The following is a 218,254-nucleotide window of genomic DNA, read 5'->3' on the forward strand; positions in this document are numbered from 1 at the left end:
TCTGCTGCGCGTGCGAGAGCAAGGCGACGCCGGCGGCCGTCGGCCTGGCGCGTCGTCCGACCCGCTCGATCAGGGTTGCATTCAGGCTCTTCTCGAGCTGACGCACCTGCAGGCTCACCGCTGGCTGGGTCAGCTGCAGCCGCTCGGCCGCAGTAGAGAAGCTGCCGCACTCGATCACGACGGCGAAGCTTTCGAGATAGTCGAGGTTGAGATTCTTCATCAAAGCATCTCTTATGCTGCGCATAACCAATCAAAGCTTCACTTATATAGCGCCGAGGCGCATGTTCGGGCAATATTGACCGCTCGGGTGAGTGACGGAATGGCGACAGGCAACAACGGCGTCGTGGTGCGCGACGCAGCGGACGACGATATGGCCGACGTGCAGGGCATCTACGCCCATCACGTGCTCAACGGACTGGCGACCTTCGAGGAGGTGCCGCCGACGGTGGACGAGATGCGCAGCCGCCGGAACGCGGTGGTGGTGGCGGGACTGCCGTATCTCGTGGCTGTAGTTGATGGCCGGGTGGCCGGCTATTGCTATGCGACAGCGTACCGGCCGCGGCCGGCCTATCGCCACACCATCGAGGACTCGGTCTACGTCTCCAATGGGCTGCACGGCCGCCGTATCGGCGTGGCGCTGCTTCAGGGCTTGATCGTGCGCGCCGAAGCGGGGCCGTGGCGGCAGATGCTGGCCGTGATCGGCAACAGCGGCAACGCCGGATCGATCGCGCTGCACCGTCGCATGGGTTTCGAGATGGTCGGGACGCTGCGGTCCGTCGGCTTCAAGCTCGGGCACTGGGTTGACACCGTGCTGATGCAGCGGCCGCTTGGGCTTGGCGCCTCCACGCTTCCGGCGGAGAGGGAACTGCCACGGTGATCGCCCGCCGCGTCGTGGCCGCGCTCGGGCTGGCTCAACTGATCTCGTGGGGCGCGACCTACTATCTGATTGGCGGCTTCGGCGAGCAGATCGCCGCGGATCTCGGCTGGGGGCGCGACATCGTCTACGGCGGATTCGCCGCAGCACTGCTGGTGATGGGCGTGGCGTCACCGCTTGCGGGGAGGTGGGTCGACAGTCGCGGTGGTCGGGAAGTCATGGTCGCAGGCGCCGTGATCAACGCGCTCGGCTGCGCCGGTCTGGCGGTCTCGCATCAGATATCGACCTATTTCGCATCCTGGATCGTGCTCGGGCTAGGTATGCGACTGACGCTGTACGATGCGGCGTTCGCAGCACTCGCCCGGATCGGCGGACCGGAGGCGCGCCGCGCGATGTCCGGGATCACCTTGCTCGGAGGGTTGGCGGCCACCGTATTCTGGCCGCTCGGCCATATGCTTTCGGAACAGTTCGGCTGGCGCATTGCAGTGCTGGTCTATGCCGGTCTCACACTGCTGACTGTCCCGCTACACTTGCTGATCCCGAACAAGCGGTTTGCAGGCGTGCCGAGTTCCGCAGCGCCGGCATCCAAGCAACCGCGCGCCGCCGGCCGGCGGCAACTTGCGGCGGCCGGCGGACTCTATGCCGTGATCATGACCGGCGCGAACTTCCTCAATGCCGGCATGTCCGCGCATATGATCGCGGTGCTCGCCGGGCTCGGGCTCACCGTCACCGTGGCGGTATGGATCGCAACGCTCCGGGGCATCGGGCAATCCGCCGCGCGTCTCTGCGAGGTGCTGTTCGGTGCACGGCTCGATCCGCTTGCGCTCAATCTGATGGCGTGCCTGATCATGCCGCTGTCGTTCATCGCCGGCCTGTTCAGCGGGTCGTCGAACGAGATGGCGATCGCCTTCGCGCTGCTCTACGGCGCCTGCAACGGTATTCTGACCATCACCAGGGGAACGCTGCCGCTGATCCTGTTCGATCATCGCAGCTACGGCACATTGGTCGGCCGGCTCATCGTTCCGAGCTTCATCCTGCCCGCGGCGGCGCCGCTGGTCTATGCAATCGTCATCGACCGGTATGGCGATGCCAGCGCGCTCTATCTCTCCACCGGCCTTGCCGTGACAACATTGCTCGCGGCCGCGATGCTGAAGGTGATGTTCCCCAGAACTCTTGAGCCCAAGGACTCGCTGAGGTGAGCGGCGCAAGTTATCCTGTTGCAAAACCAGATAAGGGAGAAAGAAGAACATGGTGCCGTCGACCAAGATCCGCGTCGTCGCGTTCACCTTTGCCGCGTTGCTGTCCTGTGCCGGAGCGGGACAGGCGCGCGCCGAGCAGTCGGGCGACCGCACGGTTGCGCTGCTCAAGAAACTGATCTCTTTCGATACCTCGAATGGCCCGGGCGATACGCGGGCGCTCGCCGAATATCTGAAGTCGCAATTCGCGCCGCTCGGTGCCGATGTCGACATTTTCGTTGCCCCGAACGGCAAGGCTGCGCACTTCATCGCGCGGCTGCGCGGCGACGGTTCGCGGAAACCGGTGCTGCTGGCCGCGCATGCCGACGTCGTTCCGGTCGAGCGCGAGAAATGGACCGTGGAGCCGTTCGCCGGCGTCGAGAAGGACGGCTTCGTCTACGGGCGCGGCGCGATGGACTTCAAGGGCGGGCTCGCCGTCTTCGCCAGCGCGGTGATGCGGCTCGCGGAGGAGAAGACGCCGCTGTCGCGCGACGTGATCTTCCTCGCCGAAGCCGACGAGGAGCAGGGCCAGTACAGCACGGTGTGGCTGGCGAAGAATCATTGGGACAAGATCGACGCGGAGTTCGCGCTGAACGAAGGCGGCTATGTGTTGCAGGAGCGCGACGGCACCGTGCGCCAGATCAATGTCACGACGGCGGAGAAGCTCTCGGCGACGTTCGCGCTAAGGGCGACCGGTCCCTCCGGTCATTCCTCACGGCCGTTCCCGGCGGGTGCCATGGCCAACGACCGCCTGATCGCGGCGCTGGCCAAGCTCGCGGTGCATGATCCGGCCGTCAAGCTGGTGCCGGCGACCGAAGCCTATTTCAAGGCGTTGCTTCCCACCAGTTCGGAACAGACGGCAGCCGATATCAAGCAGCTACTGGTAGCGAAGGACCAAGGCGATCTCGATGCAGCTGGAAAGAAGCTGGTCGCCGACAATCCCAAGGACAGCCTGCTGCTGCACGCACTGCTGCGCGATACCTTGGTGATCACGATGATCGACGCCGGCATCAAGCCCAACGTCATCCCCGGCGACGCCAAGGCGGTCGTGAACACGCGGCTGCTGCCGGGCAGCACCACGGATCAGATGATCGAGGAAATCAAGCGTGCGATCGGCGATCCCGGCATCGAAGTCAGCATCGTCACGTCGCTGTCGCAGCAGGACGCACGGGATGCTTACTTGATGCGCTCCAAGATCCCGGCGTCGCCCATCAATACCGAGCTCTATGCGGCGCTGGATCGCAACGCAAAGCGGGTCTGGAAAGACGCCGTCCTGGTGCCGACGATGTTCGAAGCGGCGACCGACGCCATCGCCTGGCGCGAGCGCAACGTGCCCGTCTACGGCATCTATCCCTATCCGCTCGACGACGACATCCTGAGCCGGATGCATGGCAACGACGAACGGATCGGCGTCGAGGCCATCAAGCAGGGGGCGGAGTGGGTCTACACCACGCTTCGCGAGGTCGCGAAGAAATAGAGGTCACTCCGAGAGGTATTTGCCCAGGAAGTCACGCTTGCCGAGCGTCACGCCGCGATGGCGCAGGATGGCGTAGGCGGTGGCGACGTGGAAGAACAGGCTCGGCAGCGCGAAGCCGTACAGATACCGCGCGGCCGGCATCGGCGGAACGCCGAACGGCAAGGTGATCGTGCGTTCGGCCGCCCGGTCGAATGCCCGAACCGGGACCGTGTCGATGTAGTCGAGCGTTCGCGAGATCCGCGCGTAGGCCTCGGCGAGGCTCTGTTCGTCGTCGGCAAAGGGCGGCGGCTCGAGGCCGGCGAGTCGCCCGGCAGCGCCCTTGGCATGATCGCTGGCCCGTTGCACCTGGCCGACCAGCGTCAGCATGTCGGGCGCCAGCCGCGCCGCGAGCATGGCGTCGGGATCGAAGCCGCGTTCCCGCGCGTGGGCCTCGCCCTTGCGCAGCAGATCGGCAAGCGCGTCGAGCATCTGCCGGAATACCGGCACCGAGGCGTCGTACAATGGCGTGGTCATGGGCGTTCTCCAATTCGTCATGTCCGGTGCGAGGCAAGCCAGTTCGCCACCGGAAGCTCCGGCACGATGCCGCTGCGGGTCGCAACCGCCCAATCGCCGTCGTAGTAGTGCGTGAGGATGTGGTCGTAACGCAGCGTGGCGCCGACGCCGGGAAGGGCGTGGAAGCGCTTCAACAGGCCCGGCAGACGCGGATAGTCGGCGAGCCGCCTGCGGCTTGCGCGGAACAGCGGATTGTACACGGCGTCGAAGCGCGCCAGCGTCGCATAGACCAGGACGTCGGCCAGCGTTGGCCGTTCGCCGAGGCAAAATCGGCGGCCATCGCTCAGCCGGCCGTCGAGCTCATCGAGAAAGCCGAATAGCTGATCCATCGCCGCGGTGTATTCGCCCTGGTGCGTCGCGCTGGCCACCTTGTAGACGCCGACCGCCAAGCGGCGTGCGATCTCGCCGTTCAGATCGTCCATCGCAGACTTCAGCCTGGCAGGGCAGAGATCGAGACCGCGATCGCCGGTGATCGCATCGAACGCGTCGTTCAGCATTCCTGCGATCTCGAGCGATTCATTGTTGACGATGCGGCGCGAGCGCCGATCCCACAGCACCGGCACGGTGACCTTGCCGGTATAGTCCGGCGCCGAGGCGCGATAGGCCTCGTGCAGATGCCGGAAGCCATTGCCTGCTCCGTCGGTGGTCGACAGGGCGGTCTCCGCGAAGCTCCAGCCGTCGGGCGTGTCCCAGTGGGGGTGCAGGACGGAGAGGCCGACGATGTCCTCCAGTTGCTTGAGCGCGCGCACGATCAGGACACGGTGCGAGAACGGGCAGGCCGGCGACGCATAGAGGTGATAGCGCCCGGGCTCCGCGCGGAAACCTGACGCGCCGTCTGCGGTGATGCGGTCGCGAAAGCGGCCGGCATGGATCATCTGCTGCGCCTTGAGTTCGGGCGTCGGATCGATATGGCCGCGCCAGACGCCGTTGATCATGAGCTTCATGGCATTCACCGTCAGTCGTGGCGATCTCAACGCGCCGCCGGCTCGCGCGGCAGCCACAGCGATAGCCAGCCGCCGAGCGCCAGCAGCGCGACATTGCAGCCGAGCGCGATCGTGAAGGCGTGCGCATAGTCGTCGGCCTGCGGAAGCGGCCCGAGCAGGCTGTAGAAGACGCCGCCGATGACGGCGACGCCGAGCGCGGCGCCGATCTGGAAGGTCGAGATCATCATCCCCGATGCGAGCCCGGCGTGACGCGGATCGATGCTGCCGATCACGGCCTTGATGACCGACGGCATCACGGTGCCGAAGCCGAGCCCGCCGCAGATCAGGCCGAATTCAAGGCTTTGGGGCAGCGTGCCACTGACCGACAGCATCACGACACCGAAGCCGATGACCTGGAGCGCGAAGCCAAGCGTCAGCGTGCGTGCGCCGAGCCATTGCATCACCAGCGACGACACCAGCGAGCTCACGAAGAAGCCGGTGGCAAAGGGCAGGGTGGCGAGGCCGGCCGCCAGCGGTGAAAAATGCAGCCCACTCTGCAGGTAGACCGCGAAGGTGAGGTAGAACGACGACAGCATGTAGAAGGCGAGCGCCATCACCAGCCCGATGACGAAATCGCTGTTGCGCAGCAGATGCAGCGCGACCAGCGGGTCGCCGCCGCGGGCTTTCAGGCGCGCCTCGAAGCGCACGAAGGCGGCGAGCATCAGCGGAGAGGCCAGCAGCATCGCGACGATCCAGGCCGGCCAGCCGGATTCCCGGCCCTCGATCAGCGGATAGACCAGGAAGCCGAGCGTGAGCGACAACAGGATGACGCCGCCGATATCGAGCCTTTGGGCATGCTCGGCACGCGAGTCGGTCAGGTACAGCAATCCGCCGATGAAGGCGGCGATGCCGATCGGCACGTTGATCAGGAAGATCGCCTGCCAGGCCAGTCCGAAGGGATGGGCCGACACCAGGACGCCGCCCAGTACCTGGCCGCAGATGTTGGCAAGACCGAACGTCGCGCCGTAGAAGCCGAGCGCACGGCCCTGTTCGGCCGCCGGAAACAGCACGCGGATCGAGGCGAGCACCTGCGGCGCCATCACGGTCGCGGTGAGGCCTTGCAGGATGCGCCCTGCGACCAGCACATCCGGCGACCATGCGATGCCGCACAGCACCGATGCGATCGTGAAGCCGGCGACGCCGGTCAGGAACATGCGGCGCCGGCCGAGCAGGTCGCCGAGCCGGCCGCCCGTGATCAGGAACACCGCGTAGGTCGCGGCATAGGCCGAGATCACGAACTGCACCTGGCTCGGGGAAGCGCCGAGATTGTCGCGAATGGCCGGCAGCGCGAGGTTGACGACGTTGAAGTCGAGGATCGGCAGGAAGGCGCCGGTGAGCAGCACGGGCAGCGCCAGCCATCGCCGCGGGTCGACCGTTGCCGGCCTTGTGTCGTGCAGTTGCAACGTCTCGGTGGTCTCGCTCGTCACCTGCCGGCTCCTCCGCGTTGCCGGCGCGGCACACGAACTGCGCCGACCGGTCGAACTTTTCGGGAAGATGGCCTGTCCGTTTGTGATAAGGTATTAGCCAGTTCTGCGAACCGAGTTTGCAAAAATGAACAGCCCGCTCGACTGGAATGATCTTCGCCTCGTCCTCGCGGTCGCGCGGGAAGGCAGCCTCTCCGGGGCGGCGCGCAGACTGGGCGTCACGCATTCGACGGTGTTTCGTCGCTTGGGCACGATCGAAGCCACGATCGGAACGCGGCTGTTCGAGCGCTTCCGCGATGGCTACGCGCCGACACCAGCCGGCGAGACCGCGGCGGCGTCGGCGGCGCGGCTCGAGGACGAAGTGCTCGCACTCGAGCGCAGGCTGGCGGGACAGGACTTGAGGCCGTCAGGCCCGGTCCGGATCACGACGACCGACACGCTCGGCGCGGTGCTGATGCGGCATCTGCCCGCGATGCGCGCTGCGCATCCGGAGATCCAGCCGGAAATCATCATCTCCAACGTGATGGCGAACCTGACCCGCCGCGAGGCCGAGATCGCGATCCGGCCGACGCCGGCACCGTCCGAACTGCTGGTCGGGCGGCGCGTGGCCGATATTGCCCATGCGGTCTACGGATCGCGGGCCTATCTCGCCCGATATGACGACAAGGATCTGTCGGCGCATGACTGGATCGGGCTCGACGATGCGCTGGCGGGAACCGTCATCGCCGGCTGGATGCGCGAGAACCTGCGCTCGGCGCGCTTCGCCTGCCGCGTCGATGCGCTTCCGGCGCTGTGCGATGCTGCGGCCGCGGGCCTGGGGCTTGCGTTGCTTCCCTGCTATGTCGGCGATCTCGCGCCCGCGCTGCGCCGGCTGATGCCGAAGACGCTCGCCGAGCCGCGATCGGCGCTGTGGCTGTTGACGCATGACGATCTCAAGCGCACCGCGCGCATCCGTGCCACGCTCGATTTTCTGGCCAAGGCGCTCGCATCGGAGCGGGCGCTGTTCGAGGGAAAGCGGGCCGGCCGCGTGCGGCGATAGCCGGCAGGCGCGCGGGCCGCTCACATCTCGAGAACTTCAGCCGGGATGGTCGGTACCGTGCGATCCGCAGGCAGACGATGATGTTCGCGAAATGCGCTGACGATCGTCTTCAGTGTGGCGCGGGATCGCGTATCCGAGAGCGCGGACAGCAGCACGATCTCGGAGGGCGGAAGGGCAGGCAGGCCGAACCGCCGGCTGACCTCGATTGTTCCGGCAGGCGCAAGCCGGCAGGAGAACACCGACGTGGCAAGGCCGGCGGCCACCGCATCGGCGACCGCAAAGGATCCGCAGCCGAGGAAGCTTTCCGTCCACGGGATACCGGCCGCCACGAGCGCGCGGGTGGCAATGTTGAGCACGCCGCAGGATGGCGAGGAGGCGGCCAGGCGCAGCGGCTCGCCCGCGCGACGGACAAAGTCCGGCGTCGCGAACCAGCCATAATGGTCCGTCGTCAGCATCTCGCCGTCGCGGCCGTCGTCCTCGCGGCGGATGATGGCAGCATCGATGTCGCCGCGATCGAAGGCGGTGAGGAGATCGCGGGAGTCATCGAGCCGGACCTCGATGGTGAGCGCCGGATCGTGTGCGTGGAGCCGCGTCAGCAGGGTTGGCACCTCGGCGCCTCCGACATGGGTGGCAATGCCGAGCGAGAAGCGTCGTGGTCGCGCGGGCAACAGCCCTGCGACGGCGCGATCATGTGCCGCGAGCAGGTCGCGCGCGGGCGCGAGGAAGGCGGCGCCCTGTGCCGACAGGCGCACCAGGCGCGGTGTGCGCTCGATCAGCCTGTGGCCGACCTGGCTCTCGAGCCGCTTCAGCTTGACGCTGATCGCGCCCTGCGTGGTGCCGAGCGCTTCGGCCGCGCGCGTAAAACTCCTGAGGTCGGCGATGGTCACGAAGGTCTTCACGGCATCGATGTCGAGCGTGGTCATGTCAGTCATCCGGAATTGTTGTCTCTGAAATATCTAGTCATCCAATTCACCAATGCTCAAGCCGTGACTAGCTTTCTGCTGTGAAGCGCCGTGGCCACCCGATTCCTGCCGCTGCTGCCTCAATACATCGTGAGTCGATCGACCGACGCTGCTGCCAGCACCTTGGCAACAGCGTGCGGTATGCCGTTGGCTTGCCACAACAAAAGGCCTGATCATGTCCTCTGAACTGAGTCGCCGCGGCGCCGTCGTGTTGTCCGCCGTATGCCTTGCCTGCCTGATGTTCGGATTGGAGATATCCAGCATTCCGGCGATCCTGCCGACGCTGGAGCGGGTGCTGCATGCCGATTTCAAGGCGCTGCAATGGATCATGAACGCCTACACGATCGCGGTGACCACAGTGCTGATGGCGATCGGGACGGTCGCGGACCGCTATGGGCGCAAGCGCATCTTCCTGGTCGCGATCGCAGCGTTCGGCATCACCTCGCTGATCTGCGGCGTCGCCTCGAGCGTCGAAATGCTGATTATCGCCCGGTTGCTGCAGGGGCTGAGCGGCGGCGCGCTGTTGATCTGCCAGATCGCCGTGCTGTCGCACGAATTCCAGGGCGGCCGGCTGCGCGCCGTCGCCTGGGGCTGGTGGGGCGTGATCTTCGGCATCGGCCTCGGCTTCGGGCCGATCATCGGCGGTGCCGTGGTGGCGCTGCTGAGCTGGGAATGGGTGTTCCTGGTCCACGTGCTGTTCGCAGCGGTTGCGTTCGTGCTCACGATCGGCGGCGTGCATGAATCGAAGGACCCGAAGGCGAGCAGCCTCGACGTCGCCGGCATCGTGACGATGTCGCTCGCGGTGTTCTGCCTCGCTTTCTACATCACGCAGGGGCCGGATCTCGGCTTCGTCAGCCCGAAGGGGCTCGCGATCCTCGGCGTCTCCGTGCTGAGCTTCATCGCGTTCCTCGTTGCCGAGAGAATCAGCCGGCGACCGATGTTCGACTTCTCGGTGTTTCGGATCCCGGCTTTCTCCGGCTCGATCGTCGGTTCGGCCGCGATGAACCTCAGCTACTGGCCGTTCATGATCTATCTGCCGATCTGGTTTCACGCCGGCCTTGGCTATGACAGCGTGACCGCCGGTCTTGCGTTGCTCGCCTACACGCTGCCGACGCTGGTGATGCCGCCCTTCGCCGAGCGTCTGTCGCTGCGCTACCAGCCGGGCCTGATCATTCCGGCGGGACTGTTCACCATCGGCGTCGGATTCATGCTGATGAAGTTCGGCAGCGCCACAGCACAGCCCGACTGGTTGACGATGCTGCCGGGCTGCCTGATCGCTGGAATTGGCCTCGGCATTACCAACACGCCGGTCACCAATACGACGACCGGCTCGGTCTCGAGTGACCGCGCCGGCATGGCCTCCGGCATCGACATGAGCGCGCGGATGGTCTCGCTGTCGGTCAACATTGCCTTGATGGGCTTCATCCTGGCGAGCGGGGTGCTGGCGCATCTGAAGGCCGTGCTGCCCGCGCTGGACGGCGCGCAGCTTCGCAGCCTCGCGGAACGGATCGCTTCCGGCGATGCCGCATCGGCGCCGGAGCTGACCGGCCCCGTCGTGCATCAGGCGCTGGCGAGCGGCTTTGGCTGGGTGATGCTCTATGGCGGCATCGGCGTCTGGATCATGGCCGCGGTCAGCTTCCTGATCTTCAACGCGCGACCGGTGCGGCAGGCCGAAGTTCAATGCACCAAGTGAACCTGATGTCGTCGCGCCCGCCCCGGGACAGGGGCGGGCAGGCGGCATCGGTCACTTCACGAGGGTCAGCAGCGGCTTGTCTTTCTCGACGATATAGGTCGCAAGCTCGCTGGCGGTGACATTGCCGACGTTCCTTGCCGCATGGATCGTGCCTGCGGGGATGAACAGCACGTCGCCCGCCTTCAGCGTTGCCGGCGCTCTGCCGTCGACATCGTATTCGAGCGTCCCGGCGAGCACATAGATGATCTCTTCGCCGGGATGCATATGGCGGCCGAAGGCCTTGCCGGGCGCGACGTCGACACGCACCTGGACGGCTTCACGTCCGGGCGCGCTGAGGTCATGGCGCTGCAGGTCGGTTCGCGCGATGCCGGCCGGCTGCTGCGCCTGGGCCGTCGGGATCGTCAGGAAACTTCCGGCGATCAGGGCCGCTCTTGCGAGCAGGCGCGTCGCCGTCATCAGCTTGCCGGTCATTTTGAACTCCCGGGTTGTCGTCTGGACTTTGTCCGACCGCGAACCGGCAAGCGGCCGGCCCGCGTCGGAGGTCGTCATGCGATGGTCTCAAACAAGCGTGGTGGTGACGTCGATGTTGCCGTGAACCGCCTTGGAGTAGGGGCAGATGCCGTGCGCGGCTTCGATCAGCTGCTGGGCAACTTCGCGCTCGACGCCGGGAACGTGGACGTTGAGGCGCGCGCTCAGGAAGAAGGCGCTGCCGGCCTGGTTCAGATCGATCTCGGCGTCGACCTCGGGCTCGCTCGCGAGCTTGACTTTGCGCTGTCCGGCGGCGAGCTGGATCGCGCCGATGTAGCAGGCCGACCAGGCGGCGGCGAACAGGTTTTCGGCAGCCGGGTGCGGCTGCGGCAGCTTGACGTCGAGGAAGCCGTCGCGCGAGCGAGCGGCGCCGTTCGGGCCGGCGGTGACGTGGGTCTTTCCGGTGACGAGAACCTTTGCATTGGCGGTCATGGCGAGCTCCTTTGGTTATATAGATCGTGTCCGATCTAATCGCATGCGTGTTGAAATAGATCTCGCATTGGGCCGTGTCAAGCTCTTCCGATTTAATCGGATGCGATTTATATTGGGCGGGACTTCACAAACTCCGGAGACGTCCGTGACCCGCACCGCCAAGGCCGAGACCAAAGGCCGAAAACTGTCGAATTTTCTGTGCTTTGCGGTCTATTCGGCCAATCTGGCCTTTGGCCGCGCCTATAAGCCGATCCTCGACGCGGTCGGCCTGACCTACACCCAGTACATTGCCATGATCGCGCTGTCGGAGGCCGACGAGCAGACCGTGAGCGCGCTCGGCGAGAAGCTGTTCCTGGAATCCAACACGCTGACGCCGATCCTCAAGAAGCTGGAGCAGAGCGGCTATATCAGCCGCGTCCGCGATCCCGCCGATGAGCGGCAGGTGCGGGTGAGCCTGACGGCGGCGGGGCGGCGCTTGCTCGACAAGGAGATCAACGCGTCGCTGGTCGACGCCACCGGGCTCGGCGAGGAATTTCCGATCGTGCAGAAAAGCGTGGTCAGGCTGCGCGACAATCTGCTGCAGCACACGCGCGGCGATTCGAAGAAGGGTTGATGCTGCGGCAGCGGCACGTCGGTGCACGACGTGCGCCGAACCAAATTGTAACGGGCTGTATCCTTAGTGCATGCTTCCGCACTTTCGCCACGGCGCAATCGGCAACTCCGCTCCGCCTTTGGAAGACGCGGAGGAGAGTTCGACTTGCGCAGGAAGTTGCCATTCGTCTGCGGGGTAATCGCGACGACAAGTCTGATTTGTACGGCGGTGCCGCTTGCCGTAGCGCAACCGGTCTCACCGGATCGGGCGCAGCCTTCGCCGCGCGCGGGCGGCGATCGTTCGCCGGCGGTCGCGGCCGAGATTTGGGACGCCAACCATGATGGCGTCTACACCTGCGACGAATGGAAGGCCTATCTCGGGCGGCTGTTCGATCGCGCCGATCGCAATCACGACGGAAATCTTACACCGCCGGAGTTCGAGGGAGTTCGCCGTGCCGGCAGCGCGCTCGCCGATGCGGATTTCGGCTATTTCGACGAGAACCAGGATGGCAAGATTACCCGCCGAGAGTTCGTCGAGAAGCCGAACGTATTCATCCTGCAGAACGACAAGAACGGCGACTGCCGCGTCACGCCGGAGGAGCTCAAGGGGTCGCCGACCGAGGAGAAGAAGCCTGGCGGTAGGGGCAAGCGATCCTGAGTTCGATCTAGCCGGACACGAGCTCCGGAAGTGCGGGACGAAAGGGGCTTGCTCCGCTTCGATCCGATCCAAGATGCACGGCCCCTGGCAATTTGATCCGGACAAGCAGGCCGTGCGGTACATTGTCGTGCAGGGACAACTCGCCGCCATGGCCGCATACCATGGCCTGAGCGATCGACAGGCCGAGTCCGAATCCGCTTTTCTCGTCCATGGTGCGGGCCTCGTCGCCGCGGACGAAAGGCTTCAACATCTCGGCCCGGCGGTGCTCCGGAATCCCCGGGCCGTCGTCCGATACGTCGATGGTGGCTTGATCGGCGGATGCGGTCAGCCGGATATCGATCTCGCTGCCGAACCGCAGGGCATTCTCCACCAGGTTGGTCACGGTCGGGCTGATATCGCTGGGGCGGATCAAGAGCGAAGCCCTGAGCGGGCCGTGGTAGCGCACGACATGGCCGCAATCGGAGAACTGCTCGGCTATCGTCTGCAGCAGGGCGGCTACGTTCACAAGCGTCGGCTTCGCCGCGCTGCCGCCGCTCAGGAATGACAGCACCGATTCCAGCATGGCCTGCATCTGGTCGAGGTCGTGCAGGGTCTCCGCGCGCTGGGCATCGTTCTCGATGTATTCGGATCTGAGCCGCAGCCGGGTGATCGGCGTTCGCAAATCGTGACTGATGGCGGCGAGCATCCGCGTGCGGTCGTTCATCAGCGTGGTGATGCGTTCGCGCATCCGGTTGAGTGCGACCGCGGCGGCGCGGATCTCCTCCGGCCCGGTCTCGGCAAGCGGAGCGGCCGCCTGGCTGATGCTGAAATTCTCGGCGGCGCGGGCAAAGGCGGAGAGCGGAGCACTGAGCACGCGGCCGGCCCACACGCCGAGCAGCGTGACGCTCACGAACAGGAACAGGAATGTGCTGAGCCAGAAGGCGCCGAAGAACGGCGGGATCTTTGCCGGGCCGATGGTCGCTTCGAGCAGGGCGCCATCCGGCAAGCGAACCACCGCCGGCGCGGTCTTCGTGGAAAACTCCAGATCGACATCGTCGACACTTGATGCTCCGGACGACGCATCGCCGGATGCGCCCGGACCTGCGTCGCGCAGTGCGAAATGCAGCCGGGGAAACGCCCGGTCGGCGGCCTGCAACAGCGTTGCGCGCTCGGCCGCAGGGGTCTCGGCCAGAAGCTTCGCAACCAGCTGGAACTGATGGATCGGCCTGTCCGCGAACGACTTCGGTTTCTGGCTGGTGAAATAAAGCCCGATCAGCGCGTGGATCAGCACCAGCGACAACAGGATCAGCGCGCCGATCTGGCCGCTGATCCGCCGGAAGCTGAAGAGCGCGGCAATCCTGCGGGTCCAGCTCATGCATCCTCCACATGCGGCGTGAAGATGTAGCCGCCGGTCCGCACCGTCCTGATCACCGACGGTCCTTCGCCGGTATCGAGCTTGCGGCGAAGCCGGCTGACGAGCACGTCGATGCTGCGCCCGAACGGGCTGGCAGGCCGGCTGCGCGTCATGGTCAGGAGGCCGTCCCGCGTCAGGATCCGGCCGGGCCGCTCGCAGAAGGCCTGCAGCAGGTCGAACTCTGCGCTGGTCAGCGGGACCTGGGCGCCGTCGGGATCGCGCAGCTCGCGCAGGCGAAGATCGATGGTCCAATCCTGGAAGCGCAGGCGCGCGGCGCTCTGGCCGGAGCGTCCGGCAAGACCGGCCTGGGTCTGGCGGCGCAGCACCGCATTGATCCGCGCCAGCAGCTCGCGCGGATTGAAGGGTTTGGCGAGATAGTCATCCGCTCCCATCTCGAGCCCGAGGATCCGGTCGAGGTCCTCGCCCTTTGCCGTGAGCATGATGATGGGAATCGTCGAGTCGCTGCGAAGGCGGCGGCACAAGGTCAATCCATCCTCTCCCGGCAGCATCAGGTCGAGCACGATGAGATCAAGTGAGTGTCCGGCAAGGTAACGATCCATTTCCTTGCCGTTCGAGGCGGTGGCCACCAGACACGATTGGTCGCGCAGGTAACGGGCAATCAAGTCTCTGGTCGGCAGATCGTCCTCGACGACCAGGATCTTCGGGGTATGTGCAAGCATGGTTTGCGACTGGGCCTCGTCATCAGGTCATTTTGCGCGCATTGCAGCGCGCTGGCTTAGCCACCAATCGACCAGCATGCGCATCGCTTGTGGGCGGCATTGCGCCTTTTCGTCAGCATAGTGTTTCTGAACTGTAAGCGGCGGGCGCGGCCGGAAACAAACCGGGACGGCGGCCGCGTCGTACAGCGCTCACAGTCCCCAATCACTGGAAATAATCCCGCAATCCCGCAGCCACACCGCAGCCATCACCATCCCGCCACAACGGGCGACTGGTTCGCGAGGTGTGGAATGAAGATGTGGCTGAGCTTTGTCGCGGCGCTTGCGCTGACGGGATTTTCGATCCCGGCGACGTCGGTGAACCGGCCAGTGACTTGGCCAGTGACTTGGTCAGTGACTTGGCTGTTGTTGGCACCGGCGGCGGCCCAATCGGTCGATGCGATCGCGATCGCGGGCAACCGGCGGGTCGAGGCGGAGACCATCCGCTCCTATTTCAGGCCGGGGCCGGGCGGTCATCTCGATCAGGCTGCGATCGATGACGGGCTGAAGGAGCTGGTCGGGACCGGGTTGTTCCAGGACGTCAAGATCAATCACGCCGGCGGACGGATCGTCGTCTCGGTCGTCGAGAACCCGGTGATCGACCGCGTCGCGTTCGAGGGCAACAAGAAGGTCAAGGACGAGCAGCTCTCGGCCGAGGTGCAATCCAAGCCGCGAGGCACGCTGTCGCGGCCGATGGTGCAGTCGGATGCGCTGCGGATCGCCGAGATCTACCGCCACTCCGGCCGCTACGACGTGCGCGTCACGCCCGAGATCATCGAACGCTCGAACAACCGCGTCGACCTCGTCTTCACCGTCGACGAGGGCGCCAAGACCGGCATCAAGACCATCGAGTTCATCGGGAACAACAGCTTCACGGCCGCGCGCCTTAAGGATGTGATCAAGACCCATGAGACGAACTTCCTGAGCTTCCTCGGCAGCGCCAACATCTATGACCCCGATCGCGTCGAGGCCGACCGTGATCTGATCCGCCGCTTCTACCTCAAGCATGGCTACGCCGACGTGCAGGTGGTGGCCGCGCTCGCCGAGTACGACCGCGAGAGCAAGGGCTTTCAGGTCACCTTCAAGATCGATGAGGGACAGCAGTACCGCGTTGCGACGGTGAGCTTCCGCTCGACCGTTGCAGGCTTCGATCCAAGTATCCTGCGCTCGCTTTCGCGGGTCAGCGAGGGCTCGCTCTACAATGTCGAGGCGATCGAGAAGTCGGTCGAGGACATGCAGATCGAAGCGTCGCGCCGCGGCTACGCGTTCGCGGTGGTCCGTCCGGACGGCGACCGGAACTTCGAGGCGCACACCGTGGGAATCATGTTCCGCGTGGAGGAGGGGCGGCGCACCTATATCGAGCGGATCGACATCCGCGGCAACGGCCGTACCCGCGACTACGTGATCCGGCGCGAGTTCGATCTCTCCGAAGGCGATGCGTATAACCGTGCGCTGGTCGATCGTGCCGAGCGGCGGCTGAAGAATCTGGACTACTTCAAGACGGTCAAGATCACCACCGAGCCCGGCTCATCGAGCGATCGCGTGGTCCTGATCGTCGATCTGGAGGAGAAGTCGACCGGCGACTTCTCGGTCTCGGGCGGTTACTCTACGACCGACGGCGCGCTCGCCGAGGTCAGCGTCTCCGAACGCAACCTGCTCGGCCGCGGCCTGTTCGCGAAGGCAACCGTCAGCTACGGCCAGTACTCGCGTGGGCTGTCGCTGTCCTTTGTCGAGCCGTATCTGCTCGACTACCGCGTCGCGCTCGGGCTCGATGCGTATTACAAGGAGCAGCTGCCGACCGATTACACGACCTATGGCGTGAAGACGATCGGGTTCGCGCCACGGCTGGGTCTCGCCTTGCGCGAGGATTTGACGCTCCAGTTGCGCTATTCGCTCTATCAGCAGGAAATCTCGCTCGATAGCGCCTATAACAACTGCAACAACAACGCCTCCAACACCTCGCTCGCGTTCAACCCGACGCCTGCTTACATCAAGGATGTGCTCGGCGGCGTCGATCCGACCAACTCGGTCTCATCAGGGCTCTATGGATATGGTTGCTACGGCGACGGCGAATCCACCTTGCCGGTGCGCAAGGAGCTCGCTGCGGGCGCGACCTGGACCTCGGCGATCGGCTATACGCTGACGTACAACACCCTCGACAACAACAAGAACCCGACCGACGGCCTGCTGATCGACTTCAAGCAAGATTTCGCTGGCGTCGGCGGTGACGTGACGTATCTGAAAAGCGCGGTCGACGCGAAATACTATACGCCGCTGGTGTCCGACCTCGTCGGACTGATCCATTTGCAGGGCGGCGTGCTCACCAAGGTCGGCGACAATGATCTGCGCATGCTGGATCATTTCCAGATGGGACCGAACCTCGTGCGCGGCTTTGCCACCAACGGCATCGGGCCGCGTGACATCACTTACGCGAGCTTCGGGGCGGTCGGCGATGCGCTCGGCGGCACCAAATATTGGGGTGCGTCGATGGAGCTGCAGATGCCGTTCTGGTTCCTGCCTTCGGAGGTTGGGCTGAAGGGGGCGGTCTACGCCGATGCCGGCTCGCTCTGGGGGTACGAAGGACCGACGTCGTGGACCGCGACCGGCGAGGTCAACACGCCGGCGTGCCCGACCTGCGGCTTGCAATACGATGACCAAAACGTGGTGCGAACCTCGGTGGGCGTCGGTCTGATCTGGGCGTCGCCGTTCGGGCCGCTGCGCTTCGACTACGCGGTGCCGATCACCAAGGGCAAGTACGACATCGTGCAAGAGTTCAGGTTCGGCGGCGGGACGTCGTTCTGAGCTGGCAAGCGTGCCGCTAGACTAGCCGACAAAGCCGCGGGGCGACGGTCTGATCAGACTATCGATGCCGGGTTGCCGCCAAGCGTCGCTGGCACGAAATCTGAGCGCTTGGACGGCGCTATCTTCGGCAGGCTGATGACGTCGTAGCCGAGCGTGGGAAACGCCTCCATCAGCCGCTGATACTCCGCCATCGCCGCCTCGAAGTCGTGCCGTCGCTCAGCATCGGTGACGTAGATCTCCGGCCACGGCGGCGTCATGAACACGCGCACGTGGTAGCGATGGTCGGAGCAGATCGGGCGCAGCACCGGCTCGCCCGTTAAAGCCTCCAGCGCCGACGCGGCGTCGACGAGGCCGCGATCGAAGAACACCCAACCGGAATGGGCCTCGGCCATCGCCATATCCTTCATCGCGACGTCAATGGCGCGGCGCAGGAAGGCCGCCGGATCGACCCAGGGCAGGGCGTTGCCGCCGGATGCGAGCTCATCGGCGATGATGCGGCGGCCGGGCTCTTCGACGACGGTATAGCCGCGGCCACGCAGTTCCGCGAGCAGTGTCGATTTTCCGCCGCCGGAGCAGCCGGAGATCAGGACGAAGCGGCTGTTCAAGAGAGGGTCCTTTCCTTGCAACGGAGAACGCGGAGTGGCGTCCCGCGGTCGCGGATCGCCGGACGGCACTTTCATGTCTGGGGGATTGCCCGGAGATAGTTCGACGGGCGCGATCAGGTTAGCGCTCGGGGCGAGCGCAGGCAATATTGCTGGAGGTGCGGGCCGGAATCGAACCGGCTCATGGCGGTTTTGCAGACCGCAGCGTTCCCATTTCGCCACCGCACCCGAGCGAGGCGCGTACGCCTCGCTTTAGTCCTTGAACGGATCGAACTCGCCTTCGCCTGCCATCGCCACGGCAAACGGCCGCAGCGTGTGCAGCACCTTCACCGTTCCGGCATGCCGGGCAAGCACCTCCGGCAGGCGCCGATAGGCCATCGGGCTTTCATCGAGATCGGCGCCAACCAGCGTGACGCCGCGCTCGTTGAGCCAGCGGTCCATCTCCTCGCGCGTGAAGCGGCGCTTGGCCTCGTTGCGGCCGAACAGCCGCCCGGCGCCGTGCACCGTCGAGTAGAGCGAGGCCTTCGCCTCCGGACTATCGACGCCCTCGAGAATGACGGCATCATCGCCCATCGATCCGCCGACAAAGCCCCGCTGGCCGGGGAAGGCCGGCGTCGCGCCCTTGCGCACCACCCACAAATCCTTGCCGTCATGCGTTTCCCGCCAGGCATAGTTGTGGTGGTTGTGCACGGAATCGGTGACCTTGCCGCCGATGATCTGGCGGACACGATCCACGACCCACTCGCGGCCCGCATAGGAATAGCGCCCGGCGAGCTGCATCGCGGCGATGTAGCGGCGCCCGAGTTCGGAATCCTCGTCGACGATGGCGGGCGGAACGTTCATCCCGTCCTTGCCTCCGGCGGCCTTGAGGTAGCGGGTCGCGCTGGTGTGCCCGAGCCCGCGGCTTCCGAAGTGAACGCCGATCCAGACGAAGCCGGCCTCGTCCCGCATCAGGTCGACATAGTGGTTGCCGGAGCCGACCGTGCCGAGCTGGCCGATCGCCTTCTGCCGGTATGCCTCCATGTCGCTCTCGCGCCAGGCGTCGCCATCGTCGAACAACGCATGCTGGACCTGCTCGACGTTCTTCCGGCCGATGCCGAAGGAGATCACCTTGGCGACGTCGCGAATGATGGTCGGGACGGTCGCACGGATGTCGTCGAAGCGCACGTCGAGCCGCGCGGCCATGTTGCCGCAGCCGATGTCGAAGCCGACGCCGGAGATGCTGATCTGCTTCTCGTAGGCGATCACGCCGCCGACGGGCTGCGCATAGCCGAGATGGCCGTCCGCGCAGATCACGCCGGACACGACGTTGCCGACCGCCATGCAGTTACGCATCTGCTTGATGGTCGCCGGATCATGCTCGCCGAACACCTTCAGCGGCGCGTTCTTGAAGCGCTCCTCCTGCGGGCGCAGCATCGCAATCTCCGCCGAGGCCGCATCGGCCTCGCGCGCAAGCTTCTCCTTGCGGGCGGCATCGCGATACAGGCACCAGGCCGGCTGGCCGCGGCCTTCGCCGACGCGGGAATCCGGATCGACGCCCGCAGCGAGGCAGAGTTCGCGGGCGCGCTCCTGGTAGGGATCAGGTCGTCGCATTGTCTTGGTTCCTGCTGAATCTGGACCGACCGTGTGCATTCCACATGGTCGTTCGGGATTGTCCTTGCCGGAGTTCGACCAGACCGCGCGTGGGCAACAAAAAACCCTCCGAAGCGGCTGGCTCGGGAGGGTCCGTGAAGTACGGATTGTCGATCGCGCTTAAGCGAGACCGCTCCCATGAACCGGGCATGCATAGACGATCGGCCGTAGACAGGCTGATGGTCGGCGGATCTGTTCGTATCCGTGCTGCGGTTTCGGTTGCATTGGTTTGCTCGCATTGGTTCGCGAACATGACGTTCGCGAGGGCCGCCGAAATACGCCTGCAACCTCTGAATGTCAAGTGGCGGCGCTCGCCGGCAGCTGTGCGCATGCAACGCAAACCGGCGTGCGCTTGACGAATTCTTCAGCGCCGCTCCGATAATATCGAGCAAGCATGGTTGCATCCTGCTCGAAGGGAAGGCGCACATGGCATCACGCTCGATCAACTGCATCACACTCACGCTGCTGTTCTGCGGCGCGGCGCTTCAGCCGTTGCGCGCAGCGGAATCCGGCGGCCCCATTCGTATCGGCGCGGTGCTGCCGTTCTCCGGTGGCGTTGAGCTGTATGGTCAGCAGGCCAGGCTCGGGCTCGATCTCGCCGCTCGGGATATCAACGCTGCGGGCGGCATTCTCGGCCGGCCCGTGGAGGTGATCTATGCCGACGACAAGACGCGGCCGGAGTCGGCCGCCGAGGCCATGCGTTCGCTGGTCGAGAAGGACGGCGTGCTGGCCGTGGTCGGTCCGATCACATCGCGCAATCTGAATGCGCTGGTGCCGCTTGCCGAGAGCTTGAAGACGCCGCTGCTCTACGCCACCAATTACGAGGGCGGTAAATGCAGCCACTATCTGTTCTCGTTCGGCGCGGTGCCGAACCAGGAGCTCGGCCAGCTGCTGCCCTACATGACGCAGACATTTGGCAACACGTACTTCCTGCTCGGCGCCGACCGCGTCTGGCCGCATCAGATGTTCGGCATCGCGCAGCCCTTGATCGAGCAGCTCGGCGGCAGGGTGGTCGGGACGAAATACACGCTGGGGACCGAGACCGACTTCTCACCGCTGATCAAGGAGGTCGCGGCGAGCAAGGCCAAGGTGCTGCTGTTCGCGCTCAAGGGTGACGGGATGGACTTCATCCGGCAGGCCGACGAGGCCGGGTTGCTCAAGGACATCACGGTCGCTTTCCTCGGACTGTCCGAGGTCGATCTCGGCATCTTCCGCGGCAAGGGCCAGAACATGGTCACGGTCGTGCCGGCGGTCGCGGCGAGCGAGGATCCGTCCGTGAAGGCGTTCGTCGCCAAGGCGCGCGCCGCGGCGAACCCGGGCGTCGCGGTGTCGAACTACGTGATGACGCACTACAACACCCTGATCGCGCTCAAGGCGGCGGCCGAGAAGGCCGGCAAGCTCGACAAGGAGGCCATCATCGACGCGATGGCCGGCCTCACCATTGCGTCGCCGACCGGCCCGGTGACGCTCGGCCGGGATCACCACGCGGCGATGAACATGTTCATCGCCAGGACGCAAGGGACCGAGCTAGTGCAGGTCCGGCCGCTCGGCGAGATCGCCCCGCAGCCCGGATGCAGTTTGGCTGGCCGCTGAGGGTAGGCCGCGTATGAGCCTTGAAGGCCGCCACGGTCGCAAAAAAGTGAGCTAGGGCGGTCGTCCGCTGTCGGTTCCACCCCGGTCCGTTCGTCTTTCAGCCAGAACGCACTGCATGGGAGTTCTGGAATGACCAATTCGACCTATCGCTGGGTGATTGTCGCGGCCGGCGGCCTGCTTGGCTGCGTCGCGATCGGCGGCATGTTCTCGCTGCCGGTGTTCCTGCAGCCGATGGCGCGGGAGACCGGCTGGTCGGTGACCGGCATCTCCAGCGCGATGACGATCGGCTTCCTCGCGATGGCCTTCACCAGCATGATCTGGGGCACGCTGTCCGACCGCTTCGGGCCGCTCCCGGTGGTGCTGACCGGATCGGTCGTGCTGGCGGCAAGCCTCGCGCTCGCAAGCCAAGCACCGTCACTGCTGGCATTTCAGCTTCTCTTCGGCGCGCTGGTCGGCGCGGCGACGGCGGCGATCTTCGCGCCGATGATGGCCTGCGTCACCGGCTGGTTCGACACCCATCGCAGCCTCGCCGTCTCGCTGGTGTCGGCCGGCATGGGCATGGCGCCGATGACGATGTCGCCGCTCGCGGCCTGGCTGATCTCCCACCATGACTGGCGGACGTCGATGCTGATCATCTCAGGCGTGGTCGGCGCGATCATGATCCCGGTCTCGCTCTTCGTACGTCGCCCACCGGCGCTGCAAGGCGGCCACGCCGAAGCGGCCACCGCGAACGGAGAGACGCCGATGTCGCTGGCGCAGGCGCTGCGCTCGCCGCAATTCATCATCCTGATCGCGACCAATTTCTTCTGCTGCGCCACCCATTCCGGGCCGATCATCCACACGGTGAGCTACGCGGTCACCTGCGGCATTCCGATGGTCGCGGCGGTGACGATCTACAGCGTGGAAGGGCTCGCCGGCATGGGCGGCCGCATCGCCTTCGGCCTGCTCGGCGACCGTTTCGGCGCCAAGCGCGTGCTGGTGCTGGGGCTGCTGGCGCAGGCGTTCGGCGCGCTCGGCTACGTCTTCGTGCGCGAGCTGGCCGCGTTCTATGCGGTCGCGGCGATCTTCGGCTTCATCTATGCCGGCACCATGCCGCTGTATTCCGTGCTGATCCGCGAGAATTTTCCGCTGCGGATGCTGGGCACCGTGATCGGCGGCACCGCGATGGCCGGCAGCCTCGGCATGGCGACCGGACCCTTGGCCGGCGGCCTGATCTACGACACCTTCGCGAGCTATACGTGGCTCTATGTCGGCTCCTGGGCCGTCGGCCTCGGCGCATTCCTGATCATGATGACTTTCCGGCCGATGGCGGCGGCGCGGTCCTCAGCGGTGCCCGCGCCGGCGTGAGTCCGGTGCGCGCGTGAAGCCGTCTGCTTCACGCGCGGCTGCGCTTCGGCCGCCGGATCGCGCGCACCTTGTTGTTGGTCGAGCCGCTGCCGCAGAAGAACCGGTCCTTGCCGTCGGACTCGAGCCCGGAGACGAACACGCCCTGCGGCATCTCGAGCCGTTCCATCACCTCGCCGCTCTGCGGATCGATACGGCGGACGTCGCTCTGATCCTCTTCCCAGGTGCCGTGCCAGAGTTCGCCATCGACCCAGGAGACGCCGGTGACGAACCGGTTGCTTTCGATGGTGCGCAAAACCTTGCCGGTTTCGGGATCGACCTGAACGATGGTGCGGTCGCGATACTGGCCGACCCACAGCGAGCCTTCCGCCCAGGCAAGACCTGAGTCGCGGCCGCCGCCGGGTGAGGGGATCGTCGACACCACGCGTCCGCTGTTCGGCTCGATCTTCAGGATGCAGTCCTCGGCGATCTGATAGAGGTGCTTGCCATCGAAGGCGGTACCGGCATGGGCCGCGATGTCGAGGGTGCGGGTGGTGTTGCCGCTGTCGGGATCGAAGGCGACCAGCCGGCCACCGGCCGCGAACCAGACTTGCTCGCCGTCGAAGCTGACGCCGCCCACGCTCTCGACGCCCTCGAAGGCATATTCCCGGATGATCTCGGCCTCGGACTTCTTCATACGGCGCTCCTGTGATTGCTGCCTGATTCTAGCCGTTCGGCAGCGGGGCAGGGAGTAACAACGTCGTCGTGAATCCCGGCACCGGGGGCGTCATCCAGCGCCGGGCGCGGGCGCGGCCGACCGACTGCACCTTGCCGGTGGCGGCCAGCGCGTCGAGCGCACGCTGCACGGTGCGCTGGCTCGCCCCCAGCGCCACCGAGAGCGCTGAGCTCGACCAGGCCTCGCCGTCGGCGAGGAAGGCGAGCACCGCCGCGTGTTCCTCCTCGACCGGCAGCGCCAGCACGGTGACGTCGCTGCGGCCATGCGGCTCCAGCACAAAGCCGTCAGGCGTCGCGCTGAGATCGGCGAGTGGCCGGAGCGCCCGGCGCAGCCGTCCGATCTCGACCCGCAGCCGTGCACGGTGCGATTCATCGGCGTGCTTGCCGCGAAACGCGCGCGCGATCAGCGTGCCGCGCGACACGTCCTGCGGCCAGGCTTCGCCGAGCGCGCGGGCGAGCGCGAACAGCACCGGCCGCCGCGTCAGCGAGACTGTGGTGCCGCTATCGCGCACCACGTAGCGGCAGGCGTCGACGACGAGCGCCTTCGATCCCATCAGGGCCTCGACCTCCGCAAGCAGCAGCGGCCGCTCCTGGCCGCGCGCGATCAGGCGCGCTGCCGGTGTGGCGAGCAGGTTCGCGGTGCTTTCGACCTCGGCGGCAAGCTCGGCGATGCCGGCGCGACGCGCGGCATCCCTTGCCCGTTCCAGCGCCTCGCGGGCCGGCTTGGTCCGCAGCCGCCGCATCGCGATCCCGGCGACGACCAGTTCATGTCCGACCCGCAGCGCCGGCGGGAAGGGCGCCGGGTCGAGGTCATCAAGCATGCGCTCGGCCGCATCGAGGCTCCCGATCAAGAGCAGGCGGCGGATTTCGAGATAGCCGGCGTATGCTGCGTTGAGCGCGTCGCCGCGCGCCGCGAGCGTCGCGCGCGCCGCGGCGAGGCTCTTGCTGGGAAAGGACAGGTCGCGCGACACCAGCGCGATCTCCGCTTCGGCGACCACGCAGCGCGCACGCGCGATGGCTTCACGCGGACCGAAGGCGCGGCCCGCGCGCCGCAACAGCTCCTTGGCGCGGGTGAAATCGCCGAGCCGGGCCATCGCGATGCCGCGCAGCGCCAGCGCCGGCGCATCGTCGCGCAGGGCCACCCGTTTCAGTGCGCCGAGGGGATCACCCGCCGCGAGCGCGCGCGCCGCAGCGGTAATCAGCGAGTCCATTCGAATCCCGACACACTTGTCACTCTCGCCCTCCGAGGCCCGCTCCTAACCTAGCACATGACGACATGGATCATCTCCAGAGAGATCGAATGATGACCGGAATCGAGACACATGAGGATTGGTTGAAAGGCCGCATCAGTGGCCGCGGTGCCATGTTCGCGCGCTGGCTGTCGCTGGCGGCGGCGCCGACCTTCGCCGTGATGGCGCTGGTAGCGGCGCTGGCGCCTGCCGACATGATCTGTGGCGCCATGCAGGGACCGTTCTCGTTGCAGGGGATGGTTCCGATGTACGCGCTGATGAGCGCGTTTCATCTGGCGCCGTGGTTGCGCCTGTTCCGATGACCGGCTCATCCCTCCGGCAGCGTGAAGACCGCGCAGGGCCGCGCGATGCCGCGCAGCTCATGGGTGCCGAGCGCGACCAGCGGCGTCTCGGTCTCGGCGGCGAGCGCGCCCGAGACCAGCACAGTCTGCTCCAGCGGCTTGCACAGGCCTTCCAGCCGGCTGACCAGATTGACCGCGGCGCCGATCGCGGTGAAGTCGAGGCGGTCGGCGGCGCCGATATTGCCCCAATGCACCTCACCGAGATGCAGCGCCACGCCGAACGGCAGTGGCGGAAGGCCGTGCTTGCGCCGCTCGGTATCGAGATGCGTCATGCCGACGCGGGCCGCCGACACCGCGCGCAATGCCGCCTCGCATGCGCTGCGCGCGCTGGTGGTGACCGGAAAGATCGCGAGCAACCCGTCGCCGATGAATTTCAACACCTCGCCGCCGAAGGCGTGGATCGCGCCGGCGATGCGGTCGAACCAAGCGTCGAGAGCCGCGATCACCTCGGCAGGCGGATGGCTTTCGGAGAGCGCGGTGAAGCCGCGCAGATCGGCAAACAGCAGCGCCGCCCGGATGGTTTCGCCGGTGTTGCGCCGCAACGGCGATGCCAGCACGCGCGCCGCGCTGCGCCGGCCGAGATAGGCCTCCAGCGCAGCCGTCAATGTCGCACGCGCCGCGAGCGCGGCGAGCGGTGCGGCCGTGAAGCGCGCCGCCTCGCGCAATTGATCCGCCTCGGCCGGCGTGAAGGCGCGGGTCCCGATCCAGCCGAGGGTCGGGCCATCCGGCCGCGTTCCGATCGTGTCCTCGTGGATCGGGCCGGGTGCGAGGCCAGCGAGCCAGCGCCGGCCGGCATCGCCGGATCCGACCATACCGGGCATGGCAAAGGGTTGTTCCGGCGCGAAGCCGAGCGCCTCGATGACCTCGCCATTGCCGGCGCGCCACAGCCAGGTGCGCCTTGCGATCAGCGGGTGCGGAACTTCGAGCGTGAGCGCACCGCCGGCAAGCGGCAGGCCATCCGTGATAAGATGGTGACCCAGATCCGCCAGCAACCGGTTGGCGCTCGCGGTCTCGGCCGCGGCGTCGACCAGCCAGCTCAGTGTCGAGGACAATCGCATCACCCCATCATGGGGTTGATGCGCCGCCCTTGTCACGAATTATCCCTGAAGACCCACCGTCAATGGAGGAGGATCGATGACTGAAGCCTTCATCGTTCAACGCGAGATGCAGATCGCAGCGCCCCCCGCAACCGTGTTCGCCTTCCTGACCGATCCGCAGAAGATCGTGAGCTGGATGGGGCTCGAGGCCGAGACCGAGCTGCATCCCGGCGGGCTCTATCTGCTCAAGGGTGTCTCCGGCGATCTGTCGCGGGCGGCGCGCGGCGCGTTCCGCGAGGTCGTGCCGGTGCATCGTCTCGCCTACAGTTTCGGCTGGGAAGGCGGCGCGGAAGTGCCGCCGGGATCGAGCCTGATCGAGATCGACCTGATCGGCAAGGACAGCGGCACGCTGTTGCGGATGACCCATAGCGGCCTGCCCAATGCTGAACAGTGCGCGAGCCATAGCAAGGGTTGGACGCACTACCTTGCCAGGCTCGCGCTCGCGGCCGCTGGGCGAGCTCCAGGCCCTGACCGCGGTCCGCACGGCTGAACCGGCACGCCGGTGCGGTTCAGTCGGTTCGGTCATTTGACGTCGAGCGTCGCGCGCAGCATCCAGGCGTGCTTCTCGTGTGCAGTGGTGCGGACGTTGAGCATGTCCACCGTCGCCTGATCGCCGGCGGACTCGGCGACGGTGAATGCATCGCGGATGGTCCGCACGGCCGTCTCGTTGTCATGCAGCAGTTCGGCCACCATCGCCTCGGAGTCGAGGCTGGCATAGCCGTCCTTGATCGCCGTGAGCTTGGCGAATGCGGAATAGGTCTGCGGCACCAATTCGCCGAGGGCGCGGATGCGCTCGGCGATATCGTCGAGCGCTTGCCATTCCTCCCGATACTGCCCTTCGAACAGCGTATGCAGGGCATGGAACGTCGGACCCGTGACGTTCCAGTGGTAGCCGTGCGTCTTCAGGTACAGCGCGTAGGTGTCCGCGAGCACCGTCGAGAGCGCCGCCGCGATGCTGGTCCGCTCCGCCTCGGCGAAGCCGGTGTTGACGGCGATGGTCATGGTGTTCTCCTTCGCGGTTCGGATTGAAATTCGGCGCGCGGTCATGTCGGCCATTTCGAACCGAGGATGATCGAGCAGAAGTTCACCCGTGTGTAGTTCATGTCCTTCAGCGCCAGCACGTCGGCCTTGACGTTGCCGAAGGTGGTCAGCGGCTTCCTGATGGTGCCGGCCGCGAAATGATCGATGATGTTCTCCTTGAAGTTCGCCTCGCGCGGATGATGCGCGCAGACATGGTCGCGGTGCTCGTGCGAGAAATCGTCATAGGCGATGCCGAGCACGTCCATCTCGACGCCGGCGGTGACCAGCGCGACGGTCGGACGCATATGTTCGGGGATGCCGGGCGTGGTGTGCAGCGCGATCGAGGCCCAGACGTCATCGACGTCGCGTTCGGCGACGCCGTAGCTCTTGAGGAAGTCGCGCGCTGCGTTGGCGCCGTCGACCTCGAAGCGCAGGTCCGGGCTCGCATGCTTGGCGGTGAGGCCCATGTCGTGGAACATGGCGCCGATATAGAGTAGCTCGGGATCGAACTTCAGCTTGCGGCGATTGCCGGTCAGCGCGCCCCAGAAGAACACGCGGCGGCTGTGATTGTAGAGCAGGTCGTCCTCGGTGTCGCGCACCAGCTGGGTCGCGGCACGCGCCATGGCGCTGTCGGGTACATGGATGCCGGCGATGATCTCGGTCATTTCAAGACGCTCCTCGATATGGCAAGACGATGCCGTGGCGTGCGAAACACGCGGGCCCCCGGCGCTCGTCTCTGCGGTGGGTTCAGATCACCTGGCGGCGTGATCCGTGGTGTGTTTGTCGCCCGTCCTGGCCTGATCCCGCAACGCTTGTGCGCCGCCGGATCGGGCCAACGAGACATCGTTTCGCGCCAGCGGGCAGGGAGAGGGTATGGCGGTTCAAAAAGTGGCGATCGCGATTCACGAAGGAGTGCAGGCGCTGGATGTCGCCGGTCCCGTCGATGTGTTCGCAGAGACGAACGGCTTTGTCGCTAGTGGCGACGGCTATGAGACGGTGCTGGTCGGCGCCAGCCGCGAGCCGCTGCGCGCATCGAACGGCATGAAGATATCGGCCGACCTCAGTTTCGATGAGGCAAACGAGAAATTCGACATCCTGCTCGTCGCCGGCGGGCCGGCATTGCCCGATGCCGAGCCGGATCCGGCGCTGACGCAGTGGCTGCGCGGGGCGCCCGCGCGCGCCGAGCTCTACGGTTCGATCTGCACCGGCGCCTTCGCGCTCGGCCATGCAGGGCTGCTCGACGGGCACAAGGTGACGACGCATTGGCAGAACGCGCAGCATCTCGCAGCGTGCTTTCCGGATGCCGAGGTGATCTTCGACCGGATCTACATTCGTGACGGCCGACTGATGACCTCCGCCGGCGTCACCGCGGGAATCGATCTCGGTCTCGCGCTGGTCGCCGAGCGTCATGGGCCGCAGGTCGCGGTCGCGGTGGCCAAGCGGCTGGTCGTGGTGGCGCAACGCCAGGGCGGGCAGTCGCAGTTCAGCCCCTATCTCACCGCGCCGGTCGACGAGGACTCGCCGATCGCGCGCGCGCAGGCGCATGTCATGCAGCGTGTCGGCGAGCGCCACACCCTGCAATCGCTGGCCGAGGCCGTCAGCATGAGCGTGCGCAATTTCGGCCGCGCCTTCGCGCAGGAGACCGGCATCACACCGCATGAATTCGTCGAGCGCGCGCGGGTCGACGCCGCACGCCGCCTGCTCGAGGGCTCGGACCGGCCGCTCAAGGCGGTTGCGTTCGACTGCGGCTTCGGCTCGGCCGACCGGATGCGCATCGTGTTCACCGAGCGGCTCGGCGTGTCGCCGGCGCAGTACCGCTCGAGTTTTCGCAAATTGTGACGCCGTTCATGGAGCGGGGCATGCCGCCAGCGTAGGATTGAAATTGCCCTTGCCAGCAAGACATCTTCCCCGGAGAGGACGCCATGGACGCGCTCACGCTCTTCATCATCCGTCACGCCGAAAAGCCCGATGATGGCTGGCCGGGGCCCGGCTTCACCGCGAACGGTGTGTCCGATACCGAGTCGCTTGTCCTGCGCGGCTGGCAACGCGCCGGCGCATGGGCTGCGTTGTTTGGCACCGACCTCGCCAAGGGCGACTATGCCAAGCCTGACGCGATCTATGCCGCGACGCCCGGCACCACGCCCAACCGGGGCCCGAGCAGCCGTCCCGCTGAGACGATCTCGGCGCTGGCGGCGCGTCTTGGCGCGACGCCCAACGAAAGCTTTAGCAAAGGCAATGAGCCGGCGCTGATCAAGGCACTGCTGGCGCTGAACGGCGTCGTGCTGCTGTGCTGGGAGCACAAGGCGATCATCGCCGACGTCCTGCCGCTGATACCAGTCAGCAGGGGCAAGCCGCCCACCAAATGGGACGCCAGCCGGTTCGACGTCGTGCTGCGCTTCCACCGCGCCAAGGGTGAAGACAAGTTCGCCTTCAAGGAGTTGTTTCCGAAATTGCTGTCCGGCGATTCCGACAAGCCGCTGGACGGCTGAACAGCATCACGGGCCGCGCCAATCAGTCGAGCCCGAGCGCCTTGCGCGATTTCCGCGTCAGCTTGGCTGCGATCAGCGCATGCGCCTGGTCGAGATAGGCCTTGAGCTCGGTGTCGGACAGGGCGTCGTTGCCGATCAATTGCACCCATTTCGCACGCGCCAGGTACGGCGCCGGCCGCGCCAGCTCCTGCTCGATCAGAAGCTCATAGGCCATGTTCGAGGTCTTGAACATGAAGCCGCCGGTGCTCGCGACGAAGCCGCCGGCCAGCGCGAACATCTTGCCGCCGACCTTGAACACCGACGTGCCTTCCCATTGCACCACATTGGTGGCGGCGGGCAGGCGCAGGCAATGAGCTTCGAAGGTTTTTGGGAGCATGAATCGGAGGGAGTTGCGGGCGTCAAAGCCATAGGCCAGCCGCGCGAGGGCGGGCAAGGCCCGGTGTGAGCCGGCAATCCCGGGCCGGTCCAGCCGCCACTTCGTCCCCAGACGCTCACGAAAACGTGGGTTGTCGCCTTTACATCTGTAGATATATCGTAAGATAAGTTTTCAGTGAGGAAAAGAAACAATGAGACGATCGATGTTTGGGGGCCGGGACGATGATGGCTTCCGGTTTGGGTTTTTCGCCACGGGGCGGCACGGCCGAGGCGGCCATCGCTTCGGCCGCGGCGGACATGGCTTCTTCGGGCGGGGTGGCGGCGGGGACTTTCCGGGATCGCGGCGGCTCTCGTCGCAGGATCTGCAACTCGTGATCCTGGCGCTGCTCGGCGAGCAGCCGGCGCACGGCTATGAGCTGATCAAGAAGATCGAGGAGCGGTCGGACGGCTTCTACAGTCCGAGCCCGGGCGTGATCTATCCGGCGCTGACCTTCCTCGAGGAGATCGGCCATGCCAGCGTCACCCAGGACGCGGCGCGCAAGCTCTACAGCATCACCGAGCAGGGCAAGGCGCATCTCGCCGAGAACCGCGCCACCGCAGACACCATTCTCGAAGCACTGTCGCGGATCGGCGGCCGCATGGAGGAGGTGCGCGAAGCCTTCGCCGGCGTCAGCGATCTGGATAGCGGAGCGTCCGACGATGTCCACCGCGCCCGCCACGCCCTGAAGAGCGCGCTGCGCCAGAAGCGCGGCTGCGATGCCGCCGAGGCGCGCCGCATCGCGAAGATCCTCGACCGTGCTGCTGCCGAAATCCTGCAGCAATGACACAATCGCAAGGGAGACCCTTCATGTACAACGCTGAACCGCACAGCGCGATTACTGATGCCCGCATTGCCGCCGTCATCGCGCGCCTGCAGGCCACGCGCCGGACGCCCGTGAGGGGCAATCCGATGCAGAGCGGCAGCCGCGATCCGAACGACTATGCCGAGCAGGGATTCTCGATCCACCCGGAGCGGGGCGAGCTGATCTATCTGCTGTGCCGCGGCCTGCGCGCCAAACGCGTCGCGGAGTTCGCGACCTCGGTCGGAATGTCGACGCTGTATTTCGCCGCCGCGATGCGCGACAACGGCGGCGGCACCGTGATCGGCTCGGAGATCGTGCCGGCCAAGGTCGCAACCGCGAAACGCAATCTTGCCGAGGCCGGCCTTGCCCACTACGCCGAGATCCGCGAGGGCGATGCGCGCGCCAGACGCTGCGCGATCTCGGCGGTCCCGTCGACTTCATCCTGATCGACGGCTGGCCGGGCGACAAGAGACCGACGCTGGCGCGGCAGGTGATCGAGATCGTCGCCCCGCAGCTTCGCGTCGGCGGCTATGTCATGAACGACAATGCCGAGGCGGATTTCCTGGAGTTCGTGCGCGATCCCAAAAACGGCTTCGTGTCGATCACGCTGCCGCTCAAGGGCGGTACCGAGCTCTGCCTGAAGGTGGCTTAGGGATCGGTTCGGCACGGCGAAGATATCCTGCTGGCGTGATTGCGAGCCGCAACGACATCACGCCACGCTGGATTTTATCGGCGCTTCTTGCTCTGTTCGAGGAAAATCAGGAGCGAAGCGCCGCATGTCCGAAGTCCCGCCGATCCATCCGCTTGATCGCCCAATCTGGAGCGCGCTGACCACGCGGCAACGCGACCTTGCGGAAGGCGGCGCCGAGGCCCGGCGCTTTCCGGTCGCGATCGCCCCCTTCGCCGACATGGCCGATATGTCGCCCGAGAGCTTTGCCGCGCTCGGCGCGCTGCTGTCGGGACCTGATATCGCGGTGCTGTTCACGCCCGATCCTGTCCCGGTGCCGCCGGAGTTCAAGGTGCTGCTGGCCGAGACCGGTGAGCAGATGATCGGCACACCGGCGGAGTTTTCTCTGCCAGGCGTCGAGATCGTCAGGCTCGGCGCTGCCGACGTTCCCGCGATGATGGCGCTGACGGACATGACAAAACCCGGTCCGTTCAGCGCGCGGACGCATGAGCTCGGCAACTTTTTCGGCATCCGCGTTGGCGGCGAGCTGGTCGCGATGACCGGGGAACGGATGAAGCCGGGGAACTATACCGAGATGACCGCGGTCTGCGTGCATCCCGACCATCGCGGCCGCGGCTATGCGCAGGCGCTGCTGTCGGCGGTCGGCCGCCAGATCGTGGCGCGCGGCGAACTTCCGTTCCTGCACGTCTTCACCGGCAACGCCTCGGCGATTGCGCTATACCGCCGTCAGGGCATGGAGATCTGCCGCCGTCTGCACATCACGGTGGTGCAGAAGCAGGGGTAGCCCTGGACTGAAGGGGAAGGTCTCTCCTCAGATAAATGGGGACGAAACAGTTCAGTTCAAGAATTGTCAGCCGCGCCTCTCACCGCGTATGTCCCGCCTCCCTCAAAGCGTGGGGACGGAGCGGGGAGCACAGCCATGGCAGTTGCGATATCAGATGGATTTGCCGACGAGCGATTTTCGGCGGCGCGCGAGGCGTTCGAGGCCAATTTCGCCGACGGGGAGGAGCTCGGCGCATCGTTCTGCGCCACGATCGAGGGCGAGACCGTGGTCGATCTGTGGGGCGGCTTTGCAGATGAGGCCGAGCTGCGGCCCTGGACGCGCGACACCATCGTCAACGTCTATTCGATCACCAAGACCATGACCGCGCTGACCGCGTTGTGGCTCGCCGACCGCGGCGCGCTCGACTTCGCGGCACCCGTGGCGCGCTACTGGCCGGAATTCGCAGCCGGCGGCAAGGCCGCTATCCCCGTGGCGCAGCTGATGAGCCACTCGGCCGGCCTCTCGGGCTGGCATCCGGCAATCAGCGGCGAGGATTTTTATGACTGGGGCAAGGCGACTTCGACGCTTGCCGCCCAAGTGCCGCTGTGGGAGCCGGGCACCGCGTCCGGCTATCACGTCTACAGCTTCGGTTTCCTGATCGGAGAAGTCGTTCGTCGCATTACCGGCAAGACGCTCGGCACGGTGTTTCGCGAAGAAATTGCGGCTCCCTTGAATGCGGATTTCTGGATCGGTCTGCCGGCATCGGAAGACCATCGCGTCGCCGATCTGGTGCCGTTCCTGCCGTCGGCGGCTGCGACCGATATCGAGATGACGACCATCCAGAAGATTACGTTCAGCGACACCCGCACCGACGTGCCGTCGACCCGCACCCGCGCCTGGCGCGGCGCCGAGATCCCGGCGGTGAACGGTCACGGCAACGCGCGATCGATCGCGGCCATCCAAACCATCCTCGCGACCGGCGGCACAGCCAAGGGCCGGCGGATCATGTCGGAGGCCGGCTGCCGCAAGGCGCTGGAGGTACAGATCGACGGCCCGGACCTCGTGATGCGCGGCATCTCCGTCCGCTTCGGCCTCGGTTTCGGTCTGCCGAGCCCGATCCTCAGCCTGGTGCCGCCGAATCCCAACACGCTGTTCTGGTCGGGCGGCGGCGGGTCGTTCGTGCTCGTCGACACCGATGCCCGAATGACGTTCGCCTATGCGATGAACCGGATGCAGCGCGGCCTCGTCGGCGACGCCCGCTCGTTCCGGATCATCCGCGCGATGTGGCGGGCTCTCGGCATGACGCCCTGAGCAGCGTTGTGCTCGCTCAGGCCAGCCTGTTGCCGGCGAGATGCACCGTGCGCTTGTCGCAGCTGGGATCGATCGCGACGGCATTGGTCGCGATCCGGCCGTGCGCGGCGACGTTGTTGCTGATCTCGACGTTTCTGGCGCGGCCGACGAAGATCGCGCTGGCGGGCTTGACGTGGAAGAAGTCGCCGGCCCCGAACGCGCCGCCGCGCAGAAATGTCTGACCGATTATGTTGCCGGCGATTTTGACGCCGTCGGCATTGCTGACGAAGATCGCGTAGATGTAGGAATCGTCGATGTGATTGCCTTCGATGATGACGCGCCGGTTCTGGAAATTGTCCTGAAATCCCTTGGCGCCTTCCGGCGGCACCATGCCGACATAGATGGTGCCGAGCGTGCCGCTGCCGCTGGTCAGCTCATTGGCGCCGTTGACGCAGTGGCTGAAGCGGTTGTTGCGGAACACGAGGTTCTCGGCAAATCCGGACTCCGACCAGAAGCCGATGTCGCTGCCAGCCTGTAGAGCGACCCCGGTCGAGAACGTGAACTGGCAATTCTCGACGATGGCGTTCGGCGCCTTCATCAGCACGCGGCCGCAGGCATGGAAATTGCAGCGCAGCACGGTGGCGCCGGATCCGATGTGCGTCAGCGAGGTGATGGCATCGCCGGTCTTGAGCGGCAGGTCCTGCTGCAGCACCACATCGTAGATCAGGTCCGGCTGGGTGGTCGGGCTCCTGCCTTTCCAGATTTGGGCGATCTTGGCCTTCAGCTCCGGCGCATGGCGCTTGGTCAATTGCTCGACCTTGCCGCGTCCGAGCGAGCGAAACGTTGCATGGTCGCAGCTCTCGACATCGTCGCCGGCCGCAAGGCCGACGTCCCATTTCGGGCTGAGCAGAAACCGTCGTGGCGCGGTCTTCGCCACGACGTAGTAGTAGAAGCCATGCACGTTGACGGCGTCGTCGGAGGTGTTGGCGAAACTGCAGTCCTCCATGGTCGGACCGCGCGCGACCGCGGTGAAATGCAAACCGTCGGAATTGGTTGAGATCAGGCGGTCGGTCGTCGCGCCCTTCGGCCGGGGTCCCGGAACGACCGAGACCTTTTGCAGCATCATCGAGCCTTCGCCGCCGTTCTCGATCATGCCCATGCCTGGCGAAGCCAACAGCTTCAGGTCGATCAGGCTGGTGGCGACGCTGGAGTCCACGGCGATGGCGTGCGCGCCGCTGTTTGCAATGGTGACCACGTCACCGGCTGCGATCGGCAGCTGGCTCGGGAAACGATCGTTCGCGCCCCACCGCAGATGCACCTTGATCTGGCCGTCGCTGAGCCGCGTGGCATGGGCCGGGGAAAGGAAATCCCTGGCGCCGGTCTTCAGCGCCCGGTTGCGGCGATCCATCACCTTGAAGAAGCCATCGGTGAAGGCGGCCAGCAGTGCCGCATCATCGGGATAGCCGGGGTCGACCTTCACCGTGATGTCGACTGCTTGCTTGTCGAAGGCGGTGATCGTTCCCTGGGTGAAGGGCAGCGGATCGTAATCAATGGTGAGATCGCGGATGGTGAGGCGGTTGCAGCCGGAGATCACGAAGGTCCCGCTGCGCGCCGTGTTGATCAGCTGCGCGCCATTGCCGTTGAGCTCGAAGCCGTGCAATTGCCGGAACGCGAGCGGTCGCTTGATCCGGTAGCTGGCGTTCTTCTCCAGATTGAGGACGATGTGCACCGGCCCCGCCTTGCTCGCATCAGCCGCTGCCTTGGTGACGGCGGCCAGCGCCTTGGCAAAGGCCGCGTCGGCATCGCCGCCGGAGGTAGCTGTGAAGGTGGCCATGTCGAAGGTCGCGGCCCCGGCGGCGGGCGCCGGTTCGGCGCGGCCTTCGGTGCCGAGCAGCGGGCCCGCCATGAAAAACGAGGCAAGCGTCAGCGCTCGCCGGCGGCTGATCGGCATGGTGCACGGCTCCTTGCGAGACCGGGAAGGGTCCCGCGCACTATCGGTCCGCGGAGATGAACCGCAGCGAAATGGCGGGCAGCAGGCGCGGGGCCTCTCGACGTCGTGATGGGTTCCCTCATGCTGCGCCGGACTGGCGTCAAATTCTTACCAGCCCGTGACGCATTGAGGGAAATCCCTCATTCGCGATTGCGCGCGGCGTGCTTACCTTTGCCGGACCGCAACACGATGAGAGAGGATATCTCGATGACCGAGCAATCCCAGGACAAGCGTCCCGTAGCCGATCCGGCGGAGAACAACGCCTTCTTTCCATCGCCTTATTCACTTGGGCAATTCACCTCGGCCAAGTCGGATCTCTCCGGCGCGGACTATCCCAACGCCTACAAGGGCGGCCGCTGGAAAATCCTGATGATCGCCGCGGACGAGCGCTATCTGCTGTTGCAGAACGGCACGATGTTCTCGACCGGCAACCATCCGGTCGAAACCTTGTTGCCGATGTATCACCTCGACAAGGCCGGCTTCGAATTCGACATCGCCACCGTGTCGGGTAATCCGGTCAAGTTTGAGCTCTGGGCGTTTCCGAACCAGGACGACGCGGTCAAGAGCATCTACCAGAAGTATCTCGGCAGGCTGAAGCAGCCGCTGAAACTCTCCGACGTGATCGAAAACAAGCTCGGCAAGGATTCCGATTACATCGCGGTGTTCATTCCCGGCGGCCATGGTGCGCTGATCGGTCTTCCCGAAAGCCTCGACGTCAAGGCGGTCCTGAAATGGGCGCTCGACCACGACAAGCATATCGTCTCGCTTTGCCATGGCCCGGCGGCGCTGCTGGCGTCCGCGGTCGATGAAGCCAAGGGCGATTATCCCTTCAAGGGTTACAAGATCTGGGCATTCCCCGATGCGATCGATCGGACGACGCCCGACATCGGCTACATGCCAGGTGCGTTGACCTGGGCCTTTGGCGAGGAGCTGCAGGCGCTCGGCGTCGAGATCCTGAACAAGGACATCACCGGCAAGACGCATCAGGATCGCAAGCTGATCACCGGAGACAGTCCCTTCGCCGCCAACAATGTCGGCAAAGCGGCCGCCAAGGCTTTGCTCGACACGCTTGGCGGGCGTTGAAGCCATCGGCCCGGCTCGAGGCGGCGCGGCGAGCCCGCCACGCCGCCAGCGGCCGGACAACGTTGCGCGCCTTGCAGGTCCACCTGGCTTGAGGGAAAGTCCTCAACGGGCAGCGTCGCGCTCGACGGGGTTTCCCGGGATACGATGGCATCCGCATGGACCACTACATTGAAGCCGTGGTTGCGATCGAAGGCAGCGGCAGCTTGTCCGCGACCCAGGCGGCTGTGCGGTCGGCGAGCGTGCCGCTCGGCTACGACCGCTTCGTGATGTTCTCGGCATCCCCCTCGCGCGAGGACCTGGTCGACAGGATCTACTGGGTCGAGGGCGACTGGTTCGGCAAGGGCGTGACGGTCGATGCCGAGACCTATGTCCGGCATTGTCCGGTCACGCGCAATTTCCTCAATGTGGATGAGGCGTTTTTCTGGACCAAGGTGATGTCGGCGCGTGGCGAGAAATACCGCGTGGTGCGGGCGCCGCGCGGGCCCGGTTTCCACGGATTGCAGGTCCCGATGTTCGGGCGCAGCGGCCTTGAAGGTGCGATGAGCTTTGCCGGAACGCGGATCGACGCGTCGGCGCGGGCGCGAGTGGCCCTGACGATGATCGGCACCGCGGCCTTTCGGGCCGCGCGCCGGCTGTTGGAAGCACGCGAGGCGAACGGCGCGTCGAGCCTGTCGCCGCGCGAGCGCGAGGTGTTGCGCTGGATCGCCGCCGGCCGGGGTCAGGCCGATATCGCGGCCTCGCTCGGGCTGTCGGAACGCACGGTCGAGAACCATTTGCGGCATGCCCGGCTGCGCCTGGGCGTCGCGACGACGGCGCAGGCCATCCGGCTCGCGATCCGCAGCGGCGAGATCGAGGATTGAGGCGGGACCGCGCGCGCGGTGGTGAGGCGGCGGACGCTCGCGGTCTTTCGCGGCGATCGCGCCGAAGAAATTGAGCCCGGGCGCGCATCGTGCGTCCGGGCCCGTTGTTGTTGATGCAGACGTCAGTGTGCCGTCGCTTCCGACGCTGCGATCCAGGCGATCACGGCCTCCGAGAAGCCGTCGACCCGCGTCCACGCGCCGTGTCCGACGCCGTGCTGGTAGGACGCCACGTTGACCATGTATCCGCGCCCCTTGGGCGCGGGCACCTGGTCGTGGCTCTGCTCGTCGGTGAAGACGACCAGGCGATCGCCCTTGCGGTCGATCTCCGTCACCGCCTTGCCGAGATACGTCCCGCCATGCGGCTGCGAGCCGATGATCGCATCGCGCAGCGCGAAACCACGGCGCGGCGGCAGCTTCACGACCTCATTGCTGAACGTGAAGATCTCCACCTCGTCGCAGACCTCGCGGGCGAGGATCGCAAGTCCGCAGGCCGCTTCCGCCCGCGTCATTTCAGACTGGGCCGAGAGCGGCGTGAACATCGATCCCGACACGTCGATCAGGAGCCGCGTGCGGCCGTCCAGCCGCGCGTAGTCCTTGACCGACTTCAGCATCGCGGCCTCGAGCTCGGGCTCGAAGTCCGGCGCATAACGCGCCGCCGTGATGAAGCGGTAGGGCAGGATACGATCCGTCCGCATCGCCTCGATCGCGTCCGCAATGGTCCGGCGCGGCACCTCCGCCTTCTGCATCAGGCGCAGGTTGCGCAGCAGCGCCAGCCCGCCGAGCCTGTTCTCGGCGATCAGCCGCTCGAAGGTCTCACGCTTGTCCTTGCCGGACGAAAGCGAGACCTCCCAGGTGTCGGGCGAGGCCAGCTCGCCGTCGACGAGCTGCTTCCACACCTTCTCCTGTGCGGCGTCCTTCGGCTTGGCGTGAACCAGGAACAGCACGTCCTTGATCCGCACCGCGCCGTCGCGATCGTACTTCGCGAGCTGGTAGGCGTCGAACCTGGTGAGCGCCCGCGCCAGCCCCTTCTTGATCTGCGCCGAGACAGGCTGACGCTTGCGCTGCTGCTGCGGGCCGAGCGCTTCCGCCCAGTAGATCGCAAGCAGCTCGGTCATCTCGTCCGGCCGCTGGATCACGCGAGCCAACGTGTCGGCGACCAGCGTGCGGTGCGTCGCGTGCCGCGCCATCTCGCGGACCACGAGCAACGGCGCATGCCGCAGCTTCATGGTCTCGCGGGCGGCGATGGCAAGCTCCGCCACGCGCGCAGGCTCGACCTTCGGCACCAGCGCCTTGATGCGATCGGCGATCGCGACGCCGTCCTCGTAGAACTGGTTCTCCCACAGGAGGCAGTTCAGCAGCGCGCGCCGCAGCTCCATCTCGGGCGTGAAGTGCTTGCCGCGCGCCCCCTCACGGGTGAAGGCGCGCATGATCTTGTTGATCGTGGCCATGATGGCCTCCTTTCTGGGTGAGTGTGGATTGGAAAGTGGTGCCGGGGAACAGACGAGCCTGTACTGCCCTTGCGGGCTTCGTATGCTCTATCCACTGAGCTACGGACTTTCGTCCGGAGGGATTCGAACCCTCGACACTACGATCACGAAGTAACAGCACTCTTCACCACCGGCCGTCGGCACGGCCTCGTGACAAACGCGGAGCGCTTGCGCGGCGATCATGCCAACGATCGAAGACCACGACCCGGGAACATGCGATTGCTGAGACCCCAGCCGGCAGCTTACCCTGCCGATCGGGAAGCGCTCTACCGCTGAGCTACCGGCGCACATGACGCCGGGCGGGATTCGAACCCGCGACCTCTCGTTTCACAGACGATGTAACAGCGATCTTCACCACGGGCGTGGAGGGGGTTGGCGGGGAACAAGCGATGCTGTTGCTGCCCCTGCGGGCGAACCGCCTTTCGGCGTGCGGGCCTCGAACCCGCTCGGCACCGAAGCGCCTTACCACGAAGTAACAGACATCTTCACCACCGCCTGGCCGGCGCAACAACGCCGGCCATTGATAGGTACGCCAGGGAACAAGCGATATCGGTGTTTTTGGGATGGTGCCAACGTCCAAAAGGACCGGCGCTCCACCGTGCGAAGTATCCGACATCTTCACCACCAGCGTCGGTTGAGCCGCACAATGCGGCAAACCGTTTTGAAAGTTTCGTCGCGGCGCTGTCGACGCGCCGCCGTTTGCGAACTCCTTGGAGTTCACTCTGCCATCGGTGTCCGGCTCATCGCCTTGTTCCCTCCGGCAGGCCCCGCGCGCTTGGACACGCGCGTTTCCGCGCGAGCCCCGGGATCCGGGTCTCCCGTTCCGGCTTGCGCCGGGCAATTCGAATGAGCCGTGCTTCGGACAACAAAAAACCCTCCCGAGCGGCTGGCTCGGGAGGGTCCGTTTAAGGCGGACTGTCGACCTCGCATTATGCGAGATCGCTCCCATGAGCCGGGCACACGCTATCGTTCGGCCGAAGGCCGTTCGACAGTCTGCGGAATTTTTCAAAACCGTGTTGCATCATCGTGCTCATGTTTGATCGCGAGCGACAGCGCTCGCGAAGGTTGCGGGACATACGCCTCGTCATGGTCGATGTCAACAAGGGAAATGATCGCGCCGAGAGAACTCAGCGCTGCTTGCGTACCTTCGTCTTGTTCGCCGGCGCGCTGCTGCGCGCGGCGATCCGCGTCAGTGCATCGGCAAACGCGCGCGCGGCGGGGCCGAGCGGTTCGTCGAGCCGGTGGGCGAGATAGGCCTCCATCGCGAGCGCGGCGTTGCGGCCGAGTGCGCCGGTTTCGACCCGCATCAGACGGCGCTCTTTCAAATCGCGCGCGACCTGCCAGAGCGGCAGCCGGCCCCAGCCGAGTCCGGCCAGGATCATAGCGTGCTTGGTGTCCTGATTGCTCACCCGGCAAATCTGCGGCGAGAGCACGCCGAAGCTGCGGCCCTCCGACAGCGGCGTCGGATCCGACAGCACGATCTGCAGATGATCGGCGAGGTCGGCAACGCTCTTGCGGCCGCGCCGCGCGAGCGGATGGCTGGCGGAGGCGACGGCTATGATCTGCACGGCGCAGATCGCATCGAGCGCGAGCCGGGGATCGCGAAAATCCTCCCCAACCGTGACGGCGAGCGCGCTGCGCCGTTCGGTCAGGGCGGCGATCGGCCCGCCCATCGGTTCGACCGCGAGCCGCACGCTCACGGATGGATAGGCTGAGCGCATTTCCGTCAGCGCTGCACCGACGGCGGCGATCGGAAACAGCGTGTCGACCACCAGCGAGAGCTCCGATTCCACTCCCTCGCCGAGGCCGCGCGCCCGCGCTCGCATCGCATCGACGCGGAGCAGCAGGTCGCGGGCGTTGCCGAGCAGCGCCTTGCCTTCCGCCGTCAGCGCCGGGCGATGGCCGGAGCGGTCGAACAGCATGAGACCGAGCTCAGCCTCGAGGTTGGCGATGGCATGGCTGATCGCGGACTGCACCCGCGCCAGTTTCGTCGCTGCGGCGCGAAAGCTGCCGCTCTCGGCGATGGTGACGAAGACCCGGATCTGGTCGAGCGTGAGGTTATCGAGCATGATCTATGAAATCGATCAAATGGATGCAAAACATATCACTCCTGTCGATGATCTGGAACCGCTATCTGTGGTGGCTGAACTGGCGGAGTGGACGCATGACGATCGAGACGGCCGTGGTGCAGCAGAGCGAGGCGAAGCGATGGGCGACGGTCGCCGTCGTGACCGGTTGCGGGATCGGCGCCGCGCTCCAGGTCGGGAAGGTGCCGATTGCGGCGGCGATGCTGCAACAAGACCTCGGCATCGACCTAGCCGCGGTCGGAACAATCGCCGGCATCTTTGCGGTGCTCGGGCTCATCGGCAGCGTTCCGGCCGGCGTCGTGATCGCCGCGGTCGGCGCGCGCAGGGTGCTGCTGTGCGGGCTTGCGGCGATCACGCTCGGTGCGGCTTCGGGCGCGCTCGCGCCGCAGCTTGCGGTGTTGCTGGGGTCGCGCCTGCTGGAAGGGCTCGGCTTCCTGCTGGTGATGGTTTCTGCCCCTGCATTGCTCAATCGCGTGGTCGATGTCGGTGCGCGCGACATCACCATGGCGGTATGGAGTTGCGTGATCCCGTTCGGGATCGCGCTGGCGCTGGTCGCGGGTCCGATGTTCGACGGCTGGCGCGCGATCTGGTGGGCCAGCGCTGCCTTTGCCGCCCTGCTGTTCGTGCTCGCCAGCGTCATCGTGCCTGAGGTGGCATCGCGGACCGGCCCGCGGAGCGGCCTGATGCAAGAGGCAACCGCGCTGGCGCGGCGCCGCACGCCGGCGCTTCTGATGGTGCTGTTTGGGCTCTACAGCCTGATGTTCTTTGCGGTGTTCAGCTTCCTGCCGATCCTGTTGACCGAGCGGCTCGGCGTCTCCAGCCAGGGCGCCGGCGGGCTCAGTGCGCTGGCGGCGGCCGCCAACGTCGTCGGCAATCTCGCCGCCGGCAATCTGCTCGCGCGCGGCGTGAGCCGGACTGGGTTGATCGCAGTTGCGGCAGTCGTAATGGGCGCGTCCGCGGTCGGTATCTTCCTGCCGGTGCTCGGCGGCGCGGGCGGCTTCATGCTGTGCCTGCTGTGCCTGCTGTTCTCTGCGACCGGCGGCCTGATCCCCGCAACGTTGCTGGCGACCGCACCCGCGGCGGCGCGTTCGGCGGCGATGGTGCCGGTCATGATGGGACTGTTGATGACGGGCAGCAATTTCGGCCAGGTGACCGCACCGATCGCAGTCGGCGCGGTCGTCTCGGCATGGGGCTGGAGCGCGGCCTGCGTCATGGTGGTTGCGGCGGCGATCCTTGCCGGTCTTGCGGCATGGCTGCTGGCGCGCGGCGATCACAACAGCGTCAGCGAGGCGAGGGACCCGGCTTGACGCCGCGCGTGCCGGGGGCGAAGGAGTGAAGGTCTCTCACGCCAACGACAACAGGAAAGTTTCATGACACGCGTGCGCTGTATCACCGAAATGGGCATGGGCGTCGACGTCCACGGCCGCGACGCCACCAAGGCCGCCAAGCGCGCGGTCTCGGATGCGATCCGCCATTCCAGCCTCGGCTTCTTCCGCATGCTCGGCAAGACCGCCAACGACATGTTCGTCGACGTCACGATCGCCGTGCCGAATCCCGAAGCGGTCGACACCGAAGCCGTCGCCAAGGAACTGCCCTATGGCACCAAGACGGTGAAGGCGATCGCGGGCGGGCTCGAGATTCCGTCGGATATCGGTAACGACCCGATCCTGATCGCGAATGCCGCTGTCATCGTCAGCTTCGACGACGGCAAATAATCGAAGAACGGTGGGCGGCGTATGCGTGCGTTATTCGTCGCCCTTGAAGTAGTCGGGCTTGCCGGTGGTCCAGGTCTCGCCCCAATGCTGGCCGCCGCCGTCGACGGTCAGCGTCTCGCCGGTGATGAACTTGCCGGAGGGCGCGGCGAGATAGACGGCGGCCTCCGCGATGTCCCAGGGCGTGCCCGGACGCATCATCGGGTTGGAGCGTGGATAGGCGGCGCGGGCCGCCTCGCTGTAGACGTTCCAGCCCTCGGTCTCGATCGCGCCCGGCGCGATGCAATTGATGCGGATGTTCAGCGGCGCCCATTCGACCGCGAGCGCGCGCGACAGGCCGATCACGCCGGAGCGCGCCGCGATCGTATGCGCGATGCCGTAGAGGCCGTGCGTCGTGACCACGACGATATTGACGATGCTGCCGGGATGTTTGCGGTCGCGCCAACGCTGCGCCGCGGCCTGCATCATGTACCAGGTGCCGTTGAGGTTGGTGTTGACGACCGCGTTCCAGCCCTTGATCGAGAAATCGATCGCGGCTTGCGGGAATTGGCCGCCGGCGCTGTTGACGAGATGGTCGACGCGGCCATGCTCGGTCCACAGCGCGTCGAACATCGCGCTGACCGCGTCGGGATCCCTGATATCGACAACGTGAGCCGACGCCTTCGGGCCCTTGCGGCCGAGATGACCGACCAGCGCATCGAGCTTGTCGGCACTGCGTCCCGCGATCACGACATGGGCGCCGAGCCGGGCGAACAGCCATGCGATGGCGCGGCCGATGCCGCCCGCGCCGCCGGATACGACGACCACCTGACCGGCCAACGCGTCGGCCGCGAACACGGTCGGATGTGTCGCGAGTTCGTCGTCGGAGGGACCGAGCGTTGCCTCTGTCTGTTGATCGTTCATGGCCGGTTGCAGACCTTGCAGCTTTCAATGAGCTCCGTACATTAGCCATCCAACAACAACCATGCAAAGAATGTCGACATGACCGATCTGTCAGCCTTTCCCATCACAAAACGCTGGCCCGCCCAGCATCCGGACCGCCTGCAGCTCTATTCGCTGCCGACACCGAACGGCGTGAAGGTCTCGATCATGCTCGAGGAGATCGGGCTGCCCTATGAGGTCCATCTCGTCGACTTCAACAAGGACGACCAGAAGACGCTGGAGTTCCTGTCGTTAAACCCGAACGGCAAGATCCCGGCGATCCTCGATCCCAACGGTCCCGGCGGCAAGCCGCTGCCGTTATTCGAGTCCGGCGCGATCCTGCAATATCTCGCCGAGAAGACCGGCAAGCTGTTGCCGGCGGATGCCGCGCGCCGCTACCAGGCGATCCAGTGGGTGCATTTCCAGATGGGCGGCATCGGGCCGATGTTCGGCCAGGTCGGCTTCTTCCACAAATTCGCCGGCAAGGATTATGAGGACAAGCGGCCGCTGCAGCGCTATGTCGCCGAATCCGCGCGCCTGCTCGGCGTGATGGAGACGCATCTGGCCGGACGGCAATGGTTCATGGACGATGAGTACAGCATCGCCGACATTTCGATGCTCGGCTGGGTGCGCAACCTGATCGGCTTCTACGGCGCGCGCGAGCTCGTCGAGTTCGACCAGTTCACCCATGTCGCGGCCTGGCTGGAGCGCGGTCTCAAGCGGCCGGCCGTGGAGCGCGGGTTGAATATCCCGAAGCGGCCCTAACTCGTCTGCTTCAGCAGCTCGTAGACGACCGGATTGTCGGCGCAGGCGGCAAAGCCGCATTCGAGCAGGGTGGACACTACGTTCAGCGCCGTCAGCCCGACCACCAGCCACACGGCGCCTTGCGCGAATTTGCCGGGCGAAGTGCCCGGCGCCGCGCGGTGCTCGAACTGGCGATCGAACAGCAGCATCGCGGCGAGCAGGACGATCGCCGCGATGAATCCGATCAGCGCCCACGAATAATAATGATAGCCGAGCAGCGCGGACCCATAGCCGGCATCGCCGGGGAGGATGTGCAGCAGGACCTGCCGGGTCGAGACCGAGGCGCCGAGGACGGCCGTCAGCAGCGACAGGGCATAGTGGCTCGGCCGCGGTCCGAAGCGGATGTTCAGGATCGGTCCGATCGCCAGCAGGGCGAAAAGGATGCGCTGCAACAAACAAAGCGGGCAGGGCAGCTCGTGCAACAGCAACTGCGCTGCAAAAGCCGCGGCCAGCAACAGCGCGAGGCCATAGAGCGCGAGGGCATTGAGGGTCACGGCCTGGGTGTCGGTCATGGCTTGCCTCAGAACGACAGCGTGAGACGGTCGGTGGCGTGGTGCAGCAAGGTCGCGACGCAGGCGACCAGGATCACCGCGAACAATCCGATCGCGAGGGGACGCGGACCACGCCAGGCCACCAGCATGGCGATGGTGATGGCGAGAAACAGTGCGGTGAATTCCATCTCAGCCTCCGGATGCGAGCCGGCCGTAGTCTATGACAGATTCGTGTGCGCGCGCGGCGGGCGCGAATGGCCATTGTCGCTTGCGCGCGGCTCCGCCAAGATGGCATCACCAGATGAGTTCATTCCAGCCCGGGGCACCTCATGACCACAGACGCGATCAAGCCCGCCGCCCATCACCGACATCAGCCCTGGTACAAGATCCTCTACATCCAGGTGTTGATCGCGATCGCCGCCGGCGTCTTGATCGGTCATTTCTATCCCGGCCTCGGCAAGCAGTTGAAGCCGCTCGGCGACGGCTTCATCGCGCTGATCAAGATGATGATTGCGCCGGTGATCTTCTGCACCGTGGTGCATGGCATCTCCTCGATGGGCGACCTCAAGCGCGTCGGCCGGGTCGGGCTGAAGGCGCTGATCTATTTCGAGGCGGTGTCGACGGTCGCGCTCGCGGTCGGCCTTCTGATCGGCGAGCTGCTGCAGCCCGGTCGCGGCTTCAATATTGACCCCTCCACGATCGATCCGAAATCGGTCTCCACCTACGTGACGCAGGCGAAGGAGCAAGGCATCGTCGCCCATTTGATGGCGATCATCCCCGACAGCTTCTTCGGCGCGCTGGCGCGCGGCGACCTGCTGCAGGTGCTGCTGATCTCGATCCTCTCGGGGTTTGCCATTGCCCTGATGGGCAAGCCCGGCGAGCCGATCGCCGAGGCGATCGACAAGGCGTCCAAGATGTTCTTCGGCATCATCCGGATGATCGTTCGCGTCGCGCCGCTCGGCGCGTTCGGTGCGATGGCCTTTACCGTCGGCGCCTACGGTCTCGGCTCGCTGGTGAACCTGGCGGCGCTGATCGCTACCTTCTATCTCACCAGCATCCTGTTCGTGCTGATCGTGCTGGGCGCGATCGCGCGGCTGGCGGGCTTTTCGATCATCCGCTTCATCGCCTATATCAAGGACGAGCTCCTGATCGTGCTCGGCACCTCGTCGTCGGAGACGGTGCTGCCGCAGATGATCCAGAAGATGGAGCATCTCGGCGCCTCGCGCTCGGTGGTCGGCCTCGTGGTGCCGACCGGCTACAGCTTCAATCTCGACGGCACCAACATCTACATGACGCTGGCGACGCTGTTCCTGGCACAGGCCACCAACACCCATCTGACGATTTGGCAGGAGCTCGGTATCCTCGGCATCGCCATGATCACCTCGAAGGGCGCCTCCGGCGTCACCGGCGCGGGCTTCATCACGCTGGCCGCGACGCTGTCGATCGTGCCCGATATTCCGATCCAGTCGATCGCCATCCTGGTCGGCATCGACAAGTTCATGAGCGAGTGCCGCGCGCTGACCAACCTGATCGGCAACGGCGTCGCCTGCATCGTGATCAGCCTCTCCGAGGGCGAGCTCGACAAGGACGCGCTGCACCAGACCATGGCGCATCCGCTCGAACTCGGCGAGGCGCTCGAACCGGGCGGAGCGGGCTAGCGTGCAAAGGTTCAGTATGAATACGATACGTTCCGTCTGTGTCTATTGCGGTTCCTCGCCAGGCAACGATGTTGCCTTTGTCGAAGCGGGCGAACGCTTCGGCAGGGATCTTGCGGCGGCAAGATTGGAGCTGATCTTCGGTGGCGGAACCAATGGTGTCATGGGTGCGGTCGCACGCGGGGTGCTTCAATCCGGCGGCAAGGTCGGTGCCATCATCCCGCGCTTTCTCACCAACCGAGAGTCCACCACGGATGCGCTGGCAATCTTCGATGACCTGACGGTTACCGAGACAATGCACGAACGTAAGCACAAGATGTTTGAACGTTCGGACGCGTTCGTGGCGCTGCCCGGCGGCATCGGCACAGTGGAAGAGATCATCGAGGTCATGACCTGGGCCCAGCTCGGGCAACACCGGAAGCCGATGGTCTTTGCCAACATCAAGGGCTTTTGGGATCCCATGCTGGCCATGCTCGACCACCTGCAACGCGTTGGTTTCCTTCACAGCAGCCACCTGATCCGTCCGATCGTGGTTGATCGCGTCGACGGCATCATCCCGGCGATCATGGCTGCCGCTGCGTCCACCCGCACGTCTTCCGAGGGCAGTGCCGCTGTCATCGACAACATGTAGCGCGGTCAGGGTCGCGGGTAGGGGCGCTGCCAAAATATCGAAAACAACCCCATGCAAAGTAGCCGGCGGTGGCCGGCATTCGACCAAGCAACTTGACACGTCGGGCAACTCAGGCGTAATTTTCTAATATTCAGAAATATGTCCCTCGCGCCGGGCTTTGGGTGCATGATGCGCCATCGATAATCCGTTGCGCGGCTGCCTTATCTCCGAGTTCCTTCATCCAGCCCAATCCAGGAACGCTCAACTATGTTCACCGTCTATGGCGAAGGTCGTGGCTTCCGTGTGGTCTGGCTGCTCGAGGAATTGGGGCTGGCTTATCGGCTGCGCCCGGTCGATCTGCTCGCAGCCGAGATTGATCGCGATTTCCTCGCGATCAACCCCGCCGGCTTCATTCCCGTACTGCAGGACGGCGAGACGATCATGGTCGAATCGATCGCGATCCTTGAATACCTGCTCGCCCGCCACGGCTCAGGTTCGCTTGCCGTCGCCCCTGACGATCCCGCCTTCGCTTCCTACCTGCAATTTCTCCACATGGGCGAGGCCGGGCTCGCCGGGCCGATGAACGCCGTCATTGTCGGTCGCCAATTGGCGCCTGAAGCCGAGCGAGATGCCCGGGTTACTTGTTGGGCATTCGAGACCTTCGAGAGCCGGCTGGGGTTGGTTGTCCGCCGCCTTGCGGATTGCCCCTATCTCGCCGGCGACCGATTCACTGCGGCCGATATCTCGGTGAGCTACGCGCTTCTGCTCGGCATGCGAACCGGCAACTACGTCCCTGGTTCGACCGAGCGGGACTATCTCACCCGCACGACGGCACGCCCAGCCTACCTCCGAGCGATGGAAAGCTGCCAGGCAACCAAGGCTTGGGCGGCGAGATCACCGGGATTGTAGCGCTCGCTTCACCGGAGCGGCCAAGCGACTGCAGTAGTCCTGCATAAGCCGTGTACTCACTGAGCGGCCGGTGCCTGATGTCCGCTTGAGCGCAACAGCGGCGGAAAAGCGGACATCTCCCGAGATCGCCGAAGGGCCAAGAGGCGAAATGGTTTCGCACTCAATGAATGAAAGAGGTCGCCAACTGAGACGGCCTTATTTGCTGATGTGTTCAAAATTGAACATCCGGAACTGCCAAGATATGGCCATACTCGAATTATGGTCTCAAAAACGAAACCGCTTACCTCCGAAGAGTTTGCCTCCTTGCTTATAGTCGGCAATACGTCCGGCGTAACCAGCCCTCCAGCAGTGATCCCGGCCGAACACAGCGCCCGGCTGATCGCAATGGGTTACATGGTCCAACTATCGGGCAGGCTGCGAATGACCACGCAGGGCAGAATGCAAATATGTGCGGGACAACTCACCACCTAGGCAGGCTCACAACGCCCCCAAGCTGAATGATGCTTGGTGGCGTTGCGCTAGCCCCGGATAGAGCAATCCTCCGGCGCTTGCTAGATCAGCACACGGCTTAGCTCTCGTCTGAGCAAAATTGCTCACTTTTGAGTTTTAGATGGGTGTTAGTCCGGGAGTGTCGAGCCGCGGGGCCTGGTGGGCGATGCTTTCGGGCAGTTGGGTCCGAGCAGGAGCGGACATTCAACGCGGTTTATTGCTAGTTCGTCCGAAGATGGCGACCTTGATTGTAAACAAGCCCCCAAAGTTCGCTGGCGTTCCAAGGCTCACTCTTCCCTTCAGTGAGCTTTTTGGCCACTGCACTCGCGAAACCGTCGCCGACTGGAGGCTCTCTCGAAATGATCCGATAGCGATCCAATGAGGGGCTCTTCGGCATCGCGATCGTAAGCCGCCGACAAATATTTGCAGCCACGGCGGCTGCATCGGCTGGAGGTATGCCCTTTTCGTCGCGCAAGGTTTGCGCGATTATTCGTTCTGCTTTGCCAGCGTCAATTCGGAGTTCTGTCATTTTCAGCCCCATTCTGAGGAAGCTACTCTGCTGTGGGAACGCCGAACTCTCGGCCGTCTTTGACGAAAGACGATAGTTGCCAACTACGCACGATCTGACAAAATACAATCCGTTATTGGCCAGTCAGCGATACGCCCTCCGAACGAGGCGTTCACTGGGGTTCAATGGGCGCCACACGGACAAATGCGCGAGGTCTGAGATAGGTCAGACTCGGAAGTCGGATCGCGTAGTCCAGAGACGCCGAGGCGGCCTTACTTCTCAGTCCGGTCGCTTCAATGGACCTAAGATCAGTCTCATCGTTACTGGCGATTTTGGTGGATCCGGACGATCACAATCAATGCAGCGGAACTCACGACCGTCCCTCTTCGCTAGCAGCCATCTCATGGGCTCGCTGCATTTATTGCAGAGAGGTGGGGGCGTATTCCTCGGCATAAATGCTCTCGCGGTATAGGCGGGAGCACAAAACTCTCAGTCACCGGTGGATGCCGTGGGCGGTCGATGATCCAGGCACTAGGCGCCTTTCGTTTGAGTAAGTCGACTCACACTTTGCTGGGTGCCCAGAACATCGGCCAAACCATTGCAGTAGTCCTACTGACAGCACTGGCCAAACCTTGGTTGCCGCTCGATTAATCGGAATCGGGACACCGAGATGGCTAATTTGTCCTCGACGGCCAACGCCGGGCCGCCCACCAGCCTGCCAGAGGCGCGCCAAATGCGAGACACCATGTGAATTGCGCAACCGACGGCGCGACAACGGCTATCAGCGTTCCAAACACGCACACGAAGACCGGGAAGACCGCGGTGGCGAACAACTCAGGATTGCGGTGACCTCGCAGCGCCGGCGACGATAAAGCTGATCATCAGCGCGATGACAGGTTGTGCGTACGCACGGACAAGGTCTATCCAAGCCGGCGCGTTCGCGAACGTGCTGGCCTTCGGTAGATCATAGGCCAGCAGCGTCATAGCAACGCCGAAGATGGTGTTGCTCAACGCCTCCAATCGGCGCATTTCGAAAAGACCGATCTGCTTCAGTGTGCCTCCCCCTCAAAGCCGCCGAACACGCTCGCGGAGCGAGGCCGCTTGAGATCCGGCGACGCTCTCAGCTGCAGGATTGTCTGGTATAACCTCCTTATGGGCAAAGTAACCGGCCCATCGCAGCACACTTCTTAGATTCAACAATGATCATCCAACAACGTTGGTTGCTGTTGGGACAGTGACCATGTCCGGTTCAAAAGCAGACGCAGACTTAGGGCTGTGCGATGTCCGCTGAGGGCCAAGGAGTGACATGAGCAAAACGGGCCGCCAATTGAGACGGCCTACAACTTCTGTCAGATTGTGCATGTTACCCGGAGGGTCCAAGATGCTCACATGCGTGGCGCGATCATCAAACCACAGGCGTCTTGGCATTGGCTCTCGCTATGTCGCGAGGGTATCAAACTGATACGGATATCCTGCCGACGCAGCCGCTGCCTCCGGTGATCGCGCCTGACAAATAGGCCCCGAACTGAGGCGGCCGGAAAGGCTTCAAATGCAGCCGAAGATCAAAGAGAGTGTCTGCCCGGCCTGCGATGGCACGGGCTTTCCGGTCGTAGTGCAGTCGGCAAAGCCGGGCCACAAAATCTATCCGGTCAAATGCAAGACCTGCGAAGGCAAGGGCAAGATTGCGGACGACAACTGAGGCGCCCTTACTTCTCTTGATGTTCGAGCCGGATCACGAAGCGTTCGCCGCTCCACAGTTCGATATTGTGGCCGTCTATGAGCTGCTTAGCCCAAACTATAGCGTCGCTGTCGCCGGCGCACTTGAACGCGCGGAACGCGGTAAAGTGGCCGTCTTGCCCAACCGTATACGCCGGTACTCGTTCACTTGGGCGAGTCGATCTTCAAATTTAGGGGAAACGGATCGGCGATGCATCTGGGCGCCTCCTAGATCGGCACCAGTGAACCGGGAGACATCAACCACTCAGCCATATGTGCAGCGGCTTCATCATGCCGCGCGCGTCGCAATAAACCGTCCCGTTCGGAACCTGGGGGAAGCTTTGTAGCGCGTGCGCGCAGGTCTTTGGCTTCTTCGGCAAGGCGTTCTTCAAGGGGACTAATGTGAGCAACGCGGCGGCGGCGGCGCTTCATGGCTCCTCTCTCCACTAACAATCCTGACCAAAACGGAATCAAGAAGCGCGACGAAGCCAAAAGTTCCATCACTGATGCCATTAAATGCCGGCCACTGAATCAAACAACGCCCCCAAGCTGAATGGATGCTTGGTGGCGTTGCGCTAGCCCCGGAAAGAGCAATGCCCCGGCGTTCTGTATGTCGGGTAGCGTACCGCTAGGTACAAGGGCAACACGTCCTCCGAGCGGCGTCAGTCCGGGACGCCTGCCGCCTTGAGGGTTTCACGATAGGCCGCGGACATCGCTTCCACCGGGAAGGGGATCCGGGCCAGGAATCCGGAGATCGTGAATTCCGGATCCACCTTGAGCAGTTCGCGCGCGATCTGGGTCGCGCGCTCGGTCTCGCCGGTCTTGACCAGCGCCACGATCAAGACGCGCAGCGCGACCGCGAAGCGGCGGTTCTGCGCCAGCGCCTTGTCGGCCCACATCACTGCTTCGGCAAAATTCTGGTCGAGCACGGCGCAGATTGCGAGCGCGGCGGAGGCGAACCAGCCGCGCGGGTCGTGCGGGTTCAGCCGCTGTGCGCGCTCGATCATCGCCCGGCCGGCCTGCTGGTTGCCGCGCATCGCCTCGATCCAGCCGCAGAGGACGAGCGCCATCGCCGAATTCGGGTTGATCGCCAGCGACCGCTCGAACAATTCGCGCGCGGGTTCGATCTCGTCGGCCATGTTCCAGATCGCGAACGCCGCCATCCACAGCACCTGAGGGGCACCGGGCGCGAGCTCGACCGCGCGCCAAGCCTGCATGACCGCGCGTTCCCGGTAGGCGTCGTTCGGCTTCAGCCAACCCTGGACATGACGCATCGCATGGCAATAGGCCGACGCCGCCAGCGCCGGCGCGTAAGCCGGGTCGAGCGCCAACGCCTGGTCGAGGCAATCGAGCGCGGCAACCATGCTCTCGGGCGTGAACTCGTACCTCAAACTGTAGGCGCGCAGCAGCAGGTCGTAGGCGTCGAGCCTGTCGGGTGGCGCCGACCTTACCCGCTCGGCTTCCGCGACCAGCAAGGTCGGCTCGATCGCGCCGACCACGTTCTCGGTGATGCGGTCCTGCAGGTCGAACACGTCGGTCGCCGCGCCGTCGAACCGGTCGGCCCACAGATGGGCGCCGGAGACGGCGTCGATCAATTGCCCGGTGATGCGCAGGCGGTCGCCGCCGCGGCGGACGCTGCCTTCGAGCACATAACCGACGCCGAGATCGCGCCCGACCTGCCGGATGTCGACCGCCTTGCCCTTGTAGGTGAAGGCGGAGTTGCGCGCGATCACCGTGAGGCGGCTGCAGCGCGCCAGCGCGGTGGTGATGTCCTCGGCGATCCCGTCGGCGAAATAATCCTGCTCGGGGTCGCCGCTCATATTGGTGAACGGCAGCACCGCAATCGACGGACCCTCGCTCGGCCGTGGCGGGGCGGCCTTGTCCGCAACCGGATGATCGGGCGCGCTGTGCTCCCTGACATCGCCGACGAAGCGCAGGCCTTTGCGGGGCAGGGTGCGGATCAGCCGCTGTTCCTCGCCATTGTCGCCGATCGCGGTCCGTGCCGCATTGACCCGGCTGGAGAGCGTCGCTTCCGAGACGATCCGCCCATGCCAGACCGCCGCCAGCACCTCGTCGCGACTGACGACGCGGTCGCGGGCGCGGATCAGGAACTCGAGCAGATCGAAGACCTGCGGCTCGACGGCCACCAGGGTATCGCCGCGGCGCAGCTCCCGGCGCTCGGAGTCGAGGATCAAGTCATTGAAATGGTAGGTCAAATCGAAGGGTCCGGCGGCCGGCGGCTGAATGCCGGGCGGAACCTAGCACAGGCGGCGTGGGGCCAAAATCACGACGGTCTGAAGGATAAATCCACGTCCTCTGAAAGCGGACGGGGGCGGTCTCTGCGATAGTCGATCCCGACACCAGACTTAAGGAGATCGCCATGTCCCAATCCGTCAATCAGCAACGCCGCCGCTTCCTCGGCATCGCCGGCGGAATCCTCACCGTTTGCAGGCTCGGCTTGATCGGATCGGCCCAGGCGCAGACCAAGGCGGCGCTGCCGGCGGTCAAGGCGGGTAGCCACACCACGATCGGTCCGGTCAAGCAGATCAATGCCGGCGTGCTCGATACCGGTTACGTCGAGATGGGCCCGGCGTCGGGTCCCGCAGTGATCCTGCTGCACGGCTGGCCCTACGATATCCACAGCTATGCCGACGTCGCGCCGGCGCTGGCTGAGGCCGGCTATCGCGTGATCGTGCCGCATCTGCGCGGCTACGGTACGACGCGTTTCCTCGCGAGCGACACGATGCGCAGCGGCCAGCCGGTCGCGGTCGCCGCCGACATCATTGCCTTGATGGATGCCTTGAAGATCGAGAAGGCTGTGCTCGGCGGCTATGATTGGGGTGCGCGCACTGCCAACATCATGGCGGTGCTCTGGCCGGAGCGCTGCAAGGCCATGGTGTCGGTGAGCGGCTATCTGATCGGCAGCCAGGCGGCCGGCAAAATGCCGCTGCCGCCGAAGGCCGAGCTGCAATGGTGGTACCAGTTCTATTTCGCGACCGAGCGCGGCCGTGAGGGCTATGCCAAGAACCGGCACGACTTTAACAAGCTGATCTGGCAGCTCGCCTCGCCGCAGTGGAAGTTCGACGACGCCACCTACGACCGCAGTGCCACGGCGTTCGAGAATCCCGACCATGTCGATATCGTGATCCACAACTATCGCTGGCGGCTTGGTCTCGCTGAAGGCGAGGCGAAGTACGACGCGTTCGAGAAGACGCTGGCGCAGGCGCCTGTGATCGCGATCCCGACCATCACGATGGAGGGTGACGCCAATGGCGCGCCGCATCCGGAGCCCGCGGCCTATGCCAAGAAGTTCTCCGGGCATTACGAGCATCGGACCTTGACCGGCGGCATCGGCCACAACCTGCCGCAGGAAGCGCCGCAGGCCTTCACCCAGGCCATCATCGACGTCAGCAAGGTCTAGAGCGTTTTCAAGCGAAGTGGATGCCGGTTCGCGTGAAGAAAACGCGTCAAACAATAATCGAGAGCGCGGATCACGGATCATGAGACAGGTTGTGAAATGGGCAGCTGCCGCGATCGCGGCAGCCTGCATCAGCGCGTCATTGCCGTTCGCCGTCGGACATGCCGACGATGCGGCGCTGGCATCGCCGATCTTCGGCGTGAAGATTCCGGACGGCTATCGCGACTGGAAGCTGATCGCGGTCGGCGAGGAGACCGGGCTCGACGAACTGCGCAGCGTGCTCGGCAATGCGACCGCCGTGAAGGCCTATCAGGACGGCGCCGCGCGATTCCCCGACGGTACCGTGCTGGTCAAGCTCGCCTGGAAGCGCAAGCCGGTTGCGGGCCTCAACGGTGCGTTCATCACGGGACCGGCGACCACTGTCCAGGTCATGGTCAAGGACTCCGCCAAATATGCCTCGACCGGCGGCTGGGGCTTTGGCCGCTTCATCGACGGCAAGCCGGTCGATGCCGCCCAGCACGAGACGTGCTTCGCCTGCCACGAGGCCCATGCCAGCGATCACGATTTCGTCTTCACGCATGACGCGCATTGAGGCCACTAATATCGGTGTGGAGACCGCTTCTTCTCGTCATAACCCGATGTCATCGCCCGGCCTCGACCGGGCGATCCAGAGGCTGCTGTGAGATACGGAGATGCCGCGGCGTACTGGGTCCCCCGGTCGAGCCGGGGGACGACACCGAGTATGGGCACTACGCCTTCTTCACGTCCTCGCGGCGCGGTCTGATCTGGCGCTGCCGTTGCAGTGAGGCTAGTTTCTCCGCAGCAATCGCATGCGGGGAACGGCTTTGACGATCACCATCTACGGCATCAAGAACTGCGACACCATGAAGAAGGCGCGCGCCTGGCTCGACGATCACGGCGTCGGCTATGACTTCCACGACTACAAGACCGCCGGGATCGCCAAGGACAAGCTCAAGCAGTGGAGCGACGAGGTCGGCTGGGAGACGCTGCTCAACCGCGCCGGCACCACGTTCAAGAAGCTGCCCGATGCCGACAAGGAAGGACTGAACGAGCGCAAGGCGCTGGCGCTGATGGCCGAGCAGCCCTCGATGATCAAGCGCCCGGTGCTCGATCTCGGTTCGAAGCGCGTCGTCGGCTTCAAGCCGGACACCTACGCCAAGGAAGTGCCGGCGAAGGCGCGCAAGAAAGGTTGACGCGTTGACCCGCAACGGCCTTGACACAGGCTGGTGTCGCGAGTCTTGTTCCCGATGGTAAAATCTGCTTGTTGAACGCCATGGGCACCGTTCGCAACGTCGAAGGCGATTTTCCCCAAGGTGGGGGCGAAGCTGCCGCACTCATCAGGTCTCTTGACTGGTCTGCAACCAGCTTGGGGCCAATCGCGGACTGGCCTGCACACCTCAAGAGTGCAGTCAGCCTTATGCTGCCGGCAAAAGCACAGATAGTGCTGTTCTGGGGGCCGGAGTTTGTGGCGCTATACAATGACGCCTATGCACCGTCGATAGGTCAGAAGCACCCAACGGCTCTTGGACGGCCTGCACGCGAGAATTGGGCCGAGTTGTGGGATGATTTAGAACCGCTACTGAGAGGCGTCCTCAACACCGGCGAAACAGTCTTCGCCAAGGATCGTCCCTTCTACATCGAGCGCCACGGCTACCCGGAAACAGTTTACTTCGACATCTCCTATTCTCCTGTTCAAAACCTGGCGGGCGAAATTGGCGGTGTACTTTGCATCGTCAGTGAGACGACCGAACGTGTAGCTGCGCAAGAGCGCCAACGGCTGCTCGCTCGGGAGGCAAACCATCGCGTAAAGAACATGTTTGCCGTTTTCCAAGGCATCATAAGTCTGAGCGCTCGGTCAGCTCGAACGCCGCAGGAAATGGCTCAATCCTTACGGGGCCGTCTGAACGCTCTCATGCAAGCCAAGGATCTAATCCGTCCCGGGATTATGGGTACGGAGACCCACAGCGAGCGAACGACCGTGGGAGACGTCGTGCGAACGGTCTTGCGACCGTACGAAGATGACACGTCTCGCGAACGCATCATCCTAGGGGGACCCACTGTGCCCGTGGGTGTTATGGCCGTGACCGGTCTCGCTCTCGCGCTGCATGAAACCACGACGAATGCGGCCAAGTATGGCGCGCTATCGGAGCCGACCGGTTCGATCAGTGTCACATGGGCGACTGAGGGCGACAACTTGCAACTTGATTGGAAGGAAACAGGCGGCCCCGCAATTGTCGCTCCGCCATCAGCCAAAGGTTTTGGGAGCGTGCTTGCGGAGCGCAGCATTTCTGATCAGCTCGGCGGCAAGGTTGAGCACAGTTGGCTGCCGAGCGGGCTCAGGTTGAGGGTTACGGTTCCTTTGGATCGTCTTGCAGTCTGAGGCTTTGCACGGGCCTAGATCAGCTCGACTGAATCATGGCTCGCCGGACGATCCGCCGGCACGAACCTGCGATCGATCACCGCCCGCACGGTGACGACCGGCACGGCCTTCGCCTTCACGCCCATCAGATTGTGCAGCCGAAAGCCGCCCTCGATGCTGATCGCCTTGTACGAGCCGATGATGTGCTCGACGGTGCCGCCGCGCCCGAACGGCAGCAGCAGCCGCTCATAGGACACGTCCTTGCCGTCGGCGTCGGTGACCTCCGCAACCGTATAGGTCGGACGCTTGCGCGCGAGGCAGGCGCGATAGGACAGGATCACGCCGGCATAGCGCTCGGGGCCGATCGCGTCGTCGAGATAGCGGTTGGTGCGCAGCCGCGGCTCGACATGCTCGTTGCCATAGGCCGTCGTCAGCCGCGCGCCTTCCTGCGTGATCATGAAGCGGGCGGCGTCGCCGCTGCCGACGACATCAAAACCCATCATGTCGGCCCGCTCGTCGGCGGTGCCGTCGGTGTGGAAATCGCACAGCAGGGGCAGGGTGTCCGGCATGCGCAGCGCGCGCAGCCAGGCGTTCAGCAGCACCCGCTGCGTGATCGATTTGACCACCGATGGATCGGCGCTTCTGAATGGCATGAGCTAGCCGAACTCGAGCACATCCGCGGGCGGGATGCGGCCGGGGGCACGGTGGAACAGGTCGCGGTCGATGATCGCGCACAGCTTGAAGTTCGGCAGCGTCTCGTTGCCGCGCATCAGATTGCGGATCTCGAAACTGCCGTTGTCGCTGATCGTCTTCAGCGAGGCGACAAGATGCGTGACGGCACCGCCGTCCGAGAACGGCAGCAGCAGTCGTTCATAGGCCACGACGTGACCGTAGATGTCGTCGATATCGGTGATGGTGTAGGCGGGCAGCCGCCGCGCGATGCATTCATGGTAGACCGGCATCACGAGCGGTGCGAGCCGCGGTCCGAGATAGTCGTCGAGCAGGCGGCCCTTGCCGCTGTGTCCGTAGGCGGTGGCCATCCGCGTGCCGTCGCTCTCGATCGTCAGTTGCGGCGGCTGCGCTGCCGCGTCGACGGTGAAGAACACGGTGTCCGGCAGATCTTCCTCGATCCGCTCCGGCTGAAATTCATCGATCCGCGGGATGGTCTGGCCACGGGCATAAAGTCGCAGCCACGTGTTGAGAAAATCACGTTGCCGGATCGACTTGATGACCGAGGAATTGGCGCTCTCGAAATGCAAGGCTCTGGCCGCCCTTAATACAATGGCGAGAGCGTCGGCGAGAAGCGGAAATATTCTATGAAAAGGAAAGTCAGGAGCAAAACAGCCTTAATGACGGCTTTCCGAGGCGCAAAGCGCGCTCGAAGGCCATTCGACTAAGGATCAACCGGAACTGGTCGTGCCAATACTGCACTGCACAGCTTTCCACCTTGCGTAACCGCCACAGATGACGGCATATTCCGGCCCGGAGGCGACAGGCCCCCGGACGGTTTCCAAGACGTACGGACAACCTGTCGAACATGAAAAAGAGCTGGCCACGCGGGCGACGGGCTTCGCGGCGATGGCGTATGGGGGAATCTATTTGGCCGATGAGTTCATTCTCGAAACCAGCGGATTGACCAAGGAATTCGCGGGTTTCTTTGCCGTTCGCGACGTTGCGCTGAAGGTGCGTCGCGGCAGCATCCATGCGTTGATCGGGCCGAACGGCGCCGGCAAGACCACCTGTTTCAATCTGCTGACCAAATTCCTGAAGCCGACGGGCGGGCAGATTCGCTACAAGGGCCAGGACATCACCGCGATGCCGCCGGCCGACGTGGCGCGGCTCGGGCTGGTCCGCTCGTTCCAGATTTCGGCGGTATTTCCGCATCTGACCGCGCTCGAAAACGTGCGCGTGGCGCTGCAGCGCCAGCACGGTGCGTCATTCGATTTCTGGCGCTCGAAGACCGTGCTCGACCGCTTCAATTCGCGCGCCCATGAACTGCTGAACGACGTCGGCTTGAGCGAATTCGCCAACACCCCGGCGGTCGAGATGCCGTACGGCCGCAAGCGCGCACTTGAAATTGCAACGACGCTCGCGCTCGACCCCGAGATGATGCTGCTCGACGAACCGATGGCCGGCATGGGCCACGAGGACATCGACAAGATCGCGGCGCTGATCAAGCGGATCTCCGCCAAATACACCATCCTGATGGTCGAACATAACCTCTCGGTGGTGGCCAACCTCTCCGACATCATCACCGTGCTGACGCGCGGGCAGGTGCTCGCGGAGGGCAACTACGCCGACCTCTCCAAGGACGAGCGCGTGAAGGAAGCCTATCTGGGAGCGGGTCATGGCTGAGGCAAAACTGGCGGAGAGGCCCGTGGCTGCGGCCGGCACCGAGGTGCTGACGGTGGGCGACCTGCAGGCCTGGTACGGCGAATCCCACATTCTTCACGGCATCAATTTCAACGTGAGGGCCGGCGAGGTGGTGACGCTGCTCGGCCGCAACGGCGCCGGCAAGACCACGACCTTGAAGTCGATCATGGGCGTCATCAACAAGCGCTCCGGCTCGATCCGTTTCGACAACAAGGAGATCATCCGCGCCACCTCCGACCGCATCGCGCGGCTCGGCATCGCGTTCTGCCCCGAGGAGCGCGGCATCTTCTCGAGCCTCGACGTGCGCGAGAATCTGCTGCTGCCGCCGGTGGTGCGTCCGGGCGGCCTGCCGCTCGACCAGATCTTCACGCTGTTTCCCAACCTGAAGGAGCGGCTCAACAGCCAGGGCACCAAGCTCTCGGGCGGCGAGCAGCAGATGCTGGCGATTGCGCGCATCCTGCGCACCGGCGCGCGCTTCCTGATGCTGGACGAGCCCACCGAAGGGTTGGCGCCGGTCATCATTCAGCAGATCGGGCACACCATTGCGCGCCTGAAGTCGCAGGGATTCACTATCCTGTTGGTCGAACAGAATTTCCGCTTCGCCTCGACCGTTGCCGACCGCTACTACATCGTCGAGCACGGCAAGGTGATCGACGGCTTCGCGAATTCGGAGCTGTCGGCCAACATGGACAAGCTGCATACCTATCTCGGCGTCTGAAGTCGCCCGAGCCAGAAAATTTAGGACGAGGGAATACCCGATGAAGAATACGATTTCTGCGCTGCTGCTCGGCACCGCGATGGTGCTCTCCGTTGCAAGTGTCGCCTCCGCTGACGACAAGATCGTCAAGATCGGCGTGTTGTCCGATCAGTCCGGCCTCTATGCCGACCTCGCGGGCCCCGGCTCGACGCTGGCGGCGCAAATGGCGATCGAGGATTCCGGCCTCAAGGCCAAGGGCTGGACCATCGACCTGATCTCCGGCGATCACCAGAACAAGCCCGATATCGGCACCACCATCGCGCGCCAGTGGTTCGACGTCGACAAGGTCGACACCATCGTCGACGTGCCGAATTCCGGCGTCGCGCTCGCGGTCAACAACGTCGTCAAGGAAAAGAACGGCGTCTACATCAATTCGGGCGCCGCGACCTCTGACCTCACCAATGCGCAGTGCACGCCGAACACGGTGCACTGGACCTACGACACCTACATGCTGGCGCACGCCACCGGCCAGGCGCTGGTGAAGGCGGGCGGGGACACCTGGTTCTTCCTGACCGCGGACTACGCGTTCGGCGCGGCGCTGGAGCGCGACACCACCGCCGTCATCACCGCCAATGGCGGCAAGGTGGTCGGCGGCGTCAAGCATCCGCTCAACACCGCGGACTTCTCCTCGTTCCTGCTGCAAGCGCAGGCCTCCAAGGCCAAGATCATCGGTCTCGCCAATGCCGGCGGCGACACCACAAACTCGATCAAGCAGGCTGCCGAGTTCGGCATCGTCAAGGGCGGCCAGAAGCTCGCGGCGCTGCTGCTGTTCCTCACCGACGTCAAGGCGATCGGGCTCGAGACAGCGCAGGGCCTCAACTTCACCGAGACGTTCTACTGGGACCTCAACGACAAGACCCGCGCGTTCTCGAAGCGCTTCTCGGAGAAGATGAAGAGCGGCGCTCCCCCGACCATGGTGCAGGCCGGCGTCTATGCGGGCCTGCTGCATTACTTCAAGGCGCTGGAAGCGCTCGGTGGCAATCCGCATGACGGCGCCAAGGTGGTCGCGAAGATGAAGACCATCCCGACCGACGATCCGTTGTTCGGCAAGGGCGAGGTCGAGGCCAATGGCCGCGTCACCCACGACGCCTATCTGTTCGAAGTGAAGAAGCCTTCGGAGTCCAAGGGACCGTGGGACTTCTACAAACTGGTCGGCACCGTGCCGGGCAACCAGGCCTTCACGCCGCTCGACAAGAGCACCTGTGCGCTCCTGAAGAAGTAACGATCATGCCCGCCGGCCATGGGCGTGGTCGGCGGGCTTCATCTATCCAGCGAAAGCTCATTCGATGCAGGCTCTCTACGCACAGCTTCTGGTGGGACTGATCAACGGCTCGTTCTACGCGCTGCTCAGTCTGGGGCTCGCCGTCATCTTCGGCATGCTCAACATCATCAATTTCGCGCACGGCGCGCTCTACATGATGGGCGCCTTCGTGGCGTATTTCCTGCTCAACCTGGGCGGCATCAACTACTGGTGGGCGCTGCTCATCGCACCCGTCATCGTCGGCATCTTCGGCATGATCCTCGAGCGGACCATGCTGCAATGGCTCGCCGGCCTCGACCATCTCTATGGGCTGCTGCTGACCTTCGGCATCGCGCTGATCGTGCAGGGCGTGTTCCAGAACTATTTCGGCTCCTCGGGCCTGCCTTACTCGATCCCGGATCAGCTCAAGGGCGGCGTCAATCTCGGCTTCATGTTCCTGCCGATCTATCGCGGCTGGGTCGTGATCTTCTCGCTGGTGGTGTGCCTTGCCACCTGGTTCCTGATCGAGAAGACGCAGCTCGGTGCTTACTTGCGCGCGGCCACCGAGAACCCGACGCTGGTGCGGGCCTTCGGCATCAACGTGCCGCGCATGATCACGCTGACCTACGGGCTCGGCGTCGGTCTTGCCGCGCTCGCCGGCGTGCTGTCGGCGCCGATCAACCAGGTCCGCCCGCTGATGGGCGCCGATCTCATCATCGTGGTGTTCGCGGTGGTCGTGATCGGCGGCATGGGCTCGATCATGGGCTCGATCATCACCGGCTTCGCGCTCGGCGTGATCGAGGGATTGACCAAGTATTTTTATCCCGAGGCCTCCAACACCGTGGTGTTTGTCCTGATGGTGGTGGTGTTGCTGGTGAAGCCAACGGGACTGACGGGACGGGCGGCCTGATATGTCAGCATTGACCGACGATACACTTCCGGTGACGCCGCGCGCGATGCGCGACGAGATGATCGTATTCGCCGTGATGGCGGCGCTGCTGGCGGTGGTGCCGTTCACGGGGATCTATCCCTTCTTCGTGATGCAGGCGCTGTGCTTTGCGCTGCTGGCCTGCGCCTTCAACTTGCTGATCGGCTATGGCGGCCTGCTGTCGTTCGGCCACGCCATGTTCCTCGGCACCGCCGGCTACGTCTCGGCGCATGCGCTGAAGGTGTGGGGGCTGCCGCCGGAGCTCGGCATCGTGGCCGGCACCGCCGCGGCGGCCTTGCTCGGCCTCGTTACCGGCTTCATCTCGATCAAGCGGCAAGGCATCTATTTCTCGATGATCACGCTGGCGCTGTCGCAGCTGCTTTACTTCCTCTATCTGCAGGCGCCGTTCACCCATGGTGAAGACGGCATTCAGGGCATCCCGCAGGGCCATTTGTTCGGGATCTTCGACCTGTCGAAGCCGACGGTGCTCTACTACGTCGTGCTGGCCGGATTCCTCGGCGGCTTCCTGCTGATCTACCGCACCATCAACTCGCCGTTCGGCGAGGTGCTGAAGGCGATCCGGGAGAACGAGCCGCGCGCGATCTCGCTCGGCTACAAGACCGACCAGTACAAGATGCTGGCCTACATCCTGTCGGGCACACTGGCGGGTTTTGCCGGCTCGCTGAAGGTGTTCGTGGCGCAGAATGCCTCGCTCACCGACGTGCACTGGTCGATGTCCGGCGAAATCGTGCTGATGACGCTGGTCGGCGGCCTCGGCACCATCTTCGGCCCGGTGGTCGGCGCATTCGTGATCATCGCCATGCAGCAATATCTCGCCGGTTTCGGCCAGTGGGTGACGGTGATCCAGGGCGTGATCTTCGTGGCCTGCGTGCTGCTGTTCCGGCGCGGCCTGGTCGGCGAACTGGCCCATCTGCTGCGGCGGTCGCTGTAGGGCAGGGCACGGCATTTTCGGCCGACTTTAGCGGTGGACGACCGCCCATTGGGGCGGTCGGTCGGGGTATTTTCCCAGGCAGATGCTCTATGACAGTTCCGTGACAGTCGCTAAAAGGGCTGTCCCGGAACGATGGAATAGAGACATGCTGCGCTGGTTTCGCGCCTTTCTGCCCAAGGAAGAGCGGTTCTTCGAGCTGTTCGCCCGACACGCCCAGACCTCGGTAAAATGCGCTCTGGCGCTGCAGGACATGCTGAAGGGCGGCGAGGAGACCCCGGTCTTCTGCCAGCGCGTCAACCAGTTCGAGAACGACGCCGATAGCGTTACCCGCGAGGTCCTGACCGCGGTTCGCCGCACCTTCATCACCCCGTTCGACCGCGGCGACATCAAGAACCTGATCACCGCGATGGACGACGCGGTCGACCAGATGCAGGCGACCGCCAAGGCCGTCATGCTGTTCGAGGTGCGCGAGTTCGAGCCGCCGATGCGCGAGATGGGCGGCCTGATCGTCGAATGCGCCAATCTGGTCATCCGCGCGCTGCCTCTGTTGCAGGCGATCGGCCAGAACGTCTCGATGCTGACCCAGATCACCGAGGAGCTGACCAAGCTCGAGGGCCGGGTCGACGATCTCCAGGATATCGGGCTCAAGGAATTGTTCCTGAAGCACCGCAACGCCAACGCGATGGACTTCATCGTCGGCGCGGAGATCTACGATCACCTAGAGAAGGTGGCCGACCGCTTCGACGACGTCGCCAACGAGATCAACTCCATCGTCATCGAGCAAGTGTAAGTCGGGGACATCACGTGGACACCACGCTCGGTCTTCCGGTCCTGACCATCCTGATCGCGGTCGCGCTGCTGTTCGACTTCCTGAACGGCCTGCACGATGCCGCGAACTCGATCGCGACCATCGTCTCGACCCGCGTGCTGCGGCCGCAATATGCGGTGTTCTGGGCGGCATTCTTCAACTTCGTCGCCTTCGCGGTGTTTGGCCTGCACGTCGCCAACACCATCGGCACCGGGATCATCGACCCGTCGGTGGTGGACGCCACCGTGATCTTCGCCGCATTGGTCGGCGCGATCGTTTGGAACGTGATCACCTGGGCGCTCGGCATTCCCTCGTCGAGCTCGCACGCGCTGATCGGCGGCCTGGTCGGCGCCGGCATGGCGAAGGCGGGCATCTCGGCGGCGGTGTGGGGCGGGCTCACCAAGACCTTGCTCGCCATCGTGCTGTCGCCGCTGGTCGGCTTCCTGCTGGCGCTGGTGCTGGTTGCGATCGTGTCCTGGCTCTCGGTGCGCTCGACGCCATTCGCCGTCGATCGCGCCTTCCGGATCCTGCAATTCGCCTCGGCGTCGCTCTATTCGCTCGGCCATGGCGGCAACGACGCGCAGAAGACCATGGGCATCATCGCCGTGCTGCTCTACTCGCAGGGCCATCTCGGCGACACCTTCGAGATTCCGTTCTGGGTCGTGCTGGCCTGCCAGAGCGCGATGGCGCTGGGCACCCTGATGGGCGGCTGGCGGATCGTGCGCACCATGGGGCTACGGATCACCAAGCTGACGCCGATGCAGGGTTTTTGCGCCGAGACCGGCGGCGCCGCGACGCTGTTCATCGCGACCTATCTCGGGGTGCCCGTGTCGACCACCCACACCATCACCGGCGCCATCGTCGGTGTCGGCGCGGCGCGGCGGCTGTCCGCCGTGCGCTGGAACGTGGCGAGCTCGATCGTCTATGCCTGGGTGATCACGATCCCAGCGTCGGCCGCGGTCGCGGCCGCGACCTATTGGGCGGTGCAGGTTCTCAGATAATTACCCGACCAGCTTCAGGCCTACGATGCCGGACACGATCAGCCCGATGCTGGCCAGCCGCATCGCGGTCGCGGGTTCACCGAGCAGGATGATGCCGAGCGCCGCGGTGCCGACCGCGCCGATCCCGGTCCAGACCGCATAGGCGGTTCCAATCGGCAGCGTCTTCAGCGCGATGCCGAGCAGGATCACGCTGCCGGCCATCGCCGCCAGCGTCAGCACCGACGGCACCAGCCGCGAGAAACCCTCGGTATATTTCAGCCCGATCGCCCAGCCGATCTCGAGCAGGCCTGCGGTGAACAGAATGGCCCAAGCCATAACGAACCCTCCGGATAAGGCAGCGTCGTCCCCGCGGATGGTGTGGTGAGGAAAAGGTCGTCCTTCCCGTGCCTATATGTGGGTGGTGCGGCTCTTCCGCATTGCGACAAAACGCCCTTGATTGCGCCCGTTTTCCCTGCCAAACGCTGCCCCGCCATGTCCGACATCTCAGTTTCAGCCGAATCTCCGTCCCGCTCGCCGCTTTCCGAGGAAGTGGCGCGCCGGCGCACCTTTGCGATCATCTCGCACCCGGACGCCGGCAAGACCACGCTGACGGAAAAGCTGCTGCTGTTCGGCGGCGCCATCAATCTCGCGGGCCAGGTCAAGGCCAAGGGCGAGCGGCGCAACACGCGCTCGGACTGGATGAAGATCGAGCGCGAGCGCGGCATCTCGGTCGTCACCTCGGTAATGACCTTCGAGTTCAACGACCTGGTGTTCAACCTCTTGGACACGCCGGGCCACGAGGACTTCTCGGAAGATACCTATCGCACGCTGACCGCGGTCGATTCCGCGGTCATGGTGATCGACGCCGCCAAGGGCATCGAGGCGCGTACGCGCAAGCTGTTCGAGGTGTGCCGGTTGCGCGACATCCCGATCATCACCTTCATCAACAAGATGGACCGCGAGAGCCGCGACACGTTCGATCTGCTCGACGAGATCGAGAAGACGCTGGCGCTCGACACCACGCCGATGACCTGGCCGGTCGGCCGCGGCCGCGACTTCCTCGGCACCTATGACGTCGTCAATGGCGGCGTGCGGCTGCTCGAGGGCGGCGGCGCCAAGACCGGCGCCACCGAGCAGATCGACATCGCCGATCTCGGCAAGCGCAACCCCAATCTCGACGTCGCCGAGGTCAGGGATGAGCTCGCGCTGGCCTCCGAAGCCTGCAAGCCATTCGAGCTCGCGGCCTTCCGCGAGGGGCATCTGACGCCGGTCTATTTCGGCAGCGCGCTGCGCAATTTCGGCGTCGGCGACTTGCTCGAGGGCCTCGGCAAGTTCGCGCCGGCGCCGCGCGCGCAGGATTCCGATCTGCGCAAGGTCGAGGCGGCGGAGCCGCGCATGAGCGCCTTCGTGTTCAAGATCCAGGCCAACATGGATCCGAACCATCGCGACCGCATCGCGTTCGCCCGGCTGTGCTCCGGAAAACTCACCCGCGGCATGAAGGCCAAGCTGGTGCGCACCGGCAAGAACATGAGCCTGTCGAGCCCGCAATTCTTCTTCGCCCAGGATCGCTCGGTGGCCGACGAGGCCTTCGCCGGCGACGTGGTCGGCATTCCCAACCACGGCACCCTGCGGATCGGCGACACCCTGACCGAGGGCGAGGATCTGACCTTCGTCGGCGTACCGAGCTTCGCGCCGGAAATCGTCCGCCGCGTCCGCCTGACCGATGCGATGAAGGCGAAGAAGCTGAAGGAAGCCTTGCAACAGATGTCGGAGGAGGGCGTCGTGCAGGTGTTCCGTCCGCGCGACGGCGCCCCGGCGCTGGTCGGTGTGGTCGGCCCGCTGCAGCTCGACGTGCTGAAGGCGCGGCTCGATGCCGAATATTCGCTGCCGGTCGAATTCGAGATCTCGGAATTCTCGCTGGCGCGCTGGATCTCGTCCGACGACCGCAAGAAGCTGGAGGCCTTCGTCGCCGCCAACAATTCCGGCATCGCCGACGATGTCGACGGCGACCCCGTGTTCATGGCCAAGAACGAGTTCTATCTCGGCTACACCCGCGAGCGCGCCGAGGGCATCACCTTCTCCAACGTCAAGGACGTGAAGAAGAAGGCGTAGCGCCGCCACATACTCGGTGTCGTCCCCCGGCTCGACCGGGGGACCCAGTACGCCGCGGCCTATCGATTGATCACTGCTGTCTCTGGAATACTGGATCGCCCGGTCAAGCCGGGCGACGACAGCGAGGTTGTGGCGAGCGCGAGGAATTGAACGTCGCCCCGCTTGCTCCGGTCCCGCCACGGTACCATTTTCCCCGGAGCGCATCCCGGGTCCAACCGCATGTTCCGACGCGTCGTCATTTGCCTCGCTATCGCCGTGGCCCTTGCCCTCGCGGGCACCGCTGGCGCGCGGCAGCGGCAGCAGACAAACCCTGTGCCGTTCGCACACACGCCCTGCAGCGTGCTCGACTATGGGCCCTGCATCCCTTCTTACTGCAGCGTGTTCAACCACGGGCCGTGTCTGCCCGAAATCAATTATCCGTACGGCGAAAATCTGCAGCTCACGATCCTGACGGTGCCGCCCGAGGGGCAGGCCGAGAAGTATCGCAAGCCGGATCATGATCTCGATACCATCGGCGATCTGTTCGCCGCGCTGCGCGCCTGCTGGGCACCGCCGCCGGCGGACGATGCGCGCGAGGGCATGCAGATGTCGGTGCGCTTCAGCTTCAAGCGGACCGGCGAGATGATCGGCACGCCGCGCCTGACGTTCGCGACGCGAGGTATCCCGGCGGATACCCGCACGACCTACCTCAACGCGATCAACGCCTCCCTCGGCGCCTGTTTGCCGCTGAAATTCACCGGCGGGCTCGGTGGCGCGCTGGCCGGCCGGCCGATCATGATCCGCTATGTCGACAATCGCGAACTGGCCAAGCCGACCGGCAATCCGTGACCCGCCACCGGGCGTGGCGCATTGCCACCCGCCCGGCGAAGATGTTACGCGAAGGCAGCAATCAATCAGGGGAGGAACATCGTGGGACTGCTCGTCATGATCCTGGGTCTCGTGCTGTTCCTTGGTATCCATGTGCTGACCAGCCTGCGCGAGCTGCGCGCCGGCATCGTAAATGCAATGGGCGAGGGAGCCTACAAGGGCGTCTATTCGCTGGTGTCGTTCGCCGGGCTCGCGCTGATCATCTGGGGCTTCGCCCACTACCGCGCGACCGGCTGGATCGACGTCTGGACGCCGCCGACCGCGTTCAAGCACATCACGGTGGCGCTGATGCTGCCGGCCGTGATCCTGGTGGTGGCCGCCTATATCCGCGGCCGCATCTACACCACGCTGAAGCATCCGATGCTGGCGGGCGTCAAGCTGTGGGCGTTCGCGCATCTGCTCGCCAATGGCGATCTCGGCTCGATCATCCTGTTCGGCTCGTTTCTCGGCTGGGCGGTCTATGACCGCATCTCGCTGAAGCGCCGCGCGGATGCCGGCGGGCCGCCGATCCCGGTGGGCGGTCCGACCAACGACCTGATCGCGATCGCGGTCGGTGTCATCGTCTATCTGGCGCTGGCGTTCGCGTTCCACCCGGTCGTGATCGGCGTGCCTGTCATGGGAGCCTGACTATGTCTGTTCAATCCGCCATCAAGCGCAAGACCGCGCCCGATCTGCGCGCCCGCAAAAATGGCGAACCGATCGTGATGCTGACGTCGTACCACGCGCACACCGCGGCGCTGGTCGACCGGCATTGCGACGCCATCCTGGTCGGCGATTCCCTCGGCAATGTGATGCATGGCTTCGAGACCACCGTACCCGTTACCCTCGACATGATGATCCTGCAGGGCCGCGCCGTGATGCGCGGCTCGCAAGCTGCGCTGGTCGTGGTCGACATGCCGTTCGGCTCCTATGAGGGGTCGAAGGAGCAGGCGTTCCAGTCGGCGGTACGGATCATGAAGGAGACGCTGTGCGGCGCGGTCAAGCTCGAGGGCGGCGCGCGGATGGCGGAGACGGTGGCGTTCCTGTCCGAGCGCGGCATTCCCGTGATGGGCCATATCGGGCTGACGCCGCAATCGATCAACACGCTCGGCTCGTTCCGCGCGCAGGGCCGCGAGGAGGAGACTTGGGCGCCGATCGAGAACGACGCCAAGGCGATCGCGGAAGCGGGCGCTTTCTCGATCGTGGTCGAGGCGGTCGCCGAGCCACTGGCGCGCAAGATCACGCAATCGATCGCTGTTCCCACCATCGGCATCGGCGCCAGCGCCGCCTGCGACGGCCAGGTGCTGGTGCTGGAGGATATGCTCGGCCTGTCGCCGCGTGCGCCGAAATTCGTGCGCCGCTACGGCAACCTCGGGCCGATGATCGAGGAAGCGATCGCGGGCTATGCGCGCGACGTGAAGAGCCGCGCCTTTCCCGGGCCGGAGCACGTCTACGGCATGAAGAAGAGCTGACGAGGCGCACATGGACTGGTCGCAACACGCACTTCCGGCCATGCGGCTCGAGCCGCGCTTCGGCGACCGCGTCGTGCCTGTCTTTGCCGAGCGGCCGGCCAGCCTGTGGGCGATGATCGCGGACGCCGTCGCACAGAACGGCGACGGCGAGGCGCTGGTCTGCGGCGCGACGCGCCTGAGCTGGCGCGAGGTCGCCGAGCAATCGGCGAAGGTCGCGGCCGGCTTTGCAAAGCTCGGCCTCGTTCCGGGCGACCGCGTCGGGATCCTGCTCGGCAACCGCACCGAGTTCGTGCTGACGATGTTCGCCGCCGCCCATGCGGGGCTGGTGACCGTGCTGCTCTCGACACGCCAGCAGAAGCCCGAGATCGCCTATGTGCTGAACGATTGCGGCGCCAAGCTGCTGGTCCATGAGGCCGCGCTTGCCGACCGTATCCCCGACGCCGCCGACATTCCCGGCCTCACGCATCGCGTCTCGGTCGGCGACGACGGCACATCGCAATTCGCAGGCCTGCGCGACAACGCGCCGGTGCAAGCGCCGGCGGAGGTGAGGGAGGAGGACACCGCGATGATCCTCTACACCTCGGGCACCACGGGCCGGCCGAAGGGCGCGATGCTCGCCCATTGCAACATCATCCACTCCTCGATGGTGTTCGCATCTTGCCTGAAGCTGACCAAGACCGATCGCTCGATCGCGGCGGTGCCGCTCGCGCATGTCACCGGCGCGGTCGCCAACGTCACCACCATGGCGCGCTCTGCCGGCGCGCTGATCATCATGCCGGAGTTCAAGGCGTCGGAGTATCTGAAGGTCGCGGCGCGCGAGCGCGTCACCTACACGGTGATGGTGCCGGCGATGTACAATCTCTGCCTGATGCAGCCGGATTTCGACAGCACCGACCTGTCGAGCTGGCGGATCGGCGGCTTCGGCGGCGCGCCGATGCCGGTCGCGACCATCGAAAAGCTCAACGCCAAGATTCCCGGCCTCAAGCTCGCGAACTGCTATGGCGCGACCGAGACCACGTCGCCCTCGACCTTGATGCCGGGTGAGTTGACCGCGGCGCATATCGACAGCGTCGGCCTGCCGTGTCCCGGCGCCGAGATCGTGGTAATGGGCGCCGATGGCCACGAGGTGCCGCGCGGCGAGATCGGCGAGCTCTGGATCCGCAGCGCTTCCGTCATCAAGGGCTACTGGAACAATCCGAAGGCGACCGCCGAAAGCTTCACGGCCGGGTTCTGGCATTCCGGCGATCTCGGCTCGGTCGATGCCGACAACTTCGTCCGCGTGTTCGATCGCCAGAAAGACATGATCAACCGCGGCGGCCTCAAGATCTATTCCGCCGAAGTCGAGTCCGTGCTTTCAGGCCATCCGGCCGTGATCGAGAGCGCGATCATCGCAAAACCATGCCCGGTGCTCGGCGAGCGCGTGCACGCCGTGATCGTGACCCGCACCGACGTGAGTGCCGAGAGCCTGCGCGCCTGGTGCGCCGAGCGTCTCTCCGACTACAAGGTGCCGGAGACGATGGCGCTGACCGCGGAGCCGCTGCCGCGCAACGCCAACGGCAAGGTGATCAAGCGCCAGCTGCGGGAAAGCATCTCGACAGGGGCATAGGCCGGCGTAGGACAAACTTCCCCGGTTAACGCTTTGATCCGCCTGGCTTTGCCTTGCCTCTGCCACACCGTTAGGGTAACGCCGCCGCGATGTGGGGATCAGGTAGGGGCTGCGCTCCGCCGAGATTCGCGGTCCCGAGGGGATGGGATAGCCTTAAGTGTCTGAATTATTTGACGAAGTCGACGAGGAAGTCCGTCGCGATCAGCTCAAGAAGCTGTGGGACAAGTACTCGCTTTTCATCATCGCGCTGGCGATCCTGGTGGTCGCAGGCGTCGGTGGCTGGCGTGGCTACCAATATCTCGAGGGCAAGAAGGCCGCCGAGGCCGGTGCGGCGTTCGACCGCGCCGTCGAGCTGTCGGACCAGAACAAGCACGCCGAAGCCGAGGCCGCCTTCGCCGACCTGATCACCAAGGCGCCGTCCGGCTACCGCAATCTGGCGCGGCTGCGCATGGCCGCCGAGGTCGCGACCCGCGATCAGCCGGCCGCCGCGAAACTCTATGACGAGATCGCAGCCGACCGCAGCGTCGGCGGTCCCGATCAGGATCTAGCGCGGATTCGTGCCGCGCAGATGGTGATGGACACCACGACCTATCCGAACATGGTGCAACGGCTCGAGGGCATGGCGAAGTCGAAGGACTCGACGTTCCGCCACTCCGCGCGCGAGTTGCTGGCGCTGTCGGCCTGGCGCGCCAACGATGCCACCGCCGCGCGGCAGTGGCTCGACCAGATTGCCAATGACGGCGAGACGCCGCCGAGCCTGCGTTCGCGCGCCGAAGCGCTGCAGGCCTTGTTGCCGCCGGTCGCCAAAAGCTGAACCGGCGCGAAACCCGAGTTTGAGTGAGAGATCGACCATGCGCCGCTCGCAACGCCTGATCGCAGCCGCAGTTCTGACAGCGCTTTGCAGCGCGCTGGCCGGCTGCGGCGGTGGCGGTATGGCCAATTTCGATCCGAGCGATCTGCTCGACTTCCTCGACACCAAGAAGAAGCTGGCCGGTGACCGCAAGCCGGTGTTCCCGGAAGGCGTGCCCGGCCTCGAGCAGGGCGTGCCGAAGGAATTGTACAAGGGCTCGCAGCAGGAGCAGCTCGACCAGCAGAACGCCGCGGCAGCGGCCGCCCAGCCGGCTCCGCCGCCGGAGCCGCCGAAGGGCGCCAAGAAGCACACCAAGCGCGCCGCACCCGCGGCAGATCAGGCCGCTGCTCCCGACGCCGGGGCGCCGGACGAGGGCGCGCCCGCCGCGCTGCCGCCCGAGCCGAAGCCGAAGAAGATTGTCCGCCGCCGCACCACCGCGCCGCCGGCCGACGACCAGCAGGCACAGCCTGCGGCGCCGGCGCAGCAGACCCAGACCTCGCAACAATCCGGCGGCGCGTTCCCCGCGCCGCTACCGAGCGGCGGATTTAGCCGCTAGAGCATGATCCGGAAAAGTGCGAAGCGGTTTTCCGAAAAGATCATGCTAAAACAACAATCTAAAGCGCGATGACGGTTCAACCCAATCGCATCGCGCGCTAGGCTCCTGCTTCAATTCATTAGACGCGCGCCGCGCCGCGGCGCCTGGATGATCCATGTCTTTTACCATCGCCATTATCGGCCGGCCCAATGTCGGAAAGTCGACGCTGTTCAACCGGCTGGTCGGCCAGAAGCTCGCGCTGGTGGACGACGAGCCCGGCGTGACCCGCGACCGTCGCGAGGGCCAGGCGCGGCTCTACGATCTCGACTTCACCATCATCGACACCGCGGGGCTCGATGAGGGCGCCAAGGGCTCGCTGACGGCGCGGATGCAGGAGCAGACCGAAACCGCGATCGAGCTCGCTGACGCGCTGATGTTCGTGATCGACGCCCGTGTCGGCCTGACGCCGACCGATCGCGCCTTTGCCGACTTCGCCCGCAAGGCCAACAAGCCGGTGCTGCTGATCGCCAACAAGGCCGAGGGCAAGCACGGCGAGATCGGCGCAATGGAATCCTACGCGCTCGGCCTCGGCGATCCCGTGCAGATCTCGGCCGAGCATGGCGAGGGCATGGGCGACCTCCACGAGGCGCTGAGCGCGCTGGTGCCCGCGACGCCAGAGGAAGACGACGAGGGCGAGGATGACGAGGACATCTCGGAGGAGGAGGCCGCGCAGCGCCCGATCCGGGTTGCGATCGTCGGCCGGCCCAACGCCGGCAAGTCGACGCTGATCAACCATCTGCTCGGCGAGGAGCGGCTGCTGACCAGCCCCGAGGCCGGCACCACGCGCGATTCTATTGCGGTCGAGATCACCTGGCAGGGCCGCCAGTTCCGCGTGTTCGATACCGCCGGCCTGCGCCGCCGCTCGCGGATCGAGGAGAAGCTGGAGAAGCTTTCGGTCGCCGACGCGTTGCGCGCGGTGCGCTTCGCCGAAGTCGTCGTGATGATGATGGACTCGCAGAACAAGTTCGAGGAGCAGGATCTGCGTATCGCCGACCTGATCGAGCGCGAGGGCCGTGCCATCGTGCTCGCGGTCAACAAATGGGACCTCGTCGAGCGCAAGCCCAACCAGATCTCGCAGCTGCGCACCGATGCCGACCACTGGCTGCCCCAGGTCAAGGGCGCGCCGATCGTCGCCGTCTCCGGCCTGATGGGTGAGGGCATCGACCGCCTGATGATTGCGATCCAGGAGGCCTATGCCGTCTGGAACCGGCGCTTGCCGACTGCGGCGCTCAATCGCTGGTTCGAGCAGGCAATCCAGGCCAGCCCGCCGCCGTCCGTCTCGGGCCGTCGGCTGAAGCTGAACTACATCACGCAAGTCAAGGCGCGCCCGCCGAGCTTCGTGCTGTTCTGCTCGCGCGCCGATGCGATCCCGAGATCCTATCTGCGCTACCTCACCAACTCGCTGCGCGAGACCTTCGATCTGCCGGGCACGCCGATCCGGATCACGCTGCGCGAGAAGGCCAATCCGTTCGCCCACAAGCGCAAGCGGCCGTCGTGAGCGGCGACGCCGAAGCCCATCCTGCGGCTGTTCCGCAGGCACGCAGTGGCGCGGTGATCTTCATCTTCATCACCCTGCTGCTCGACATGCTCGCGCTCGGGATCATCATCCCGATCCTGCCCAAGCTGATCGAAGGCTTCGTCAACAACGACACCGCCAATGCGGCGCGCATCTTCGGCGTGTTCGGCTCGATCTGGGCCTTGATGCAGTTCGTCTGCTCGCCGATCCTGGGCGCGCTGTCCGATCGCTTCGGCCGCCGGCCGGTGGTCCTGCTGTCGAATTTCGGCCTCGCCGCAGATTACGTACTGATGGCGCTGGCGCCGAACCTGATCTGGCTGTTCATCGGGCGGGCGATCTCAGGCATCACCTCGTCGAGCATCTCGACCGTGTTCGCCTATATCGCCGACGTCACCGCGCCGGAGCAGCGCGCCGCGATGTTCGGCAAGATCGGCGTCGCGTTCGGCGCGGGTTTTATTCTGGGACCGGCGCTGGGTGGCCTGCTCGGCGAGATCGATCCGCGGCTGCCGTTCTGGGCGGCGGCTGGCCTGAGCTTCGTCAACGGCCTCTATGGCCTGTTCATCCTACCGGAATCGCTGCCGGTCGAGCGGCGTGCGCCGTTCAAATGGAAGAGCGCCAATCCGATCGGCGCGCTGCATTTTCTGCGCGCGAACCGGACGCTGGCCGGCCTGTCGCTGGCGACCTTTTTCGGCCAGCTCGCGCATGTCGTGCTGCCCTCGGTGTTCGTGCTGTACGCCACCTATCGCTATGGCTGGGACACCGGCACCGTCGGTGCGACGCTGGCGCTGGTCGGGCTCTGCGGCATGATCGTGCAGGGCGCGGCGATCGGCCCGATCGTGCAGCGGCTCGGCGAGCGCAACGCGCTGTTCCTCGGCCTCGTCTGCGGCGCCCTGGGCTTCGTGATCTTCGGCGCGGCGCCATCAGGCCAGCTGTTCTGGATCGGCATTCCCGTGATGGCGTTGTGGGGCATCTCGGGCGCCGCGACCCAGGCCCTGACGACGCAACTCGTCGCCGCCGATCAACAGGGCCAGTTGCAGGGCGCGACATCGAGCGTGCAGAGTATGTCGGAATTGATCGGCCCGTTCCTGTTCACGCTGACGTTTGCGTATTTCATCGGCGACAACGTGTCCGTGAAGCTGCCCGGTGCGCCGTTCTATCTGGCCGGCGCGCTGCTGCTGCTCGCGCTCGCCATCGCCTGGCGTGCGACGGCGAAGAAGGCGTAGGGCGGGTTAGCGTAGCGTAACCCGCCGCCCTCGTGCGGCGCCGAAAGTTGGTGGGTTACGGCTTCGCCTAACCCACCCTACGTCTTAATCAGTCGCCGGCACCGAATGGTGCTCGTGCGTGATCTGCCAGCTGCCGTCGATCTTGCGCAGTCCGATCGTGAGCCTGAACTGGAACGTGTCGTCGCGCGGGCCGCATCGCATCACCGCAACGGCGAAGGCGACGTCATCGCCGGCCGTGATCGCGATGTCCTCGATATCGAAGGCGTAGGAGGAACGCTGACAGCCGAAGAACAGATCCCAGGTCTTCCTGTACGCATCAAGTCCGCGTGACTGGAGCGGTGGCGGCACGTCGAACATCACGATGTCCTGATCGTGATGGGCGAGGACGCCCGTATAGTCGTGTCGGCGGACCGCGTCCGCCCAGGCTTCGATGATTGTTCTGACTTCGGTTTCTGCCGTGTGGCGCTGCTGTGTCATCGTTCGCGTGCTCCGAGTGCTGGCTGATCGATGCTTCGAGGACGAATGCGAAGGCACCGATCCGACACGCCGATGCGTCCTGGCCGGATCTTGCGGATTGCGTCATTCTGCCTGTTTACAAACCATCCGGTTGGTTTGTATAAGGCTGATGCGGGATGAAGATGCGCGCCTCGTTCCCTGAGGCCGCCTCGGCAGGATGAGCATGGTGGACAACGAGGCCATTGATATCTGCGATGAGTTGACCCGCTTCAGCGACGCGCAGGCGGCGTTGCTGACGTCGCGCGGCCTAGTCTATCTCACCGACCTGAAGCTCGATGGCAACAGACACGGCACGATCGTCGCCGCCAGTTATGCCGACGCGGAATCGGTTGCCCGCCGCCGTGGCCGGGGAGAGAAGGTCATCGGCCGAATGGCTCACGGGTTCCTTTACGGTCTGCGCCGCCGCCTGCTGCAAAAGGTTCGCGGCGCCGAAGGCCCATGCGCGCGAGCGATCGGATAGCCCGATGATCGATGGGGTATGGCGCCGCCCGATGCCGGCGCCGGCATGTCGGGCGCGCGGTTGGCGCGGCCTGGCAGAACCGGATGCCGCGCTTGAGATTGATCGAGGCCGCTGAGATACTGCGCTTTCACGCGACTCCTTCCTGCGTACCACCATTTATCGAGTACCCTATGGATAATCCTTCCCGCTCCGAACGCTCCCGCAACGCCGCACTCGACGCCGCGATCACCATCGTGACGCGCGATGGTCCGGGGCGCCTGACGCTGGACGCGATTGCGCGCGAGAGCGGGCTCAGCAAGGGCGGCGTGATGCATCAGTTTCGCACCAAGGAAGCGGTGCTGCGCGCTCTGCTCGAGCAGCAGATGGCGCATTTCGAGGGGTTCTCGACCCGCTACCTCGAAAAGGCGCGCGAGACCACGGATCAGCCGGAACTGGCGGCGCAGATCGCAACGCTCAAGGAGGCAATCTCGACGCCGCGAGCCGGGGCATTCGCACTGCTGGCTGCGATGAACGAGAATCCCGAATTGATGGCGATGCCGCGCGATGTCGACATCAAGAAGATCGCGCTGATGAAGGCCGAGGCGCGCGATCCGGATCTGGCGCTGCTGCGCTGGGCCGCGGCGCGGGGGCTGCTGCTGAGTTCGTTGTTCGGCCTGTCGTCGCTGACCGACGGCGAGCGGGATCGCCTGTTCGAGCGATTGCTCGACGACAGCAAGTGGACGGCGATCGAGCAGGGCGCGCCGCCGGCCGCAAAGCCATCCAAGGCGACGGCGACGCGCACGGCATCGCCGCGGCCTGCCGGCGCACGGGCCGCAAAGCCGGCATCGGCGCGCAAGCGTGGCTGAATGTCCGGCGTGATCCGAAAGCACAACGCCGCCCAAGCGGAATATGGATCGCTTGGCGGCGTTGGGTCGGCACCGGGCCCCTAAAATCCCCCGGCAATTGGTGCGTTAGCACGAGAGGTATCGCGGGTTTGTGACAGCGCGAGGCCGTCATTTCGCGACGCAGCTCACCGGTTTTCCACGACGTTTCGATCGCCCGATTTTTCTGATGCGTTCCCGCGATCGCAACTTTACAAACCAACTGGTCGGTTTTATAGTTATCGCACTGAGGCAAGATCTGGCGGCGCCGTGAGGGCGAGCCAGATCGGCAGTGACGGCCGCAGCCGTAACTTCAGCCCCGGACGCGGCTGCGGCCGAGCTGCTCTTCCGCTTTAGCTCGGATGAGGAGATTGGAATGGAGAGCTCGATCGCCGCGCGCGGTCTGGGAGCGATGGCGCTTTGCGTCCTCGCCGGAGGATGTGCCGCCGTCACGCCGGTGGCTTATTCGGACGTGGCCTCGTCGGCCTACATGACGCCTGACACGTCCGACTCGTCGGGCCGTGTGCCGTACCGCTATGCGCCGCCGGTCGACTGGCGGAGCTACAACAAGGTGATGCTCGATCCGGTCGTGATCTATCGCGGCGCGGATCATCAGTTCGGCGACATGTCCGAGAAGGACAAGGAGACGCTCGCCGCCTACATGCAGACCCGCTTCGCCGACAAATTGCGGGGCCGCTTCACGCTGGTGAATACGCGCGGGCCGAACACGTTTCGCGTACGGCTGACGCTGACCGGCGCGGTCGCCAACACGCCGGTGCTCGGCACATTGTCGCGCTTCGACATGGCCGGCGCGATCTACAACGGCGTGCAGGCCGCGCGTGACGGCGAGGGCACGATGACCGGCTCGGTGATCTATGCCGTCGAGATGTTCGACAGTTCGACCGCGCGCCTGCTCGGCGCCTACGTCAGCAAGCAGTATCCCGGCGCCTACGACATCAAGGCCAGCGTCGGCGATCTCGCCGCCGCCACCGCCGGCATCGACAAGGGTGCCGATGCCTTCATGGCGCAACTGAAGTGAGGCGCGCTTCGCGCCTGCCGCAACGATCCCGACAATGAAAGGTGCTGTCGAATGAATTACATGGTTCGCCTGTTTCTGCGCGGCCTGGTCGCCGCCATTCTGATGAGCTCGACCGGCCATGCCGAAGTGATCGCATCGAGCGATCCGAGCGGCACCTGGCTGACCGAGGACGGACGCGCACGCATCCGCCTCGAGCGTTGCGGCGCGGCGCGCGACCGCATCTGCGGCTTCATCGTGTGGATGAAGGATCCGCTCGATCCGCGCGGCCAGCCGTTCCGCGACGGCTTCAATCCCGATCCCGACAAGCGCACGCGCGCGCTGCTCGGCCATCAGCTGATCCTGGGATTGAAGCTGTCGCCGGAGGGCCGGTTCGACGGCGACATCTACAATGCCGAGGACGGCAAGTCCTACTCGGTCTCGCTGTGGCGCGATCGGTCCGACCGGCTGAAGCTCAAGGGGTGCCTGCTCAAGCTGCTGTGCCAGACCCAGACCTGGACGCCGACGTTCGACGCTCAGCCCGGACAACTCGTCGGCCTGACCGGCGATCCCGGCGGCCCGCGTGCCGACAGGGAATGGACATCGCTGCCGGCGCCGGCGAAGGCGAAGTCGGCGGCGAAGTGATCGGAGTAGGGCGGGTTAGCGAAGCGTAACCCGCCAACTTCGTTCCGTGAAAAGATGGTGGATTACGCCTTCCGCCTTCGCTCGTTGAGCTACGGCGGACGTAGTCGGCTAATCCACCCCACAGAGCTCGCTTATTTCTTCACCAGCGGACAATCGCTGGCCTCGAGCGGCTTGGCGGCGTCCTCCGGCGAGATGGTGGCGATCAGCTTGTAATAGTCCCACGGATATTTGGACTCTTCCGGCTTCTTCACCTCGAACAGATAGGCCGGGATGATGCGGCGGCCGTCGATCCGTAACGGACCCTTGCCGAACAGCGGATCGTCGGTCGGGATCTCCTTCATCTTGGCGACGACCTTGGCGCCGTCATGCGGATTGCCGCCCATCGCGTCCAATGCCTTGAGATAATGCAGCACGCCGGCATAGACGCCGGCCACCGTCATCGAGGGCATCGCGTTCTTGGGCGAGACCTTCTGGAAGCGCTTCGACCAGGCGCGGGTCTGGTCGTTCATGTCCCAATAGAACGACTCGGTGAAGGTGAGGCCCTGCGCGATCTTCAAGCCCAGCGCATGCACGTCGTTGACGAACAGCAGCAGCGCCGCGAGCTTCTGTCCGCCCGCGGTGATGCCGAATTCGGACGCCTGCTTGATCGCGTTGGTGGTGTCGCCGCCGGCATTGGCGAGGCCGATGATCTTGGCCTTGGAGGCCTGCGCCTGCAGCAGGAACGAGGAGAAGTCCGCGGTGTTGAGCGGGTGCTTGACGCCGCCGAGCACCTTGCCGCCGTTCGCGGTGACGACCGCCGAGGTGTCGCGCTCCAGCGCGTGGCCGAAGGCGTAGTCGGCGGTGAGGAAGAACCAGGTGTCGCCGCCGGCCTTGGTCAGCGCCTTGCCGGTGCCGTTGGCGAGCATGTAGGTGTCGAACGTGTAGGAGATCGTGTTGGCGTTGCAGGCCTTGCCGGTCAGATCGGCGGTCGCCGCGCCCGAATTGAGCACGATCGAGTTCTTCTCCTTGGCAAGGTTGCTCACCGCCAGCGCGACGCCGGAGTTCGGCGTATCGGTGATGATGTCGACCTTGTCGTTGTCGATCCAGTTGCGCGCGATGTTGACGCCGACGTCGGGCTTGTTCTGGTGGTCGCCGCTGACCACCTCGATCTTCCAGCCCTTGGCGCGCAGGCCGGAGTCTTCCACCGCCATGTTGGCCGCGGCCACCGAATTGGGCCCGCCGATGTCGGCATAGAGGCCGGACATGTCGTTCAGCACGCCGATCTTGACGTTCTTGTCCTGTGCAAAGGCTGGCGTTGCAAGGGCGAGTGCAGCGCAAGCGAGAAGCACGGCGTGGCGCCGTGCGAGCGTCGTCGTCATGAGACATTCCCTCCACTGTCTATTTTTTCCGCAACGGCCCTCTTATGGGGCCTTGTGGCGGTCGTCGGGTTCCCGCTTACCCTTTCCTTTGGCGAGCGGCAATCCGCATAAAGCCGGATGAGCTGCGTCGAAGCGTCATCCTGCCGTCATTGCTACTTGAGCGCATCCGAGGTCAGCTTGAATTTCTGGATCCGCTTGCCCTCGACCTCGCCGGTGTAGACGTTGCCCTTCTGGTCGACCGCCATGACGTGGAGCAGGGCGAACTGTCCGGCATTGCGGCCGCTATGGCCGAAGGTGCCGACCACGCTGCCGTCGTCGCGCTTCAGCACGCGGATCTCGTTGTTGGCGCCGTCGGCGTTGAGCAGATAGGTCTGCTTCGGATCCGGCCACAGCGCGAGATCGAACACGGCGCCGTCGCCGCGGGTGTTTTTCTCGTAGAACCATTCCTTCACGAAGGTGCCGTTCTTCTGGAACACCTGGATGCGGTCCTGGCTGCGGTCGCAGACATAGACCAGCCCGTCATTGGCGATCTTGATGCAATGCACGGGATTGCCGAACTGCTCCTGCACCGCGGCGCTCGGATCGTAGGGCGGCTGCTTGTCGTCGGTGGGCAGCTTGCCGTAGCCGCCCCAGTGCCGCTTGTAGGCCAGCGTGGTGGCGTCGTACACGATGACGCGGCGGTTGCCGTAGCCGTCGGCGATGTAGAGCTCGTTGGCAGCCTTGTCGATCGCCATCTCGGCGGGGCGGCCGAGCTGGGTGGTGTCGTTGCTGTTGGTACGGGCTGCGATCTTGCCGATCTGGCCGAGATATTTGCCGTCGAGCGAGAATTTCAGGATCGCGCTGTCGTCGTCGGCATTGCCGCCGATCCAGACGAAGCCGCGTTCGTCGACCTCGATGCCGTGCTCGCGGCCGACCCATTGATAGCCGTCGCCGGGGCCGCCCCAGGCGCGCAGCAGATTGCCGTCGACATCGAATTCGAGCACCGGCGGTGCCGCCACGCAGCATTTCGCGCGCGGCGGGGTGAGGCTTGCCGCCTTCTCGCCATCGCTCAGCGAGCGCGGCCGGTGCACCACCCAGATATGCCCCTGCCAGTCGACGGTGATGCCGCCGACCTGGCCGATGATCCAGTTGTTCGGCAGCTGCTTGGGCCACGAGGCGTCGACCGCGAAGGTCGGAACGTCACCGGCATGGGCGGGCTTTGGCTGAGCGAAAAAGGCTGCTGATGCGATGCCGGCGGAGAGAAACAATCCGGACAGAATGGAGCGCGCGCGATTGAACGTCGGCGTCATGATGCCTCCCGAGATTTTTCTTGGCGGGGCGTCCCGCTTGAGGAGGGCAGTCAATCGCGGGGCGGGGAGGGTGTCAACGGGTACCACCGTCATTGCGAGCGCAGCGAAGCAATCCATTCTTCCGCGGATACGGGCGCATGGATTGCTTCGTCGCTGCCGCTCCTCGCAATGACGGCGGCCGGATATGGTTACGCAGGCGGCTGAAAGCTCCGCAGCGTGCGCGCCTTGTAGTCGTAGAGCTTGCCAGTTTGGGTCCATGCGGGCGAACACATCGGCACCATGAATTCGGCGGCCATGTCGGGCGTATCCAGCGTCATCGGGTCTTCGCCGGGAAACACCTGCGCGCGCATCCGGGTGCGGATCGGGCCGGGGCTGAACAGGTTGACGCGCAGCGCCGTGTTGGCGGTCTCGTTGGCCCAGGAGCGCACCAGCGCATCGAGCGCGGCCTTCGAGGCGGCATAGGGGCCGAGATACGCGTTGGCCTTGTGCGCCACGCCTGATGTCACGAACACCGCACGGCCGGCGTCGGACTGCCGCAGCAGCGGGTCCATGCAGCGGATCAGCTGGAAATTGGCGGTGACGTTGATCGCGAACACGTCGTTCCACGGCTTCAGCTCGATATGGCCGAGTGGCGAGGACGGGCCGGCGGTGCCGGCGTTGCCGACCAGGATATCGAGCTTGCCATGGCGTTCATGCAGCGCGAGCCCGAGCCGCGCGATGCCGTCGTAATCGGTCAGCGAGAGCGGCACCAGCGTGGCGCTGCCGCCGTCCTTGCGGATCTCGTCGTCGAGCTCTTCCAGCCCGCCTTGCGTGCGCGCCACCGCCACGACATGCGCGCCGGCCTTGGCCAGCGCGACGGATGTCGCATAGCCGATGCCGCGCGAGGCGCCGGTCACGAGGGCAATACGGGAGGCGAGGGGTTTTGTCATGTCTGTCCGTCCATATCTTGCGGCGGGTATTACAGACGGAAATGGCCGGGACAAGCCCGGCCATGACGAATTCCTGCGGTTTCGGCTAGGGGCCGGGCCCCTGGTCCATATTGCTGCTGTTGGTGCCGTTGCCCGAATTGTCGGGCGTCACCTTCATGCCCTGTCGGAAGGCAAACACGATGAAGCCGACCAGCAGCATCCCACAGAGGATGCCCATGATCGGCTGCATGGCGCGCTCCGTCAGCTCGCCTCGGCCAGCAGCGAGAGCTGGCGCGGCGGGGCCTCGGTTTCGCTCTGGTCGGTGAGGTGGGTCGGATAGGCGCCGGTGAAGCAGTGGTCGGCGAATCTCGGATTGGCCGCGTCGCGCCCTTCATAGCCCATCGCGCGGTACATGCCGTCGATCGACAGGAAGGCGAGCGAGTCGGCGCCGATGATGTCGCGCATCTCCTCGAGCGAATGGGTCGCCGCCAGGAGGCCGCCGCGATCGGGCAGATCGATGCCGTAATAGTCGGGATACAGGATCGGCGGCGAGGCGAGGCGGAAATGCACCTCGCGGGCGCCGGCATCGCGCATCATGCGCACGATCTTCTTCGAGGTGGTGCCGCGCACCAGCGAGTCGTCGATCAGGATGATGCGCTTGCCCTCGATCGCGGCGCGGTTGGCCGAATGCTTCATGCGCACGCCGAGCTCGCGCACGGTCTGGGTCGGCTGGATGAAGGTGCGGCCGACATAGTGGTTGCGGATGATGCCGAGCTCGAACGGCACGCCGGAATACTGGCTGTAGCCGACCGCGGCGGGCACGCCGGAATCCGGCACCGGCACCACGACGTCGACCTCGGGATGGCTCTCGCGCGCGAGCTGGGCGCCGAACGCCTTGCGCACGTCGTACACCGAGCGGCCGCCGACGATCGAATCCGGCCGCGCGAAATAGATGTACTCGAAGATGCAGGGCCGCGCCGGCTTCGGCGGGAACGGCTTGTGGCTGTGCGCGCCGCGCTCGTCGAACACGATGATCTCGCCGGGCTCGATGTCGCGGACATACTTCGCGCCGATCATGTCGAGCGCGCAGGTCTCCGAGGTCAGGATCGGATGGCCGTCGAGATCGCCGAGCACCAGCGGGCGGATGCCGAGCGGATCGCGGGCGCCGACCAGCTTCTTGTTGGTCAGCGCGACCAGCGCGTAGGCGCCCTCGATGGTGCGCAGCGCCTCGATGAAACGGTCGATGAAGCGGGTGCGCTTGGACTGCGCGACGAGATGCAGGATCACCTCGGTGTCGGTGGTCGACTGCATCATGGCGCCGCCCTTGACCAGTTCGTGGCGCAGGGTGAGGCCGTTGGTCAGGTTGCCGTTGTGGCCGACCGCAAAGCCGCCGGCGCTGAGCTCGGCGAACAACGGCTGCACGTTGCGCAGGATGGTGCCGCCGGTGGTGGAGTAGCGGACATGGCCGACCGCGGCGTTGCCGGGCAGGCGATCGATCACCTCGCGGCGGGAGAAGGCATCGCCCACCAGGCCGAGGCGGCGTTCACTGTGGAAGCGGCCGCCGTCAAAGGAGACAATGCCGGCGGCCTCTTGGCCGCGGTGCTGCAGGGCGTGCAGGCCGAGCGCGGTGATCGCGGCGGCCTCGGGGTGGCCAAAGACGCCGAACACGCCGCATTCCTCGCGGAGCGTGTCGCCATCAAGATCGGGGTGGTATCTGAAATCGTCGTCCCGGTGGTCTTGTCGGAGATGTTCCTGCTTTTCGATCGGCCCGAGGTCGAGATCCATCTGGGCGGCGTGATCGGAAGGGGTTTGCATCTCGTTCATCGCCTCTCGCAAGGGGCCCAAATAAGTTATCGGCCCGCGGGTTTCTCGATCAGCTTTTTCAAGCTGTCACGCGCAGGTTTGCTGTAGCCATCGCCCGACGCCGGCGTTGCCTGATCGTTGGTATCAGCCGCAGAATCGTCGTCGGGCTTATTCTTCTTGAACTTCTTTAAGATGGTGTTCTCGGGGTCATCAGGCAAGAGCGCCATCAGCCAATCCCCGGTTCCCTGCAGCACCACCCGGGACTTCGCGCCGGTGACCCAGTCGGGCCGCTGCTTGTCCGGAACCAGCCAGGTGAAGAACATGAACGCCACGACCACGATCAGGAGGCCGCGGGCGAGGCCGAACAGGAAGCCGAGGGTGCGGTCAAGCGCGCCGATCCGGGAATCCAGGATCATGTCCGAGATTCGCACCGTGATGATCGAGACCACGATCAGCGTGCCGATGAAGACGCCGGCGACCACGACCACGGCCGCGACCGTGTCGTTATTGAAGTAAGTTTTGGCGGTCGGCAGCAGCTTCGAGAAAGCATACAGCGTGACCAGCGCAGCGGCGCCCCAGGCCGCGATCGACAGGATCTCGCGCATGAAGCCGCGCACCATGGCAAGCAGGCCCGAGATCAGCATCACGCCGAGCAGGACGAGATCGAGTATCGTTATGGGCATCGGCTGGTCAGGTCCGCTGGTACGTTTGGGTCCGCTGTTAAGGGCTCGCGAATCGGCAAAGTCGGTGCCGTCCTAACTGAGGCGCATCGGGGGCATTCGGCAAGGCCGCAACACCACCTGTCCCGCGCGCCGGATGTATAGCGGCGGGGGGCTGATACGTCACGTCCGCTTTAGCTGGTCTCGCGTCGGAATCGGGCCGGTGTGGCATTTTTCTCAGCCGCATCAGCGCCCCTGGAGCCGCCCTGGTCGTCCCGTGGCGCAGCCCGGCCGCCGCGGGGCGTCCCGCGCGCCGCAATTTCGGCGACCAGCGTGGTCAGGTTACCGACGCTGTTCAGCGAAAGCCCGCTATCGCCGCCACCATCGCCGCGGGCCGATTCGGGCAGGATGGCGCGGCCGAAGCCGAGCTTGAGGGCCTCCTTCAGCCGGGCCGGGGTCTGCGCCACCGGGCGGATCGCGCCCGACAGCGAAATCTCGCCGAAATAGACCGCGTCGGTCGGCAGGGGCGCATTGACCAGCGAGGATACCAGCGCGGCGGCGGCTGCGAGGTCCGCGGCCGGCTCCTGGATGCGCAGGCCGCCGGCGACATTGAGATAGACGTCATGTCCGGACAATTTGACGCCGCAATGCGCTTCCAGCACCGCCAGCACCATCGACAGCCGGCTCGGGTCCCAGCCGACCACGGCACGGCGCGGCGTGCCGAGCGAGGTCGGCGCCACGAGCGCCTGCAACTCGACCAGCACCGGGCGGGTGCCCTCGATGCCGGCGAACACCGCGGTACCGGGACTGCCGAGCTCGCGTTCGGAGAGGAACAATTCCGAGGGATTGGTGACCTCGCGCAGGCCGAGCCCGGTCATCTCGAACACGCCGATCTCGTCGGTCGCGCCGAAGCGATTCTTCGCCGAGCGCAGGATACGGAACTGCTGCGAGCCTTCGCCCTCGAACGACAGCACCGCATCGACCATGTGCTCGACCACGCGGGGGCCGGCGATCTGGCCGTCCTTGGTCACATGCCCGACCAGGATGATCGTTGCCCCGGTCTTCTTGGCGAAGCGAATGAGGGCCTGCGCCGAGGCGCGGACCTGGGTCACCGTGCCGGGCGCGGATTCGACCGTGTCGGTCCACATGGTCTGGATCGAATCGATCACGATCAGCCGCGGCACCGCGCCTTCCGACAGCGTCGAGACGATGTCCTCGACCGAGGTTTCGGAGGCGAGCTGCACCGGCGCGTCCGCCAGCCCGAGCCGCTCGGCGCGGAGCCGCACCTGCGCGACCGCTTCTTCGCCAGAGATGTAGACCGCGCGATGGCCGGCGCGCGCCATCATGCTGGTGGCCTGGGTCAATAGCGTGGATTTTCCGATGCCGGGATCGCCGCCGACCAGCAGCACCGAGCCGCGAACGAAGCCGCCGCCGGTGACGCGGTCGAGCTCGGCCATGCCCGACGACAGCCGCGGCGCGTCCTGGGTCTTGCCGGACAGCGATTCCAGCGCAAACGTCCGCCCCTTGCGCTTGCTGCGGATCGAGACCGGCACCGAGCCCGTGGTGTCTTCCTCGGCCAGCGTGTTCCACTCGCCGCAGGAATCGCACTTGCCCTGCCAGCGATTATACGCCGCGCCGCAGTTCTGGCAGACGAAGGAGAGGGTGGATTTGGCCATGGGGGAGAGCTCGATTCCGTCTTCTCTCCATAGCATGGATCAAGAGCCGGCAACGACCAACGGCGCCACCGTGTCTGCCTATGTCGGCCGTTGCTTCAAGACCCGCACGGCGATTTGAGGGGGCCGGCCAGAGCTGCAGCCTGTAATGATCGTCTCTCTCCAGGCCGTCCTCCGACAGCGTATCGAGCGCGCCATAGGACGCGCGCACCCGATAGGTCCCCGGCGCGGTTTCGATGCGCATGGCGTCAGGGAAGTAGTCTGTGCAACCGGCGATCACGATGCGCCCGGACGCGACGTCCAGGCCGGCTTCGACGACATGATCCCAATCGGAGAAATCGTGGTCCGGCTCGCGTTCCAGAATCTGCGCCGAGACCGGAACATGCATGGTCCGCACAGTGCCGATCCCGACCGTTCCTGACGCGATCGCGAGCATTCGATCGGTCGCCTCCTCCGTCCACGCAGTCGAAAGGTCGCCCGATGCAGATTCATCCTGGATGTAGAATTGGGAGTAGTCGGCGAACAGCGAGAGTTCGACTGATTTCATGTTCGGGCTTCCGTCGATGATCGATCTTCAATTCGCCATTGCCGACCATAGCAGCGACGCGCCCGCCGCCAGCATGATGCCATCCATGATCAGGCGGAAGGCCTCCGGCTTCATCTGCAGCACGAAGCGTTTGGCGATGAAGGCACCGGCCATCAGCGAGGCGCCCGCGATCAGGCCCTTCAGCGCGATGTCGGGTGTCAGCGCGCCGAACCGCTCGAACGTCACCGACTTGCTGACATAGAGCCCGAGCGAGCTCGCCGCTTCGGTGGCGAGGAAGGCGCCCTTGCTGAGGCCGTAAAACAAAAACAGCGGCACGCTGAGCGGGCCGGTCGAGACCACGATGCCGGTGAGATAGCCGATCAGCGCGCCACCGATTGCGAGATGCCAGAGATTGGCCTTCAGCTCGTGCCGCGCCAGCCAGTGCCGCACCGGCACCATCGCGATCAGAAACACGCCGATCGCCACGTCGACCGCGTGCGAGGGCAGAGCGAGCAGGGTGCGCGCGCCGAGCGCTGCGGCAGGGATGCCCGTGATCGAATAGGCGGCGCAGGCGCGCCAGTCGACCTCGCGCCACCAGGCCAGGATGCGCGACAGATTGGCCATCACGGCTGCGACAGCCATGATCGGCACCGCCTGCTTCGGCCCGTACTGATAGACCAGCACCGGCATCAGCATGATCGACGAGCCGGTGCCGACGATGCCTGAGATGGTGCCGGCGACCAGGCCGACGATGAGGACGAACAGGAAGCCCACGCTCACTCCGGGACGTGATCCCGAGCCACGCCGGATGCGTGCCTCGACAACGAAGGCTCAGTGTGACCTCAGGGTTCAAGACGGCGCAAGAGCGCCTTGAACCGGAGACGTGCCGTCGCGCGCCGCGTCAGTACTTCGCGACGACCGGGCCGCCGAAGCGGTAGTTGACGCGCACCGTCACCATGTCGACGTCCTGGCGGATGCGTTCGTCATGGTTGAGCTGGGCGATGAAGACCGGATCGTAGGTCATGTGGACGGTGTTGGTCCCCATGAACAGATGGTCGTATTCGATCGCCAGCGACCAATTGTGTGCGATCGCATATTCGGCGCCGGCGCCGATCGCGCCGCCCCAGCGCGTCTCGCTGCCGCGGTCGGCGATGAATCCGACCGGCACGCCCGGCCCGAAAGCCGGCGTGATGAAGCTCTCGTAGCGATCGCGCACGACGGCGGCGCCGCCCTTCGCGTACAGCAGGAAGGCGCCCCAGGAATAGCCGACCTGTCCGGTGAACAGGCCGATGGCATCGATCTTCGAGCGGTTGGCGAAGCCCGCGAACAACGCCGCTGTGGACGGGTTCGAGCCGGAGAGGTCGGCCCAATTGCCCTGCGCTTCGACGCCGAACACCCAGGCCGCCTGCTGCCAGCGATAGCCGATCTGGCCGCCGGCGGTCGCCCCGCTCGCGGTGTGGCAACCTTCCGGCCCGGTGAAATTCACCACGCCGAGCGCCGGATTGGCGATGGTGAAGGGCACGATGTCCCAGCACTTCCGGCTCCAGCCGCCGCCGCCATTGGCACCGAGGTAGAAGCCGCTCCAGTCATTGCTGGCGGCGACGATCGGGGGCGCCTTGGTGTAGGGGCGGGCGGCGAGGTCGGCAGCGGACGCGCTTGCAATGCCGAGCATGAGCATGGTGGCGGCGACGCAATGTGTCTTCATGGGCAGCCCCAATGCATGAATCAAATCGATGGCAGGCTAGTCGATTTGCACCACCTCCGGCTGTACCCGGTCCGCCACATCAAGCCGCATTCGCGTGCATCGACAGGCTCCCGGCGAGCCGTGCCGCACATTCAGTGTCGTCCCGGCGAAGGCCGGGACCCATAACCACAAATGCTGATTGCTGTGCACCGCTGGGACGACGAGTCCCGTCAACAACATCTGCTGCGGCGTATGGGTCCCGGCCTGCGCCGGGACGACTGCGTGGTTGGGGTTCACGCCCGGCAAACATATCGATCACTTCAGCACGACCCAAGCCGGCGCATGATCACTCGCGCCTTCCTCGCCACGAACGTCGTGGTCGACGCCGGCCTTCAGAAGCCGCGCCGCAACGTCGGGGCTGAGCAGCAGATGATCGAGCCGGAGGCCTGCATCGCGCGGCCAGCGCTGGCGCTTGTAGTCCCAGAAAGTGAACATCTGACGATCCGGATGCAGTGTGCGGAGTGCGTCGCACCAACCCTGATCGACCAGCGCCTTGAACGCGACGCGGCTCTTCGGCTGGATCAGCGCATCCTTGTCCCAGGAGCGGGTCGGATAGATGTCGAGAGGCGTCGGCGCGACGTTGTAGTCGCCGGCGAGCACCACGGGGACCTGCTGCTTGAGCAGCTTGGCGGCGTGGGCGCGCAGCCGCTTGAACCAGGCGAGCTTGTAGTCGAATTTCGGGCCGGGCTGCGGATTGCCGTTCGGAAGGTAAAGGCTGGTGACGACGATGCCGCGCACCGCGGCCTCGATGTAGCGCGCCTCATGGTCGTCGCGGTCGCCGGGCAGGGCGGTGCGGATCAGGACCGGCTCGGCCTTGCGCGCAAGTATGGCAACGCCGTTCCAGGTCTTCTGGCCCTGCCACACCGCACCGTAACCGGCCTTCTCGAACGCGGCAGCGGGAAACTCGGCGTCGCTGGCCTTGAGCTCCTGCAGGCTGACGACGTCGGGCTTGGCCGATTTCAACCAGCGCAGCAGGTTCGGCAGCCTGCGATTGACGTTGTTGATGTTGAAGGTCGCGATCTTCATAGGCAATCGCGAATCCCGATCGCGTCAGGTGGACGGTGCCGTCGGCGCGGCGGCAGGCAATGGCGGCGGCGCAGGCGCTGCCGTTGGCAAAGCAGGAGGCGCCGCTTGCACCGCGGCCGGCTCGCTCTTCTCGACAGCAGCGTCGCTTCTTTCGGCAGGCGCGTCGCTTGTCGTGGCGACGGCGCCGCCCTTGTAGATGCGCACGAAACGGCGGCCGAGGCTGGTCAGCACCTCGTAGCCGATGGTGCCGAAATGATGCGCGACCTCGTCGACCGTGATGCCTTCGCCGATCAGCGTCACCATGTGGCCGCGCCGCACGGCATTCTTGTCGAGATCGGTGACGTCAACCGCGATCAGATCCATCGAGACGCGGCCGGCGATCGGGCAGCGCTTGCCGGCGACCACGACCTCGGCGCCGCGGGTGCCGTCATTGGCGCTGGCGGCGCGGAAATAGCCGTCGGCATAGCCCGCGGACACGATCGCAAGCCGGGTCGGCCGGCGCGCGGTCCAGGTGCCGCCATAGCCGACGGTCTCGCCGCGATCGATGTTGCGGATCTGCACGATGCGCGCCTTGAGGTCGACCACCTGCTGCATCGGGTTGTCGGCCTCCGGCGTCGGGTTGACGCCATAGAGCGCGCAGCCCGGCCGCACCATCTCGAACTGGAATTGCGCGCCGAGGAACACGCCGGAGGAGTTCGCCAGCGAAGCCGGCACTCCGGTGAACAGGCTCGCGATCTCGCGGAAGCTCGCAAGCTGCCTGGCGTTGGCGGGATTGTTGAGCAATTCGGCAGAGACGAGGTGGCTCATGACCAGCGTGATGCCGTGGTCGCCGGCATTGATCCGCGGGATGATGCCTTGCGCTTCGCTGACCGTCAGCCCTAGCCGGTTCATGCCGGTGTCGATATGGATGGCGGCGCCGCCGGACCAGCCGGAGCGGCGGCAGAACACGTCCCATTCGGCGAGCTCGTTGAGATCGCCGATCACAGGCTTGCAGTCGATTTTGGCGTAGGCGTCGCCGGTCTGCTGAAAAAAGCCGCCGAGTGCATACACGGTCGCCTGCGGAACGGCCGCGCGCACCACGGCGGCCTCCTCGACGGTGGCGACGAAGAAGGTTTTGCAGCCGGCCTTGGCCAGCGCCCGCGACACCTGCTCGGCGCCGCAGCCATAGGCGTTGGCCTTGACCACGGCGGCGCATTCCGCCGGCACCGCGGTCTTCTCGAGCTTGCGCCAGTTGGCGATGATGGCGTCGAGGTCGACGGTGAGGATGCCGGTGGCGGCCGGATGGGCCGCCAGCAAACTGGCTTCGGGCGTCAGCTGCGATTTCGCGTCGGTCACGATATTCATGGCTCAGTTGTACAAGCGGGGCCAGCGGCCTTCAACCGTGCCTCTGCGCTAGAGCTTTGTCCGTTCCGATTGAATCGGAACGGGGCTCTAGATTCTTGTTTTGACGCGTTTTCTTCACGCGAACCGGTATCCACTTCGCTCGAAAACGCTTTAGTAGGAGGGTGGGCGATCCGGGACCAGTCCGTCCGTTGCGAGATCGCCGAACCGGGTGACGCTGGCTTCGAAGTGCAGTTCGACGGTGCCGGTCGGACCGTGGCGCTGCTTGCCGATGATGACTTCGGCCTTGCCGAGCGCGCGCTCCATTTCGGCTTGCCAGGTCGCGTGCTCCGGGGTGCCGGGCCGTGGTTCCTTGTTCGCGAGATAGTATTCCTCGCGGTACACGAACATCACGACGTCGGCGTCCTGCTCGATCGAGCCGGATTCACGCAGGTCCGAAAGCTGCGGCCGCTTGTCCTCGCGGTTCTCGACCTGACGCGAGAGCTGCGACAGCGCGATCACGGGGACGTTGAGCTCCTTCGCCAGCGCCTTCAGATTGGTGGTGATCTCGGTGATTTCCTGCACCCGGTTGTCGTTGCCCTTCTTGCCCGAGCCCTGCAACAGCTGGATGTAGTCAATCACGATCAGGTCGAGGCCCTTCTGCCGCTTGAGGCGGCGGGCGCGCGCGGTGAGCTGCGAGATCGAGAGACCACCGGTTTCGTCGACGTAGAACGGCAGCGACTGCAACTCGATCGAGCAGTCGCGGATCTTCTCGAAATCGAGCTCGGTGATACCGCCGCGCCGGATATGGCTGGAGGGAATGCCGGTGCGTTCGGCGAGAATACGGGTGGCGAGCTGTTCGCCGCTCATTTCGCAGGAGAAGAAACCGACCGCGCCGCCGTTGACCGCCTTGGTGGTGCCGTCAGCCTGCACCTCGGGGACATAGGCCCTGGCAATATTGTAGGCGATGTTGGTGGCGAGCGAGGTCTTGCCCATGCCGGGTCGGCCGGCGAGCACGATCAGGTCGCTTGGTTGCAATCCGCCCATCTTGGCGTCGAGGTCGCGCAGCCCCGTCGAAATGCCGGACAATTTGCCGTCGCGCTGGAACGCCTTTGCCGCCATGTCGACGGCGACCGTGAGCGCATCGGCGAAGCGCTGGAAGCCGCCATCGTAGCGGCCGGTTTCGGCGAGGCCGTAGAGCTGCCGCTCGGCGTCCTCGATCTGCGCGCGCGGGGCAAAATCGACCGGTGCGTCGTAGGCGACGTTGACGATCTCCTCGCCGATCTGGATCAGGTTGCGGCGCAGGCTGAGATCATAGACGGTACGCCCGTAGTCCTGCGCGTTGATGATGGTGGTGGCTTCGGCGGCGAGCCGGGCGAGGTATTGGCTGACCGTCATGCCGCCCAGGTCGAGCTCGGCTGGCAGGAATGTCTTCAAGGTCACGGGATTCGCGACCTTGCCCATCCGGATCAGACTGCCGGCCGTTTCAAAGATCTGCTGGTGGATAGCTTCGAAGAAGTGCTTCGACTCCAGGAAATCGGAGACCCGGTAGAAGGCGTCGTTGTTGACCAGGATCGCGCCGAGCAGCCCCTGTTCCGCTTCGATGTTGTGCGGCGCGCTCCGATAGGTCGCGGACGCGGCGTCGGGCGCGAGCTTGTGGACGTTCGAATCAATCAAGGCCATGGACGAGCTTATTCTTCTGATTTCGTCGTTACTGAGATTTTCGGCTGTGGGGCCGCGATCAAGCGCCAGCCCGGGACGAAGCGAAAGGACGGATGTTTCTTATGCACGATTCACACAACGCGATGTGTGAATCCGCCACAGCCGGATGCATTCCGCTTGACGGGGTTTCGCTCGAAAATCGGCGGAGTCCGGCCGGTCAGCGATGTCGTTGGCAAAAATCCGACGCGACCTGAACCTTTTGCCAGGCCGCCGCGCCCAACCAGCAGCGAGGTCGGTGCTGGCTTCGGTTCCTCAGACCAGGATGAGGAAAGCCAGCGCGATCAAGGCGGCCGCCACGCCGGTTGCGATCAGGGCGTAGTCGGTCACGAGGTCGCGTTGCGGGTCCAACATCGTCTGGTGCGGTTCTCGGGTCATTCCGGACCACTACGACAGCCCGGAACAGACCTCTGTGAAGCAGATCACACCTGGCGCATTTTCTTTGCGGCAGGCTCGCGGGAACGACCCGGCGCATTCCGGGTTGTCTTCGCTCAGGGAAGATACGGCGACGATGGCTCGAGAGTTTCAGACAGCGCGACTAAGGATTAGCCGGGCAGGCGGCATGGACCGCCGCTGGCTGGCGTCGCTTGTCGATGCCATGGAGCAGGCGGCTAGTCCGGAGGTCCGGAACGTTCCCTGCGACATCAACCTGATTTCGGCGGCCGCGGCCCACCTTGCGCGCCCGGCGCCGACCTTCGCCCATTGCGGCTCGGCCTACAGCCTGCGCAACTAGCGGTATCCGCGCTTTCAGACCTATTCGCCGGCGAGTTGCAGCCGGGGTTTTGCGGCGCCGGCTTCCTTGTGCCGGAGGCGGCCTTCCTCGCGCCCGATATAATCGCGGGTCATCGGTACGATGTCCTGGCGCTTGGTTAGCTGCAGCTGGAAGTTCATCATGTTCTGCACCCGGAACGACATCTCCGAGGCCGCCAGATAGAATTCCCACATCCGCGCAAAGGTCTCGTCGTAGAGCCGCACGGCCTCCTCGCGCCGCGCCATGAAGCGGTCGCGCCAAGCCTTCAGGGTCTCGGCGTAGTGCAGGCGCAGGATCTCCATGTCGCAGATCAGCAATCCGGCCTTCTCGACGGCCGGCATGACCTCGGAGAGCGCCGGAATGTAGCCGCCGGGGAAAATGTATTTCCGGATCCAGGGGCTGGTGACGTCAGGACCGGTCGAGCGGCCGATCGAATGCAGCAGCATGACCCCGTCATCGCTCAGGAGTTCGGCGCAGCGCTTGAAGAAGGTTTCGTAAAACGCGACCCCGACATGCTCGAACATGCCGACCGAGACGATGCGGTCGAACGGGCCGGGGATGTCGCGGTAGTCCTGCAACAGGAAGCGCGCCGAATGCGCGAGGTTCTTCTCCGCCGCCCGGGCGTTGGCGATCTGCAGCTGCTCGGTCGACAGCGTGACGCCGGTGACGTCGGCGCCGCTGATCTCGGCAAGATAGAGCCCCAGTCCGCCCCAGCCGGAACCGATGTCGAGGACGCGGTCGCCGGGCTTGATCAGGAGTTTTGCGGCGAGGTGGCGCTTCTTGGCGAGCTGGGCGTCGTCCAGCGTCGAGTCCGGCGTCTCGAAATAGGCGCAGCTGTATTGCTTGTCCGCGTCGAGGAAGAGGGAATAGAGGCGGCCGTCGAGGTCGTAATGGCGGGCGACATTGCTCCTGGAGCGGCCGCGCACATTGAGTTGCTGGGCGCGCCGCCCGAGGAACCGCACCCAGGCTTGCAGCCTGGCAAAATTCGGCAGCATGGCCGCTTGGCCCATCAGGACAGCCAGCACGTCGGCGATGCCGCCTTGCTCCACCACGAACGTGCCGTCCATGAAGGCTTCGCCGAGGTAAAGCTCGGGATCGACCAGAATGCGCAGCTCGGCGGCGCTGGTCATGAACCGTGCGGCGACGGGAGTGCCCGTGCCGTCACCACAGGTGAATTTGGCGCCGCTCGCGGTCGTGAACGTGATCGAACCGCGGCGGATGAAGCGCCCCAAGAAAAATCGCAACAATCGGTCCATCGAAGCACCAACGGAACGGCAAGCTGCACACTGACACCACCGGAGCTGATCACTCCAATGTGTCCCCGACCCAAAGATAGGCAGGGAATTGGATCGCGCTATTGCGTTGTGCTCAAAGCCGATATTCCAAAATGTGACAATTGCGTGGATGCGGCACGCGCGCGCTTCCATTCGCGCGATAATCGGATAAAAGGTGACCGCCGCGGCCGATCCATCAGGCGCAGGCGGCGATTTTTCCGGAATCTGGAGACTTAAGGAATGTTGAGCCGAGCCCTCAGTCTGGCGACGGTGGCGCTTCTGATTGGCTGCCTGTCAGCCGTATCGGCGCAAGCGCAAAACCTCGAGGCCGGCAAAAGCCCCTCCCAGATTTTCGCCAACACCTGCACGGCCTGCCACAAGAGCCCGCGGGGTCTCTTGAAGACCGTACCGGCCGGCTCGCTGCCGGGCTTCCTGCGCCAGCACTACACAACGTCGAGCGACATGGCCGGCGTGCTTGCGTCCTATCTGATCTCGAACGGCGCCAACGATCCGCGCTATCAGGCCAAGGATCAGCCCAAGGGGGCCAAGGGCGGCCGGGACGGCCGCCAGGAGGCGAACCAGTCCCCGGAGCAGCCGGCCGAGCGCCCGTCTCGCCGGCAGCACCAGGGTGCGGTGCCGCAGGAAGGGGCCAAGGAAGCTGCGAAGCCCGACGCCGACGGTTTGAATCCCGAAGCACGTCCCGCTCACCGCGGCCGGCGCATGGCGCGTCCGAGCGAGACGCCGGACGACGCCAAGCCGGACGACGGCCAGACTCCGCAGGCCGCCGGCGAGGGCAGGCCATCGCGCCAGAAGCACGGTCGTCGTGGCAAGCCGGTCGAGGAGCCGAAGTCCGACGAGATGCCCAAGGGCGAGACGGCGGGCGACGAGCCCAAATCCCAGTCGGCGATCAAGCGCGACGACAAGGGTGAGGCCGAGAAGCCGGCGAAGCCTGCCGGCCAGCCCGATACTGCCAAGGTCGATGCGCCCAAGGTTGATACGCCCAAGGCCAACGCAGGCGGCGAGCCGGCCGCCGTGCGATCGGACCCGGTCCCGCAGGTCACTCCCGCGGCTCCCGCCGCTTCCCCTGCGACCGAGCCGGCCGCTGCCGCATCTCCCGCGCCGGCGCCCGCCGCGCCGCCGGTAACCGCGGCCGCGCCGCCTCCGCCGCCACCCCCGACGACGCCAGGCTCCGGTCCGCCGGAAGCGCCGAGCTCGAAGTAATCGCCAACGCCGGGCCGTGAGGTCCGGCGTTATCGTTTGACTGCCGCTAGAGTAAATCTCTAGAGTATTGGTCTAGTCAGCAAGGGAGCAGGGGTGAGTACGGCGCGCGAAGACCTCCTGGTAGCGGGACTGGCGGTGTTCGACCGCGACGGTTTCGAGGGCGCGACGGTGGCCGAGATCCGCTCCCGCGCCCGCGCGTCCAACGGCAGCTTCTTCCATTTCTTCACCTCGAAGAAGGAGCTCGCCGGAACCCTGTTCCTGGAGATCCTGCAGACCTATCACGCCGCGATCATCACCGCGGTCAACGACACGCACGGCGCCGGCGAGGGCGTTGCGCGGCTGATCCGCGCCCATCTCGATTGGGTCGTGACCAACAGGCGCGAGGCGCGCTTCCTGTTCGAGATTTCGCGCAGCGAGTGGGGCGAGGAAGTGCGCGGCGCGCAACGCACCGAGAATTCGCGGCTCACTGACGGCATCGACCGTTGGCGCGCGCCGCTGCTCGCGCGCGGCGAGTTGCTGCCGATGAGCGCTGTGCTGTTCTTCAGCCAGATCATCGGGCCGGCGCAGATCTTTTGCCGCGCCTATCTGTCGGGCCGCCATCACGGCGACCCGCGCGAACAGGTCGAGACGCTGATCGCCTGCGCGATCCGCGCAGTGGTGGCGCCGGGTGCGCCGGAGCGAGCGGGAGGGACGTCATGAACGAGGTCGATCCGGACTTTGCGCCGATTGCGACGCGGATTCGCGACAATATCGGCCGTCAGGGCTTCATGGGTCTTGTCGGTGCTGAGGTGGCCGAGCTGTCACGCGGCGCGTGCACGCTCGCGGTCGACCGCCGGCCTGAACTGTTGCAGCAGCACGGCCTGTTTCACGGCGGGGTGACGGCGTTTCTGGTCGACAACGCCACCACGATCGCGGCCGCGACGTCGCGGGGCCAGCCGGCGCTGACGGCCGAGTACAAGCTCAACCTGCTGTCGCCGGCGTCGGGCGATCGCCTGATCTGCCGGGCGCGCGTGATCAAGCCCGGGCGTCAGGTCGCCGTCGTCGCAGCCGACGTGTTCTGCATCATCGACGGCAAGGAGAAGCATACCGCAACCGCACTGGCGTCGATCGCCATGCTCGATGATCAGGCAGCGGCACGAATCCAAAGCCCGGCCTGATGGGGCCGGGCTTCAGTCGGTGGAGGGACGAAGAGACGCTTACTTCTCTTCTTCGGCGGCCGGAGCCGGCGCGGCCTCGTCGTCGTGCTGCGCTTCCGGATCGAAGAATTCGCCGGCGGCGGCGAGTGCTTCGGCGGCAGCGTCCTGATCTTCCTGGCGGGTCGAGATGTCCTCGCCGCGCTTGATCCGCTCGGCCTCTTCGGCGGAGCGGGCGACCGTCACGGTGACGCTGGTCTCGACCTCGGGGTGAACGGCGATCGTGACCTTCTGCGCACCGATCACCTTGATCGGCGAGTCGAGCCAGACCTGCGGGCGCGCAACCGTGATGCCGTCGGCGGCCAGCGCAACGACGATGTCGCGCACCGTGACCGAGCCGAACAGCTGGCCGGACTCGGAAGCCTGGCGGATGATGATGATGTCGCGGCCGTCGATCTTCTCGGCGACCACTGAGGCTTCGCCCTTGGCCTTGATGTTGTTGGCCTCGAGCTCGGCCTTCATGCCGTCATACTTGGCGCGGTTCGCCTCGGTGGCGCGCAGCGCCTTGCCGCGCTTCAGCAAGAAGTTGCGGGCGAACCCGTCCTTGACGCGCACGACTTCGCCCATCTGACCAAGCTTGGCAACGCGTTCCAGCAGAATGACTTCCATTTTCGTTCTCCTTTAGAGGCTAAGTATCGGGTTGAGTGGTTGGATCGAATGTCAGGCCGCAGGCAAAGGCGGCGGTCTGGTTTGCAGATAGCGCTGGCGCAGGCCGAACACGGCGTCGGCAATGCCGAGCGCGAAGATTGCCACGATCGGCCAGCCGAACATGACGACGACGGCGTAGATGCCGCCGAGCCAGAAGCCGCGATTGGCGAGCGACAGCGTCAGGGTATGCAGCACGGCGAAGCCGACCAGCGCATAGGCGATCACGAGCGCTGTGGTGACGATCTGCGCCAGCAGCGCAGGCATGCCGCCGACGAAGCTGAAGGCGACCGCCACCAGCAACGCGACCAGCGCCATGGCGGGGAGCGCGGTGCCGCGGAGCTCCGGCCACGGCCGGTTCAGCCGCCCCGAGGTTTGTGCGATTTTGCCGGCGAGCCACAAGCTCAGCGTCAACGTGACCATCGCCAGGATCGTTGCGGCGAGGGGCGCGAGGATCACCAGCATGTCGACCAATCGTTCGATCTCAGCGCTGGGCAGGCCTTCGCCGGTGCTGAGCACCCTAAGCAGACCGCGCCGCAAAGCACCGGTGACTGTGTCGGCATCCGAGCCGAGTGTGAGCAGCGCGGCGGTCGTGGTGATGATGGCGAAGGCTGCGATCCAGAGCAGGATGCGGCCGACGGGATACCATTCGAGCGCGGGCGGCTGCTGGGTGACGCCGTCGCCGGCTGCGCCTGCGATCGGCCGTCCGAGCAGCGCAAGGTGGCCGAGCCACCAGCCGGGCAGGGCGACCATCATGGCAAACGCGATGCAATAGGGAAGCCCGAAGAGCGCACCGAGAACGGAAGCGGCAGCTGTGCCACCTATGGCCGCGGCAAGCGGTCCCCAAGCGAGTGCCGACACCATCAGCGGCAGCGGTGCAAGAAAGTACAGCAGCAACGAGATCAGCGCGCCCGAACTGATCGAGGCGAACATCAGCGCCGACGCGGCGCCGGCTACAAGTGCAACGATGAGGATCGCGATCATCAGCTGTCCCGCCCCCTTTGAGCGGTTAGGGGTTCTGCTTCGAGAACCCCAACCATCGGCGACCGGACGACCCGGAAGCCTTATGAGAATGAGCGGCCGGCGGCAGGTGCCGCCGGCCGGAAACGGTTAGCGAATAACGTAGGGCAGCAGTCCGAGGAAGCGCGCGCGCTTGATGGCGCGGGCGAGCTCACGCTGCTTCTTGGCGGACACGGCCGTGATGCGGCTCGGCACGATCTTGCCGCGCTCGGAGACGTAACGCATCAGCAGCTTGGAATCCTTGTAGTCGATCTTCGGCGCATTCGCGCCCGTAAACGGGCAGGACTTGCGACGACGGAAAAACGGACGGCGGGCACCAGCATCAGCCATGATTCATTACTCCTCGGTCGCAGCTTCTTCTTCGCGCGGACGGCGCGGGCCACGATCGCCGCGGAAGCCGCCGCCATCGCGATCACCACGGAAGCCGCCTTCGCGGTCGCCGCGGAAGCCACCGCCGCGATCATCGCGCTCGCGGTCACGGTCGGCCTTGCGCATCATCGCGGACGGGCCTTCCTCGTGCTCTTCGACGCGCACGGTGAGATAGCGGATGACGTCTTCGCTGATCCGCTCCTGGCGCTCGATCTCGGTGACGACAGCCGACGGTGCGTCGATGTTCATCAACACGAAATGCGCCTTGCGATTCTTGTTCATGCGGTAGGTGAGGGAGCGCACGCCCCAGCTCTCGGTCTTGGTGACCTTGCCGCCGCCCTGTTCGACGATACCCGTCATCTGGGCCGTCAGTTCATCCACCTGCTGGGTGCTCGCATCCTGACGCGCGAGAAAAACATGCTCATAAAGAGGCATGGTTGTCCTTTCCTGTGTTGGCGTGGTTTCCGGCGACAAGCCCTTCGAGACCTTCGGAAAGGACTCGAGCTGCTCAGAAGGCGGGAGCACGGGACGACGGGCCGACTGGCCCTGCCACATCAAAATCAACGGGTGAATTTGCTGAGACCGTCCGTTCAGCTCCCGGCCGGAGCCCACGAATGGGGCGCGTTATACGGATTTTGGCCGCGAAGGCAAGGGTCCGCGGAGGGTTCTTGGCCCCCAGAGTGACGAGAGGTCGTAGCCGCGCGGGCCGCCCAGCGCAACTTTCGGCCGGTTCCTGTTGATTTCTTTGTTTGTATGTCATACAAATATCTCACGGGAGGACGATCGATGGGTTCGGAGACCGCCAGCGGCATGCCTGCGCCCGATCCGAAGCACGCGGTCCGCGCGACGCGGTCGGCAGGGCGCAAGATGCGCTCGCTGCTGCTCGATGCCGCCAGCCGCCTGTTCAAGGAGCGCGGGCTCTCGGGCACGTCGATCTCCGACATCGCCGCCGCCGCGGACGCCTTTCCGAGCCAGATCACCTATTACTTCCGCACCAAGGAGGCGCTGTTCGTCGAAGCCGCCAGCCGCGACATGCTCTACCTCGCGCGCGCGACCGAGCAGGCCGCCTTGAAAGCCCACACGCCACTGGATTACACCCACGCCTTGGCCGAGACCGTGACCGCGACCGACACGGTCGCCTTCTTCGCCGAGGCCCTGACCTTGACACGGCGCCGGCAGGATCTCGCGCCCTTGGTCGAGCGCACCATCGAGCGTCTGCACAGCGAAGGCGCGCGCGCCTATGCGAGCCAGGTCGAGCGGCATGGCTGGCGCTCGCTGCGCGCGCCCGAGGAGAGCTCGCGGCGCTTCTGGGCGATTGCGATCGGCGTCATAGTCGAAGGCTTTGCGATGGGCCGCGCTTCCGAGGAGATGTGCCGCGAATTGCTGCGCGCGCTCGGCGAGCAGGCGACCGCGACATCTTCTGCGGCCAATGATGGATCGCGGCTGCGCCTGGTCGGCGACCGCGATCATTCACCCTGGACCGACGGGGAGACCAGCTCATGACCGCACTACGCATGCGTGCCCGAGATTTCCTCACTGAGGACGAACTGGTGGCTGTGCGGGAGCGCACGACATGGAAGGGCGCAGCCCTGATCGTACACGCATGGGCGCTGATCCTTGGTGCGATCGCGCTGGTTGCGTGGTGGCCCAATCCGCTGACCTATCTGCTTGCGGTCGCGATCATCGGCTCGCGTCAACTCGGGCTCGCCATCCTGATGCACGACGGTGCGCATGGCTGTCTCTCGGCGAACGAGAACACCAATCTCACGCTGAGCCAGTGGTTCTGCGCCTATCCGATCTTTGCGGAAACCCGCGGCTATCGCCGCTATCATCTGCAGCACCATGCGCGGACGCAGCAGGAGGATGACCCGGATCTGGTGCTGTCGGCGCCGTTTCCAATCACCAAGATGAGCTACCGCCGGAAATTCCTCCGCGATATCACCGGGCAGACCGGCTACCAGCAGCGCAAGGCGCAACTGCTCAATGCGATCGGACCGAAAGAATGGCCGCTATCGCAGCGCGCCGCCAATTTCTGGCAGAAGCTCGGGCCACAATGCGTCACCAACGCGTTGCTGTTCGCAGGCCTCGCCGCCGCGGGCGTGTGGTGGGCCTATCCGCTGTTGTGGCTGGTGCCGTTGCTGACCTGGATGATGGTGATCACGCGGATCCGCAACATCGCCGAACATGCCGTCGTGCCCGACAGCGCCGATCCCTTGCGCAACACGCGCACCACGCGCGCCAACGTGCTCGAGCGGCTGTTCATCGCGCCGTACTACGTGAACTACCACCTCGAGCATCATCTGCTGTTCTACGTGCCCTGCTACAACCTGCCGCGTGTCCATCGCATCCTGAGCGAAAGCCGCTACGCCGACCGGATGGAAGTCCAGCCGGGCTATGCCGCCGTGCTGGGGCTGGCGACCGCCAAGCCCAATCGGGAAGACCGCCCGGGCCAATTGGTCAACAGCGCGCGCCGGGCGCGGGCCGGCGCCGAGGTTAACGCCGACCAGAATGCCGGTGGATTCTAGGCCGGGCCGGCCCCGGCATCCCCAGGGTTCCGCGCGCGCGGCTTGACATCGCGCCCCCCATCAGTGTCTTACGGCCCGGTCCGAGGCCGGTTGCAAGATTTGGTTGCAGGGAATTGGTCCGGACCCGCTGTGGCGCGTTTCGCGCGACGGGATACCGTTTTCCCCTGCGGCAGGCGCGGCGCTTGCGCGGGGATCACGCTCAACAAGGTAGGGAGCGCCGATGACGGCAGCATTCACGTTTCCCGGGCAGGGCTCGCAGGCGGTTGGCATGGGCAAGGCCCTGGCCGACGCCTTTCCAGTCGCGAAGGCCGTGTTCGATGAGGTCGATTCCGCGCTCGGCGAGAAGCTGACCGCGATCATCTGGGATGGTCCGGGCGAGACATTGCAACTGACGGAAAATGCCCAGCCCGCCCTGATGGCGGTCTCGATCGCCACCTTGCGCGTGCTCGAGAGCGAGGCCGGCTTCTCGGTCGGCCGCAACGCGGCCTTCGTTGCCGGGCACTCGCTCGGCGAGTATTCGGCGCTCGCCGCCGCCGGCAGCCTGACCGTCAGCGACACCGCGCGGCTCTTACGCACCCGCGGGCTTGCGATGCAGAAGGCGGTGCCGGTCGGCGTCGGCGCGATGGCCGCGCTGCTCGGCCTCGACTACGAGGCGGCGGTCGCGGTCGCCAATGAGGCGGCGCAGGGCCAGGTCTGCCAGGCCGCCAACGACAATGGCGGCGGCCAGGTGGTGGTCTCCGGCGACAAGACCGCCGTCGATCGCGCGGTCGAGATCGCCAAGACCAAGGGCGCCAAGCGCGCCATGCTGCTGCCGGTGTCGGCACCGTTCCACTGCAAGCTGATGCAGCCGGCGGCCGATGCGATGGCGCAAGCGCTGGCCGGCGTCACCATCAAGGCGCCCGCCGCGCCGCTGGTGTCCAACGTGCTGGCGTCCTCCATCACCGATCCTGACGAAATCCGCCGCCGCCTGGTCGAGCAGGTCACGGGGACGGTTCGCTGGCGCGAGTCGGTTGCCTATATGGCAGGCCAGGGCGTGACGCGGTTCTTCGAGATCGGCGCCGGCAAGGTGCTGACCGGTCTCGTCAAGCGCATCGCCGATGGCGCGGTCGGCGTATCCGTCGGCGGCCCGAACGATATCGCTGCGGCCAAGGATGCGCTCGCAGCATCGGCCTGAAGCAGCCGGAAGGAGAATTCGATGTTTGATCTGACTGGCAAGACGGCGCTCGTGACGGGCGCAACCGGCGGCATCGGCGGCGCGATCGCGCAGGCGCTGCATGCGCAGGGCGCGACGGTCGCGATTTCGGGGACGCGGCGCGAGGTGTTGGACGGCTTCGCGGCCAAGCTCGGCGAGCGCGTTCATGTGCTGCCGTGCAATCTCTCCAGCAAGGATGACGTCGAGGCGCTGGTGCCGGCGGCGGAAGCTGCGATGGGGCAGGTCGACATCCTGATTGCGAACGCCGGCATCACCCGCGACAACCTGTTCGTGCAGCTGCGCGACGAGGATTGGGACGACGTGATCGCGGTCAACCTGACCGCGACATTCCGCCTGGCGCGCGCGGCGACCAAATTGATGATGCGCAAGCGCTTCGGCCGCATCATTGCGATCACCTCGATCGTCGGCGTCACCGGCAATCCGGGGCAGGGCAACTACACCGCGTCAAAGGCCGGCATCATCGGCCTGGTCAAGACGCTGGGCGCCGAATACGCCAAGCGCGGCGTGACCGCGAACTGCATCGCACCGGGCTTCATCAAGACGCCGATGACCGATGCGCTCAACGACAAGCAGCGCGAAACCATCCTGGCGAAGGTTCCTGCGGCGCGGCTCGGAACGCCCGAGGATATCGCTGCGGCAGCCGTCTATCTGGCCTCGAACGAGGCCGCCTACGTCACCGGCCAGACGATTCACGTCAACGGCGGGATGGCTATGATTTGAGTTGGTTGCTGGCTCTCGCAATGCGGCGAAAAGCCGTTTTCGGGAGCCAGTTCAGGCGTGTAGTCAAGGCTTGGGAAGTATGATAGCTGAACCCCCTATGGATGGGCAAAGAACGCCATTGCAGGATTTTGAAACCCTGTATATTGGCGTGGCGACGCCTGCCGTTCGCCGGGGCTTTAATCGGCTACGACCGGGCCGAATCAAGACTATGCGCGACTGAGTAATCGAGACGACCACGATGGCTCGTATCGTCTTGGGGTCGGGTCCAATGGAACAACGAGGTTGAACGATGAGTGAGATTGGCGAGCGGGTTAAGAAGATTGTGGTCGAGCACCTTGGTGTCGAACCCGAGAAGGTGGTCGATGGCGCGAGCTTCATCGATGACCTCGGCGCCGACAGCCTCGACACGGTCGAGCTCGTGATGGCTTTCGAAGAAGAATTCGGTTGCGAGATTCCCGACGACGCCGCGGAGACGATTCTGACCGTGGGCGACGCGACCAAGTTTCTTGAGAAGAACGCGAAGAGCTGACGCCGATCGCGAAGTTGACGGGGCCGGACGGACCGTGATCAAGCGGTCCCCCGGCTTCTTACTATCAGCCGCGCATTGCTGGCCGGAGACGTTGAAATGAGACGGGTTGTCGTCACGGGGCTGGGCATGGTTACTCCGCTCGGCTGCGGCGTTGACGCAACTTGGGCGCGTATCCTCGCCGGCGACAGCGGCGGCAAGAAGATCGACACCTTCGAAGTGTCCGACCTGCCGAGCCAGGTCGCCTGCTACATTCCGCGCGGCGACGGCTCCAACGGCACCTTCAATCCCGATCAGTGGATGGAGCCGAAGGACCAGCGCAAGGTCGACGACTTCATCCTCTATGCGATGTGCGCGGCCAGGCAGGCGCTCGACGATGCCGACTGGCATCCGAAGTCCGATGAGGACCAGTTCGCGACCGGCACGATGATCGGCTCCGGCATCGGCGGCCTCACCGGCATTGCCGAGACCGCGGTGCTGCTGAAGGAGCGTGGACCGCGCCGGATCTCTCCCTTCTTCATTCCGGGCCGCCTGATCAATCTGGCGTCCGGCTACGTCTCGATCGAGCACGGCCTGAAGGGGCCCAATCATGCGGTCGTCACGGCGTGCTCGACTGGCGCGCACGCGGTCGGTGATGCGGCACGGCTGATCGCTCTCGGCGACGCCGAGGTGATGCTTGCAGGCGGCGCCGAATCGCCGATCTCCCGCATCGGCATTGCCGGCTTCTGCGCGGCGCGCGCACTGTCCACCGGCTTCAACGACACACCGGAAAAGGCATCGCGACCGTACGACAAGGACCGCGACGGCTTCGTGATGGGTGAGGGCGCCGGCATTCTGGTGCTCGAGGAATACGAGCACGCCAAACAGCGTGGCGCGAAGATCTACGCCGAGGTCACCGGCTACGGCCTGTCGGGCGATGCCTTCCACATCACCTCGCCGCCGCCGGACGGCAATGGCGGCTTCCGCAGCATGAGCATGGCACTGAAGCGCGCCGGACTCGTCGCATCCGATCTCGACTACATCAACGCGCACGGCACCTCGACGCAGGTCGGCGACGAGATCGAGCTCGGCGCGGTCGAGCGTCTGCTCGGCAACGCGGCTTCGAAGGTCTCGATGTCGTCGACCAAGTCCGCGACCGGACATCTGCTCGGCGCTGCCGGTGCGATCGAGGCGATCTTCGCGGTGCTGGCGATTCGCGATAATGTGGTGCCGCCGACCATCAATCTCGACAATCCGTCGGTGCAGACGGCGATCGATCTTGTGCCGCACACGTCGCGCAAGCGTGACGTGAACGTGGCGCTGTCCAATTCCTTCGGTTTCGGCGGCACAAATGCCTCCGTGATCGTGCAGCGCGTGACCAATTAGTAGGTCGCTAGAGCGTTTTCGAGCGACGCGGGTACTGGGTACCGGTTCGCGTGAAGAAAACGCGTCGATATAAGAATCTGAAGTCCCGTTCAGGTGCGATCGGAACGGGACTTTAGAACTAGTCCACCGTTTTGCCGTATTCCGCGGTGACTCCTAATAGCGGGCGTATGCTATTGGCAGGGCAGGGGTTTGTCCGGCCACGATTCAACCGGCAGGATATTGGTTTGCATCGATGAGTGAGAGGCCGCCCATTTCACCGAGGAGTCCACGTGCGGCGCTGGAGCCCGAACAGGTTCCGCCGCCGCCCAAGCGTTCGGATCGCGCCCGCAATCCCTTCGTGATCGTCGGCAATGCCATCTTCACCATCCTGATCATCCTGATGATCGGTGCCGGGGCCACCTATTACTACGGCAAGCAGACGCTGGAATCGCCGGGGCCGCTGCAGGAAGACAAGATCGTCAACATCCCCGCGCGTGCCGGCAAGCGTGACATCGCCGACGTGCTGTCGCGCGAGGGCGTGATCAACGTCAATCCGTGGGTCTTCATCGGCAGCGTGTTTGCGCTGAAGGCGAGCTCCGACCTCAAGCCCGGCGAATACTCGTTCCAGAAGAATGCGAGTCTGCGCGACGTCATCGCCACCATCGTCGACGGCAAGGTGGTGCAGCACGCCATCACGATCCCTGAAGGTCTGACCTCGGAGCAGATCGTAACGCGGCTCACCGACAACGACATCTTCACCGGCTCGGTGCGCGAGATTCCGCGCGAGGGCACGCTGTTGCCGGAGACCTACAAATTCCCGCGCGGCACCACACGCGACCAGGTGATCCAGCGGCTGCAGCAGGCGCAGAAGCGCGTGCTCGCCGAGATTTGGGAACGCCGCAACACCGACTCGCCGTTGAAATCGCCGGACCAACTGGTGACGCTGGCCTCGATCGTCGAGAAAGAAACCGGTCGCGCCGACGAGCGCAGCCGTGTCGCCGCCGTGTTCGTCAACCGCATGCGGCAGAGGATGAAGCTGCAGTCCGACCCGACCATTATCTACGGACTGGTGGGCGGCAAGGGAACGCTGGGGCGTCCGATCAAGCGTAGCGAGATCACGCAGCCGTCGCCCTACAACACCTATGTGATCGACGGCCTGCCGCCGGGACCGATCGCCAATCCCGGCCGCGCCTCGCTGGAGGCGACCGCCAATCCGGCGCGCACCCGCGACTTGTTCTTCGTTGCCGACGGAACCGGCGGCCACGCCTTTACCGAAACCTACGACCAGCACGCGAAGAACGTCGCCAAGCTGCGCGCGTCGGAAAAGCAGATCCAGAACGACACCGTCGAGCCCGCGGATGATCCGGCGCCAGCCGCGGCAGCGCCTGGGGCGGCCGACACCAATCCCACGGCGGCCACGCCGGCGAAGCCCACCAATCAGAAGAAGCCGCCGCGCAGTGGTCGCCAGGGCGCAGCCCAGCAGACCGTTTCGCCGCCGGTTGTGCAGCGCTAAAGCGCGATGCGATCAACGCGCTTTAGCTTCTTGTTCGAGCATGGTCTTTCGGAAATCCGCTTCACGCTTTCCCGGACCTTGCCGTAGCTCTGCATTTCCCGAGGGGGGACGTAATTCCACTTTCACGGAATCCGTTCTAAGGTCGCACCGGCTGCCCACGAGTCTCGTCGTCTCCGGGTGAGTCCCATATCCTTCTGTTGGAGAGTTTCACGCGATGGCGCTATCGAGCATGACCGGCTTTGCCCGAAGCCATGGCGCGAGCGGTCCCTATACGTTCGAGTGGGAGCTGAAGTCGGTCAACGCCAAGGGCTTTGACCTGCGCTTGCGGCTGCCGCCGGGCTGGGACGAACTGGAAGCCCTCGCCAAGAAGCGGGCCGGCGAGTTGCTGTCGCGCGGCACGGTCTACGCCAATCTCAGCGTCAAGCGCACCGATGCGGCGCAGACCATCCGGATCAACGAGGATGTGCTGGCCGCGGTCGTGAAGGTCGCAGGTGAGCTCGCGCAGCGGATCGACGCGGTGGCGCCGAGTATCGACGGGCTGCTCGGCATCAAGGGCGTCATCGAGGTGGTTGAGCCTGCGAGCGATGAGGACGAGGACAAGGCGGCACGCGAGGCGGCGGCGAAGGCGTTCGAGCAGGCGCTCGGCAGCCTCGTCGAGATGCGCCGCCGCGAGGGCGATGCGCTGGGCCAGATCCTGATGCAGCGGATGGACGAGATCGAGCGGCTCGCCAGGCGCGCCGAGACGGCTCCCGGCCGCAAGCCCGAGGCGATCAAGGCGCGGCTTGCCGAGCAGATCGCGGCGCTGCTGGAGACCTCCGATCGCTTCGATGCCGACCGGCTGAGCCAGGAGGCGATCCTGATCGCCACCAAGGCCGATATCCGCGAGGAGCTCGACCGTATCGCCTCCCACATCGGCCAGGCGCGCGAGATGATCGGCAAGGGCGGACCGGTCGGGCGGCGGCTCGACTTCCTCGCCCAGGAGTTCAATCGCGAGGTCAACACCTGCTGCTCGAAGTCGAACGACGTCGAGCTGACCAATACCGGGCTTGAAATGAAGAACGTGGTCGAGCAGTTCCGCGAACAGGTCCAGAATCTGGAGTGAACGATGACGGCGCAGGGTTTTGACGGCGTTGAGCGGCGCGGACTGATGTTCGTCCTGTCGTCGCCCTCGGGCGCCGGCAAGACGACGCTGTCGCGCATGCTGATCGACCGCATGCCGGGGTTGAAAATGTCGGTGTCGGCGACCACGCGGCCGAAGCGGCCGGGCGAGGTCGAGGGGCGCGACTATTTCTTCGTCGACAAGACCAAGTTCGAGGCGATGGCCAAGCTGGGCGAACTGCTGGAATGGGCCACCGTGTTCGACAACCGCTACGGCACGCCGCGCGCGCCGGTCGAGGCTGCGCTGGCGGCCGGCGAGGACGTGCTGTTCGACATCGATTGGCAGGGCACCCAGCAGTTGCGCGAGAAGGCGCGCGCCGACGTCGTCAGCGTCTTCATCCTGCCGCCGTCGGCGGCCGATCTTGAGAAGCGGCTGCACACCCGTGCGCAGGATTCCGAAGAGGTCATCCGCGGGCGGATGAACCGCGCCACCCATGAGCTGAGCCACTGGGCGGAATACGACTACATCGTCGTCAACCAGAACGTCGACGACGCCTTTGCCGAGGTGCAGTCGATCCTGAAGGCCGAGCGGCTCAAGCGAGAGCGCCGCACCGGCCTCACCGAGTTCGTGCGCGGGCTGCAGCGCCAGCTCGAGAAGTAACCCGCCGGAACCATAATGCGATCCGGGGATCGCATCATGTCTCATCTGCTTTCTTGAGCGCTTTTTAGTTCGCCGCGCTGCGCGCCAGCCGCTGCAGCATCGCCGCGATCTGCTTGTTGTCTTGCTCGGTTTGATCCGGCTCGCGCGGCGTCTCGCGGCGAGCGACCGGCGTCTCGGCGCGGCGCGGAACCGGTGTCTCCGACCGGCGCGGCGCAGCCTCCGACAGGCGCAGCGGACGGTCGCGGTCGACCACTGCCATCGGCGGCGCCGGTTCGGTGTGGAGTGAATCCCAGGGCGCACGCCATTCGTCGCTGATCTCATAGGGCGGCGTACGGGTGCGGGTCAGCCCGAACACCAGCGCGCTGACCAGGCCGGCCAGCGCCAGCGCGCCGACCATCACGATCAGCAGCATCTGCGTCGAGGAGGACGACTTCTCGGTGGACGCCTCGGCCGTCACGGGGGCGGCGGGTGCCGGTGCGGCTGCCGGTTGCGGCGTCGCATCGGCCTGCGCGACCACGGTCGGCTGATCTGCGGGGTGCCGGGTTCCGTTGGTTCCGGCCATGCTCGATGCATCCAGCCATCTGGCGTTCACCTCCGATGCCTGGCCGTTCGGGCCGCTGGGCGCGGCGGATGCCGTCGGGGCGGTCGTTGCCGCGGTGCCGGCCTGACCGGCATCTGCGCTCGGCGCCGGCGCGGTCGCCGCCTGCTGCGGCGAGGGCCACTCGGCATGCGCGTCCGCGACGGACTTGCGCATGGCCGGCTGGGGCGCCGGCTGGCTCCGTGGCGGCGTTGTATCGGCGGTCGCGATGTCCGGCGCGGCGGCCGTTGGCTGCTGCTGCGTCGCCGCGGTCTTGGCGACGGCCTTGGTCTTGGCGTCACCGAGATACCAGCACTGCTTCTTGGTGCTGCGGTCGAGGTGGTAGAACCAGTGGCTCCCCGCAGGCGCGGTTCCCTTCGGCGCGGACTGACAGCTATCCGCGGTCTTCGCATTCGCCGTAGTGGTGCTCGCCGTGCTGGCGGCGGTCTGGGCCATGGCTGTGAAGTTGGCAGCGGCCAACATGCTGACGGCAAGCGCCGCAGCGAATTTCGCTGAACGATTTGACATACGCGTCCCCGGTATTCTTTTTTACGCAAACGCTGGTGCAGCCAATCTCGGTAAAGAGTTGGGTCGCAATGCGCCGCAAATCCGGAACGGGTAGGGCTTAATTGAGGCTCGCGGCGGACCGCAATTGCGGCGCGCCGGTGGCAGAGCGCATGCTGGCTCGCTCAGGGAGTGGACTACCGCTTTGACGCAGTCCAGCGGCCCTTGCATCCGTCAGATCGCACGAATGAGCCGGAACCGCTGCGGCCCGAGAAACGGCCCGAACTGGTCCAGCTCAAGCCGCCGGCGGACCCGCTGCCCGTCGTGGATCCGTTGGGGCTGACTTGCCCGGAGCTCAGCTCTCCTGAAATGCTGCCGCCGGAGATCACCAGTCGTTCAGTGCTGGAGCCGCAGGGCGAGCCCTCTGCGACAACCACCCACGCACCATCGAAATTGCCGCTGCCGCCACCGCCCTCGCTGCCGGTCTTCCGCGTGGCGCGGCGCGGCACCTCCGAGCTCTTGCTTCGCGCCGGCGTTGACGGCGCGACGGCGCGCGGCGACTGGCGCGTCCCGGACAGCGACTTCTCGTCATTGCCGATGCTGCCGCCGCTGCTATCGGACTGCGCGAACGCGGCCGTTGAACCCGCGAGGTAGAGCAGGGCAGAGAACAGGATCGTTCGGGCGTTCGGTTGAAACATCGTTTGCATGGTCGGGCGTGTCCAAATTCTTGCTTTGCAAATTCAGGGTCCGAGCCTCGCTATTGTTTTGTGGCGGTCCAGGTCCCGCTGCAGCCGTCGGAGCGGCGGAACGTTCCCGAGCCATTGCGGCCGGACAGACGGCCCGAACCGATCGAGGTTACGCCGTTCGAGCGCAACACGGACCGCGCCGCGCCATTGGGGCTGACGGATCCGGTGAGGCCTTCGCCGATGATCCTGCCGCTCGTGACCACGACCGCGCCGGAGGCGGTGCCACCGCAGCCCACCGAGGTAACCACCCAGGCGCCGTCGGTGCTGCCACCGCCACCACCTCCGCCGCTCCTGCGCGCGGTGTGGCGAGGCTCCTCCGATTCCGGCTTGCTGCGCCGGACCGGCCGATCGGGTTCGACGGAGCGCGGCGCGGCGCGCGAGCCGGACAGTGATTTCTCATCATTGCCGCTGCTGCCGCCGCTGCTGCCGGCTTGCGCAAGCGCGGCCGTCGGACCGAGAGCGAAAAGGAGCAGGGCGGAAAACAGGACGGTGCGAGGCAGTGAGCGAAACATGCTTTTCATTTTCAGCTCTATCCAATGTGATCAATCAATTCAGTGCCCGGAGCCGTCAGCGCAGACGGCATCGATAATGCGGCAGGATTTCCCGGCCTTGCCGCATTCGTCAAGCGCGGCGGTCTTGGCGCGATCGAGCGTGTCGCGCTGGATCAGCGACCAGGACTTGGCTGATATCGCGAACGCGCCGCAGCGCGATCCGTAGAAGGAAAGCTCGAGGGTGCATTTGGCGCCGCCGCATTTGGTGCGCGCGTCGTCGACCGCGGCACGTCGTGACGCATGCTTCCACGAGATGCCCCATTTATCGATATCCGGGCCGTAGACGATCGACCCCCAGGGTTGCAGGTCCTCCATCTTGCGCAGCCGCGTCAGGAGGCCCTCGGTCGCTTCGCCGGTCGGCGTCATCGCGACCTTCTCCTGGAATTTGCTGATCGCCGCACGCATGCCGTTCCTGCTGTCGAGCGGCTCGGGATCGAAATTGTGCTCATAGAGCCGATCGCTCAATTCGCGCAGCAGCGCGACGTCCTTGATCGGGATGCGATCGGGATCGGGCCGCAACGTGCCCGGCAATTGCGGCTCGGGCTGCGGCGCGACCGCAACCTTTTGCTCGGCGGCCACCGGGGGCACGAAATAGAACGTTCCGTCGATCGGCGACGACGAGACCCAGGGCTGTTGCGAGCCGCCGGTCTCGCGCTTCACCGCAAGTCCGACCTGGTTGAAGGTCTGGAAGATTTCGAGGCCGGCGAGCTTGATCGTGGCGGCCAGTGCCTTGGTGTAGGGGCTGTGGCCGCCGGTGCCGTCCTGCGCGACGTTGCCGGGCTGCGTGGCGTAGGAGATCAGGGTGCCCTCCGGGGCGCGCATTTGTGCCAGGCCGCCGTCTGCGGCGCGCAACCCGCGTCCACCGAACGGGTTGTTCCGGCAGGCATCGAGGATCACCATGTTGAGCCGTGTGCCGGAGCCTTGCATCTGCCTCAGCACCAGATTCACGTCGAGCATCTGGAAATCGACGTCGGCCTCGCGGGTGGCGTTGGCGCTGACCGGGACCAGGTAATTCGCGCCGGAGACCTGGACGCCATGGCCTGCATAATAGAACAGCGCGACGTCAGCGCCCTGCACCTGCCGGCCGAAGCTCTGGACGGCGATGTCCATCGCCGGCTTGTCGAGATCGAGCTGGGCGCGGCCGCCGACCAAGGTGAAGCCGAGGCCTGCCAGCGTCTCGGCCATCAGGGCGGCATCGTTGCGGGGATTGTCGAGCCGCGTCACGTTCTGGTAGGCGGAATTGCCGATCACCAGCGCGACGCGCTTTTCGGCGGCGGCCTGCGCCGCGCCGACGAGTGCTTGCCATAGCAGCGCCAGCAGCGCCGCAGCCGCCAGGCTCCTGCCTTGCACTGCTCCGTGCATGCCCCGTACCCTCTCAGCCTCGCCGGAAGATTACCAGCGCGCGCGGCAGGACAAAAGCAGCACTCAGGCCCGCAAGGCGCGACCAAATGGGCTCATAAGGGGGATGTCCCGCCGGCGGTCGCGCGGCCGGCGGGACGTCTTCGTCAGTTCTTCAGCACGATGCGTCCGACGACCTTGCCGGCGCGCAGCTCTTCGATCCATTTCTGGACGTCGGCCATCGGCTCTTCCTTCATCGGGGTCGGCTTGATCTTGCCGGCCCGGGCGAGCGCCATCAGCTCCTGGCCCTCGGCGAGCGTCCCCACCATGAAGCCTTCGATGGTCATGCGCTTGTAGACCCATTGCACCATCGGCAGCGTGAACTGGCCGCCCATCAGGCCGGACACCACGATCTTGCCGCCACGCGCGACGGTCGACACCGCAAACGCCATCGACTTCTCGTTGCCGGCAAAGTCGACGACGCCGTCGAAGCCGCCGTCGCTCTCCTTCAGCATGCGCTTGACGACATCGGGCTCCGCGGGATCGTAGGCCGCCGCCGCACCGTTCTTCAGCGCGGTTTCACGCGCCGCCGGGCTGAGATCGGCAACCGCGATCGGCTGCTTGAACATCGCCTGCGCGAACGACAGGCCCATCATGCCGACGCCGCCGAGGCCGATCAGCAGCAGATTGCGCTGGCGCGGACGATCGACCAGGCGCTTCAGCGCGCCGTAAGCCGTGACGCCGGAGCACATCAGCGTGGCGGCCTGATTGACCGGCAGCGGATCGTAATCGAGCAGGTATTTCGCGTCGGGCACCAGCACGTGGGTGGCGAAGCCGCCGTCGATCGAGACGCCGAGGAAGCGCTGCTTGGCGCAGAGATTCTCGTCGCCGGCGAGGCAGTCGCGGCACTGGCCGCAGCCGATCCAGGGGAACACCGCCTTCTTCGTTCCGACCAGATCCTTCGACGCATCGGGACCGACCTCGTCGACGACGCCTGCGATCTCATGGCCGAGTGTGAAGGGCAGCGTCATGCCGCGGGTGGTGTCGAGCTTCTTGCCGCCGCCGAGATCGGCGTAGCCGTCCTGGATATGGAGATCGGAATGGCAGAGGCCGCAGCGCTCGATGCGCACCAGCACTTCGCGTCCCTGCGGCTTGGGCGTGTCCACGATGGTTTCGCACAGCGGTGCGTCGAATTTCACGAGGGATTGGCGGACCATACGCGCCATTACGTTTTCTCCTGATGTTCTATTTTGTGGACCGTATATCGGCCAATTCCCTCGCCATGGCAACAAAGCCCGCGACCGGAATGGTTTCGGCGCGCCGCGTCGTGTCGATCTGGGCTGCGGCAGCAAGCCGCGCCGGATCGACCGACAGCGATTTCAGGCTCTGGCGCAGCATTTTGCGGCGCTGGCCGAAGGCGGCAGCCGCGACCTGCTCGAGCATGCGGCGGTCGCACGGCTCCGGCGCGGCGCGCGGTATCAATCGTACCACCGAGGACGTGACCTTCGGCTGCGGCACGAAGGCTGCGGGCGAAATGTCGAACAGGATCTTGGTCTCGGCGCGCCAGTTGGCGAGCACCGCGAGCCGGCCATAGGCCTCCTCGTCCTCATGCGCGACGATGCGCTCGGCGACCTCGCGCTGAAACATCAGCACCATGGTGTCGTACCAGGGCGGCCACGGCTCGATCGACAGCCAGTCGACCAAGAGCTGGGTCGCGATGTTGTAGGGCAGGTTGGCGACGATCTTGGCCTTGCCGCCATCGAGCAAAGGACGCGGATCGAAGTGCTGCGCGTCGCCATGCACGATCTCGATGCGGCCGGGATAGCGCTTGACGATATAGTCCAGCGCATCGATCGCGCGCTCGTCGCGCTCGATGGCGATGACGCGCTTGGCGCCCATCGCAAGCAGTGCGCGCGTCAGTCCGCCGGGGCCGGGTCCGACCTCGATCACGGTTGAATCTTCCAGCGGGCCCGCGGCACGGGCAATGCGCGCGGTGAGATTGAGATCGAGCAGGAAATTCTGGCCGAGGGATTTGCGCGCCGACAGCGAATGCTCGCGAATGATGTCGCGCAGCGGGGGCAGATCGTCGATCGCGCTCACTTAGCTTGATGCCGCGGCCATGCGCGCGGCGAGCCGGAGTGCGGCGATCAGGCTCGACGGATTGGCCTTGCCGGTGCCGGCGATATCGAAGGCGGTGCCGTGATCGGGTGATGTCCGGATGAAGGGCAGGCCCAGCGTGACGTTGACGGCGTCCTCGAACGCGACGGTCTTGATCGGGATCAGCGCCTGGTCGTGATACATGCAGAGCGCGCAGTCATAGGTCTTGCGCGCGGCTGCGTGGAACATGGTGTCGGCCGGCAGCGGACCGCGGGCGGCAATGCCGTCGCGGCGCAGAATCTCGACCGCAGGCGCGACGATCTCGACGTCTTCCATGCCGAGCGTGCCGTCTTCGCCGGCATGCGGGTTGAGGCCGGCGATCGCAAGCCGCGGCGAGGCGAGGCCAAACCGCGCCTTCATGTCGGCGACCACGATTCGCGCGGTCGAGACGATCAGGTCGGTCGACAATTGCGCCAGCGCCTCGCGGACCGACAGATGGATCGTCACCGGGACGACGGCGAGCGACGGCGACCATAGCATCATCACCGACTGCGGCGCGGGCCCGCCGCGGGCGGCAAGCTCGGCGAGGAATTCGGTGTGGCCGGGATGGCGGAAACCGGCGCGGTACAGCACGTTCTTGGCGATCGGATTGGTGACGACCGCGCTGGCCTTGCCCGACGCAACATCGGCGACGGCCTGACGGATCGACGCCAGCGCGGCATCCGCGCTCGTTCCGTCCGGCTTGCCCGGTTGCGCCGTCGCCGCCTTGCCGGTCGCAACGACGGGCAGGGCCCGTGCAAATGCCGCGGATGCCTCCTCGGCGTTGACCTCGGCAAACTCGACGACGAGCCCGAGCGTCCTGGCGCGCTCGGCCAGGGCCGCGCGGTCACCGAGCAGATAGAACGGCGGAAGGTCGAGTTCGCGCCGGCGCAGCCACGCGGCGAGTGTGATGTCGGGGCCGATGCCTGCGGGCTCGCCGCATGTCAGTGCGAGAGGTTGAGCCATGCGTCAACGATAGTCGATCATCGCCCGCCTGGATATTCGATCATCGCGGCTTTCCGGACTTCCTGCAGGTAGGCTTTCGACTTCGCCTCGTACTTCTGCACGTACATCTTGTCCCGCATCTCACGCTTCTTCGGCGTGTCCACGGTGGTTGCCTTCCGGCCGCAGAGGGCGACCATTTCGACGCCCTGCTTGGTGAGTTCGGGAGGGGTGAGGTGGCCGACCGGGGTCTTGTCCAGGATGTCGCGCAGCGCCTGCGGCAGGTCGGCCGACGTCTTGACGACGATCTCGCGGATCGCGGCGTTGCGCATCGACTTGAAGAAGGTGTTGGCTTCCTCGCAGCTGGTGACGCGCTCGCGCAGGGTGTCGGCTTCCTTGCGGCGGTTCTCGAATTCGGATTGCGGGGAGCCGCGGGGCACGATCAGCACGACCGGCTGCATCCGGTATTCGAACGCCTCGGCGTCGGGCGCTTCGCCGGCCCCCTTGACCGCGGTGTCGACGTCCTTCTCGCCGACCTGCAGGCTTTCCTTGAAGCGGCCGCGGACCAGGCTGGTCCAGACCATGTCGGCCCTGATGCGTTGCTTGAGCGTATCGGGGCGGATGCCTTTGCTTTCGAGGACCTTGGTCAGCTGGTCGTTGTTCAGCCGCATCCGCTGCGCCATCCCGCCATAGGACTGCTCGATGTCGTTGGCGGTGGGATCGACGCCGAATTTCTTGGCTTCCTTGATCTTCAGCTTCTCGTCGATCAAGTCGTCGAGGACGGTTTTGCGATCGGGGGTCTTGCCGCCGGTCAGCGCGTTCAGCTTGGCGCGCTGCTCGATGTCGAAATTGGTGATGGGTTCGCCATTGACCATCACGGCGATGGTCTGGGCGTGCAGTCGCGCACCGCCTCCCAACAGGAGGAAAAGAGCCAGCAGGGAACTCAACACTAGCTGATAGCAGCGCCTTGGCAGGCTAGCGGTCGTCATTGTGGTCATGTCAGCCGTTTAAACCAATTCAAGCCGGGGCCACAGGCCCGCGGGCAATACAAGCCCCCAATTCAAGCCCCCAATACATGGTCCTTGGCAGGCTCCTCGCTCGCTACTGCATGCCAGCCGAGCTGCTGGTCGTGGAGGTCTGGGCGATCGTCCGCAGCCCGATCTGGAACATGAACGCATGGCTGAGGACGGGCGGCTGCGAGCCTGCCTGATAGGTATAGGACGTGATGTAGTTGGCAGCCAGCACGAAGCAGTCGTCCACATAGCCCGCGCCGACGGCATACTGGTTGATCTTGTTCGCTTCAAGGTCCCAGCGCGCCGCACCCTGAACCACCCAGTTCGACGCCACCTTGACCGATCCGCTGGTGAGGATGCCCTCGCGGCGCGTCAGGTAGCCGAGTTCCGGCTGCGCTGCGTAATCGCCGTAGGTCACGGCGATCGACCAGCGGTCGAAGTTCGCGCTCGCCGTAGCCTCGAACCGGTTGATGTTCCAGGTCGCTTCATCCATCCGCGAGCGGACGCTGAAGGTGTAGGTGCGGTTGGGCGAATAGGCGAGGCTCGCGACATAGTCCGAGCGCGGGTTCTGCAGCCCGGAGTCGATGCCGGTATTGGTCATATCAGCGACCGCGAACGAGTTCAGCCCGAACATCTGGTAGGACTGCCCGAACATCCCCTTGACGCTGCCGCCGTGATCGAACTGCGTGGTGGCCTGCACGCCGACATTGGCGCGGCTGCCGCCTTCGACACGGTCGTAGCCGGAGAACTTGTCGACCGCGAACAGGTTGCTGGTGTCGAACACCAGGCTCTGCGCGTCTTCGTTCGGAAGCTTGCCGGCATTCGGCTCGTTGGGCCGGATGATGACCTGCGCGATCGGCTCGACGGTGGTCGTGCCCCACGGCTGCACATTGATGAAGGGGTAGCGGTATTCGAGGCCGACGGTCGGCATGAAGCGGACCGTCTGGGTGTCGCCGACCGGCAGGAAGTTGGAAACGCCCGGCTGGTTCGAGATGTCGGCGTTGATGGCATCGGCGCGGACGCTGGCGAACGGCGTCCAGATCTGGCCGAGCGGGTCGGTATAGGACTTGCGCCACTGTGCCTCGGCCGTCAGCCTTGTGTAGGTGCCCGGCATGCCGCGCAGCAGGCACTGCGACGGCGTCCGAGCCAGCGGATCGGCGGACGTCAAACTGCACAGGCCAGCGGTGTTGGCGATCGTCGTGATCGGGTCGAACACCGCGGTTTCGCGGGTCAGGTTGACGAAGTTCATCTTGTAGCTGAACTCGCCGCCCAGAATGTTGTTGTTGATCACGTTGTTGTAGTCGATGACGGGCGCGACCACGGGGACCTGGTTCTGGTTGCCCGAGTAGCTGAGATAGTAGATCGCCCGCGCGTCGAAGAAGCTGCGGTTGCCGACGCCGGTCAGATAGAGCTGCGAGATCGCTTCCGTCGGCAGCGACAGGAACGATCCGAACGGATCCTTGTACTGCGCGAGCCGGTAGTCGGACATGAAGAAGTAGTCGGACAGCACGACGCCGTCCCAGCCCCAGACCCATTTGTCGTTCAGCGCGAACTGGCCCTTGGTGTCGACGCCCCAGCGGAAGTCGCGGTCGCCCGGCTGGCCGGTAAACTGACCCCGATCGAGCTGGTCGATGCCGTAGAGCCTGATCTGATAGGAGCCGTCCACGAAGCGCTGGCGGAATTCGGTCTGCAGCAGCACGCCCTGCTTCGAGGTGATGCGCGGACTGAAGGTCGCGTCCATGTCAGGCGCGATCGCCCAATAATATGGAATTTCGACGCCGTAGCCGAACGCCGTGTAGGTGGTGAAGCCCGGCATCAGGAAGCCGCTCTTGCGCTTCACGGTCGGATCGGGCGTCGAGAAATAGGGCATGTAGGCCATCGGAACGCCGAAGAACTCGAGCTGGGCGTTCTCGAAATAGAGCATCTTCTTGGTCTGGTCATGGATGATGCGCGCGCCCTTGACCTGCCAGAGCGGCGGCTTCTTCGGATCATCCTTACAGGGGGCGCAGGCGGTATAAACGCCGTTGTCGAACACCGTGTAATTGCCGCTGGACCGATCGGCGCGGGTCGCCGCCATGCGGGTCTGGTCTTCAGTGTCGACGCGCAGCGAATCGACGAACCCGTCGCGGTAGTCGTCGCTGAGATCCAGGATGTTGGCGTAGGTGATCTTGCCTTCCGCATCGGTCATGCGGATGTTGCCTTCGGCATGAAGACGCTTGGTCTTCTGGTCGTAGATGACCTTGTCGGCCTCGACGCTGGTGCCGTTGTAGAACATCTGGACGTTGCCGACGGCCGAGATGCGGCTGTTGTTGTAGTCGTAATCGACCTCGGTCGCCTGAACGAGCATCTGCCCGTCGTTCTTGGCCGGCGGCCGCACCGGCTTCGGCGGCCGAGGATTGTAGGTAAACGACTGCGCGGCAGCCGGTGTCGACGTGACGACGTCGAGCGCGCTGACCATGACGAACGCGGCAAGCAGAGCAGAAATCGAAACGCCAAACGCGGCCATGCGGCTCCGTTGACGGCGCAGGGCACTGCGCCGCCCGAATGCAGGCGACATCAACTGGCGGGCGGCGACAGTAGCCACTACCCGTCCTCCTGGTACAGCAAGGCTAAGAAACCGGTGAGGCTACCCACAACGACAGGCAACCACGCCGCAGCGATGGGATGCATCAACTCAGCCTTGCTCAAATCTTCAGTTACTTTCGACAGGACGTAGAGCAGAAAGCCTGCGCCCACGCCACTCAAAACCATCTTCTGCACGCCGCCCATCCGGAAGAAGCGGAGGCTCACAGAAGCCGCCAACATCACCATCGCAGCCAGCAAAAACGGCTGCGCGATAAGCTTGTGATACTGCAAGCGATAGCCGGCCGTCGCGAACCCTGAGCTCTCCGACGAACGGATGTAGTTCGGCAGTTGCCAAAAGGACACAGTTTCGGGGGTGGAGAAACTGTTGCGCACCTGTGCCGGGGTCAAGGTGGTGGTCAGGTAGAAGGTGTCCTGGTCCACCGGAGCCTTGTCGAGGGTGTATCGGCGTACTCCCGTGAACGCCCAGCGGCCTTCTTCGAGCGTCGCTTCGCGGGCCTCGATTCGTTCTTTGAACTGCAGCGCCGTATCGAATCGGAACACCGTGAGGCCGGTCAGCCGGATGCCTTGCTGCTCACTGCGAGCCGCATTGATGATCGCCTGACCTTCGTCGTTGATCTGATTGAGCCAGAAGCCGGACGCGTCCTGGATGCCGCCGCCGGGCGCCGAGCCAAACAGCTCGGCCTCCATTCGTTTGGAGAGCTCGCGCAGATTGGCCGACACTGGATTGTAGGCGGTGGTCGCGAAGATGCCGAGCACGATCGCACTGACCAGCGCCGGCGAGATGAATTGCCAGGCCGAGACGCCGGCGGCGCGCGCCACGACGAGCTCTAGCCGCCGCGACAGCGCGAGATAGCAGGTCATCGCGCCGATCAGCACGCAGAACGGCATCAGTTTCTCGAGCAGCTGCGGCACGCGGAACAGCGAGGTTTCCGCGACCGTGATCGCGGAGGCCCCGACCAGGCTCGACGTCTTGCGCACCATCTCGATGTAGTCGACCAGCACGAGCAGCACGAAGATGCCCGCGAACACGCCCACCGCCGCGACCACGAAGCGGCCGGCGAAATAACGCCCGAGCGTATTTGTGACCATGCTCATGCGGTGGCCGGCCTCCGGAAGAGGCGCGCAATGCGTTCGTTGTTCCTGTTGATGACTTCCATCAATGCCGCCGGCGGTTCGACGACCACGCCGCCGACGATCATCCAGATCCCGACGCCGATGCCGGCGAACAGCATCAGGTATTGCACCAGAGCCGCCAGCGGCGTCTTCACCGCCATGACGGAGCAGGCGAATCCGACCATGCGCAGGCCGAACACCGCGAACACCGAGCCGCCGATCGAGAAATTGCGGCTCTGCCGCGTGGTGCGTGGCGCGCCGAGGAAGGCGAAGGTGAGGGCCGCGAACGCGAACGGATAGATCGGCGCCATGAAGCGATCATGCAGCTCCGCGAAGAACTGGCCCGACAGCTGCTGATAGGTCTGGTCGTTCTCGTCCGGCCACATCAGCTCCCACAGGTAGCGCTCGCGAATTCCGAGCGTGACGTCGCGGCCCTGCGAGAATTTCGACATGTCGAACGCGTAGCGCTGAAACACTACCAGCGTCGGATCGCGCTTGCCGACCTCGAATCGCTCGAGATTGCCGTCCTCCAGCACGAGATATGAGCCGCTCTCGTTCTTCAGCACGGTGCCGTGGTCGGCGACGATGGTGACGCGCTGCTGCGGATCGCGGCGATCGTCGACGAAAACCCCGCCGAGCACGCCGGCGGGCAGGCGCTCGCGGATCCGAATCGTCAGGTTCTGATCGAGCTGGGCAAAGCGGCCGGGCTGCAGGATGTTGGTCAGCACGTCGGCGGTGATCTCGGCATCCCATTGCTTGATTCGGCGCATGCCGTCGGGGGCGAGATAGGCGCCGATGAAGGCGACCAGCGCCGCCACCACGCAGGTGGCGAAGAAGAACGGCCGGAACAGCCGGAACGGCGAGAAGCCCGCCGCGTTCATCACGATGATCTCGGAATCGGTCGCGAGCTTGTTCAGCGTGTGCGAGATCGCGATCATCAGCGCGATCGGGGCGATGATCAGGATCAGGGCGGGGATCACGAGGCTGGTGATGCCGAGGAAGGTGAGGATGGTCTGACCCTGGCTGGTCATCAGGTCGATGCCGCGCAACGCCTGCGTAATCCAGATCACGCCGGTAAGGCTGACCAGGACAAGCGCAAACGACGCCAGCGTCGTTTTGAAGATGTACTTGTCGATCGACCCCATCGCTACCGCACGGCCCCCAAGACCCCCTTCACGCAACCAGACGCACGGCTTTCGACCAATCCCGTCAACCCGGGTTCCCCTATGGTCGAGCCGCGGACTCGTCCGGCTCACTCTCTGTTCACAATCTCACTACCATCCCTTTGATCCGTCAACAAAATGGCTGGGCCAAGGCACGCTTAATTTATGGTTAATTAATCGCTTTTGTGGCCTTCCGGCCACTCCGGCGCTTGGCAGCGGCGCAGCCGGCAGGTCATAGTGTGCCACAAGCCCGGTCCGGGCCGCTTACGGACCGCCATCGCAATGCTCACCCCTGCGTGCCGGAAGGGCCGCCTCAGGCCCGAGCAACACCCTGAGTTCTGGAGGATTTTCCTATGTCCGACGCCGTCAAGGTCGGCTTTGTCCCGTTCTCCGCGTCCGCCCGCGGCATTCTGGTCGCCTTTTGCGACGAGCAATTGAAGCTCGGAGCCGCCACCCGGAAGACGCTCGGAGCTGCCGCCGAGACGGTCAAGCGGGCCGCGGCCGCCAACCAGTTCAAGGGCAAGAGCGGGGCGGCCTTGGACATCCTGGCGCCGGAGGGAATCAAGGTCGACCGGCTGATCGTGATCGGCACCGGCAAGGTGGCCGACCTCAAGGAGAAGGATCTGCTCAAGTTCGGCGGCGTGGTGGCCGGCAAGCTCAACGCCGGCAGCGGTGCAATGACCGTCCTTGCCGAACTGCCCGATGCCGCGATGACGGCGGGGCAGGCGGCAACGGTCGCCACCGGCATCCGCCTGCGTGCCTACAAGTTTGACCGCTACAAGACCAAGAAGAAGGACGGCGAGGACGGCACCGTGCGCGCCGACGTCTCGGTCGCGGTCGACGACGTCGCTGCTGCCAGGAAGGCGTTTGCGCCCGATTCGTCCATCGTCGACGGCGTGAACCTGGCGCGCGAGCTCGTCAACGAGCCGCCGAACGTGCTGTATCCCGAAGAGTTCGCGCGCCGCGCAAGCCAGCTGCGCAAGCTCGGCGTCACCGTCGAGGTCCTCGACGTCAAGGCGATGACCAAGCTCGGCATGGGCGCGCTGCTCGGCGTCGGGCAGGGCTCGGTACGGCCCAGCCGCACCGTGATCATGCGCTGGAACGGCGGCAAGAAGAGCGAGGCGCCGGTTGCATTCGTCGGCAAGGGCGTCTGCTTCGACACCGGCGGTATCTCCATCAAGTCGGCCGGCGGCATGGAGGATATGAAGGGTGACATGGGCGGCGCGGCCTGCGTGGTCGGGCTGATGCACGCACTCGCGGCGCGCAAGGCCCGCGTCAATGCGATCGGCGCCATCGGCCTCGTCGAGAACATGCCCGACGGCAACGCGCAGCGTCCGGGCGACATCGTCACCTCGATGTCCGGCCAGACCGTCGAAATCATCAACACCGACGCCGAAGGGCGCCTCGTGCTCGCAGACGTGCTCTGGTACGTCGCCAAGAAGTGCAAGCCGAAATTCATGGTCGATCTCGCAACGCTGACCGGCGCGATCATGGTCGCGCTCGGCACCGATTACGCCGGCTTGTTTTCCAACAATGACGAACTCGCCGAGCGCCTCGCCAAGGTCGGCCTCGAGACCGGCGAGAAGGTGTGGCGGATGCCGCTCGGTCCCGAATACGACAAGCAGATCGACTCGCAATTCGCCGACATGAAGAACACAGGCGGACGCAATGGCGGCTCGATCACGGCTGCGCAATTCCTGCAGCGCTTCGTCGACGGTACGCCCTGGGCCCATCTCGACATCGCCGGCACCGCGATGGGCGCGCCGAAGACCGAGATCAATCAGAGCTGGGGCTCCGGTTACGGTGTCCGGCTGCTCGAGCGGCTCGTCTCCGATTATTATGAAGCCAAGAAGTAATATAGAGTGTCGGCCGGCGCATGACCGAGGTTCTGTTCTACCATCTGCAGAACATGACGCTGGAAAGCGTGCTGCCGCCGCTGCTCGAGAAGTCACTCGAGCGCGGCTGGCGGGTGGTCGTGCAATCGACGTCGCAGGAGCGCGCCGAGACGCTCGACGCGCATTTGTGGACCTACAGCGACGATTCGTTCCTGCCGCATGCGAGCGCGCGTGTGGCCGACGCCCAGGACCAGCCGATCGTCCTGTCGATCGAGGAGGGCAATCCGAACCGGGCCAATGTCCGGTTCCTGGTCGACAACGCGGCGCTCCCGTCCGACTGCGACAGCTACGAGCGCTTGGTCCTCGTGTTCAACGGCGACGACCCCGACGCGGTGGCTTCGGCGCGGGAGAGCTGGACCGCTTGCAAGGCCCGCGGCTTCGAGGTCACCTATTGGCAGGCCGACGAGCGGGGACGCTGGCAGCGGCGCCAATAGCGATATCGACTAATTAATGATAATTCGACGTTTCCTCGGGCGGGTCACGGTCATGCCGCAAAGTGATGTTCGGACAAGCCCTTAGGTAGAGGGGTTAGGAGCCTTGTCGATCGTGCGTGATGGAACATTCAGTCGGAAGTCGCTGCTGGCGTTGCTGGTACTTGCACCTGGCCTTGCCGGCTGCTCGGGCGCGTCCGACATCTTTTCGCGTGACGCGGATTGGTTCTCGCGGCCTGGACGCGTGTTCATCCGCAACATCTCGATCGAATCGCCGCCGCTGACGCCCGACAAGCCGGTGACCAATGACGATCTCGTCAGTGCCGACGGAAGCTGCCCCGGCATGGCGCCGCCGGCGGGCGCTGCTGATGCAAATGCGCAGGCTCCCGGTGCGCCGCCGCCGCGGCCGACGGGCGGCAGTGTCGCACTCGGCCACACCGAATGCGACGTCGTGCGCGGCATCGGCGCCCCCGACAGCGTGAACCTGTCGAGCGGGCCGGGCGGCGAGCGCGTTGCGGTCGTGACCTGGTCTCGCGGCGCGCGCGCCGGCATCTATACGTTCTCCTCGGGACGCCTGACGTCGGTCGAGCGCGGTCCGGATGCAGCGCCGGAGCCGAAGCCCGCGAAGCCGAAGAAGAAGAAGTCTGCGCACGGCTAAACCCCGGGCGCTTCCTCGCAAATCTAGCTCGCGGCTTCGTCGAGTTCGGCGCTGGCTTCCAGCCATTCTTCCTCGGCGCGTTGCAGCGCGCTCTCGGCGCCGGCGCGCGCCTTGGTCAGCTGTGCGGCTTGCTTGGGATCGCGCGTGAAAATATCGGGCAGCGCGAGCGCGGTATCGATCTTTGCGATGATACCATTGATGCGCTCGATCTCGCTCTCGGCCTGCGCGACCCGTTGCCTCGGTGAAGCGCGCTTCTCATTGCGGATACGCTCCGGCTTGGCCGGCTCCCTGACGCGCTCACGCGACACGGTCCGTCCGTCATTGGCCGACAGGATCATGCGTCGATATTCGTCGAGATCACCGTCATAGGCCGTCACGGTCTGGTTGGCGACGACCCACAGGCGATCGGCGCAGGCCTCGATCAGATAGCGATCGTGCGAGACCATCATGATGGCGCCGGGGAATTCGTTGATCGCCTCCGCCAGCGCCGCGCGGCTGTCGATGTCGAGATGGTTGGTCGGCTCGTCCAGGATGATCATGTTGGGGGCGTAGAACGTCGCAAGCCCGAGCAGCAGCCGCGCCTTCTCGCCGCCCGACAGGCTCTTCACCAGCGTGTCGCCGGCCTTGCCGGAGAAGCCGATCGCGCCGACGCGGCCGCGCACCTTGCTCTCCGGCGCCTCGGGCATCAGCTTGCGGATGTGATCATAGGGTGAGCCGTCGAGATTGAGCTCGTCGACCTGGTGCTGGGCGAAATAGCCGACCGACAATTTGTCCGCCCGCGTGATCCTGCCTGCGAACGGCGCGAGCTTGCCTGCCAGCAGCTTGACCAGCGTCGACTTGCCGTTGCCGTTGGAACCGAGCAGCGCGATGCGGTCGTCGGGATCGACGCGCAGCGTCACGCGATTGAGCACGGGCTTGCCCGGCTCGTAGCCGACCGAGACGTCATCGACCGCGATGATCGGCGGCGACAGCAGCTTCTCCGGTGCCGGAAACGAGATCTCGCGAACGTCCTGGGTCACCAGTGCGGTGATCGGCTTCATCCGCTCCAGCATCTTGACGCGCGACTGCGCCTGCCGCGCCTTGGAGGCCTTGGCCTTGAAGCGGTCGACGAAGTCCTGCAGGCGCTTGCGCTCATCGGCCTGCCGCTTGGCGTGCTTGGCGTCGAGCAATTCGCGCGCGGCGCGCTGCTCCTCGAAGGAGGAATAGGTGCCCTTGTAGAGCGTCAGCTTGCCGCGATCGAGGTGCAGGATCTGATCGACCGAGGTGTCGAGCAGATCGCGGTCGTGGCTGATCACGATCACCGTGCGCGGATAGTTCGCAAGGTGGTTCTCAAGCCACAACGTGCCTTCGAGATCGAGGTAGTTGGTCGGTTCGTCCAGCAGCAGCAGATCGGGTGCGGAGAACAGCGTCGCCGCCAGTGCCACGCGCATGCGCCAGCCGCCGGAGAATTCCGCGCACGGCCGCGCCTGGTCTGATGTCGAGAAGCCGAGGCCGGAGAGGATCGCGGCGGCGCGGGCCGGGGCGGAGTGAGCGTCGATGTCGACCAGCCGGGTCTGGATATCGGCGATCCGGTGCGGGTCGTGCGCCGTCTCGGCCTCGCGCAGCAGCGCGTCGCGCTCGAGGTCGGCCTTCAGCACGACGTTGATCAGGCTTTCGGGCCCGTCGGGTGCTTCCTGCGCGAGGCTGCCGATCCGCCAACGCGGCGGAAGCGCGATGCTGCCGCTCTCGGTCGGGAGCTCGCCCCGGATGGCATGAAACAGCGTCGACTTGCCGACACCGTTACGGCCGACAAATCCGACGCGTGCGCCGGGCACGATTTGCACAGAACTGTGATCAATCAACAGCCGCCCGGCGATCCGGACTGAAATGTCAGTAATGGAGAGCATGCAGCGTTGTCACCGGACCCGCTGCCAAACGCAACCCGTCTGTCGGTAAAATCTCTCCGGACGGCTGTTGCAAAAACGCAATGGGGCTGCCGGTCAGCCCGCATTATCTAATGGCGCTCGTTTTCCCGGCGTTGCATTTCCTCGAGCAGCTGTTGCAAGCGGGACGAAAGTGCGGGTTCTGGCCGCATGCTTTGCTGGAGCCGTTCACCCACGGCATCGCAGATGTAACGGCAGGTCTTGCGATCAATCTGATCAGGATCGTTGTCGGTCTGGGTCATTGTCATCGTCATGGCTCTTGGCATGTGCCTTGGAATGTTTCTTGGAATGCTTCTTGGCGAGTTCCATCTCGCGTGCTTCGTAAATCCTGCCATGACAAGTCGCGACCCCCGAATTTGGTTTCGGTTCCGCCTCACTCTCGCCTTGAGGTAGTGAGGCGGGTTCCCAGGCGGGCACAAAAAAGCCCCGGCGCGAGGCCGGGGCGAAGCAAGTCAGGGGAGCAGTCGACAGAACAGATGGATCAGTAGCAGCGATTGACCAGGCGCCAGCGGGGTCCCCACGGGGTCGGCACGACGCGGCGCACGTAGCAGCCGCCACCGTAGCCGTAGCCGCCGTAGTAGGCCGGCCCACCGACGATGACGCGCGGGCCGCCCCACCAGCCGTGGTGCCATCCGCCGTGCCAGCCGCCATGCCAACCACCCCAGGCCGAGGCGGAGGTCGGGGCGAGTGCAGCGGCACCGAGCGAAATTGCGGCAACGGCAGCGAGCGATAATTTGCGTAACATGATCGTCTCCTCGAGGTATGGGCGCGCGTGACGCGCCCGCGGTGACATCGTTTCCCGAGACGTCCTGTGAGGCTTGCGGATGGGGGGCCAGCAAGGCGTCCGATCGGTGGAGAGCCTAGGCGGCTGCAGCTGAACGGCAGCGGCACGGCGCTGTCAGAATGGGTTCACCTAAGTGAAATCGCGGTAAGTTGGCCGAGCCTGTCGCTGTCCACAGACCGCCCGGACGACGGTTTTTGTCGTGAAAATCCATCAAAACTAAAGGCTAACGCGTCACAGGGTCGCTTGCCGTTACCCCATCGCGCCGATATAAGCCCCGGCAACTCCCAGCCACGTTTACAAGGACGAAATCATGGCGATTGAACGCACCTTTTCGATCATCAAGCCCGACGCCACCGAGCGCAACCTGACCGGCGCGGTCAATGCGGTGATCGAGAAGGCGGGGCTGCGGGTCGTGGCGCAGAAGCGCATCCAGATGACCCGCGGCCAGGCCGAAACCTTCTATGCCGTCCACAAGGCACGCCCGTTCTTCGGCGAACTGGTCGACTTCATGACCTCCGGCCCGGTCGTGGTCCAGGTGCTGGAAGGCGAGGGCGCCATCCTGAAGTATCGCGACGTGATGGGTGCGACCGATCCGTCGAAGGCCGCCGAAGGCACCATCCGCAAGCTCTATGCGAAGTCGATCGGCGAGAATTCGGTGCACGGTTCGGATGCGCCGGAGACCGCGGTGATCGAGATCGCGCAGTTCTTCGCCGGCAACGAGATCGTCGGCTGACGCCGCATAACTGAAGTGACGCGGTCTCCTGGGGAGACCGCGTCGAAATGAACTGGGAGCGGCGGGCCACCGCCGCCAGGGGCGGCCGCAGGGCCGAATAGGACTCGCTGTGGACTGGCTGTGGCAGATCTTTGATCCGGCGTACATCGGCGCGTTCTTCACCGAGTTCAAGAACGAGATGGCGACCCCGACCTTCTGGGTCGCCGTCGGCAAGATCATCTGGATCAACGTCCTGCTGTCGGGCGACAACGCGCTCGTGATCGCGCTCGCCTGCCGCGGGCTCGCGCCGCGCCAGCGCCTGTGGGGCATGATTCTCGGCGCCGCCGCGGCGGTGCTGCTGCGCGTCATCTTCACGGGCATCGTCGCCAGCCTGATGGAGCTTCCCTACCTGAAGCTGGTCGGTGGACTGGCGTTGATCGTGATCGCCGCCAAGCTCCTGGTGCCGGAGCAGGAGGACGAAGACAGCGTGCACACGGCCTCGCATCTGTGGGCCGCGGTTCAGATCGTCGTGGTCGCCGACATTGTGATGAGTCTCGACAATGTGATCGCGGTCGCCGCTGCCGCCAATGGCAGCGCACCGCTGCTGGTGCTCGGACTTGCGATCAGCGTTCCCCTGATCGTTGCGGGTGCGGCGCTGATCATGGCGCTGCTCACCAAGCTGCCGGTCCTGGTCTGGGCCGGCGCCGCGCTGCTCGGCTGGATCGCGGGCGACGTCATCGCGACCGATCCGGCCGTGCATCCCAAGCTGAATGCGCTGTTCGCCGGACCGCTCGGTGCCAGGCTCGATTCCTGGCTGACTTCGATCGGGATGTCGCCGCAATTCGCCCATGGCGGCAACGGCGGCGAGATCACGCTCGCCGTGCTCGGCATCGTCGTGGTGCTGGTCATGGGATCGATCTGGCGCCGTCACACGCTCCGCAAGGCCAAGCACGCCGCCAAGGCGGCGTGACGGGCACCTGCGATGTCCCGCTTCAGGCGGGCCGTCCGATCGTCAACGGAACGCATCGATCCCGGTCAGCGCGCGTCCGACGGCAAGCGTATGAATTTCATGCGTGCCTTCGTACGTCGAGACAGCCTCGAGATTGATCATGTGGCGGATCGGCGAAAATTCCAACGTAATGCCGTCACCGCCGTGTAGGGCGCGAGCTTCACGTGCGACGTCAAGACCTGCCTGAACGTTCTGCAGCTTGCCGAGGCTGAGCTGCGCGGCGGTCACGCAGCCCTGTTCTCTCAGGCGGCCCAGATGAATGGCGAGCATCATGGCGTGGCCAACCTTCGAGCACATCACCGCAAGGCGCTGCTGCGTAAGCTGGAAGTTCGCCAGCGGACGGCCGAATTGTGTTCGCGCAAGTGATCGCTCCAGCGCGGCAAGGAAGCAGTCGCGCGCCGCTCCCGCCGCGCCCCAGAGAATCCCGTAGCGCGCTTCGCTGGTGCAGGACAGCGGCGCGCGCGAGCCGGAGGCGAGGGGAAGCAATGCCGATGCCGGCAGCCGAACGTTGCGGAGGCCAAGCTCCGTGGAGGAGGAATGGCGCATCGCCACCTTGTCGCCGATGTCCACGGCGCTGAAGCCGGCCGTTCGGGTCGGGACGACAAAGCCGCGAATGCCCTCGTCAGTCTTCGCCCAGACGATTGCAACGTCGGCATCCACACCGTTGGTGATCCAGCGCTTCTTGCCGTTCAGTACCCAATCGGGACCATCTCGTCGGGCCACCGTCTGCATGCCGGCGACGTCGCTGCCGGCAGTGGGCTCAGTCATCGCGAAGCAGCCGACGGCCTCGCCGGTGGCAAGCCGCGGCAACCATTCGGAGCGTTGCTCCGGCGAACCGTACTCGGCCAGCGCAAACATCACGAGGTTGTCCTGCGTTGAGACGAGCTGGCGAAAGGCCGTGTCGCCAGCTTCGAGCTCGAGCATCTGCAGGCCGAAAGAGACCGCGGGCGGAATCCGAGCCGCAGTCTCCCCGATCAATCTGCCGAACATTCGGTGCTGGCCGAACAATCTCGTCAGTTCGCGAAGCGGCGGCCTTGTCTTGAACCAATCCCGCGTATGCGGCTTCAGTTCTTTTTCGACGAATTGCCTCACGGCATCGCGTTCACAACGCTCCGCAGGCGTGAGCAGCGAGTCGAGCGCGAGAAAGTCAGCCGGGCTCGAAGTGTCCTTGCCATGAAGCACTTCCGGTAGCAGCCATACGTGCTCAGCAGCGTCATGTTCCACCAGCGATACGTTCGCCATATCGAATCGTCCTCCTTTGCGCGACGGGCATTTGCCTGCCAGCGACCTGTGCATCGCGATGGTGCGGAGGAGAACTGCCGATCTTTGCGCAGTTCGTGTGCGCAAACGCGCAGAAGGGTTGCTACGGGATGTCCCGGCTCACCTCAGGCATTGGGTGATCGCCACGAGGTGATCGATCACGACGCGGATGCGCGCCGAGCGACCGATGTCGGGGTGATAGACGAGCCACAATTGGCGCGTGGCTTCCTCGCTTTCAGCCACGCAACGGAGCTCCTCGCAGTCCTCCGCGAGCACGTGGGGGACGGCGGCGAGCCCCATCCCGGCGCGAGCACCCGAAATCAAGGACACCAGGTCGTTGGCCAGCATCACAATGGGCCGGTCCCCGGCGAATTTGCGTAACCAGCGTTGTTGCGGGGAGGCGTCAAGCGCCTCGTCGTAGGCCAGAAAGACCCGCTCTTCCTCAGCGACCTCGTCGAGATAGGTGCGCGCACCATAGATCCCGTATCGCAAGCGACCCAGGTTCCGGATCGTCAAGCCGCCGTCCTCGGGGCGCGACAGCCGCAACGCGATGTCGGCTTCCCGGCGTGCGAGGCTTGCTGCCGCAGTCGCGCCGAGGACGTCGAGAACGAGACCGGGATGATTGCGGCCCAAGGCCGCAAGGCGTGGAACAAGCCAAAGGCTCGCGAACGCAGGCGGCGCGCTGATTCTGACCCGGCCATTGACCGCCGCTTCACCGCCTTCAAGGCGCTGAATCGAGAAGACAGCTTCTTCAAGCGCGCCGACGCGCTCGGCGATGCGTTCGCCTTCGGCCGTCAGCACGTATCCGCGGGGCAGGCGATCGAACAGCTTGATCTTGAGCGCGCGCTCCAGGCTGTCGACGCGCCGGGCGACCGTCGAATGGTCGGCACGAAGCCGGCGGGCGGTGGCCGAGAGATTGCCCTGGCGCACCAATTCGGCAAAGAAACGGAGGTCATCCCAATCCATATGCGAATTTTTGCACAGAAACTGCGCGCGGATAAGGAATTCTTGCGCGCAGGTGCTCCCCCTAGGTTGGTCTTATCACTGGAGACCACCAATGACCCTGAGCATTGCCATGACCGCGCCCGGCGGCGTCGACGTCCTCGAGCCGGTTCGCGCGGACCTTCCGCGCCCGGCGGCCGATGAGGTGCGGCTGCGTCAAACCGCGATCGGAGTTAACTTTGTCGATATCTACCAGCGCATGGGGCTCTATCCCGTACCCGGCATGCCGGCCGTGCTTGGAGTGGAGGGGGCCGGCGTCGTGGAAGCGGTCGGGACCGAGGTCAAAGCGTTCCGCATCGGTGACCGTGTCGCCTATGCCGGCCTGCCGCTCGGCGGCTATGCCGAAGCCCGCAACCTGCCGGCCAGCAGGTTGGTGCGCATTCCCGACAGCATCGACGACAAGACCGCAGCGGCCGCCATGTTGCGCGGGATCACCGCACACATGCTGCTCGATCGAGTGTGCCCGGTTCGCCAGGGCATGGTGGTGCTCGTGCACGCCGCCGCGGGCGGACTTGGATTGATCCTTACGCAGTGGGCAAAGCGCCTCGGCGCAACCGTGATCGGTACGGTCGGGTCCCTCGACAAGGCGGAGCTTGCGCGCAGCCATGGCCTCGATCACGCGATCCTGTATCGCGAGACTGATTTTGTTGCGGAGGTGCGTCGTCTGACCGACGGTACCGGCGTCGACATCGCCTATGACGGTGTGGGCGGAGAGACGCTGACTCGGACGCTCGATGCGATGAAGCCGTTCGGTACGGTCATCAGCGTCGGCCAAGCCGGCGGATCCTTGCCGGCAATCGCGCTCGGCGAGTTGGTACCCCCTCGGTCATTGTCACTCGCGCGGCCCAGCTTCTTTGCCTATGCCGGCGATCCAAAATCCTACGCCCGTGCGACGGCGGCCCTGTTTGAGCAACTCGGACGCGGTCTGAAGATCAAGATTGGCGCCGAGCTTGCGCTGGGCGATGCGGCGAAAGCCCATCTCCGTCTCGAGCAAGGCGCAACCGTCGGGTCGATTCTGCTCCGGCCGTAACGGCCGGCGGAGTTTTCAAATCGAATCCCCCGGGAAGGGAAGTCCGGTTCGATCCAGAAACGCTCCTAGCGCCGCACGATCGAGCCGGCACGCCCGACCAGCCGCGCCAGTTGCTTGAAGCGGCTGCCGACGCGGTCGGCGACCAGATCCACCATCCGGTGCTCGAACACCAGCATCAGCTTGCGGCCCTGGGTGCGGAAATGTGTCGCCGGCAGCACGCCGGTGCGCGCCGCCGTGATCAGATGGGCGACACGGAACGCGGCGCCGAGCACACGCGCGCGCTCGTCCATCGCCGGCGTCACCAGCGCGCGGATCTGCGGTGGCGGTTCGTTCTCCTCGCTGAGGCCGGCGTAGCGATAGAACACCGACAGCGCGACGAAGGCGCGGCCCTGATGGGTGATCGAGCCGAAATTGCCGTTCATGATCAGGCTGAGGGTTTCCTCGCCGCGATGATCGGGATGCACGCGCCAGCCGATGTCGGAGAGCAGGCAGGCGACGTGACGCAGCCTGCGGTCTTCCTCGGTCTCGCGCAGCCGGACGACGCGCACCAGCCGGTCGGTCCACGCCGTCAGCTCCTGGGCGTGGCGGGCAGAGCGCGACAGCAATTCGTTGAGGTTCTGCGCGGCACAGACCAAGCCGTCCTTGGCGCGTTCGGCCTGCGGCAGCATCTCGTAGAGCAGGCCCTCGCGCACGCCGAAGGTCGAGAACACGATGGTCTTCGGCTGGGCCACGCGGATGATGTATTCGAGCACGAGCGCGGCGTAGGCCAATAGCGGCCGCCGCGCATCGGCGATGGATTCGATGTTGGCGAGCATGTTGGTGGCGGCGAGCCGCCGCAGCCGCTGCGCGAAGTCGAGCGCGTCCGCCGCCGGAATCGAATAGCCGTGCATCACCTTGAGCGGGTAGCCGCTCTGGATGATGTGGATGCGCGCCAGCGCGCGCCAGGTGCCGCCGACCGCGTAGAAGGTGCGGCCGCGGCCGGTCTTGAGCTGGGCGACGCCGAGCAGTTCGTTCTTGACGATGCGTTCGGCGCGCTTGAGCGATTTGTTCGAAAGGTCCTGCAGTGCCAGGCTGCCGAGCGGCAGTGTCACGCCGCTGCGCACGCGGTTGCCCTTGACGTCGATCAATTCGAGCGAGCCGCCGCCGAGGTCGCCGACGATGCCGTTCGGATTGTGCACGCCCGAGACGACGCCGAGCGCAGACAGCTTCGCTTCACGCGGTCCGGTGAGAATCTCGATCTTGGCGCCGCAGATGCGCTCGGCCTGGGCGATGAAGTCCGGGCCATTCTTGGCATCGCGGCAGGCCGCGGTCGCAATCGCGTAGACGCGGCCGACCTGCTGGATTCGGCACAGCGCGCGAAAGCGGCGTAGCGCGGTGAGCGCCTTGTTCACCGCATCGGTTGCGAGCAGGCCGGTGCTCTGCACCTCGCGTCCGAGCCCGCACAGCGCCTTCTCGTTGAAGATGGTGATGAGGCTGCGCGCCATCGCCTCGTAAACCACGAGACGAACCGAGTTCGAGCCGATATCGATCACAGCGACGCTGGAAGCGCGCTTCCGCGGCCGCTTCACCGTAAGGCCCCCTTAAGACGATGGCTGCTGACGCTCGTTACGACGCGTGAGACGGCGCGGTGAAGATTCCTTGAGAGACTTACCACGGCCGGACAGACTCGGATTTGTCATAAAATAGTCATGCAGATTGAAAGGCTCTTCGCCTTTCGCGGCCTTCATACGCGTTGACGATCCGTCCGGCAACAATTGCCAGCTCTGCTCGGTGTCCTTCAGGTTCGCGACCATGATCTGTTCGAGAACCTGCTGATGCACCGTGGGATTTTGCAGCGGACAGAGCACCTCGACGCGGCGGTCGAGGTTCCGCGGCATCATGTCGGCGGACGAGATATACACAGCAGCTTTTGCGCTCGGCAGGCCCTGGCCCATGCCGAAGCAATAGATTCGGCCGTGTTCCAGGAACCGGCCGATCACCGATTTGACGCGGATGTTCTCGGACAATCCGGGCAGTCCGGGCCGCAGGCAGCAGATGCCGCGCACCACGAGTTCGATCGAGACGCCGGCCTGCGAGGCCTCATACAGCGCGTCGATGATGTCAGGATCGACCAGCGCGTTCATCTTCATCCAGATCGCGCCGGACCGGCCATGCTTGACGTGGGCGATTTCGCCGTGGATGTGCTCGATGATCCGCTTGCGCAATGTCAGCGGCGACACCGCCATCTTCTCGATGTCGCTCGGCTCTGCATAACCGGTGATGTAGTTGAACACCCGCGCGACGTCGCGGCCGATGATCGGGTCCGACGTAAAGTAGGAGACGTCGGTGTAGATGCGGGCGGTGACCGGATGGTAGTTGCCGGTGCCGGTGTGCACATAGGTCGTGAGATTGCCGCCCTCGCGGCGCACCACCATCGACAGCTTGGCGTGCGTCTTCAGCTCGATGAAGCCGTAGACGACCTGGACGCCGGCGCGTTCGAGGTCGCGCGCCCAGCGGATATTGGCTTCCTCGTCGAACCGCGCCTTCAATTCAATCAGCGCGGTCACCGACTTGCCGGCTTCGGCGGCATCCGCCAGCGCGCGCACGATCGGCGAGTTGTTCGAGGTGCGATAGAGCGTCTGTTTGATCGCGACCACGTCGGGATCGCGCGCCGCCTGTTGCAGGAACTGGACGACGACGTCGAAGGATTCGTAGGGGTGGTGAACCACGAGGTCCTTCTGCCTGATCGCGGCGAAGATATCGCCGCCATGGTCGCGGACGCGCTCGGGATGGCGCGGCACGTAGGGCGGGAATTCGAGGTCGGGGCGATTGAGGCGGGTGAGCTGCGACAGCTCGTTCATCGCGAGCACGCCGTCGACCAGGATCACTTCATCGTCTGCGGCCGACAAGGCGTGCTGTACGAAGACGCGCAGCTCTTCGGGCATCGTGGCCTCGATCTCGAGCCGGATCACCGATCCGCGCCGGCGGCGCTTGAGCGCGGTCTCGAACAGGCGCACGAGGTCTTCGGCCTCTTCCTCGATTTCGAGTTCGGAGTCCCTGATGATGCGAAACGCGCCCTGGCCCTTGACGGTGTAGCCGGGGAACAGGCGGCCGATGAACAGGCCGGTGGCCTGCTCGAGCGTGATCAGGCGGGCCGGCGCGCCTTCCTTGGTCGAGGGAATGCGGATGAAGCGGTCGATCTTGCCGGGCATGCGGATCAGCGCGTTCATCGCCTTGCCGTCGGCGATCCGCGACAATTGCAGCGCGACCGTGAAGCCGAGGTTCGGGATGAACGGGAACGGATGCGCCGGGTCGATCGCCAGCGGCGTCAGCAGCGGGAAGATGTTGTGGAGGAAGTGATCCTCGATCCAGGTGCGTTCGGACTTGGTGACGTCGCGCCCGTCGACCAGCTGGATGCCGACCTTGGACAGGAGCTCGCGCAGGTCGCTCCAGATCGCCTGCTGGTCGGAGGCGAGTTGCGAGACGGTCTTGTTGATCATCACGAGCTGCTCGGCCGGCAGCAAGCCGTCCGGACTGCGCTCGGCAATGCCCTCGCGGACCTGAGCCTTGATGCCGGCGACGCGGACCATGAAGAACTCGTCGAGGTTATTCGCCGAAATCGACAGGAAGCGGACCCGCTCCAGCAGGGGATGGCCGAGATTGACCGATTCCTCGAGCACCCGGCGGTTGAAGTGCAGCCAGGACAGCTCCCGGTTGATGAACCGCTCGGGGCTGCTCGCGATCGCGGGGACGGGCGGGAGCTCCGCCTCTTTCTCTTTGATTTCAGGTGCTTGTGCCGAGTCCATCAAGTGCTGGTCCAATTCCGGGCAGGGGGCTGGGGCGGTCTAGCCGAGGGCCGCGCAGACCATGTGATATTGCGATGACGTTTCGATGACATTGATGTTCCGCTGGCCTGCGCCGTCAAGCCGCGGGACTGCTCAAGCATCGCGCAACAGCTCCGCCGCCAGCGCCCGGGTCACCGGCCGGCCGAGCCGGAGCGCCTCGGTATCCAGGAGCTCGACCGCCTGGCGGACGGCGGCATAGGACCGCTCGATCCGGTTGGTCAGGTAGCTGACGAGCGGCTCGTCCACGCTCATCTGGCGGTCGGCACAGAACTTGACGATCAGGCCGCGGAACAGCTGGTCGTCGGGCGGCAGCAGCGTCACCGTCGGCACAGCGCGTAGCCGCGACCGCAGATCGCGCAGCTCGATCTCGAACGCCGACGGCGGGACGCGCGCCGTGATCAGCACGAAGGCATCGTCCTGGCGCGCGAGATTCATCAGATGGAACATCGCGCGCTCGTCGAAATCCGCCGGCCTCAGATCTTCGACCACCAGCGCGCCGGTAGCGAGAGCAGTGGGCACCGCGTCGGCGGTCAGGGCATGTGCCGCGGTCGAGCGCGCGCCGGCGATCTCGGCCCAGATCGCGGCGAGGTGGCTCTTGCCGGAGCCGTCAGGCCCCACCAGCAGCATGATTCGGTTCGGCCAGTCGGGCCAGCCGTCGATCAGCGCCAGCGCTGCCTCATTGGCGGGCCCCTCGAGGAAATCGTCGCGGGTCAGCTTCTCCTCGTGCGGCAGGGCCAAGGCCAATTGACGAGGTTGAACGCTACCTGCCACGCAAATCTCCAAACCACTTTATTTTAGCATGATCCCTGCGCAAACGCTTCGCGTTTGTCGCGGGAAAACCGGTTTCCACTTTTCCGGGATCGTGCGCTACCGAGCCTCAATCGTGCTCATGTGCCGCACCCACTCCACGAGATAGAGGGACACCGAACCCAAAGTAAAGATTGTGACCAGTCCCATCAGGATCACGTCGTAGGGATGCGGCTGAAAGCCGAAGCCGAGCGAGGCCAGCACCAAAGCCGCGAACGCGACCTGTGCCACCGTGTTCAGCTTCGACACCATCAGCGGCTTCATCTCCACCGGCTTGTCGAACAACCATGACACAATCACGGCGGAGACGATCATGATGTCGCGCGACACCACGAGAATCACGATCCAGCGCGGCACCGCGCCCCAGATTCCGAGTGCGACATAGATCGACACCAGCAGCGCCTTGTCGGCGAGCGGGTCGAGCAGGGCGCCGAGCTCGCTGGCCATGTTGAAGCGCTTGGCAAGGAAACCGTCGACCGCGTCCGAGACGCCGGCGATCACGAAGATCGCGAACGCGATCTCCATCTGGCTCGACACGATGGCCCAGACGATCACCGGCACCAGGATGATGCGGGCGAGGGTGATGATATTCGGAATGCTCAACTTGAATCGCTTCCCGGCTAGAAGCCTGATTTTACTCGATATCCGGCTCTTTTGCGCGGTGGCCGGGTGTTATCTACATAGTATCGCGGCAGCATTGCCGCGAGCCATTGCGCGGGGGCGGAATTCCTCGTAACCAGCCCCTTATCATCTGGAATTGGGCATGACCGAGCGCAAAAACGGGCTCACTTACGCGGATTCGGGTGTCGATATCGACGCCGGCAATCGTCTGGTCGATCTGATCAAGCCGATGGTGCGGGCCACCGCACGGCCCGGCGCGGACGCTGAGATCGGCGGATTCGGCGGGCTGTTCGACCTCAAGGCCGCGGGCTTCAAGGATCCGGTCCTGGTGGCTGCGACCGATGGCGTCGGCACCAAGCTGAAGATCGCGATCGAGACCGGCATCCATGGCGGCATCGGCATCGACCTGGTCGCGATGTCGGTCAACGACCTCGTCGTGCAGGGGGCGGAACCGCTGTTCTTCCTCGACTATTTCGCCTGCGGCAAGCTCCACCCGGAGGCCACCGCGCAGATCGTCGCGGGGATCGCCGAGGGCTGCCGCGAATCCGGCTGCGCGCTGATCGGCGGCGAGACCGCCGAGATGCCCGGCCTCTACAAGGACGGCGATTACGACCTCGGCGGCTTTGCGGTCGGCGCGGCCGAGCGCGGCACCCTGCTGCCGACGGGAGATATCGCGGCCGGCGACGCCGTGATCGGGCTGGCGTCCTCGGGCGTGCACTCCAACGGCTATTCGCTGGTGCGCAAGCTCGTCGAACTGTCCGGCGTGGCCTATGATGCGCCGGCGCCGTTCGCACCGGTGATGACGCTCGGTGCGGCGCTGCTGACGCCGACCAAGCTTTATGTGAAGTCCTGCCTGCGCGCGATTCGCGAGACCGGCGCGGTGAAGGGGCTCGCCCACATCACCGGCGGCGGCTTCACCGACAATATCCCGCGCGTGCTGCCGAAGCATCTCGGCGTCGGCATCGACCTGGCGCGGCTGCCGGTGCTGCCGGTGTTCAAATGGCTGGCCGAGCAGGGCGGTATCGCCGAGCTCGAGCTGCTGCGCACCTTCAACTGCGGCATCGGCATGATCGCGATCGTCAAGGCTGACGCGGTCGATGCGGTGACCGAGGCCTTCACCGCCGGCGGCGAAACCGTGACGCTGCTCGGTGAGGTGATCGAGGCCAAGGACGAGCATCGCGTGGTCTATCACGGTCATCTCGATCTTTCGCGATGAAGCGCCGCACAGCCATCCTCATCTCCGGCCGCGGCTCCAACATGGCCGCGCTGATCGAGGCTGCGAAGGCTGCGGATTTTCCGGCCGAGATCGTCGCCGTGATCTCCAACCGCGCCAACGCTCCCGGGCTCGAGAAGGCGGCCGCGAGCGGCATTCCGACTGTCGTCATCGAGAGCAAGCCGTTCGGCAAGGACCGCGCCGGTTTCGAGGCGGCGCTGCAGCGGGTGCTCGACGACAGCCAGGTCGAGCTGATCTGCCTCGGCGGCTTCATGCGGCTGTTCACCGCCGAATTCGTCCGGCACTGGTACGGGCGGATGCTCAACATCCATCCGTCGCTGCTGCCTTGCTTCCCCGGCCTCGATCCGCATGGCCAGGCTCTGCGTGCAGGGGTCAAGCTGTCCGGCGCGACGGTGCATTTCGTGATCCCGGAGACCGATGCCGGACCGATCGTGATGCAGGGCGCGGTCACCGTGGCTGACGACGACACGCCGGAGACGCTCGCCGCGCGCGTGATCACCATCGAGCATCGGATCTATCCGGAGGCGCTGCGGCTGCTGGCGAGCGGCCGGCTCAAGCTCGAAGGCGATCTCTGCAGGACGCAAGGCAGCGCCGCAACCGGCGGCACGCTGATCGCGCCGGCGCCTTAACGCGTGGTTGCGCAAGAGATCCCCGAAAGCAATCCCCCGGGTGATGCGGCCGGGGGAGGCATCAGGATGAATTCCGCCAGCAGCGGCCGTTCAGTGAACCTTGAGGTTCTCTGCCGACGCCTTGCCGCGGTTCTCCACCAGCTCGTACTCGACGGTCTGGTTCTCGTTCAAAGTGCTGAGACCTGCGCGTTCGACCGCCGAGATGTGAACGAACACATCCTTGTCGCCGACGGCCGGCTTGATGAACCCGTAGCCTTTGGTCGGGTTGAACCATTTGACGGTACCCTTCGGCATCGTCTCTCTCCCAGTCTAGACATAAAAAAGACGCGGCCACGTTTTCCACGTGCCACGCCACAAGCGGGCTTTCCGCTGTCTGTTCAATTCCCGGGTCTCTATATCCAAGGTCTTCAAGTCCGAAGTTTCGCCTGTCGAAGCCTTGGCTATCAACGTCGTGAAACGCACAGTCGAACGGCCGCAATCCGATTGTGAAGGGATTGCAACACGAAATCTGCGCCTTAGCAAGCGCGCTGGTTTCGCCTGACGCAACCTCAGCCTGTGCCGGTCGAACTCCGGCGCCGAGCGTTCGGCCACTGGCCGACGGCCGGACGTGCCGGAACCTGGTTTGCTAACCCCGATCCACCCGCACCACGCGGCCCTTGTCGATCGCAAGCGCGAGCTGCCCGCGCTTGAGCTTGAGCGCCGCCTCGCCGAACAGTTCGCGCCGCCAGCCGTGCAGGGCGCCGACCTCGGCCTCATCGCTGGCGGCGATCTGCTCGAGGTCGTCGACGGTGGCGATCACCTTGCTGGCGACGCCGTGGCGCTCCGAGGTCATACGGAGCAGCACCTTCAACAGCTCGACGGTCGCCGCGCCGTTGGAATTGTTTCTCGGCTTTTCCAGCTTGGGGAGCGTCGCCGGGTCGCGAGCCAGTCCGCGCTGCACCGCGGCGATGATGTCGGCACCCCATTTCGAGCGCTCGAAACCCTTCGGCAGCGAGCGCAGATTGCCGAGCTTGTCCAGCGAGGTCGGCGCATGGGTGGCGATGTCGCCGACCGCATCGTCCTTGAGCACGCGCGAGCGCGGCACGTCGCGGCTCTGCGCCTCCTGCTCGCGCCATGCGGCAACCTCGATCAGCACCGCGAGCTCGCGCGGCTTGCGGACGCGGGTCTTGAGCCGCTCCCAGGCACGCTCGGGATGGAAGTCGTAGGTCTTGGGCGAGGTCAGGATTTCCATTTCCTCGCTGACCCAGTCGCTGCGGTCGCGCTTCTTCAGATCGGCGTCGAGCGCCGCGAACACTTCGCGCAGATGGGTGACGTCGGAGACGGCGTAATGCAGCTGCTCCTCGCTCAGCGGGCGGCGCGACCAGTCGGTGAAGCGGTGGGTCTTGTCAGGGCGGTGGCCGGTGACGCGATCGACCAGCTGGTCATAGGCGATGCTGTCGCCATAGCCGAGCACCATGGCGGCGACCTGGGTGTCGAAGATCGGATGCGGGATCGTGCCGGAGAGGTGCCAGACGATTTCGATGTCCTGTCGCGCGGCATGAAACACCTTCAGCACGGCTTCGTTCGACATCAGATCGAACAGCGGCTTGAGGTTGATGCCGGGCGCCAGCGCGTCGACCACGACGGCTTCATCCGCGCTCGCCATCTGCACGACGCAGAGCAGGGGATAGTAGGTCGTCTCCCGCAGGAACTCGGTGTCGACGGTGATGACCTTGTGTTGGGCGAGCCGGTCGCAGGCGGCGGCGAGGTCGGAGGTCGTGCTAATCAGATCCATGAACAGTCCATGACGGCTTGACCACACGCGTTCTGCCGAAAGGGCAGCTATGTCAAGGGTCTTGCAGGGATTTTGGCTCTGCACCCTGTGAGGGACAGGGCATTTTTGAAGTGATTGGGCGCGATTCGCGGGCGTTTTCGGCCCGGTTGTGCCCCGAATCCGGCCGTCGTCTTGGCGAAAGCCAGGGCCCATAACCACTGGAATTCGTTGGTCGGGGCGGCCCCGGCCTCGTATGGCAACGCACCGTCATCGGCGAACCCCATCTTCGGTGTCATCGCCCGGCTCGACCGGGCGATCCAGTATTCCAGAGACGCCTGTGCTTGAGCCGAGAAGCCGCGGCGTACTGGATCGCCCGGTCGAGCCGGGCGATGACAGTTGGAGTGGCGACGTAGCTTCGCGTTTCTCGCGACATGAGTCGCCCGAGTCTTGCTCTTCGTTTGGCCGCTCTAGGGCGTCAGGACCACACGGCTTCACCGTCCGCTTCGCGTGCTCTCGTCAGCACCACGAGCTGGAATGGGAGCGGCACTTGGACGGCGATGTCACGCGAGAGTATAAGGATGTCAATGATCTTCCCCTGCTGAGCCGGATTCGCTGTCGGCTAACGCATTCCAGACCGACGCGAATTCAGGCTCCGACGGGTGCAGCTATCGCGATCTCAGAAGCAGCCGAGTGAGGGTCGTCCGATGGAGCTCCACCACGCGAACCAGATCGAGGAAACGATCGAACGCGATGTTCGGCTCGACCTGTTCAGAGGGCTCGGGTTGTGGATGATATTTCTGGATCACATCCCCAATGATGGAGCCATCGGCTGGATTACGCTGCGCAACTACGGCTTCAGTGACGCTGCGGAGTTCTTCGTTTTCATCTCGGGTTATCTTGCCGGCTTCATATACGGCCCGATCATCGCTGTAGGATTCCTGCTGTCTGCAGCGAAGCGGCTGTGGACGCGGGCGGCGCATATCTACGTGGCGCATATAATGCTGTTCCTGATCTTCACGGCCCAGGTCGCGAGAACCTCCCGACGGCTCGACAATCCGATGTATGAAAACGAATTCAACGTTTTCAATTTTCTGCAGCATCCGGATATCCTGATCGGGCAGGCACTCACCCTGCGATACAAGCCCGTGGATCTCGACGTGCTGCCGCTGTTCATTGTCTTGCTGCTCGCGTCCCCGCTGGTCATCTGGGCCTTGATGCGTCGTCCCAATCTCACCTTGCTGGCGTCGATTGTTCTCTACGTGCTGGCGCGATGGTTCGATTGGAACATCGCCTCCTATCCACCGGGCACAACGTGGTACTTCAATCCATTTTGTTGGCAGTTGCTGTTTGTCTTCGGCCAGTGGTGTGGGGCGGGCGCGTTGTCGCAGATATCGAGACTCATCCAGTCGCGGATCGTCGCGGCTGTCGCGATTGCCTGGCTGATCTTTTCGTTCCTGATCGTGATGACCTGGCATTTCCATGCGCTGGAGGCGTTCATACCGGGATGGTTGATGAAGTTCATCTACCCGATCGACAAAACGGACCTGGACATGTTGCGCTTGACCCACTTTCTCGCGCTCGCGGTCGTTGTCCATGGCCTGATTCCGCGGGACTGGCCGCCGCTGAAGTCCCGATCATTGCGTCCGCTGACCTTGTGCGGCGAGCATTCGCTTCCGATCTTTTGCCTCGGGGTCTTGCTTTCGTTCTCCGCCCATTGGGTCTTGACCCAATACAGTGGCGCAGTCATCGCACAGCTCGTGGTGAGCGCGGCCGGAATCGCGATCATGGTCGTCGTAGCGTGGCTGTTGCATCGCGCCGACAACATTCCGAATTTGTTCGTCGATGTGACAAATGCAGAGCTTCGACGAAGGATTGCCGACCGAACTGGATTAATAAGCAACAAGGAGCTGCCTTGATCGCGACGCCGCCTGGGGCTGTTACCAGCGAGCTGTTTCAAATCGCCTCTGATGTCCCGGAGCATCGCCGCGATGCCGTGCTCGACGACATCAACAGCATCATCGACACGAACTGGCTGGCGGAGGAAAGATTCTGGTCGCGCCAGCACTCACCGTTCAAGGCCGACCACGGCATTGTCCTGCTCCACCACGGCGGCGCATGCGTGGCTTACATGATCGTTCAGCGCCTGGCTGTTGCCGGCACCTCGGTGATCTATCTTTCGGGCACCGCAGTCAGAGACAGCTATCGGGGCAGCGGCTTCTTCAAGCGGATGTTCGATACGGCCATGACGGCGGAGTTCGGTGATCCGGCGGCGCCGGCAGAATTCTGCCTGTGCTGGCGGACGCGAAATCCGGTCATTTACGTCTTGGGTCGCGCGCAATGCCGAAGCGTCGTGCCGGCCATTCCGGCCGCGATACACGCGGGCGATCTCGACGAGTTTTGTCTCGGCCTGGCTGCAACCCTGTATCCTCGTCAGGCCATCGAGAAGCCGACGATGGCGATGCGGGGCGCCTATGGCGAGCTGCGCTACCGCGATGAGCCGAGGACGCAAACCTCGCCGGATGTCGACCGGTGGTTCGCGCAGACCATTCCCGACAGCGCCGATGCCGTGTTCTGCGCCGGATGGGCGCGCAATCGCTGGTCGCGGCGCAGTCAGTGATTGGCGATTTGCCCGGCCTCGACCGGGGCGGCGATGTGGCCCGGATCGATCCGTGCGTCGCGAATGCGCGACGGCCATCCGTGCCGTGACGCCAGCATCGTGAGTTTGTTCCTGACGAGATAATGCGCCGGGCCTTCGAGGAAGCGCCAGACGAACCATGCCAGCGCCACCATGCCTGCCACCACGAGCGCGGTCGAAACCGCGTCCGGCGTTGGCGTCATCAGGGGGAGGATCACGTAGCCGAGTTGCAGGTGCAGCAGATAGAGCGGATAGGTGATGCCGCCGACGGCCCTCACGACGCTGTCCGGCAGCGGCACCGACTTGATCCGGGTCGCGGCGAACACGATGCCGAGCGAAACGATGCAGATCGCGGTCACGACGCGCGGATCGAAGCTGCCATGGGTGTGGACGCCGAGCCGTTCCAGCTTGTGCACGGCCTGGAACGTCGCGGTGCCCATCGCCAGCGTCAGCAGGCTGTAGAGCCTGGTGTCGCGCCGTCCGCGGTAATGCTCGTAGATCAAGAGCCCGACGGCGAAGAAGCCGCTGTCGTCGGCCATGAACAGCTTCTCGAACAGCGGAACGTCCAGCGTCAGCTCGTTGACGAAGGTGATGGCGATCCACGCCAGGATGATGGTGTCGATCTTCCGCGGGAAAATGCCCCAGGCCAGAAACAGTGCGACCCAGACGTAGAACACGACCTCGATCACCAGCGACCAGTAGGCGTCGTCCATATAGGGCTGACCGAGCATCGGCGCGGCGATGACCAGGTTTGCCAGCCATTGGCTCCACGTCACGTGGAAATACGCCTGGCCCAGCAGCAGCGTGGTGAGGAAGGTCAGCGTCATGCAGATGACGAAGGTCGGATAGATCCGGCTGAAGCGGGCGATCGCGAAACCGACCGGCGTGCGGCCTTCGGTCGAATAGGCGATGACGAAGCCGGAGATCGCAAAGAACACGGGGACGCCGAGGAAGCCGTATTGCGCGACCGGGGCGAGGTACGGCAGCGCCACTTTCTGAACGCCGTGCGATGCCGTGCCCCAGAAGCCGTAATGGTACAGGATCACGGCCCCGACCGCGGCGAGCCGCAGCAGGTCCAGCACGGGAACCCGGGTCGGATCCGGTTGTTTGGGTACGCTCGGCATACGCCTTCAATGATGGCGGCCAGGCATGAAAGCGTTCTTAATTTGGCCCGCGAGGGCGCGGCGTCGCTGTTCACGATTGCAGGAGGCCGGTGGCGATGCCGGCGGCCGCGCTGAGGACGACCACCGCGAGCGGCGGCGCGCGCCATGCCATGAGCAGGACGAAGCCTGATAGCGCGATGCCGAAATCGAGCGGACGTTGCACGCTGCTGGTCCAGACCGGATTGTAGAGCGCGGCACCGAGAATGCCGACCACGGCGGCGTTGACCCCGCGCATCATCGCCTGCGCCGCCGGCCGCTTGCGAAAGCCATCCCAGAACGGCAGCGCCGCGAGCAGGACGAGCAGTCCTGGCAGGAAGATGCCGACGAGGCCGACGAGCGCGCCCGGCACGCCGCCGATCACGGCGCCGAGATAGGCCGCAAAGGTGAACAGCGGTCCCGGCACGGCTTGTGCTGCGCCGTAGCCGGTCAGGAACGCATCGTCGCCGATCCAGCCCGGCGTCACCACCGCTTCGCGCAGCAGCGGCAGCACGACATGGCCGCCGCCGAACACCAGCGCGCCGGAGCGGTAGAAGGCCTCGAACAGGCCGAGGCCGGGCCATGCGCGGGCGAGCAGCGGCAACCCGACCAGCAGGGCAAGGAACAGGATCAGCGCGCAGAGGCCAACGCGCCGCGACACCGACATCGCGATGTGCGTGACGCCGTCGGCCGGTTGCGCCGCCTGGCAGAACCACAACCCGGAGATGGCGCCGAGCACGATGGCGCCGATTTGCGCGATCGACGACGAGCTCGTGAGGACGATGAGCGCCGCGACCGTCGCGATCGATGCGCGCTCGCGGTCAGGACAGAGCGAGCGCGCCATGCCCCAGACCGCTTGGGCTACGATCGCCACCGCGACCAGCTTGAGGCCATGCACCAGGCCCGCGCCGGCCGGGCCGCTCAATCCGCCGGCGCCGAAGGCAAACAGCACCAGCGCGATCGCCGAGGGTAGCGTGAAGCCGGTCCAGGCCGCGAGTGCGCCCAGATAGCCAGCGCGCATCAGGCCAAGCGAAAAGCCGACCTGGCTGCTCGCAGGCCCCGGCAGGAATTGGCAGAGCGCGACCAGATCCGCATAGGCCTGTTCGTCAAGCCAGCGCCGGCGGATGACGAACTCGTCGCGGAAATAGCCGATATGCGCGATCGGCCCGCCGAAGCAGGTCACACCGAGCTTGAGGAAAATGAGCAGCACTTCGAGAGGCGAGTGTGCTGAGCTCGCGGTGGACGTGTCGGAGTGCTGGACGTCGGTGTCGTTCAAGCGTCGTCAATTCCCTGGCTTGCGTTCCATGTTATCAGCGCAGCATATCGTCAATCGACGACGCCCAAGCGCGATATTCTCGCGACGACCGTCAGCCGATCCAGCCGAGCAGCCGGAACCAGACGAGATAGAGCGGCGCCAGCACGACAAAGGAGATCAGGCCTACGACGAGGCATATCTTGACCGCCGCGCTGGTCGGCACGCGGGCCATGCCGGCGGCGACCACGATCGGCGCGGCCTGATACGGCAACAGCGGCGTCGCATAGGCGAACACCTGCGACATCAGCACGGTGGGAAGGCTGAGGCCGGTGTGTGCGGCGAGCGAGGCCGCGAGCGGCGTGAACACCGCGGGGACGCCGTTGGCGGTGACGACGAAATTCAAGAGGCTGGCGAGCCCGATCATCGAGGCGAAATCCGCTGCCGGCCGCGCCGGGTCGAGCGGCAGATGCGGAATGATGAGATCGCCGATCGCGGTGCCGAGCCCGGACCACGCGACCACGGCGGCAAGCCCGAGAATGCCGCCGAGATAGATGCAGGTGCGGACATTGACGCCGGCGGCGAATTCCTCGCCATTGAGGAAGCCCACGCGCGGCAGCAGGCAAAGGCATGCGGAGACCAGCCCGACCCAGGCCGGGCGGATGCCGTGCAGAGAGTCCGTCATCCAGAATGCGAGCGTCGCAAGCAGGATGATCGAGAGCCGCCATTCGGCGGCGCTCATCGGTGTCGCCTCGGCGCCGCCCTCGATCGGCTTGGGTGAAGCCGGAAACAGCCACACCAGACACCCGATCAGCACGCCCCCCTTGAGGATGCCGATGACAGGCGCATGCAGCACGAGATACGACATGTAGTCGAAGTGCACGCCATAGGCGCGCTCGGCGGCGCCGGTCATGATCAGGTTCGGCACGTTCGCCGGCAGGATCGACGCCGACAGCTGATAGGTGCCGAAGCCGACGGCGAGTGCGAGCGCGGCGCGGCCCGGCGATCCCTCCGCCAAGCCGGCGCGATCGGCCAGCGCCAGGATGATCGGCATCAAGAGCGCGATGCGGCCCATGTTCGAGGGCATCACGAAGGCGAGTGCATAGGTGAGCGCGATCACGCAGGCCACCATCCGAAACCAGGAGCCATTGAGAAGGTCCGCGAGCAGCCGGGCGATCCGGTCGGCGAGTCCGACCTTGCGGATCGCGGTGCCGATGACGAAGCCGCCGAGCACCAGCCAGAACGCTTCCGACTGGAAGCCGGAGAACAGCACGTCCGGCGGCGCCGCGTGGAACACGGCGACCGCGGCGAAGAACAGCAGCGCGGTGAGGAATTCCGGCAGCAGGCTGGTGGCCCAGAGCAGGATGGCAATCGCGGCAAACCAGCCGGGATGGATCAGCGACGAGGCGGTCTCGGTCATGTCAGGGAATCAAGGGAACGAGGGCAGGACGACGCGACCATAGCACCGCGCAACCCGGCTGCGTGGCCGTGATCGGGCAAGGCAGAAGTGTCGGGATGGCGGGGCGACCGGCGCGTGGCGTGAAGTCCGCGTCGCGCCTGATGCGGCGTTACGCGAAACGCCGATGGCAGACGGCTTCGATCCGGTTGCCGTCGGGGTCGCGCAGAAAGGCGCCGTAGTAGTGGGGGTGATATTCGGGACGCAGACCCGGCGCGCCTTCGTCGGATCCTCCTGCCGAAAGTCCGGCGCGCCAGAACGCGTCAACCTGCTCGCGGCGTTGCGCCTTGAAGCACCAATGCCGCCCGTATGCTTCATCGGGCACCGGTCCGGGGCGGATCAGCAAATAGGTCAGGTCCGGATGATCGGCGTCACAGCGCTCGCCGTAACTAATCCACGTCTCGCCACTGCTCATCTTGGTGACGGCGAGCGCTGCCATCACGGCGTCGTAGAAGGGCTCGGCGGCGCGGATATTGGATACGGTGATGGAGACGTGGTCCAACATGAACGATCTCCTGCATTGACGACGACGGCCCGGGCGGAGCGCCTCTCTATCACACACCGATCCGCGCGGCTCGTGCGCCGCGTCGGGTGCATCACTCGTAGCGCATGTTCTTCGACGGTCGCCGCGCCGCCGGCATCGCCAGCACGACGAGACACAGCGCGATCATCGCCAGTCCCATGAATTCGAATGCAAATGCGTCCACGGGCCATTCTCCCCCATTAGAAACAGTTAGACTTGTTGGGGGAGCGTTGACGCGCTGTTAAGCCTTATGGTTACCGCCGCCAGCCTCCTGGCATGGTGGAGGGTGAGTTAACGCTCACGACGGGCATCGTGGAACAACGCGTTCGCGCTACGCCACGAGCTTCGGCAGCGCGGCTGCGAGCGCGTCGACCGCAAGCCGGACCTTCAGCGGCAGTCGCGGCGTCGGCAGCCACAGCGTATGGCAATCGTAGGGAAGCTCGCCTTCATCGCCGAGAACGCGGACCAGCGCGCCGCGCTCGAGGCGCTCGCGCACCAGCCAGGAGGGCAGCCACGCCAGTCCCATGCTGCGCGCGGCAGCGTCGGCGATGGCTTCGAGATCGTCGAGCCTGAGCCGCCCGGCGGGCCAGACCTCGCGCGGTGGCTGGCCGTCGCGCGGGAACAGCCACGGGCGCGCGCGTCCCAGGCGGCGATAGACGATCGCCTGATGCTGGCCGAGCTCGTCGAGCGTGCGCGGCTTGCCGTGCGCCTTCAAATACGCGCGCGAGCCGCACACCACCATGCGCTGGCGCGCGATGCGCCGCGCGATCACGCCGGATTGCTCGTCGAGATCGCCGGTCCTGATCGCAAGGTCGTAGCCGCCCTCCATCAGATCGGCGACCGGATCGCCGAACGAGAGATCGAGCTCCAGCGCAGGATATTTCTGCGCCAGCTTGAGCAGCAGCGGCGCGACGCAGTGCCGGCCGAGCAGCGCCGGCATCGTCACCTTGAGCCGTCCGCGCGGTTCGGACAGTTGGTCGGCCGCGAGCGCGTCGGCGGCATCAGCTTCGGCGAGCACCGCGCGGCAGCGCTCGTAATAGGCCTGCCCGAACTCGGTCAGGCTCTGACGCCGCGTGGTGCGGTGGATCAGGCGAACGCCGAGCCGCTCCTCGAGGAAGCGGACATGCTTGCCGACCATCGGGCCGGACATCTCGAGCGCCTCGGCGGCGGCCGCGAAGGAGCCGAGATCGACCGCCCTGAGAAACACGGCCATGCTGGTCAGGCGGTCCATCATTCGAAACCCTTAGTTTGGACTGTTCAGTCTGCGGGATGATTTATCCGCTGAACCGGCCTTGGCATAGCTCATTCAACTGAACTGTTTTGCAATTCAACTGCTTTGGAGTGTTGCCGATGGCTCGCGTGGTTCGTTTTCATCAACATGGTGGTCCCGAGGTGCTGCGCGTCGAGGACGTTGCGATCGCGCCGCCGGCGCGCGGCGAGGTCCGGATCCGGATCAAGGCGCTCGGACTGAACCGCGCCGAGGCCCTGATGCGCACGGGGACCTATATCGAGACGCCGGCGCTGCCGTCCGGCCTCGGCCTCGAGGCCGCCGGTATCGTCGAAGCGATCGGCGAGGGCGTCGGTGGTTTTGCGCTTGGTGATGCCGTCAGCATCGTGCCGCCGATCTCGATGGCGCGGTGGCCGGCCTATGCCGAGCTCGCGACGTTCCCGGCCGAGCTGGTCGTCAAGCATCCGTCAGAGCTGAGTTTTCCGGAGGCCGCAGCGGTGTGGATGCAATATCTCACGGCCTACGGCGCCTTGATTGATATTGCGAAGCTAGGGCGGAGCGAGTTCGTCGTCATCACGGCAGCATCGAGCAGCGTTGGCCTCGCCGCAATCCAGATCGCCAATCGTGTCGGTGCGATCCCGATCGCGGTGACGCGGACCTCGGCCAAGGCGCAGGCCCTGCGCGACGCCGGCGCTGCGTACGTGATCGCGTCGGCAGAGGAAGACCTGCAATCGAGGCTGGAGCAGATCGCAGGGCCGAACGGCGTTCGCGTCGTGCTCGACCCGGTCGGCGGCCCCGTCTTCGTGCCGCTGACGGCAGCGATGGCGCATGGCGGCATCCTGATCGAGTATGGCGGGCTCAGCCCGGAGCCGACACCGTTTCCGCTGTTCACCGTGCTGAGCAAGAGCCTGATCCTGCGCGGCTACCGCGTGCACGAGATCGTCCAGGATCCGGCGCGGCTTGCCGCGGCGAAAGCGTTCATCCTCGACGGGCTTGCGGACGGCGCGTTGAAGCCGATCATCGCGCGGACGTTTGCCTTCGAGGAGATCGTTGCGGCGCACCGGTATCTGGAGTCGAACGTGCAGTTCGGGAAGATCGTGGTGACGGGTGTGAGAGGTTACTGACGATCCCCACCGTCATTGCGAGGAGCGAAGCGACGAAGCAATCCATTGTTCAGCGCATGTGGCGCGATGGATTGCTTCGCCGCGCTCGCAATGACGATGTGGAGGCCTTACGTCCCGCAGAACGTCTGCGTCACCATCTGCTCGGGCAGCGGCGGATCGGCGTAGGCCGCGAACTGCGGCTGATCCTCGAACGGCTTGGTCAGCACGGTCAGCAACTCCTCGAACGGGGCATAGTCGTCGCTGTTGACGGCGGCCGCAATCACCGCCTCGATGCGATGGTTGCGCGGGATGAAGGCCGGATTGACGGCATCCATCGCGGCCTTGCGCTCGGTCGGGGTCTGCGGCTCCAGCGCGAGGCGGGCGCGCCAGCGGCCGGCCCATTCGTCGAATGCTGCCGGATCGGTGAATTGCGCGCGGACGTTGGCGGCGTCGCCGTCCGCTGCTTCGCCGAGATGGCGGAAGGTCAGCGTGAAGTCGGCCGCGTTCTTCGCCATCGCGTCGAGCAGGTCCTGGATCAGCGCCTCGTCACCGTCGCGTGCGGTGAACAGGCCGACCTTGGCGCGGAGTCCGGCCTGATAGGCCGCGGTGAACTTTTCCGGGAATTCGCCGAGGATCACTTGCGCCTGCTCGATGGCCTTCTCCTGCTCGCTGTCGAACAGCGGCAGCAGGCACTCGGCAAGCCGGGTCAGATTCCACAGCGCGATCCGCGGCTGGTTGGCATAGGCGTAGCGGCCCATCTCGTCGATCGAGGAGAACACCTGCGCCGGATTGTAGGCGTCGAGGAAGGCGCAGGGGCCGTAGTCGATCGTCTCGCCCGAGATCGAGGAGTTGTCGGTGTTCATTACGCCGTGGATGAAGCCGACCAGCAGCCAGCGCGCGACCAGCGCGGCCTGCCGCGCCACGACGCCGGCGAGCAGCGCGTGATAGGGCTGGGCGGCATCCTTCAGCTCGGGATAGTGCCTGGCGATGACATGGTCGGCCAGCGCACGCACGCCGTCGGTGTCGCCGCGAGCGGCGAAGAACTGGAAGGTGCCGACGCGGATGTGGCTGGCGGCGACGCGGGTCAGTACTGCGCCCGGCAGCGCCGTCTCGCGCATCACGGGCTCGCCGGTGACGACAGCGGCCAGCGAGCGGGTGGTCGGGATGCCCAAAGCGAACATCGCCTCGCTGACGATGTATTCACGCAGCACCGGGCCGAGCGCGGCGCGGCCATCGCCGCGGCGGGAGAACGGGGTGGGGCCCGATCCCTTGAGCTGGATGTCGCGGCGGACGCCGTCTTTGTCGATGACCTCGCCGAGCAGGATGGCGCGGCCGTCGCCGAGCTGCGGAACAAAGTGCCCGAACTGGTGGCCGGCATAGGCCATGGCGATCGGGTCGGCGCCGTCAGGCAGTCGCTTGCCGGCGAGGATTTCGGCGCCCTCCGCCGTCGAGAGCAGGTCCGGATCCAGCCCGAGCTGGACCGCGAGCGGCCGGTTCAGCTTGATCAGCCGGGGGGCGGCCACCGGGGTCGGCGCGACGCGGGCGAAAAAGTTCGCCGGCAGCGCCGAATAGGTGTTCTGGAACGGGAAATGGATGGTCATATCGGGAAGATAGGTCTGCGGGCCGAATAGGCAAACGATTGGCGGCGTCGGTGCGGAAAATCTGCCGTTTGGCCCGAAAACCGGGCGTTCCCTTGGTTGCCGCACCCGGCCTCGTCGGGTAAACCCTCCGCAACTTCGGACAGGGCATTTTGGCCCTGTCGCGATTCGACCCTCCGACATCAGTTTTGGAACGAATATGCATCGCTACCGGTCACACACATGCGGCGCGCTCCGAGAGAGCGATATCGACCAGACGGCCAGGCTGTCAGGCTGGGTCCACCGTGTCCGGGACCATGGCGGCGTGTTGTTCGTCGATCTGCGCGACCATTACGGCATCACCCAGTGCGTGGCCGATCCGGACTCGCCGGCGTTCGCCGAGGTCGAGAAGTTCCGCTCGGAATGGGTGGTGCGGATCGACGGCAAGGTGCGCCGCCGTCCCGCCGGCACCGACAATCCGGAACTGCCGACCGGCATGATCGAGGTCTACATCAAGGAGATCGAGGTGCTTGGCCCGGCGGCCGAGCTGCCGCTGCCGGTGTTCGGCGAGCAGGAATATCCTGAAGATATCAGGCTCAAGTATCGCTTCCTCGACCTGCGGCGCGAGAAGCTGCACCAGAACATCATGACCCGCGGCGCTGTGGTCGATTCCATGCGCAAGCGGATGAAGGAGCAGGGCTTCTTCGAATTCCAGACCCCGATCCTGACCGCGTCCTCGCCGGAAGGCGCGCGCGATTTCGTGGTGCCGTCGCGGATTCATCCCGGCAAGTTCTACGCGCTGCCGCAGGCGCCGCAGCAGTACAAGCAGCTCCTGATGATGTCGGGCTTCGACCGCTACTTCCAGATTGCGCCGTGCTTCCGCGACGAGGATCCGCGCGCCGACCGTCTGCCGGAGTTCTACCAGCTCGACGTCGAGATGAGCTTCGTCACCCAGGACGACGTGTTCGCGGCGATGGAGCCCGTCATCACCGGCGTGTTCGAGGATTTTGCCAACGGCAAGCCGGTGACCAAGAACTGGCCGCGGATTCCGTTCGCGGAAGCGGTGCGCAAATACGGCTCCGACAAGCCGGACCTGCGCAACAAGATCGTGATGCAGGAGGTGTCCGAGCACTTCCGCGGCTCCGGCTTCAAGGTGTTCGCGCGGATGCTGGAAGACCCGAAGAACCAGGTCTGGGCGATCCCGGGCACCGGCGGTGGCAGCCGCGCGTTCTGCGACCGCATGAACTCCTGGGCGCAGGGCGAGGGCCAGCCCGGCCTCGGCTACATCATGTGGCGCGAGGGCGGCGAGGGCGCAGGTCCGCTTGCGAACAACATCGGCCCGGAACGCACCGCTGCGATCCGCGACCGGCTCGGCCTCAAGGAGGGCGATGCTGCGTTCTTCGTCGCAGGCGACCCGGAGAAGTTCTGGAAGTTCGCAGGCTTGGCGCGCACTAGGCTCGGCGAGGAGCTGAACCTGATCGACAAGGACCGGTTCGAGTTTGCCTGGATCGTCGACTTCCCGATGTACGAGTATGACGAGGAGAACAAGAAGGTCGACTTCTCGCACAACCCGTTCTCGATGCCGCAAGGTGGCCTGGAGGCGCTGCAGTCGCAGGACCCGCTGACCATCAAGGCGTTCCAGTACGACATCGCCTGCAACGGTTACGAGATGGCGTCCGGCGGCATCCGGAACCACAAGCCGGAAGCGATGGTGAAGGCGTTCGAGATCGCAGGCTACGGCGAGCAGGAGGTCATCGACCGTTTCGGCGGCATGTACCGCGCGTTCCAGTACGGCGCGCCGCCGCATGGCGGCATGGCGGCCGGTCTCGAGCGCATTGTGATGCTGTTGTGCGGCACCAACAATCTGCGCGAGGTCTCGCTGTTCCCGATGAATCAGCAGTACGTGGACCTGCTGATGGGCGCGCCGTCGGAAGCCACGCCGAAGCAGCTCAAGGAGCTGCACATCAAGACCAACCCGCCGGCGAAGAGCTAGCCTGTGAAGTTACCTCGCCCCGCGCTTGCGGAGAGAGGTCGGCGCGAAGCGCCGGGTGAGGGGCTTCTTTCCGCGTAAGCTCGTCTTCCTGAATTTGCGGAAGCAGCCCCTCACCCTCACCCTCTTCCCGTAAGAACGGGGAGAGGGAAAAGAACAGGCGAGCGCGTCACAACCCTGTCGAGGCCTCGATCCGGAATTGCGCCAGCGCCGACGGCGGATCGGTCTTGAGCAATTGCATCAGCTGAAGCGCCGGCGCTTTCGCGCGTGGCGTCAGCTTGATGACCAGCGTCTGTCCCGGCGTCTCGATGAACTGGCTGATGGCGGTGACGAGCGCCGCGACATCGGCACTGCCGCCGCTGACCGCTTGGCCCTGCGCCTTGATGCTGTTGAGGACGGCGCTGCGCGCCTCGTCGCGGCTGACATTCTGGGTGCGCGCGTACTGGGCGATGGCGAGATCGATGACGCCGAGATCGTGGACGGCAAGTTCGATCGTGCCGGCCTCGATCTGCGCGGCCGCGCCCAGGGATTCCGCGGCGTTGGTCGAGAATGCCTCGCGCGGCACGTTGGCGAGCGTGACCTTCGCCGACGCATTGAGGAGGCCCGCCATGTCGAGCTTGACCGGCTCCAGCGCGAACGAGCGTGACGCCTCGGTCCAGACCGCGCCGAGATCGGCATCGACGGCCATCCGGTCGATCCCGGCGGCGACGAGTGCCTGTTGCCGCGGATCGGCTGCATCCAGCGGCGCCGCCATCTTCGCGACCAGCCGCAGCTTGCTCGGGATCGATCCGACGAACTGGCCCCAGTCGAGGCTCAGGACGTCGATGTTGACCGGCTTGCCGGTGGATTTGTATGGCGACGTGACACCCTTGACCTCGACGCCCTCAATCAGGGGCAACAGCGTCAGCGCCTGTTCGGGCGACGGCTTCTGCGCGGCGAACTGTGCCGACAGCCGCATGAGGTTGACAACATCGAGCGACTTCAGCGCGAAACGTCCGACCTTGAAGGGGCCGTTCTCGGCATTGCCATCAAGTCCCTCGACCGCAAGCTCGCCGATCTTGCCGTGTTCGAAGTTGAACCGCATCGAGGCAAGCTTGAGCGGGCCTTTCGGCGTCTCGACCGAGAACCCGTGCATCTCGGCATTTCCGATGCCGGCACCCGCATAGAGGCCGGCGACCTTCTCCAGCAGTTCGCGCGCCTGGGCCGGAGACGGCGGTGGACTCCCCGGTGGCGGGACCATTGCCAACAGCGCCGGCAGTTGCATCTTTGACGGGTTGATCCTGACGTCGTCGATGGTCATGCCATCGATCCGCATGTTGAGGCGAGGCGTGGTCGTGGTGGTGATCACGTAGGGGCCGGCGGAAACGCGCCCCTGAACCCGGTACTCCCGGTCATCGTTGGCTTTGGCCGGATCGAATATCGCCGCCATCGCGCCGACGTCGATATCGGTCGCGACCATGTTCGCAAGATCGCCGGTCGTCTTGATCGCCTTGCCGGCCGCCTGCGAATTGATCGTGAACGCAACCTTGTCGATCTTGTTGGTGCCGATCTTTCCGTTCTTCATGTTCTCGATGGCAAGGCCCGAATAGGCGAATTCGCCGCCGGCGCCGTCGCCGACATGTGCTGCGGCGCTGAAGGTCATCGTTCCGGTCAAGGTGGGCGCGGTCACCGACGATGCGCTGATGCTCGCGAGCTGGGTGAATGCGAACCGGTACAGTTCGAAGATCGACGACGAGGCGGGAAGCTGGGGCAGGCCGGCCGGACCGGAATAGTCCTTCACCGTGATCTGCGGCGCCTTGTAGGTCAGGACGGTGATGGTCGGCGTCGGCCCCGTCGCGCCGATCTCAACATCATTGAATGCGATATTGTCAGCGGAGATCCGGCCCGCGTCGGGTTGACCGAGGCCTGTCATGGTGAGGCTGGCAATCCTGACATTGACAGGGGGCTGCGTCCCCGACTCGGTGGCAATGTCTGAAATCGTCAGGGTGCGGCTCTTGGTGTCGAACGCGATCTTGCCGTGGGTCGCCTTGGCGCCGGCGGCACGGACCTGCTCGAAGGCGGCCTCGACGTCGCGCGTGACCCGGCGCTGGGCATAGAAGTCGAAACCGAAGTAGCCGCCGGCTGCGAGGACTGCGACGGCGACCAGGCCGAGCAGAATTTTCTTCATTCGGTCAACTCCGGATCATCAAGGGAAAAAAATTGCCAATCAGCGGTCGGAAGGTGCAGCATCGATGACGGGCCCGCCCGGGGCTGTTGACGGGGATAGTATCCGATGTTGCATCCAAGCGGCGGGACATGCTTCACATCCGGCTCGATTTGCCGGACAACTGACTTTTGCCTGGATTAGCACAGAAACAAGAAATTTGGGCCGGAAACGCGGGGAGCACGCATGTCGTCATCGTCTGAAGAACTCCATAACGCTGCGCTCGCCTATCACCGGCTGCCGCGGCCGGGCAAGCTCGAGATCCAGGCGATCAAGCCGCTCGCCAACCAGCGCGACCTGGCGCTGGCCTATTCGCCGGGCGTCGCCGCCGCCTGTACCGAGATTGCCAATAATCCCGCCGAGGCGGCGACGCTGACCGCCCGCGCCAATCTGGTGGCCGTGGTCTCGAACGGTACGGCGGTGCTCGGGCTCGGCAATATCGGCCCGCTGGCCTCCAAGCCCGTCATGGAAGGCAAGGCGGTGCTGTTCAAGAAATTCGCCGGCATTGACGTGTTCGACATCGAGATCAATGCGAACACGATCGAACGTGTGGTGGAGACCGTCGCTGCGCTGGAGCCGACCTTCGGCGGCATCAATCTGGAGGACATCCGCGGGCCGGAGTGCTTCGAGATCGAGACCCAGCTCAAGGAGCGCATGAAGATCCCGGTGTTCCATGACGACCAGCATGGCACCGCCATCATCGTCGCGGCCGCGATCGTCAACGGGCTGCTGCTGAACGGCAAGCAACTGTCCGACGTGAAGATCGTCTGCTCGGGGGCGGGTGCTGCCGCGATCGCGACCCTCAATCTCCTGGTCTCGATGGGGGCGCAGCGCAAGAACATCTTCGTCTGCGACATCGACGGTGTGGTCTATGACGGCCGCAACACCACGATGGACCGCTGGAAGGCGGTCTACACCCAGAAGACCGATGCGCGCGTGCTCGCCGACGTCATTCCGGGGGCGGACATCTTCATCGGGCTGTCGGCGCCGGGCGTGCTGAAGCCTGAAATGGTCAAGCAAATGGGCGACAAGCCGCTGGTGATGGCGCTTGCCAATCCGGTGCCGGAGATCATGCCGGAAGAGGCGCGCGCGGCGCGTCCCGATGCGATGATCTGCACCGGCCGGTCGGACTATCCGAACCAGGTCAACAACGTGCTGTGCTTCCCCTTCATCTTCCGCGGCGCGCTCGACGTCGGCGCCACCGCGATCAACGAGGCGATGAAGCATGCCGCAGTGGACGCGATCGCGCAGCTCGCGCGCGATCCGCCGTCGGATGCGGTGGCCCATGGTTTCGATAGCGGCGAGACGCAGGGGTTCGGCCCGGGCTCGCTGATCCCGAGCCCGTTCGATCCGCGCCTGATCCTGCGTATCGCGCCGGCCGTGGCCAAGGCCGCGATCGAGTCCGGCGTCGCGACCCGGCCGATCACCAATTTCGACGAGTACGCCGCCAATCTCGAACGTTTCGCGTTCCGCTCCGGCCTCACCATGAAGCCGGTGTTTGCCAAGGCGAAGACCCAGCCGGTGCGCGTGATCTACGCCGAAGGCGAGGATGAGCGCGTGCTGCGCGCGACCCAGGTGGTACTCGAGGAGAAGCTGGCGCGGCCAATCCTGGTCGGCCGTCCGTCGGTGGTCGAGACCAGGATCAAGCGCTTCGGGCTGTCGATCAAGGCCGGCCGCGATTTCGACCTGGTCAATCCCGAGGACGATCCGCGCTACCGTTCCTATGTGCAGTCCTATATCGACGTCGCCGGCCGTCGCGGCGTGACGCCCGAGGGCGCGCGGACCGTGGTCCGTACCAACAACACTGTCATCGCGGCGCTCGCGGTATCGCGCGGCGAGGCCGACGCGATGCTGTGCGGCGTCGAGGGCCGCTACATGAGCCATCTGCGCCATGTCCGCGAGATCATCGGCTTCCTGCCGGGGGTCAGCGACTATGCCGCACTGGCGCTGATGATCACCTCCACCGGCGCCCATTTCCTCGCCGACACCCAGGTGCGGCCGAATCCGAGTGCGGAGGAACTCGCCGAAGTGGCGTCGCTCGCGGCGATCCACGTCCAGCGCTTCGCCTTCAAGCCGAAGGTTGCCTTCGTGTCACATTCCGACTTCGGCAGCTACGATACGGACTCCTCGCGCAAGATGCGGCGGGCCACCCAGCTCCTGAAGGACAAGCATCCGGAGATCGAGGCCGACGGCGAAATGCAGGGCGACACCGCGCTGTCGGCCGTTGCCCGGCGCATGGTGCTGCCGCAGTCGCGACTGGAAGGCGAGGCCAACATCCTGATCATGCCGAACCTCGACGCCGCCAACATCGCCTATCAAATGATCAAGTCGTTGGCCAACGCGTTGCCGGTGGGGCCGATCCTGATCGGTCCGGCGCGCCCGGCGCACATCCTCACCCCCGGCGTGACGGCGCGCGGCATCCTCAACATGACGGCGGTCGCCGCCGTCGAAGCCCAGGAGCGCGCCGGCCGCGCGCAGCCGACGCTGTTCGGCTGACAGACGTCGTTTGAGCACGTTATGTTCGGAGAACCGCAGCGCAGTTTTCCGGATCGTGCTTGAGCCGAGATCGATTCGATTTGATCGAAGCAGGCGGGGCGGCCATAATCGCCCCGCCTGCTTCGTCCGATTTCTGCCATCCAGTGAGGCCGACCCATGCCAGCGTTCATCACCTTCGGACGGATTCTGTTCGCCGTGCTGTTCCTCTATTCGGGGGCAAGCAAGCTGTTCGGCATCCAGGCAACGGCGGATCTGCTCACGGCCAAGGTGACGATCCCGGCCATCGCAGCACCCTATACGCAGCAGATCGAGACCTTCGTCGGCATGCCGTTCATGCAGCTCTTGGCGATCACGGTCGGCGGCTTCGAGATCATCGCGGGGCTGATGATCGCGGTGAACGTGCTGGCAAGGTTCTTCGCGATCCTGCTGATTATCTTCGTGTGCTTCACGACCTTCTATTTCCATGATTTCTGGAATCAGCCGGCGCCTGACAACGCCAAGACCCTGATCGACGCACTGAAGAACCTGTCGCTGATCGGCGCGCTGTTCATCATCGCAGGCTACGGCCGCGGCCCGCGCCGCGACGACCCGGCGTATGGGGATGTGTAGATACGACGACTACGTCGCAGTCGTAGGGCGGATTAGCGAAGCGTAATCCGCCGATTTTCATATGGGGCAGGAGGAGCCGGCGGGTTACGCCTTCGGCTAACCCGCCCTACGAACGACGATCTTCAACCCACCCGCCGCCACGGCGTCACGCTGACATCCTGCTCCGCGTCGATCTGCTGCGGCGCGCCGGCGTGAAGGCCGTGCGCTGACAGCACCTGCTGCGGGGTGCGGGCAGGAACGCCGGGAAAGCACGGCTCGCCGTCGGGGATGCGCACTTTCGGTGCGACCGAGAGCCAGAACGTGTCGTAGCGGTCCATGAACATGCCGAACACGCCGGGGCCGCCGATGATCGCGACCGTGCCCGAGCTCACGCCGGCCTCGCGGCTCGCGGTCTCGAACGTGCAGCCGGCGGGATTCCACAACAGCGCCTTCGGATTGTCCGGATCGGGTGCGATGGCTGCGACCTTGCCGGTCAGGATCAGGCGGCGCCGCTTCGATGCGTTCGGCTGCTCTTCCTGGGAGTGGCGGCCATGCACGACGAGGTCCGCACGGTCGAGCGCTGCGGTGAAGAACCGCTTGTCGCCCTCGATCTTGAGGTCGTCGGGCATCACATTCCGCGCGTTCGCCAACCGGCCATCGGCGGAGACGATGACGAAACCCTCGATACGCAACCCAGACACCAGAATGATCGCCGGCGCGCTTACTGATCGACTGTCGTGACGACGCTGTTCACCGGCCGCGAGCTCACGGTCGGCAGCTTGACGTCCTTGGCGAGCTCCTGCTCGTATTGCGGCAGCACGGTCGCCGGGGATTTCGCGCGCATCGCGACCACCTTGTAGCCGCCGGCCTTGAGCTGCGTCAGCAGCGTCGGCAGCGCTTCCGCGGTGTGCTTCTGGAAGTCGTGCATCAGGATAATGCCCTTGCCGAGCTTGGCGAGCTTCTTCATCACGGTGTCGATCACCTGTTGCGAGTTCTTCGACTTGAAGTCGAAGGAGTCGAGGTCGCAGGAGAAGATCGCGATGTTGCGGTTGCCGAGATAGGTGACCATCTCCGGCGGATGTTGCAGCGCCGGGAAGCGGAAGAACGGCGAGGGCGACGTCTCGAGCGCCCACTTGACCGCAGCCAGACCGCGCTCGATCTCGTCCTTCTTCTGATCCTCGGTCAGCTTCTTGTTGTTCAGATTTTCGTGCGACCAGGTGTGCGAGCCGACGGTGTGCCCGGCAGCATAGACCTGGCGCAGGATTTCGGGGTGATAGGTGGCGTGCTTGCCGATCGGGAAGAAGATGCCCGTGGTGCATTCATCGGCGAGCGCCTTCAGTACCGCCGGCGTGTTGCCCGGCCACGGACCGTCGTCGAAGGTCAGCACCACCTCATGGTCGCGCAGGAAGTCGAGCTGCTTGAAATGCTCGAAGCCGAAGCCGGGACCGCCTGTGGTGTCGATCTCGACGGTGCGGGCGACACCGAGCGCGTTCGGATTGTTGCAGGCGGCGCGTGCCGGCTGCGGCGCTTGCTTCGGTGGCACTTGAGCGGCCGCTGCGGCAGGCGCAGCAGTAGCAGGCGCTGCGGCCGCTGGTGCTGCCGCCGGCGCTGGGGCGGCGCCCTTGGCGGGCGGCGTCTGCGACCAAGCTGCGCTCGACGCGAGCAATGATACGGTCCCTGCGAAAATCAGACCTGCCGCAATGCGCATGGCGTGTTCCCTGCTGATCGCGCTCCCGGTGCCGGCACTGCCGCAACCAAGGCCGCTTCACCCCCAACTGATCGTACCCTAGTCACAGTGCCGACGCCAAGGCAATGAACGTGGCGACCTCGCGCCCAAAATCCCAGTTAATTCCGGGGATTATCGTAACTTCTCAGGCTGCCGCCAGTGCCCGTGCGATCCCAGTCTTGATGCGGGTGTCGTCCGGCGTCACCGACTCAGGGAAGACGTCGGCGATATAGCCGTCGCGGCCGATCAGGTATTTGTGGAAATTCCAGCGCGGCACGTCCTTCGGCCGTGCCTCCGCCGCCCAACGGTAAAACGGATGCGCGTTTGCGCCCTTGACCACGGCTTTAGCCGCGATCGGGAAGGTGACGCCGTATTGATGCTGCGCGGTCTCGGCGATCTCGGTCGGGCCGCCGGGTTCCTGGCCGCCGAAATCATTGGAGGGCACGCCGATGATGACGAAGCCGCGATCGCGGAATTCGGTCCACAATTGCTGCAGGCCGGCATATTGCGGCGTGAAGCCACACAGCGAGGCCGTGTTCACGATCATCAGGGGATGGCCGGCATAGTCGGCAAGCCGAATGTCGCCGCCGGAGAGAGCCGGAAATGAGAAGGCATAGGCCGTGATCCGGCTCATCGCCGGCTGCTCCGCATGCAGCGCACGGGATCCTGCGGCCGCGGCCAACGCCGCCACGATCAGTGTCCTGCGGTCCATCATGGTCTCGTCCCCGGAACAGATGTTCACGGCGATCATAATCCAGCGGGCAGGCGCGGGCTTTCAAGAAGCTGTTACGGCTGGAGAGGTGGCGGGAGCCGATTGGACCGGGGCCCATCCATTGTCATTGCGAGCGAAGCGAAGCAATCCATAACCCGATCCAGGGAGATATGGATTGCTTCGTAGCTATCGCTCCTCGCAATGACGGTGAGGTCTGTTACTCAGCGCAGCGGCAGGATGAAGTCGGTGCCTTCGCCGGTCTCGCCCTGGTTCACGCCCAAGTCCGAGACGATGATCGATCCGCCGGTGCCGAGCGCTTCGTTGATCCGCGCCGTCGCGTCGGCCGGGATCGAGATGCGGTCGAGCGCCTCGGCCGGGGTGTTGGTCGCCGGCTGCGGCTTCGCCTCGACCGGCGCTGCGGCCGCCAGCTTGCGACGATGCGAGGCGCGCTCCTCGACGTCGATGCGGGCGGCGTTGCGGGTCGGCAGCGTCACCACCGACCAGCGCAGCAGGTTCGCATCGGTCTTGTCGGCTTCCGCGGTGAACACATGCGTGCCGAGCGGCCGGTCGCTGGCTGCGATCGTCACCGGCACCTCGAACAGCGGCGCAAAGTTCTGCCGCACATAGAGCTTGGAATCCTTGCGGCTGATGAACACCGCGATCTGGCCGCCGCGCTTCGGTATGTCGATCTTGGCAACGCCGGGCAGCCGTGCGGGATCCTTGGCCGCATCCTGGCTGGCGTCGGCCGCAGTCGCCGCCTCGGCGGGCTTGACCGCATCCGCCGCCTTGGCGGCGTCCTTGCTGCCCGCATCAGTCTTGGCCGCGTCCGTCTTGGATGGTTCCGTTCTGGGCGCCTCGGCAACGCCGGGCTTGGCGGCGTCTGCCTTCGGCTCATCGGCTTTGGCTTCGGCCTTCACCGGGTCGCTTGCGGAAACCTCGGACTTCGGCGTGTCGGTGCTGCCGGTGACCTCGCCGACCGTCTTGTCGTCGGCAGCGGCAGGCTCGGCCGCGCTCACCTCGGACTTGTCAGCTGCGATCTTCTCCGCAATGGCGTCGCGCGTGGTGGAGGACGCATCGGACATCGTCGCCGACGCGCTTGCCGCCGACATCGCGCCGCTGGCATCGGCGGTGTGGGTGTTGTCGCGCAGTGACGCGGCGGCTGCATGGCCGACGCTGGTGCGCAGGTCGAGACTGGATTGCTTGTCCGCGCCCTTGTCGCTCTTCACGCCGAGCGGCGCGTCCATCTTCAGAACATCGTCGGCAACCGGCTGCTGCGGCGCGACCTTCTGCGTCACCAGCAGCGGATGCGAGAAATTCTCCGGCGAGATCGTGCCCGGCGTGACGAACACGCGGGCGCCCATCCGCGTCCAGTTGTACATCTTGACCGCAAACGACATCGGCATGCGGATGCAGCCATGCGAGGCCGGATAGCCGGGCAGCACGCCGGCGTGCATCGCGATGCCCGACCAGGTGATGCGCTGCATGTACGGCATCGGTGCGCCGCTATAGATGTTGGACTGGTGGTACTTCTGCTTCTGGATGACGCTGAAGACACCCATCGGGGTCGAATGCCCCTTCATGCCGGTCGATACCGGGCTCTCGGCGTAGAGGCCGTTGGCGTCGTAGATGCTGACCCGCTGCTGGTCGATCGAGACCGAGATGATCAGGGGACCCTGCGGCTTGCGGCCGGCCTCCTTCTCGATCGCCGGATTCTTCTTGGCTGTACTGCGCTTCGGCTTCGGCCGGGCCTGCTGCGGCGGCATCGGCTCGATATCGCCGTAATAGCCGGAGTCACGATTCCAATAGAACAGGGCTGCATCGGCCTGCGAGGAGGCGGCCACGGTGCCGGCTGCCGTCAGAATTGCAAACTGCCAGACCCGCCTATTCGCAGAATCAAAAATCGAAATCTGACGTCCGCTTGCGCGCATATTCCGAATCCCAGTCCAAACTATCTGTTGGTTGTCGCAGACGCCGAACGCGTTCACCAGCGCAAGCGATCTAACCCTTCCGTGAGGGGCTATTTTTCGACGAAAGAGTAGCAAAAAAGCCTCACAGGAGGTTAAAGCGCCCGGTCTGATCACCGAACTGTCAGCGCCTTCCTGTGCGGCGTTTGCGCACTACATAGGCGGGACCCACCCGGCGGAGACCTCAATGACATCGAGAAATGTGAGCTTGTGTGACGTGCGACTGTTGTCTCGATGGGGCTGCGCGGCGCTGCTGATGTTGCTCGCTTTGGGGCAGGCGGTTCCCGCAGCCGCGGCCGACGAGCCGGACCTGATCTTTCGCCGCTCGACGGTGTTCAAATGGGTGAGCCCGAACGACAAGCTCGCGACCTATGGCGTCGACGACCCCGAGGTCGACGGCGTCGCTTGCCACTTCACGGTGCCGGAGAAGGGCGGCTTCAAGGGCTGGCTCGGCCTTGCCGAGGAAGTCTCCGATATCTCGCTGGCTTGCCGGCAGATCGGGCCGATCCGCTTCAAGAACAAGCTCAGCCAGGGCGACGACATGTTCAGCAAGCGGCGGTCGCTGTTCTTCAAGCGGATGCAGATCGTGCGCGGCTGCGACGCCAAGCGCAACGTGCTGGTCTACATGGTGTATTCCGACAAGCTGATCGAGGGCTCGCCGAAGAACTCGACGTCGTCGGTGCCGATCATGCCTTGGGGCGCGGCCGACGCCACCGCCGTGCAGAAATGCGGCGAGTTCATTCAGTAGCGGGAGCAGGGGCTTGGCCCGGGCGGGCTGAAGCGGCGGTCGAGCTAGCGCTTGGTTTGCCCGAACTGCTTCGTGCCGATGCTGAGGCCTGGCTTGACCTTTGGGTCGTGGCAGCCGACGAGGCGGACCAGCTTCTGCTGCGCGCACTCATTGTCGCCCATCACATAGGCGCCCTGCTGCGGCATCGCGGCCGTCATCTGTTGCTGCTGGCCGGATTTGCTGGCCGCGGATTGATTGCCAACACCCATGTTGCCATTGCCCACGACTGACATCCTTCGTTGGATTGGATCACAGCAACTGTTGGATCAGGGATCACAACAACCGTTGGATCGGGAATCACCACAACGTGCCACCGCGGAGATGGTTGCACGGCGCCCAGATGAGTCGGCCGAACCGCCGGCCGGTTCACGCCGCTGTTGCTGTGCTGCTTCCTGTCTCAGCAGAGGAAAGTTAAGAAAGCGCGGTAGCCCGCTCAATTTGCACGCATAATTCGTCGGCGGTTCCCGCCGCCGAGCGGCGCTCGGCGCGCGAAATGTTGAACACGCCCACGGGCGGCGTGCTCGCGCTGAAAACATTGGTGTTTTCCGGCCAATGTTTCGTGGGCTGCCGATCGACGAAACAATTCTCCGGTCGACGAAACCATTTTCAGCTTGTTCCGCAGAACTCTCGAAACGGCAGATCGTTATCAAACCGTCAACAACGGCGCCCGGCGTCGAGTCGGAATGACGGAGACTGTCAAATGCGGACCATGAGCCTGATCCTCGCCTTCGCCTTCATGATGGCCGGTTCGTCGATGGCTGGTACCCCGGACAATGGTTTGCCCGGCATCGGCACCTTCTCCTACAACGGCTCGCCGGTGGTCACGTCGGCCCCGATGGTGGTGGCGCAGGTCAACTGAGCGCGACGCGACAAACAGAACTGCCGGTAAAGGCTCCCCATGTTGCTCCGTATCTGTTCCGCCGCGCTCCTGGCATCGCTTGCCCTCATAGGTTCCGCGCAGGCCCAATCCCGACTTCCACTCGAGTCGATGCAGATCCGGTCGCTTTACCGGGTACCTGAGCCGCGCGACGAGTTCGTGCGCCAATGCGCGCCGCATATGCTCGGGCGCTGGGCGCATCCCGAGGCCGTGTGCGGTTGCCTGCATGACCATGCTGCCGCGACGGTGGACGATCCCGATCTGCGCCAGGCGCTGCTGCGCGGCATCAGCGAGACCGGCGTGCCGACCATCGAGACCGATTGGGTGCCGCCGTCCAAGCAAAACGAGATTGGCCCAACCTTCACCAAAATCGCCAAGCCGACGCTGCAATGCATGTTCGAGCCGATCTCGAACTGAGCGGCGTGTTGCCGATGCAATGATGAATGAGGCGCCTCGCCGAAGCTGGGCGCTACTTTTTGGCGAGGCGCTGCACGCAGCTTTGGGTCCGCACCACGCCATTCTGGCTCAGCCTGGCGCCGATCACCTGCTTGATCTGCCCGGCCGGGCAGGAGCCGTCATCGACCAGGACGCGCTGACCGACCCGGAGGTCGACGATGTCAGCCTCGCGCATGACGGTCTGTGCGGAAGCGGACTGAATGATCGCGAGAAATGCTGCGGCGCTGACCAGCGCGACCAATCCGATGCGCGGCATCGCAGCCTCCTTCACTTGTTCTGGATCTTGACCCCGTCGGGGCCGACATTGATCTGCAAACCTTCGGGCTGCTTGTTCGCCTGGTATAGATTGTAACCGAGCATCCCTGCGATCACGACCAGCGCGGCGATCACGAGATACAGGACGTTGCGATTGGGCATCCGGTATCTCCGTAGGCGGACACTGACTGAACGCGGGCGACCTTAGTCAGGTGGTTGCGATTCTCCTAGAGCGCTGCGGCCTGGCGGACATCTTGCGCGTTGCGCGCAGCGCAGTCAGCGTTGTCTTCGCCAGTTGTTCCGCCGACGCGACCAGTTGCGGAACCGGATGACCGGAAAATCCCAGCACGAAGCCGGGCAGTGGCCGCGCGCGATGATAGGTCTCGGCGAGCAGCCAGCCGCCGACGCCGGCAGCCGCCTTGGCCTGCGCGGCAATCTGCGGATCGGTTGAGGGAACGAGCCGCGCCACGAGATGCAGGCCTTGCGACGGCACGGGAACCGTGAGCTCGCCCTCGGATGCACGGGTGAGTGTCGAAGCCAGCACGTCGCGCGCCTCGCGATAGAGTTTGCGCGACTTGCGCAAGTTGGCGGCGAAGGCGCCGGAGTTCAGCATGTCGGCGACCGCGCCTTCCATCAGGGTGCCGGGAAAGCGATCGAGCGCGGCGCGCGCCGCCGTCACCGGGCCGATCAAGGCTTCGGGCAGGGCGCAGTAACCGATCCGTAGTCCAGGAAACAGCGTCTTCGCGAACGTGCCCATGTAGATCACACGGCGCAGATGATCGATGCCGGCGAGCGACAGCAGCGGTGCGCCGTCATAGCGGAACTCGCTGTCGTAATCGTCCTCGAACACGAAGGCGCCGGCGTCCCTGGCCCAGTCGAGCAGCTCGAGCCGGCGCGGCATCGCCATCTGCACGCCGAGCGGAAACTGGTGCGACGGCGTGACATAGGCGGCGCGCGCGCTAGGCGCGGATAGGCGTCCCTTGTCGATGCGCATGCCGGAGCCATCGACCGGCACCGACACCGGACGATAGCCGCAATGCTCGATCGCGCGCCGCGCCGCCGGATAGCCGGGGTCCTCGCACCAGACCTGGTCGCCTGGCTTGAGGATCGCGCCGAGCACGATGCGCAGCGCATGCAGCGTGCCCGAGGCCAGCATGATCTGGTCGGGATCGCAGCGCAGCCCGCGCGCCGACAGCAGATGGTCTGAGATCGCGGCACGCAACTCGCTGCTGCCGCGGGGATCGCCGTAGTGCAGATGCTCGGAGCCGAAGGCGCGCAGCCGGCGGCCGGCAAAGGCGCGGAAGCGCTGCAGTGCGCGCTCATCGATATGCGTGCAGCCGAGCGACAGCGCATTGTGCTGCGGCGGTTCGATCTCGATCCTGGCGCGTCGCGGCGCGGTGGCCTGGGCCGGAATGCGCGCGGCGACGAAGGTGCCGGAGCCCGTGGTCGCCACGGCGAAGCCGTCGGCGATCAGCCGCTCGTAGGCTGTGGTGATGGCGTTGCGGCGGAAGCCGGTCTGCTTGGCCAGCGCGCGCGACGGCGGCAGCGGCTCGCCCGGCTTGACGAGGCCGCCGACGATGGTGTGGCACAGCGCCTGATAGAGCCGCTGCTGCGAGGCTGCGCCAGCGGTCACGTGCGGGCCGGTGAGGTCGAGCGGTAGCTCAGGCTTGCGCGCCGTGGGCTCTCGGGAATTGGTCGGAATTTTTCGCATGGAATTGGCACTATCGCAGACCAAATGGGCCGCTACAACTCTGGACAGATTCCAGATTTCGAAAGGCACTGCCGTGACCGAAGGCGCGTCCACTCCGTCCTACCCCATGTCGTCCCGCAACCGGGTCAAGCGCCGCCATGATCGCGGCTTCTACGACCACGCCACCGTGCACAAGATCCTGGACGCCTCGATGCTGTGCCACGTCTCCTACGTGATCGACGGCCAACCCTATTGCACGCCGACCTTCTTCTGGCGCGAGGGTACGAAACTCTATTGGCACGGCTCGAGCGCGAGCCGGATGCTGGAGAACCAGTCCGAAGGCCAGCGCGTGTGCCTGACGGTTGCCCATCTCGACAGCCTGGTGCTGGCACGCTGCGGCTTCAACCACTCGGCCGACTATCGCGCGGTGATGGCGTTCGGCTCGGCCTATCTCGTGACCGACCCGGAAGAGAAGGAGCGCGCGATCGTTGCGATGGTCGACCGCTTCTTTCCGGAGCGCACCGCGGGCCTGCGCGCCAGCAACAAGCAGGAGATCAAGGCGACCTCGTTCATAGCGATGGACATCGAGGAGGCCTCGGCAAAGGTGCGCGCCAAGGGCGTCGCCGACGACGACGAGGATTACGAGTTGCCGATCTATGCCGAGCGCATTCCGGTGCGCACCGTGCTCGGTGCGCCCGAGCCGTGTCCGCGGCTGCTCGAAGGCGTGACGCGGCCGACAATGCTCGATGGCTATTCGGAAGGCCGTCTGCTCGAAGATGCATTGCGGGATGCCTATTTTGCGCAATACCCGGAGGGATAAATCGGGTTACGGTGCGGCTCCCGCCTCTTCTGATGTCCTCCATGGAGCTGCCGAATGACTGCCGAGACGCAACAACGAATCCTTAGCGCCGTTGACGAAGGATTCGATGCGCAGCTTGCGACGACGCAGGCCTTTGTCGCGATCCCCTCGACCCGCGGCGCCGAGGGGCCGTGCCAGGACATGATCGGCGATCTCCTGCGCGAACGCGGCTACGAGGTCGACGACTGGCACATCAATCTCGACGAACTGAAGGATCTGCGCGGCTTCGGCCCGATCGAGCATGACTTCTCCAAGGCGCGCACGGTGGTCGGTACCTATCGCCCGGCTACCAATGCCGGCAAATCGCTGATCCTGCAGGGCCACTGCGACGTGGTGCCGACCGGCCCGCTGGAGATGTGGGAGACGCCGCCGTTCTCGCCGGTCATCAAGGACGGCAGGATGTACGGCCGCGGCGCCTGCGACATGAAGTCCGGCACCATCGCTGCGCTCTATGCGCTGGATGCGATCAGGAAGGCCGGCCTGAAGCCGACGGCGCGGATCCACTTCCAGTCCGTGATCGAGGAGGAGAGCACCGGAGTCGGTGCGCTCTCGACCTTGCAGCGCGGCTATCGCGCCGATGCCTGCTTCATCCCGGAGCCGACCAACGGCAAGATGATCCGCTCGCAGGTCGGCGTGATCTGGTTCCGCCTGAAGGTGCGCGGCTTCCCGGTGCACGTGTTCGAGGCCGGCGCCGGCTCGAACGCGATCATGGCTGCGTATCATCTGGTGCATGCGCTGGAGAAGCTCGAGATCGCCTGGAACGAGCGCGCCAAGGCAGACCGCCACTTCAAGGACGTCAATCATCCGATCAATTTCAATCCGGGCATCATCAAGGGCGGCGACTGGGCCTCCAGCGTGCCGGCCTGGTGCGATGTCGATTGCCGCATCGCGGTGCTGCCGGGCTGGTCGATCGCGGAGTGCCAGAAGGAAATTCTGGCCTGCGTGTCGGCGGCGGCGCGCGACCATCGTTTCCTCTCCAACAATCCGCCGCAGGTGGAATGGTCGGGCTTCCTGTCGGAAGGCTACGAGCTCGTGAACTCCGAGGCGCCCGAAGCCGCTTTCGCCAAGGCGCATCAGACGGTCTATGGCGGAACGGTGGAAGACCGCGCTTTCACCGCACTGACCGACACGCGTTTCTACGGCCTGAACTACGACATCCCGAGCCTCTGCTTCGGCGCCAGTGGCGCGGCGATGCACGGCTTCAACGAATATGTCGAACTGGAATCGCTGCGGAAGTCGACCAAGGCCATCGCGCTGTTCATCGCGGAATGGTGCGGAGTGGAGAAGGCGTAGGTAGTCTTCCCGTCATTGCGAGGAGCGAAGCGACGAAGCAATCCATTTCGCGGCAAGCAGTGACATGGATTGCTTCGCTTCGCTCGCGATGACGACGCAGTTGTCCTATACACGCTCCGCCCACAACGCCTTGACGATCGCATCGAGCCCATCAGTCAGCGCCGCGGGGCCGGGCTGCAGGATGATCGACGACTTGATCTCGACGATGCGGTCGTTGCGCACGGCCGGAATATCGCTCCAGCCAGAGCGCTTGCGGATGCGGTCGGGTACGACCTTCTTGCCGCACCAGGATGCCAGGATCACGTCGGGCATCGCCGTGTGCACGGCATCGGGCGGGACGATGCGATCCTTGGCGGCCTTCTGCTCGCGCAGGTGCGGCAGCGCGTCCTCGCCGCCGGCAATCTCGATCAGCTCGGACACCCAGCCAATGCCGCTGATCAGTGGATCGTCCCATTCCTCGAAATAGACCTTTGGCCGCGGCGCCGGACGCGGCGTTGCCGCGATGGCGGCCAGCCGTTGTTCGAGGCTTTGCGCGAGTTGCCCGGCGCACTCGACAGCACCGACCATCGCGCCGAGGCTGCGGATCATTGCGAGGATGCCGGCGACATCGCGCTGATTGAAGACATGGACGGCGACACCGGCGCGCACGAGATCGGCGACGATGTCGGCCTGCAGGTCGGAGAAGGCGAGCACCAGATCGGGATCGAGCGCCAGGATCTTTGGAATGTCGGCGGAGATGAACGCCGACACACGCGGCTTCTCGCGGCGGACCTGCGGCGGCCGCACCGCGTAGCCGGAGACGCCGACGATGCGGTCCTGTTCGCCGAGCAGATAGAGAGTCTCGACGGTCTCTTCGGTCAGGCAGACGATCCGGCGGGGAGGGAAGTCGCGCATCGCGGACGGTATGCAGACTCGCCAACGATTGTCACGGCGGCCATGACGTCATCTGCACCATTACCTCGGAGGTCATTGCCGGGCTTGACCCGGCAATCCATCATGCAGAGGACGCTTCTCGCGAGAACAATGGATACGCGGGTCAAGCCCGCGTATGACGCCAGAAAAACCGGAGGAACGTGATGACGCCGCTCGAAAAGATCCAGTCCATGAAGATGCCGTTTGCGGAACTGAAGGGCGTCACCTTCACCGAGGCCGGCCCGGATCGCGTGGTTGCGAAAATGCTGGTGCGGCCGGACCTCTGTACCCTCCGAAACACCATCCACGGCGGCGCGGTGATGGCCTTCGCCGATTCGGTCGGCGCCGCCGCCACCGTGATCAACCTGCCTGAGGACGCCAAGGGCACCACGACGCTGGAGAGCAAGACCAACTTCATCGGCGGGGCCAAGGAGGGGGCCACCGTGATCGCGACGGCGATCCCGGTTCACCGCGGCCGGCGGACCCAAGTCTGGCAGACCAGGCTGGAGACTGAGGACGGCAAGCTGGTCGCGGTGGTTACGCAAACGCAGCTGGTATTATGATGAGGCAATGATGTGATTTACCGATCACATCATTGTTTACTTAAATGAATCTAGACACTTGAATTATATTGTGCGTCGCACAATATTGGGACTACTAGGGACTCGACGCCTCCTCGAGGGCTACCAAGAGGAGTTATGAAATGAACTATGATTCCATCCGTCCGACGTCCGCCAAGGGCACCGTGCGGACGTTGAGCCAGCAGGAGGAGCTTCCGCTGCTGCGCGATCACCTGTTGCGACTGGATCGTACCAGCCGCCATGATCGTTTTCATGGCTTCATCGACGACAGCTTCATCCGCCGCTACGCCGAGCGCTGCGCCAATGACGGCACGGTCATTATCGCCTATTTCGAGGATGGCGTGGTCCGCGGCGCGGCCGAGCTGCATCCGCCGGAGCAATCACCGGATGCGCAGCCTGAGATCGCCTTCAGCGTGGAACGGTCGGTGCGGCGCAAGGGCGTCGGCAGCACGTTGTTCCGCAAGCTGATCGCCGAGGCGCATGCCAAGGGCTACGACAGCCTGCGCATCACCACCGGCGCGCAGAACGACGCGATGCGTGCGCTCGCCACCAAGTTCGGTGCGCAGCTGACCTTCCGTCACGGTGAGTCCACCGGCAGCATCGACCTGACCGAGCAGCACCAGGCTGAACCGGCGCCGGCCGCTGCACCGGTTACGCCGGTCGAGGCCGCGCGCGCGATCGTCGACATGAACCGCGCCTATTGGCGAATGGTGATGCAGATGTCCGGCTGGGGCCGCGCAGCTTGAGCTGAGGTATCGGATCAGAAGCGTAAAAAGGGCAATCCGCTCAGCGGACTGCCCTTTTTCTTTGAGTAACCGGATGTCGTTGTTCAGGTGCCGGTACGTTTGTCGATCGCGAAGCGGCGGACCACGCGGCGCTCGACCACGACCGAGCGCTGTGCGCCCTGTTCGCCGGCGATCACGCGGGTTGCCGTACCGGTGCGGGCGCTGACGCGCGCGGTCTTCTTCACCTCGGCCAGCACCTCTTCATAGGGCAGCCCCATCAGGGACGACGCGATCTCGGCCTGGGCCTCCACGTCGTCGGTGATGCCGATGGCGGCGAAGATTGCCTCCTCCAGCGTCGGCGGATCGTGCCGCACGCGCCGGGTGCCATACTTGGTGTTCCAGTCTCCGCTCATCGCCGCCTCATCTTTGAATCGCGGGAGATACGTAAGGTCCCCAATGTTGCATTGCAATATGAATATGAGATGGCAATCCAGCCATGCAGCTAGAGTCTCTCAATCTTGTGAGCGTCATAAAGTTCGATGGTGGTCGCAGCCGCCGCGAGAGATTGCAGGGAGCGGACGAAATCGCGTGACGCAGGCACCGCAAAATGCGCCGCCAGCGCAGCGCGGTCGGCCCATTGCTCGAAAAACACCAGCCTGAGCGGATTCTCGCAATCGACCTGGACCGCATGCGAGATGCAGCCGGGCTCGGTGCGCGAGCGATGGACATGCTCGAGGCTCAGTCGCCGCACCTCGTCGAACGAGTCGGGGCGGGCGGTAACGCTGCCGGTGACGACGATCATGGTCTCCCCCCAGTTGTTACGGGGCGGCTTCCGCCCCTGATGCACCAATCGGTTGCTGCGGCCAGCGCTTCAGCGCGGCGCGGCCGGCATCGGTCAGCACATAGATGCCGCGCTCGGCGCGATCGAACCAGCCGTAGACATTATGCTGCAGGATCTTGCCGGCGTCGGGAATCTCGGCGCGCAGGTCGCGCACCCGCCGGGGACCATCCGACAGCGCACAGGCGCAGGCCAGCGCCTGCTGCCGATACGCGGTCATGATCGGCGCGCGCGTCGATCCGCCCATGGCAGGATCGCCCTTGCGCTTCCGATGCTCGGTGATCAGGCGCGAGCGCTTCTTCGGATTGCGGCGCGGTGCCGCAGTCGGCGGCGGCACCAGCACCTCGACGTCGCCGCGGTCGGTGACGCCGAGCATGCCGAAGCCGAGCCGCCGGCACAGATTGCGATAGCGCGCGTCGCTCTCGCGGCCCTTGCCGCGGGCCGAGACCTTGGCCGCGATCCACACCTCATCGGCGGCCGCGGCGCGATCGACCGCCTGCAGGATCAGTTCGAGATTGAAGGCAAGCTTCAGTTCGCCGATCACGACGACAGGCGGATCGCCGCCGCTCAGCGCCACGAGGTCGCAGCCGCCGATTTCGCCCTTCACCGTGAAGCCGAGCTTTTCCAGGAAGCGTTTGACGGGCAGATAAAGCGCGGTTTCCAACAGGCAGGCTCCTGCGGCATCCCGCCGCGACTCAAGCGCCAGCATAGCGCGGAATTGCGCCCACTGAGGCGGATGGAATTTGCCCAAAGCGCGGCCAGGCGGCTATTGTTGGGCCGGACAGGGCGCGACCATTTCATGATCCGGAACGGCCTCTATCACATCACCGTCGAATTTCTCGATGGCGTCTCTGGCGGCAACCAGGGCGTCATGGTGCTGCGCGACGGCCAGATGCGCGGCGGCGACTCGTTCTTCTTCGCCCACGGCAGCTACACCGCGGCCGACGGCAAGTGGAAGGGCGAGGTCACCAACGAGGAGCATTCGCCGACCTACGGCGAACGCCCGGTGTGGGAACGCAAGGTGGTCACCATCGGTTTTACCGGCACCTACACGGACGAGGCCGCCGAGGGCAACGGCATGGCGCTGGCCGGCAAGCAGAGCATCCGCTTCCGGTCGAAGCTGCGCCTGCTGGTTGCAGACTAAACCCGTCCGTTCACCGGCAGCAGCGCGCCGGTGACGGCGCTCGCGGCGTCGCTGGCGAGGAACAGGATGATCTCGGCGAGTTCCTTCGGCGTCACCCATTTCGAGATGTCTGCCTTCGGCATCGCGGCGCGATTGGCGGCAGTGTCGATGATCGAGGGCAGCACGGCGTTGACCGTGACCTTGCCCTTGAGCTCGGCGGAGAGCGACTCGGTGAGGCGATGCACGCCGGCCTTGGAGGCCGCGTAGGGGCCCATGCCGGAGGCCGCCTGCAGGGCGCCGAGCGCACCGATATTGATGATCCGTCCGGCGCCCGATTTGATGAGATGCGGAATGGCCGCGTGCGACGTGTTGAAGGCGGTCATCACGTTCATCGCATACATGCGCTGCCAGGTCGCGGGATCGCCGTCGCTCACCGCCTCGAAGGTGAAGCCGCCGGCGATGTTGATCAGTCCGTCGAGCCGGCCGAAATGCGCCGCCGCCTTGTCGATCGCAGCCGTCGCCTGCGCGGTGTCGGTGAGGTCGACATTGCCGAGCTCGATACGATCGGCCGTCGCGGCCAGCTGCGAGGCTGCATGATCGATGCCGGCAACGCGCGCGCCGCGCGCCAGGGCTTCTTCGGCGACCACCTTGCCAAGCGCGCCAAGCGCGCCGGTGATGATGATGGCTTTTCCCTTCATGGCGGTCTCCGTATCAGCAACAGGTTGCTACCCACTATGATCAGGCGGATTTCATTTGCAATGCTGCCAATTTCGTCTCCTACTGCGCGTATTCATCAGTTCATTCACCTCAAGGATGTTTGCGATGCCGACAGCGAGGACCTGCGAAACCCATCTCGAACTCGTCAAGTTCAGCTACGGATTGCCGCATCTTGCGCAGGCGCTCAAGCGCGACCGGAAGGTCAAGATCGTTGCCCTCGGATCATCATCGACCGCGGGAGCCGATAAAATTCTCCCATTTCCACCACGGCTGGAGATCTTATGGCGTAGCCAGAAGCAGTCCTTCGGCCGGATGATCGACATCGTCAACCGAGGGATCGGCGGGCAAGAGGCGCCGGAAGAGTTCTCGCGCATCGAGTCCGATGTCATCGCCGAAGCACCGGTGATGGTGATTTGGCAGGTCGGCACTAACGCCGTGTACAGGAACTACAACTTCGATCAGGTGCAAGCGACATTCGAGGCAGGACTCGATGTGCTCGCCGGGCTGCCGCTAGACGTCGTGGTGATGGACTCGCAATACACCCAGGCAATCATCGGCGCGCCAGACGTGCTCAAGCTCGCCAACCAGTTCATGCCAATGATCGCCGACGTCGCTGCAAGCAGGAAAGTCAACCTGTTCCGCCGCTTTGCGCTGATGAAGCAATGGGTCGATGCCGGAATTCCGCTCTCCGAACTCGACGATGGTGCACAGGAGCATCTCCATACGAGCGAGTGGGCGACCGATTGTGTCACTCAAGCGTTGCTCGGTGCGATCAACGATGCAGTGGCACGTAGCGCGAGCATGTCGTCCTGACTACGTAAGACTACGGAGGTGGGCGGGTTCGATAAAATTTGCGGCAGTTCTGTAAGTCGTTTTCAGAACCCTTTGCTTAGAAGCGGAACTCCGATCAAGGCAGGGGAATGCGAATGGGAAATCTTCCGGATCACGGTTTACCGCTCGTTCAGCTTAAGGAGCAGCGGCGCGATCTCGTGGTGGCGCTGCAAAACCGCAACGGACCAGTGGGCAGCTGGGAGCTGATGCAGATCGCAGCGATTCAGCAGGCGATCTCGGCGTTCGAGGACGTGATTGCCGACCTCGACGCCGAGCTTGAGCTCGAGGCCGCGGCGGCCTGAGCGACGTGAATCGATCAAGCCTGTAGATAGCGGCCTTCAAGCGCCTTGCGCTCGGCCTGGCCGAGCCCGAGGCCTTCGCGGAAATAGCCGTCGAGGCTGCCATAGTCGGCATCGATCGCCTCGAACGCCGCCTCCAGAAACGCCGCACGTACGGTGCCGAGCACCTGCTTGACGTCATCGGGCAGCTCGGTGCTGTGGGCCGGGTCGCGCTTGTAGAACTGGTTGGTCAGGAGATAGTCGTCCGCGATCACCTGATCGGACACGCCGAGCGCGTGCAGGATCAGCGCGCAGGCAAAGCCGGTGCGGTCCTTGCCCGCGGTACAGTGGATCACCAGCGGGGCGCGGTCCTCGAGCAGATGGGCGAACAGCGTGCGATAGCGCGGCGTGTTGTCCTGCACGTAGCCGCGGTAGGAATCCCGCATCACGTCGATCGCATCGGCCTCCAGCAGTTGACGTTGGCTGGCGATCGCGCGCAGCGAAGCAACCACCGTCGGCTCGACCGGGAGCGAATGCACGGTCACGTCGCTCATGCTGCACAGCGCCTCGGCGCGCTCGGCGACGCCGCGGAAGTCGAACGCGCACTTGACCCCGAGCGAGCGCACCACGGCGACGTCCTGCTCGGTGAGATAGGCCAGATGGTTGGAGCGGAAGATCTGCCGCCAGCGCACCGTCCGGCCGTCACGCGTCCGGTAGCCGCCAAGGTCACGAAAATTGCTGGCGCCGGCGAGATTGAGGTGACGGGCAGGGGCTTCTGACATCGGGCGGGCCTGTTGCAGCTGGTGAGGTCTTGGCGCAGAAAACCTGACGCAGAAAACTTGGCGCAGGAATCCCGGCGCAGGTGTATCGGCGCAGACAGGTCTATAACCGGCCTCTCGGGGGGAGAATATGACTTATCGCGGAGGCGCCATTCTCGTCGGCGCAATTCTTGTCGGGATTCTTGGTTCCTCGGCCGCGCCGGCGCAATCCGCCTTCCGGAATTATCATTGTGCCGACGGTACGCATTTCATTGCCGCTTTCTTCAACGGGGACACCCGCGCGCATCTGCAACTTGACGGCAAAGCGGTGACACTGACGAAGCGTCTGTCGCTGACGGGTGTGCGCTACAAGGGGGGCGGCGTCACGCTCGAGGTCACCAAGGCCGGTTTGACCAGGCTCCGGCATGCGAAGCGGCCGGTGACGGCCTGCGAACTGGCATGAAAAAAGGGCCGAAACGCTTCGTTCCGACCCTCTCTTACTGCTCTGCTGCTGTCTGACGCTTTTGCGTCACGCCTCTCTGCCCGATCGACATCAGTGATCGCGGCTCGGCTTGGCGTCTTCGATGGCCGCCTGATGGTACCAGCTCTCGCTGCAGGCAGAGGTCTCGACCTCAGCGGCAAGCTCGCGCGCCGTCCGCATCTCGCCGTAGGGGCGCCCGCCGAGCGCCGCGCGGCCCCCAGCCGGGAATTGATAGATCGTTGCCGATCCCTGATTTTGGCCCGTCGTAATCATGTCAAAGTCTCCTATGGCCGGAGCGAGCCTCCATGGTGCGCCCGACTCATTCGTGTGTCGTTACCGTCGTTTTGATATCGGCCCGGGCCCGATAGGGCGCAAGTTGACCAAGAAATAGTCATTCACTGTCTAATTTGTGTGCAAATCCAGGTTTGCATCTTGCGAGGCAGGATGCAGCTGACCAACGCTTGGGCCGAGCCGATGGTTGCTCGGCGCCCAATGGTGGGACTCGAACTGTCACATGGCGCTGCCGCCGCATTAATCGGTAGCCGACGCCGTAGCTGAATTTGCTGCAGAAACGGGCGGCGGAGGGCGCTGAGAGAAGATTTTGGCTGACCGTGGCGCATGCCAGCTGCGCTGCTTTGTCGCAGCTAAAAATGCGATGTCCGCTGTGGACATCCGCAGGCCGGGCGGGTGCCGCAGTGCAGCGACTGGCATTTTAATTGCTTAGTAAGAGCCGGCCGATGGTGGCCGGGTACGCGTGCGGCGGCCGACTGGCTTTCGGTTCCTCACGGTTTTGCATCATCAACAGAGAGGTTCAATGACCAAGTACAAGCTCGAGTATATCTGGCTCGACGGATATACGCCGACGCCGAGCCTGCGCGGCAAGACGCAGATCAAGGAATTCGCGTCGTTCCCGACCCTCGAACAGCTTCCGCTGTGGGGCTTTGACGGTTCGTCCACCCAGCAGGCTGAAGGCCACAGCTCTGACTGCGTGCTGAAGCCGGTCGCTTGCTATCCCGACGCCGCGCGCGAGAACGGCGTGCTTGTCATGTGCGAAGTCATGATGCCCGACGGCAAGACGCCGCATGTCTCGAACAAGCGCGCCACCGTTCTGGATGACGAAGGCGCCTGGTTCGGCTTCGAGCAGGAATACTTCTTCTACAAGGACGGCCGTCCGCTCGGCTTCCCGGAAGAGGGGTATCCGGCTCCGCAGGGCCCGTACTACACCGGCGTCGGCTACAAGAACGTCGGCAGCGTCGCCCGCAAGATCGTCGAAGAGCATCTCAATCTCTGCCTCGCCGCCGGCATCAACCACGAAGGCATCAACGCCGAAGTGGCGAAGGGCCAGTGGGAATTCCAGATCTTCGGCAAGGGCTCCAAGACCGCCGCTGACCAGATGTGGATGGCCCGCTATCTGATGCTGCGCCTCACCGAGAGCTACGGCATCGATATCGAATTCCACTGCAAGCCGCTCGGCGACACCGACTGGAACGGCTCGGGCATGCACGCCAACTTCTCGACCAAGTACATGCGCGAAGTCGGCGGCAAGGACTACTTCGAGAGCCTGATGAAGGCCTTCGACAAGAACCTGATGGACCACATCGCCGTCTACGGGCCGGACAACGACAAGCGTCTGACCGGCAAGCACGAGACCGCGCCGTGGAACAAGTTCAGCTATGGCGTGGCTGACCGTGGTGCGTCGATCCGCGTACCGCACTCCTTCGTCAACAACGGCTACAAGGGCTATCTGGAAGACCGCCGCCCGAACTCGCAAGGCGACCCCTACCAGATCGCTTCGCAGATCCTGAAGACGATCTCCGAGGTTCCGACCGGCGCCAAGGCTGCGGCTTGAATGGCCGCGGCTTAATGGCCGCGGACTAAGCAGCTACCGGCCCCGGATGGAGCCATCCGGTACCGCAATCGGGTCCGCCAGGGCGACTGCCTTGGCGGACCCTTGCTTTTTAACGACAGTCTTGGCGGACAGCCTGCCGCCGAAAGCGGTTTCGCTGCGTTATGAACCGCGCTAGACAACGGTTGTATCTTGGCTGCCGGGGACACGGCGCTTGTTTGAAGGGTTTTACAAGGTCCGGTTCGAGCTGGGCGGCGCTGTCGGCCGCAGCGTGATGTATGTCGGCGACGGCAAGATGCTCGGCGGCAACTCGGCCTTCGCCCATATCGGCACCTACGAGAAGGCCGGCGACGAGGTCGCGATCGAGATCCAGACCGTCCGCCACAACCCCGATCCGAACTACCGCGCGATGGCCGGCACCGATGATGCGACGCTCATCGCCAAGGGCGGGCCCGACGGCGAGCTTTATCGTTTCAAGGGCGAGCTCAAGGAATTGCCCGGCGTGCCGTTCCAGTCGGTGATGACGCCGATCACCGAGGATGACATCCCGATCGCAGGCGGGGTCGGCGAGGGCGGCATCATCAACGGGCTCTATTCGATCCACATCCAGTTGCTCGACGGTGTCGACGGCAGCCTCACCGGCGTGATGCTATTGAACGACGGCCGCATCCTCGGCGGCGATGCGTTCTTCTACTATCTCGGCACCTACACCTCAGAGAAGGGCCGCTGGAAGGGGCAGATCCTCAATCAGGAGCACAGCTCGGCGATGGGCGAGAACCCTGTGTTCGGCGGCCATGAGGTCGGCATCGGCTTTGCCGGCACCTGCGACGCGGAAGGCGCCGTGCTCGAAGCGACCGCGCTTGCCGGCAAGCGCAGCCTCCGCCTCGGGGCCACGCTCAAGCTGATGCGGCGGGCGTAAGCGGGATGGACAATTCGGTTCGCGTGCTCTCGACGCTGGCGCTGAAGGGCGCGGTCGCGCACCTTGCCGCGACTTACCAGGCGGCAAGTGGTGTGCGGATCGATGCCGATTTCGCGCCGACGCTGGCGCTGCTCGAACGCCTGCGCGGCGGCGAGGCCGCCGATCTCGTGATCCTGACCCGCGAGGGCCTCGACGAGATGACCGGCGAGGGCCGCGTTGCGCGGGAAAGTGTTGTCGATCTCGCGCGCTCCTATGTAGGTGTTGCCGTGAAGGCGGGCGCTGCGCATCCCGACATCGCGAGCGAAGCCGCATTGCGTGCGACGCTGCTCGGCGCACGGGCGGTGGCCTATTCGCGGCTCGGCGCCAGCGGTATCTTGTTCGCGCAGCTGATCGCGCGTCTCGGCATTGCGGAGGCGATCAACGCCCGTGCGGTGATCATTCCGGTGGGCTTCACTGCGGAAAGGCTCGTCAGCGGCGAAGCCGATGTTGCGATCCAGCAGATCAGCGAGTTGAAGCAGATCGATGGCATCGAAGTCGTCGGGCCAATTCCCTTAGACCTGCAGACGCCGGCGGTGTTTTCCGCGGGCCGCATGGTCGCCTCAGAGCGCGCAGCGGCCGCCGATCATCTGCTGCGGTACCTCGCGTCGGCCGATGTCGCGCCGGTGCTGCGCGAGACCGGGCTCGAGCCTTGAATTTGCCCGCACCGCGACGCAACCTGCCGGGCATGTTCAGACCTTTCCATGCAATCGTTCTTGCCTTGGCGCTGGCCGCGCCTGTGCTTGCTCACGCGCAATCGGCCGACCTCGTGCTGTGCGATCGGCTCGCCGCCGATCCCACCGATCCCGACAAGCCGGCCGACGTGAAGGGCGTGGCCGAAATTGCGTCGGCCGATATCGCGACCGCGATCAAATATTGCGCGGTGGCTGCAAAATCGTCGCGCCGCGCGATGTACGAGCTCGGCCGCGCCTATGCCGCCAACCGGCAGGCCGCCGAAGCAATGTCGGCCTGGCGCAAGGCGGCCGACAAGGGCTCGACATCGGCGATGGTCGAGCTCGGCGTGCTCTACGGCAACGGCACCGGCGTTGCCAAAGACGAGGCGCAGTCGCGCAAATTGTTCGAGCGCGCGGCGCAGGCCGGCAACGCGCGTGGCGTCAGCAATCTCGCTGCCCTCGGCGGCAGCGTCGCGTCCGACCCGGCACGCGCGCGGGAATTGCTTGCCAAGTCCGCCGAGACCAATGCGGAGGCGCAGTACCAGCTCGGCATGATGTTGGCCGAGGGCAAGGGCGGCGCGCAGGACGATGCCGGTGCGCGCGCGTTGTTCGAGAAGGCTGCCGCGCAGAACCATCCGGGCGCGCTGGAGCGGATGGGCGCCTTCGCGCAGGCCGGCCGCGGCGGACCGAAGGATGGCGATGCGGCAAAAGCCTATTACGAGCGGGCAGCTGCGCTCGGCGATGAGGATGCCAAGAAGGCGCTGGAGCGGGCGCGCTGCCCGTACGTGATCAAGGACAAGCGCGGCAATGCCGTGACCAACCTCTGCTTCTAGCGCTACGGCGGGCAGGCCGCGCCGGTCTTCACCCAGGCCTCGACCAGAGCGCCGGCCTCTGCCTGCGTGCCGGGCGCGGGCGAGCGGCCGAAACCGGGATGCCAGGCCCAGCCCACCAGCGTGTCCTTGCCGATATGCTCGATCAAATCCTCGACCTTGCGGCCGCCATTGCGCGCGGGATCCCGGATCTGCTGGCAGATCTCGCCGACGGTTTTCCCGGCCCAGGCCATCTCGCGCGGCGCGAGGTGCCATTCCGGGTGACCCGGCACGCGACCGGGATCGAAATTGGCGTGCTGGTGGCAGATCGAGCAGCGCATCGCGTTGCTGCCATGGCCATCGGCGCCGCGCGTGACCGGCGGCTGGTGCATGCGGCTAATGTCGCCCTGCCGCGGGCTGTCGCCGGCCGGATGGCAATTGGTGCAGCGCGGATGCGTCAACACCTTGCCGAGCTCGGTGAAGATCGCCGCCGAGCGCTGCTCAACATTCTCTATACCGGCAAAGCTTTCCGGCGAGGCGAGGGCGTGGCTTGCGCTCTCCGACGCCGCATAGCCGGCACACAGGCTGGTCGCCAGCGCCGTCAGCACCGCAATGATCCGAAACCGCGTTTCCGATGTCATCGCGCGTGCGCTCATTTGTTGGCGGTCAGATAGCGCTTGGCATCGGCGAGGATCACGTCGCGCACCGCCTGATGATATTTGATGTAGCCGGTGCAGCGGCACAGATGGCCATCGAGCGCGTCCGCAATGACGGTCTCGAGCTGGTCCCGCGCCACCGGCTCTCTTGCCAGAAGTTCGAGCAGCACCTGGCCCTCGTTGAGGAAGCCGGCCGTGCAATAGCCGCACTGGAACGCGAAATGCTCGATGAAGGCGCGCTGCAACGCGGAGAGCTCGCCGTCCTTGGCATGGCCCTCGACTGTGCGGATCGCCTTGCCGTCGAAATTCGCCGCCGGCACCACGCAGGTCGGGGTGGTGTAGCTCGTGCCGTCGGGGTTATCGATGATGACGGCGCAGCTCAGGCATTGCGCGGCGCCGCAGCCGAATTTGGTGCCGGTCATGCCGAGCATCTCGCGAAGGAAGTCGTTCATCGAGAGGTCGTCGCGGACCTCGATCGGGCAGTGCTTCTGGCCGTTGATGGTGAGGTTGAGCGTCGTCACGCAAGCGCTCCCTTGAGCAGGCTCGTTGTCACCGGCAATGAGCGGAAGCGATGGCCGGTGGCATCGTTGATGGCGTTGAGCAGCGCCGGTACGATCGGGATCATCACCACCTCGGCCATGCCCTTCGGCGGTTCGTCCGGCGTCAGCGGCGGCAGCATCTCGATCTCGAGATCGTGCAGCGGCAGGTCGGAGCCGCGCGCGATCAGGTACTGGCCGAGATTCCACTGCCCGTTGCCGGGGCCGCCTTCGAACGGCGGCAGGGTCTCGAGCAGCGCGTAGCCGACGCCCATGGCAAAACCGCCATGCGACTGGCCCAGCACCACTTCAGGCACCAGCGCCTGGCCGCATTCGAACACGCTGTAGGCCTTGGCGATGCGCAGGATGCCGGTCGCGCGCTCGATCTCGATACGCACCAGCGTGCCGCACATCGAGGTGTAGGCGGTGCCGATCCGGTTGTTGTCGCTCGGCGGAAACTTGACGCTGACGCGGTCGATCCGCTCGAACCTGCCGCGGCCGCGGCGGATCGCGAGTGCATCGATCTCGGCGCGGTACTGCTCGCCGAACAGCGGGAAGCGCGCGCGCGACCAGGCCCAGCGCGAGAAGCTGTGCGCCACCGCGCCGGTGACGAAGCCGCGCGCGTGCGCGGTCGCGGCGAGCTTGGGCAGCGGCAGCGGCGCGAGTTCATCGAGCACGAGCTGGCCATCGCTCCAGCGTGCTCTGTCCCATTGCCGGGCGCGCGGATCGGCCTTGCCGATCTGCCAGAGCTCGAGTGCCGCCGGCCACAGGCCGTAGCGGAAGATGACCCGGGCGGCTTCGGCCGAGGAGTGCGTGCCGATCGAGGCGCTGGTGGCCGAGCTGATCGCGGGCACCCAGCGCGGGTTCTTCTCGGCGAGATCCTGGGTCTTCTGATCCATCGTGTAGGGATCACCGGACGTGACGAGCCCGAGCGCGTCGTAGCTGTCGACCCGGGAGACGGCGACCTCATCGGCGACTGCGCCGAGATGGCCGGCAACGCGATTGGCAAGCGCCGTGCCGATGCCGTTGCCCATCTCGACGTGGTCGCAGAAGATCGCGATCCGTCCCTCAGGATCGATCTCGACCCGGCCGAGCGAGCAATCCGCGCCCGCGCCGTAATCCTTGGTGACGCAGGCCAAGCCGGTGCCGACCAGCCGTCCTTCCGGCGCCTTCTGCTTGAAGGCGGCGCGCTGCCGCCAGATCGGATGCGTCTCGAGCTTGTCGAGGATTTCGGGCGTGCGCACCGACACGATGTAGGGGTTGCCGGTCATGGTCCGGCCGTTCTGCTTCAGCGCGTTGTTGCGGCGGAACGCGATCGGATCGACCTTGAGTTCGCTGGCGGCCTCGTCGATCAGGACTTCGAGCGCGGTCATGGTCTGCAGCGTGCCGTAGCCGCGCATCGAACCGGCGGTGACGCCGCGCGAATGCAGCGCCACGGTGGTGACGTCGACCTTCGGGACGTCGTAGATGCCGATCGCCGCGGTGGCGGCCACGGTCGCGACGTTGGCGGAGAAGTTGGCCAGCCCGCCGCCGTCGAGCACATGATCGGCGGCGAATGCGGTGATCTTGCCACTCCTGCGATCGATGCCGATCCGCGAGCGCATCTTGATCGGGTGGCGTTTGATGCCGCCCTGGAATTGCTGGTAGCGGTCGTGCGCCAGCCGCACCGGCCGTCCCGGAAAGAACATTGCCGCCAGCGCCACGTAAAGCACGAACGGGGTGTGGTCGCGGCCGCCGAAGCCGCCGCCGACATGGGCGAACTGCGCGTTGATGTGCGAGGGGCGGAAGGGCGAGCGGGCCTTGCCGAGCATGAAGGCGATCGACTCGGTCGCCTCATAGGGCGACTGCACGCCGAGCACCAGTTCGAGATTGCCGCTGTTGTCGCTGTACCAGGCGAGCCCGCTCTCGGGTTCGAGGAACATCGGATCGACCGACTGGGTCTCGAACTCGCGGTCGAGCACGAGCTGCGACGGATCCTCCTTGGCGAGCTGGGCGCGGATCTTCTCGCCATGGATCGCGGCCCGGGCGTAGTCGGCCTTGGTCTCCTTGGCGAGCGGCAGCCAGACCGGCAGTGCCGCGTTCTGGATCCGGCTAGGCGAGACCCAGCCGGCCTGGATCGGCGAATAGACGTCGGGCGCATCGGTCGTGGCGCCGGCCACGCGGGTGAAGCGATACGCGCCGAAGTTCGGCAGGACGACCGGACCGGTCTCGTCGCCGAACTTGACGAAGCCGACATCGCGCAGCGCGAGGCGTGCCCGGTCGAAGGCGTCGAACTGCTCGAAGATCAGCAGCGCGACCGGCTGTCCGAGATAGATCGGCGTCGTGCCGACCGGGCAGAACAGATTGCCGGTGTAGAACTCCGGCACCCGCGTGCCGATCCGGTCGAGATCGGCCGCAGTCACGACGACCGAGGGCTTCGCCGGACCATCGAGGCGGGCGAGGTCCATGCCGGCATAGACATGCGTGGCGTCGTTGGCGCGGACCAGGATGGCGTGCGAGGTGGTCGCAGGCCAGCCCGGCATGTCGGCGGCGCGAAAGTCGGAGGCGTAGAGCTTTGCGCCGGTGACCTTTGCCACTCCGTCGACGCGGCCGGCGCCCTTGAGCGCCGGATTGAAATGGCCGCGCCCGGGAAGCGTCTCGCGGGTCGCGAAGGCGGGCTCCTTCGCAAGCGCCAGATGCGACAGGCTGACCGAGATACCGCCTGCCGACAACCACTTCACGAAGTCGCGTCGCGAGGGCCGCATGGTCTGATCTCTCATCAACGCTTCGGCGGCGTATCGCGCCGCGGTTTATGAATTGGCAAAATACACGCTGCAGTGTTGCGGCAAAGCGAGCGCAATCGCGATGCCGCAATAGGTCGTAGCCTTCTCACTTGTAGATCTGGCCTCACCTGAGGTCGGCGATGGTGGCCGGTCCAGGACCCGGGGTGATCAGGGTCGGCCATTGCTTGGAACCGAACGGCACCAGCGGCGGCAGGAAGGTCGTCATGCCGCGCTTCCTGGTTTCGGCGACGATCGCCTCGCGCGCATCGCCCCCCATCAGCTCGTAGTCCATCAAATGGTAGCTGCCGAAAAACAGCGCGCCCACCGAGCGGTCGGCGATGATCCGGGTCAGCGACTCCAGCATGTCCGACGGTGTGGTGGTGAAGGAAATCGTCTCGATCAGCATCAGGCGGCTGTTGATGGCGTCAGGCCCGAAGAACTGCGCCAGCACGCTGAAGATCACGTTGTTCTGCCGCGCCACATAGATCGTGTTGCTCGCGCCGTAGGTCTTGTCCCAGTCGGCGCCGAGCTGGGTCTTCCAGTCGGCCATGACCGTCATCCAGTGCGCGACCTGGGTCTGCGCGGCCCAGGCGACGTTCTTGGCGAGCAGCGGCGCCTGCTTCTTGCCGAATGCCTCGAGCGTCGCGAACGGGATCGCGCCGGCGGTGAGGCATTCATCCATGAAGGCGATGTTGTTCTTGAGGATGGCGCGGTTGTTGTCGCGCCAGTCCGCCTGCATTGGCGTGGCATCGAGCCCGTCGAGCGCCGACTGCGTCCGGCTGCGATAGGCCTGCATCGACCCGCGCCACGCCTTGTCGTCGGGATTGTTGACATAGGGGCCGACCACCTCGGCCAGCGCCATCGTGCTGTGGCCGACCGACTTGAGCAGCTGATAGACGACCGGCACCTGCGGCGCCTCGGTCGGCGGCTTGCCCGGCCGGTAAAGGACCAGGCGGCCGCCGGCACCGGAGAACAGGCCGAGGATCACCGGATGCTTGTCGAGGATGTTCTTCTGGAAGATCCGCGCGGCATCGCCATAGAGCTCGAACATGCCGGTGTTGAGCGCCAGCACGTCCTTGGTCGCGACATCGGCCGGCGTGGAGCTGGTCTTGCCCGCGATCGGTGCCATGTAGTCGGGCAGCGACTGGGCCAGCGCCGCACTACAGCTGCCGAGCAGCAGTGCCAGCGCGGCGGCCAGGCCAAAGCGATTGATCATGTGATGCTCCTCGAAGCCTCGCGCCAACGTCGCGGCCGGATGCGGCCGCGCGATCATCGGCGGAATGCGCAAATGCCTGGACGCAATGAACTGGAGAGAAGTGAACAGGGGGTGTAGATCCCGCGTGACGCAGCACAACGCGGGCGGTGACTACAGCTAAGCGACGAATCACCTGGTGTCCACACCCGGACATTGCGGGCCTTGCCCTGCGCCAAAACACCCAATGGTGCAGCCTTCGGCCCGGTGCTATCTCGCGAACAGAATCAATTTTATTTATTGGATTTTTTGCGTGCTCAACGGACTTTACAAGGTCGAGTACGGCATCAACGGCGCATTCGGCCGCAGCATCATGTGCCTGCACGACGGCAAGATGATGGGCGGCAATTCAGGCTTCGCCCATCTCGGCACCTATCAGGTGACGAATGGCGAGATCGCCGGCGACGTGATCACCGAGCGTCACAACGACGATCCCAATTTCAAGCCTTTGATGGGCGCCGACATCGCCGTCATCAAGGTGCGCGGCCGAACCGAAGGCTCGACCATCCTGCTCGAGGGCCGGGCGGACGCGATGCCGGACGGCGTGTTCTGGGCGAATTTGGCGCCGCTCGACGACGAGGCCTTGCCGCCGCGCGGGGAGGTCGGGCTGGGTGGCATCGTCAACGGGCTCTATTCCATCCAGCTGCGCGCGCTCGACGGTGTCGATGCCGGCCTCACCGGGGTGATGCTGCTGATGGACGGCCGCATCCTCGGCGGCGATGCGTTCTTCTATTATCTCGGCTCGTATTCGTCGGCGGATGGCCGCTGGCGCGGCGAGATCGTCAACCAGGAGCATACGCCGGCGAAGGGCGCGTACCCGGTGTTCGGCGGCTACGAGGTCGGCATCGGTTTCGCGGGGACCTGCGGCGACGACGGCGCCGAGCTTGAAGGCATTGCGCTGGCCGGCAAGCGCAGCCTTCGCCTGTCGGCCGAATTGCGGTTGATGCGCCGCGCGTAGTTCAAGCGCGGCTCGCTCTCAATCCTTGATCAGAAGCACGCCGCCGATGATCAGCGCGATGCCGGCCAGCCGTGAGATCGACACGGGATGCTGCGCCAGCCCGAACGCGCCGAAATGGTCCATCGCGATGCCTGCGGTCATCTGACCCGCGACCACCAGCGCCAGCAAGGTCGCGGCGCCGAGCGACGGCAGCAGCAGGATCATCAGGAGGATGAAGACTCCGCCGAGGATGCCGCCGCTCCAGGCCCACCACGGCACGGCCGAGACCAGCTTCCAGGACGGCACCGGCTCCCGCGTCGCGACCAGCACGACCGCCATCGTCACGAGACCGCCGAGATAGCTGACGAGCCCGGCCCAGGCGGGCGAATTCAGCGCGGAGCGGAGGTTGCCGTTCAGGACCTGTTGAACAGCCACGGCGATGCCGGCGCCGAGCGCGAGCAGATAGAGAAACCAGACTTGCATGTGACGCCCCAAAACCGGTCGCTGAAGGATTTCATGTCATATTCGATCGGCAACGTTCGTGGCATGCGTAAAGCACGGCGCGAAACCCTAAGGATTGGGCTTCCACCCACGTCCCAGATCGAATAAGAGGCCGCAAACCCTCAGTTCCCAGTCATAGAGCATGATCCGCCTCGATAACGTTTCCAAGCAAGTCGGCCACCAGATCCTCTTCATCGAAGCCTCCGCGGCGCTCCAGAAGGGCGAGAAGATCGGCCTTGTCGGCCCGAACGGCTCCGGCAAGACCTCGCTGTTCCGGATGATCTCGGGCCAGGAGATCCCCGATGAGGGCCAGGTCTCGCTCGATCGTGGCATCTCGATCGGTTATTTCAGCCAGGATGTCGGCGAAATGTCCGGCCGCAGCGCCGTGGCCGAGGTGATGGATGGGGCCGGGCCGGTCAGCGTGGTCGCAGCCGAGCTCAGGGAACTCGAGGCCGCGATGGCCGACCCTGACAGGGCCGACGAGATGGACGACATCATCGCGCGCTATGGCGAGGTGCAGCATCAGTTCGAGGAGCTCGACGGCTACGCGCTCGACGGCCGCGCGCGCGAGGCGCTCGCGGGGCTCGGCTTCAGCCAGGAGATGATGGACGGCGACGTCGGCAAGCTCTCCGGCGGCTGGAAGATGCGGGTGGCGCTGGCGCGCATTCTTCTGATGCGTCCCGACGTCATGCTGCTCGACGAGCCGAGCAACCATCTCGATCTCGAAAGCCTGATCTGGCTCGAGCAGTTCCTGAAGGGTTATGAAGGCGCGCTGCTGATGACCTCGCATGACCGCGAGTTCATCAACCGCATCATCAACAAGGTGGTCGAGATCGACGGCGGCCAGCTCACCAGCTACTCCGGCAATTACGAGTTCTACGAGCAGCAGCGTGCGCTCTCCGACAAGCAGCAGCAGGCGCAGTTCGAGCGGCAGCAGGCGATGCTCGCCAAGGAGATCAAGTTCATCGAGCGCTTCAAGGCGCGCGCCTCGCACGCTGCTCAAGTGCAGAGCCGCGTCAAGAAGCTCGACAAGATCGAGCGGGTCGAGCCGCCGCGGCGGCGCCAGACCGTGGCGTTCGAATTCCAGCCGGCGCCGCGCTCCGGCGAGGATGTCGTCAGCCTGAAGAATGTCCACAAGGCCTACGGCAGCAAGCGCATCTATGACGGCCTCGACTTCATGATCCGCCGCCGCGAGCGCTGGTGCGTGATGGGCATCAACGGCGCCGGCAAGTCGACGCTCTTGAAGCTGGTCGCCGGTTCAACCGAGCCGGACGACGGCGCGGTCGCGGTCGGCGGCAGCGTCAAGATGGGCTATTTCGCCCAGCACGCGATGGACCTTCTCGACGGCGAGCGTACCGTGTTCCAGTCGCTGGAGGATGCATTTCCGCAGGCCGGGCAGGGCTCCCTGCGCGCGCTCGCCGGCTGCTTCGGCTTTTCCGGTGACGATGTCGAGAAGAAATGCCGAGTGCTCTCGGGCGGCGAGAAGGCGCGGCTCGTGATGGCCAAGATGCTGTTCGATCCGCCGAACTTCCTGGTGCTGGACGAGCCGACCAACCATCTCGACCTCGCCACCAAGGAGATGCTGATCAACGCGCTCGCCGAGTTCGAGGGCACGATGCTGTTCGTGTCCCACGACCGGCACTTCCTCGCCGCGCTCTCCAACCGCGTGCTGGAGCTGACGCCGGAAGGTATCCATCAGTTTGGCGGCGGCTACACCGAATACGTCGCGCGCACCGGGCAGGAAGCGCCGGGGTTGCGGAGTTAGCTCACGCTCTCCACCGCGCGCAAAACGCCTCGACGTCGCCGGACTGAAACTCCGGTAGCCGCTCCCAGATCGTCTCGGCCGGCCAGTTCCACCAGGCGATCTGCGACAGCTCGGCCGCGATCCTGCGGTTGAAGCGCTCCTTGATCGGCCGTGCCGGCACGCCGCCAACGATGGTGTAGGGCGCGACATCGCGCGAGACCACCGCGCCGGCCGCGAGCACCGCGCCGTCTCCGACGGTGACGCCGGGCAGCACGATCACGCCGTGGCCGATCCAGACGTCATTGCCGATCACGACGCGGTCCGCGCGCCGGTCGCTGAAGAAGCCATGATCGCGCTCGGCGGAGGCCGAGTAATATTCAGGGCAGTAGGTGAAGCGGTGCTGCGAGGGGCGCTCGACTGGGTGATTGGGTGCGCCGATCCTAACCTGCGCCGCGATCGCGCAGAACCGGCCGATCACGGCGTCGGCGACCATGCAGCCGCTGCCGAGATAGGAGTAGTCGCCGAGCTCGGTATATTCGATCGCGGTGTCGCCGAGGACTTCGCAGCAATGGCCGACCTTGACCTCGCGCAGCTTGACCGTCGGCTCGATGACGGTTTCGGCAAGCTTGGGGCGGGAAGGCTTCGGTTCGGTCATAAGGATTGTCCTCGATGCGGCGAGCGGCGGCTTCAGTCGCACGATTTCTATGACGGCGAGATGACAGGAGACGCCGGATCTAACGCCCGGTGAGCCGGGCGATGGTCTCGATCTCGTTGGTCCAGATGCCGCCGGAATAGTTCTCGGGCAGGCGCCGGAAGAGTTCGGCATCGTCGACCCCGGTCGAGAATTCACCGCCCTGACAGGGGCCGAGCACGAACACCACGCTGTTTGCCGCCGCCATGCGGTTGAGGAAACGGTCCGGCCATCCCCACAGCCACGGCGCGTAGTTGATCGGCACCAGCACAATGGCGTTGCGGCAGGCGTCCGGCACGATGCCAGTCCAGCCATAGCCGAGATAGCGAATGAGGCAGCTCTTGATCGCCGCGCGCGAGATCGTCCGTGTTCCCGGCGCAAGACGCCGGATCGTCTCGATCGGATCGTCGCCGCCATAGACCATGATCAGCTTGCGTCGCTCGGCGGGAAGCCGGTTCAAGACCGCCGCGAGCTTCTCGCCCTCGGAGGGATCCCGGCTCTTGATGTTAATCAGGAACTTACGATCCGGAAACGTCTTGAGCACTTCGTCCAGCGACGGCATCAGGCCGATGCCCTTGCCGCGGAATGGAAAGGTCTTGCCGCCATCGGCGGTGTAGCCATAGCCGATATCGAGCATCTTCAGCCGCGCCATCGGCTGTTCGCGGGTGACGCCTTGGCCGTCGGTACGGCAATCGACCGTCCAGTCGTGAAACACCGCGAACTCGCCGTCGGTCGTCGGATGGACGTCGAGCTCGACGATATCGGCGCCGTGCTCGAAGCTCGCCCGCATCGAGCGGATCGTGTTCTCGAGATAGTCGTGGGTTGGCGGCAGCATGCGCGCCGCGGTGCAGGTGTCGTTCCTGAGGTCGCGTTCGTCGAAGCGCTGCGCCATGCCGCGATGGGCGAGCAGTACCGGCTTGCCGCCGGCGTGGGTTGCGAGAAGACTGGAGTTGTTGAGGTAGATGCCGGCGGCGATGGCAACGATCGCCGCTGCCGCGTATTTCAATTTCCTGCCCAAGCGACTCTTTTCCCTGCTGGATAGTCGCTCCGGGTAGGGCGCGTTTTGGGTCGATTTGCGGCGGCCTGATCCTTCAAGCCGTCGACAACGGCAATCGCCTTGTTGAGCAAGTCCGCGCGTGGAACCAAGGCGCTAACCGGGTCGAGAAATATACACTGCAGATTGGTGCGCTATCGAAGGTACCGCGATTCGTATGCTTGCGTTTCGGACCTCGATAGGTTTTAAGCCCGGTGACTTCATGACCGTTGGCATGAGCAAGAAGCGCGCTGCGTGGCTCTACCACATTCTGGTCAGAGTTACATCGCAGCTCGCGCGCCCCCCAATTCAGAGGATTTCAGCATGGCCAAGATGACGAAAAATCAATTGATCGACGCGATTGCCGAGGGCACGCAGATCTCGAAGAACGACGTGAGGACCGTCATCGAGCACATGGCGACTGTTGGCTACAAGGAGCTGAACGAATCCGGTGAGTTCGTCATTCCTGGCTTTGTGAAAATGTCTGTCGTGCACAAGCCTGCCACGGAAGCTCGCAGCGGTGTAAATCCTTTCACGAAAGAGCCGATGGAATTTGCAGCGAAGCCGGCCAGCAAGTCGGTCAAGGCGTCACCTCTCAAGGTCGCCAAGGACGCTGTTTAAAGACTACGGTTTGCGGCAAGCCACGCGCGCAAGCAATGCAACGGCGCATGGCCTGCCGCGCTGTGTCCGGCTTGTCCGGCTCAGCATCACCCGCTACGCTTCACGGAAAAAGCGGGAGCGAAACAGCATGAAGCAGATCAGGATCGGCGACATCACGATCGACGCGGTGATCGAGCGCGAGGGGCCGTGGCGGCGGCCGCAGGATTTCTTCCCGACCTATGACGACGATGTGTTCAAGCATCATCTGAAGACGATGGAGCCGGAAGTCTTCGATGCCGCGCGCGGCATGATGGTGATCACCTATCAGACCTTCGTGGTGCGGACGCCGCGCTACACCATCCTGGTCGACACCTGCACCGGCGAGGACAAGGGGCACCCGCCGCCGTTCGACTTTCCGGGCAAGGAGCGCTGGCGCAACGAGCTGTTCGCGCTCGGCATCTCCTACGAGCAGATCGACTACGTGTTCTGCACCCATCTGCATATCGATCACACCGGCTGGAACACCACGCTGCGCGACGGAAGCTGGGTGCCGACCTTTCCGAACGCGAAATACGTCTTCCACAAGGGCGAGTATGCGGCCTGGGAGGCCGAGAACGCCAAGGGCGCCAATCCGCCCGGCACGGTTTTTCGCGACAATTGCCTGCCGATCGTCGAGGCCGGGCAGGCGCTCCTGGTCGACGACGACTATGCGCTCGACGACACCGTCACGCTGACGCCGACGCCGGGCCATTCGCCCTGCCATTGCTGCGTCAACATCTTCTCGAAAGGACAGCGCGCGGTGGTCGCCGGCGATCTGATGCACCACGCGATCCAGTGCCGCGAGCCGGAGTGGTCGGCCAAGCCCGATTGGGACCCGAAGCAATCGGCGGTCTCGCGGCGAAAGTTCTTTGCCTCGGTGGCGGGGACCGACACGCTGATCCTGCCGATCCATTTTCCGGCTCCCACCGTCGGCCTGATCACGGCGGACGGCGACCGCTTCGATTATCGGTTCAAGCGCAAGTAGGGCGCGGCAGTCGGCAGCTCGAGGTCACCGCGCCGCGCCGGTCCGGCGCGGCACCTGGGTCAGAAACCGCTCGAGATCGGTGCAGAGGCGGTGGGCGAGCTCCTCGTCGATCTCGAACGTCGCGATGGTGCCGGCGCAGTCGATTGCGATGGTGCCGCGCAATGGTGCGGCGGAGACCGCCGATACCGCGATGCTGGTTGCTCTGTGCATGGTCATGTCGTCAACTTCCCCTCAGGGCCCGCTGCCGCCAATCCTCATCTCGGAATGACGGCACGTCCCTTTCGCTTTCGTTCTTCGATAAATCGCACGCCGATCTCGGCGCCGTCGACACGAACCAGCTCGCAGCGGCGGAACGCCAGGCCGCGCGAGGACAAGACCAGGAAGAACTCCTGGGCCTTCAGCACATCAAGCGTTCCGTCGACCTCGAGCCGGGCACCGCTTTGCGAGACGTCGAGCAGGATGCAGCTGCGGCGCCACGTGCCGTCGACCCCCATGAGATTGACGGGATGGCGCGTCTCAAGCCTGACACGCTCCGCCCTGCGGTCACCATACGTCATAACGCAACTCACACTGCCTGAAGGGGTTTCGCAGCCAACTCGCTCAGCGAGCCAAACCGGATCATGCGCTGCGCATTTGAGAGCGGCAGTGCCTCGAACATCTTCCGGGCTTGCTCGAGCTGATCCGGCGGGACTTTCGAGCCGGCCTTCCGGTAACTGACGATGGTGGCCGTCGTGTTCCAGTTCAGTCGCGATGCGCGGCAGGCGATCACGAGCCCGTTGATGTCGGCGGCTTGCATCAACGGCGCGATCGTCTCGATCGGAACGGTCGCGAGCTGCGCCAGCGCCGCGACGACGTTGTGGACTTCCCGTCGGATCGCGAAGCGGTTGACGCTGGAATCGTTCAGCTGTCCGGAATTGTTGAGGGCCATCACCGTGGCCCGCGCCTCCGCATAGTCGATTGTGGCTGGTGGGCTTGCGGAGGCGCGGGCTGCGCCGCCATCGATGGCAGCGCGGATCGCGTGCTGGATCTCGGGGTGTGCGATCTTGAGCAGCCGGGCCTGCTGGCGCGGCGTCGATCGCACGACGAGGTCGGCAACAACGCGGTGAGGCAGGTCCTTGCGCGCGACCAGCGCGGCTGCGATGTCCTCGTCGCGCTCGGCGGCATCGACCATCATGGCAAGGCCTGCGCTCGTCATGTCCGCGCCGGGATTGCGTGCGAGCGCGCGAAGCACGTTGCTGTCGCCTCGCATCAGCAGAATGTCCGTGAGCTCCTGGTTGACGGCCTTGCGTCCCGCGATCGCGCAGAGATGCCCCTCGGCCCGCATCCAGGCAATGTCGATCAGATCGGCGTCCGGAATGCAGGCGCATTTTCGCAGGATCGGAGCGGCGACATCGGCATCATCATGGTTGGCGAGGCGACGGGCGAGTTCCCGCGGCACCAGATGCAGGTCGGCGAGCGAGCGGCTGAGCGTGGTCAGGGTCCGCAGCTCGACGCTCTCGGTCAGGCGGATCAGGATGTCGTCGAACAGACTGACCTGATGCTCGCTGAGGCGGTGGGCGTCGTCGAGAAACAGCCCGGCCACCTCCTGCAGCATGCGCGTGCGGAGGTCTGGGGAACCGGCTCTCAAGACATGGTCGAGCTTGGCAATAAGATCGGGCGAGGCAATAGCTGTCATTGCGGTCCCTAAAATGTTCCGCGACGGGGAACATCATCGTTCCCGATGTCAATCTGCTCCCCGAATCTTTAATAGGGGTATAGAAATTGATGTGGAGGTTGATCCCAACGGTGGATATCGCGGCAAACACTATCGAAATTCGGCAGCAGCGCTATTTTGCCAGATTGTCGGGTTCGACGAGCGGACAGCATTTTTTCTGACTGAGTTCATTGGACGATTCGAATTTTGTGCATGCAATTTATCAATGCGGCCGGCGCGCTGTGCGCGGCGCCGCGCGCAAATTTTAGAGACCATTTCACAGGAGCAGTCATTTGACGGCGCCATTGCTGGTGCCGAGAGTCTTTCGTTTTGACGATGTCGATGCGTTCCGGAGTTCGATCCGGGATCTGGATGTTGATTTCACGCCACTCGCGCGGAAGATTTCGGCCGAGCAAATCATCCTGAGTTTGCCGGGATGCGAGCTCAACTACACACAGTCGTTTCCGCGGATCGTCGACGCGCAGCTTGCGCGGCATACGACCGCGGTCGGCTTCACGATGGATGACGGCGTTCCGATGCGGTTCAACGGCGTCGAGCGCGATCGTGCGGTGATCGTGCTCGGCGGCGGCGGCGCGTTCTACACGTCGGTGGAGGAGACGCCCCGCCAATATGTCTCGATGATGTTCACGCCCGAGATCGTCGATCGCGGTTGGCCGAGTGCCGGACTCCATTTCAGCATTCACGAGATATCTCAACGCGCGCAGGATCGGCTGCGCGAGGTGGTGAGGCAGGTTCTGCTCGTCACGTCGGATCAGGTCACGATTGCGGAGTTCGCCACGGGCGCGTCGATCAAGGAGACGCTGCTGTCCGCGATCGACAACGCGTTCGCCGAGATCGTACCGGCCAAGTGGGCGACGCGGGCCAACACGACGCGGCAGTTCAAGGTCTTCAACGACGCGCGCGCCGTCCTGGCCGGCGACGTCGCGCACCCGATCTACAGCGGCGAGCTCGCCAGGCAGATCGGCGTGTCGGTGCGCACGCTGCATGATGCGATCCAGCGCTACCGGGGCATCAGCCTGCATCGCTATCTGCGGCTGCGTAGGCTTTGGCTGGTGCGCCAGCAACTGCTCGCCGGCGCGCCGAGCGTCAAGGCCTGTGCGCTGGCCTACGGGTTCTGGCACCTCAGCGATTTTTCACGGAGCTATCGGTCGCAGTTCGGGGAAGCGCCATCGGAGACGCTGGCGGCCTCGCGCCGTGCTGGCGTCGCGCCCGCCGATCCGGCCGGCGGCAGACACGAATCGTAACAATCCGCCTGAACCAAATCTTAACGGGGGGTTGCGAATCTGTGGGTACGATTCCACCAGAGGCGGCCTGATGCATCCCCGACGATTTGCGCGTGTTCGTCCGACAGGATGTGTATCCAGCGTGGTCAAGCTCCAGCTCGAACCGAAGGCGCCCCTGATCGAATGCCGGCTGGTGGACTATTCCGCCGGCGGGGCCTGCCTGGAATTTTCCAAGCCGATCCAGTTGCCCGAGCGTTTCGAGATGTTTCACGGCAACACCCGGAAGCGTTGCCGGCGGGTCTGGAGCAGGGGCGTCCGGGTCGGCGTTTCGTTCTAGCGCCACAGGGCGTGGGCCGATGAAGGGTCCGTCCACCCGTCAACAGCCGTTCGGGCCGCGCCCTGCGCGACCCGATTGAGTCCCGATGAAGTCTGTCCCGATTGAGGGGGCTAAATGAGCGCCGGCGAGGGGCTCAGGCGCCGCTCTGGCACTTCTTCATGAACGAGTTCTTGGCCGCGCCGGCGAGCTTCTTGCCGTCGGAGCCGACCGCCTTGGTCTCGCAGGTATCCATCGTGCACTTCTTCATGAACGAGGTCTTGGCCGCGCCGGCCAGCGGCTTGCCGTCCTTGCCGACGGCTTTCGTCTCGCAGGAGGCGTCCTGTGCAAATGCCGAACCGGCGGCAAAGGTCGCGATCACGGCCGCCAAGAAAATCCGCTTCATCTGGGTTCTCCCTAAACCAAACCAGTGGACGGATTGGATATCGGATTCTTGGCTCGATCAAGTTCCCACAGCCGAATTTGTCTATAAAATACCCCGATAGCTGCGAGAAAATTCCGTGTGCAGCGCGGAACAAAATGGGGGAAACGCGGAAATGGAATTCGAGACGCTGGTACAGACACGCAAAAGCGTGCGCGGGTTCAAGAAGCAGCCGGTGTCACGGGCGACCGTCGAGGAGATCATCGAGGTGGCCAAGCGCGCGCCGTCCTCGATGAACACGCAGCCCTGGCACGTCCATGTCCTGACCGGGGCGCCGCTGGAGGAAGTGCGGCGCCGCAACATGGAGGAGATGATCGCCGGCGCCAAGGCCAAGCGCGACATCGTCAGCCATGGCGAATACCAGGGCGTGCACCGCGGCCGCCAGGTCGACATTGCCAAGAAGCTGTTCGGCGCCATGGGGATTGCCCGCGACGACAAGCCGATGCGGCAGGATTGGGTGTTGCGCGGCTTCCGCCAGTTCGACGCCCCGGTCTCGCTGGTGCTGGCCTATGACCGGATCCTCGATCCCGGCGCGGTCTGCCATTTCGATCTCGGCGCGCTCTGCTACGGCATCGTGCTGGCGGCCTGGGATCGCGGCCTCGGCAGTGTGATCAACGGCCAGGGCATCATGCGCTCCGACATCGTGCGCGAGGTCGCCAATATCCCGGAAGACCAGGTGATCATGACCTGCGTCGCGATGGGTTATCCCGACGACAGTTTTGCCGCCAACGCAGTGCGGTCGGACCGCGAGGCCAACGGCGATTTTGTCCGCTATGTCGGCTTTGCCGAGTAGCGCATGATCCGACCAGTGCGGACCCGCAACGACATCGGCGCGGTCGTTCTGGCCCTGGTGGTCTTCATCTCGGCCTCCGGCGCCGCGCGAGCCGAAGGCATTCGCCTCGATGCGCTCAAGATCCCGGTGCCGAATGCGGAAGGGGCAGGGCCGGCCGCTGCGCTGCTCGACGCGATCGTGCTGCGGCCGGATGACGGGCAGCCGCATCCGCTGGTCCTGCTCAATCACGGCTCGCCGCGCTCGGCGAGCGACCGACCGTCGATGAGCCCCTACGGGATGTGGGCGCAGGCGGCGGAGTTCGCACGCCGCGGCTGGGTTGCGGTGGCGTTCCTGCGCCGGGGCTACGGCGCCTCGCAGGGCGGATGGGCCGAGACCTACGGGCCGTGCTCCGGTCCGAACTACGCGAAAGCCGGCCGCGCCGGCGCCAGCGACATCGCAGCCGCCGCCAAATTCATGGCCGGCCAAGTTTACGTCAGCAGCGGAAAGTGGATCAGCGTCGGCCGCTCGGCGGGCGGCCTCGCCACCGTCGCATTGACGTCGAGTGCGCCGTCGGGTCTAGCGGCCGCGATCGTGTTCGCACCGGGCCGCGGATCGAGCGGCCCCGATACGGTCTGCGGAGAAGGCGAGCTCGTCGACGCCTTCGCGCAGTTCGGAAAATCCTCACGCGTTCCGCTCCTCTGGGTCTCCGCCGACAACGATCACTTCTTCGGCCCGAAACTCGTGACGCGGTTGTCGGACGCGTTCGCGAAATCAGGCGGCAAGCTCTCGCTGGTTCGAACGGCCGCATTCGGCAGCGACGGTCACATGCTGTTCAGCGAGAACGGAACGGCGATCTGGGCGCCGATCGTCGATCGCTTCCTCAAGGAGAATGGCCTCACGCGGCGCGATCCATTGCTCGACATGCCGCCACGTCCAGCGCAATTGCGCACGCGCTGACCGCGCCGCGGGATATTGAATTCCGCACCATGAAACCATCGCGCGACAGTGAGCGCGAGCGCGCGTTTCCGCTATTTGTGTCGACAAAAAATGCGCTACTGGTTTTGTGAAGCGAAACAGCACAGGCGAGGAATCCCAGATGAGCGATGATGAACAGACAGCCATGATCCGCGAGACGGTCGCGCGCTTCGTCGATCGCGAACTCATTCCGCTCGAGCCGCAATATCTGAAATCGAAACTGCCCGGCAGCGATCATCCCGAGCTCACCGCAGAGCAGCGCAAGCGGCTGCGCGACGTCTCCAAGGAGCTCGGCCTCTGGGGCCTCGATGCGCCCGAGGATCTCGGCGGCCACGATTTGCCGACGCGCACGATGGCTGCAGTGCACGAAGAGCTCGGCCGCAGCTGCGTGCCGTTCGTGCTGCCGCCGGATTCGCCGAACCTGCGCATGCTGCAGGCGGTCGGCACCGACGCGCAGAAGAAGAAATATCTGCAGCCCTATATCGAGGGCCGGATGACGTCGGCGATCGCGATCTCCGAGCCCGGCGCCGGCGGCGATCCCGCGGGGATGAAGACGCGCGCGGTGCTCGAAGGCGAGCAGTGGGTGCTGAACGGCCGCAAGATCTGGATCAGCAATGCGCGCGCCGCCGACTTCATCATCGTGATGGCGCGCGTCGGCAACGACCAGCGCCAGGGCGGCATCACCTCCTTCATCGTCGAGAAGGGCACGGCGGGCTTCATCATCGAGCGCGAGATCCCGATGGTCGGCGGCGGCTCGACCTACGAGATCGTGTTCGAGGACTGCCGCATCCCGAAGGACTCGGTGCTGGGCGAGGTCGGCAAGGGCTACGCGCCGATGCAGCTGCGGCTGCGCACGCGGCGGCTCGAGATGGGGTCGACCTGCGTCGGCATCACCAAGCGCGCGCTCGACATGATGTGCGAGCACGCCAAGCAGCGCGAGACCTTCGGCGTCAAGCTCGCCGAGCGCCAGGCGATCCAGTGGTGGATCGCCGACATCTCGACGCGCATGCATGCATGCCGGCTGATGGTGCGCGAGGCTGCCGACAAGACCGATCGCGGCGAGGACATCCGCCACGAGGCCTCGATGATCAAGGTGTTCGCGACCGAAATGGCCTATGACGCCTGCGACCACGCCATGCAGACGCTCGGCGCTCTCGGCGTGACGCTGGAATTGCCGCTCAACGCGCTCTGGCAGAAGGCCCGCCTGATGCGGGTGTACGAAGGCCCGAGCGAGGTCCATCGCCAGGCGATCGCCCGCCGTGTGCTCGGCCTGCGCGGCGGCTGATCAGCGCGTGAGGGCTATCGTCGGCTCGCAGCAGCCTTGATGATATCCTGGGCGATGTCGCCGATCTCGCGCGGGCCGCCGCGACTGCGCGTGAACACCGTGAACTCGACCTCGGGAAGTCTGGGCAAGCCGGCTTCGCGGCCGAGCGCCCGCAATTGCGGTGTGAGCAGGCTGCGATAGAGCGGGCACACTGCAAGCTCGGCCGCAGCGGCGGCACGCAGACCGCCAATGCTCGGACTCACCACAGTGATGCGGGCTTCACGGCCGGCCGCAGCGAGCGCGGCCAGCGCGGCGTCGCGATATGGGCAGGGCTCGGGAAACAGCGCGAGCGAGAGCGGCGCCGTGGTATCCGGCGTCGCGCCCTTCGCATAGGCCCACACCAGCGGCTTGCGCCACAGCAGCTGGCCGCTCTGGTCGCCCTGGCATCGGCCGCAAACCACGACATCGAGTTCGCCCCGGTCGAGCCCGGCCAGGAGCAGGGCCGTATTCGCGACCCGCACCTCCAGCGTCAGACCAGGGTGACCATGCTGGAATTGCGCGAGCGTGCGCGGCAACCAGTTGCTCATGAAGTCGTCGGATGCGCCGATGCGCAAATGAACGCCGCGGTTCTTGCCTGACAATCTCAGGCGCGCGTCCTCGTTGAGGCGAAGGATGGCACGCGCATAGCCGAGCAAGGCTTCGCCTTCGGCGGTCAACGCGACCGACCGCGTGTTGCGTGCGAACAATGGTCGGTCTGCCTGAACCTCCAGGCGGCGAATATGCGCGCTGACCGCGGACTGCGTGAGATTCAGCCGGCGCGCTGCCTTGGTGAAATTTGCCTCCTGAGCGACCGCCTGAAACGTCCGGAGGAGCGTTGTGTCGAACATCGATATATCTCGATATGAGATTAATTAGACAATTATATATCATTTCTCTCACTGAACGGAAGCTGCTCTGTTGGGCCGCCACCAGCCCCGGAGATTCCAGATGACCCGCATCCTCTATGTCGAAGCATCCCCGCGAAAGAACCGCAGCGCGTCGATCGAGGTGGCACACGCCGCGCTCGCTGCATGGAGCGACATCGAGCCCGATCTCAGCGTCGATGTCCTCGACCTATGGTCGACGGAGCTCCCCGAGTTCGACGGTCCGGTCATGATGGCGAAATACGCCGGACTGGCGGGAACGGCGCTAACGCCTGAGCAGGCCGAAGCGTGGGCACAGATATCCGCGATTGCCGCGCGCTTTCTCGCGGCCGACGTGATCCTGCTCGCGGTGCCGTTGTGGAATTTCTCGATACCTTACAAGTTGAAGCAGCTCATCGATGTCGTGTCGCAGAAGGATCTCCTGTTCACGTTTGACGGACGGGCGTTCGGCGGTCTGCTGCACGGGAGGAAGGCTCTGCTGGTGCTGGCGCGGGGGCTCGACTATGCACCGACGGCAGCCACGCCCGCCGGCAGCTACGACTTCCAAAGGCCCTATCTGGAGATGTGGCTGCGGTATATCGGCATTACCGACATCACGACGGTCGTGGTCGAAAAGACCCTCGCGGGGCCTGACGTCGATCATGCCTCGCGTGCAGCCGCCAAGCGGGCCGCGGTCGAGGCGGTGAAGCAGCTTGCGCATTCGTCATCACGCGCGGTGACGTCATAGCGATGCATCGCCGCCGGGGGCTGTCACCATGTGTCAAAGCAGCTGGCTGGTCTGCGCTGCCGCTCCGTCTCTTGGTCGGGCGCGCTCTTACGCCGCCCGCACGTCGGAGAGGAAGCGGTTGACCTGGCCGGCGAGGTCCTTGGACTGCGTCGAGAGCTGCTCGGCCGCGCCCAGCACCTGGGTCGCCGCGGCGCCGGTATCGTCGGCGGCGCGCTGCACGCCGGAGATGTTGGAGTTGACCTCCTGGGTGCCGCGTGCGGCTTCCTGAACGCTGCGCGAGATCTCCTTGGTCGCCGAGCCCTGTTCCTCGATCGCTGCGGCGATCGCAGTGCCGATCTGGTCGATCTCGGTGATGACGTCGACGACGCTCCGGATCGCGGTCACGGTCTCGTCGCTTGCGGTCTGGATCGCGGTGATCTGCTCGGAGATCTCCGTGGTCGCCTTCGCGGTCTGGCCGGCCAGCGATTTTACTTCCGAGGCGACGACGGCAAAGCCGCGGCCGGCCTCGCCGGCGCGGGCCGCCTCGATGGTGGCGTTGAGCGCGAGCAGGTTGGTCTGCGCCGCGATGCTCTGGATCAGCGTCACGACGTCGCCGATCTTCTGGGCGCCCTCGGCCAGCGAGCGCGCGGTGTCGCCGGTGCGGCGGGCATGGTCGACGGCACGGGCGGCGATCTCGGTCGAGGTCGCGACCTGGCGGGCGATCTCCGAGATCGAGGAGGTCAGTTCCTCGGTCGCGCTCGCAACCGTCTGCACGTTGGTCGAGGTCTGATCGGATGCGGCGGCAACGACCGCGGCTTGGCGATTGGTGGCGGAGGCGGTGGCGGACATCGATTGCGCGGTGTCCTCCATCACCGATGACGCCGCGGACAATCCGCCGACCAGTTCGGTGACCTTGGCTTCGAAGGCGCGGGTCAGATCGTCGAGCGCGCGGGCGCGGCGCATCTTGACGTCGTTCTCAGCTTCCTTCTCGGACGCGAGGCGATCGGCTTCGATCCTGTTGTCCTTGAACACCTGCACGGCGGCGGCCATCGCGCCGATCTCGTCGTTGCGCGCGGCGCCCGGGATCGCCTCGGCGACGTCGCCCGCGGCGAGGCGGGACATCCGGCCGGTGAGGGCTGCGATCGGGTTGAGGATGCGGCGGCGGACCACGACGATGAGGCCGGCGCTGACGGCAATGACCGCGAGCAGCCCGGTCAGTGCGATCACGAAGCTGAAGCGCGCCGACGAATAGGCGCTCGCAAGCACCTGCTCGGCGTTCTCGTAGAATGCCTCGCGTACGGTGATGATAGCGGCGAGGCCGATCTGCGATTCCGGATAGTAGGTGTCGAGATCCACCTCATACTTGCCGGACACTGCGCCTTCCTTGGCAAGCTTCAGCGCCTTGCCGAAGCGCTCGACATAGTCGGCCTGCATCTTGCCGAGCGCCGTCATGACGTTCGCGGGCGTCGCCGGATTGTTGCGCAACTCCTGCAGCGTCGAGAGGATCTGCTCGGTGCGGCCGGTCGAGCGGTAGAGTTCCAATTTCTCCTGATCGGTCGCGACGCGCTTGGCGCCGACCAGCGCCTTGTGCAGGCTGGCATTGAGACCGCCGGTGTCGCGCAGCATCCAGGCGACGTTGGCGTAGCTGGCCTGGCGATAGGCATTGCCGTCGAGGCCGGCGAGCCGGCGCACCTGCTCGTCGAGCAGCGTGGTGACACCGGCGTTGAATACGGAATTGTCGGCGACGATCTTGCCGGCGGCCGCGCGGCGGGCATCGGCTGGACCTGAGATGGCAGCCGCGATGGCGTCGCGCAGCCCGGCAAATTTCACCTTCAGCGCGTCGATCTCGCGTGCGACGGCCTCGCCATCGTCGAGCGATCCCGGCAGGGTGGTGCGCACCTGGTTGACCTTGGCCAGCGCACCGTCGGTCAGCTGACGCTGGCGGTCGAGCTCGGCGATCTGCTTCGGGTCGATCGTGCCGCCTGCGAGCAGCAGGTTGGTGGCGTAGCCGCGCTCGGGGTTCATGTAGCGCGGGATGTCGCCGACGGCGCGGACGATCTCGAGCCGGCTCTGCGCGGTCGAGACCTTGTCCATGGTCTGGTACTTGGTCACCGCGACATAGGCCGCAAGGCCACCGCCGACCGCGGACAAGGAGACGATCGCGGCCGTCAGGAGAGTACCGATTTTCATGGGATGCGCGCCATTTCTTGACGAGAGAGGGAGAGACCTCAACCGTACCGGGTGCGCATTAAGCTTGGGTTTATGATCAGGGATCCGCGGCGGTCCCGCCCAGTCCGCATTGTCCGAAAGTCGAACGCGCCGGGTCGCTCGGCCGCGCGTGGCGACACGGCGTGACGGTCAGTGCCCGTCGTCGTCAGCGCCCTTGGTCGCGGCGCGGTGCTGGGTCGCGCCGCCCGTGCCCGCTTCGCCGCAGGGAAGCTGGTTCCAGGTGCCGTCGGCGGCCTGCTGGTAGGCCTGGCAGCCGGCCGAATTGGTTGTGGTGGCGGCTTTTTCGTCGGCCTTCTGCCGCTCGGCACTCTTCGCCAGCGCTGGCGTGGCAAGGGCAGCGACGGCCGCGAGCGAGCCTGCGAAAACCAGCTTTGCGATCTGCATGTCGGGTTCTCCTTCTCGAAGCGAAAAACATATCCAGAAAACAAATCTGGCGATTTTTGGCCGCGGTGGGCGATCTGCGACGAATTGCTTAATGCCGGGAAAACGCGCCGGAATGCCCGTTAATATCTGCGCGCCGGCCGCGGGACGGCTGTCGCAGCGCCGTGGTAGGATCGCGCCATCATGACCCATCGCATTCTCGTTCTCTACGGCTCTTATCGTTCGGATCGCATGGGCATCCGCCTGGCGCACTTCGTCGTCGACGGCCTTCGTGGGCGCGGCGACGATGTCGAGTTGATCGACGCCAAGGAGGTCGGCCTGCCGATGCTCGACCGGATGTACAAGGAACACCCGAAGGGCCAGGCGCCGGCCGTGCTCGAAACGCTCGCCGGCAAGATCCGCGACGCCGACGGCTTCCTGTTCGTCACCGGCGAATACAATTGGGGCATCCAGCCCGGGCTGAAGAACCTGACCGATCATTTCCTCGAGGAATGGTTCTGGCGTCCGGCGGCGATCGCAAGCTACTCGGCCGGGCGGTTCGCCGGTGCGCGCGCCGCGACCGCCTGGCACGGCACGCTGTCGGAGATGGGCATGGTGGTGGTGTCGAGCACGATCAGCGCGGGGCCGATCGCGCAGACCCTGTCCGCCGAAGGCAAGCCGATCGGCGAGGGCGGCAAGTCGCTCGAACGCGCCTTTGCGCGCTTTGCCGACGACTTCACCTGGTGGATCGAAGCCGCCAAGGCACAGCGGGCGCGCAAGGCGCCGCCATACTGAGCGCCGGTCTGCACGTCCGCGGAGTTAGACATCATGAGCCTCTTCACATCGCCCTTCGATCCCGCGCGCGAGGCCGCTTTGGTGACCGGCGCCGGCAACGGCATCGGCCGCGCGGTCGCGCAGGCCCTGGTCGGCGAGGGCGTGCGCACGGTGTTCGCCGACCTGCATGAGGACAGGGTGCTTGCCGCGATCAAGGCCGCCCCACATCCCGAACTTGCCGTGCCCTGGGTCGGCGATCTCGCGCAACGTGCGGCGTGCGACGCGCTGCTGGCGCATGCGCAAGCAGCGGTCGGGCAGGTGACGCATTTCGTCCACAGCGCATCGCCACCGCGCCGCGAGGCCGATCACGCGATGGCGGTCGATGAAGAGACCTGGCGGCAGATGCACGCGGTCAATCTCGATGCCGGCTTTCATCTGTCGCGCGAATTGGCGCGCAAGCTGATCGCGGCGAAGAAACCTGGCTCGTTCCTGCTGCTCACCTCGCTGCACGCGGGTACGCCGCGTAACCTGCCGCATTACTCGACGGCGAAGGCCGGCATGGCGATGCTGGTGAAGGAGCTTGCCAAGAGCTGGGGCTGCTACGGCATCCGCGTCAATGCGCTGGTGCCCGGCGCGGTCGCGGCCGGCGGCTTCGTCGCCGATCCCGCGCTGGCCAAGCACATTCCGCTCGGCCGGCTTGGTCAGGCGGACGATCTCGCGCCCATGGCGCTCGCCGTGCTCTCGCACAAGCTCTCCGGCTACGTCACCGGCGCATCGATCGCGGTCGACGGCGGCCTGTCGCTGACCAACTGGTTCGCGCCGCCGGAGCTGGATTGAGATCGAAGGTTTACTACTTGGTCCTGATGTAGCCCGCGAGCCGCGTCTTCTGGTCCTGGCACCAGGTCGTCATGCTGCCGGCGCGGCGTTGGTCGAGGTCGGTGCTCTGGGTTGCGATCGCGACTTCGGTCATCAGGTCGTCGGCCTGCTTCTCTCCCATCTTGCCGCCGGTATGCATGAAGGCGATTGCCTTGCGCACCTGTTCGGTGGTGCCGTCGGGCAGGTGCATGTCCTGCGCGCGCTGCACGAGGTCCTGGTAGACGAGATCGGTGCCGGGGCACTCAACCTTGGCGGCAAAGGCCTGCAACACCATGGTGACATAGGCCGCGCGCGGATCGGCGTGGGCCGGTGTTGCCGCGATAATCAGGCCGCCGATCAGCAGAGCGTAACGCATCGAATTCCTCCCGATGTTTTAGACATTTTGCGGCAAGGCTAGCGTCCGCGGGAACCGACTGCAACCGTAAGGACACAGTTGCGGAAGGAACCGATCAAACGGCCGTGTTCCAGCCGGGGCTGCCACGATTTCAGCACGATTTCGGCAGCAAGTGCCACAAGTTGACGTAGGGGAGAATGATCGTGTCGAAGTTGGGGCTTGCTGCGGTGCTGGTGGGTTCGCTCGCACTTGGCGGCTGCATGCAGGCGACGCTGTCGCCGGTGACGGATGCCGCGATGACGCCGCGCGATCGGCAATTGCTGGCGCATCCGCCCTATGCGGACGCCAAGATCCCGGATCAGTTCCAGCGCCACATTGTCGATTACAGGCGGAAGGAGCAGCCGGGCTCGATCCTGGTCGATACCGACGCGCGCTACCTCTATTACGTGCTGCCCGGCGGCAAGGCGATCCGCTACGGCGTTGCCGTCGGCGAAGAGGCGATGGCGTTCTCCGGCGTGGCCACGGTCGGCCGTCTGGCGGAGTGGCCCGATTGGGTTCCGACCAAGGACATCCAGGAGCGGCTCGGACCGTATCCGGCGCGGGTCGCCGGTGGACCGGCCAATCCGCTCGGTGCCCGGGGCATCTACCTCTACCAGGGCAACAAGGACACGCTCTACCGCATCCACGGCACCAACCAGCCCGAATATATCGGGCAGGCGATCTCGTCGGGCTGTATCCGCATGAACAACGCCGACGTCATCGATCTCTACCAGCACGTCAAGCCGGGCGCGACCGTGGTCGTGCTGCCGCCGGGACAGAGCGCGTAATTCGTATTTGAACTGCAAAGGGCGCCGATTGCGTAATCGCGATCGGCGCCCTTTCTTTCGCGCGTTAGCTGGCCGTCAGCGCAGCGGCATCGGTGGCCGAACCACGGGGCCGTTATCATCGGCATCGACAACCGAGGACTGCTGCGGCTGAACCGGCCGCGGTGCTACCGTCTGCGGTGCGGCCGCAACGGGCGCCGGCAGCGGGGCTGCTGATGCAGCCGGTGGCGGCGGGATGTAGGCCTGTGCCGGCGGGTACGACCGGCGCACCGGCGGTGAAGCAACAGCCGTATGTGGCGCCGCAGGCGGCGGTGCGATCGCGGCGCGCGGGCGCGGCGTGACCGGCCGCGGTTCGACGGCCCCGGTCTCGGTCGTCCGTGCGACCCGTTGCGTCAACTGATCCTGGCTCGCCTTCAGCTGATCGATGCTGGTCTTGAGCTGCTCGATCTGCTGTCCCATCGACGCGAGATCGCGTGCCATCGTCTGCAGCAACTGCGTCTGGTCAGCTGGTGCCGCCGGGGCAACGGGCGCCGCCGCTGCAGCGGGTGCTGCGGCCGCCGCTGGCTGAACTGCAGCGACGTCCTGTGGCGCGGCCGCAGCCGCCGGAGCAGCCTCAGACGGCTGATCGGCCGCAGCCGCCTGCGCGGGCGGGCTCGCCTGGTCGGCGGCGGGAGTGGCCTTGCCCGGCAGCAGCGACGTCAGGGCCTCGACCTGGGGCACGTACTCCGCCACCACCTGCTTGACGCGATGCCCGTAGTGTTGCCACGCCGCGGTGCCCATGGCGCCGGCGATCGCGAACAGGAACCAGAAGGCGCGGATCGCCCATTTGTTGGTCGGACGCGGCGCACGCTCCAGCCTGATGTCGTCCAGCCTGCCGTCATGGCTCGCGGTGCTGTATTCCGGCGCGGCCGGCGGCGCCGTCACGGGCATCGGCGTCACCGGTGGCACCGAGGCGACTGGCGCGGCGGGCGCGACCGGTGGCGTGGAAGAGGGTGCGAGGCTCGGGCCGAACCATGGCTCCCGTTGCCCCGATGCTACCTTGCCGGCAGGTGCCGGTGTGATGGCGGCATTGTCGGTGCGGGTTGCAGTGAAGCTAGGTTCGATCGCGAAAATATCGTGCGGATCTGCGTCTTTCAGTGTCGATTGCATGGCGGTCCCCGTTTCAGTCCAAGGTCAACCGCAAATGGGCGGCCGGCAATTTGAGCTCTGTATCGACCCCTGGCCCTGACCCCACGACTCCAGTCCGGTTTGACCAAAGCAAGGCGAGAGGGTGGAGAGGTTGGGGAGTTTCGGGAACCACACAGGGAGCTGAGGGGGCGGGCACCCGGCAACGCGGGCGGAGAGGCTCCGGGATCGCATTTTCGGGCGAATCGCCCTGGTTGTGTGGCGCATCCACCACAGCCGAGGGGAAATCGCGTTGCCCGCGGCACGTCCGACCGCGCTCCGCCTCCGTTCCGCCCTGATTGGATTCGGCCATGCGGGTGTTGGATTTTTGGCTTGGGCTGGGGCACGAGTTGGGGATGCAACATGTCACGCGACGATGCAGTCATTTCGTACGTCGACGTCAAACGCAGCGCCCGCGGTGCTGCAATTCCGTTGACTCGTGCGCGAGCGCCGCTGCGGCTCTGTGCCATCGTGATCGGCGCCGCGTCGCTTGCCGCCTGTGCGCAGTCCTCCGTCGTCAGCCAGCGCTCGCAGGCGCTCGCGAGCCGGCCGGTATCGGCCGAGCCGACGCGGGCCGCGTCATCGGCGACGCGCACACATGTCGCAACCGCGCGCAAGCACACGCCGTACGCCGCGCGCAAAGGCGGCGACACCAGGATTGCGTCGCAGGGCGTCGCAAGCTTCTACAGCGACGAGCAGGAGACCGCGAGCGGCGAGAAGTTCAACGCGCGCGAACTGACCGCCGCGCATCCGACATTGCCGTTCGGCACCAAGCTGCGCGTCACCGACGTCAAGACCGGCCGTTCGGTCACGGTGCGTGTCAATGACCGCGGGCCTTACGTTCCCGGGCGCATCGTCGACGTCTCGTATTCTGCAGCGCAGTCGCTCGGCATGATCGGCAAGGGCGTCGCGAATGTCCGGCTCGACGTGGTGCAGTGAGCCCCGTCGTAAGCCGGGTTCGGGATTTTTGCCGGCTGGATCGGGAAAAAGTCCCGGCGTTACGCGCGCTTTAATCCTGTTGTCCGAACGCCAGCTGCAAATAGAATTGTCGCCGCTACTTCCCGCGCTCTGCTTTTCCAGGCGCGTGGATTTCAACCCAATGAACCTTCCCCGCCTTGGCGTCCCACCGAGGCGGGGTTTTTCTTTGGGGCATGCGCGCCGCATGTGCTGCTGCGGTGGACGCTAGACCTGGCACATGCTGGATATGCCGACCTTGATAGGTAAGTTGAGCTAGCCGCGACCGCACGTTGCGCTCTGCCGCATCCGGCGCCTGTGCTTCCATCAAATTGTCATGCTCCCGGCGAATTGCGGCCCAACGTCGCTGCCAACACACCGCGGAATGGACTGTGTCGGCGAGGGACAAGCATTGGCCTACAAGATGATCGCAGAACGCGAGAACGAAACGGTCAGGATCGAGCGGGAGAGCACCTTCATCATCATCGCCAAGGCCAAGGTCTGGGCGAGCGAGGGATGGCAGGTGGTGATCACCGACAAGGACGGAAAATCATACCCGCCCGAGGAATTCGACAAGCTGCTTGCGGCGTGATGCTAGCGCTGCGCTGACACCAGCATCATCATCGGCCGTTCCAGTTCGTCGGCCAGTTCGGGCACAGCCTTGATCTGCTCCCGCGTCGGGGAGAATTCCTCGACATGGCGAAGCGTGAAGCCGGCGCCGATCAACGCATTGAGCGTGGTGCCGATGGTGCGGTGATATTTCAGCACGCCCTTCACATACCAGTCGGTCCGCCGTTCGCCTTCGATGAAGTAGCGATTGACCGGCCAGGTCTTGCGGCCGTCCCGGTCCTGTCCCCAGTCGGGGTGGGTGGCGGCCATGTAGATCGGATGCTCGATGGTGAAGACCAGATGCCCCTCCGGGACGAGCGTGCGATACAGCATCCGCGCCAGGCGATCGAAGTCCCTGATGTAGTGGAAGGTGAGGGCGCTGTAGGCGAGGTCGAACGTGGCCTTCGGCAGCTCCAGCGTTTCGAGGTCGGCGATCTCAAAAGCGATGGCCGGATCCTGCGTCATCGCCGTGGCGCGCGCGATCATGTTCTGCGAGAGGTCGATGCCGAGCACGCCCGAGGCGCCTTGCTCGCGCATCCAGCGCGACACCCAGCCGAAGCCGCAACCGAGATCGACCACGCGCTTGCCCGCGATGTCGGGCAGCATGGCGCGGATGGCGGGCCATTCGGGCGCGCCGAGCAATCCGCGGACCTGCCGCGGCAGCTGGCTGTAGCCGGCAAAGAAGCCGGGATCGTCATAGATGTTCTGCGCCATGGGTCCGGCAACTCGCGAAGCAACGGGGGCCGCCTCTCTGTATCCGCCGCCGCGGAGCGGGGGAACCATTGATTCCGTCGCGCCAGCCGGGATGCTGGAACCAGACACGGCGTTCGGCCGTTTTGAAGTCAGCCCGCGGGACGCGCGGTCACGCCTGTCCCTGCGGCATCGGACAGCAGAGGAGAGCGCCATGATTGCCGAGATGCGATCCACACCATCGCGCGGCAGATGCTGGAGAAGCACGGCCTGCAGGCGATTGCCGAGGCGGCGCAGAACGCCGTCGCCTGCGAGAGCAAGGGCGAGACCGAAGAGGCCCGCGAGTGGCGCCATATCGAGGACGCCATGAAGATGATGCGCGGACCGCATCAGAGCTGACCGCGGGAGCGCGCGACGCCTGGTGGAGTGCTCTGGCGCTGTGCGCCGGATCGATTCGATTTGCGCCCCCGATGCCGCTTGCCTTCGCCGGAGTTTCCGGGAACTGTGTTCAGGACAAGCAGCAAACAAATTTTCTATCTGGGGGAATTCGCCATGACCTTTTCACTCTACGACGCGACCGTTGCCAACTATCTGCAGATCCTCGGCGCCGCCTCGGGCTTTCTCGACAAGAGCCTCGCGCATTTCAAGGCGAACGGCATCGATCCGGCCGAGATCGTCGAGACCCGGTTGTTTCCGGACATGTTGCCGTTCCGCTTTCAGGTGGTCTCGCTCGCGCATCATTCCCGCGGCGCGATGGAAGCCGCCAGGACCGGTGTGTTTGTGCCACCGTCCGGCAAGCCCGATCTGGATTACGCCGCACTGCAGGCGCTGGTGAAGGACGCGCAAAGCGAATTGTCGGCCCTGACGCCGGACGCGGTCAACGCGTTGCTTGGGCGCGAAGTGATGTTCAAGATCGGCGAGCGCTCGATGCCGTTCACGGCCGAGGGGTTCCTGATGTCGTTCTCGCTGCCGAACTTCTTCTTCCACTCGACCACCGCCTACGACATCCTTCGCCACAAGGGCGCGCCGCTCGGCAAGCGTGACTTCATCGGCCGGTTGAACATGAAGAAGTGATCGGGCCGCACGCGAACTGGTCTTGCTGAGGCGGCAACATCAGTCGCTGCGCGCAGCAAGACCAAGACCGCGCGCTGACGGGCGCGGTCAACAGAGTCCAAAGCCTGCCGGCGCTAGCCGGCCCTGCGCCAGTGTGGCACGGGATCGAGCGGCGTTCGATACAGCTCGCGCCGGTCGACGTCGGTGACGCGCACGGCACAGCCGCGCGCCTTCAGCTCCGGCTTGACCTGCGACAGCTCGTTGGCGAGCTGATCGGCGCGATCGGAGGCGAGGCTGATGTCTTCGAGGATGATCGTTCCTTGATTGCGGAACTCGTCCCCCACCACGAGATCGAAGGTGTAGTACGGCATTCCGAAGTCTCCGTTTCGGTTTGCATCACAGGGTAACACTGAGTCGTGCGTTCCCTAAGATGCATCGCGCACAATCGTCGGGCGATCGGCGCAAAAACGATGTGCAACGCTCGACGCACGATGAACGACGATGCCGCGTGGCACGGCGAAGGAGTCTCGTGAGACAGCTCACCGCCATGCCGTTAAGATTTGATTAAAACTGTCGTCGCAAGCTTGGGACCAGGTGGAATTGCGGCGGAACCGGACTCCGGGAACCGGCAGCCGCAGGAGAAGGCCGGTGGCGTAACGCCCATCGGCCTTTTCTCGTCGCTCAAGCGCTCGGACTAGAGCGCTTTCGAGCGAAGCGGACAGCGGTTCGCGTGAAGAAAACGCGTCAAACAACAAACTCGAGCTTCGGTTCTGATTCGATCAGAACCGAACATGCGCTAGTCGCGCAGCGTGGCCTGCCGCCTGGCGCGGCATTTCGGACCCGGCCCGCGCATGTAGTACAGCTCGGGGCGATAGGGGTTGATGACGCCCTCGACCAACGCGACACAGCGTGCAACGAGGCGGGCGAGGTGGCGGCGCAAGGGATGCAGGGCGAGTTCCATCGAATTCATGGCACGCCCTCAGTGCAATTCGCCGAGAACGGCGGTGAATGGCAACTCGAAGATCTCGGTGCCGATATCGTCGGTGACGTGGACCGCCCAGTTGCGCCAGTCTTCCACGCTCGGTGTCATGACAAAGCTGCGCGCCAGCTGCTCCGCATACACCCGCACCTCCCTAAAATCCATTGCGGCGCCGGTGCGATCCAGGATGACGTGCTTGTCGTCGGAGCAGTGAAAGAAAACTGCAGACATCTTCCGATTCCCATGCCGAAGCGATTCTCGCGCATTGAAATAGCAGCGCGCGCCGGCAGTTAGAATCCGGGTGATCCCCCATCGGTAAACTACGGGGAATCCAGACGATTTGAATCACGCGGCCGTGATCGAGCCGGGTCGTCAGAAGATCGGTTCACCGATCGCAACCTCGCTGCGCGGGCCGAGCACGATCACCTGGCCGCCGGCATCCTTGGCGCCCAGGATCAGCAGTTCCGAGGTGAAACCCGCGATGTTCTTCGGCCCGAGATTGCAGATGCAGACGACCTGCGAGCCGACCAGCGCCGCCGGCTCGTAATTCGTGATCTGCGCGCTCGACCACATGGTCCGACCGGCGCCGACATCGACACCGACCTTGTATGAGGGGTTGCGGGCGCGCGGAAACGGCTGCACCTCGACCACCTTGCCGATCCTGATGTCGAGGCGGGCGAAGTCGTCATATGTGGCCTGAGGCTTGAGCGGAGACATCAGCGCTCCTGAAACGCGAGGCGGATGCCGAGCGCGATGTAGATCGTGCCGACCACGCGGCCCTGCCACTGGCCGATGCGGCGATGCCGCCGGATCCACGGGCTGATCTGGCCGGCGGCGAGCGCGAGCAGCGAGGTGTAGGCCGCGCTCATCGCGACGAAGATCAGGCCCAGCGTCGCGAACTGCGCCACGGCGGAGCCGTGGCCGGGATGCACGAACTGCGGCAGGAAGGCGAGGAAGAACAGCGCCGTCTTCGGGTTGAGCATTTCCGCCCAGATCGCCTGCCGGAACGCGCGCCGCGGATCGACCGGCTGCGCCGCCGGCAAATGCAGGTCGTCATTCTTCTCGAACAAGGCGCGGACGCCGAGCACGATCAGGTAGATCACGCCGGCATATTTGACGATCGAGAACGCGAGCGCCGAGGTCATCAGCACGGCCGACAGGCCGAACGTCGCCATGGCGGTGTGGACGAGGTCGCCGAGCGCGATGCCAAACCCGGTCGCGACGCCGACGCGCGGCCCGCCGGTGACCGAACGCGCGAGCACAAGCAGCACGGCCGGCCCCGGAATCAGGAACAGGCCGAGCACGACGGCGGCGTAGGTTAGGAGGGTGGTGATGTCGATCATGAAAGGTGTCCCGGATGTCAGGATGCTGGGATGGCGACCGCAGCGAAGCGTGGTTTTGGATCAAGCATCACCTCGGCGCTTTCGACAATGCGCATTTCCTCGGTTCCTCGCTCCGCCGTGCGCACCAGCACGCCGTGGATGCCGGAGGCAGCGTGGCTCAGCGCCTCCGGCGTCGCCAGGCCGCGCACCCGGGCGGCGACGAACAGTGCGGCGAACAGGTCGCCGGTGCCGGACGGGCTGATCGGCACCCGCGGGGTGCGCACGCGCCACGCTCCCGTGCGCTCGATCGCCAGCGTTTCGATCTCGCTGTCGGGCGCGCCGGCAAGCTCGGCGCTGGTGATGACGATGGTCGCAGGCCCCCGTGCCATCAGCATGCGAGCCTGCGCGATGACGGCATCGATGGTCGTCACGCGTGCGCCGCAGAGGAATTCGAACTCGAAATGGTTGGGCGTGATGATGTCGGCCAACGGACAGAGCTGGTCGCGCACCAGCGGCGGGATGTCGGCGCGCACGAACATGCCGCGGTCGCGATCGCCGAGCACGGGATCGCAGCAATAGAGTAGGGCCGGGTTTTCCGCTTTCGCGCGGGCAACGAAGTCGGCGACCTCAATCGCGATGTCGGCCGAGCCGACATAGCCCGAGAGGATCATCCGCGCGGCCTCGACCGCGCCGCGCTCCTCGATGCCGCGCAAGAGGTCGGCGACCAGCTGCACATCGAGCACCCGTCCGCGGATGGTCGGATAGCCGGGCCGGTTGCTCAGCAGCGTGGTCGGCACGGCGACGACGTCGATGCCGTGCAGCTGGATCGGAAAGGTGGCCGCGCTGTTGCCGACATGGCCCCAGGCGATCTGTGACTGGATCGAGATGACGGTCATATTGTCCGCATCACCCAAACAGCGCGGCGTAGATCACGTAGAGCCAGCCCAGGATACCGTGGATGATCGCCCACAGGATCGAATGGTTCTTGGTGTAGGAGATCGCAATCGCCAGCGCCGAGCCGAATCCCACGCCGTATTTCGCCCCCTCGACGCGGACGCCATAATATCGGTTGCCGTTCATGGTGATCCTTCCAGCGCGAGGGCGTGAGATTGGTGGCAGCGTAACCCGCGAGTTGGCGCGAGTTCAACGGTGCATCGTGGCTTTGCGCAGGGATGACGGGACGGGTGCCTTGCACACCAATGTCGTCCTGGCGAAAGCCAGGACCCATAACCACCGCATTTGATAATGGACGGGATCGTGGCCCCAGCATCGCGCAACCAGTCTCATTCGTGGTAATGGGTCCCCTGGGTTCACAAACGAAGTGCAACACTTCCTTGAGGAGGTGTTGCCATGGGGCGGACTTACAAGCAGCTCTCTCTGGACGACCGATGCGAGATTGCCTGTCTATCGGCCAATGGCAGCTCGGTCCGGCAAATCGCGGCAGCTCTGGATCGCTCGCCATCAACAATCTCTCGGGAACTGAGCCGTAATCGGAGCGTTCAGGCTGGCTACAAGCCAAATTATGCCCAGCAACAGATGCGAGCGCGGCGCTGGACGGGCGGACGCCTCGAACGGGAGCCCGTCCTGCGCCGCGCGGTGTTGCAACGCCTTCGCCGAGGTTGGTCGCCGGAGCAGATCGCCGGCCGGCTGGCCCGCGAGTGCGGGCACAAGGTGATCTCCCACGAGACCATCTACCGCTTCATCTATGGCCAACTCAGGCGCACCACGAACTTCAACTGGCGACGCTACCTGCCGCGCGCCAAGAGCAAGCGCGGCCTCCGCGGCAAGCGAGGCGGCAGCCCCGCAAGCTTCATCGAAGGCCGTGTTTCCCTGGCAAATCGGCCCCTTGAGGTTGCCGACCGTAGCGTCGCCGGGCATTGGGAGGCCGATTTGATGATGTTCTCGAAGTACGGTCAGGCCGTGCTGACCGTGCATGAGCGCACCTCTCGCCTGCTGCTCGGCATCCGCCTTGCCAGCAAGGTTGCGCGCGGTGTCGCACGCCATCTCGTCCGCTTCTTCGCTGCCCTTCCACAAGAGCTGCGCCAGACCGTCACCTTCGACAACGGCACCGAGTTTGCCGGTCACTTGGCGCTACATCGCCTCTCGATCGAGACCTTCTTCTGCGATCCCCACGCGCCCTGGCAGAAGGGTGGTATCGAGAACGCCTTCGGCAGGATGCGCCGCTTCATCCCTCGCAAAACGGATCTCGTAACCCTCTCGACCGCCAGATTCCGCCAGTTCATCGCCACCTACAACAACACCCCACGCAAATCCCTTGACTACCGCACGCCTGCGGAGTCCTTTGCCGATCAAGTGTTGCACTTCGAGTGTGAATCCACCTCCTGGCTTTCGCCAGGACGACATCGAATGAGTTGCCCGTCGGGTTGTTCTGTCGCAGCTCTCGCACCGGATTTGACTTGCGCGCAGGCAGGCTCGGTTGCGGCCGCGAACCTCAGGTCCCGGCGGTCACGCTCCGATCAATCGAATGTGTCGAACTGAGCCGCAGCACAGGCAAATTCGCTGCGTCCTCGCGGAATAATCGGGTGGCGCCGCCCGTCATGGTTCTAGCGAAAACGCTTCAGCAGGCCGGCGACACGGTCCGATCCTGTTGAATCCAGCAGGAGACGCTCGATGACCGCGATCAAACACGTTGCTGCGGGCTTGCTCGCGCTGGCCATGCTGGCGACATCGGCCATGGCGCGCGAAGTCCCGGCCGGCCCATCCGCGTTGGTGAAGGGACATGCCGCGGCCGCCGGCCGCTGGAGCGGCGCGGGCCGCCGCGGATGGCGATGCCGCGCTTCGGCGAGTTCGAAACGCTGCCCCGGGACCAGCCCGGCGGCGTCTGCGACCACGGCGACAATGCCATGATCTGCTGAGCCGGATGGTGCATGGCGGTGATCTCCGGCAAAAGTTGCGCTAGCTTCGCTGGGTCGTCTCCCTCCAGCCGCGAGCGCCGCCGCCATGCACATCCTCCGTCCCCAATTTCGTATCGAGGACGACCGCGCGCTGGCCTTTGCGGCGGCGCGCGGCTTCGGCGCCATCGTCGCCGCCGATGCGCGCGGCCCGCGGGCATCCCATGTACCGTTCGTGATCGAGCGGCGCGACGATCGCGTGATCGTGCAGATCCATCTCACCGCGAACAATCCGCTGGTCGAGCTCGCCGACGGCGTCAGGCGTTTCCTGCTGGTCGTCTCCGGCGACGACGCCTACATCTCGAACGACTGGTACGTCTCGCGCGATAGCGTCTCCACCTGGCTCTACGAGGCGGTGCATTTGTCCGGCGTCGCGCATCTGCGCGATCACGGCGAGAACCGCGGCCACGGCGACGCGCTGCTCGCGGCCTCCGAGGCGCGGCTGCCGAAGCAGCCCTGGGACCTCACCCAGATGGAGCCCGGCAAGCGCGAGGCGATGCTGGCCGGGATCAGGGTGATCGACCTCGTCGTCGACCAGATCGAGGGCCAGTCGAAGCTCAACCAGCACAAGAGCGATGCGGACTATGTCGCGCTCGTCAACCGCCGGCTCGCGCATGCGGCGGAGACCTCGAGCCACAGGCTGGCGGAGAAGATGCGCGCGCTGCGGCCTGGGCTTGCGTATGAGGGTGATCGCGTAGGGCGGGTTAGCGAAGCGTAACCCGCCATCTTCGTTGGATGGGCGGCGGATCACGCCTTCGGCCAATCGCCCTGCAAAGTCGATCGACATCGAGATCGCAAACCTGTTGTTAAGATTTGCGCCGCGCCGATTTGTCTGATTCCGATTCGTTCTTTGCGAACAAAATGGAGTCGGATGGAGAACAGTTAGGGTGTGCCTTGCAGGAAGCTCGCAACTTCATCGTTGAATCGATCCGCCTGCTCGACATTGAGAATGTGAACGCCGGGCAGCAGAACGAGCTTTGCATTGGCGATGGTCGCTGCGATCTCTTCGCTGTGACTGGCCCGCGTGACGGTGTCGCTCTCGCCGCCGATGATCAAGGTCGGCGCTGCGATCAGCGAGATTGCCCGGCGAAGATCGACATCGCGCAGTGCGGCGTAACAGCCGGCGAGGCCGCGCGGCGCAGTGGTGAGCACCATGCTGCGGAATTCGTCGACAATCTGGTTCGGCGCAGCCAGCATCGTCGCGGGAAACCAGTTGCGCATGAAGCCATCAGCGATTCCGTCCATATCCTTGGCAGCCAGCACGGCGCGGATCTGGTCGTCGAACGGCAGCTCCGACGCCAGATGGGACGCGGTGTTCGAGAGAATCAGGCGATCGATGCGCTCAGGCGCGAAGATACCGAGCCATTGCCCGATGAATCCGCCGAGCGACAGGCCGAGGAAGTGCGCACGATCGATCGCAAGGGCGTCGAGCAATTCGACCACGTCGCGGCCGAGCCGGTCCATCGAATAGGCGCCCACCGGCGCGTCCGAACCGCCGTGACCGCGGGTGTCGTAGCGGAGCAGGCGGAAGCACCGGCTGAGGGCCGGCACTGAGCGGTCCCACATATGCAGGTTGGTGGCGATCGAGTTCGACAGTGCGAGCACCGGCCGATCGTCCGGACCGTCGATCCGGTACGCAATCCGGCAGCCGTCCGCCGTCGTGAAGTGTCGATCGCCGGTCATGTCGTCAATTCCTTGTGCTGGTCGAAGCCGACGGCTTCGCGTCGCGCCAGGCTAGGGCTCGCGCTCCGCAGAGAAAATTACTACGATCAACCAATCTCTGTCGGAGATATGGACAATGGATCGGATCAAACTCCACGATCTGCGGTGCTTCGACGCGGTCGCGACCAAGGGCAGCTTCCAGGCTGCCGGCGCCGCCCTGAACCGCTCGCACCCGTCGGTGTTCGCGGCGGTCGCCCGCCTCGAGCAGCAGCTCGGCCTCACGCTGTTCGACCGCAGTGGATACCGCGTTGGGCTGACGGACGCGGGGCGGACGTTTCACGAGCGCGCGCGGCTGACGCTGCGCGAACTCGATCTGCTGCAGACCTATGCGGACCAGCTTGTCAGCGGGGAAGAGGTTGTCCTGCGCGTCGTCATCGGCGACCTCTGCCCGCGGCCGCCGGTCCTGCAAATGCTCTCGGGGTTCTTTGCCAAATAT

The 218,254-nt window shown here is 65.1% G+C and carries 231 protein-coding genes, 2 tRNA genes and 2 pseudogenes (2 of these 235 running past the window's edge); 115 read left to right on the plus strand and 120 right to left on the minus strand.

Translation table 11 applies throughout. The annotated features are described in order from the left end of the window. A protein-coding gene (locus ACVIGA_RS38905; RefSeq protein WP_456670197.1) for a LysR family transcriptional regulator crosses the window boundary here: on the minus strand, positions 1-220 show its beginning. The gene continues 683 nt to the left of window position 1, outside the view; only the first 220 of its 903 coding nucleotides appear in the window; the start codon lies at positions 218-220; its stop codon lies beyond the left edge, outside the window. A 99-nt stretch (positions 221-319) separates the two neighbouring features. Here ACVIGA_RS38905 and ACVIGA_RS38910 point away from each other — a divergent pair, with 99 nt between their 5' ends. The 3 genes from ACVIGA_RS38910 to ACVIGA_RS38920 are packed head-to-tail and all read left to right on the plus strand — an operon-like array spanning position 320 to position 3,586. After that, on the plus strand, positions 320-877 hold the full coding sequence (locus tag ACVIGA_RS38910; RefSeq protein ID WP_456670198.1) for an N-acetyltransferase family protein: 558 nt from the start codon (positions 320-322) through the stop codon (positions 875-877). Then, positions 874-2,073, plus strand: a complete 1,200-nt coding sequence (locus ACVIGA_RS38915) for an MFS transporter (RefSeq protein WP_456670199.1) — start codon at positions 874-876, stop codon at positions 2,071-2,073. Before ACVIGA_RS38910 ends, ACVIGA_RS38915 begins: the two co-directional genes overlap by 4 nt. Before the next feature lie 49 nt (positions 2,074-2,122). After that, the gene (locus tag ACVIGA_RS38920; protein WP_456670200.1) at positions 2,123-3,586 is read left to right on the plus strand and encodes a M20/M25/M40 family metallo-hydrolase; all 1,464 of its coding nucleotides are present in this window, start codon (positions 2,123-2,125) and stop codon (positions 3,584-3,586) included. Positions 3,587-3,589: 3 nt separating this feature from the next. On the opposite strand, the gene ACVIGA_RS38925 is transcribed toward ACVIGA_RS38920, so the two are convergent. Genes ACVIGA_RS38925 through ACVIGA_RS38935 form a run of 3 tightly spaced genes read right to left on the minus strand, consistent with a single transcriptional unit; the run spans position 3,590 to position 6,548 of the window. Further along, positions 3,590-4,099 (minus strand): DUF1993 domain-containing protein, encoded by a 510-nt coding sequence (locus ACVIGA_RS38925; protein WP_456670201.1) that lies wholly within the window; start codon positions 4,097-4,099, stop codon positions 3,590-3,592. Between the two features lie 17 nt (positions 4,100-4,116). Beyond that, entirely contained in the window at positions 4,117-5,082 is a 966-nt protein-coding gene (locus ACVIGA_RS38930; RefSeq protein ID WP_456670202.1) for a glutathione S-transferase C-terminal domain-containing protein, read from the minus strand. Between the two features lie 26 nt (positions 5,083-5,108). Continuing rightward, positions 5,109-6,548, minus strand: a complete 1,440-nt coding sequence (locus tag ACVIGA_RS38935) for an MFS transporter (RefSeq protein WP_456670203.1) — start codon at positions 6,546-6,548, stop codon at positions 5,109-5,111. A gap of 124 nt (positions 6,549-6,672) precedes the next feature. Here ACVIGA_RS38935 and ACVIGA_RS38940 point away from each other — a divergent pair, with 124 nt between their 5' ends. Beyond that, complete coding sequence (locus ACVIGA_RS38940) at positions 6,673-7,584, plus strand: LysR family transcriptional regulator (RefSeq protein WP_456670204.1); 912 nt, start codon at positions 6,673-6,675, stop codon at positions 7,582-7,584. Between the two features lie 20 nt (positions 7,585-7,604). On the opposite strand, the gene ACVIGA_RS38945 is transcribed toward ACVIGA_RS38940, so the two are convergent. Continuing rightward, positions 7,605-8,507, minus strand: a complete 903-nt coding sequence (locus ACVIGA_RS38945) for a LysR family transcriptional regulator (RefSeq protein ID WP_456670205.1) — start codon at positions 8,505-8,507, stop codon at positions 7,605-7,607. Between the two features lie 214 nt (positions 8,508-8,721). On the opposite strand from ACVIGA_RS38945, the gene ACVIGA_RS38950 reads away from it, so the two are divergent. Beyond that, positions 8,722-10,239 (plus strand): MFS transporter, encoded by a 1,518-nt coding sequence (locus tag ACVIGA_RS38950; protein WP_456670206.1) that lies wholly within the window; start codon positions 8,722-8,724, stop codon positions 10,237-10,239. 51 nt (positions 10,240-10,290) lie between these two features. Here the strand turns inward: ACVIGA_RS38950 and ACVIGA_RS38955 are convergent, their stop codons facing one another. Both ACVIGA_RS38955 and ACVIGA_RS38960 read right to left on the minus strand, forming a co-directional pair. Next, positions 10,291-10,695 carry a cupin domain-containing protein gene (locus ACVIGA_RS38955; RefSeq protein ID WP_456670984.1) on the minus strand — a complete coding sequence of 135 codons (405 nt, stop codon included), beginning with the start codon at positions 10,693-10,695 and terminating at the stop codon, positions 10,291-10,293. A 102-nt stretch (positions 10,696-10,797) separates the two neighbouring features. Continuing rightward, on the minus strand, positions 10,798-11,199 hold the full coding sequence (locus ACVIGA_RS38960) for an Ohr family peroxiredoxin (RefSeq protein ID WP_431017304.1): 402 nt from the start codon (positions 11,197-11,199) through the stop codon (positions 10,798-10,800). Between the two features lie 100 nt (positions 11,200-11,299). Here ACVIGA_RS38960 and ACVIGA_RS38965 point away from each other — a divergent pair, with 100 nt between their 5' ends. Together ACVIGA_RS38965 and ACVIGA_RS38970 are read left to right on the plus strand one after the other, a co-directional pair. Then, on the plus strand, positions 11,300-11,812 hold the full coding sequence (locus tag ACVIGA_RS38965) for a MarR family winged helix-turn-helix transcriptional regulator (protein WP_456670207.1): 513 nt from the start codon (positions 11,300-11,302) through the stop codon (positions 11,810-11,812). Positions 11,813-11,956: 144 nt separating this feature from the next. Beyond that, a complete protein-coding gene (locus ACVIGA_RS38970; RefSeq protein WP_456670208.1) occupies positions 11,957-12,448 on the plus strand; it encodes an EF-hand domain-containing protein in 492 nt (163 codons plus the stop codon). Positions 12,449-12,455: 7 nt separating this feature from the next. On the opposite strand, the gene ACVIGA_RS38975 is transcribed toward ACVIGA_RS38970, so the two are convergent. Both ACVIGA_RS38975 and ACVIGA_RS38980 read right to left on the minus strand, forming a co-directional pair. Then, positions 12,456-13,802, minus strand: a complete 1,347-nt coding sequence (locus tag ACVIGA_RS38975) for an ATP-binding protein (protein WP_456670209.1) — start codon at positions 13,800-13,802, stop codon at positions 12,456-12,458. Beyond that, positions 13,799-14,521: a response regulator gene (locus tag ACVIGA_RS38980; RefSeq protein WP_456670210.1), complete on the minus strand. Its 723-nt coding sequence runs from the start codon at positions 14,519-14,521 to the stop codon at positions 13,799-13,801. The genes ACVIGA_RS38975 and ACVIGA_RS38980 overlap by 4 nt, the downstream gene beginning before the upstream one ends. A gap of 288 nt (positions 14,522-14,809) precedes the next feature. Between ACVIGA_RS38980 and bamA the strand changes: the two genes are divergently transcribed. Then, positions 14,810-17,359, plus strand: a complete 2,550-nt coding sequence (gene bamA / locus ACVIGA_RS38985; RefSeq protein WP_456670211.1) for an outer membrane protein assembly factor BamA — start codon at positions 14,810-14,812, stop codon at positions 17,357-17,359. 53 nt (positions 17,360-17,412) lie between these two features. On the opposite strand, the gene ACVIGA_RS38990 is transcribed toward bamA, so the two are convergent. From ACVIGA_RS38990 to ACVIGA_RS39000, 3 genes are all read right to left on the minus strand, one after another. Continuing rightward, positions 17,413-17,964: an AAA family ATPase gene (locus ACVIGA_RS38990; protein ID WP_456670212.1), complete on the minus strand. Its 552-nt coding sequence runs from the start codon at positions 17,962-17,964 to the stop codon at positions 17,413-17,415. Between the two features lie 150 nt (positions 17,965-18,114). Beyond that, a tRNA-Cys gene (locus tag ACVIGA_RS38995) sits at positions 18,115-18,189 on the minus strand. Positions 18,190-18,213: 24 nt separating this feature from the next. Then, on the minus strand, positions 18,214-19,554 hold the full coding sequence (locus ACVIGA_RS39000) for an RtcB family protein (RefSeq protein ID WP_456670213.1): 1,341 nt from the start codon (positions 19,552-19,554) through the stop codon (positions 18,214-18,216). Between the two features lie 465 nt (positions 19,555-20,019). Here ACVIGA_RS39000 and ACVIGA_RS39005 point away from each other — a divergent pair, with 465 nt between their 5' ends. After that, positions 20,020-21,186 carry a substrate-binding protein gene (locus tag ACVIGA_RS39005; RefSeq protein WP_456670214.1) on the plus strand — a complete coding sequence of 389 codons (1,167 nt, stop codon included), beginning with the start codon at positions 20,020-20,022 and terminating at the stop codon, positions 21,184-21,186. A gap of 129 nt (positions 21,187-21,315) precedes the next feature. Continuing rightward, positions 21,316-22,533, plus strand: a complete 1,218-nt coding sequence (locus ACVIGA_RS39010; protein ID WP_456670215.1) for an MFS transporter — start codon at positions 21,316-21,318, stop codon at positions 22,531-22,533. A 28-nt stretch (positions 22,534-22,561) separates the two neighbouring features. On the opposite strand, the gene ACVIGA_RS39015 is transcribed toward ACVIGA_RS39010, so the two are convergent. Together ACVIGA_RS39015 and ACVIGA_RS39020 are read right to left on the minus strand one after the other, a co-directional pair. Beyond that, the gene (locus ACVIGA_RS39015; RefSeq protein WP_456670216.1) at positions 22,562-23,206 is read right to left on the minus strand and encodes a Vgb family protein; all 645 of its coding nucleotides are present in this window, start codon (positions 23,204-23,206) and stop codon (positions 22,562-22,564) included. A gap of 28 nt (positions 23,207-23,234) precedes the next feature. Further along, positions 23,235-24,455 carry a helix-turn-helix domain-containing protein gene (locus tag ACVIGA_RS39020; RefSeq protein ID WP_456670217.1) on the minus strand — a complete coding sequence of 407 codons (1,221 nt, stop codon included), beginning with the start codon at positions 24,453-24,455 and terminating at the stop codon, positions 23,235-23,237. Between the two features lie 152 nt (positions 24,456-24,607). Here ACVIGA_RS39020 and ACVIGA_RS39025 point away from each other — a divergent pair, with 152 nt between their 5' ends. Continuing rightward, the gene (locus ACVIGA_RS39025; protein ID WP_456670985.1) at positions 24,608-24,796 is read left to right on the plus strand and encodes a hypothetical protein; all 189 of its coding nucleotides are present in this window, start codon (positions 24,608-24,610) and stop codon (positions 24,794-24,796) included. A 5-nt stretch (positions 24,797-24,801) separates the two neighbouring features. On the opposite strand, the gene ACVIGA_RS39030 is transcribed toward ACVIGA_RS39025, so the two are convergent. Continuing rightward, positions 24,802-25,893: an adenylate/guanylate cyclase domain-containing protein gene (locus ACVIGA_RS39030; RefSeq protein ID WP_456670218.1), complete on the minus strand. Its 1,092-nt coding sequence runs from the start codon at positions 25,891-25,893 to the stop codon at positions 24,802-24,804. Between the two features lie 76 nt (positions 25,894-25,969). Between ACVIGA_RS39030 and ACVIGA_RS39035 the strand changes: the two genes are divergently transcribed. Beyond that, a complete protein-coding gene (locus ACVIGA_RS39035) occupies positions 25,970-26,422 on the plus strand; it encodes an SRPBCC family protein (protein WP_456670219.1) in 453 nt (150 codons plus the stop codon). Positions 26,423-26,454: 32 nt separating this feature from the next. Here ACVIGA_RS39035 and ACVIGA_RS39040 read toward each other — a convergent pair whose 3' ends face one another. Together ACVIGA_RS39040 and ACVIGA_RS39045 are read right to left on the minus strand one after the other, a co-directional pair. After that, the gene (locus tag ACVIGA_RS39040) at positions 26,455-26,934 is read right to left on the minus strand and encodes a Dps family protein (protein WP_456670220.1); all 480 of its coding nucleotides are present in this window, start codon (positions 26,932-26,934) and stop codon (positions 26,455-26,457) included. 41 nt (positions 26,935-26,975) lie between these two features. Further along, entirely contained in the window at positions 26,976-27,617 is a 642-nt protein-coding gene (locus ACVIGA_RS39045; RefSeq protein WP_456670221.1) for an HD domain-containing protein, read from the minus strand. A gap of 208 nt (positions 27,618-27,825) precedes the next feature. Here ACVIGA_RS39045 and ACVIGA_RS39050 point away from each other — a divergent pair, with 208 nt between their 5' ends. Together ACVIGA_RS39050 and ACVIGA_RS39055 are read left to right on the plus strand one after the other, a co-directional pair. Then, positions 27,826-28,791, plus strand: a complete 966-nt coding sequence (locus tag ACVIGA_RS39050) for a GlxA family transcriptional regulator (protein ID WP_456670222.1) — start codon at positions 27,826-27,828, stop codon at positions 28,789-28,791. Between the two features lie 83 nt (positions 28,792-28,874). Further along, on the plus strand, positions 28,875-29,441 hold the full coding sequence (locus ACVIGA_RS39055; protein ID WP_456670223.1) for a histidine phosphatase family protein: 567 nt from the start codon (positions 28,875-28,877) through the stop codon (positions 29,439-29,441). Between the two features lie 22 nt (positions 29,442-29,463). On the opposite strand, the gene ACVIGA_RS39060 is transcribed toward ACVIGA_RS39055, so the two are convergent. Beyond that, a complete protein-coding gene (locus ACVIGA_RS39060) occupies positions 29,464-29,817 on the minus strand; it encodes an MmcQ/YjbR family DNA-binding protein (protein ID WP_456670224.1) in 354 nt (117 codons plus the stop codon). A 202-nt stretch (positions 29,818-30,019) separates the two neighbouring features. Between ACVIGA_RS39060 and ACVIGA_RS39065 the strand changes: the two genes are divergently transcribed. The 5 genes from ACVIGA_RS39065 (at position 30,020) to ACVIGA_RS39085 (ending at position 33,420) form a co-directional block, all read left to right on the plus strand. After that, complete coding sequence (locus tag ACVIGA_RS39065; RefSeq protein ID WP_456670986.1) at positions 30,020-30,640, plus strand: PadR family transcriptional regulator; 621 nt, start codon at positions 30,020-30,022, stop codon at positions 30,638-30,640. Between the two features lie 23 nt (positions 30,641-30,663). Continuing rightward, a complete protein-coding gene (locus ACVIGA_RS39070) occupies positions 30,664-31,104 on the plus strand; it encodes an O-methyltransferase (protein WP_456670225.1) in 441 nt (146 codons plus the stop codon). A gap of 44 nt (positions 31,105-31,148) precedes the next feature. Further along, positions 31,149-31,310 carry a hypothetical protein gene (locus tag ACVIGA_RS39075; protein WP_456670226.1) on the plus strand — a complete coding sequence of 54 codons (162 nt, stop codon included), beginning with the start codon at positions 31,149-31,151 and terminating at the stop codon, positions 31,308-31,310. 124 nt (positions 31,311-31,434) lie between these two features. Then, a complete protein-coding gene (locus ACVIGA_RS39080; RefSeq protein WP_456670227.1) occupies positions 31,435-32,130 on the plus strand; it encodes a GNAT family N-acetyltransferase in 696 nt (231 codons plus the stop codon). Positions 32,131-32,265: 135 nt separating this feature from the next. After that, a complete protein-coding gene (locus ACVIGA_RS39085) occupies positions 32,266-33,420 on the plus strand; it encodes a serine hydrolase domain-containing protein (RefSeq protein WP_456670228.1) in 1,155 nt (384 codons plus the stop codon). A 16-nt stretch (positions 33,421-33,436) separates the two neighbouring features. Here the strand turns inward: ACVIGA_RS39085 and ACVIGA_RS39090 are convergent, their stop codons facing one another. Then, positions 33,437-35,350 (minus strand): right-handed parallel beta-helix repeat-containing protein, encoded by a 1,914-nt coding sequence (locus ACVIGA_RS39090; RefSeq protein WP_456670229.1) that lies wholly within the window; start codon positions 35,348-35,350, stop codon positions 33,437-33,439. A 246-nt stretch (positions 35,351-35,596) separates the two neighbouring features. Here ACVIGA_RS39090 and hchA point away from each other — a divergent pair, with 246 nt between their 5' ends. Together hchA and ACVIGA_RS39100 are read left to right on the plus strand one after the other, a co-directional pair. Next, complete coding sequence (hchA, locus tag ACVIGA_RS39095) at positions 35,597-36,472, plus strand: glyoxalase III HchA (RefSeq protein ID WP_456670230.1); 876 nt, start codon at positions 35,597-35,599, stop codon at positions 36,470-36,472. Between the two features lie 155 nt (positions 36,473-36,627). Next, on the plus strand, positions 36,628-37,332 hold the full coding sequence (locus ACVIGA_RS39100; RefSeq protein WP_456670231.1) for a PA1136 family autoinducer-binding transcriptional regulator: 705 nt from the start codon (positions 36,628-36,630) through the stop codon (positions 37,330-37,332). Between the two features lie 122 nt (positions 37,333-37,454). Here the strand turns inward: ACVIGA_RS39100 and ACVIGA_RS39105 are convergent, their stop codons facing one another. The 3 genes from ACVIGA_RS39105 to ACVIGA_RS39115 form a co-directional block, all read right to left on the minus strand. Then, positions 37,455-38,780, minus strand: a complete 1,326-nt coding sequence (locus tag ACVIGA_RS39105) for a TROVE domain-containing protein (protein ID WP_456670232.1) — start codon at positions 38,778-38,780, stop codon at positions 37,455-37,457. A gap of 330 nt (positions 38,781-39,110) precedes the next feature. Further along, positions 39,111-39,183 (minus strand) — tRNA-Ser (locus ACVIGA_RS39110). A 763-nt stretch (positions 39,184-39,946) separates the two neighbouring features. Further along, a complete protein-coding gene (locus ACVIGA_RS39115) occupies positions 39,947-40,888 on the minus strand; it encodes a LysR family transcriptional regulator (RefSeq protein ID WP_456670233.1) in 942 nt (313 codons plus the stop codon). 23 nt (positions 40,889-40,911) lie between these two features. Between ACVIGA_RS39115 and ACVIGA_RS39120 the strand changes: the two genes are divergently transcribed. Further along, positions 40,912-42,213: an MFS transporter gene (locus tag ACVIGA_RS39120; RefSeq protein ID WP_456670234.1), complete on the plus strand. Its 1,302-nt coding sequence runs from the start codon at positions 40,912-40,914 to the stop codon at positions 42,211-42,213. Between the two features lie 63 nt (positions 42,214-42,276). Continuing rightward, positions 42,277-42,621, plus strand: a complete 345-nt coding sequence (locus ACVIGA_RS39125) for a Lin0512 family protein (protein WP_456670235.1) — start codon at positions 42,277-42,279, stop codon at positions 42,619-42,621. Between the two features lie 30 nt (positions 42,622-42,651). On the opposite strand, the gene ACVIGA_RS39130 is transcribed toward ACVIGA_RS39125, so the two are convergent. Next, complete coding sequence (locus ACVIGA_RS39130; RefSeq protein WP_456670236.1) at positions 42,652-43,521, minus strand: SDR family oxidoreductase; 870 nt, start codon at positions 43,519-43,521, stop codon at positions 42,652-42,654. Between the two features lie 78 nt (positions 43,522-43,599). On the opposite strand from ACVIGA_RS39130, the gene ACVIGA_RS39135 reads away from it, so the two are divergent. Continuing rightward, the gene (locus ACVIGA_RS39135) at positions 43,600-44,304 is read left to right on the plus strand and encodes a glutathione S-transferase family protein (RefSeq protein ID WP_456670237.1); all 705 of its coding nucleotides are present in this window, start codon (positions 43,600-43,602) and stop codon (positions 44,302-44,304) included. Here ACVIGA_RS39135 and ACVIGA_RS39140 read toward each other — a convergent pair. Next, the gene (locus ACVIGA_RS39140; RefSeq protein ID WP_456670238.1) at positions 44,301-44,855 is read right to left on the minus strand and encodes a disulfide bond formation protein B; all 555 of its coding nucleotides are present in this window, start codon (positions 44,853-44,855) and stop codon (positions 44,301-44,303) included. The two genes, ACVIGA_RS39135 and ACVIGA_RS39140, sit on opposite strands and share 4 nt — an antisense overlap. 8 nt (positions 44,856-44,863) lie before the next feature. Next, positions 44,864-45,022, minus strand: a complete 159-nt coding sequence (locus tag ACVIGA_RS39145; protein ID WP_021080068.1) for a DUF5993 family protein — start codon at positions 45,020-45,022, stop codon at positions 44,864-44,866. A 141-nt stretch (positions 45,023-45,163) separates the two neighbouring features. Here ACVIGA_RS39145 and ACVIGA_RS39150 point away from each other — a divergent pair, with 141 nt between their 5' ends. From ACVIGA_RS39150 to ACVIGA_RS39160, 3 genes are all read left to right on the plus strand, one after another. Next, a complete protein-coding gene (locus tag ACVIGA_RS39150) occupies positions 45,164-46,492 on the plus strand; it encodes a dicarboxylate/amino acid:cation symporter (protein ID WP_456670239.1) in 1,329 nt (442 codons plus the stop codon). 16 nt (positions 46,493-46,508) lie between these two features. After that, entirely contained in the window at positions 46,509-47,120 is a 612-nt protein-coding gene (locus ACVIGA_RS39155) for an LOG family protein (protein WP_456670240.1), read from the plus strand. Positions 47,121-47,366: 246 nt separating this feature from the next. After that, positions 47,367-48,008 carry a glutathione S-transferase family protein gene (locus tag ACVIGA_RS39160; RefSeq protein ID WP_456670241.1) on the plus strand — a complete coding sequence of 214 codons (642 nt, stop codon included), beginning with the start codon at positions 47,367-47,369 and terminating at the stop codon, positions 48,006-48,008. Positions 48,009-49,863: 1,855 nt separating this feature from the next. Here ACVIGA_RS39160 and ACVIGA_RS39165 read toward each other — a convergent pair. Then, positions 49,864-50,034, minus strand: a pseudogene (locus ACVIGA_RS39165) (TMEM175 family protein); the annotation flags it as partial. Between the two features lie 520 nt (positions 50,035-50,554). On the opposite strand from ACVIGA_RS39165, the gene ACVIGA_RS39170 reads away from it, so the two are divergent. Beyond that, entirely contained in the window at positions 50,555-50,704 is a 150-nt protein-coding gene (locus ACVIGA_RS39170; RefSeq protein ID WP_456670242.1) for a zinc finger domain-containing protein, read from the plus strand. Between the two features lie 245 nt (positions 50,705-50,949). Here the strand turns inward: ACVIGA_RS39170 and ACVIGA_RS39175 are convergent, their stop codons facing one another. Beyond that, entirely contained in the window at positions 50,950-51,222 is a 273-nt protein-coding gene (locus ACVIGA_RS39175; protein ID WP_456670243.1) for a hypothetical protein, read from the minus strand. Between the two features lie 161 nt (positions 51,223-51,383). After that, on the minus strand, positions 51,384-52,937 hold the full coding sequence (locus ACVIGA_RS39180; RefSeq protein ID WP_456670244.1) for a winged helix-turn-helix domain-containing tetratricopeptide repeat protein: 1,554 nt from the start codon (positions 52,935-52,937) through the stop codon (positions 51,384-51,386). 164 nt (positions 52,938-53,101) lie between these two features. Here ACVIGA_RS39180 and ACVIGA_RS39185 point away from each other — a divergent pair, with 164 nt between their 5' ends. From ACVIGA_RS39185 to ACVIGA_RS39200, 4 genes are all read left to right on the plus strand, one after another. Further along, positions 53,102-54,142: an alpha/beta fold hydrolase gene (locus tag ACVIGA_RS39185; protein WP_456670245.1), complete on the plus strand. Its 1,041-nt coding sequence runs from the start codon at positions 53,102-53,104 to the stop codon at positions 54,140-54,142. 79 nt (positions 54,143-54,221) lie between these two features. After that, positions 54,222-54,731, plus strand: coding sequence for a cytochrome P460 family protein (locus ACVIGA_RS39190; RefSeq protein WP_456670246.1), 510 nt, complete (start codon positions 54,222-54,224; stop codon positions 54,729-54,731). Positions 54,732-54,984: 253 nt separating this feature from the next. Continuing rightward, on the plus strand, positions 54,985-55,353 hold the full coding sequence (locus tag ACVIGA_RS39195) for an ArsC family reductase (RefSeq protein WP_456670247.1): 369 nt from the start codon (positions 54,985-54,987) through the stop codon (positions 55,351-55,353). A gap of 80 nt (positions 55,354-55,433) precedes the next feature. Further along, positions 55,434-56,540: an HWE histidine kinase domain-containing protein gene (locus ACVIGA_RS39200; RefSeq protein WP_456670248.1), complete on the plus strand. Its 1,107-nt coding sequence runs from the start codon at positions 55,434-55,436 to the stop codon at positions 56,538-56,540. Between the two features lie 14 nt (positions 56,541-56,554). Here the strand turns inward: ACVIGA_RS39200 and ACVIGA_RS39205 are convergent, their stop codons facing one another. After that, a complete protein-coding gene (locus tag ACVIGA_RS39205) occupies positions 56,555-57,172 on the minus strand; it encodes a hypothetical protein (protein WP_456670249.1) in 618 nt (205 codons plus the stop codon). Positions 57,173-57,175: 3 nt separating this feature from the next. Next, a complete protein-coding gene (locus ACVIGA_RS39210) occupies positions 57,176-57,778 on the minus strand; it encodes a PAS domain-containing protein (RefSeq protein WP_456670250.1) in 603 nt (200 codons plus the stop codon). Between the two features lie 340 nt (positions 57,779-58,118). Here ACVIGA_RS39210 and ACVIGA_RS39215 point away from each other — a divergent pair, with 340 nt between their 5' ends. The 7 genes from ACVIGA_RS39215 to ACVIGA_RS39245 all read left to right on the plus strand — a co-directional run bounded on the left by ACVIGA_RS39215 (position 58,119) and on the right by ACVIGA_RS39245 (position 64,578). Beyond that, a complete protein-coding gene (locus ACVIGA_RS39215; RefSeq protein WP_456670251.1) occupies positions 58,119-58,874 on the plus strand; it encodes an ABC transporter ATP-binding protein in 756 nt (251 codons plus the stop codon). Next, positions 58,867-59,610 (plus strand): ABC transporter ATP-binding protein, encoded by a 744-nt coding sequence (locus ACVIGA_RS39220; RefSeq protein WP_456670252.1) that lies wholly within the window; start codon positions 58,867-58,869, stop codon positions 59,608-59,610. Before ACVIGA_RS39215 ends, ACVIGA_RS39220 begins: the two co-directional genes overlap by 8 nt. Before the next feature lie 40 nt (positions 59,611-59,650). Beyond that, entirely contained in the window at positions 59,651-60,871 is a 1,221-nt protein-coding gene (locus ACVIGA_RS39225) for an ABC transporter substrate-binding protein (protein ID WP_456670253.1), read from the plus strand. Between the two features lie 64 nt (positions 60,872-60,935). Then, positions 60,936-61,799, plus strand: coding sequence for a branched-chain amino acid ABC transporter permease (locus tag ACVIGA_RS39230; RefSeq protein WP_050406473.1), 864 nt, complete (start codon positions 60,936-60,938; stop codon positions 61,797-61,799). A 1-nt stretch (position 61,800) separates the two neighbouring features. Beyond that, a complete protein-coding gene (locus ACVIGA_RS39235) occupies positions 61,801-62,769 on the plus strand; it encodes a branched-chain amino acid ABC transporter permease (RefSeq protein ID WP_456670254.1) in 969 nt (322 codons plus the stop codon). Positions 62,770-62,914: 145 nt separating this feature from the next. Further along, positions 62,915-63,559: a DUF47 domain-containing protein gene (locus tag ACVIGA_RS39240; RefSeq protein WP_223972679.1), complete on the plus strand. Its 645-nt coding sequence runs from the start codon at positions 62,915-62,917 to the stop codon at positions 63,557-63,559. Positions 63,560-63,573: 14 nt separating this feature from the next. After that, positions 63,574-64,578: an anion permease gene (locus tag ACVIGA_RS39245; protein WP_456670255.1), complete on the plus strand. Its 1,005-nt coding sequence runs from the start codon at positions 63,574-63,576 to the stop codon at positions 64,576-64,578. Here the strand turns inward: ACVIGA_RS39245 and sugE are convergent, their stop codons facing one another. Next, positions 64,579-64,893: a quaternary ammonium compound efflux SMR transporter SugE gene (sugE, locus tag ACVIGA_RS39250; protein WP_092113374.1), complete on the minus strand. Its 315-nt coding sequence runs from the start codon at positions 64,891-64,893 to the stop codon at positions 64,579-64,581. It abuts the gene before it with no gap. Between the two features lie 156 nt (positions 64,894-65,049). Between sugE and ACVIGA_RS39255 the strand changes: the two genes are divergently transcribed. From ACVIGA_RS39255 to ACVIGA_RS39295, 9 genes are all read left to right on the plus strand, one after another. Further along, positions 65,050-66,669, plus strand: a complete 1,620-nt coding sequence (locus tag ACVIGA_RS39255; RefSeq protein WP_456670256.1) for a peptide chain release factor 3 — start codon at positions 65,050-65,052, stop codon at positions 66,667-66,669. Between the two features lie 219 nt (positions 66,670-66,888). Then, a complete protein-coding gene (locus ACVIGA_RS39260; protein ID WP_456670257.1) occupies positions 66,889-67,497 on the plus strand; it encodes a hypothetical protein in 609 nt (202 codons plus the stop codon). Between the two features lie 81 nt (positions 67,498-67,578). After that, positions 67,579-68,163, plus strand: a complete 585-nt coding sequence (locus ACVIGA_RS39265; protein ID WP_456670258.1) for an NnrU family protein — start codon at positions 67,579-67,581, stop codon at positions 68,161-68,163. A gap of 2 nt (positions 68,164-68,165) precedes the next feature. Beyond that, positions 68,166-68,987: a 3-methyl-2-oxobutanoate hydroxymethyltransferase gene (gene panB / locus ACVIGA_RS39270; protein ID WP_106322854.1), complete on the plus strand. Its 822-nt coding sequence runs from the start codon at positions 68,166-68,168 to the stop codon at positions 68,985-68,987. 10 nt (positions 68,988-68,997) lie between these two features. Then, positions 68,998-70,593: a class I adenylate-forming enzyme family protein gene (locus ACVIGA_RS39275; RefSeq protein ID WP_456670259.1), complete on the plus strand. Its 1,596-nt coding sequence runs from the start codon at positions 68,998-69,000 to the stop codon at positions 70,591-70,593. Positions 70,594-70,750: 157 nt separating this feature from the next. Further along, positions 70,751-71,407: a tetratricopeptide repeat protein gene (locus tag ACVIGA_RS39280; RefSeq protein ID WP_456670260.1), complete on the plus strand. Its 657-nt coding sequence runs from the start codon at positions 70,751-70,753 to the stop codon at positions 71,405-71,407. A gap of 37 nt (positions 71,408-71,444) precedes the next feature. After that, positions 71,445-71,999 (plus strand): hypothetical protein, encoded by a 555-nt coding sequence (locus ACVIGA_RS39285; RefSeq protein ID WP_456670261.1) that lies wholly within the window; start codon positions 71,445-71,447, stop codon positions 71,997-71,999. 154 nt (positions 72,000-72,153) lie between these two features. Further along, the gene (gene der / locus ACVIGA_RS39290) at positions 72,154-73,536 is read left to right on the plus strand and encodes a ribosome biogenesis GTPase Der (protein ID WP_456670262.1); all 1,383 of its coding nucleotides are present in this window, start codon (positions 72,154-72,156) and stop codon (positions 73,534-73,536) included. Further along, positions 73,533-74,777 (plus strand): MFS transporter, encoded by a 1,245-nt coding sequence (locus tag ACVIGA_RS39295; RefSeq protein ID WP_456670263.1) that lies wholly within the window; start codon positions 73,533-73,535, stop codon positions 74,775-74,777. Before der ends, ACVIGA_RS39295 begins: the two co-directional genes overlap by 4 nt. 84 nt (positions 74,778-74,861) lie before the next feature. Here the strand turns inward: ACVIGA_RS39295 and ACVIGA_RS39300 are convergent, their stop codons facing one another. After that, positions 74,862-75,254: a YybH family protein gene (locus ACVIGA_RS39300; RefSeq protein ID WP_456670264.1), complete on the minus strand. Its 393-nt coding sequence runs from the start codon at positions 75,252-75,254 to the stop codon at positions 74,862-74,864. A gap of 202 nt (positions 75,255-75,456) precedes the next feature. On the opposite strand from ACVIGA_RS39300, the gene ACVIGA_RS39305 reads away from it, so the two are divergent. The 4 genes from ACVIGA_RS39305 (at position 75,457) to ACVIGA_RS39320 (ending at position 78,273) form a co-directional block, all read left to right on the plus strand. Beyond that, entirely contained in the window at positions 75,457-75,753 is a 297-nt protein-coding gene (locus tag ACVIGA_RS39305; RefSeq protein ID WP_456670265.1) for a hypothetical protein, read from the plus strand. 170 nt (positions 75,754-75,923) lie between these two features. Further along, entirely contained in the window at positions 75,924-76,598 is a 675-nt protein-coding gene (locus ACVIGA_RS39310; protein ID WP_456670266.1) for a TetR/AcrR family transcriptional regulator, read from the plus strand. A gap of 391 nt (positions 76,599-76,989) precedes the next feature. Beyond that, entirely contained in the window at positions 76,990-77,652 is a 663-nt protein-coding gene (locus ACVIGA_RS39315) for a DUF3313 domain-containing protein (RefSeq protein WP_456670267.1), read from the plus strand. 51 nt (positions 77,653-77,703) lie between these two features. After that, entirely contained in the window at positions 77,704-78,273 is a 570-nt protein-coding gene (locus ACVIGA_RS39320; protein WP_456670268.1) for a DUF2147 domain-containing protein, read from the plus strand. 131 nt (positions 78,274-78,404) lie between these two features. Here the strand turns inward: ACVIGA_RS39320 and ACVIGA_RS39325 are convergent, their stop codons facing one another. The 14 genes from ACVIGA_RS39325 to ACVIGA_RS39390 form a co-directional block, all read right to left on the minus strand. Then, complete coding sequence (locus tag ACVIGA_RS39325) at positions 78,405-79,631, minus strand: ABC transporter substrate-binding protein (RefSeq protein ID WP_456670269.1); 1,227 nt, start codon at positions 79,629-79,631, stop codon at positions 78,405-78,407. 152 nt (positions 79,632-79,783) lie between these two features. Next, positions 79,784-80,920: a hypothetical protein gene (locus ACVIGA_RS39330; RefSeq protein WP_456670270.1), complete on the minus strand. Its 1,137-nt coding sequence runs from the start codon at positions 80,918-80,920 to the stop codon at positions 79,784-79,786. Positions 80,921-81,108: 188 nt separating this feature from the next. Next, positions 81,109-81,849, minus strand: a complete 741-nt coding sequence (locus ACVIGA_RS39335; RefSeq protein WP_342710997.1) for an SDR family NAD(P)-dependent oxidoreductase — start codon at positions 81,847-81,849, stop codon at positions 81,109-81,111. Positions 81,850-81,934: 85 nt separating this feature from the next. After that, positions 81,935-82,078: a hypothetical protein gene (locus ACVIGA_RS39340; protein ID WP_456670271.1), complete on the minus strand. Its 144-nt coding sequence runs from the start codon at positions 82,076-82,078 to the stop codon at positions 81,935-81,937. A gap of 11 nt (positions 82,079-82,089) precedes the next feature. Continuing rightward, positions 82,090-83,652: an amidophosphoribosyltransferase gene (gene purF / locus ACVIGA_RS39345; protein WP_456670272.1), complete on the minus strand. Its 1,563-nt coding sequence runs from the start codon at positions 83,650-83,652 to the stop codon at positions 82,090-82,092. Between the two features lie 26 nt (positions 83,653-83,678). Next, the gene (locus ACVIGA_RS39350) at positions 83,679-84,314 is read right to left on the minus strand and encodes a CvpA family protein (protein WP_050406454.1); all 636 of its coding nucleotides are present in this window, start codon (positions 84,312-84,314) and stop codon (positions 83,679-83,681) included. A 170-nt stretch (positions 84,315-84,484) separates the two neighbouring features. After that, complete coding sequence (gene radA, locus ACVIGA_RS39355; RefSeq protein WP_456670273.1) at positions 84,485-85,966, minus strand: DNA repair protein RadA; 1,482 nt, start codon at positions 85,964-85,966, stop codon at positions 84,485-84,487. Beyond that, complete coding sequence (locus tag ACVIGA_RS39360; protein WP_456670274.1) at positions 85,914-86,510, minus strand: hypothetical protein; 597 nt, start codon at positions 86,508-86,510, stop codon at positions 85,914-85,916. Before ACVIGA_RS39360 ends, radA begins: the two co-directional genes overlap by 53 nt. Positions 86,511-86,537: 27 nt before the next feature. Next, positions 86,538-87,263 carry a sulfite exporter TauE/SafE family protein gene (locus ACVIGA_RS39365; RefSeq protein WP_456670987.1) on the minus strand — a complete coding sequence of 242 codons (726 nt, stop codon included), beginning with the start codon at positions 87,261-87,263 and terminating at the stop codon, positions 86,538-86,540. A 127-nt stretch (positions 87,264-87,390) separates the two neighbouring features. Next, complete coding sequence (locus tag ACVIGA_RS39370; protein WP_456670275.1) at positions 87,391-88,194, minus strand: outer membrane protein; 804 nt, start codon at positions 88,192-88,194, stop codon at positions 87,391-87,393. Positions 88,195-88,488: 294 nt separating this feature from the next. Continuing rightward, positions 88,489-89,259 (minus strand): exodeoxyribonuclease III, encoded by a 771-nt coding sequence (gene xth, locus ACVIGA_RS39375; protein WP_456670988.1) that lies wholly within the window; start codon positions 89,257-89,259, stop codon positions 88,489-88,491. A 24-nt stretch (positions 89,260-89,283) separates the two neighbouring features. Next, entirely contained in the window at positions 89,284-90,603 is a 1,320-nt protein-coding gene (alr, locus tag ACVIGA_RS39380) for an alanine racemase (RefSeq protein WP_456670276.1), read from the minus strand. Between the two features lie 150 nt (positions 90,604-90,753). Next, positions 90,754-92,262: a replicative DNA helicase gene (locus ACVIGA_RS39385; protein ID WP_223968047.1), complete on the minus strand. Its 1,509-nt coding sequence runs from the start codon at positions 92,260-92,262 to the stop codon at positions 90,754-90,756. Positions 92,263-92,553: 291 nt separating this feature from the next. Further along, positions 92,554-92,676 (minus strand): hypothetical protein, encoded by a 123-nt coding sequence (locus tag ACVIGA_RS39390; RefSeq protein ID WP_256437482.1) that lies wholly within the window; start codon positions 92,674-92,676, stop codon positions 92,554-92,556. A gap of 184 nt (positions 92,677-92,860) precedes the next feature. Between ACVIGA_RS39390 and ACVIGA_RS39395 the strand changes: the two genes are divergently transcribed. Beyond that, the gene (locus ACVIGA_RS39395) at positions 92,861-93,031 is read left to right on the plus strand and encodes a hypothetical protein (protein ID WP_456670277.1); all 171 of its coding nucleotides are present in this window, start codon (positions 92,861-92,863) and stop codon (positions 93,029-93,031) included. Between the two features lie 20 nt (positions 93,032-93,051). Here ACVIGA_RS39395 and ACVIGA_RS39400 read toward each other — a convergent pair whose 3' ends face one another. Continuing rightward, positions 93,052-94,305 (minus strand): class I SAM-dependent methyltransferase, encoded by a 1,254-nt coding sequence (locus tag ACVIGA_RS39400; RefSeq protein WP_456670278.1) that lies wholly within the window; start codon positions 94,303-94,305, stop codon positions 93,052-93,054. A 258-nt stretch (positions 94,306-94,563) separates the two neighbouring features. On the opposite strand from ACVIGA_RS39400, the gene ACVIGA_RS39405 reads away from it, so the two are divergent. The 3 genes from ACVIGA_RS39405 (at position 94,564) to ACVIGA_RS39415 (ending at position 96,701) form a co-directional block, all read left to right on the plus strand. Further along, positions 94,564-95,544, plus strand: a complete 981-nt coding sequence (locus tag ACVIGA_RS39405) for a hypothetical protein (protein ID WP_456670279.1) — start codon at positions 94,564-94,566, stop codon at positions 95,542-95,544. 93 nt (positions 95,545-95,637) lie between these two features. Beyond that, positions 95,638-96,243 carry a TetR/AcrR family transcriptional regulator gene (locus ACVIGA_RS39410; protein WP_456670280.1) on the plus strand — a complete coding sequence of 202 codons (606 nt, stop codon included), beginning with the start codon at positions 95,638-95,640 and terminating at the stop codon, positions 96,241-96,243. Further along, positions 96,240-96,701 carry a PaaI family thioesterase gene (locus tag ACVIGA_RS39415; RefSeq protein WP_456670281.1) on the plus strand — a complete coding sequence of 154 codons (462 nt, stop codon included), beginning with the start codon at positions 96,240-96,242 and terminating at the stop codon, positions 96,699-96,701. Before ACVIGA_RS39410 ends, ACVIGA_RS39415 begins: the two co-directional genes overlap by 4 nt. A 39-nt stretch (positions 96,702-96,740) precedes the next feature. On the opposite strand, the gene rplI is transcribed toward ACVIGA_RS39415, so the two are convergent. The 4 genes from rplI to rpsF all read right to left on the minus strand — a co-directional run bounded on the left by rplI (position 96,741) and on the right by rpsF (position 99,206). Then, positions 96,741-97,346 (minus strand): 50S ribosomal protein L9, encoded by a 606-nt coding sequence (gene rplI / locus ACVIGA_RS39420; RefSeq protein WP_223968042.1) that lies wholly within the window; start codon positions 97,344-97,346, stop codon positions 96,741-96,743. A 51-nt stretch (positions 97,347-97,397) separates the two neighbouring features. Next, positions 97,398-98,366 (minus strand): hypothetical protein, encoded by a 969-nt coding sequence (locus ACVIGA_RS39425; RefSeq protein ID WP_456670282.1) that lies wholly within the window; start codon positions 98,364-98,366, stop codon positions 97,398-97,400. A gap of 126 nt (positions 98,367-98,492) precedes the next feature. Then, positions 98,493-98,732 carry a 30S ribosomal protein S18 gene (gene rpsR / locus ACVIGA_RS39430; RefSeq protein ID WP_016844287.1) on the minus strand — a complete coding sequence of 80 codons (240 nt, stop codon included), beginning with the start codon at positions 98,730-98,732 and terminating at the stop codon, positions 98,493-98,495. A gap of 6 nt (positions 98,733-98,738) precedes the next feature. Then, complete coding sequence (rpsF, locus tag ACVIGA_RS39435; RefSeq protein WP_092113431.1) at positions 98,739-99,206, minus strand: 30S ribosomal protein S6; 468 nt, start codon at positions 99,204-99,206, stop codon at positions 98,739-98,741. Between the two features lie 351 nt (positions 99,207-99,557). Here rpsF and ACVIGA_RS39440 point away from each other — a divergent pair, with 351 nt between their 5' ends. The 9 genes from ACVIGA_RS39440 to gmk all read left to right on the plus strand — a co-directional run bounded on the left by ACVIGA_RS39440 (position 99,558) and on the right by gmk (position 108,371). Next, positions 99,558-100,274 (plus strand): TetR/AcrR family transcriptional regulator C-terminal domain-containing protein, encoded by a 717-nt coding sequence (locus ACVIGA_RS39440; RefSeq protein ID WP_456670283.1) that lies wholly within the window; start codon positions 99,558-99,560, stop codon positions 100,272-100,274. Beyond that, on the plus strand, positions 100,271-101,296 hold the full coding sequence (locus tag ACVIGA_RS39445) for a fatty acid desaturase family protein (protein WP_456670284.1): 1,026 nt from the start codon (positions 100,271-100,273) through the stop codon (positions 101,294-101,296). Before ACVIGA_RS39440 ends, ACVIGA_RS39445 begins: the two co-directional genes overlap by 4 nt. Before the next feature lie 220 nt (positions 101,297-101,516). After that, positions 101,517-102,470 carry an ACP S-malonyltransferase gene (gene fabD / locus ACVIGA_RS39450; protein WP_456670285.1) on the plus strand — a complete coding sequence of 318 codons (954 nt, stop codon included), beginning with the start codon at positions 101,517-101,519 and terminating at the stop codon, positions 102,468-102,470. A 21-nt stretch (positions 102,471-102,491) separates the two neighbouring features. Further along, positions 102,492-103,229, plus strand: coding sequence for a 3-oxoacyl-[acyl-carrier-protein] reductase (gene fabG, locus ACVIGA_RS39455; RefSeq protein ID WP_456670286.1), 738 nt, complete (start codon positions 102,492-102,494; stop codon positions 103,227-103,229). Between the two features lie 289 nt (positions 103,230-103,518). Continuing rightward, positions 103,519-103,758, plus strand: a complete 240-nt coding sequence (locus ACVIGA_RS39460) for an acyl carrier protein (RefSeq protein WP_011441358.1) — start codon at positions 103,519-103,521, stop codon at positions 103,756-103,758. A 96-nt stretch (positions 103,759-103,854) separates the two neighbouring features. Beyond that, complete coding sequence (fabF, locus tag ACVIGA_RS39465; protein ID WP_223968036.1) at positions 103,855-105,120, plus strand: beta-ketoacyl-ACP synthase II; 1,266 nt, start codon at positions 103,855-103,857, stop codon at positions 105,118-105,120. 232 nt (positions 105,121-105,352) lie between these two features. Further along, the gene (gene mltG, locus ACVIGA_RS39470) at positions 105,353-106,612 is read left to right on the plus strand and encodes an endolytic transglycosylase MltG (RefSeq protein ID WP_456670287.1); all 1,260 of its coding nucleotides are present in this window, start codon (positions 105,353-105,355) and stop codon (positions 106,610-106,612) included. A gap of 214 nt (positions 106,613-106,826) precedes the next feature. Further along, positions 106,827-107,714 carry a YicC/YloC family endoribonuclease gene (locus ACVIGA_RS39475; protein ID WP_456670288.1) on the plus strand — a complete coding sequence of 296 codons (888 nt, stop codon included), beginning with the start codon at positions 106,827-106,829 and terminating at the stop codon, positions 107,712-107,714. Between the two features lie 3 nt (positions 107,715-107,717). Beyond that, on the plus strand, positions 107,718-108,371 hold the full coding sequence (gene gmk / locus ACVIGA_RS39480; protein WP_456670289.1) for a guanylate kinase: 654 nt from the start codon (positions 107,718-107,720) through the stop codon (positions 108,369-108,371). 64 nt (positions 108,372-108,435) lie between these two features. Here the strand turns inward: gmk and ACVIGA_RS39485 are convergent, their stop codons facing one another. After that, positions 108,436-109,476, minus strand: coding sequence for a hypothetical protein (locus tag ACVIGA_RS39485; protein ID WP_456670290.1), 1,041 nt, complete (start codon positions 109,474-109,476; stop codon positions 108,436-108,438). Positions 109,477-109,644: 168 nt separating this feature from the next. On the opposite strand from ACVIGA_RS39485, the gene ACVIGA_RS39490 reads away from it, so the two are divergent. Continuing rightward, positions 109,645-110,106 (plus strand): hypothetical protein, encoded by a 462-nt coding sequence (locus ACVIGA_RS39490; RefSeq protein WP_456670291.1) that lies wholly within the window; start codon positions 109,645-109,647, stop codon positions 110,104-110,106. A gap of 103 nt (positions 110,107-110,209) precedes the next feature. Here ACVIGA_RS39490 and ACVIGA_RS39495 read toward each other — a convergent pair whose 3' ends face one another. The 9 genes from ACVIGA_RS39495 to lptF form a co-directional block, all read right to left on the minus strand. Continuing rightward, positions 110,210-110,719 (minus strand): hypothetical protein, encoded by a 510-nt coding sequence (locus tag ACVIGA_RS39495; protein ID WP_456670292.1) that lies wholly within the window; start codon positions 110,717-110,719, stop codon positions 110,210-110,212. Between the two features lie 30 nt (positions 110,720-110,749). Continuing rightward, positions 110,750-112,111 (minus strand): caspase family protein, encoded by a 1,362-nt coding sequence (locus ACVIGA_RS39500; RefSeq protein WP_456670293.1) that lies wholly within the window; start codon positions 112,109-112,111, stop codon positions 110,750-110,752. 143 nt (positions 112,112-112,254) lie between these two features. Continuing rightward, a complete protein-coding gene (locus ACVIGA_RS39505; RefSeq protein WP_375780649.1) occupies positions 112,255-113,313 on the minus strand; it encodes an alcohol dehydrogenase in 1,059 nt (352 codons plus the stop codon). 19 nt (positions 113,314-113,332) lie between these two features. Continuing rightward, positions 113,333-114,187, minus strand: a complete 855-nt coding sequence (gene rsmA, locus ACVIGA_RS39510) for a 16S rRNA (adenine(1518)-N(6)/adenine(1519)-N(6))-dimethyltransferase RsmA (RefSeq protein WP_223968028.1) — start codon at positions 114,185-114,187, stop codon at positions 113,333-113,335. Beyond that, the gene (gene pdxA, locus ACVIGA_RS39515; protein ID WP_456670294.1) at positions 114,188-115,189 is read right to left on the minus strand and encodes a 4-hydroxythreonine-4-phosphate dehydrogenase PdxA; all 1,002 of its coding nucleotides are present in this window, start codon (positions 115,187-115,189) and stop codon (positions 114,188-114,190) included. 17 nt (positions 115,190-115,206) lie between these two features. Next, a complete protein-coding gene (locus ACVIGA_RS39520; protein WP_456670295.1) occupies positions 115,207-116,154 on the minus strand; it encodes a SurA N-terminal domain-containing protein in 948 nt (315 codons plus the stop codon). A 112-nt stretch (positions 116,155-116,266) separates the two neighbouring features. After that, the gene (locus ACVIGA_RS39525; RefSeq protein ID WP_456670989.1) at positions 116,267-118,636 is read right to left on the minus strand and encodes an LPS-assembly protein LptD; all 2,370 of its coding nucleotides are present in this window, start codon (positions 118,634-118,636) and stop codon (positions 116,267-116,269) included. 125 nt (positions 118,637-118,761) lie between these two features. Beyond that, positions 118,762-119,859 (minus strand): LPS export ABC transporter permease LptG, encoded by a 1,098-nt coding sequence (gene lptG / locus ACVIGA_RS39530; RefSeq protein ID WP_092113464.1) that lies wholly within the window; start codon positions 119,857-119,859, stop codon positions 118,762-118,764. After that, positions 119,856-121,022, minus strand: coding sequence for an LPS export ABC transporter permease LptF (gene lptF / locus ACVIGA_RS39535; protein ID WP_223968024.1), 1,167 nt, complete (start codon positions 121,020-121,022; stop codon positions 119,856-119,858). Before lptF ends, lptG begins: the two co-directional genes overlap by 4 nt. 371 nt (positions 121,023-121,393) lie before the next feature. Here lptF and ACVIGA_RS39540 point away from each other — a divergent pair, with 371 nt between their 5' ends. The 3 genes from ACVIGA_RS39540 (at position 121,394) to ACVIGA_RS39550 (ending at position 124,024) form a co-directional block, all read left to right on the plus strand. After that, positions 121,394-122,896, plus strand: coding sequence for a leucyl aminopeptidase (locus tag ACVIGA_RS39540; protein ID WP_456670296.1), 1,503 nt, complete (start codon positions 121,394-121,396; stop codon positions 122,894-122,896). Between the two features lie 20 nt (positions 122,897-122,916). After that, entirely contained in the window at positions 122,917-123,369 is a 453-nt protein-coding gene (locus ACVIGA_RS39545) for a DNA polymerase III subunit chi (RefSeq protein WP_456670297.1), read from the plus strand. Positions 123,370-123,472: 103 nt separating this feature from the next. Further along, positions 123,473-124,024 (plus strand): hypothetical protein, encoded by a 552-nt coding sequence (locus tag ACVIGA_RS39550; RefSeq protein ID WP_456670298.1) that lies wholly within the window; start codon positions 123,473-123,475, stop codon positions 124,022-124,024. Between the two features lie 23 nt (positions 124,025-124,047). Here ACVIGA_RS39550 and ACVIGA_RS39555 read toward each other — a convergent pair whose 3' ends face one another. From ACVIGA_RS39555 to ACVIGA_RS39565, 3 genes are all read right to left on the minus strand, one after another. After that, positions 124,048-125,910: an ABC-F family ATP-binding cassette domain-containing protein gene (locus ACVIGA_RS39555; RefSeq protein ID WP_456670299.1), complete on the minus strand. Its 1,863-nt coding sequence runs from the start codon at positions 125,908-125,910 to the stop codon at positions 124,048-124,050. Positions 125,911-126,017: 107 nt separating this feature from the next. Then, positions 126,018-126,188 (minus strand): hypothetical protein, encoded by a 171-nt coding sequence (locus ACVIGA_RS39560; RefSeq protein ID WP_223968019.1) that lies wholly within the window; start codon positions 126,186-126,188, stop codon positions 126,018-126,020. Positions 126,189-126,427: 239 nt separating this feature from the next. Further along, complete coding sequence (locus tag ACVIGA_RS39565) at positions 126,428-126,691, minus strand: sulfur globule protein precursor (protein ID WP_092125576.1); 264 nt, start codon at positions 126,689-126,691, stop codon at positions 126,428-126,430. 349 nt (positions 126,692-127,040) lie between these two features. Between ACVIGA_RS39565 and ndk the strand changes: the two genes are divergently transcribed. Together ndk and ACVIGA_RS39575 are read left to right on the plus strand one after the other, a co-directional pair. Then, positions 127,041-127,463: a nucleoside-diphosphate kinase gene (gene ndk / locus ACVIGA_RS39570; protein WP_050425938.1), complete on the plus strand. Its 423-nt coding sequence runs from the start codon at positions 127,041-127,043 to the stop codon at positions 127,461-127,463. Positions 127,464-127,572: 109 nt separating this feature from the next. Beyond that, positions 127,573-128,412: a TerC family protein gene (locus tag ACVIGA_RS39575; RefSeq protein ID WP_456670300.1), complete on the plus strand. Its 840-nt coding sequence runs from the start codon at positions 127,573-127,575 to the stop codon at positions 128,410-128,412. Positions 128,413-128,454: 42 nt separating this feature from the next. On the opposite strand, the gene ACVIGA_RS39580 is transcribed toward ACVIGA_RS39575, so the two are convergent. Next, a complete protein-coding gene (locus ACVIGA_RS39580) occupies positions 128,455-129,693 on the minus strand; it encodes an acyl-CoA dehydrogenase family protein (protein WP_456670301.1) in 1,239 nt (412 codons plus the stop codon). A gap of 138 nt (positions 129,694-129,831) precedes the next feature. Next, positions 129,832-130,677, minus strand: a complete 846-nt coding sequence (locus tag ACVIGA_RS39585; RefSeq protein ID WP_456670302.1) for a LysR family transcriptional regulator — start codon at positions 130,675-130,677, stop codon at positions 129,832-129,834. Between the two features lie 109 nt (positions 130,678-130,786). On the opposite strand from ACVIGA_RS39585, the gene ACVIGA_RS39590 reads away from it, so the two are divergent. After that, entirely contained in the window at positions 130,787-131,743 is a 957-nt protein-coding gene (locus ACVIGA_RS39590; protein WP_456670303.1) for a quinone oxidoreductase family protein, read from the plus strand. Positions 131,744-131,808: 65 nt separating this feature from the next. On the opposite strand, the gene ppx is transcribed toward ACVIGA_RS39590, so the two are convergent. From ppx to ACVIGA_RS39610, 4 genes are all read right to left on the minus strand, one after another. Further along, positions 131,809-133,311, minus strand: a complete 1,503-nt coding sequence (gene ppx / locus ACVIGA_RS39595) for an exopolyphosphatase (protein ID WP_223968014.1) — start codon at positions 133,309-133,311, stop codon at positions 131,809-131,811. Between the two features lie 12 nt (positions 133,312-133,323). Continuing rightward, complete coding sequence (locus ACVIGA_RS39600; RefSeq protein WP_223968013.1) at positions 133,324-135,528, minus strand: RNA degradosome polyphosphate kinase; 2,205 nt, start codon at positions 135,526-135,528, stop codon at positions 133,324-133,326. Positions 135,529-135,660: 132 nt separating this feature from the next. Then, on the minus strand, positions 135,661-136,338 hold the full coding sequence (locus ACVIGA_RS39605; RefSeq protein ID WP_375780662.1) for a P-loop NTPase family protein: 678 nt from the start codon (positions 136,336-136,338) through the stop codon (positions 135,661-135,663). A 96-nt stretch (positions 136,339-136,434) separates the two neighbouring features. Continuing rightward, positions 136,435-136,977, minus strand: coding sequence for a CDP-alcohol phosphatidyltransferase family protein (locus ACVIGA_RS39610; protein WP_223968011.1), 543 nt, complete (start codon positions 136,975-136,977; stop codon positions 136,435-136,437). 160 nt (positions 136,978-137,137) lie between these two features. Here ACVIGA_RS39610 and purM point away from each other — a divergent pair, with 160 nt between their 5' ends. Both purM and purN read left to right on the plus strand, forming a co-directional pair. Further along, complete coding sequence (gene purM / locus ACVIGA_RS39615; RefSeq protein ID WP_223968010.1) at positions 137,138-138,211, plus strand: phosphoribosylformylglycinamidine cyclo-ligase; 1,074 nt, start codon at positions 137,138-137,140, stop codon at positions 138,209-138,211. Beyond that, positions 138,208-138,858: a phosphoribosylglycinamide formyltransferase gene (gene purN / locus ACVIGA_RS39620; RefSeq protein WP_456670304.1), complete on the plus strand. Its 651-nt coding sequence runs from the start codon at positions 138,208-138,210 to the stop codon at positions 138,856-138,858. The genes purM and purN overlap by 4 nt, the downstream gene beginning before the upstream one ends. A gap of 90 nt (positions 138,859-138,948) precedes the next feature. On the opposite strand, the gene ACVIGA_RS39625 is transcribed toward purN, so the two are convergent. Both ACVIGA_RS39625 and rnd read right to left on the minus strand, forming a co-directional pair. Then, positions 138,949-139,152 carry a cold-shock protein gene (locus tag ACVIGA_RS39625; RefSeq protein WP_021079877.1) on the minus strand — a complete coding sequence of 68 codons (204 nt, stop codon included), beginning with the start codon at positions 139,150-139,152 and terminating at the stop codon, positions 138,949-138,951. A 331-nt stretch (positions 139,153-139,483) separates the two neighbouring features. Then, a complete protein-coding gene (gene rnd, locus ACVIGA_RS39630) occupies positions 139,484-140,632 on the minus strand; it encodes a ribonuclease D (RefSeq protein WP_456670305.1) in 1,149 nt (382 codons plus the stop codon). A 683-nt stretch (positions 140,633-141,315) separates the two neighbouring features. On the opposite strand from rnd, the gene ACVIGA_RS39635 reads away from it, so the two are divergent. After that, positions 141,316-142,527 (plus strand): OpgC domain-containing protein, encoded by a 1,212-nt coding sequence (locus tag ACVIGA_RS39635; protein ID WP_456670306.1) that lies wholly within the window; start codon positions 141,316-141,318, stop codon positions 142,525-142,527. Continuing rightward, positions 142,524-143,228: a hypothetical protein gene (locus ACVIGA_RS39640; RefSeq protein WP_456670307.1), complete on the plus strand. Its 705-nt coding sequence runs from the start codon at positions 142,524-142,526 to the stop codon at positions 143,226-143,228. Before ACVIGA_RS39635 ends, ACVIGA_RS39640 begins: the two co-directional genes overlap by 4 nt. On the opposite strand, the gene ACVIGA_RS39645 is transcribed toward ACVIGA_RS39640, so the two are convergent. The 5 genes from ACVIGA_RS39645 to ACVIGA_RS39665 all read right to left on the minus strand — a co-directional run bounded on the left by ACVIGA_RS39645 (position 143,222) and on the right by ACVIGA_RS39665 (position 148,847). Then, complete coding sequence (locus ACVIGA_RS39645; RefSeq protein WP_456670308.1) at positions 143,222-144,370, minus strand: acyltransferase family protein; 1,149 nt, start codon at positions 144,368-144,370, stop codon at positions 143,222-143,224. The two genes, ACVIGA_RS39640 and ACVIGA_RS39645, sit on opposite strands and share 7 nt — an antisense overlap. A 70-nt stretch (positions 144,371-144,440) precedes the next feature. After that, a complete protein-coding gene (gene chrA / locus ACVIGA_RS39650; RefSeq protein ID WP_456670309.1) occupies positions 144,441-145,661 on the minus strand; it encodes a chromate efflux transporter in 1,221 nt (406 codons plus the stop codon). 91 nt (positions 145,662-145,752) lie between these two features. Then, positions 145,753-147,057: an SLC13 family permease gene (locus tag ACVIGA_RS39655; protein ID WP_456670310.1), complete on the minus strand. Its 1,305-nt coding sequence runs from the start codon at positions 147,055-147,057 to the stop codon at positions 145,753-145,755. Positions 147,058-147,205: 148 nt separating this feature from the next. After that, positions 147,206-147,598 (minus strand): VOC family protein, encoded by a 393-nt coding sequence (locus ACVIGA_RS39660; protein ID WP_456670311.1) that lies wholly within the window; start codon positions 147,596-147,598, stop codon positions 147,206-147,208. Positions 147,599-147,947: 349 nt separating this feature from the next. After that, positions 147,948-148,847 carry a LysR family transcriptional regulator gene (locus ACVIGA_RS39665; RefSeq protein WP_456670990.1) on the minus strand — a complete coding sequence of 300 codons (900 nt, stop codon included), beginning with the start codon at positions 148,845-148,847 and terminating at the stop codon, positions 147,948-147,950. 119 nt (positions 148,848-148,966) lie between these two features. On the opposite strand from ACVIGA_RS39665, the gene ACVIGA_RS39670 reads away from it, so the two are divergent. Next, positions 148,967-149,968, plus strand: coding sequence for a zinc-dependent alcohol dehydrogenase family protein (locus tag ACVIGA_RS39670; RefSeq protein ID WP_456670312.1), 1,002 nt, complete (start codon positions 148,967-148,969; stop codon positions 149,966-149,968). Between the two features lie 107 nt (positions 149,969-150,075). Here the strand turns inward: ACVIGA_RS39670 and ACVIGA_RS39675 are convergent, their stop codons facing one another. Beyond that, positions 150,076-151,548, minus strand: coding sequence for a protein adenylyltransferase SelO (locus ACVIGA_RS39675; protein ID WP_456670313.1), 1,473 nt, complete (start codon positions 151,546-151,548; stop codon positions 150,076-150,078). A gap of 196 nt (positions 151,549-151,744) precedes the next feature. Between ACVIGA_RS39675 and aspS the strand changes: the two genes are divergently transcribed. Further along, entirely contained in the window at positions 151,745-153,517 is a 1,773-nt protein-coding gene (gene aspS / locus ACVIGA_RS39680; RefSeq protein WP_456670314.1) for an aspartate--tRNA ligase, read from the plus strand. Positions 153,518-153,683: 166 nt separating this feature from the next. Here the strand turns inward: aspS and ACVIGA_RS39685 are convergent, their stop codons facing one another. Beyond that, positions 153,684-155,681 (minus strand): hypothetical protein, encoded by a 1,998-nt coding sequence (locus tag ACVIGA_RS39685; RefSeq protein WP_456670315.1) that lies wholly within the window; start codon positions 155,679-155,681, stop codon positions 153,684-153,686. 222 nt (positions 155,682-155,903) lie between these two features. Between ACVIGA_RS39685 and ACVIGA_RS39690 the strand changes: the two genes are divergently transcribed. After that, positions 155,904-158,213: an NADP-dependent malic enzyme gene (locus tag ACVIGA_RS39690; RefSeq protein ID WP_456670316.1), complete on the plus strand. Its 2,310-nt coding sequence runs from the start codon at positions 155,904-155,906 to the stop codon at positions 158,211-158,213. Between the two features lie 156 nt (positions 158,214-158,369). After that, positions 158,370-158,822 (plus strand): DoxX family protein, encoded by a 453-nt coding sequence (locus ACVIGA_RS39695; RefSeq protein WP_375780676.1) that lies wholly within the window; start codon positions 158,370-158,372, stop codon positions 158,820-158,822. A gap of 122 nt (positions 158,823-158,944) precedes the next feature. Here ACVIGA_RS39695 and ACVIGA_RS39700 read toward each other — a convergent pair whose 3' ends face one another. From ACVIGA_RS39700 to ACVIGA_RS39715, 4 genes are all read right to left on the minus strand, one after another. Continuing rightward, on the minus strand, positions 158,945-159,502 hold the full coding sequence (locus ACVIGA_RS39700; RefSeq protein ID WP_456670317.1) for a dihydrofolate reductase: 558 nt from the start codon (positions 159,500-159,502) through the stop codon (positions 158,945-158,947). A gap of 20 nt (positions 159,503-159,522) precedes the next feature. Beyond that, positions 159,523-160,509 carry a polysaccharide deacetylase family protein gene (locus ACVIGA_RS39705; RefSeq protein ID WP_456670318.1) on the minus strand — a complete coding sequence of 329 codons (987 nt, stop codon included), beginning with the start codon at positions 160,507-160,509 and terminating at the stop codon, positions 159,523-159,525. A 163-nt stretch (positions 160,510-160,672) separates the two neighbouring features. Further along, on the minus strand, positions 160,673-161,242 hold the full coding sequence (locus ACVIGA_RS39710) for a glutathione peroxidase (RefSeq protein ID WP_456670319.1): 570 nt from the start codon (positions 161,240-161,242) through the stop codon (positions 160,673-160,675). A 218-nt stretch (positions 161,243-161,460) separates the two neighbouring features. Continuing rightward, positions 161,461-163,167 carry a L,D-transpeptidase gene (locus tag ACVIGA_RS39715; protein WP_456670320.1) on the minus strand — a complete coding sequence of 569 codons (1,707 nt, stop codon included), beginning with the start codon at positions 163,165-163,167 and terminating at the stop codon, positions 161,461-161,463. 223 nt (positions 163,168-163,390) lie between these two features. Between ACVIGA_RS39715 and ACVIGA_RS39720 the strand changes: the two genes are divergently transcribed. Next, on the plus strand, positions 163,391-163,951 hold the full coding sequence (locus ACVIGA_RS39720; RefSeq protein WP_223967992.1) for a CreA family protein: 561 nt from the start codon (positions 163,391-163,393) through the stop codon (positions 163,949-163,951). A 44-nt stretch (positions 163,952-163,995) separates the two neighbouring features. Here ACVIGA_RS39720 and ACVIGA_RS39725 read toward each other — a convergent pair whose 3' ends face one another. Next, positions 163,996-164,223 (minus strand): hypothetical protein, encoded by a 228-nt coding sequence (locus ACVIGA_RS39725; protein WP_456670321.1) that lies wholly within the window; start codon positions 164,221-164,223, stop codon positions 163,996-163,998. Between the two features lie 467 nt (positions 164,224-164,690). On the opposite strand from ACVIGA_RS39725, the gene ACVIGA_RS39730 reads away from it, so the two are divergent. Both ACVIGA_RS39730 and ACVIGA_RS39735 read left to right on the plus strand, forming a co-directional pair. Next, the gene (locus ACVIGA_RS39730; protein ID WP_375780681.1) at positions 164,691-164,849 is read left to right on the plus strand and encodes a hypothetical protein; all 159 of its coding nucleotides are present in this window, start codon (positions 164,691-164,693) and stop codon (positions 164,847-164,849) included. 39 nt (positions 164,850-164,888) lie between these two features. Next, on the plus strand, positions 164,889-165,284 hold the full coding sequence (locus ACVIGA_RS39735; RefSeq protein WP_456670322.1) for a hypothetical protein: 396 nt from the start codon (positions 164,889-164,891) through the stop codon (positions 165,282-165,284). A 52-nt stretch (positions 165,285-165,336) separates the two neighbouring features. On the opposite strand, the gene ACVIGA_RS39740 is transcribed toward ACVIGA_RS39735, so the two are convergent. The 3 genes from ACVIGA_RS39740 to pdxR are packed head-to-tail and all read right to left on the minus strand — an operon-like array spanning position 165,337 to position 167,289. Next, complete coding sequence (locus tag ACVIGA_RS39740; RefSeq protein WP_223967988.1) at positions 165,337-165,579, minus strand: DUF6719 family protein; 243 nt, start codon at positions 165,577-165,579, stop codon at positions 165,337-165,339. Positions 165,580-165,590: 11 nt separating this feature from the next. After that, positions 165,591-165,740, minus strand: coding sequence for a hypothetical protein (locus ACVIGA_RS39745; RefSeq protein WP_223967987.1), 150 nt, complete (start codon positions 165,738-165,740; stop codon positions 165,591-165,593). Positions 165,741-165,786: 46 nt separating this feature from the next. Continuing rightward, a complete protein-coding gene (pdxR, locus tag ACVIGA_RS39750; protein WP_456670323.1) occupies positions 165,787-167,289 on the minus strand; it encodes a MocR-like pyridoxine biosynthesis transcription factor PdxR in 1,503 nt (500 codons plus the stop codon). Between the two features lie 106 nt (positions 167,290-167,395). Here pdxR and ACVIGA_RS39755 point away from each other — a divergent pair, with 106 nt between their 5' ends. Together ACVIGA_RS39755 and ACVIGA_RS39760 are read left to right on the plus strand one after the other, a co-directional pair. Next, a complete protein-coding gene (locus tag ACVIGA_RS39755; RefSeq protein ID WP_456670991.1) occupies positions 167,396-168,088 on the plus strand; it encodes a pyridoxamine 5'-phosphate oxidase family protein in 693 nt (230 codons plus the stop codon). A gap of 54 nt (positions 168,089-168,142) precedes the next feature. Continuing rightward, a complete protein-coding gene (locus ACVIGA_RS39760; RefSeq protein ID WP_456670324.1) occupies positions 168,143-169,420 on the plus strand; it encodes an ArgE/DapE family deacylase in 1,278 nt (425 codons plus the stop codon). A gap of 105 nt (positions 169,421-169,525) precedes the next feature. On the opposite strand, the gene ACVIGA_RS39765 is transcribed toward ACVIGA_RS39760, so the two are convergent. Next, entirely contained in the window at positions 169,526-170,314 is a 789-nt protein-coding gene (locus tag ACVIGA_RS39765) for a cobalamin-binding protein (RefSeq protein WP_456670325.1), read from the minus strand. A gap of 182 nt (positions 170,315-170,496) precedes the next feature. Between ACVIGA_RS39765 and ACVIGA_RS39770 the strand changes: the two genes are divergently transcribed. Then, positions 170,497-170,895 (plus strand): PaaI family thioesterase, encoded by a 399-nt coding sequence (locus ACVIGA_RS39770; protein WP_456670326.1) that lies wholly within the window; start codon positions 170,497-170,499, stop codon positions 170,893-170,895. 140 nt (positions 170,896-171,035) lie between these two features. After that, the gene (locus ACVIGA_RS39775; RefSeq protein WP_456670327.1) at positions 171,036-171,659 is read left to right on the plus strand and encodes an N-acetyltransferase family protein; all 624 of its coding nucleotides are present in this window, start codon (positions 171,036-171,038) and stop codon (positions 171,657-171,659) included. Positions 171,660-171,742: 83 nt separating this feature from the next. Here the strand turns inward: ACVIGA_RS39775 and ACVIGA_RS39780 are convergent, their stop codons facing one another. The 3 genes from ACVIGA_RS39780 to ACVIGA_RS39790 all read right to left on the minus strand — a co-directional run bounded on the left by ACVIGA_RS39780 (position 171,743) and on the right by ACVIGA_RS39790 (position 173,140). Then, positions 171,743-172,051, minus strand: a complete 309-nt coding sequence (locus ACVIGA_RS39780) for a hypothetical protein (protein ID WP_223967981.1) — start codon at positions 172,049-172,051, stop codon at positions 171,743-171,745. Positions 172,052-172,140: 89 nt separating this feature from the next. Continuing rightward, positions 172,141-172,440, minus strand: a complete 300-nt coding sequence (locus tag ACVIGA_RS39785; protein WP_176531724.1) for a putative quinol monooxygenase — start codon at positions 172,438-172,440, stop codon at positions 172,141-172,143. A gap of 16 nt (positions 172,441-172,456) precedes the next feature. Then, the gene (locus ACVIGA_RS39790) at positions 172,457-173,140 is read right to left on the minus strand and encodes a DUF2161 domain-containing phosphodiesterase (RefSeq protein WP_456670328.1); all 684 of its coding nucleotides are present in this window, start codon (positions 173,138-173,140) and stop codon (positions 172,457-172,459) included. Positions 173,141-173,275: 135 nt separating this feature from the next. On the opposite strand from ACVIGA_RS39790, the gene ACVIGA_RS39795 reads away from it, so the two are divergent. Beyond that, a complete protein-coding gene (locus ACVIGA_RS39795; protein ID WP_456670329.1) occupies positions 173,276-173,620 on the plus strand; it encodes a hypothetical protein in 345 nt (114 codons plus the stop codon). On the opposite strand, the gene fabG (ACVIGA_RS39800) is transcribed toward ACVIGA_RS39795, so the two are convergent. Next, positions 173,617-174,297 (minus strand): 3-oxoacyl-ACP reductase FabG, encoded by a 681-nt coding sequence (gene fabG, locus ACVIGA_RS39800; RefSeq protein ID WP_456670330.1) that lies wholly within the window; start codon positions 174,295-174,297, stop codon positions 173,617-173,619. The genes ACVIGA_RS39795 and fabG (ACVIGA_RS39800) overlap by 4 nt on opposite strands. 124 nt (positions 174,298-174,421) lie before the next feature. Here fabG (ACVIGA_RS39800) and ACVIGA_RS39805 point away from each other — a divergent pair, with 124 nt between their 5' ends. Both ACVIGA_RS39805 and ACVIGA_RS39810 read left to right on the plus strand, forming a co-directional pair. Beyond that, positions 174,422-175,129: an SGNH/GDSL hydrolase family protein gene (locus ACVIGA_RS39805; protein WP_456670331.1), complete on the plus strand. Its 708-nt coding sequence runs from the start codon at positions 174,422-174,424 to the stop codon at positions 175,127-175,129. Positions 175,130-175,242: 113 nt separating this feature from the next. Beyond that, positions 175,243-175,449: a hypothetical protein gene (locus ACVIGA_RS39810; protein WP_038375209.1), complete on the plus strand. Its 207-nt coding sequence runs from the start codon at positions 175,243-175,245 to the stop codon at positions 175,447-175,449. A gap of 14 nt (positions 175,450-175,463) precedes the next feature. Here ACVIGA_RS39810 and ACVIGA_RS39815 read toward each other — a convergent pair whose 3' ends face one another. Beyond that, on the minus strand, positions 175,464-176,207 hold the full coding sequence (locus ACVIGA_RS39815; protein WP_456670332.1) for a tyrosine-protein phosphatase: 744 nt from the start codon (positions 176,205-176,207) through the stop codon (positions 175,464-175,466). A 127-nt stretch (positions 176,208-176,334) separates the two neighbouring features. On the opposite strand from ACVIGA_RS39815, the gene ACVIGA_RS39820 reads away from it, so the two are divergent. Continuing rightward, on the plus strand, positions 176,335-176,646 hold the full coding sequence (locus tag ACVIGA_RS39820) for an MliC family protein (RefSeq protein ID WP_456670333.1): 312 nt from the start codon (positions 176,335-176,337) through the stop codon (positions 176,644-176,646). Between the two features lie 90 nt (positions 176,647-176,736). On the opposite strand, the gene ACVIGA_RS39825 is transcribed toward ACVIGA_RS39820, so the two are convergent. Further along, positions 176,737-176,937, minus strand: coding sequence for a DUF2735 domain-containing protein (locus tag ACVIGA_RS39825; protein ID WP_456670334.1), 201 nt, complete (start codon positions 176,935-176,937; stop codon positions 176,737-176,739). Positions 176,938-177,478: 541 nt separating this feature from the next. Here ACVIGA_RS39825 and ACVIGA_RS39830 point away from each other — a divergent pair. The 4 genes from ACVIGA_RS39830 (at position 177,479) to ACVIGA_RS39845 (ending at position 180,972) form a co-directional block, all read left to right on the plus strand. Then, positions 177,479-178,513: a glutamine synthetase beta-grasp domain-containing protein gene (locus ACVIGA_RS39830; protein ID WP_229198322.1), complete on the plus strand. Its 1,035-nt coding sequence runs from the start codon at positions 177,479-177,481 to the stop codon at positions 178,511-178,513. A gap of 211 nt (positions 178,514-178,724) precedes the next feature. Continuing rightward, a complete protein-coding gene (locus ACVIGA_RS39835; protein ID WP_456670335.1) occupies positions 178,725-179,429 on the plus strand; it encodes a GrlR family regulatory protein in 705 nt (234 codons plus the stop codon). A gap of 5 nt (positions 179,430-179,434) precedes the next feature. Then, the gene (locus ACVIGA_RS39840; RefSeq protein ID WP_456670336.1) at positions 179,435-180,121 is read left to right on the plus strand and encodes a substrate-binding domain-containing protein; all 687 of its coding nucleotides are present in this window, start codon (positions 179,435-179,437) and stop codon (positions 180,119-180,121) included. 32 nt (positions 180,122-180,153) lie between these two features. Further along, entirely contained in the window at positions 180,154-180,972 is an 819-nt protein-coding gene (locus ACVIGA_RS39845) for a tetratricopeptide repeat protein (protein ID WP_456670337.1), read from the plus strand. Positions 180,973-180,974: 2 nt separating this feature from the next. Here the strand turns inward: ACVIGA_RS39845 and ACVIGA_RS39850 are convergent, their stop codons facing one another. The 4 genes from ACVIGA_RS39850 to ACVIGA_RS39865 all read right to left on the minus strand — a co-directional run bounded on the left by ACVIGA_RS39850 (position 180,975) and on the right by ACVIGA_RS39865 (position 186,118). Further along, entirely contained in the window at positions 180,975-181,589 is a 615-nt protein-coding gene (locus tag ACVIGA_RS39850) for an Isoquinoline 1-oxidoreductase subunit (protein ID WP_456670338.1), read from the minus strand. An 11-nt stretch (positions 181,590-181,600) separates the two neighbouring features. Beyond that, positions 181,601-182,125: a (2Fe-2S)-binding protein gene (locus ACVIGA_RS39855; protein ID WP_456670339.1), complete on the minus strand. Its 525-nt coding sequence runs from the start codon at positions 182,123-182,125 to the stop codon at positions 181,601-181,603. Continuing rightward, positions 182,122-184,884, minus strand: a complete 2,763-nt coding sequence (locus ACVIGA_RS39860; RefSeq protein ID WP_456670992.1) for a xanthine dehydrogenase family protein molybdopterin-binding subunit — start codon at positions 184,882-184,884, stop codon at positions 182,122-182,124. The genes ACVIGA_RS39855 and ACVIGA_RS39860 overlap by 4 nt, the downstream gene beginning before the upstream one ends. Before the next feature lie 142 nt (positions 184,885-185,026). Further along, positions 185,027-186,118: a hypothetical protein gene (locus ACVIGA_RS39865; RefSeq protein WP_456670340.1), complete on the minus strand. Its 1,092-nt coding sequence runs from the start codon at positions 186,116-186,118 to the stop codon at positions 185,027-185,029. A gap of 289 nt (positions 186,119-186,407) precedes the next feature. Between ACVIGA_RS39865 and ACVIGA_RS39870 the strand changes: the two genes are divergently transcribed. Continuing rightward, positions 186,408-187,112 (plus strand): GrlR family regulatory protein, encoded by a 705-nt coding sequence (locus ACVIGA_RS39870; protein WP_456670341.1) that lies wholly within the window; start codon positions 186,408-186,410, stop codon positions 187,110-187,112. 18 nt (positions 187,113-187,130) lie between these two features. Here the strand turns inward: ACVIGA_RS39870 and ACVIGA_RS39875 are convergent, their stop codons facing one another. Beyond that, positions 187,131-187,574, minus strand: a complete 444-nt coding sequence (locus tag ACVIGA_RS39875) for a DMT family transporter (protein ID WP_223967964.1) — start codon at positions 187,572-187,574, stop codon at positions 187,131-187,133. A gap of 160 nt (positions 187,575-187,734) precedes the next feature. On the opposite strand from ACVIGA_RS39875, the gene ACVIGA_RS39880 reads away from it, so the two are divergent. Continuing rightward, complete coding sequence (locus tag ACVIGA_RS39880; protein WP_375780702.1) at positions 187,735-189,357, plus strand: ABC-F family ATP-binding cassette domain-containing protein; 1,623 nt, start codon at positions 187,735-187,737, stop codon at positions 189,355-189,357. 1 nt (position 189,358) lies between these two features. Here the strand turns inward: ACVIGA_RS39880 and ACVIGA_RS39885 are convergent, their stop codons facing one another. Both ACVIGA_RS39885 and ACVIGA_RS39890 read right to left on the minus strand, forming a co-directional pair. Further along, the gene (locus ACVIGA_RS39885) at positions 189,359-189,991 is read right to left on the minus strand and encodes a DapH/DapD/GlmU-related protein (protein ID WP_456670342.1); all 633 of its coding nucleotides are present in this window, start codon (positions 189,989-189,991) and stop codon (positions 189,359-189,361) included. A 79-nt stretch (positions 189,992-190,070) separates the two neighbouring features. Then, positions 190,071-191,045 carry a glycerophosphodiester phosphodiesterase family protein gene (locus tag ACVIGA_RS39890; protein WP_456670343.1) on the minus strand — a complete coding sequence of 325 codons (975 nt, stop codon included), beginning with the start codon at positions 191,043-191,045 and terminating at the stop codon, positions 190,071-190,073. Between the two features lie 339 nt (positions 191,046-191,384). Between ACVIGA_RS39890 and ACVIGA_RS39895 the strand changes: the two genes are divergently transcribed. Both ACVIGA_RS39895 and ACVIGA_RS39900 read left to right on the plus strand, forming a co-directional pair. Further along, positions 191,385-191,681 (plus strand): HU family DNA-binding protein, encoded by a 297-nt coding sequence (locus ACVIGA_RS39895; RefSeq protein ID WP_092113589.1) that lies wholly within the window; start codon positions 191,385-191,387, stop codon positions 191,679-191,681. 127 nt (positions 191,682-191,808) lie between these two features. Next, positions 191,809-192,684: an MBL fold metallo-hydrolase gene (locus tag ACVIGA_RS39900; protein ID WP_456670344.1), complete on the plus strand. Its 876-nt coding sequence runs from the start codon at positions 191,809-191,811 to the stop codon at positions 192,682-192,684. A gap of 24 nt (positions 192,685-192,708) precedes the next feature. On the opposite strand, the gene ACVIGA_RS39905 is transcribed toward ACVIGA_RS39900, so the two are convergent. The 3 genes from ACVIGA_RS39905 to ACVIGA_RS39915 are packed head-to-tail and all read right to left on the minus strand — an operon-like array spanning position 192,709 to position 194,359. Next, complete coding sequence (locus ACVIGA_RS39905) at positions 192,709-192,900, minus strand: hypothetical protein (protein ID WP_375780706.1); 192 nt, start codon at positions 192,898-192,900, stop codon at positions 192,709-192,711. A gap of 38 nt (positions 192,901-192,938) precedes the next feature. Next, the gene (locus ACVIGA_RS39910) at positions 192,939-193,241 is read right to left on the minus strand and encodes a PilZ domain-containing protein (RefSeq protein ID WP_223967958.1); all 303 of its coding nucleotides are present in this window, start codon (positions 193,239-193,241) and stop codon (positions 192,939-192,941) included. A gap of 8 nt (positions 193,242-193,249) precedes the next feature. Beyond that, the gene (locus tag ACVIGA_RS39915) at positions 193,250-194,359 is read right to left on the minus strand and encodes a DUF2336 domain-containing protein (RefSeq protein ID WP_456670345.1); all 1,110 of its coding nucleotides are present in this window, start codon (positions 194,357-194,359) and stop codon (positions 193,250-193,252) included. 311 nt (positions 194,360-194,670) lie between these two features. Here ACVIGA_RS39915 and ACVIGA_RS39920 point away from each other — a divergent pair, with 311 nt between their 5' ends. Both ACVIGA_RS39920 and ACVIGA_RS39925 read left to right on the plus strand, forming a co-directional pair. Then, positions 194,671-195,642, plus strand: coding sequence for a helix-turn-helix domain-containing protein (locus tag ACVIGA_RS39920; RefSeq protein ID WP_456670346.1), 972 nt, complete (start codon positions 194,671-194,673; stop codon positions 195,640-195,642). Positions 195,643-195,712: 70 nt separating this feature from the next. Beyond that, a complete protein-coding gene (locus tag ACVIGA_RS39925) occupies positions 195,713-195,958 on the plus strand; it encodes a PilZ domain-containing protein (protein WP_223967956.1) in 246 nt (81 codons plus the stop codon). A gap of 133 nt (positions 195,959-196,091) precedes the next feature. Here ACVIGA_RS39925 and ACVIGA_RS39930 read toward each other — a convergent pair whose 3' ends face one another. Further along, the gene (locus ACVIGA_RS39930) at positions 196,092-196,340 is read right to left on the minus strand and encodes a hypothetical protein (protein WP_092113602.1); all 249 of its coding nucleotides are present in this window, start codon (positions 196,338-196,340) and stop codon (positions 196,092-196,094) included. A 151-nt stretch (positions 196,341-196,491) separates the two neighbouring features. Here ACVIGA_RS39930 and ACVIGA_RS39935 point away from each other — a divergent pair, with 151 nt between their 5' ends. From ACVIGA_RS39935 to ACVIGA_RS39945, 3 genes are all read left to right on the plus strand, one after another. Further along, a complete protein-coding gene (locus tag ACVIGA_RS39935) occupies positions 196,492-197,169 on the plus strand; it encodes a nitroreductase (RefSeq protein ID WP_223967954.1) in 678 nt (225 codons plus the stop codon). A gap of 3 nt (positions 197,170-197,172) precedes the next feature. Next, positions 197,173-198,105: an alpha/beta hydrolase family protein gene (locus ACVIGA_RS39940; RefSeq protein ID WP_456670347.1), complete on the plus strand. Its 933-nt coding sequence runs from the start codon at positions 197,173-197,175 to the stop codon at positions 198,103-198,105. A 139-nt stretch (positions 198,106-198,244) separates the two neighbouring features. Next, positions 198,245-199,408, plus strand: a complete 1,164-nt coding sequence (locus ACVIGA_RS39945; protein ID WP_456670348.1) for an acyl-CoA dehydrogenase family protein — start codon at positions 198,245-198,247, stop codon at positions 199,406-199,408. Between the two features lie 14 nt (positions 199,409-199,422). Here the strand turns inward: ACVIGA_RS39945 and ACVIGA_RS39950 are convergent, their stop codons facing one another. Further along, complete coding sequence (locus tag ACVIGA_RS39950) at positions 199,423-200,274, minus strand: LysR substrate-binding domain-containing protein (RefSeq protein WP_456670349.1); 852 nt, start codon at positions 200,272-200,274, stop codon at positions 199,423-199,425. A gap of 100 nt (positions 200,275-200,374) precedes the next feature. Between ACVIGA_RS39950 and ACVIGA_RS39955 the strand changes: the two genes are divergently transcribed. Then, positions 200,375-201,037: an FMN-dependent NADH-azoreductase gene (locus ACVIGA_RS39955; RefSeq protein ID WP_456670350.1), complete on the plus strand. Its 663-nt coding sequence runs from the start codon at positions 200,375-200,377 to the stop codon at positions 201,035-201,037. An 87-nt stretch (positions 201,038-201,124) separates the two neighbouring features. Here ACVIGA_RS39955 and ACVIGA_RS39960 read toward each other — a convergent pair whose 3' ends face one another. Both ACVIGA_RS39960 and ACVIGA_RS39965 read right to left on the minus strand, forming a co-directional pair. Then, the gene (locus ACVIGA_RS39960; RefSeq protein ID WP_456670351.1) at positions 201,125-203,206 is read right to left on the minus strand and encodes a methyl-accepting chemotaxis protein; all 2,082 of its coding nucleotides are present in this window, start codon (positions 203,204-203,206) and stop codon (positions 201,125-201,127) included. Positions 203,207-203,374: 168 nt separating this feature from the next. After that, positions 203,375-203,818 (minus strand): hypothetical protein, encoded by a 444-nt coding sequence (locus tag ACVIGA_RS39965; protein ID WP_456670352.1) that lies wholly within the window; start codon positions 203,816-203,818, stop codon positions 203,375-203,377. Here ACVIGA_RS39965 and ACVIGA_RS39970 point away from each other — a divergent pair. After that, positions 203,810-204,400: an NADPH-dependent FMN reductase gene (locus tag ACVIGA_RS39970; protein ID WP_456670353.1), complete on the plus strand. Its 591-nt coding sequence runs from the start codon at positions 203,810-203,812 to the stop codon at positions 204,398-204,400. The two genes, ACVIGA_RS39965 and ACVIGA_RS39970, sit on opposite strands and share 9 nt — an antisense overlap. 33 nt (positions 204,401-204,433) lie before the next feature. Then, on the plus strand, positions 204,434-205,216 hold the full coding sequence (locus ACVIGA_RS39975) for an SDR family NAD(P)-dependent oxidoreductase (protein WP_456670354.1): 783 nt from the start codon (positions 204,434-204,436) through the stop codon (positions 205,214-205,216). A gap of 13 nt (positions 205,217-205,229) precedes the next feature. Here ACVIGA_RS39975 and ACVIGA_RS39980 read toward each other — a convergent pair whose 3' ends face one another. Beyond that, complete coding sequence (locus ACVIGA_RS39980; RefSeq protein ID WP_456670355.1) at positions 205,230-205,610, minus strand: hypothetical protein; 381 nt, start codon at positions 205,608-205,610, stop codon at positions 205,230-205,232. A 176-nt stretch (positions 205,611-205,786) separates the two neighbouring features. Between ACVIGA_RS39980 and ACVIGA_RS39985 the strand changes: the two genes are divergently transcribed. Next, positions 205,787-206,416 (plus strand): L,D-transpeptidase, encoded by a 630-nt coding sequence (locus ACVIGA_RS39985; protein WP_223967945.1) that lies wholly within the window; start codon positions 205,787-205,789, stop codon positions 206,414-206,416. 75 nt (positions 206,417-206,491) lie between these two features. On the opposite strand, the gene ACVIGA_RS39990 is transcribed toward ACVIGA_RS39985, so the two are convergent. Next, the gene (locus ACVIGA_RS39990; RefSeq protein ID WP_456670356.1) at positions 206,492-207,562 is read right to left on the minus strand and encodes a hypothetical protein; all 1,071 of its coding nucleotides are present in this window, start codon (positions 207,560-207,562) and stop codon (positions 206,492-206,494) included. A gap of 378 nt (positions 207,563-207,940) precedes the next feature. On the opposite strand from ACVIGA_RS39990, the gene ACVIGA_RS39995 reads away from it, so the two are divergent. Together ACVIGA_RS39995 and ACVIGA_RS40000 are read left to right on the plus strand one after the other, a co-directional pair. After that, entirely contained in the window at positions 207,941-208,516 is a 576-nt protein-coding gene (locus ACVIGA_RS39995) for a septal ring lytic transglycosylase RlpA family protein (RefSeq protein ID WP_375780719.1), read from the plus strand. Positions 208,517-208,943: 427 nt separating this feature from the next. After that, on the plus strand, positions 208,944-209,123 hold the full coding sequence (locus ACVIGA_RS40000; protein ID WP_092113623.1) for a hypothetical protein: 180 nt from the start codon (positions 208,944-208,946) through the stop codon (positions 209,121-209,123). Between the two features lie 2 nt (positions 209,124-209,125). Here ACVIGA_RS40000 and ACVIGA_RS40005 read toward each other — a convergent pair whose 3' ends face one another. Then, positions 209,126-209,854, minus strand: a complete 729-nt coding sequence (locus tag ACVIGA_RS40005; protein WP_456670357.1) for a class I SAM-dependent methyltransferase — start codon at positions 209,852-209,854, stop codon at positions 209,126-209,128. Between the two features lie 228 nt (positions 209,855-210,082). On the opposite strand from ACVIGA_RS40005, the gene ACVIGA_RS40010 reads away from it, so the two are divergent. Together ACVIGA_RS40010 and ACVIGA_RS40015 are read left to right on the plus strand one after the other, a co-directional pair. After that, positions 210,083-210,229, plus strand: coding sequence for a hypothetical protein (locus ACVIGA_RS40010; protein ID WP_456670358.1), 147 nt, complete (start codon positions 210,083-210,085; stop codon positions 210,227-210,229). A gap of 153 nt (positions 210,230-210,382) precedes the next feature. Beyond that, positions 210,383-210,904 carry a DUF1993 domain-containing protein gene (locus ACVIGA_RS40015; RefSeq protein WP_456670359.1) on the plus strand — a complete coding sequence of 174 codons (522 nt, stop codon included), beginning with the start codon at positions 210,383-210,385 and terminating at the stop codon, positions 210,902-210,904. Positions 210,905-211,017: 113 nt separating this feature from the next. On the opposite strand, the gene ACVIGA_RS40020 is transcribed toward ACVIGA_RS40015, so the two are convergent. From ACVIGA_RS40020 to ACVIGA_RS40050, 7 genes are all read right to left on the minus strand, one after another. Then, on the minus strand, positions 211,018-211,254 hold the full coding sequence (locus ACVIGA_RS40020; protein ID WP_456670360.1) for a hypothetical protein: 237 nt from the start codon (positions 211,252-211,254) through the stop codon (positions 211,018-211,020). Between the two features lie 425 nt (positions 211,255-211,679). Further along, positions 211,680-211,853, minus strand: coding sequence for a hypothetical protein (locus ACVIGA_RS40025; protein WP_456670361.1), 174 nt, complete (start codon positions 211,851-211,853; stop codon positions 211,680-211,682). Positions 211,854-211,862: 9 nt separating this feature from the next. Beyond that, the gene (locus ACVIGA_RS40030; RefSeq protein ID WP_375780724.1) at positions 211,863-212,093 is read right to left on the minus strand and encodes a DUF6894 family protein; all 231 of its coding nucleotides are present in this window, start codon (positions 212,091-212,093) and stop codon (positions 211,863-211,865) included. Positions 212,094-212,234: 141 nt separating this feature from the next. Beyond that, entirely contained in the window at positions 212,235-212,579 is a 345-nt protein-coding gene (locus tag ACVIGA_RS40035; RefSeq protein ID WP_212317598.1) for a tRNA-binding protein, read from the minus strand. Next, positions 212,579-213,205, minus strand: a complete 627-nt coding sequence (locus tag ACVIGA_RS40040; RefSeq protein WP_092113636.1) for a LysE family translocator — start codon at positions 213,203-213,205, stop codon at positions 212,579-212,581. The genes ACVIGA_RS40035 and ACVIGA_RS40040 overlap by 1 nt, the downstream gene beginning before the upstream one ends. Positions 213,206-213,222: 17 nt before the next feature. After that, positions 213,223-214,080, minus strand: a complete 858-nt coding sequence (pdxY, locus tag ACVIGA_RS40045) for a pyridoxal kinase PdxY (RefSeq protein WP_456670362.1) — start codon at positions 214,078-214,080, stop codon at positions 213,223-213,225. 10 nt (positions 214,081-214,090) lie between these two features. Next, positions 214,091-214,264: a hypothetical protein gene (locus ACVIGA_RS40050; RefSeq protein WP_016840760.1), complete on the minus strand. Its 174-nt coding sequence runs from the start codon at positions 214,262-214,264 to the stop codon at positions 214,091-214,093. A 270-nt stretch (positions 214,265-214,534) separates the two neighbouring features. On the opposite strand from ACVIGA_RS40050, the pseudogene ACVIGA_RS40055 reads away from it, so the two are divergent. Next, a pseudogene (locus tag ACVIGA_RS40055) lies at positions 214,535-215,524 on the plus strand (IS30 family transposase); the annotation flags it as partial. Positions 215,525-215,748: 224 nt separating this feature from the next. Here ACVIGA_RS40055 and ACVIGA_RS40060 read toward each other — a convergent pair. Then, positions 215,749-215,880, minus strand: coding sequence for a hypothetical protein (locus ACVIGA_RS40060; RefSeq protein ID WP_456670363.1), 132 nt, complete (start codon positions 215,878-215,880; stop codon positions 215,749-215,751). Positions 215,881-216,145: 265 nt separating this feature from the next. On the opposite strand from ACVIGA_RS40060, the gene ACVIGA_RS40065 reads away from it, so the two are divergent. Beyond that, entirely contained in the window at positions 216,146-216,814 is a 669-nt protein-coding gene (locus tag ACVIGA_RS40065; protein ID WP_456670364.1) for an FMN-binding negative transcriptional regulator, read from the plus strand. A gap of 164 nt (positions 216,815-216,978) precedes the next feature. On the opposite strand, the gene ACVIGA_RS40070 is transcribed toward ACVIGA_RS40065, so the two are convergent. Further along, positions 216,979-217,779 (minus strand): alpha/beta fold hydrolase, encoded by an 801-nt coding sequence (locus ACVIGA_RS40070; protein WP_456670365.1) that lies wholly within the window; start codon positions 217,777-217,779, stop codon positions 216,979-216,981. A gap of 115 nt (positions 217,780-217,894) precedes the next feature. On the opposite strand from ACVIGA_RS40070, the gene ACVIGA_RS40075 reads away from it, so the two are divergent. Continuing rightward, positions 217,895-218,254, plus strand: the beginning of a protein-coding gene (locus ACVIGA_RS40075; protein ID WP_456670366.1) for a LysR family transcriptional regulator. Its footprint extends 579 nt past the window's final position; the window shows 360 of its 939 coding nt (coding positions 1-360); the start codon lies at positions 217,895-217,897; the stop codon falls past the right edge of the window.

This window comes from Bradyrhizobium sp. USDA 3240 (genome assembly GCF_054063295.1).

What these genes read in the sequence shown, in the direction of transcription:
- ACVIGA_RS38910 (WP_456670198.1), top strand. Translation starts at nt 320, where the DNA reads ATGGCGACAGGCAACAACGGCGTCGTGGTGCGCGACGCAGCGGACGAC.
- ACVIGA_RS38920 (WP_456670200.1), top strand. Translation starts at nt 2,123, where the DNA reads ATGGTGCCGTCGACCAAGATCCGCGTCGTCGCGTTCACCTTTGCCGCG.
- ACVIGA_RS38925 (WP_456670201.1), bottom strand. Translation starts at nt 4,099, where the DNA reads ATGACCACGCCATTGTACGACGCCTCGGTGCCGGTATTCCGGCAGATG.
- ACVIGA_RS38930 (WP_456670202.1), bottom strand. Translation starts at nt 5,082, where the DNA reads ATGAAGCTCATGATCAACGGCGTCTGGCGCGGCCATATCGATCCGACG.
- ACVIGA_RS38940 (WP_456670204.1), top strand. Translation starts at nt 6,673, where the DNA reads ATGAACAGCCCGCTCGACTGGAATGATCTTCGCCTCGTCCTCGCGGTC.
- ACVIGA_RS38945 (WP_456670205.1), bottom strand. Translation starts at nt 8,507, where the DNA reads ATGACCACGCTCGACATCGATGCCGTGAAGACCTTCGTGACCATCGCC.
- ACVIGA_RS38950 (WP_456670206.1), top strand. Translation starts at nt 8,722, where the DNA reads ATGTCCTCTGAACTGAGTCGCCGCGGCGCCGTCGTGTTGTCCGCCGTA.
- ACVIGA_RS38955 (WP_456670984.1), bottom strand. Translation starts at nt 10,695, where the DNA reads ATGACGGCGACGCGCCTGCTCGCAAGAGCGGCCCTGATCGCCGGAAGT.
- ACVIGA_RS38960 (WP_431017304.1), bottom strand. Translation starts at nt 11,199, where the DNA reads ATGACCGCCAATGCAAAGGTTCTCGTCACCGGAAAGACCCACGTCACC.
- ACVIGA_RS38965 (WP_456670207.1), top strand. Translation starts at nt 11,300, where the DNA reads ATGCGATTTATATTGGGCGGGACTTCACAAACTCCGGAGACGTCCGTG.
- ACVIGA_RS38975 (WP_456670209.1), bottom strand. Translation starts at nt 13,802, where the DNA reads ATGAGCTGGACCCGCAGGATTGCCGCGCTCTTCAGCTTCCGGCGGATC.
- ACVIGA_RS38980 (WP_456670210.1), bottom strand. Translation starts at nt 14,521, where the DNA reads ATGCTTGCACATACCCCGAAGATCCTGGTCGTCGAGGACGATCTGCCG.
- bamA (WP_456670211.1), top strand. Translation starts at nt 14,810, where the DNA reads ATGAAGATGTGGCTGAGCTTTGTCGCGGCGCTTGCGCTGACGGGATTT.
- ACVIGA_RS39000 (WP_456670213.1), bottom strand. Translation starts at nt 19,554, where the DNA reads ATGCGACGACCTGATCCCTACCAGGAGCGCGCCCGCGAACTCTGCCTC.
- ACVIGA_RS39005 (WP_456670214.1), top strand. Translation starts at nt 20,020, where the DNA reads ATGGCATCACGCTCGATCAACTGCATCACACTCACGCTGCTGTTCTGC.
- ACVIGA_RS39010 (WP_456670215.1), top strand. Translation starts at nt 21,316, where the DNA reads ATGACCAATTCGACCTATCGCTGGGTGATTGTCGCGGCCGGCGGCCTG.
- ACVIGA_RS39015 (WP_456670216.1), bottom strand. Translation starts at nt 23,206, where the DNA reads ATGAAGAAGTCCGAGGCCGAGATCATCCGGGAATATGCCTTCGAGGGC.
- ACVIGA_RS39020 (WP_456670217.1), bottom strand. Translation starts at nt 24,455, where the DNA reads ATGGACTCGCTGATTACCGCTGCGGCGCGCGCGCTCGCGGCGGGTGAT.
- ACVIGA_RS39025 (WP_456670985.1), top strand. Translation starts at nt 24,608, where the DNA reads ATGTTCGCGCGCTGGCTGTCGCTGGCGGCGGCGCCGACCTTCGCCGTG.
- ACVIGA_RS39030 (WP_456670218.1), bottom strand. Translation starts at nt 25,893, where the DNA reads ATGCGATTGTCCTCGACACTGAGCTGGCTGGTCGACGCCGCGGCCGAG.
- ACVIGA_RS39035 (WP_456670219.1), top strand. Translation starts at nt 25,970, where the DNA reads ATGACTGAAGCCTTCATCGTTCAACGCGAGATGCAGATCGCAGCGCCC.
- ACVIGA_RS39040 (WP_456670220.1), bottom strand. Translation starts at nt 26,934, where the DNA reads ATGACCATCGCCGTCAACACCGGCTTCGCCGAGGCGGAGCGGACCAGC.
- ACVIGA_RS39045 (WP_456670221.1), bottom strand. Translation starts at nt 27,617, where the DNA reads ATGACCGAGATCATCGCCGGCATCCATGTACCCGACAGCGCCATGGCG.
- ACVIGA_RS39050 (WP_456670222.1), top strand. Translation starts at nt 27,826, where the DNA reads ATGGCGGTTCAAAAAGTGGCGATCGCGATTCACGAAGGAGTGCAGGCG.
- ACVIGA_RS39055 (WP_456670223.1), top strand. Translation starts at nt 28,875, where the DNA reads ATGGACGCGCTCACGCTCTTCATCATCCGTCACGCCGAAAAGCCCGAT.
- ACVIGA_RS39060 (WP_456670224.1), bottom strand. Translation starts at nt 29,817, where the DNA reads ATGCTCCCAAAAACCTTCGAAGCTCATTGCCTGCGCCTGCCCGCCGCC.
- ACVIGA_RS39065 (WP_456670986.1), top strand. Translation starts at nt 30,020, where the DNA reads ATGTTTGGGGGCCGGGACGATGATGGCTTCCGGTTTGGGTTTTTCGCC.
- ACVIGA_RS39070 (WP_456670225.1), top strand. Translation starts at nt 30,664, where the DNA reads ATGTACAACGCTGAACCGCACAGCGCGATTACTGATGCCCGCATTGCC.
- ACVIGA_RS39080 (WP_456670227.1), top strand. Translation starts at nt 31,435, where the DNA reads ATGTCCGAAGTCCCGCCGATCCATCCGCTTGATCGCCCAATCTGGAGC.
- ACVIGA_RS39085 (WP_456670228.1), top strand. Translation starts at nt 32,266, where the DNA reads ATGGCAGTTGCGATATCAGATGGATTTGCCGACGAGCGATTTTCGGCG.
- ACVIGA_RS39090 (WP_456670229.1), bottom strand. Translation starts at nt 35,350, where the DNA reads ATGCCGATCAGCCGCCGGCGAGCGCTGACGCTTGCCTCGTTTTTCATG.
- hchA (WP_456670230.1), top strand. Translation starts at nt 35,597, where the DNA reads ATGACCGAGCAATCCCAGGACAAGCGTCCCGTAGCCGATCCGGCGGAG.
- ACVIGA_RS39100 (WP_456670231.1), top strand. Translation starts at nt 36,628, where the DNA reads ATGGACCACTACATTGAAGCCGTGGTTGCGATCGAAGGCAGCGGCAGC.
- ACVIGA_RS39105 (WP_456670232.1), bottom strand. Translation starts at nt 38,780, where the DNA reads ATGGCCACGATCAACAAGATCATGCGCGCCTTCACCCGTGAGGGGGCG.
- ACVIGA_RS39115 (WP_456670233.1), bottom strand. Translation starts at nt 40,888, where the DNA reads ATGCTCGATAACCTCACGCTCGACCAGATCCGGGTCTTCGTCACCATC.
- ACVIGA_RS39120 (WP_456670234.1), top strand. Translation starts at nt 40,912, where the DNA reads ATGCAAAACATATCACTCCTGTCGATGATCTGGAACCGCTATCTGTGG.
- ACVIGA_RS39125 (WP_456670235.1), top strand. Translation starts at nt 42,277, where the DNA reads ATGACACGCGTGCGCTGTATCACCGAAATGGGCATGGGCGTCGACGTC.
- ACVIGA_RS39130 (WP_456670236.1), bottom strand. Translation starts at nt 43,521, where the DNA reads ATGAACGATCAACAGACAGAGGCAACGCTCGGTCCCTCCGACGACGAA.
- ACVIGA_RS39135 (WP_456670237.1), top strand. Translation starts at nt 43,600, where the DNA reads ATGACCGATCTGTCAGCCTTTCCCATCACAAAACGCTGGCCCGCCCAG.
- ACVIGA_RS39140 (WP_456670238.1), bottom strand. Translation starts at nt 44,855, where the DNA reads ATGACCGACACCCAGGCCGTGACCCTCAATGCCCTCGCGCTCTATGGC.
- ACVIGA_RS39145 (WP_021080068.1), bottom strand. Translation starts at nt 45,022, where the DNA reads ATGGAATTCACCGCACTGTTTCTCGCCATCACCATCGCCATGCTGGTG.
- ACVIGA_RS39150 (WP_456670239.1), top strand. Translation starts at nt 45,164, where the DNA reads ATGACCACAGACGCGATCAAGCCCGCCGCCCATCACCGACATCAGCCC.
- ACVIGA_RS39155 (WP_456670240.1), top strand. Translation starts at nt 46,509, where the DNA reads ATGAATACGATACGTTCCGTCTGTGTCTATTGCGGTTCCTCGCCAGGC.
- ACVIGA_RS39160 (WP_456670241.1), top strand. Translation starts at nt 47,367, where the DNA reads ATGTTCACCGTCTATGGCGAAGGTCGTGGCTTCCGTGTGGTCTGGCTG.
- ACVIGA_RS39170 (WP_456670242.1), top strand. Translation starts at nt 50,555, where the DNA reads ATGCAGCCGAAGATCAAAGAGAGTGTCTGCCCGGCCTGCGATGGCACG.
- ACVIGA_RS39175 (WP_456670243.1), bottom strand. Translation starts at nt 51,222, where the DNA reads ATGGAACTTTTGGCTTCGTCGCGCTTCTTGATTCCGTTTTGGTCAGGA.
- ACVIGA_RS39185 (WP_456670245.1), top strand. Translation starts at nt 53,102, where the DNA reads ATGTCCCAATCCGTCAATCAGCAACGCCGCCGCTTCCTCGGCATCGCC.
- ACVIGA_RS39190 (WP_456670246.1), top strand. Translation starts at nt 54,222, where the DNA reads ATGAGACAGGTTGTGAAATGGGCAGCTGCCGCGATCGCGGCAGCCTGC.
- ACVIGA_RS39200 (WP_456670248.1), top strand. Translation starts at nt 55,434, where the DNA reads ATGGGCACCGTTCGCAACGTCGAAGGCGATTTTCCCCAAGGTGGGGGC.
- ACVIGA_RS39205 (WP_456670249.1), bottom strand. Translation starts at nt 57,172, where the DNA reads ATGCCATTCAGAAGCGCCGATCCATCGGTGGTCAAATCGATCACGCAG.
- ACVIGA_RS39220 (WP_456670252.1), top strand. Translation starts at nt 58,867, where the DNA reads ATGGCTGAGGCAAAACTGGCGGAGAGGCCCGTGGCTGCGGCCGGCACC.
- ACVIGA_RS39225 (WP_456670253.1), top strand. Translation starts at nt 59,651, where the DNA reads ATGAAGAATACGATTTCTGCGCTGCTGCTCGGCACCGCGATGGTGCTC.
- ACVIGA_RS39230 (WP_050406473.1), top strand. Translation starts at nt 60,936, where the DNA reads ATGCAGGCTCTCTACGCACAGCTTCTGGTGGGACTGATCAACGGCTCG.
- ACVIGA_RS39235 (WP_456670254.1), top strand. Translation starts at nt 61,801, where the DNA reads ATGTCAGCATTGACCGACGATACACTTCCGGTGACGCCGCGCGCGATG.
- ACVIGA_RS39240 (WP_223972679.1), top strand. Translation starts at nt 62,915, where the DNA reads ATGCTGCGCTGGTTTCGCGCCTTTCTGCCCAAGGAAGAGCGGTTCTTC.
- sugE (WP_092113374.1), bottom strand. Translation starts at nt 64,893, where the DNA reads ATGGCTTGGGCCATTCTGTTCACCGCAGGCCTGCTCGAGATCGGCTGG.
- ACVIGA_RS39255 (WP_456670256.1), top strand. Translation starts at nt 65,050, where the DNA reads ATGTCCGACATCTCAGTTTCAGCCGAATCTCCGTCCCGCTCGCCGCTT.
- ACVIGA_RS39260 (WP_456670257.1), top strand. Translation starts at nt 66,889, where the DNA reads ATGTTCCGACGCGTCGTCATTTGCCTCGCTATCGCCGTGGCCCTTGCC.
- panB (WP_106322854.1), top strand. Translation starts at nt 68,166, where the DNA reads ATGTCTGTTCAATCCGCCATCAAGCGCAAGACCGCGCCCGATCTGCGC.
- ACVIGA_RS39275 (WP_456670259.1), top strand. Translation starts at nt 68,998, where the DNA reads ATGGACTGGTCGCAACACGCACTTCCGGCCATGCGGCTCGAGCCGCGC.
- ACVIGA_RS39285 (WP_456670261.1), top strand. Translation starts at nt 71,445, where the DNA reads ATGCGCCGCTCGCAACGCCTGATCGCAGCCGCAGTTCTGACAGCGCTT.
- der (WP_456670262.1), top strand. Translation starts at nt 72,154, where the DNA reads ATGTCTTTTACCATCGCCATTATCGGCCGGCCCAATGTCGGAAAGTCG.
- ACVIGA_RS39300 (WP_456670264.1), bottom strand. Translation starts at nt 75,254, where the DNA reads ATGACACAGCAGCGCCACACGGCAGAAACCGAAGTCAGAACAATCATC.
- ACVIGA_RS39305 (WP_456670265.1), top strand. Translation starts at nt 75,457, where the DNA reads ATGGTGGACAACGAGGCCATTGATATCTGCGATGAGTTGACCCGCTTC.
- ACVIGA_RS39310 (WP_456670266.1), top strand. Translation starts at nt 75,924, where the DNA reads ATGGATAATCCTTCCCGCTCCGAACGCTCCCGCAACGCCGCACTCGAC.
- ACVIGA_RS39315 (WP_456670267.1), top strand. Translation starts at nt 76,990, where the DNA reads ATGGAGAGCTCGATCGCCGCGCGCGGTCTGGGAGCGATGGCGCTTTGC.
- ACVIGA_RS39320 (WP_456670268.1), top strand. Translation starts at nt 77,704, where the DNA reads ATGAATTACATGGTTCGCCTGTTTCTGCGCGGCCTGGTCGCCGCCATT.
- ACVIGA_RS39325 (WP_456670269.1), bottom strand. Translation starts at nt 79,631, where the DNA reads ATGACGACGACGCTCGCACGGCGCCACGCCGTGCTTCTCGCTTGCGCT.
- ACVIGA_RS39330 (WP_456670270.1), bottom strand. Translation starts at nt 80,920, where the DNA reads ATGACGCCGACGTTCAATCGCGCGCGCTCCATTCTGTCCGGATTGTTT.
- ACVIGA_RS39335 (WP_342710997.1), bottom strand. Translation starts at nt 81,849, where the DNA reads ATGACAAAACCCCTCGCCTCCCGTATTGCCCTCGTGACCGGCGCCTCG.
- ACVIGA_RS39340 (WP_456670271.1), bottom strand. Translation starts at nt 82,078, where the DNA reads ATGCAGCCGATCATGGGCATCCTCTGTGGGATGCTGCTGGTCGGCTTC.
- purF (WP_456670272.1), bottom strand. Translation starts at nt 83,652, where the DNA reads ATGAACGAGATGCAAACCCCTTCCGATCACGCCGCCCAGATGGATCTC.
- ACVIGA_RS39350 (WP_050406454.1), bottom strand. Translation starts at nt 84,314, where the DNA reads ATGCCCATAACGATACTCGATCTCGTCCTGCTCGGCGTGATGCTGATC.
- radA (WP_456670273.1), bottom strand. Translation starts at nt 85,966, where the DNA reads ATGGCCAAATCCACCCTCTCCTTCGTCTGCCAGAACTGCGGCGCGGCG.
- ACVIGA_RS39360 (WP_456670274.1), bottom strand. Translation starts at nt 86,510, where the DNA reads ATGAAATCAGTCGAACTCTCGCTGTTCGCCGACTACTCCCAATTCTAC.
- ACVIGA_RS39370 (WP_456670275.1), bottom strand. Translation starts at nt 88,194, where the DNA reads ATGAAGACACATTGCGTCGCCGCCACCATGCTCATGCTCGGCATTGCA.
- xth (WP_456670988.1), bottom strand. Translation starts at nt 89,259, where the DNA reads ATGAAGATCGCGACCTTCAACATCAACAACGTCAATCGCAGGCTGCCG.
- alr (WP_456670276.1), bottom strand. Translation starts at nt 90,603, where the DNA reads ATGAATATCGTGACCGACGCGAAATCGCAGCTGACGCCCGAAGCCAGT.
- ACVIGA_RS39385 (WP_223968047.1), bottom strand. Translation starts at nt 92,262, where the DNA reads ATGGCCTTGATTGATTCGAACGTCCACAAGCTCGCGCCCGACGCCGCG.
- ACVIGA_RS39390 (WP_256437482.1), bottom strand. Translation starts at nt 92,676, where the DNA reads ATGACCCGAGAACCGCACCAGACGATGTTGGACCCGCAACGCGACCTC.
- ACVIGA_RS39395 (WP_456670277.1), top strand. Translation starts at nt 92,861, where the DNA reads ATGGACCGCCGCTGGCTGGCGTCGCTTGTCGATGCCATGGAGCAGGCG.
- ACVIGA_RS39400 (WP_456670278.1), bottom strand. Translation starts at nt 94,305, where the DNA reads ATGGACCGATTGTTGCGATTTTTCTTGGGGCGCTTCATCCGCCGCGGT.
- ACVIGA_RS39405 (WP_456670279.1), top strand. Translation starts at nt 94,564, where the DNA reads ATGTTGAGCCGAGCCCTCAGTCTGGCGACGGTGGCGCTTCTGATTGGC.
- ACVIGA_RS39415 (WP_456670281.1), top strand. Translation starts at nt 96,240, where the DNA reads ATGAACGAGGTCGATCCGGACTTTGCGCCGATTGCGACGCGGATTCGC.
- rplI (WP_223968042.1), bottom strand. Translation starts at nt 97,346, where the DNA reads ATGGAAGTCATTCTGCTGGAACGCGTTGCCAAGCTTGGTCAGATGGGC.
- ACVIGA_RS39425 (WP_456670282.1), bottom strand. Translation starts at nt 98,366, where the DNA reads ATGATCGCGATCCTCATCGTTGCACTTGTAGCCGGCGCCGCGTCGGCG.
- rpsR (WP_016844287.1), bottom strand. Translation starts at nt 98,732, where the DNA reads ATGGCTGATGCTGGTGCCCGCCGTCCGTTTTTCCGTCGTCGCAAGTCC.
- rpsF (WP_092113431.1), bottom strand. Translation starts at nt 99,206, where the DNA reads ATGCCTCTTTATGAGCATGTTTTTCTCGCGCGTCAGGATGCGAGCACC.
- ACVIGA_RS39440 (WP_456670283.1), top strand. Translation starts at nt 99,558, where the DNA reads ATGGGTTCGGAGACCGCCAGCGGCATGCCTGCGCCCGATCCGAAGCAC.
- ACVIGA_RS39445 (WP_456670284.1), top strand. Translation starts at nt 100,271, where the DNA reads ATGACCGCACTACGCATGCGTGCCCGAGATTTCCTCACTGAGGACGAA.
- fabD (WP_456670285.1), top strand. Translation starts at nt 101,517, where the DNA reads ATGACGGCAGCATTCACGTTTCCCGGGCAGGGCTCGCAGGCGGTTGGC.
- fabG (WP_456670286.1), top strand. Translation starts at nt 102,492, where the DNA reads ATGTTTGATCTGACTGGCAAGACGGCGCTCGTGACGGGCGCAACCGGC.
- ACVIGA_RS39460 (WP_011441358.1), top strand. Translation starts at nt 103,519, where the DNA reads ATGAGTGAGATTGGCGAGCGGGTTAAGAAGATTGTGGTCGAGCACCTT.
- fabF (WP_223968036.1), top strand. Translation starts at nt 103,855, where the DNA reads ATGAGACGGGTTGTCGTCACGGGGCTGGGCATGGTTACTCCGCTCGGC.
- mltG (WP_456670287.1), top strand. Translation starts at nt 105,353, where the DNA reads ATGAGTGAGAGGCCGCCCATTTCACCGAGGAGTCCACGTGCGGCGCTG.
- ACVIGA_RS39475 (WP_456670288.1), top strand. Translation starts at nt 106,827, where the DNA reads ATGGCGCTATCGAGCATGACCGGCTTTGCCCGAAGCCATGGCGCGAGC.
- gmk (WP_456670289.1), top strand. Translation starts at nt 107,718, where the DNA reads ATGACGGCGCAGGGTTTTGACGGCGTTGAGCGGCGCGGACTGATGTTC.
- ACVIGA_RS39485 (WP_456670290.1), bottom strand. Translation starts at nt 109,476, where the DNA reads ATGTCAAATCGTTCAGCGAAATTCGCTGCGGCGCTTGCCGTCAGCATG.
- ACVIGA_RS39495 (WP_456670292.1), bottom strand. Translation starts at nt 110,719, where the DNA reads ATGAAAAGCATGTTTCGCTCACTGCCTCGCACCGTCCTGTTTTCCGCC.
- ACVIGA_RS39500 (WP_456670293.1), bottom strand. Translation starts at nt 112,111, where the DNA reads ATGCACGGAGCAGTGCAAGGCAGGAGCCTGGCGGCTGCGGCGCTGCTG.
- ACVIGA_RS39505 (WP_375780649.1), bottom strand. Translation starts at nt 113,313, where the DNA reads ATGGCGCGTATGGTCCGCCAATCCCTCGTGAAATTCGACGCACCGCTG.
- pdxA (WP_456670294.1), bottom strand. Translation starts at nt 115,189, where the DNA reads ATGGCTCAACCTCTCGCACTGACATGCGGCGAGCCCGCAGGCATCGGC.
- ACVIGA_RS39520 (WP_456670295.1), bottom strand. Translation starts at nt 116,154, where the DNA reads ATGACGACCGCTAGCCTGCCAAGGCGCTGCTATCAGCTAGTGTTGAGT.
- ACVIGA_RS39525 (WP_456670989.1), bottom strand. Translation starts at nt 118,636, where the DNA reads ATGGTCAGCGCGCTCGACGTCGTCACGTCGACACCGGCTGCCGCGCAG.
- lptG (WP_092113464.1), bottom strand. Translation starts at nt 119,859, where the DNA reads ATGAGCATGGTCACAAATACGCTCGGGCGTTATTTCGCCGGCCGCTTC.
- lptF (WP_223968024.1), bottom strand. Translation starts at nt 121,022, where the DNA reads ATGGGGTCGATCGACAAGTACATCTTCAAAACGACGCTGGCGTCGTTT.
- ACVIGA_RS39540 (WP_456670296.1), top strand. Translation starts at nt 121,394, where the DNA reads ATGTCCGACGCCGTCAAGGTCGGCTTTGTCCCGTTCTCCGCGTCCGCC.
- ACVIGA_RS39545 (WP_456670297.1), top strand. Translation starts at nt 122,917, where the DNA reads ATGACCGAGGTTCTGTTCTACCATCTGCAGAACATGACGCTGGAAAGC.
- ACVIGA_RS39555 (WP_456670299.1), bottom strand. Translation starts at nt 125,910, where the DNA reads ATGCTCTCCATTACTGACATTTCAGTCCGGATCGCCGGGCGGCTGTTG.
- ACVIGA_RS39560 (WP_223968019.1), bottom strand. Translation starts at nt 126,188, where the DNA reads ATGACCCAGACCGACAACGATCCTGATCAGATTGATCGCAAGACCTGC.
- ACVIGA_RS39565 (WP_092125576.1), bottom strand. Translation starts at nt 126,691, where the DNA reads ATGTTACGCAAATTATCGCTCGCTGCCGTTGCCGCAATTTCGCTCGGT.
- ndk (WP_050425938.1), top strand. Translation starts at nt 127,041, where the DNA reads ATGGCGATTGAACGCACCTTTTCGATCATCAAGCCCGACGCCACCGAG.
- ACVIGA_RS39580 (WP_456670301.1), bottom strand. Translation starts at nt 129,693, where the DNA reads ATGGCGAACGTATCGCTGGTGGAACATGACGCTGCTGAGCACGTATGG.
- ACVIGA_RS39585 (WP_456670302.1), bottom strand. Translation starts at nt 130,677, where the DNA reads ATGGATTGGGATGACCTCCGTTTCTTTGCCGAATTGGTGCGCCAGGGC.
- ACVIGA_RS39590 (WP_456670303.1), top strand. Translation starts at nt 130,787, where the DNA reads ATGACCGCGCCCGGCGGCGTCGACGTCCTCGAGCCGGTTCGCGCGGAC.
- ACVIGA_RS39600 (WP_223968013.1), bottom strand. Translation starts at nt 135,528, where the DNA reads ATGGACTCGGCACAAGCACCTGAAATCAAAGAGAAAGAGGCGGAGCTC.
- purM (WP_223968010.1), top strand. Translation starts at nt 137,138, where the DNA reads ATGACCGAGCGCAAAAACGGGCTCACTTACGCGGATTCGGGTGTCGAT.
- purN (WP_456670304.1), top strand. Translation starts at nt 138,208, where the DNA reads ATGAAGCGCCGCACAGCCATCCTCATCTCCGGCCGCGGCTCCAACATG.
- ACVIGA_RS39625 (WP_021079877.1), bottom strand. Translation starts at nt 139,152, where the DNA reads ATGCCGAAGGGTACCGTCAAATGGTTCAACCCGACCAAAGGCTACGGG.
- rnd (WP_456670305.1), bottom strand. Translation starts at nt 140,632, where the DNA reads ATGGATCTGATTAGCACGACCTCCGACCTCGCCGCCGCCTGCGACCGG.
- ACVIGA_RS39635 (WP_456670306.1), top strand. Translation starts at nt 141,316, where the DNA reads ATGGAGCTCCACCACGCGAACCAGATCGAGGAAACGATCGAACGCGAT.
- ACVIGA_RS39645 (WP_456670308.1), bottom strand. Translation starts at nt 144,370, where the DNA reads ATGCCGAGCGTACCCAAACAACCGGATCCGACCCGGGTTCCCGTGCTG.
- ACVIGA_RS39655 (WP_456670310.1), bottom strand. Translation starts at nt 147,057, where the DNA reads ATGACCGAGACCGCCTCGTCGCTGATCCATCCCGGCTGGTTTGCCGCG.
- ACVIGA_RS39660 (WP_456670311.1), bottom strand. Translation starts at nt 147,598, where the DNA reads ATGTTGGACCACGTCTCCATCACCGTATCCAATATCCGCGCCGCCGAG.
- ACVIGA_RS39665 (WP_456670990.1), bottom strand. Translation starts at nt 148,847, where the DNA reads ATGGACCGCCTGACCAGCATGGCCGTGTTTCTCAGGGCGGTCGATCTC.
- ACVIGA_RS39670 (WP_456670312.1), top strand. Translation starts at nt 148,967, where the DNA reads ATGGCTCGCGTGGTTCGTTTTCATCAACATGGTGGTCCCGAGGTGCTG.
- ACVIGA_RS39675 (WP_456670313.1), bottom strand. Translation starts at nt 151,548, where the DNA reads ATGACCATCCATTTCCCGTTCCAGAACACCTATTCGGCGCTGCCGGCG.
- aspS (WP_456670314.1), top strand. Translation starts at nt 151,745, where the DNA reads ATGCATCGCTACCGGTCACACACATGCGGCGCGCTCCGAGAGAGCGAT.
- ACVIGA_RS39685 (WP_456670315.1), bottom strand. Translation starts at nt 155,681, where the DNA reads ATGAAGAAAATTCTGCTCGGCCTGGTCGCCGTCGCAGTCCTCGCAGCC.
- ACVIGA_RS39690 (WP_456670316.1), top strand. Translation starts at nt 155,904, where the DNA reads ATGTCGTCATCGTCTGAAGAACTCCATAACGCTGCGCTCGCCTATCAC.
- ACVIGA_RS39695 (WP_375780676.1), top strand. Translation starts at nt 158,370, where the DNA reads ATGCCAGCGTTCATCACCTTCGGACGGATTCTGTTCGCCGTGCTGTTC.
- ACVIGA_RS39705 (WP_456670318.1), bottom strand. Translation starts at nt 160,509, where the DNA reads ATGCGCATTGCGGCAGGTCTGATTTTCGCAGGGACCGTATCATTGCTC.
- ACVIGA_RS39710 (WP_456670319.1), bottom strand. Translation starts at nt 161,242, where the DNA reads ATGATGGACCGCAGGACACTGATCGTGGCGGCGTTGGCCGCGGCCGCA.
- ACVIGA_RS39715 (WP_456670320.1), bottom strand. Translation starts at nt 163,167, where the DNA reads ATGCGCGCAAGCGGACGTCAGATTTCGATTTTTGATTCTGCGAATAGG.
- ACVIGA_RS39720 (WP_223967992.1), top strand. Translation starts at nt 163,391, where the DNA reads ATGACATCGAGAAATGTGAGCTTGTGTGACGTGCGACTGTTGTCTCGA.
- ACVIGA_RS39725 (WP_456670321.1), bottom strand. Translation starts at nt 164,223, where the DNA reads ATGTCAGTCGTGGGCAATGGCAACATGGGTGTTGGCAATCAATCCGCG.
- ACVIGA_RS39730 (WP_375780681.1), top strand. Translation starts at nt 164,691, where the DNA reads ATGCGGACCATGAGCCTGATCCTCGCCTTCGCCTTCATGATGGCCGGT.
- ACVIGA_RS39735 (WP_456670322.1), top strand. Translation starts at nt 164,889, where the DNA reads ATGTTGCTCCGTATCTGTTCCGCCGCGCTCCTGGCATCGCTTGCCCTC.
- ACVIGA_RS39740 (WP_223967988.1), bottom strand. Translation starts at nt 165,579, where the DNA reads ATGCCGCGCATCGGATTGGTCGCGCTGGTCAGCGCCGCAGCATTTCTC.
- ACVIGA_RS39745 (WP_223967987.1), bottom strand. Translation starts at nt 165,740, where the DNA reads ATGCCCAATCGCAACGTCCTGTATCTCGTGATCGCCGCGCTGGTCGTG.
- pdxR (WP_456670323.1), bottom strand. Translation starts at nt 167,289, where the DNA reads ATGCGAAAAATTCCGACCAATTCCCGAGAGCCCACGGCGCGCAAGCCT.
- ACVIGA_RS39755 (WP_456670991.1), top strand. Translation starts at nt 167,396, where the DNA reads ATGTCGTCCCGCAACCGGGTCAAGCGCCGCCATGATCGCGGCTTCTAC.
- ACVIGA_RS39760 (WP_456670324.1), top strand. Translation starts at nt 168,143, where the DNA reads ATGACTGCCGAGACGCAACAACGAATCCTTAGCGCCGTTGACGAAGGA.
- ACVIGA_RS39765 (WP_456670325.1), bottom strand. Translation starts at nt 170,314, where the DNA reads ATGCGCGACTTCCCTCCCCGCCGGATCGTCTGCCTGACCGAAGAGACC.
- ACVIGA_RS39770 (WP_456670326.1), top strand. Translation starts at nt 170,497, where the DNA reads ATGACGCCGCTCGAAAAGATCCAGTCCATGAAGATGCCGTTTGCGGAA.
- ACVIGA_RS39775 (WP_456670327.1), top strand. Translation starts at nt 171,036, where the DNA reads ATGAACTATGATTCCATCCGTCCGACGTCCGCCAAGGGCACCGTGCGG.
- ACVIGA_RS39780 (WP_223967981.1), bottom strand. Translation starts at nt 172,051, where the DNA reads ATGAGCGGAGACTGGAACACCAAGTATGGCACCCGGCGCGTGCGGCAC.
- ACVIGA_RS39785 (WP_176531724.1), bottom strand. Translation starts at nt 172,440, where the DNA reads ATGATCGTCGTCACCGGCAGCGTTACCGCCCGCCCCGACTCGTTCGAC.
- ACVIGA_RS39795 (WP_456670329.1), top strand. Translation starts at nt 173,276, where the DNA reads ATGATCCGGAACGGCCTCTATCACATCACCGTCGAATTTCTCGATGGC.
- fabG (WP_456670330.1), bottom strand. Translation starts at nt 174,297, where the DNA reads ATGAAGGGAAAAGCCATCATCATCACCGGCGCGCTTGGCGCGCTTGGC.
- ACVIGA_RS39805 (WP_456670331.1), top strand. Translation starts at nt 174,422, where the DNA reads ATGCCGACAGCGAGGACCTGCGAAACCCATCTCGAACTCGTCAAGTTC.
- ACVIGA_RS39810 (WP_038375209.1), top strand. Translation starts at nt 175,243, where the DNA reads ATGGGAAATCTTCCGGATCACGGTTTACCGCTCGTTCAGCTTAAGGAG.
- ACVIGA_RS39815 (WP_456670332.1), bottom strand. Translation starts at nt 176,207, where the DNA reads ATGTCAGAAGCCCCTGCCCGTCACCTCAATCTCGCCGGCGCCAGCAAT.
- ACVIGA_RS39820 (WP_456670333.1), top strand. Translation starts at nt 176,335, where the DNA reads ATGACTTATCGCGGAGGCGCCATTCTCGTCGGCGCAATTCTTGTCGGG.
- ACVIGA_RS39825 (WP_456670334.1), bottom strand. Translation starts at nt 176,937, where the DNA reads ATGATTACGACGGGCCAAAATCAGGGATCGGCAACGATCTATCAATTC.
- ACVIGA_RS39830 (WP_229198322.1), top strand. Translation starts at nt 177,479, where the DNA reads ATGACCAAGTACAAGCTCGAGTATATCTGGCTCGACGGATATACGCCG.
- ACVIGA_RS39840 (WP_456670336.1), top strand. Translation starts at nt 179,435, where the DNA reads ATGGACAATTCGGTTCGCGTGCTCTCGACGCTGGCGCTGAAGGGCGCG.
- ACVIGA_RS39845 (WP_456670337.1), top strand. Translation starts at nt 180,154, where the DNA reads ATGTTCAGACCTTTCCATGCAATCGTTCTTGCCTTGGCGCTGGCCGCG.
- ACVIGA_RS39850 (WP_456670338.1), bottom strand. Translation starts at nt 181,589, where the DNA reads ATGACATCGGAAACGCGGTTTCGGATCATTGCGGTGCTGACGGCGCTG.
- ACVIGA_RS39860 (WP_456670992.1), bottom strand. Translation starts at nt 184,884, where the DNA reads ATGCGGCCCTCGCGACGCGACTTCGTGAAGTGGTTGTCGGCAGGCGGT.
- ACVIGA_RS39865 (WP_456670340.1), bottom strand. Translation starts at nt 186,118, where the DNA reads ATGATCAATCGCTTTGGCCTGGCCGCCGCGCTGGCACTGCTGCTCGGC.
- ACVIGA_RS39875 (WP_223967964.1), bottom strand. Translation starts at nt 187,574, where the DNA reads ATGCAAGTCTGGTTTCTCTATCTGCTCGCGCTCGGCGCCGGCATCGCC.
- ACVIGA_RS39880 (WP_375780702.1), top strand. Translation starts at nt 187,735, where the DNA reads ATGATCCGCCTCGATAACGTTTCCAAGCAAGTCGGCCACCAGATCCTC.
- ACVIGA_RS39885 (WP_456670342.1), bottom strand. Translation starts at nt 189,991, where the DNA reads ATGACCGAACCGAAGCCTTCCCGCCCCAAGCTTGCCGAAACCGTCATC.
- ACVIGA_RS39895 (WP_092113589.1), top strand. Translation starts at nt 191,385, where the DNA reads ATGGCCAAGATGACGAAAAATCAATTGATCGACGCGATTGCCGAGGGC.
- ACVIGA_RS39900 (WP_456670344.1), top strand. Translation starts at nt 191,809, where the DNA reads ATGAAGCAGATCAGGATCGGCGACATCACGATCGACGCGGTGATCGAG.
- ACVIGA_RS39905 (WP_375780706.1), bottom strand. Translation starts at nt 192,900, where the DNA reads ATGACCATGCACAGAGCAACCAGCATCGCGGTATCGGCGGTCTCCGCC.
- ACVIGA_RS39910 (WP_223967958.1), bottom strand. Translation starts at nt 193,241, where the DNA reads ATGACGTATGGTGACCGCAGGGCGGAGCGTGTCAGGCTTGAGACGCGC.
- ACVIGA_RS39915 (WP_456670345.1), bottom strand. Translation starts at nt 194,359, where the DNA reads ATGACAGCTATTGCCTCGCCCGATCTTATTGCCAAGCTCGACCATGTC.
- ACVIGA_RS39925 (WP_223967956.1), top strand. Translation starts at nt 195,713, where the DNA reads ATGCATCCCCGACGATTTGCGCGTGTTCGTCCGACAGGATGTGTATCC.
- ACVIGA_RS39930 (WP_092113602.1), bottom strand. Translation starts at nt 196,340, where the DNA reads ATGAAGCGGATTTTCTTGGCGGCCGTGATCGCGACCTTTGCCGCCGGT.
- ACVIGA_RS39935 (WP_223967954.1), top strand. Translation starts at nt 196,492, where the DNA reads ATGGAATTCGAGACGCTGGTACAGACACGCAAAAGCGTGCGCGGGTTC.
- ACVIGA_RS39940 (WP_456670347.1), top strand. Translation starts at nt 197,173, where the DNA reads ATGATCCGACCAGTGCGGACCCGCAACGACATCGGCGCGGTCGTTCTG.
- ACVIGA_RS39945 (WP_456670348.1), top strand. Translation starts at nt 198,245, where the DNA reads ATGAGCGATGATGAACAGACAGCCATGATCCGCGAGACGGTCGCGCGC.
- ACVIGA_RS39950 (WP_456670349.1), bottom strand. Translation starts at nt 200,274, where the DNA reads ATGTTCGACACAACGCTCCTCCGGACGTTTCAGGCGGTCGCTCAGGAG.
- ACVIGA_RS39955 (WP_456670350.1), top strand. Translation starts at nt 200,375, where the DNA reads ATGACCCGCATCCTCTATGTCGAAGCATCCCCGCGAAAGAACCGCAGC.
- ACVIGA_RS39960 (WP_456670351.1), bottom strand. Translation starts at nt 203,206, where the DNA reads ATGAAAATCGGTACTCTCCTGACGGCCGCGATCGTCTCCTTGTCCGCG.
- ACVIGA_RS39970 (WP_456670353.1), top strand. Translation starts at nt 203,810, where the DNA reads ATGACCCATCGCATTCTCGTTCTCTACGGCTCTTATCGTTCGGATCGC.
- ACVIGA_RS39965 (WP_456670352.1), bottom strand. Translation starts at nt 203,818, where the DNA reads ATGGGTCATGATGGCGCGATCCTACCACGGCGCTGCGACAGCCGTCCC.
- ACVIGA_RS39975 (WP_456670354.1), top strand. Translation starts at nt 204,434, where the DNA reads ATGAGCCTCTTCACATCGCCCTTCGATCCCGCGCGCGAGGCCGCTTTG.
- ACVIGA_RS39980 (WP_456670355.1), bottom strand. Translation starts at nt 205,610, where the DNA reads ATGCGTTACGCTCTGCTGATCGGCGGCCTGATTATCGCGGCAACACCG.
- ACVIGA_RS39985 (WP_223967945.1), top strand. Translation starts at nt 205,787, where the DNA reads ATGATCGTGTCGAAGTTGGGGCTTGCTGCGGTGCTGGTGGGTTCGCTC.
- ACVIGA_RS39990 (WP_456670356.1), bottom strand. Translation starts at nt 207,562, where the DNA reads ATGCAATCGACACTGAAAGACGCAGATCCGCACGATATTTTCGCGATC.
- ACVIGA_RS39995 (WP_375780719.1), top strand. Translation starts at nt 207,941, where the DNA reads ATGTCACGCGACGATGCAGTCATTTCGTACGTCGACGTCAAACGCAGC.
- ACVIGA_RS40005 (WP_456670357.1), bottom strand. Translation starts at nt 209,854, where the DNA reads ATGGCGCAGAACATCTATGACGATCCCGGCTTCTTTGCCGGCTACAGC.
- ACVIGA_RS40010 (WP_456670358.1), top strand. Translation starts at nt 210,083, where the DNA reads ATGCTGGAGAAGCACGGCCTGCAGGCGATTGCCGAGGCGGCGCAGAAC.
- ACVIGA_RS40015 (WP_456670359.1), top strand. Translation starts at nt 210,383, where the DNA reads ATGACCTTTTCACTCTACGACGCGACCGTTGCCAACTATCTGCAGATC.
- ACVIGA_RS40020 (WP_456670360.1), bottom strand. Translation starts at nt 211,254, where the DNA reads ATGCCGTACTACACCTTCGATCTCGTGGTGGGGGACGAGTTCCGCAAT.
- ACVIGA_RS40025 (WP_456670361.1), bottom strand. Translation starts at nt 211,853, where the DNA reads ATGAATTCGATGGAACTCGCCCTGCATCCCTTGCGCCGCCACCTCGCC.
- ACVIGA_RS40030 (WP_375780724.1), bottom strand. Translation starts at nt 212,093, where the DNA reads ATGTCTGCAGTTTTCTTTCACTGCTCCGACGACAAGCACGTCATCCTG.
- ACVIGA_RS40035 (WP_212317598.1), bottom strand. Translation starts at nt 212,579, where the DNA reads ATGTCTCCGCTCAAGCCTCAGGCCACATATGACGACTTCGCCCGCCTC.
- ACVIGA_RS40040 (WP_092113636.1), bottom strand. Translation starts at nt 213,205, where the DNA reads ATGATCGACATCACCACCCTCCTAACCTACGCCGCCGTCGTGCTCGGC.
- pdxY (WP_456670362.1), bottom strand. Translation starts at nt 214,080, where the DNA reads ATGACCGTCATCTCGATCCAGTCACAGATCGCCTGGGGCCATGTCGGC.
- ACVIGA_RS40050 (WP_016840760.1), bottom strand. Translation starts at nt 214,264, where the DNA reads ATGAACGGCAACCGATATTATGGCGTCCGCGTCGAGGGGGCGAAATAC.
- ACVIGA_RS40060 (WP_456670363.1), bottom strand. Translation starts at nt 215,880, where the DNA reads ATGGCCGATGTCGCCAGCATGGCCAGCGCGAGCAAGCCCGCAGCAACG.
- ACVIGA_RS40065 (WP_456670364.1), top strand. Translation starts at nt 216,146, where the DNA reads ATGCACATCCTCCGTCCCCAATTTCGTATCGAGGACGACCGCGCGCTG.
- ACVIGA_RS40070 (WP_456670365.1), bottom strand. Translation starts at nt 217,779, where the DNA reads ATGACCGGCGATCGACACTTCACGACGGCGGACGGCTGCCGGATTGCG.